Source organism: Amycolatopsis thermophila, assembly GCF_030814215.1.
GTDB lineage: Bacteria > Actinomycetota > Actinomycetes > Mycobacteriales > Pseudonocardiaceae > Amycolatopsis_E > Amycolatopsis_E thermophila.
Map to the genome: position 1 here is coordinate 729,926 of NZ_JAUSUT010000001.1, position 225,706 is coordinate 955,631.

The window sequence follows — 225,706 nt, forward strand, 5'->3', positions numbered from 1 at the left end:
TCGCGGCGCGGATCGCGGCCACGATCGCCGGTGTCGACGAGATCGTCGGCGGCTCGCCGACCCCGCGCAGGCCGTAGGGGGCGTTGGGGTCGGCCAGCTCCAGCACGTCGATCGACATCGGGGGCATGTCGAGCACCGTCGGGATCAGGTAGTCGGTGAACGACGGGTTGCGGATCTTGCCGTCGCGGGTCTGGATCTCCTCCATCACCGCGAGCCCGAGCCCCTGCGCCGAACCGCCCTGGATCTGGCCCAGCACCGCCTGCGGGTTGAGCGCGCGGCCGACGTCCTGGGCGCAGTCCAGCGCCACCACCTTCACCAGGCCCAGCTCGACATCCACGTCCACGACCGCCCGGTGGGCCGCGAAACCGTACTGCACGTGGGCGTTGCCGGCGCCGGTCTCGGGATCGAGCACCTCGGTGGGCCGGTGCCGCCACTCCACCACCTCGTCGACCACCTCGTCGCCCAGCACGTCGACCAGGTCCGCGAGCACACCGTCCCGGGTGGACACGACCTTGCCGCCGACCAGCTCCAGGTCGGGCGCGCCGACGCGCTTGGCCAACGCCGTGCGCACCGCCAGGCACGCGGCCCGCACCGCTCCCCCGGTCACGTAGGTCTGCCGGGACGCCGACGTGGAACCCGCGTTGCCGATCGAGGTGTCCACCGGCAGGATCGTCACGCGCTCCACGCCCAGCTCGGTCCGCACGATCTGCTGCAGCACCGTCACCAGGCCCTGCCCGACCTCGCACGCCGCGGTCTGCACCGTCGCCGCCGCCTCGTCGCCGACCACGCGCAACTGCACCCGCGCCGTCGAGTAGTCGTCGAAGCCCTCCGAGAAGCAGATGTTCTTGATGCCCACCGCGTAGCCGACGCCACGCACGACTCCCTCGCCGTGCGTGGTGTTCGAGACGCCGCCGGGGAGCGTCCGCAGGTCTCGGTCACCCGACGGCGAGACCGGCAGCGGTTTCGCGGCCACCCGCTGCAGCAACTCCGCGACCGGCGCGGCCGAGTCCACGATCTGCCCGGTCGGCATCCGCGAGCCCTCGCTCATCGCGTTGCGGACGCGCACCTCGACCGGGTCCAGGCCGCACGCCGCCGCGAGCTTGTCCATTTGCGACTCGTACGCGAACGCGGCCTGCACCGCGCCGAACCCGCGCATCGCACCGCACGGCGGGTTGTTCGTGTACGCGCCCCAGCAGTCGACCGTCACGTTGTCCACGTCGTACGGCCCGACGCCGAGCGTCGCGGCGTTCGCGACGACCGCGCCCGTGGACGAGGCGTAGGCGCCGCCGTCGAGGAAGAGCCGCGCCTTGACGTAGACGAGCTTGCCGTCGCGGCCGGCGCCGTGCTCGTAGTACATCTTCGCCGGGTGCCGGTGCACGTGGCCGTAGAAGGACTCCTCCCGGTTGTAGACCATCTTCACCGGTTTGCCGGTGTGCAGCGCGAGCAGGCACGCGTGGATCTGGATGGACAGGTCCTCGCGCCCGCCGAACGCGCCGCCGACCCCGCCCAGCGTCAGCCGCACCTTGTCCTCGGGCAGGCCGAGCGCGGCCACGATCTGCCGCTGGTCGACGTGCAGCCACTGGGTCGCGACGTAGAGGTCGACGCCGCCGTCCTCGGCCGGCACCGCGAGCCCGGACTCGGGCCCCAAGAACGCCTGGTCCTGCATGCCCACCTCGTACACGCCGGAGACCACCACCTCGGCGGTCGCCGACTGGTCGCCCCGTCGCACCGGGACGTGCCGCACCACGTTGCCGTTCGGGTGCACTTTCGGGGCCTCACCGCGGACGGCTTCCTCGGCGTCGGTGACGGGTTCGAGGAGCTCGTACTCGACGCGGATGCGCTTCATCGCCCGGCGCGCGGTCTCGGGGTGGTCGGCGGCCACGAGCGCCACCGGTTCGCCCTGGTAGCGCACGACGTCGACGGCGAGCACGGGCTGGTCGGGGTGTTCGAGCCCGTACCGGTTCACGCCCGGCACGTCCTCGTGCGTCAGCACGGCCTCGACGCCCGGCACCTTCAGCGCTTCGGTGATGTCGATGGCCGTGATGCGCGCCGACGGGTGCGGGCTGCGCAGCGTCACGCCCCACACCATGTCCTCGTGCCACAGGTCGGAGGAGTACGCGAACTCGCCGCGCACCTTGACGATCCCGTCCGGGCGGCGCGGGCTGCTGCCGATGCCCTCCGCCGCGGTGACCCGCTCGACCGTGGTCATCGCAACCTCCTGCTCGCCGCGGTCAGTTCGCGAGCGATCGCGGCCTCGTCGCCGGTGCGCAACTCGCCGTCGGCGACCACCGTGCGGCCGCCGGCGAGCAGCAGGCGAAGCGGTGGCGTCGTGCCGAGCACGAGCGCGGCGACCGGGTCGTCGATCCCCGCGTACCGCAGGCCGGTCAGGTCCCACACCGCCAGGTCGGCGAGCTTGCCCGGCTCGATCGACCCGAGCTCGCCCGCCCGGCCGAGGCAGCGCGCGCCGCCCATCGTGCCCATCCACAGCGCCTCCCGGACGGTCAGCGCGGTCGGGCCGCCGCGTTGCCGCGCCTGCAGCAGCGCCTGGTGCAGCTCCTCGCCGAGGCCGCCGGACTCGTTGGACGCCGCGCCGTCCACACCGAGCCCGACCGGGGCGCCCGCGTCGAGCAGCTCCCGCACCGGCGCGATACCCGTGCCCAGGCGGCCGTTGGACGTCGGGCAGTGCGCCGATCCGGTGCGGGTCGTGCCGAGACGGCGGATCGCGGACTGCTCCAGGTGCACGGTGTGCGCGAGCCACACGTCGTCGCCGAGCCAGCCGAGCTTGTCCGCGTACTCGGCGGGCGTGCAGCCGTTCTCCGCGACGCACTGCTCTTCCTCGTCCAGCGTCTCGGCGAGGTGCGTGTGCAGCCGGACTCCCTTGCGGCGCGCGAGATCCGCGGCCTCCCGCATCAGCTCCTCGCTGACCGAGAACGGCGAGCACGGCCCGGCGGCGATGCGGATGCGCGCGTTCGGCGCCGGGTCGTGGTGGGCGTCGATGGCCGCTTCGGTGCCCAGCAACGCGGCTTCGGTGGTTTCGACCAGGTTGTCCGGCGGCAGCCCGCCGTCGGACTCGCCGCGGTCCATCGAGCCGCGGACGAGGTGCGCGCGGAGACCGATCCGCGTGGCCGCCGCGATCAGGGCCTCGATCTGGTCGCCGCTGTCGCGCGGGAAAACGTAGTGGTGGTCGGCCACCGTGGTGCAGCCGGTCAGCGCCAGGTGCGCCAGCCCGGCGGACGCGGCGGCGTGCGTGACGTCCGCGTCGAGCCGCCCCCAGACCGGGTACAGGTGGACCAGCCACTCGAACAGCGTGGCGTCGGCCGCGAGCCCGCGGGTGGCCCACTGGTAGAGGTGGTGGTGGGTGTTGACCAGTCCGGGCGTGACGAGGCAGCCGGACGCGTCGACCCGCTCCCCCTCGGCCGTCGCGGGCCCCTCGCCGACCGAGGTGATGGTCTCGCCGTCGACCACCACGTGCCCGCTCCGGTATTCGCTGCCGTCGCCGTCGACCGTCACGATGGCGGCGCCCTCCAGGATCAGGGTCATCGGGCCACCGCCCGCACCGCGTCGAGGATCTTCTCGTAACCCGTGCACCGGCACAGGTTCCCGGCCAGCGCCTCGCGGATCTCCTCGTCACCGGGACGCGGCACCCTGGCGAGCAGGTCGTGCGCGGCGATCACCAGACCGGGTGTGCAGAACCCGCACTGCACCGCCCCGGCGTCCACAAAGGACTGCTGCACCGGGTCGAGCCGGTCGCCCTCGGCCAGGCCCTCGACCGTGACCACCTCGCGCCCCTCCGCCTGCCCGGCCGCCACCAGGCACGAGCACACCGGGGTGCCGTCCAGGTAGACCGTGCAGGAGCCGCATTCGCCCTGCTCACAGGCGTTCTTCGAGCCGGGCAGGCCGAGGCGTTCGCGCAGCAGGTAGAGCAGGCTCTCGCCCTCCCACACGTCGTCGGCCTCGCGGCGCTCGCCGTTGACCGTCACGTTCACGCGCATGTCCGCTCACTTCCCAGGTAGTCCTGCCAGGCCCAGCCGAGGGCCCGCCGCGCGAGCACCGCCAGCGCGTGCCTGCGGTACTCCGCGGTGCCGCGCACGTCGTCGATCGGTGCGGCCGCCGCCGCGACCAGCTCGCCGAAGTGTCGTTTCACCGAGTCGCGCAGCGGTGCCGGGGCGTCCCACGGCAGCTCGCCGGCCAGGAACTCCTCGGCCTCGGTGGCGCGGCGGGGCGTGGGTGCCGCCGAGCCGATCGCCGCGCCGGCCCGGCGCCCCCGCGGATCGAGCGCGACGGCGAACGAGCACACCGCGATGACCATCGCGTTGCGCGTGCCGACCTTGGCGAACTGCTGCGGCCCGGTGGCGACCGGAAGGTGCACCGCGACGATCAGCTCGTCGGGCTCCAGGCTGTGCTTCTTGACGCCGACGTAGAACTCGTCGGCGTCGATGATCCGGGTGCCGCGCACCGACGCGGCCTCGACGCGTGCACCGGTGGCCAGCAGCACGGGGTGGGTGTCCCCCGCCGGCGAGGCCGCGCCGAGGTTCCCGCCGACCGTGCCGCGGTTGCGGATCTGCGGCGAACCGACGGTCCGCGAGGCCATCGCGAGCCCGGGCAGCCGTTCACCCAGCTCGGTGATGAGCCGCGTGTACGACACCCCTGCGCCGAGCCGGACGTCGTCGCCGTCGGTGGTCCACTCGCCCAGCTCCGCGACGCGGGTCAGGTCCAGCAGGGCGTCCGGACGGCGGTGATCGAAGTTGAGCTCGACCATGACATCCGTGCCGCCGGCCAGTGGCACCGCGTCCGGGCGCTCCGCCTTCGCGGCGAGCGCTTCGGCGAGCGTCGACGGTCGCAGGAATTCCATGGATAGCAGTAGACGCCCGCGGCACGGGCACCGGCAACGGCGGCTCAGTACGAACCGACAGCAGCGGCCCGGCGCGGGTTTGTGCTTTCCTACAACCCTGATGACGACCGTCAAGACACTGCTGGAGATTCCGGAACTGCGGTTGCGGTTGCGCACCGGCGCCGGGCTGCTCGGCCGCGAGGTCCGCCGGATCTACGTGACCGAGCTGCCCGACCCGAGCCGGTACGTCTCGGCGGGCGAGGTCGTCCTGAGCGGGCTGCTGTGGTGGCGACAGCCCGGCGATGCGGAGCCGTTCGTGGCGGCGCTGGCGCGCGCCCGGGTCGCCGCGCTGGCCGCGTCCGGTGCGGACACCGGAGGGATCCCGCCGGACGTGGTGCACGCGTGCGCGCAGCACCGGATCCCGCTGCTGGAGGTACCGGCCGACCTGTCGTTCGCGGTGATCACCGAACGCGTGGTGCTGGAGCTCGCCGCCGCCCGCGGCCGGGAACCGGGCGGCGCTCGCAAGCGCTTGCTGTCGGCGGCCACCGAGGACGTCTCGCTGCCCGCGTTGCTGCGGCAGGGCGCGATCGAGCTGGGCGCCCCGTGCTGGGTGCTCTCCGGCACCGGACGGGTGGTCGCGGGAACGGCGGAGCCACCGGCGGGCGATCCGGTGTCCCACGTGGTGCCGGGCCGGGAGGTGACCGTGCACGACGGGCGCGCGCTGCTGCCGGTCGGCGGGAGCTTCACGGTGCCGTGGCTGCTCGCCGTCGGGCATCCCGAACCGGGCGAGCTGGCCGGCGAACTCGCCGACCTGGTGCGGCTCGCCAGGGCGCGGATGGACCAGGTGCGGCGGATGTCCGGGCGCGCCGCGGAACCGTTGATCCACGCGCTCGCCGAAGGTGGGCCGGTGGCGGAGGCTTACGCCGCGTCCGGGCTGCCGGAGGACGCCGAGATCCGGGTGCTGCTGGCCCGTGCTCCGGACGACGGCGCGGGACGGGCGGCGGACGTGCTGGCGGAGGTGCTCGCCGAAGCGCGGCCAGTGGTCGGGGTGGTCGGCGAGGACGCCTACGCCCTCGTCGCGGGGCCCGGAAACTGGATGCGCGTGGCGGGTGAGGCGCTGACGCGGGTGGACCGCCTGATTTCGTTGTCGCGGTTCCACTTGGGATCGGGCGGCCCGGCGTCGGTGGACGGCCTGCGCGGCGCGGCGCAGGAAGCCCGGCACGCGGTGGAACTGGCGGCCCGGCGCGGCGGGCGCATCGAGCTGGTGGCGGGTGAGGACATCGCCGTGCACCAGCTGCTGGCGGCCGGCGCACCGGACGAACTGCGGCGCACCGTCCGGGCACGGGTGCTGGGCCCGCTGCTCGCCTACGACGCCGCGCAGGGCACCGATCTCGTGCACACCGTGCGGGTCTACCTGGAGTGCTCGAGCTCGCCGACGGTCGCCGCGCGGGCGCTGCACGTCCACGTCAACACCCTGCGGTACCGGATCGCGCGGGCTTCGGAGCTGCTCGGCGTGGACCTGAACGACTTCGTCACGCAGGTCGACGTGTACCTGGCGCTGCTGGTTACCGTCTAACTGGGTTAGCTGGTAACGTCCTGGGCGTGGAGCGGATCGAGACGTCGAGCGGAACCGCGCGCTGGTCGCGAACCGGCTCCGGGTCGCCGGTGGTGCTGATGCACGGCACGCCGTTTTCGTCCTTCGTGTGGCGGGACGTCGCGGCGGCGCTGGCCGGACGGCACGAGGTGTTCGCGTGGGACATGCCGGGTTACGGGCGGTCCGAGATGCGGGCGGGCCAGGACGTGTCCCTGGCCGCGCAGGCGCTGGTGTTCACGGAGTTGCTGGAGCACTGGAGCCTGGAGTCGCCGTCGATCGTCGCGCACGACTTCGGCGGCGCGGTCTCGCTGCGGGCGCACCTGCTGCACGGCGCGCGGTACCGGCGGCTCGCGCTGGTGGACGTCGTGGCGATCGCACCGTGGGGCACGCCGTTCTTCCGGCTGGTGCGCGAAAACGCCGCGGTGTTCGAGCAGCTGCCTGCGCACCTGCACGCCGCGCTGGTGCGGGAGCACGTGAGCACGGCGTCCGGACCCGGTCTGCGTCCCCAGGTGCTGGAGCGACTGGTGTCACCGTGGCTCGGGGAGACCGGGCAGGCGGCGTTCTACCGGCAGATCGCCCAGGCGGACGAGCGTCACACCGACGAGATCTCGCCGCTGCTGGGCAGTCTGGACCTGCCGGTGCAGGTGTGCTGGGGCGAAGCGGACTCGTGGATCCCCGCCGCGCAGGGCGCGGAATTGGCCGCCCGGATCCCCGGCGCCACCCTGCGGCTGCTGCCCGGCGCGGGACACCTGGTGCAGGAGGACGCGCCCGCCCCGCTCACCGCCACCCTGCTCGACTTCCTCGGTCAGCCCCAGAAGGTCGCGTAGGCCTCCAGCCGCGCGCGGTCCAGGCCCGTCAGCTCCTCGACCTCGCCGGCGTCGACGGCACCGCAATCGAGTCCGCGCAGCAGGAACCCGGACAGCGCCCGCGCCGTGGCCGGCTCGTCCAGCACGCCGCTGTCCACTTGCGACGCGTAGTCGCGCAGACGCGCCGCCGCCGCGGGCAGGCCCGCCCGGAAGAACCCGTAGGTCGCCGCGAAGCGGGTCGGCAGCTGGTGCGGGTGCAGGTCCCAGCCCTGGTAGAAGCCGCGCTCCAGCGACCGCCGCACCAGACGCAGGTGCTCGCGCCACGCGGGGAGCAGCGCGTCGCCCACCGGGAGCCGGTTGGTCGAGCCGTCGGACAGCCTCACCCCCGTGCCCGCGGCGCTGACCTGCATGAACGCCTTCGCGAAGTCGGCCGCCGGGTGCTCCGTGCTCTGGTACTCCGCGGCGATGCCCAGCCCGGCGCTGTAGTCGTAGGTCCCGTAGTGCAGCCCGCTGCAGCGTCCCTCGGCGGCCTGCACGATCCGCGCCACCGCGACCCGGCCCTCGCTGTCCACGATGGACTGGGCGGTCTCGATCTGCACCTCGAACCGCAGCCCACCGGGCGGCAGGCCGTAGGCCCGCTCCAGGTGGCCGAGCACCTCGGCGGCCGCGCCGACCTGCTCGACCGCCGTCACCTTCGGCAGGGTCACCACGAACCCGGGCGGCAGGTCACCGTGCTCCAGCAGACCGGACAGGAACGCGTCCAGCGTCCGGATTCCTCGCCGCCGCGTCGCGCGCTCGAAGCTTTTGAACCGGATCCCGCAGAACGGGGTCACCGGGTTCTCCGCCAGCAGCCGGCCGGCGGCGAGTGCCGCCTCGTCCTCGACGTCGTCGCCGGGGCGGCCGTAGCCGTCCTCGAAGTCGATGCGCAGGTCCTCGATCGGCTCGCTGACCAGCTTGCGCCGCACCCGCTCGGCCACCGCCGGGTCGAGCCCGAGCGCCCGGCCGTTCGCGTCGAACACCGCCCGCGCCTGCTCGCCCCAGCGGGCGACCAAGCCGGGCGTGTACCGGTGCGCCGGCACGTAGACCGTGTGCACCGGCTGCCGCCCGGCCGGCTCACCGGGGTAGCGCGCCTCGACGCGTGCGTCCACTTCGGACAGCCGGGCGTCGATGCCCGCGTAGACGTCCCCGGCGAGCCGGCCCGCCACGGCTACTTGATCCGCTCGTAGGCGGGCAGGGTCAGGAAGTCGACGAACTCGTCGGCCAGCGCGACCTCCTCGAACACCTCGACCGCCGGGACCAGCAGGTCGGCCGGGACCTGGCCGTCGAGCTCCTTGCGGACGTCGTCCAGAACCGACTTGACCAGCTCGCGGGTGACCTTCTGGCCGTTGTCGAGCTGCGTGCCGTTCTGCACCCACTGCCAGATCTGCGAGCGCGAGATCTCGGCGGTGGCGGCGTCCTCCATCAGGTTGTGGATGCCCGCCGCGCCGTTGCCGCCCAGCCAGGACGCGATGTAGCGGACGCCGACGTCGACCGCACCGCGCAGGCCGGCCTCGGTGGCGCGGCCCTCGGTGCTCGCGACGTCGAGGAGCTGGTCGGCGGTCACCGACACGTCCTCACGCAGCCGGTCCAGCTGGTTCGGCTTGTCGCCGAGGACCTTGTCGAACTCCTCCTTGCACAGCTCGACCATGCCCGGGTGCGCGACCCACGAGCCGTCGAACCCGTCGTTCGCCTCGCGCGCCTTGTCGGCGTGCACCTTCTTCGAGGCGTTCTCGTTGACCTCGGGGTCCTTGCTCGGAATGAACGCGGCCATGCCGCCGATCGCGAACGCGCCCCGCTTGTGGCAGGTGCGCACCAGCAGCTCGGTGTAGGCGCGCATGAACGGCGCGGTCATGGTGACGCTGTTGCGGTCCGGCAGCACGAACTTCTCGCCCGCGTCGCGGAAGTACTTGATGACGCTGAACAGGTAGTCCCAGCGGCCCGCGTTGAGGCCCGAGGCGTGCTCGCGCAGCTCGTAGAGGATCTCCTCCATCTCGAACGCGGCCGGGATGGTCTCGATCAGCACGGTGGCGCGGATGGTGCCGTGCTCGATGCCCAGCTCCTTCTCGGCGTGGGTGAACACGTCGTTCCACAGCCGCGCCTCGAGGTGGCTCTCCATCTTCGGCAGGTAGAAGTACGGGCCCTTGTCGTTCGCGAGCAGGGCGCGCACGTTGTGGAAGAAGTACAGGCCGAAGTCGACCAGCGCGCCGACGCCCTTGCGGCCGTCGAAGGTCAGGTTGTGCTCGTCGAGGTGCCAGCCGCGCGGGCGGACCACGATCGTCGCCAGCGGGGCGTCCTTGCGCAGCTCGTAGTGCTTGCCGTTCGAGTCGAGCTCGATGGTGCCGCGGATGGCGTCGTGCAGGTTGACCTGGCCGCCGACGACGTTGTGCCAGTGCGGGGTGTTGGCGTCCTCGAAGTCGGCCAGCCACACCTTCGCGCCCGAGTTGAGGGCGTTGATCGTCATCTTGCGGTCGGTCGGGCCGGTGATCTCCACGCGGCGGTCGCGCAGAGCCGGCGGCGCCTCGGCGACCTTCCAGTCGCCCTCGCGGATCTCCTTGGTCTCGGGGAGGAAGTCCAGGCGCCCGGTGCGCTTGGCCTCCTCACGCCGCTTCGCGCGTGCGGCGAGCAGCTCGTCACGACGCGCCGCGAAGTTCTGGTGCAGCCCGGCCAGGAAGTCCAGCGCTTCCGGGGTCAGGATCTCGTCGCCTCGCTCGACGGAGCCGCCGAGCACCTGGACGTCAGCCATGCGGAACACTCCCAAGAAGAACTTGCGGTTCGGTTTTTACATCCCGGACTATAGTTTCTACATAGCGGAAGCTCAATGTGAGGAGACGCGGTGACCGAGGCGAAGGTGGGACGCGACGGCGGGGTCCAGTCACTGCGGCGCGCGTTCGAGCTGCTCGAGCGGCTCGCCGACACCGGTGGCGAGGCGAGCCTGTCCGAGCTGGCGGCCACGTCGGGCCTGCCGATGCCGACGATCCACCGGCTGATCCGCACGCTCGTGCAACTCGGTTACGTGCGGCAGAACACCAACCGGCGGTACGCGCTGGGGGCGCGGCTCATCCGGCTGGGTGAGCACGCGAGCATGCAGTTCGGCACCTGGGCGCGGCCACTGCTGGCGGAACTGGTGGAGGCGACCGGCGAGACGGCCAACCTGGCGGTCCTGGAGCGGGACGAAGTGGTGTACGTGTCGCAGGTGCCGTCGAAGCACTCGATGCGGATGTTCACCGAGGTCGGGCGCCGGGTGCTGCCGCATGGGACCGGCGTCGGGAAGGCGATCCTGTCCCAGCTGCCGGCGGAGGACGTGCGCGCGCTGCTGGCCCGCACGGGGATGCCCGCGTACACCGACCACACCTTCACCGACGCCGACGCGCTGCTGGCGCACCTGGCCCAGGTCGCGGCCCAGGGCTACGCCGTGGACGAGAGCGAGCAGGAACTGGGGGTGCGCTGCGTGGCGGTCCCGCTGACCGGGACACCGGCTCCGGCGGCCGTTTCGGTGTCGGGACCTTCCGGCCGGCTGACCCTCGAGGCGGTCTCGCGGATCGCCCCCCTGGTGCAGGCGACAGCGGCGACGTTGTCCACCCACCTGGCGGAGAGCGCCTGAAACAGGAAGAAGCGCGCCGCCTCCCCTGCGACGCGCTTCTCACACTCTGTCGAACTTCGACCAGGCTTGTACAGTGTTCGTCGTTCCTGTCACCCGACCGGGTAACCGTCGATCAGCCCAGCAGGGCGTCCACGAAGGCGGCCGGTTCGAAGGGCGCCAGGTCGTCCGGCCCTTCGCCCAGTCCGACGAGCTTCACGGGCACCCCGAGCTCGCGCTGGACCTGGAACACGATGCCGCCCTTGGCGGTCCCGTCGAGCTTGGTCAGCACGATCCCGGTGACGTCCACGACCTCGCGGAACACCCGGGCCTGCATGAGGCCGTTCTGCCCGGTCGTCGCGTCGAGGACGAGGAGCACCTCGTCCACCTTGGCCTGCTTTTCGACCACCCGCTTGACCTTGCCGAGCTCGTCCATCAGGCCCGTCTTGGTGTGCAGTCGCCCGGCGGTGTCGATCAGGACCGCGTCGACCCCGGAGTCCACTCCGCGCTTGACCGAGTCGAACGCGACCGACGCCGGGTCCGCGCCCTCCTTGCCGCGCACGACCTCGGCCCCGACGCGCTCCGACCACGTCTGCAGCTGGTCGGCCGCCGCGGCGCGGAAGGTGTCCGCGGCGCCGAGCAGGACCTCGCTGCCCTGCGCGACCAGCACGCGCGCGAGCTTGCCGGTGGTCGTGGTCTTGCCGGTGCCGTTCACGCCGGCGACCAGCACGACCGCGGGCTGCTTCTTCCCGTCCACGGTGTGCGCCAGCGCCCGCACCGAACGGTCCCAGTCCGGGTGCAGCGCCCCGGTCAGCACCGACTTGAGCACCGTGCGCGCCTCGGCCGACGTCCGCACCGCGCGGGCGGTCAGCTCGGTCCGCAGCGTCTCGACGATCTCCGTGGTCGTCGCCGCGCCGAGGTCCGCCATGAGCAGCGTGTCCTCGACGTCCTGCCACGAGTCCTCGTCCAGGTCACCGGCGCCGAGCAGGCCGAGCAGGCTCTGCCCGAACATCGACCGGGACTTCGACAGCCGTCCGCGCAGCCGCTCGATGCGCCCGCTGACCGGCTCCGGCTCCTCGACCGCGACCGCGGACGGCTCGGGTTCGCGGGCGGCCGGGACCTGCGGCGCCTCGGTGACCGGCGGCGACGCGGGCACCTCGGGCGCGGGCGGCGTCAGGGGCGTGTCCGGCGGCGCCGGTGGGGCCTCGCGCGCGGGTGAAGCCGCCTCGGGCAGGCCCACGTCGACGATGCCGCGCCGCGGCGAGTCACGGGGCACGGAGGCGTCGTCGCCGACACCGGGCTGACCGTCGACCTCGGTGCGCTCACCGGCGGGGTGCTCGGGGGGTTCGACGGTCTCCGTCTTCTGACCACCAGGCGCCAGGGCGATGCCGCCACCGGCCTGGTAGCCGCCCCCTCTCGGCGGCTTGGTCTCCCGCTCCTGCTCCGCCTCGGTCAGGCTGATCTTCCGCCGACGGGCGACGACCAGACCGCTGATGAGGAGGATCGCCAGCAGGATGACGACCACCAGGGTGATCCAGAACCAGAGGTTTTGCGCCACGTCGTCATCCTCGCATCCGACGCGCGACCGAGCAGTCCGCCCCTCACGGACTCACCTCGGACAAGAAATCACCGGACACCTTGCGTTCCGGTGATAAAAGGACTAGACCACTCGGTCATGCGCGTGGTCGGGCTCATCTCCGGTACCTCGGTCGACGGCATCGACGTGGCGTTGGCCGATCTGGACGTGTCCGGGGACGAGGTGGTCCTCGTCCCGCTGGGGCACTCCGCCCACCCCTACCCGGACGACCTGCGACGCGAGCTGCTCGCGGTCCTGCCGCCGTCCGCGACGAGCGTCGAGCAGGTCACGCGCCTCGACACCCGCGTCGGCCAGGCCTTCGCCGAGGCCGCGGCGACCCTCGCCGACGGCGCCGAGCTGGTCGCCTCGCTCGGCCAGACCGTCTTCCACTGGGTCGGCGACGGCCGCGCCCTGGGGTCGCTGCAGCTCGGGCAGCCGGCGTGGATCGCCGAACGCACCGGCCTGCCGGTGGTCGCCGACCTGCGGGCACGGGACATCGCCGCCGGCGGGCACGGCGCTCCCCTGGCCGGCACCCTGGACGCCCTGTGGCTGCGCGACCTCGCCCCGGCCGTCGCGCTCAACATCGGCGGCATCGCCAACGTGACCGTCGTGCGGCCGGACGGCGTGCAGGCCTTCGACACCGGGCCGGGCAACGCGCTGCTGGACCTCGCGGCGCACGAAGTGACCCACGGCGCGCAGCACAGCGACCTCGACGGTGCGATCGCCGCTCGCGGCCGGGTCCACCCGCAGCTGCTGGACCGCCTGCTCGCCGAGCCCTACTACGCGGCGCCACCGCCCAAGTCGACCGGCAAGGAGCTGTTCCACGCCGGCTACCTGCGCGCCGCCCGCGAGGGGCTCGACGTCGGCGACGAGGACCTTCTCGCGACGCTCACCGAGCTGACCGCGGTGACGATCGCCCGCGCCTGCGCCGGGGTGACGACCGTCATCGTCTCCGGCGGCGGCGCCGACAACCCGTCGCTGATGCGCGCGCTGGCCGCCCACCTGCCCGGGACGCGGCTGGCGACCAGTGACGAGTTCGGCCTGCCGCGCGAGGCCAAGGAGGCCTACCTGACCGCTCTGCTCGGCTGGCTGACCTGGCGCGGCGTCCCGGCGAACCTGCCCGCCGCGACCGGCGCGCGCGGTCCGCGCCTGCTCGGCAGCATCACCCCGGGTGCGCACGCGTTGTCGATGCCCGCTCCACATCCCGTGACCGTCACCCGTCTGCGGGTAGCGCCCCACCCCGACCAACCGATAGGAGTGCCTGATGCACCCAGTTGACCTGGCGATCATCGTGGTCTACCTGGCCGCGATGCCCGCGATCGGCGTGCTCGTGGGGCGGCGCCAGCGCTCGGCCACCGACTACTTCATCGGCGAGCGGAGCCTGCCGTGGTGGGCGGTGTGCTTCTCGATCGTCGCCACCGAGACCTCGACGCTGACCGTGATCAGCACGCCGGGCCTGATCTGGGCCGCGTCGGGCAACTACAACGGCCTGACCTACCTGCAGCTGCCCTTCGGTTACATCATCGGGCGGACGCTGGTGTCGTTCGTGCTGCTGCCGCGGTACTTCAAGGGCCAGCAGACCACCGCGTACGCCTTCCTCGGGCAGCGGTTCGGCTCCGCGATGCAGGGCGTGTCGTCGGTGGCGTTCATCGTGACGCGGCTGCTGGCCGAGGGCGTGCGGCTGTTCGCCGGCGCGATCCCGATCCAGGTCATCCTCAAGCACTTCGGCCTGAACACGTCGTACTGGCAGATCGTCGTGGTGCTGACGGCGCTGACCGTGATCTACGCGCTGGTCGGCGGCATCAAGGCGGTCGTGTGGGTGGACGTGATCCAGCTGTCGGTGTACATCGGCGGCGCGATCATCGCGATGATCGTCCTGGCCACGAAACTGCCGTCGGGCTGGACCTCGCGCGCCGCGGACGCCGGGGTGTTCCGGCTCTTCGACTTCAACGTCGACCCGCTGCACCTGCTGACCAGCCAGTACGCGTTCGTCACGGCCGTGGTCGGCGGCGCGATCTTCACGATGGCCTCGCACGGCACCGACCAGCTCATCGTGCAGCGGTTCCTGGCCTGCCGCAGCGTCGCCGACGGGCGCAAGGCGCTGATCGGCAGCGGGGTCGCGGTGACCATCCAGTTCGCGTTGTTCCTGTTCGTCGGCGCGATGCTGTGGGCGCACAACGGGTTCCGCACGCTGCCCCAGCTGGGCGTGAAGGGCGACGACGTGTTCACGAACTTCATCACCAGCGAGCTGCCGGTCGGGGTGGCCGGGTTGCTGATCGCGGCGATCCTGGCGTCCACGATGGGTGCGCTGGCCTCGGCGTTGAACGCGTTGTCGAACTCGACGGTGGCCGACCTCTACCAGCGGTTCACCAAGCGCCCGCCGGAGGATTCGAAACTGCTGCGGCACGGGCGGATCTGGACGCTGGTGTGGGCGGTGGTGTTCGCGGTGTTCGGGTCCATGTTCAGCAACCGGAACAACCCGGTGATCGAACAGGGGTTGTCGATCACGGGGTACACGTACGGCGCGATGCTGGGCGCGTTCTTCCTCGGCATGTGGGTCAAGCGGGCGCGGCAGCTGGACGCGATCGTCGCGTTCGTGGTGACGGTCGCGGCGATGGCGGTGGTGGTGCTGGGGGTGAAGATCCCACCCGCGCCCGGTGCGAAGCCGGTGGTGCTGGCGTTCCCGTGGTATACCCTGCTCGGCGTACTGATCACGCTCGTCGTGGGCGGCGCGCTGTCCCTGCGGCACCGCAGTGCGGAGACCACGGCCCCGAAGGAACCGGAGCCGGTTTAGATGGACGCCAACGTCCTGCTGAGCACCGCCGAGGTGTGCGCGGAGTTCCTCTCCGGGCACCTCGACCGCGACTGGTCGGTGGCGGTGCCGGAGATGGACCTGACGGTGGCGGGGGTCGTCGCCCACATCTCGGACTGCCTGCACTGGTACGCCTACGACCTCACCGCCGGGCCGGTCGAGCTCTCGACGATGGAGGCCCACGTGCGGGCCGGTTCGCCACCGGCCGAGCTGCTGGTGACGCTCGGCACGACGGCGAAGGTGCTGGCCGCCGTGGTGGCGACGAGCGCGCCGGACGCGCGCGGCTGGCACCCGTGGGGCATCGCCGACCCGGCCGGTTTCGCCGCCATGGCCTGCGACGAGCTGCTGGTGCACACCCACGACGCGGCCCGCGGTCTGGGCGTGACGTTCGAACCCCCGGCCCGCCTGGCGGCCGCGACGCTGTACCGGCTGTTCCCCTGGACGCCGATGGACACCGCCCCGTGGCCCACACTGTTGTGGGCCAACGGGCGCGCCGCCCTGCCGGGCCACCCGCGCCTGGCTAAGTGGCGGTGGCACAGCGCGCCACTGTCCGAATGGGACGGCTCGGCGCCGATCAGCTAGTTGTGCTGTCCGGGGACGTGGGTGGGGTAGTCACATCACCGTCGCCCGCTCGGTGGGCCGCTCTCGTCAGCACGGCCCGGCGGGGTGAACGACCGGTCCAGCCGGCCGCATCGCAGCCCGAACCGCACCTCGGCTGAGGTGGAGGCTCTGGTCGTGGTGTTGTGGCAGGAGCACAAGATCGGTAACAGCCACGGCATCACAGCGCTGGTCCGGCACGGCGCTCGCACCGAGCCACCGCCGCCAGGTCAGTCCTGCGCCGGCGGCGGTGTGGCCTGCGAGAACACCGTGTAGCGCGCCGCGGACCAGGCCGGCGCTCCGGCCACCGGCTCGAGCCGAACCTGCACCGACGTCTGCCCGGCCGTCGCGGAGGCCGGGATGTCGAAGCTGTCCTCCAGCCACCGCGAGTGGGTGTTGCCCAGCGGCTGGTACCACTCGCCGACGAGCCGGTCGTTCACGAACACCCGCGCGTGCTGGAAGGCCTGTGCCTGGTCGGACACGCGGTGCAGCCGCAGCCCGCCGTTGGCCTGGTCGACCCGGGCGGTGAACGTGACCGGCTGGGTGGTCGACGTCGTGGTCCCGGTGACCGGTGTCGTGTCGCCCTTGCCCTCGAACGTCGACGTCAGCGACTCGCGGGTGTCCCCCGGCGCCGAGTACCCGTGCTGCGACCGGCTCGCGTCGTCGCCCACCTCGACCACGTCGCTCTGGCTCAGCGACGGTGCGCCCTGCCCGTACCAGTAGGCCGTCGAACTGTAGTCGGCCGGCATCGACGAGCGGTCGCCGTGCTCGATGTCGAACTCGATGCCGTTGCCGAACGGCACCCCGTCCCCGATCATCAGCCGGTAGGCGTTGAGGCACACGTACCGGCACCCGTCGGTCCCGTCCTCGCGGCTGACCAGCCCCGCCTGCGGCATCCCGTACGGGACACCCTCGACACCGCCGTCGCGGCCGTCCTGGAAGTACCACCCGGACTCGTAGAAGTCCTCCGACCCGGTGCCGTGCATCGCCGGGCTCGCCGACCCGTCCGGGTACATCCGCTCGTCGCCCTCGAGGTAGTTCAGCTGGTTCTGCCCCGGCGGGATGCCGCCGCGCATGCTGGTGGTGACCCCGTAGAACACGCCGCGCCCCTGCGCCGTCAGGAAGTTCCAGTCCTGACCGGACACCGTGCCGCCGCGGTGCTGGGTCGCGTGGAAGTAGCCGAGCGAACCGTCGGCCAGCCCGGAGGCGACCGCGGAGTCCGGCGCGGACGTGACCTCGAGGCTGCCCCCGGCGACGGGCACACCCGAGGTGTTGACCAGCTCGGCCACCGCGCTGCGCCCGTACGGCATCGGCCACCACGTCGTGTAGGCGCCGTTGTCCGTGGTGTCGATGGAGTGCAGCAGCGTCCGGGACGCGTACTTGCCCAGCCCCGACCCGAAGAACTCGCCCACCGGCGCGTCGACGGTGGTCTGCCCGTCGAACGTCAGCCGCAACCGCAGGCCCTCCAGCACCGCCTCGGACGCCGCCGCCTGCCCCGGGTCGGCCGCGTAGCGGAAGTGCCGCAGTCCCGACCAGCGTTCACCGTCCACTGTGTACCCGTGGACGGCTTCCTCGTTGGCGTGGTTGTGCCCGACGTCGAGCACGTCGGTGCGCACCCACTGGCCGCCGACCTTGCTGTGCACCTCGTACCGGAACTCGTTGACGTCCTCGCTGGAGGAGACGAACCGCGTCGCGACCTGCAACTGCGACCGGTTCCGCGTCAACGCGGCGGGCACCTCGATGGTCTGGTCCACCCAGCCGCCGCCGGCACGGGCCGGGCCGCTGGTGAACTGGCCGGCCGGCTGCCCGCCGACGAGGAGGTCGGCCCGCTGCTCGCCGATGCCGGCGTCGATGCGGCGCGTGATGCGCACACCGTCGTTGTCCGGGGCGACGGTCGCGGTGAAAGCGCTGCCGCCGGGTCCGTACGCGCGGCCGTCGTCGGAGAGCCCGGGTGCCGCGATGACCTGCGGCAACCGGAGGCTGAGCTGGGTGATGCGCCGCGCACCGCCGGGCAGCGGGACCGACACGGCGGACCCGGCCGGCACGTCGACCGGCGCGACCTGGGCACGGGCGCCGGGTGCGGCGGGTTTCGGGTCGTTCACCCCGAACCCGCGCAGGCGCTGGACGACGTCGGTGGCCCGGTCGTTCGGGTTGAAGGTCCGGACGCCGTTGGCGTCGGCGAACTGGCGGTAGGTGACGTGGTAGAAGTGCGGGTTGTTCTCGGTGGTGATGCGCATCGAGCGGGTGTAGGGCATCGGCACCTTGATCACCGCGCCGCCCATGGTGTCGGCCGAGTTGCCCACCAGCGGCCACACGAACGGCGCACCGCGCGAACCGTTGACGACGTCCTGCAGCGGCGCCTGCAGCACCACGCGGCCGTCGAGTTCGATGGTGATGCGCCCGATCGCGGCGACGGTCGTCGATTCGTAGGTGAACCAGATGGAGGAGATCTCCCCGGCGCCCCGGGCGTCGGCGAGCAGGCAGTCGCCGTTGGGTTCCTCGCGCAGGCACGAATAGGTGCCGGCGAAGCCGTCGTCGTTGTGCCCGGTGCGGTCGAAGCTGGAGAACTGCTTCACCTGCTCGCCCGGCCGCATGCGGGCCAGGCCGTCGATCGAGCGGTAGGTGTCCCAGCCCACCGGTCCCTTGTCGCTCGCAGCCGGGGCCGGCGCCGCACCGGCGGGCACCCCGACGAGGAACGCGAGCACCAGCCCGACCACCACCATCACGGAGCGGTTTTTGGGCGCGACAAGGGAAGATTTGGGCACAGTGGGACCCCCAGCCTGGACGGACCGCCCCGCGCTCGCACGCGAGAAATCGATTACTCAACTTAGTGGTCGGTGGCACCACTGTGTCTAGCGCCACATGGGTGGTTACTGATCCGGCACTGAGGGTTATTACCGGCAACCGCTGTCCGAAACGGACACTTTCGGGGGAAACTGGCCCCTTGACGGCGATCAAGCGGCGCGTCAGCGCCCGTGCCCTAAAGAGAGCTGGGTGGTCATCCCCTCGCCTGAGGCCGTCACATCACTGTGAGCCAGGCCCGCACCCCCGGCACCCGCGCGAGATGACATGCCAAGCTTGCGGGCCTGGCTCACAGTGATAGGCCTCAATGCAGGCGACGGGATGACCACCCAGCGACCCACTGCATGAGGTGACCCGGCCTGCATCCCCGGTCATCCCGGAGCCTGCCCGTCCGGCGAGGACATCTTTTGATCTTTTTCCTGACCTTCGGCCAGTGGCGCCTGCGGCGCTGGGTGGTCGCCTTGGGTGCCGACCTCCCCCGCCCCCTCCGGGTGGAGTGTTTTCGGTCGCCGAGCAGGCGTGTCAAGGCGGGAAAGAGTACCTTGACACGCCTGGTCGGCGACCAAAGGCGGGCTGGGGATCGGGGGCGGGGGAGGTCTGGGGACGCCGCACCTCGCCTTCGCGTTGCCGGCCGCCTGGGGGGTGCGGGGAGGTCTGGAGACGTCGCACCTCGCCTCGCGTCGCCGGCCGCCTGGGGGGTGCGGGGAGGTCTCGGGAGGTCGCACCGCGACTCGCCTGGCGTTGCCGGCTCCGGTTCGAGTGGTGGTCCCGCGTCCCCTTGGCTTGCCGGGCGGCGGGTCGGCCAGGCGCTAGGCCTCTTGCCGCAGGCGCTGGCTGATCACCTTCGTGATGCCGTCCCCCTGCATGCTGACGCCGTACAGCGCGTCGGCGATTTCCATCGTCGGCTTCTGGTGGGTGATGATGATCAGCTGCGACGATTCCCGCAGCTGTTCCAGCAGCCCGATGAGCCGTCGCATGTTGGTGTCGTCCAGCGCGGCCTCGACCTCGTCCATCACGTAGAACGGCGACGGCCGCGCGCGGAAGATCGCGACCAGCATCGCCACCGCGACCAGCGACTTCTCGCCACCGGAGAGCAGCGACAGACGCTTGACCTTCTTGCCCGGCGGGCGGGCTTCCACATCGACGCCGGTCGCGAGCATGTCGTCCGGCTCGGTCAGGATCATCCGTCCCTCGCCGCCGGGGAAGAGCACCGAGAACACCGTCTCGAACTCGCGCGCGACGTCGTGGTAGGCGGACGTGAAGACCTCGAGGATCTTGTCGTCCACCTCCTTGATGACGGTCAGCAGGTCCTTGCGCGTCGCCTTCAGGTCTTCCAGTTGGGTGGACAGGAACTTGTACCGCTCCTCCAGCGCGGCGAACTCCTCCAGCGCCAGCGGGTTGACCTTGCCCAGCGTCGCGAGGTCCCGCTCGGCCCGCTTCGCGCGGCGCTCCTGCGTGGACCGGTCGTACGGGATCGACGGCGGCGCGCTGACCTGCTCGCCGTTCGCCTTGGCCTCCTCGTACTCGGCCATCTCCGACGGGCTCGGCGGCACCGGTACGTCCGGACCGTACTCGGCGACCAGGTCCTCCAGGCCGATACCGAAGTCGTCGGCGATCTTGGTCTCCAGCTGCTCCAGCCGCAGCCGCTGCTCGGCGCGCAGCACCTCGTCCCGGTGCACCGCGTCGGTCAGCTTCTCCAGCTCGTGGGTCAGCTCGCGGACCTTGTTGCGCACCTGGGTCAGCGCGCCCTCGCGCTGCTGCCGCACGGCCTGGGCCTCGTCGCGCTCGGCGGCGGCCCGCTGCACGGACACCTCGATCCGCTCCAGCGCGAGCTCACCGGCGTCGACCACGGCGGCGGCGATCTCGGCGCCACGGACACGCGCGGCCCGCGCCTTCTCGGCCCGCTCCCGCGCCGCGCGCTCGGCGTGCGCGGCCCGGCGCAGCGACTCGGCCCGGCCGGCGATGCTGCGGGCGCGCTCCTCGGAGGTCCGCAGCGCCAGCCGCGACTCGACCTCCTCCTGGCGCACCGCGGCGAGCTTCTCGGCGGCCTCGTCGCGCGCGCTGGTGTCCGGGTCCTCGTCCACCGGCTGCTCGGCGACCGCCGCCAGCCGCTCCTCCAGCTCGGCCAGGCTGGCCAGCGCCTGCTCCCGGCTGGCCTCGACCTTCGCGCGCTGGTCCCGCAGCCGCGTGACCTCGGCCTCGGCCGACCGCGCGGCCTGCTGCAGCCGGTTGAGCCGTTCCGACGACCGGGCCTTGCGGACCCTGGCCTCGGAAAGCGCTTCCTTCGCCTGGGCCACCTCGTCCCGGCGGGCCTGCTGTTCGGCGCGCGCGCCTTCCAGCTCCGCCGCCGTCCGCTCCAGCCTGCGCTCGGCCGCGATCAGCCGGTCCTGCGCCTCGTCGACCGCCGCCTGCACCTCGATGACGCTCTCGCTGCGCCCCGAGCCACCGACCGCCCAGTGCGAGCCGAACACATCGCCCTCGGCGGTCACGGCGCTCACCTCGGGGTGCGCCGCGACCAGCTGCCGCGCCGCCTCCAGGGTGTCCACCACGGCCATCCGGTCCAGCGCCCGCTCCACCGCGGGGCGCAGAGCCTCGGGCGCGGTGACGACCTCGCGCGCCCACCGGGCACCGTCCGGCAGGGACGGCCAGGACGAGGTGTCCACTGTGTACGACGCGCCGCCGAGCAGCACACCGGCCCGGCCGGAATCGTTGTCCTTCAAGAACTTCAGCGCCGCGATGGCCTCTTCGCCGCCCTGCACGGCGACGGCGTCGGCGACCGGGCCGAGCGCCGCGGCGAGCGCGACCTCGTAGCCGGTCTCGACGGACAGCAGCGCCGCGACCGAACCGAGCAGGCCCGGCAGCTGGTCGCTCGCGCCGAGCAGCGCGCCCGCGCCGTCCTTGCGCCGCAGGCCCATCGACAGCGCGTCCACCCGCGCCTTCTCCGAGGCGATCTCGCGGTCGGCCTGCCGTTCGGCCTTGACCAGCTCCTCCACGCGCGCCTTGGCGGCCTGGTTGGCGGCGACGGCGCGGTCGTGGCGGTCCTGCAGGTCGGCGTCGTCGGACTCCTCGACGCCACCCTCGGCGCGCGCCTCCTCCAGCTCCTCGACGGCGATCTCGGCCCGCGCGGCGGCCTCGTCGATGGCCCCGGTCAGGCGCTCGATCTCGTCCGACGTCGCGCTGTTCTTGCTGCGCAGCGCCTCGACCTGGCCGGTCAGCTTCGCGAGGCCCTCGCGCCGGTCGGCGATCGCGCGCACCGCGGCCATGTGCGCCTTCTCCGCGGCCTGGACCTCGTGCTCCAGCTCCTCGCGGCGCAGCACGGCCTCGGCGAGCGTCTCCCGGGCCATCATGACCGCCTCGTTCAGCTCCGCCTCGCGCTCGGCGACCTGCTCGGCCTCGGCCAGCAGCTCCTCCGGGTCGCGGCCGCCGGTCGAGGTGTCGACGTCGGCGGACAGGTGGCGCTGCCGCTCCACGGCCAGCCGCACCGTGCCGCGCAACCGCTCGCCCAGTGCGGACAGCTTGAACCAGGTGTCCTGGGCGGCGTTGAGGCGCGGCGCGTCCTCCGCGACCATCGCCTCGAGCTGGGCCTCCTCGGCGCCGGCGAGTTCCAGGGCCTGCTCGACCTCGGCGCGGCGGGCGCGGGCGGCGTTCTCGTCGGCCTCCTCCTTGGCGATCGCGGCGCGCTGGGTGACCAGGTCGTCGGCCAGCAGGCGCAGGCGGGCGTCCCGCAGTTCGGCCTGCACCGCCTGCGCCTTGCGGGCGATCTCGGCCTGCTTGCCCAGGGGCTTGAGCTGGCGGCGCAGCTCGGCGGTCAGGTCGTTGAGGCGGTCCAGGTTCGCCTGCATCGCGGTGAGCTTGCGCAGCGCCTTTTCCTTGCGCTTGCGGTGTTTGAGCACACCCGCGGCCTCCTCGATGAAGGCGCGGCGCTCCTCCGGCTTGGACTCGAGGATCTGCGACAGCTGGCCCTGGCCGACGATGACGTGCATTTCGCGGCCGATACCGGAGTCCGACAGCAGTTCCTGGATGTCCAGCAGGCGGCACGAGCTGCCGTTGATCTCGTACTCGCTGGCACCGTCGCGGAACATGCGGCGCGTGATGGACACTTCGCTGTACTCGATCGGCAGCGCGCCGTCGGCGTTGTCGATGGTCAGCGTGACCTCGGCGCGGCCCAGCGGTGCGCGGCCCGAGGTGCCGGCGAAGATGACGTCCTCCATCTTGCCGCCGCGCAGGTCCTTCGCGCCCTGGGTGCCCATCACCCAGCGCAGCGCGTCGAGCACGTTCGACTTGCCCGACCCGTTCGGACCGACGACGCAGGTGATGCCCGGTTCGAACCGCAGGGTGGTAGCCGAGGCGAAGGACTTGAAACCCTTCAGCGTCAAGCTCTTGAGATGCACGTGGCGGGACCCTTCAACGCCTGGGTGATCCGAGGAGTCTATCCGGGGCGGCCGGACCTCCCGGGCCAGCCCGTGGGCGCGTGTTGTCCCCGCCAGCCCCATCGGCCCCTCCAGTCACAGATGTCACTCCTCCACGAAGCCCTCCAGGCCGCCCTGCGCCGCCGACCAGTGTTCGACGACATGATCCACACGACCGGGTGATGATGTTGAGCGCAGCAGGCCGAGTAGCTGCTGACAGTGGCTTTCACTACCCTCCGCCAACACCCGAACACGGCCGTCGTCGAGGTTCCGCGCGCTGCCCACAAGGCCGAGCTCGAGCGCCCGGCATCGCGTCCACCAGCGGAAACCCACGCCCTGCACGCGTCCGCTGACCCACGCCGTGAGCCGGACGCTGTCCTGTTCACCCGTCACGTCCCCCATGGTGCCCGACTCCGTTCGGTCGCGGAGGGTGAGCATTCGGGTGCTCCTGGACAGATCAACCTTCACTCTTGGTGCTAATCTCCCCGGCAGGCGCCACCATTCGGGTCACTCGCCCGGGTGTGCTCAAGCCGTTCTCCCCGCCAGTGTCAAGGAGCGACCAATGACCCAGATGGGGTCACGATCGAGTCGTCGGACCGAGGTCTCGCCGCCGCGCGACTCCGCCACGCGCAGCCAGCGCAGCGGCTACGTGCTGCTCGCCGTCAGCGGTGTCGTGCTCGCCACCGCGTTCGGCGGGCTGGCCTCGCTCGTCGCGCCCGGCGACTCGCCGAAGGTCGCGGTGCCGAACGGCGCCAGCACGAGTTCGGGTGCCCAGCTCGTCCCCGGCGACGCGGCGCCCGGCCAGGCGCCGGTGACGGTCGACGGGGTCGCGATCCCCGCGGGCACCCGCACGGCCGTGGTGACGACCAACCCGGACGGCACGCAGGTCGTGACGCTGCTGCCGCCGGAGGGCTCCGGCGAGCAGCCGATCGTGCTGCCGCCGGGCACGCCGCTGCCGCCCGGCACGGTCATCCCGCCCGGCACGACGCTGCCGCCGGGGACCTCGCCCTCGCGGGAGGACACTCCCAGTGCGACGCGGACGTCCCCCAAGCCGCCGAGCAGCAGCACCCCGACCGACACCTCGTCCACGGTGCCGTCCACGCCGTCCAGCTCATCCCCGGGCGAGTCCAGCTCGACGCTCCCGAGCTCCAGCACGGGCGGCAGCTCGTCGTCATCCAACAGCGACAGCCCGACCCCGAGCACCACGTGACCGGCTGACCAGCCGCACCACGAGCGCGATCAGCGACAGCAGCGGCAACGGGAAACCGAGCGCGATCCCGATGCCCGCGTCGGCGATCGGGGCGCACACCGCCGCGGCGAACACCCACACCGGGCCGGTCTTCGGCTTTCCCGGGCCGGCCCAGGGCGTCCGCTTCCACGGTTTCGCGACGGACAGCCAGGCCTGGAAGGCGATCGCGCTCGCCATGAGCGCGGTTCCGCCGGCGAGCGGCCACGGCGCCGGCTCCCCGGCGAGCGCGGCCCGTTCGGCAGCGGCGAGCGCCGGGGACAGCACGATGATCGCGACGTTGAACTGCACGACGGTGATGGTGAACTTGCCGAACACCCACCAGTGCCGGAAGAACCCCCACGGTGTCGCGGCGGCCAGCAGGAACCCGGTGAACGCCGAGGCGTTCGCCAGCGGGGCGAGCAGGTGCAGGTCGATCACGTGCGCCATGGACAGCGCGCTGGCCCGGCGCCCCGGATCGCCGCCCGAGCCGATCAGCATCAGCGCGAACAACGTGAGCGCCTCGGCCATCCAGCCGACGGACGTGATGATGTGCAGCCAGACGGCCGCGTGCCGCCATCCCTTGAGCATGCTCCCGAGGCTGCCGCGGGTCGCCGCCGCGCACATCGGGTGCCGCCCGGATCTCGCCCCTGGCCGGGAGTCGCCGGATGTTGACACCGCCGGTCGCCGGGTGTCGACCCCGCGGGCGGATCACGCCTCGAAGCGGTAGCCCATTCCCGGCTCGGTGATCAGGTGCCGTGGGCGGGAGGGCTCGCGTTCCAGCTTCCGGCGCAGCTGGGCCAGGTAGACCCGCAGGTAGTGCGACTCGTTCTCGTACGCCGGGCCCCACACCTCGCGCAGCAGCTGTTTCTGCGCCACCAGCCGGCCGCGGTTGCGTACCAGCAGCTCCAGCACACCCCACTCGGTCTTGGTCAGGTGCACCTCGACGCCGTCGCGGTGCACCTTCTTCGCCAGCAGGTCCAACGTGAACGACGAGGTCTCGACCAGTGCCTCGCCCTCGGGCGAGTGCACCGCCGAGCGCCGCAGCGCCGCGCGCAGCCGCGCCAGCAGCTCGTCCATCCCGAACGGCTTCGTCACGTAGTCGTCGGCACCCAGGTCCAGCGCCTTGACCTTGTCCGGCGACTCGCCCCGCGCGGACAGCACGATGATCGGCACCGTCGTCCACCCGCGCAGCCCGCTGATGACGTCCGTGCCGTCGATGTCCGGCAACCCCAGGTCCAGCACCACGACGTCGGGCTTCGTGTCGGCCACCGCGCGCAGCGCCGCCGCGCCGTCGTGCGCCGTGACCACCTGGTACCCGCGGGCGGTCAGGTTGATCCGCAGCGCGCGCACGATCTGCGGTTCGTCGTCGACCACCAGGACCGTGCCGGCCTGCCCGGTCACGGCGCCACCTCCTTCAGCACCGCCGACACCACGTCCGGGGCCTGGCACGCCTTGAGGGCCACGACCACCGTCAGCCCACCACCGGGGGTGTCCTCGGCTCGGATGGTGCCGCCCATCGCCTCGGTGAACCCCTTCGCCACGGACAAGCCCAGCCCGACACCGGGTGTCGCGTCCCGGTCCCCCAGCCGCTGGAACGGGGCGAACGCCGTCTCCGAAGCACCCTTCCGCAAACCCCGCCCGTGGTCGACGATGCGCAGCTCGACCCACTCCGCGTAGGCCGAACCGCGCACCGCCACCGGACCGCCACCGTGCCGCAGCGCGTTGTCCAGCACGTTCGCGACCACCCGCTCCAGCAGTCCGGGATCGGCCTGCACCGCGGGCAGCCGCTCGTCCACCTCGACGGCCACCGGCTCCGAACCGTCCACATCCGACAGCGCGTGCGCCACGACCTCGTCGTAGCCGACCGGCCGCAGGTGGGTGCGCACCGCCCCGGCCGCGAGCCGCGACGAGTCGAGCAGGTTGTTCACCAGCCGCGCGAGCCGGTCGGTCGACTCCTCCGCCGCTTCCAGCAGCTCCTCGGTGTCCTCCGGCGACAACTCGATGTCGTGCGCCCGCAGGCTCCCGATCGACGCCTTGATCGAGGTCAGCGGCGTGCGCAGGTCGTGCCCCAGCGCGGACAGCAGCGCCGTGCGCAGCTGGGTCGCCTCGGCCTGCCGCTCCGCTTCGGCCTGAGCCGCGGCCATCCGCTGCTGCCGCAGCGCGAGCAGCGCCTGCCCGGCCGCCGCCTCCAGCGCCCGGCGGTCAGCCGCCGGCAACGCCCGGCCGCGCAAGGTCAGGTGCACGTCGGCGGTGACCGGGATGTCCACATCGGCCTCGTCCGGCTTCCCGCACGGGTTGGCACCGGCGTGCTCGGCGACCTGCCACCGGCCGTCCCGCCTTTCCAGCAGCACCACGCAGTCCATGCCGAAGTTCTCGCGCACCTTCTCCAGCAGCCGCGGCAACGGCTCGGCGTGGGTCAGCACGGTGCGCGCGTAGGACGCCAGCAACGCGGCCTCGGTCCGCGCCTGCGCCGCCTGCGTGGCCCGCCGCGCCGCGCGGTCCACCACCAGCGCGACCAGCACAGCGACCAGGACCATCGCGACCAGCGTGGTGACGTTGGTCTGCGCGTGCACGGTCAGCGTGTAGAGCGGTTCGGTGAAGAAGAAGTTCAGCAGCCCGGCCGACAGCAGCGCGGCCACCAGAGCCGGGCCCAGCCCGCCGACGAGCGCGACCACGACCGTGGCGAGGAAGTAGTCCACGACGTCGGTGGAGAAGTCCAGCTCGCCGCGCAGCAGCACCCCGGTGAGCGTGGCCAGCGCCGGCGCCGCGAACGCCAGCACCCACCCGATCAGCAGCCGCGACGGCGCCAGGGGGCTGCGCCGCCCCAGCCACGACCGCCACCGCCCGCCGGCCTCGTCGTGGGTGACCATGTGCACGTCGATCTGCCCGGACCGCCGCACCACCGACGCGCCGATGCCCTCGTCGAACAGCCGCGCCACCCGCGATCGCCGGGACGTGCCCAGCACGAGCTGGGTGGCGTTGACACCGCCTGCGAAGTCGAGAAGCGCCGCCGGGACGTCGTCACCGACGACGGTGTGGAACGTGCCGCCCAGCTGATCCGCGAGTTTGCGGTAGCGGCCGGTTTCGACCTGCCCGAGCGCGGACAGCCCGTCGCCGCGCAGGACGTGCAGCACCAGCAGGTCCGCCCCGGCCCGCGCGGCGATGCGGCTGCCGCGCCGGACCAGCGTCTCGCTCTCCGGCCCGCCGGTGATCGCCACGACCACCCGTTCGCGCGCCTCCCACGTGTCGGTGATCCGCTGCTCGGCGCGGTAGCGCTGCAGCGCCACGTCCACCTGGTCGGCCAGCCACAACAGCGCCAGCTCGCGCAGCGCCGTGAGGTTGCCGGTGCGGAAGTAGTTGCCCAGCGCCGCGTCGATGCGCTCGGCGGGGTAGACGTTGCCGTGCGCCAGCCGCCGCCGCAGCGCCTGGGGCGTGATGTCGACCAGCTCCACCTGCTCGGCCCGGCGCACGACGTCGTCGGGCACGGTCTCCTGCTGCCCGACCCCGGTGATGCGTTCGACCACGTCGCCCAGGCTCTCCAGGTGCTGCACGTTGACCGTGGACAGCACGTCGACGCCGGCCTCGAGCAGCTCCTCGATGTCCTGCCAGCGTTTCTCGTTGCGCGAGCCGGGCGCGTTGCTGTGCGCCAGCTCGTCCACGACGGCCACCTCCGGGGCGCGGGCGAGCACCGCGTCCACGTCCAGCTCGTCGAACTCGCGCCCGCGGTAGGTGATCGCACGCCGCGGCACGGTTTCCAGCCCGTCGAGCAGCTGCGCGGTCTTCACCCGGCCGTGGGTCTCGACCAGTCCGACGACCACGTCGGTGCCGCGGTCGTGGCGGCGGCGCGCCTCGCCCAGCATGGCGTAGGTCTTGCCCACGCCGGGTGCGGCACCGAGGTAGATGCGCAGCTCTCCCCGGCGCGGCGGGTCCTTCTCGACGTCCACGGGTTCAGTGTGCTCCTAGGAACCGGCGGCCTGGCGGATCGCGACGTTGAGGTGCAGCACGTTCACCCCGGGGATGCCGAGGCCGTGGCCGGTCGTGTCGTCCGCGACCAGCTGCCGCACCTCGGACTCGGGCAACCCGGTGTTGCGCGCGACGCGCGGCACCTGCAGATCGGCGTAGGCCACGCTGATCGTGGGGTCCAGTCCCGACGCCGACGCGGTCACCGCGTCGGCCGGCACCGCGTCCGGTGAGACGCCTTCGCGCCGCGCGACGGCCGCCTTGCGCTCCCCGACGGTGGCGACCAGGTCCTCGTTGAACCCGCCCTGGTTGGACCCGCCGGACACCGACGGGTCGTCCGTCGCGGTGGGCCGGGTGTGGAAGAACGGGTCGTGCGCCGGATCCGCGGGCACCGGGTCGATGCCGATGAGCGAGGACCCCACGACCTGGCCGTGCACCGTCACGAGCGACCCCTCGGCGTGGTCGTGCAGGCCGGGGATCCGGGACACCGCCCACACGCCGAACGGGTAGACCACCCCCAGCAGCACCGTGAACACCAGCAGCACCCGCAGTCCCGCGGCGGTCTGCTTGAGCAACGACCTCACCATGACGACCACCCGATTCCCGGGATGAGGCGGACCACGAGGTCCACGAGCCAGATGCCGAGGAACGGCGTGACGAGTCCGCCGGCCCCGTAGACCAGCAGGTTGCGGCGCAGCAGCGCCGACGCGCTCGACGGCCGGTACCGCACGCCCCGCAGCGCCAGGGGGATCAGCACCACGATGATCAGCGCGTTGAAGATCACCGCGGACAGGATCGCCGAGCGCGGCGTGGCCAGGTGCAGGATGTTCAGCGCGGCCAGCTGCGGGAAGATCGCCCCGAACATGGCCGGCAGGATCGCGAAGTACTTCGCGACGTCGTTGGCGATGCTGAACGTCGTCAGCGCGCCGCGGGTGATCAGCAGCTGCTTGCCGATCTCCACGATCTCGATCAGCTTCGTCGGATCGGAGTCGAGGTCGACCATGTTGCCGGCCTCCTTCGCGGCCGACGTGCCGGTGTTCATCGCGACCCCGACGTCCGAGGCGGCGAGCGCGGGTGCGTCGTTCGTGCCGTCCCCGGTCATCGCGACCAGCCGGCCGCCCTCCTGCTCGCGGTGGATGAGCGCCATCTTGTCCTCGGGCCTGGCCTCGGCGAGGTAGTCGTCGACACCGGCGTCCTCGGCGATCGCGCGTGCGGTGCGCGGGTTGTCGCCGGTGATCATCACCGTCCTGATGCCCATGCGGCGCAGCTCGGCGAAGCGCTCCCGCATCCCCGGCTTGACCACATCGGACAGCCGGATCACGCCGCGCACGACCGCGTGCCCGCCGATGAGCTCGGCGACCACCAGCGGGGTCCCGCCCTGCTCGCCGATCTCGCCGACGATGCGCTCGGTCTCCTCCGGGAAGCCGCCGCCGTGCTCGCGCACCCAGTCGCGGACCGCGCCCGCGGCGCCCTTGCGGACCTGGCGCCCGGGCAGGTCGATCCCGCTCATCCGGGTCTGCGCGCTGAAGGGGACGAACTCGCCGCCCTCGGGGACCGGCGTGCCGTCGGTCAGTTCGACGACGCTGCGCCCCTCCGGGGTGCCGTCCGCCAGGCTGGACAACCGCGCGGCCTCGGCCAGCTGCCCGGGCGTGGCTCCCCCCACCGGGATCAGCTCGGTGGCACGCCGGTTGCCGAAGGTGACCGTGCCGGTCTTGTCCAGCAGCAGCGTCGAGACGTCCCCGGCGGCCTCGACCGCGCGGCCGGACGTGGCGAGCACGTTGCGCTGCACCAGCCGGTCCATCCCGGCGATGCCGATCGCCGACAGCAGGGCCCCGATCGTCGTGGGGATCAGGCTCACCAGCAGGGCCGTCAGCACGACCACCGGCTGTTCGCTGCCCGAGTAGGCGGCCATCGGCTGCAGCGCCACGACGGCGAGCAGGAAGATGATCGTCAGCGTGGACAGCAGGATCGTCAGGGCGATCTCGTTCGGAGTCTTCTGCCGCGAGGCACCCTCGACCAGCGCGATCATGCGGTCCATGAAGGACTCGCCCGGCCTGGTCGTGATCCGCACGACGATCCGGTCGCTGAGCACGGTCGTGCCGCCGGTGACGGCCGAGCGGTCACCGCCGGACTCGCGGATCACGGGCGCGGACTCGCCGGTGATGGCCGACTCGTCGACGGTGGCGATGCCTTCGGCCACGTCCCCGTCGCCGGGGATCGTCTCCCCCGCCTCGACGACCACCAGGTCCCCGACCCGCAGGTCGGCGCCCGGCACGCGTTCCTCGCCGCCCGGCACGATCCGCCTCGCGACGGTCTCCTTCTTGGTGCGGCGCAACGACTCCGCCTGCGCCTTGCCGCGGCCCTCAGCGACGGCCTCGGCCAGGTTGGCGAACACGACCGTGAACCACAACCACACGGCGATCAGGATCGTGAACACGCTCGGATCGGTGGCCGCGAAGACGGTCGTCAGGACCGAGCCCGCCCACACGACGAACATGACCGGGTTGCGCACCTGGTGGCGGGGGTCGAGCTTGCGCAGCGCGTCCGGCAGCGAGGTGAGCAGCTGCCGCCCGGTGAACACCCCCGCCCCGGCGCGTTGCGTTTCCGCCGGCGTTCCGGCGGGTTTCTCCTGGGTGATGGTCATGCCACGGCCTCCGCGATGGGACCGAGCGCGAGCGCGGGGACGAACGTCAGCGCCGCGACGAGAACGATGGTTCCGGCGAGCACGGACCCGAACAGCGGTCCGGTCGTCGGCAGGGTGCCCGCGGTCTCCGGCACCTTCTTCTGCGCCGCCAGCGAACCGGCCAGGCACAGGACCGCGATGATCGGCACGAACCGGCCGATCAGCATCGCCACCGACAGCGACGACTGGAACCAGCCGGCGGTGACGGTGATCCCGGCGAACGCGCTGCCGTTGTTGTTGCCGGTCGAGGCGTAGGCGTAGAGCACTTCGGACAGTCCGTGCGGGCCGCTGTTGCCCAGCGCGCCCGTGGTGCCCGGCACGAGCAGCGCCGCGCCCGCGCCGAGCAGGACGACCGTCGGCATCGCCAGCATCGCGACGGCGGCCGCGGTCACCTCGCGCTTGCCGAGCTTCTTGCCCAGGTACTCCGGGGTGCGCCCGACCATGAGGCCGGCCAGGAACATCGCGATGATCGCCATCACCAGGATGCCGTAGAGGCCGGTACCGACGCCGCCGGGCGAGACCTCACCGAAGAGCATCTGCAGCAACGGCATCCCGCCGCCCAGGCCGCTGAAGCTGTCGTGCATCGCGTTGACCGCACCCGTCGACGTGCCGGTGGTGCTGGTGGCGAACAACGAGGACGCGCCGATGCCGAACCGCTGCTCCTTGCCCTCCAGGCCGGCTCCGGCCAGCAACGCGGCGGGTCCGTTCGGGTGCGACTCCGCCCACCAGGTGACGACCAGGACGAACGTCCACAGCAGACCCATCACCGACAGCAGGACGTACCCCTGCTTCGGGTTGCCGGCCAGCCTGCCGAACGTCCGGGTCAGCGACACCGGGATCACCAGGATGAGGAAGATCTCGACCAGGTTCGTCCACGCGGTCGGGTTTTCGAAGGGGTGGGCGGAGTTGGCGTTGAAGATCCCGCCGCCGTTGGTGCCCAGCTCCTTGACGACCTCCTGGCTCGCGGTGGGCGCCAGGGAGATCGTGCTCGGCGTGCCGTCCACACCGGTCACGGTGACGCCGGCGCGCAGGCTCTGCGTGACGCCGAGCGCGATCAGCGCGATCGCGAACACCACCGCCACCGGCAACAGGATCCGCACGGTGCCACGGGTCAGGTCCACCCAGAAATTGCCGAGCCGGTCGGTCTTCGCGCGCGTGAACCCGCGGATCAGCGCGATCGCGACGGCCAGCCCGACCCCGGCGGACAGGAAGTTCTGCACCGTCAGGCCGGCCATCTGCACCAGGTGACCCATCGTGGTCTCGGGCACGTAGGACTGCCAGTTGGTGTTCGTCACGAAGCTGACCGCGGTGTTGAACGCGACGCCCGGGCTGACCGGCCCGCGACCGAGGCTCAACGGCAGCAGCGGCTGCAGGCGCTGCAGCAGGTACAGGAAGACGATGGACACCAGCGAGAACCCGAGGACACCGAGCGCGTAAGTGGGCCAGCGCTGCTCGGAGGACGGGTCGACGCGGAACACGCGGTACAGGCCGCGCTCGAGCTTCAGGTGCTTCTCACCGGTGAAGACGTGCGCCATGTAGTCGCCCAGCGGCTTGTGCACGAGCGCCAGCGCGGCGACGAGGATTCCGGCCGTGACCAGGCCGGACGCGAGGTCCGGCATCAGAACCTCTCCGGCTGCAGCAGCGCGACGAACAGGTAGACGATCAGGCCCAGCGCCGTCACACCGCCGACGACGTCGGCCACCAGCCCCGTCACAACCGCTCCAGCCCGCGCAGCGTCAGCGCCAGCACCGCGAACCCCGCGACCAGCAGCACCGCGTACAGCAGATCCGCCACTTCGCACCTTCCGACTCGGGTCACCTGGCCGGTGACCGCCCGGGTGACAGAGTGCGTCCGCGGTGTCCCGTTCCAGCGGTGGCCTGACGGCGCCTTGACGCGCCGCCGGGGCTCGTTTACGTGTTCTTGAGGTGCGTGTGCATCCAGTCACAGTGCGTGAAAATCATCCGTCAGAGCGGTCAGATCGGGCAGACAGTTACCGGTGAGTTGTGTTACCACGGTGTTACGCATAGTTGTACTTGCTAAGCATCGGGAGGGTAGTACGCATGTGCGGAATCACCGGCTGGGTCGCCTACGACTCGGATCTCACCCAGCGGCGCGAGGTGCTCGACGCGATGACGGGCACCATGGCCTGCCGCGGCCCCGACGACGAGGGCACCTGGATCGCCCCGCACGCGGCGCTGGGGCACCGGCGTCTGGCCATCATCGACCTGCCCGGCGGACGCCAGCCGATGTCGGTGACCACGCCCGCCGGCGAGGTCGCGATGGTCTACAGCGGCGAGGCCTACAACTTCGCCGAGCTGCGCCGCGAACTGGAGGGCAAGGGCCACACCTTCCGGACCGACAGCGACACCGAGGTCGTGCTGCACGGCTACCTCGAATGGGGCGAGGCCGTCGCCGACCACCTCAACGGCATGTACGCCTTCGCCATCTGGGACGCCCGCGACGACAAGCTCGTCATGATCCGCGACCGGATGGGCATCAAGCCGTTCTACTACTACCCCACGCGCGACGGGGTGCTGTTCGGCTCCGAGCCCAAGGCGATCCTCGCCAACCCGGCGGCGCGGAAGGTCGTGGACGCCGACGGGCTGCGTGAGCTGTTCTCCTTCACCAAGCGGCCGGGTTGGTCGCTGTGGCACGGGATGTCCGAAGTGGAGCCCGGCACGATCGTCCGCGTCGACCGCGACGGCGTGCACACCCGAACCTACTGGAAGCTCGAGGCGCGCGAGCACACCGACGACCAGGAGACGACCGTCGCGCGGGTGCGCGAGCTGATGACCGACATCGTGCACCGGCAGCTGGTCGCCGACGTACCGCGCTGCGTGCTGCTGTCCGGTGGCCTGGACTCCAGCGCGATCACCGGTCTGGCCGCGGCCCGGCTGCGTGAGGATGGCGAGCAGCTGCGCACGTTCTCGGTCGACTTCGTCGGGCAGGAGGAGAACTTCAAGCCCGACGAGATGCGCGACACCCCGGACTCGCCGTTCATCCGGGACGTGGCGAAGCTGGTCGACTCGGCGCACCAGGACGTCGTGCTGGACCCGGCGGCGCTGTCCGACCCGGAGGTGCGCCGCGCGGTGGTGAGGGCGCGGGACATCCCGGCCGGCATGGGCGACATGGACACCTCGCTGTACCTGCTGTTCAAGGCCATCCGATCGGAGTCGACGGTGGCACTGTCCGGCGAGTCGGCCGACGAGGTGTTCGGCGGGTACCGGTGGTTCCACGACGACACCGCCCGCAACGCCGACACCTTCCCGTGGCTGGCGTTCCGGACCGGCGTGCAGGACGGCGGGAACCTGTTGCGCGGGGACGTTTCCCGGACGCTGGACCTGGACGGCTACATCGCCGACCAGTACCGGACCGCGCTGGGCCAGGTCGAGCACCTGGACGGGGCGAGCGGCCTGGAACGGCGGATGCGCGAGGTGTGCCACCTGCACCTGACCCGGATGGTGCGGGCGCTGCTGGACCGCAAGGACCGCGCGTCGATGGCGGTCGGGCTCGAGGTGCGGGTGCCGTTCTGCGACCACCGGCTCGTCGAGTACGTCTACAACACGCCGTGGTCGCTCAAGACGTTTGACGGCCGGGAGAAGAGCCTGCTGCGGCACGCGACCAAGCACGTGCTGCCGCAGTCCGTTGTGGACCGGGTGAAGAGCCCGTACCCGTCCACCCAGGACCCCGGCTACGCGGCCGTGTTGCAGCAGCAGGCCAAGGAAGTGCTGGCGCAGAAGGACAGTCCGGTGTTCGAGCTGGCCGACCGCGGGTGGGTCACCGAGGCCGTGGGCCAGGACCCGGCCGCCATGACGTCCCTGACGCGCCACGGCCTGGACCGGCTGCTCGACCTGCGCCACTGGTTCGACATCTACCGCCCGGAGCTGCGGCTGGCGTAGCTGAAAATTCCCTGTGAAGTTCAGACATAGGGCACAAGTGGGTATGCGGGAGCGTTGAACAGGTCAGGAGAGGTGAGACAGATGACCCAAGCATTCACGCAGACCGCGTTCTCAGGCGCTCGCACCGCCCCGCAGCTCCCGACCCTGCCCACCGGCTGGCCGATCGGGTCGTACGAGTCCTACGAAGAGGCCCAGCGGGCCGTCGACCACCTCGCCGATCACGACTTCCCCGTGGCGGACGTCACGATCGTCGGCGTCGAGCCGATGCTGGTCGAGCGGGTCGCGGGCAAGCTCAGCTGGGGGCGGGTGCTCGGGGGCGCCGCGATGTCGGGTGCCTGGTTCGGTGTGTTCGTCGGCTTGCTGCTGACGTGGTTCACGCCGGGCGCCGGGCTGCTGCCGATCCTGTTCGGGCTCGTCGCCGGTGTCGCCTTCAGCATGGTGTTCGCCGCCATCAGCTACGGCGCGACCCGCGGCCGCCGCGACTTCGTGTCGCAGACGCAGCTCGTCGCGCGGCGCTACGACGTGCTGAGCCAGCCCCGCAACGCCGAGAAGGGCCGCGACCTGCTGGCGAACCTGGCGGCGCGGACGCACGCCTTCAACTGAACTCCCTGACCCCGAAAGCCCCGGACCGCGCCGCGGTTCGGGGCTTCTTCTTCGCCCGCGCCGGATCGCGTCCCGCGTGCACGAGCGCACCGGCCGGCTGTCAGCGCTGCGTCGCACCCGCCGAAAGTGCTTCCGCCAGCCGCGGCACCTGGAGCCGCGACCACGGGCTGAACACGAACGGCGTGCGGCTCATGCTCTCCACGAGATCACCCCACCCGGCCCACTGCCACTCGCACACCTCGTCCGGTTCGGGCAGCGGGTCGGCGGCCGCCTCGGCGACCCACACCGGGCAGAACTCGTTCTCCACGACCCCGCCCGCGTCGGTGGCCGTGTAGCGGAAGTCGGGCAGCACCTCCCACAGGCCGGTGACCTCGAAGCCGAGCTCCTGCTTCGCGCGGCGGGCGATGGCCGACGCCATGTCCTCGCCCGGGCCGGGGTGACCGCAGAACGAGTTGGTCCACACCCCGGGCCAGGTCTTCTTGCCGATCGCCCGGCGCGTCAGCAGCACGCGCCCGCCGGAGTCGAAGACGTAGCAGGAGAACGCCAGGTGCAACGGGGTGTGTGCGTCGTGCACCGTCCTCTTCGGGGCCGTCCCGATCGGGACGAACCGCTCGTCGAGCAGCACCACGAGTTCTTCCTGGGGCACGTGTCCCGCCTTCCCGAGTCAGTGCGTGCGGCGCGGCCGGGGCTGGCAGCGCGGGCAGAAGTAGGACGACCGGTTCATGAACGGCTCGCGGCGGATGGGCGTGCCGCAGCGGCGGCACGGCCGGTCACCCTGGCCGTAGACGTTCAGCGAACGGTCGAAGTAGCCGGACTGGCCGTTGACGTTGACGTAGAGCGCGTCGAACGACGTGCCGCCGGCCTGGAGCGCCTCGTTCATCACCTCGGTGGCAGCCTCGAGGACGGCCGCGCCCTGGGCGCGCGTCAGCTTCTCGGTGGGACGGGCCCAGTGCAGGCGGGCGCGCCACAGCGACTCGTCGGCGTAGATGTTGCCCACACCGGAGACCAGGGTCTGGTCCAGCAGGGCGCGCTTGATCTCGGTGCGACGGGAACGCAGGGCCTGGACCGCCCGGGCCGGGTCGAACGCCGGGTCCATCGGATCACGGGCGATGTGCGCGATGGGCGAGGGCAGGAGGACGCCGTCGGAGTCGACCAGGTCGGCCAGCGCGAGGCCGCCGAACGTGCGCTGGTCGACGAACCGCAGCTCGGGACCGCCGTCGTCGAAGCGGAAGCGCACGCGCAGGTGCTTCTCGTCGGGCGTGCCCTCCGGCTGGACGAGCATCTGGCCGCTCATGCCCAGGTGCGCGAGGATCGCCTCCTTGTCGGAGAGCTCCAGCCAGAGGTACTTGCCGCGGCGGCGGGCCGCCTCGATGCGCGCGCCGGCGAGGCGGCCGGTGAAGTCGTCCGGGCCCAGCTCGTGACGCCGGATCGCACGCGGGTGCAGCACCTCGACACGCGCGATCGCCCGGCCCGCGACGTGGGCCTGCAGCCCACGGCGGACCACTTCGACTTCGGGAAGCTCCGGCACTCCACCACCCTATCCACGACCACCGACAATCCCCGACGTCCGACCGGGTCGCATGACGACGACGCAGCGTGACACCGGGCAGGTTCCACGAGGACCCAACGCGTCACGCTCACCGGATGTGCCGGGAACGACGAAGCCGGGCCGCTGCACCACGGCAGCAACCCGGCTTCCGAACAGCGAACTACTCCGAGCCCTCGGGCTTCAGCTCCTCCGACAGCGAGCGCCACGCGGTCTCGGCCGCCTTCTGCTCGGCTTCCTTCTTCGTGGTGCCGTTGCCGTTGCCCAGGTCGCGCCCGGCCACGAGGACCGTCGCGCTGAACTCCTTGCGGTGGTCGGGCCCGGTGTCCTCCACCTTGTACTCCGGGACGCCCAGACCGGCCGACGCGGTCAGCTCCTGCAGGCTCGTCTTCCAGTCCAGCCCGGCCCCGCGCAGCGGAGCCTCGGCCAGCAGCGCGTCGAACAGGCGGTGCACCAGATCGCGCGCCGCGTCGATGCCGTGCGCCAGGTAGACCGCACCGATGACGGCCTCGAGCCCGTCGGCGAGGATGCTCGCCTTGTCGCGCCCGCCGGTGAGCTCCTCGCCCTTGCCCAGCAGCAGGTGCGCACCGAGACCACCGTCGCCGAGCCCGCGCGCCACTCCGGCCAGGGCGTGCATGTTGACCACGCTGGCCCGCAGCTTCGCGAGCTGCCCCTCCGGCAGATCGGGGTGCGTGCGGTACAGGTGGTCGGTGACGACGAGACCGAGCACGGCGTCGCCGAGGAACTCGAGCCGCTCGTTAGGCGGCAACCCACCGTTCTCGTACGCGTACGAACGGTGGGTGAGCGCTAGCGTGAGCAGCTCGGCGTCGAGGTCGACGCCGAGCGCTTCGAGCAACGGTTTCGGGTCGGCGGCCGGCCCTCCCGATCTCGACCTGCCCCCCATACTGGTCAGCGACCTCAGGCGGGCTCGACGACCTGACGACCGTCGTACTGGCCGCAGGTCGGGCAGGCCACGTGCTGCGGCTTCGGCTGCCGGCAGGCCCGGTTCGAGCAGGGCACCAGCTGCACGGGCGTCGCCTTCCACTGCGCACGACGGTGGCGCGTGTTGGAGCGCGACATCTTCCGCTTCGGGACGGCCACGACTGAATCTCCTCATCCACGGTTCGCTCACGCGGGCGCGAGCGTGCTTACTCAATGCTTACGAGCTGATGCCCGTCAGGCTTGCCGGCCGGGCCCGCCCGAGGACGAGTCGTCGAAACGCTCGACCAGCGCGGCCCACCGAGGGTCTATCGTCTCATGCCCGTGTCCGGGCTCGAGATCGGCCCACTTCCCACCGCATTCCGGGCACAGCCCCGGGCAGTCCTCGCGGCAGAGCGGGACCTGCGGCAGGGCCAGCACGACGGCGTCGCGGACCAGTGGTTCGAGATCGATCCGGTCGTCGACCAGGCGCGCGACCTCGTCCTCGTCGGTGGTCTCGTCGGTGGTCGAGTCCGGGTAGGCGAACAGCTCGGTCAGCTCGACCTCGACCTCGTCGGAGATCGGGTCGAGGCAGCGGGAGCAGGCGCCGGTCGTGCGCGCCGCGGCGGTGCCGGTGACCAGCACGCCCTCGACCACCGATTCGAGCAGCAGGTCCAGCTCGACCTCGGCGCCCGCGGGCACGACGATCACGTCGGGCACGCCCAGCTCGACGCTGGTCGGCGCGGTGCGCTGGATGGCGCGGCTCAGGCCGGCGCGCCGGCCCAGCTCACGGGTGTCGACGACCCACGGATTGCGGGCGTCGGGAGAGTCACTGTGCTGAGACATCGGTCCGTTGTGTCGGGGGCGGAAGGCAACCCCACTACTGTACGCCTCCGCCGGATCAGGGCTGGAAGTCGTACAGGGGTGTTTGCCGCTGGGACAGGCCGGACGGGGCGCGCAGGTGGTTGCGGCCGGAGTCGACCGTGCGCAGGGTCGTGGACAGCAGTTCGGAGAACTCGGCGAGCTTGCCGTCGACGTAGGCGTCGCAGTCGGCGCGCTGGCGGTCGGCCTCGGCGTGGGCCTCGTCGACGATGCGCGCGGACTCGGCGTGCGCGGCCTGCACGACCTCGGTCTGCGACACCAGCCGGGACTGCTCGTGGCGGCCGTCCTCGACGGCCCGCTCGTAGGCGTCGCGACCGGCCTGCATCATCCGCTCGGCCTCGGCACGGGCCCGCTCGGTGAGGTTGTGGTACTCGGCCTGGCCCGCGGCGATCATGCGCTCGGCCTCGGCGCGGGCGTCGGCCATGACCTGCTCGGCGCGCGCCTGCGCGTCGGCGATCATGCGCTCGGCCTCGGCGGCGGCCTCGGAGGTGACCCGCTCGGCCTCGGCGGTGGCGTCGTTGACCGTGGTCTCGGCCTGGCTGCGGGCCTTGTTGATCAGGTCGTCGCGCTGGTCGAGCACGTCCTGCGCGTCGTCGACCTCGCGGGGCAGCGCGTCGCGCACGTCGTCGAGCAGCTCGAGGACGTCCCCGCGGGGAACCACGCAGCTGGACGTCATGGGCACCCCGCGTGCCTCTTCGACGATCGTGACGAGCTCGTCCAGCGCCTCGAACACCCGGTACACAGCGACTCCCTAGGTGGCCTTTCCCCATCCGGCTTGACCACAAGTCTGCCCGTTCCCCCGGGGAAACGGGGGAACGCTGCGTCACCGGGCGTGTCAAGAGGAACACTCAGGACGTCACGTCGACCAACTCGAAGCCGGCGTAGTGGTCGCCGGTGCAGAAGTGCTCCCCCGCCGAGCCGGTCCCGTCCTGCTCGTACGGGTACGGGCCGCCCTGCCGGATCAGCGGGTAGGTGTCGGTGGCTTCGGGCGCGGAGCGCGACCACCAGGCGGCCGAAAGGTGAACCGTCGCCCGGTCAGGCCCGTTCGGCGAGTTTCGCGGTCAGCTTCTCGAAGACGACGCCGGGCACCAGGTTCTTCACGTCGCCGCCGTAGGTGGCGACCTCCTTGACCAGCGAGCTGGACACGAAGCCGTAGGCCGGGTTGTTCGACATGAGCAGCGTCTCCACCCCGGAGAGCTCGCGGTTCATCTGCGCCATCTGCAGCTCGTAGTCGAAGTCGCTGACCGAGCGCAGGCCCTTGGCGATCGCCGCGATGTCGTGCTGCCTGCAGTACTCGACCAGCAGGCCGTGCCACGAGTCCACCCGCACGTTGGGCAGGTGCGCGGTGATCTCGCGCAGCATCTCCATCCGCTCGTCGATGGAGAACATGCCCTTCTTCGACTTGTTGATCATGACCGCGACCACGACCTCGTCGAACAGCTTGGCCGCCCGCTCGATGATGTCGAGGTGGCCGTTGGTCACCGGGTCGTAGGAGCCTGGACACACCGCACGCCGCATGGCGCGGACGCTACCAAGCTCTACCCCCCGTGGCGCGATGAAGTGACGTACTCCGCCCAGTACAACGCCGTGTCGCCGTAACGCGAGGTGCGCAGCGGCCGGAAACCCGCCGGCCACTCCGGCTCGCCGTCCCGCAGCGCGCGCTCGACGATCACCAGCCCGTCCTCGGCGAGCCAGCCACCCTCGGCCAGTGCCACCAGCACGGCCCCGATCCGGCCCGCACCCACCGAGTACGGCGGGTCGGCCAGCACCAGGTGGAACGGTTCGCCCGCGGGCTGCGCCAGCACGGTCTCGACCGGACCGGAGCGCACGGAACCGCCCAGCCCGAGCGCGGTCACGTTGGCCTTGAGCACCTGGACGGCGCGGCGGTCGGACTCGACGAACACCGCGTCCGCCGCGCCCCGCGACAGCGCCTCGAGCCCCAGTGCGCCGGAACCGGCGTAGAGATCCAGGACACGTGCCTCCCGCAGCTCCCCCGCCGCCTCCAGGGCGTTGAACAACGCCTCCCGCACGCGCTCGGACGTCGGCCGGGTGCCCTGCGGGGGCACCTTCAGCCGCCTGCCGCTCGCCGCGCCCGCCACGATCCTGGTCACACCCCCATCATCGCGCTGTGTTCTGCGCGGTGTTTTGGCCAGGACCCGGTGAACAGCGCGCGCGGCACGCGTAGAGTCAATCTTCCTGTTGCCGGCGAAGTGAGCTGTAGGAGCGCTGCGTGTCGGAACCTCGGGTCAGACGGGCCGAGATCGCCATCGAACAACATCACGTGGACCGCGTCTACACCCGGCTCGCCGAACTCCGGGCGCAGGCGGAGGCCATGCGCGCCAAGGGTTACGAGATCGGCCACGGCGCCCAGCGCGAGGCCGTTTTCGAGCAGGCCTCGATGCTGTTCGAGCGCGACATGATGGTCCACCACGCGACCCAGACGCTGCAGACGCTGGACGCCGAGTACGAGGGCCTCGTGTTCGGTCGTCTGGACCACACCAGCGGGGAGAAGATCTACGTCGGCCGCCTCGGCATCCGCGACGCCGAGTTCGACAACCTGGTGACCGACTGGCGCGCCCCCGCGGCCGCCGCGTTCTACCAGGCCACGGCCGAGGAACCGATGGACGTGGTCCGCCGCCGCGTCATCCGCTGCTCCGGGCAGACGGTGCTCGACGTGGACGACGACGTGCTGATCCCGGAGGCCGTCGGCGACGACATGCGGGTGGTCGGCGAGGGCGCGCTGATGGCCGCGCTGGGCCGCTCGCGCGGCGACAAGATGCGCGACATCGTCGCCACCATCCAGAAGGAGCAGGACGAGGTCATCCGGGCCCCGTGGCGCGGTGTCACCGAGATCACCGGCGGCCCGGGCACCGGCAAGACCGCGGTCGCGCTGCACCGCGCGGCCTACCTGCTGTACCGGCACCGCCGGCAGCTCGGCGGGGCCGGCGTGCTGGTGGTCGGCCCGTCCGGGGTGTTCACGAACTACATCTCGCGCGTGCTGCCGTCGATGGGTGAGACCAACGTCGAGCTGCGGGCGCTGGGCGCCGTGCTCGACGGCATCGACACCGACCGGCAGGACCCGGCGCCGCTGGCCGCGATCAAGGGATCGCTGCGGATGCGCAAGGTGCTGCTCAAGGCGATGCGCGACACCCCGCCGGACGTCCCCGACGAGATGCGCATCCTCTACAAGGGCGACCTGCTCAAGCTGACCCGCAAGGAGCTGGAGAAGGTCCGCCGCCGCGTCCACGGCCACGGCGGGCCGCCGAACCGGTCCCGGGTGCGCGCGGCCGAGGCGCTGCTGGAGGCGCTGGCCGACCGCGCCGAGGAGAACGCCCGCACCGACGGCCGCACCATCGACCGCGCCGAGCTGATCCACGACCTGGGCGAGCGGATCGACTTCCACCGCTTCCTCGTCGTCTGGTGGCCGGTGCTGTACCCCGGCGAGATCCTGCGCTGGCTGGGCGATCCGAAGCGGCTGACGAAGGCCGCGCGCGGCGTGCTGACCCCCGGCGAGGTCGATCTGCTGGCGGCGTCCTTCGCCGACCGCGAGCGCGAGTGGACGGTCGCCGACGTGGCGCTGCTCGACGAGCTGCGCGTGCTGGTCGGCCCGCCGCCCAAGCGCCGCCGCCGCGCCCAGCAGATCGAGCTGGACGCCGCACCGCCGGAGCGCGGCTCGCAGGGCAAGCCGCACCGGCCGGAGCACTACGACGAGTACTCGCACATCGTCGTCGACGAGTCGCAGGACCTCTCGCCGATGCAGTGGCGGATGGTCGGGCGGCGCGGCAGGTACGCCAGCTGGACGGTCGTCGGCGACCCGGTGCAGAGCTCGTGGCCGGACCCGGAGGAGGCGGCCCAGGCTCGCACGCAGGTCTTCGGGCCGCGCACCCCGATCCGCCGCTACACGCTGCGCACCAACTACCGGAACTCGGCGGAGATCTTCGAGCTGGCCGCCCGCGTGGTCGCCGGGCACGCGGCGGAGGGCGAGCTGCCGCGCGCGGTCCGGACCACCGGTCTCGAACCGGACGTGCGGACGGTCGAGCCGGCCGGGGTGGAGAGCGCGGTGCAGGCCGCGGCGAAGGAGCTGCTGGACTCGGTCGAGGGCACGGTCGGTGTGATCTGCGCCATGGACCGGGTCGCCGAGGTCGGCACCTGGGTGCGGGGGCACGCCGACGAGCGGCTCAAGGTCGTCGGCAGCCTCGACGCCAAGGGCCTGGAGTACGACGCCGTCGTGCTGGTGGAGCCGACCGAGCTGATCACCGAGTCGATGACCGGCCGCCGGGTGCTCTACGTCGCGCTGACCCGCGCCACGCAGCAGCTGACGGTCGTGGCCTCCGACGACGAGTGGCTGCCCGCCGCGAAATAAATCACGAAAACCGCAACCCTTCCGTTAGTCCCCGTCATTTCCCGGGCAATTACCATGCACGGCGAGACCGATCGTCTCTTCGTGGTGTCACAGGACCGGGATGGAGCACCAAATGGCAGGTTGGGTGCGTGCTGCGCGCCGTACGGCGGCCTCGATCGGCCTCGCCGCGGCGCTGCTCACGACCGCCGCGTGCACGGGCGACGGCGGCAACGCGGGCGTGAGCGGGGACGTTTCCTCAGGTCAGGGAGTCATCGGCGAGGCGCCGGTGGCGAGCGAGGCGGACCTGGCGGCGAGCCCCACGGCACAGGCCATCAGGTCACGCGGCACGTTGATCATCGGCGGCGACGAGAACCTGCCCCTGCTGTCCCAGCGCAATCCGATCACCGGGAGCACCGACGGATTCGACGCCACACTCGGAAAAATGCTCGCGAAATACATCGTCGGCAGGCCGAACGTCAACATCGTGACGACCACACCGGAAACACGTGAGGCCATGCTGAAAACGGGCACCGTGGACACGGTGATCCGGATCTACACGATCACGGCAGAGCGGGCACAACGGGTCGCGTTCGCCGGGCCATACCTGCTGTCCGGGCAGGCGATCGCCACCCTCAAGGGCGCCACCGGCATCAACGACCCCGCCGACCTCAACGGCAAGACCGTGCTGGCGGTGGCGGGCACGACCAGCGTGACGGCGCTCCAGCAGCGGGCGCCGGGCGCGAAGATCACCACGTTCGGCACGGCCGAGGAGTGCGTGCAGGCGCTGGAGCAGGGCAAGGGCGACGCGTACGTGCACGATCTGACCGTGCTCGCCGGCGAGGCCCAGCTGGACGCGAAGCTGCAGATCAGCGGGCAGCCGTTCACCAGCGAGCCGTACGGCATCGGCCTCAAGCTCGGCGACGAGTCGTTCAAGCGGTTCGTCAACGACTGGCTGCGCAAGATCGAGGCGGCCGGGCTGTGGCAGCGGGCCTGGCAGGAGACGCTGGGCACCGTCGTGACGGGCACGGCGCCGACCCCGCCGCAGATCGGCTCGGTGCCCGGCTCCTAGGGCCGGTCCCGCGCCGCGGTGGCGGATCAGCTCCCCGGCGGGGCCGCCCAGCCTGGCCCTCGTGGCCGGTCGCCCGCCGCCCGGCTTCTTTTTCGTGGTTCCTGATCAAGGAGCTGTGGTCGCCAGGTTCGGTATGACTGATGCCCCCAGTCGAGGTCATGATGCGGGCTCCGGCACCAGCATCAAGGGCGAACACCCGGCCCGCACCGGCAACCGCAGCTCAAACGAGCCCTCTTCCTCGCCGCCTTCGCCGCTCTCTCCGACCCCACCAGCAGGACTACTACCAGCGCCAACGCGACGAAGGCAACAAGCACAACGCCGCCCTCATCTGCCTAGCCCGCCGCCGCTGCGACGTCATCTACGCCATGCTCCGCAACCGCACCTACTACCGCCCCCAGCCCACCCCGACCCCGTCAACGGCTGCGGCTTGACAACCCCATCGGGACACCCCGCGCCACGGGCCTTCCGTCACACCCGCATCGGGACCACCACGTAGGTCACCGCCACCCCGCCGTCCGCCGGGGCGGTGAACACCGTCGGCCGCAGACCCTCCTGCTGCTCGATCCGCACCCTCCGCCCGGCGAACGGTTTGAGCGCGTCGAGCAGGTAGCGCGCCTGGTACGTGGAGCTCCCGTGGCAGCCGGACACGCCGGCCTTGACGACCTGCTCCGATTCGCCGCCCCGCGGATCGCTGCTGAGCACCCGCAGCTCCCCGTCCCAGCCGGCGAGGGTGACCGTGCCGCGTGGCCCGGCGTAGGGCGACGCCCGGCGCAGGGCCGCGGCGAGCGCGTCGGCCTCCAGTTCGACCGTGCCGGACGGCTCGGCGCGGGCCAACTGCCGCGCCCGCTCGTCGGGGAAGGGAACCGCCAGCAGCGCGGTGACGAACGAGTCCGGACCCCAGGCCAGGCCGAGCCGGTCGTCGTCGGCGCCGAGGACGACCGACGGCGCCGCCCCGAACCCGCGTGCCAGACCGGACAGCACGGTCGCGGGCGCGAGCACGTCCAACGTGCCGCCGTCCCAGTCCACCGTGGCCAGTGCCATCCGGTACCGGTCGGTGGCCAGCAGCGTCAGCCCCTCCGCGTCGGTCCACATGCGCACGCCGGTGAAGATCGGCAGCGCGTCCTCCCGGGAGGCCGCGCTCGCCACAGCCTCGACGGCGGTCCGCAGGGCACGGCCGCCGACCGATCCCGCCAGTGGTGGCGCGTTCGCCACCGGCGGGTGGACCGCGCGATCCATCAGCGGCAGCGCGAACCGGGCGCCGGGTGCGCGGACCACCAGCCTGCTCTCCTCGACCACCACCCGCACCTCCTCCGCGTCGAGCGCCCGCAGCGTCTCGGCGAGCGGGCGGAGTGGCACGAGCGCCTCGCCGTCGGCGTGCACCAGGGCGGGGCGCTCCAACCGGAGCGCCTGGTCCGGCGCGGCCGCGGCGACAGCCAGTCCCTCCGCGGTGGCGGTCAGCAGAACACCGCCGAGGGCGGGCGCGGGGAGCAGCCGCGCCGCGTCCGCCGTCGCGGCGGCCAGGACGGCGGTGGAGGCGGTGAGGTCCATGCGGCGGACGTTAGCGGCGGGGTACGACAAAACCGGTGGGGAAGAGTCGCGGCCCGGCCGGCGTTGGACGTTGCCGTGAGTTCCCTGTCCGAGGTCGCGCTGTCCGTACTGGACCTGTCCCCCATCCCGAGCGGCGCCGACGCCGGTACCGCGTTGCGCAGCACCGTCGAGCTGGCCCGGCACACCGAGCGGCTGGGTTACCGCCGGTTCTGGGTGGCCGAGCACCACAACATGCCCGGTATCGCCAGTTCCGCCACGACGGTCCTGATGAGCCACGTGGCGGCGGCGACGGAGACGATCCGCGTGGGCTCCGGCGGGATCATGCTGCCCAACCACGCGCCGCTGGTGGTGGCCGAGCAGTTCGGGATGCTCGAGGCGTTCCACCCGGGACGGATCGACCTGGGCATCGGGCGTGCGCCGGGCACGGACCAGCGGACCGCGATCGCCCTGCGCGGGTCGGCCCAGGCGCTGGGGGCCGACGACTTCCCGCAGAAGCTGACCGAGCTGCTGGCCTACTTCGACGGCGACGGACCGGTGCGCGCGGTGCCCGGCGCCGGCTACCGGCCGCCGGTGTGGCTGCTCGGGTCCAGCGGGTTCAGCGCCCGCCTGGCCGGTTCGCTGGGGTTGCCGTTCGCGTTCGCGCACCACTTCAGCGCGCGGAACACGCTCCTGCGGTGCAGCTGTACCGCGACTCGTTCCGGCCGTCGGAGGCCCTGCCGGAGCCGTACGTGATGCTCGGGGCGGCCGTGATCTGCGCCGAGACCGACGAGCGGGCGCGGTGGCTGGCCGGGCCCAGCGGGCTGCAGTTCGCCAGCCTGCGCCGCGGGCGGCCGATCCCGCTGCCCACCCCGGAGGAGGCGGCGGAGTACGCGTACTCCGCCCTCGACCGGCAGCTGGTGGACGAACGCCTGGCCACGACGATCCACGGCTCACCGTCGACGGTGCGCAAGGGGCTGGAAGCGCTGATCGGAGACACCGGCGCCGACGAGATCATGATCACGACGATGGTGCACGGCGCGGCCGACCGGGTGCGCTCGTACGAGCTGGTCGCGCAGCTCGCCTCGGAGTAGCGCGGCAACATGCCTCTGAACTGGTCCGGGGTGCGGAGGCGGGCGAAAAGGTGACGATCAGCCGTGTCCGGGGGGCCGCGCGTGCGCTTGGTCGCCGTCGATCCCCGCACGTGGCGCAGCTGCCACGAGATCGCCGACGTGTTCACCGGCCCGGAGTGGGAGTGCGACCGCGACCGCGTCGACCAGGCGCTCCGCGCCCCGTGAGTGCCCGCGTGACGGCAGCGCGCGGGCACCGGTCGCCTCCAGCTACCGGGGGCTCGAGGGCCGACCGGAAGCCGGGCGCCCGGACGATGGCCCTCCTCTCGCGGCCACCGCGCACGCCCGCGGCGCGCGGTTGTACACCCGCAACGCCGAGGTCATGTGGTGCCCGCGGCTCCGCCGCGGGCACCACCACCGGAACTCAGGACAGCCATTGCGAGCGCACCGGCGGCATCCCGCTGCCCCCGCGCGCCGAGGGCTTCACCGCGAGGATCTGGTTCACCCCGATGGCCCCGCTTTCGAAACTGAGCGCCGACGCGGCCATGTACAACCGCCAGACGCGGGCGCGTCCGGGGCTGCTCAACCGCACCGCCTCGGCCCAGTTCGCCTCCAGGTTCGCCACCCACGCGCGCAGCGTGCGCCCGTAGTGCTCGCGCAACGCCTCCACGTCGCGCACCTCGAAGCCGGCCTCCTCGATCGCCCCGGCCATCACGCTCACCGGCTCCAGCTCACCGTCCGGGAAGACGTACCGGTCGATGAACGACGTCTTCTGGTCCCGCGCCGGCGCCGTCGGGTGACGGGAGATCGCGTGGTTGAGCAACCGCCCCTCGGGCCGCAGCAACGCGAACAGCGACCGCGCGTACACCGGCAGCATCGACGCCCCGACGTGCTCGGCCATGCCGATGCTGGAAATCGCGTCGAACGGGCCGTCGGACACCTCGCGGTAGTCCTGCACCCGGATCTCCACCAGGTCCGACAGCCCCTCCTCGGCGACCCGCTTCCGCGCGAAATCCGCCTGGGCCTGCGACAGCGTGACACCGACCGCGTGCGCCCCGTACTGCTTGGCCGCGTGGATGACGAACGTGCCCCACCCGCAGCCGACGTCGAGCACGCGCATGCCCTCGCGCAGCCCCAGCTTGCGCGCCACCAGATCGACCTTCGCGATCTGCGCCTGCTCCAGCGTCGTCTCGGGCCGGGCCCACACGGCGCACGAGTACGTCATCGACGGACCGAGCACCAGCGAGTAGAAGTCGTTGCCGACGTCGTAGTGGTGCGAGATCGCCGCGGCGTCCCGCTTGCGCGAGTGCATCCGCCCGCCCAGCCGGATCTCCTCCGGCGGCGGCTTCGGCGGGAATCCGACGACACCCAGCTTCAGCGCCGTGCGCGCAAGGTCCCGCCGCGCCGCCCACCCGAGGTCGACGTCGAAACCGCCGTCGTGGGCCAGGGCGTACAACCGTTCCAGCCCTTCCACGAACGGCCCGTCGAGGTCGATCTCCCCGGCGACGTACGCGCGCGACAACCCCAGCTCGTTCGGCGCCCACAGCAGGCGCCGCAGCGCGCGGCGGTGTTTCAGGTGCAGGACGGGCGCGTCCGGCGGGCCGGTTTCGCTGCCGTCCCAGCATCGGATCCGGATCGGGACTTTCTGGCCCAGCGCCGTGTTCAAGAGTTCTCCGACGGCGCTCGCGACCCCGCGTGCGCTACCCACGAACTCCATTCAAGCACGCGCGACGGCAAATCGCTTGTATCAGCGAAGTAATTCACCAATGGTGTCCACACGAGCGAGAAATACCCGTTCATCCCTTTTGCCGGAAACGCATTCGACGAGCTCGGCCGCCACGCTGGCGAGCACAGGACCATCCCGTGGACGGGGCACCCCGTCCACCGCGCGGGCCGCGGCGGCCGGCACCAGACCGACCGCGCAGTGCCCGCCGATCGTCAGCACCGGGCCGCCGGCGAGCGCCGCTGTGCCGCTTCTTGTTGTCCAGCAACGCTTCCCGGTGCGCGATGCACCTCGCCCGCGAACGCGGAACGGGCCCGGCACCCCCGCGGGCAGTTCGCCCGCCCGGGGTGTCCGGGCCCTTGCCACTGCGGCACCACCTGGATCGGCGCGGCACCGACCCTAGCGACGGCCCGCGGACCGCACGCGATCTACTCCAGCACGATGAGCAGGTCGCCGCCCTCGACCTGCTGCACCGAGTTGATCGCCAGCCTGCCGACCGTGCCGGACTCCGACGCGGTGATCGCGGCCTCCATCTTCATCGCCTCGATCGTGGCGACCGTGGCGCCGGCCTCGACCTGGTCGCCCTCGGCCACCGACAGCGTCACCACACCGGCGAACGGCGCCGCGATGTGCTTCGGGTTGGACTTGTCGGCCTTCTCGGCCGCCGGCAGGTCCGCGGCCACCGACCGGTCGCGCACCTGGATCGGCCGCAGCTGGCCGTTCAGGGTGGACATGACCGTCCGCATGCCGCGCTCGTCGGCCTCGCCGACCGCCTCGAGCTCGAACAGCAGCCGCACACCGGGCTCCAGGTCGACCGCGTACTCCTCGCCCGGGCGCAGACCGTAGAAGAAGTCCTTGCTGGGCAGCACGCTGGTGTCGCCGTAGGCACGGCGGTGCTCCTCGAACTCCTTGGTGGGCCCGGGGAACAGCAGCCGGTTCAGCGTGGCGCGGCGGTCGTTCGCCAGCCCCGCCCGGTCCTCGTCGGACAGCTCCGCGACCGGCTTCGGCTCCGCGCGGCCCTCGAGCGCCTTGGTGCGGAACGGTTCCGGCCAGCCGCCGGGCGGGTCGCCGAGCTCGCCGCGCAGGAAGCCGATCACCGAGTCCGGGATGTCGTAGCGGTTCGGCTCGGCCTCGAACTTCTCCGGCTCCACCCCGGCGCCGACGAGGTGCAGCGCGAGGTCACCGACCACCTTGGACGAGGGCGTGACCTTGACCAGGTGGCCGAGGATCCGGTCCGCCGCGGCGTACATCGCCTCGATCTCCTCGAAGCGGTCGCCCAGGCCGAGCGCCTTGGCCTGCGTGCGCAGGTTGGACAGCTGGCCGCCGGGGATCTCGTGCTCGTACACGCGGCCGGTCGGCGAGGCCAGTCCGGCCTCGAACGGCGCGTAGATCTTGCGCACGATCTCCCAGTACGGCTCGAGGTCCCCGACCGCCCGCAGGCTCAGCCCGGACGGCCGCGCCGAGTGGTCGGTCGCCGCGACGATCGCCGACAGCGACGGCTGCGAGGTGGTCCCGGCCATCGACGCGACCGCGCCGTCCACCGCGTCCGCCCCCGCGTTGATCGCCGCGAGGTAGGTGCCCAGCTGGCCGCCCGCGGTGTCGTGGGTGTGGATGTGGACCGGGAGGTCGAACTCCTTGCGCAGCGCGGAAACCAGCTTCTCCGCGGCCGGCGCGCGCAGCAGGCCCGCCATGTCCTTGATCGCCAGGACGTGCGCACCGGCGCCGACGATCTGCTCGGCCAGCTTGAGGTAGTAGTCCAGCGTGTACAGCTTCTCGCCCGGATCCGACAGGTCCGAGGTGTAGCACAGGGCGACCTCGGCGACGGCCTTGCCGGTCTCGCGGACGGCCTCGATCGCCGGGCGCATCTGCTCGACGTCGTTGAGGGCGTCGAAGATGCGGAAGATGTCGATCCCGGTGTTGGTGGCCTCCTCGACGAAGGCGTTGGTCACCTCGGTCGGGTAGGGCGTGTAGCCGACCGTGTTCCGCCCGCGCAGCAGCATCTGCAGGCAGATGTTCGGCACCGCCTCGCGCAGCTTCGCCAGCCGCTCCCACGGGTCCTCGGCGAGGAACCGCAGCGCGACGTCGTAGGTCGCGCCGCCCCAGCACTCCAGGGACAGCAGCTGGGGCAGCGTGTGCGCCACGACCGGCGCGACCGCGAGCAGGTCCTTGGTGCGGACGCGGGTGGCGAGCAGCGACTGGTGCGCGTCGCGGAACGTCGTGTCGGTGACGCCCAGCGTCGGCGACTCGCGCAGCCACCGCGCGAACCCCTCCGGGCCCAGCTCGGTCAGCTTCTGCTTCGAGCCGGCCGCCGGCTCGCCCGCGGGCAGCTCCGGCAGCTTCGTCGTCGGGTCGATCAGGCGCGGACGCTCACCGTGCGGTTTGTTGACCGTGACATCGGCGAGGTAGGTGAGCAGACGCGTACCGCGGTCGGCGGAGTGCCGCGCGGTGAGCAAGTGCGGCCGCTCCTCGATGAACGAGGTGGTGATGCGCCCGGCGGCGAAGTCCGGGTCGTCCAGCACGGCCTGCAGGAACGGGATGTTCGTGGAGACACCGCGGATGCGGAACTCCGCGAGGGCACGGCGGGCGCGGCCCACCGCGGTCTTGAAGTCGCGGCCGCGGCAGGTGAGCTTCACCAGCATCGAGTCGAAGTGCGCGCTGATCTCGGTGCCGGCGAACGCGGTGCCGCCGTCCAGGCGGATGCCCGAGCCGCCGGGCGAGCGGTAGGCGCTGATCATGCCGGTGTCCGGGCGGAACCCGTTGGCCGGGTCCTCGGTGGTGATGCGGCACTGCATCGCCGCGCCACGCAGGTAGACCTTCTCCTGCGACAGGCCCAGGTCCGCGAGCGTCTCGCCGGAGGCGATGCGCAGCTGCGACTGCACCAGGTCGACGTCGGTGACCTCCTCGGTCACCGTGTGCTCGACCTGGATGCGCGGGTTCATCTCGATGAAGACGTGGTTGCCGTCCTTGTCGAGCAGGAACTCGACGGTGCCGGCGTTGCGGTAGCCGATCGTGCGGGCGAACGCGACGGCGTCGTTGCAGATGCGGTCGCGCAGCTCGGGGTCCAGGTTCGGCGCCGGCGCCAGTTCGATGACCTTCTGGTGCCGCCGCTGCACGGAGCAGTCGCGCTCGAACAGGTGGATGACGTTGCCCGCGCCGTCGGCGAGGATCTGCACCTCGATGTGGCGCGGGTCGACGACGGCCTTTTCGAGGAACACGGTCGGGTCGCCGAACGCCGATTCGGCTTCGCGCATCGCGGCTTCGATCGACTCGCGCAGGTGCGCGGGATCGTTGACCCGGCGCATCCCGCGGCCGCCACCGCCCGCGACGGCCTTGACGAACACCGGGAAGCCGACTTCGTCGGCGGCGGCGGTCAGCTCGTCGAGGTCGGTCGACGGCTGGGACGAGCCGAGCACCGGGACGCCGGCCTCGCGGGCGGCCGCCACGGCGCGCGCCTTGTTGCCGGTCAGTTCCAGGATTTCCGCGCTCGGGCCGACGAACGTGATGCCGGCCTCCTCGCACGCGCGCGCGAGGTCCGGGTTCTCGGACAGGAATCCGTAACCGGGGTAGACCGCGTCGGCACCGGCCTTGCGCGCGGCGGCGACGATCTCCTCGACGTCGAGGTAGGCGCGCACCGGGTGTCCCGGCTCGCCGATCTCGTAGGCTTCGTCGGCCTTCAGCCGGTGCAGCGAGTTGCGGTCCTCGTGGGGGAACACCGCCACTGTGCCCGCGCCCAGCTCGTAACCGGCGCGGAACGCCCGGATGGCGATCTCGCCGCGGTTGGCGACCAGCACCTTGCGAAACATGCCCGGTCCTTCCCTGTGAATCGGATCGGTAGTGCTGTGACGTTACCTTGCCGATCCCGCTCACCGGGAGTTCAGTCCCGGGTGATGGGCATCATCCGGGACGTGCGCATACCGCACGAAGGTACGGGGTAATTCAACTGTTCGGTACCGACCCGTCGAACAGCGTGTAGAGCAGGCGGTTCGGGGTCCCCTGGGGCACGCCGGTCAGCTTGTCCGGCGTCGCGTTGTTGATCAACGCGTCCACCACCTGCGCGGGCGTCGCGTCCGGGTGCTGGGCGCGGTAGAGCGCGGCGGCGCCCGCGGTGAGCGCGGCGGCCACCGAGGTGCCCGAGAACGGCGTCGCCGCGGTGCTGCCGGGCGCCGCGGACGGCACGTCCACACCGGGTGCGAGCAGGTCGACCCCGAGACCGGAGTTCGACTTCGGCGCGAAGGCGTCCGTCCTGTCGACCGCGCCGACGGTCAGCACCTCCGGGATGCGCGCGGGTGAGGAGAACGACGAGTCCACTCCCGACCACCCCGCCGCCGCGACCACCGGCATCACCCCGATCAGCCGGCGCACCGCGTCGTCCAGGCCGTCCGAGGCCGGGCCGCCGAAACCGATCACCGCGACCGCGGGCTGCTTCGCGCTCCGGGTGACCCAGTCGATGCCGGAGATGATGTTGTTGAGGCGCCCGTTGCCGGCGTCGTCGAGCACCTTGACCGGCACGATCCGCGCGGCCTTCGCGACGCCGAACTCCGTGCCGGCCACGAGGTCCGCCATCCGCGTGCCGTCGCCGTTGCCGTCGGCCGCGTTGTCGGTGCCGTCCACCAGGTTGCGGCCCGGGTCGACCCGCCCGGCCAGGTCCGGCACCGCCGGGTCGACACCGGTGTCGATCACGTACACCGTGACGCCCTCGCCGGTGCTGTCGTAGTGGTACGTCTGATCGGCGGCGTTGCCGCGCTGGTCGATCCGGTCCAGGGCCCAGCTCGGCGGGTTCTGCTGCGCACGGGGCGCGGCCGAAACCGGTGCCGTGGCGGCGAGGACGAGGAGTGCCGAACCGATGACCGCGCGCATTCCAGACTTGAGCACGCCCCAGCGTTGCCCGGTCACCGACGGCGCACAACTCGAAGCGTCGCCCGATCGTGCGTCAGGTCTTTTCGAGGTACTCCGCGCGGTCGGCGTCGACCAGGTCGGAGACCATGTGCGCCAGCCCCGGATGCCGCTCCAGCGCCGGATCCCCGCCCACGATCTCCTGCGCCCGCTCCCGCGCCTGGGCGATCACGTCCTCGTCGCGCAGCAGCGACAGCAACTTCAGCCCCGACCGCTTGCCCGACTGCGCCGCGCCCAGGATGTCGCCCTCGCGCCGCAGTTCCAGGTCCAGCCGGGACAGTTCGAAGCCGTCCGTTGTGGACTCCACCGCCGCCAGCCGGTCCCGCGTCGCGGTGCCGTCCAGCGTCTCGGTGACCAGCAGGCACAACCCCGGCACGCTCCCCCGGCCCACCCGGCCGCGCAGCTGGTGCAGCTGGCTGACGCCGAACCGGTCGGCGTCCATGATCACCATCATCGTCGCGTTCGGAACGTTGACGCCGACCTCGATCACCGTGGTCGCCACCAGCACGTCCAGATCGCCCGCGGCGAACGCCCGCATCACCGCGTCCTTCTCGTCGGCGGGCATCCGGCCGTGCAGGATCCCGATCCGCAGCTCGGACAACGGCCCGTGCTCCAGATCCGCGGCGACGTCGAGCACCGCCAGCGGCGGGCGTTTGTCGCTGTTGTTCGACGCCGGCTCGTCCCCGATCCGCGGGCACACGACGTAGGCCTGGTGTCCTTTGCGGACCTCCTCGACCACCCGTTCCCACGCGCGGTCCAGCCACGCCGGCTTCTCCGCGGCCGGCACGACGCTGGTCTTGATCGGCGAGCGGCCGACCGGCATGTGCCGCAGCGCCGACGTCTCCAGGTCGCCGTACACGGTCATCGCGACCGTGCGCGGGATCGGCGTCGCGGTCATCACCAGCACGTGCGGGCTGCCGCCGTTCGCCGCGCGCGAGCGCAGCGCGTCCCGCTGCTCGACGCCGAACCGGTGCTGCTCGTCGACCACCACGAGACCGAGATCGGCGAAGGACACCGTGTCCTGGATCAGCGCGTGGGTGCCGACGACGATCCCGGCGGCGCCGCTCGCGGTGTCCAGCAGCGCCTGCTTGCGTTCCTTCGCCGACATCGACCCGGTCAGCAGCGTCACCTTGGTCGCGTTCTCCGCCGCGCCCAGCTCCCCCGCCCGGCCGAGGTCGCCGAGCATCTCCCGCAGCGACCGGGCGTGCTGCGCGGCGAGGACCTCGGTGGGCGCGAGCATCGCGGCCTGGCGGCCGGAGTCGACCACCTGGAGCATCGCGCGCAGCGCCACGACGGTCTTGCCGCTGCCGACCTCGCCCTGCAGCAACCGGTTCATCGGGTGCTCGCCCGACAGGTCTGCGGCGATGTCCTCGCCGACCGCGCGCTGGCCCTCGGTCAGCTCGAACGGCAGCCGCTGGTCGAACGCGTCCAGCAGGCCGTCCTTCGTGCGTGCGCACGCCGGCGCGGGCCGCGACACCGCGGAGAACCGGCGCTGCGCGAAGATCAGCTGCACCGCCATCGCCTCGTCCCACTTGAGACGCTTTTCCGCGGCTTCGCGCGCGGCGTGGTCCTTCGGGCGGTGGATGTTGTGCAGCGCGTCGAACAGGTCCATGAGGCGGTACCGCTCGAGGAACTCGCGCGGCATCGGGTCTTCTTCCCGCTCCAGCGTGTCGAGCACCTGGCGCACGCACCGCGCGATGGACCACGACGGCATCCCGGCGGCGGCCGGGTAGACCGGGATGATCGCGCCGACGAAGTCGTCCATCGCGCTGTCGTCGTCGCCGTCGAGCATCTGGTACTCGGGGTTCGCGAGCTGCAGCGTGTTGCGGAACGCGGTGACCTTGCCCGCGAACAACCCGGTGCGGCCCAGCCGCAGCTGGCGCTCGTGCTGGTGCGGGCGGCCGAAGAACGCGCACGAGAGCCGGCGGTGGCCGTCGGTGATGACCAGCTCCAGGATGTGCCCCGGCTTGTTGCGCATGCGGCGCATGTTGACCTTCTCCACGCGCGCCATCACGGTCGCGTGCTCGCCGATCTCCAGCCCGGCGATGTCGGTCAGCTCGCCGCGCTCGGCGTAGCGGCGCGGGTAGTGCCGCAGCAGGTCGGCGACCGTGTGGATGTCCAGCGACTCGGCGAGCGCCTTCGCGGTCCTGGCGCCCAGCAGCGGGGGCAGCTTGTCACGCAGTCCGGTCACGCGTTCACTCCACACCGATCAGCAGCACGGCGTCGGCCTGCCCGCCGGGGTAATCCACGAACTCCACCTCCGGTCGCTCGGACCGCAACCGTTCCCGCAACTCGCCGGTCAGGCCCTCCGGTGCTGCGGTGCCGGTCAGCACGGTGACCAGCTCGCCGCCGACCGCCAGCATCCGGTTCAGCACGCCCATCGCGGCGTCGGCGGGCTCGGCTCCGGCCGGTTCGACGAGCACGACCTCGCCGTCGACGAAGCCGATCAGGTCACCGGCGTGGGCCCGTCCCACCCAGGTTATCGACTCCTCGGCGGCCACCACGAGCTCGCCCCGCCGCGTCGCCGCGGCCGCCTCGGCCATGGCCACGACGTCGTCGTTCGCCCGGCGCCCGGCGTCGTGCACGGCCAGCGCGGACAGCACCTGGACCGGGGAGGCGCACGGGATGACCACGACGTCCCGGTCGCCGATCATCGGGTGGCCCGCGGCGTCGTCGGCGGCCCTGGTCAGGCTCGCGCCGCCGGCGAGGACCGTGATGTGCCCGGCCGCCTGCTCGGTGATCAGGCCGAGCATCTCCTCGACGCTCGGGGTGGCGTGGTCGGGCACCGCGAGCACCGCGAAGCCCTCGTCGCGCAGGAGCGCGGCCAGCTCCTCACCGTGCACGACGGCGACCACCGCGCGGTCCGGGCCGGAGGGCGGCTCGATCGGCGTCGGCGTGACCAGGGGTTCGACGCGGATGTTGCTGGGCGTGCCGGCGCGGAGACCGGCCTCGATCGCCCCGCCGATGTCCGCGCAGTGCACGTGGACCGCGTGTCCCCCGGCGCCGTCCCCGGCCACCGTGACGCTGTCGCCGAGGCCGGACAGCGCGCGCCGCAGCTCCGGGACGTCCTCGTCGGCGACACCGTCCAGCAGGTACATGACCTCCCAGGCGTACGGCGCCTTCTCCTCGGGCTCGGGGTCGCGGCGCGCCTCGCAGGAGTGCGGGATCTGGGTCTCGGTGCCCATGACCACGCCGGCCAGTGCGTCGAACACCGCGACCAGGCCGCGTGCGCCGGCGTCGACCACCCCGGCCGAGGCGAGGACGGGCAGCTGGTGCGGGGTGTGCGCGAGGGCTTCGGAAGCGGCCTTCGCGGCGAGTTCCACGACGTCGGACAGCTCGCCCGGCTGCGTGCCGACCGCGTTCGCGACGGCCTGCAGCACGCTGAGCATCGTGCCCTGGACCGGGCGGGCCACGGCGTCGGTGGCCGCGCGGTGGGCGTTGGCCAGGGCTTTCGCCAACGCCGGCCCGTCCAGTTCGGGGGCTTCGGCGGCGGATTCGGCGAGTCCGCGCAGGACCTGCGAGAGGATGACGCCGGAGTTGCCGCGAGCGGCCAGGACGGCGCCGCGGGCGAGGACGGCGAGGGCCGCGGCGGCCGAGTCGCCGGGCTCGGCCGCCAGGCGGGCCTGTGCGCCGGACATGGTGTGCAGCAGGTTGGAGCCGGTGTCGGAGTCGGCGACCGGGTAGACGTTGATGCCGTTGATCGCCGGGCACAGCACCTCGAGGCTGTGCGCGCAGGCGGCCGCCCACGCTGAGATGGCATGCTCGTCCAGAGCCCGCACCGCCGACCTCCTCCCTGGTCAGGCCAGGGTAGCGACCCGGTCGCCGGACGGCGAAGGACCGTCGTTTACTATGGTCGAGTTGCCCAGCGCTGCTGGGTCTGTTGTCTTCCCTGATCGTCAAAGGAGTTCGACGTGGCTGCCGTGTGCGACGTCTGTGGCAAGGGACCGGGCTTCGGCAAGTCCGTCTCGCACTCCCACCGGCGTACCAACCGCCGCTGGAACCCGAACATCCAGACCGTGCACGCCAAGATCGGCGTGTCCCAGCGTAAGCGGCTGAACGTCTGCACCTCGTGCCTGAAGGCCGGCAAGGTCGTTCGCGGCTGAGGCGCGAAGCCCAGGACGGCGAGTGCTCACAGAGAGCGCTCGCCGTTTTTTCGCGCCTCCGAGTCCTTCGGGGATCGCACCCCCGAACCCCCACCAGGGGCAAGCCCCCTGGACCCCCGGCGCCGCGCTAGAGTACGCCGCCGTGGCTGCGAAACCGTTGCACGAAGTCGTCGAAGCAGGCTGGGCCAAAGCGCTGGACCCGGTCGCGGACCGGATCGCCGCGATGGGTGAGTTCCTGCGCGCCGAGATCGCCGCGGGGCGCAAGTACCTCCCGGCGGGCGAGCACGTGCTGCGGGCGTTCCAGCAGCCCTTCGACGACGTCAAGGTGCTCATCGTCGGCCAGGACCCGTACCCGACGCCCGGCCACCCGATCGGCCTGTGCTTCGCCGTCGCGCCGGACGTCCGGCCGCTGCCGAAGAGCCTGATCAACATCTACCAGGAGTACTGCGACGACCTCGGCCACCCGGCGCCGTCCAACGGTGACCTGACGCCGTGGACCCAGCAGGGGGTGCTGCTGCTCAACAGGTCGCTGACCGTGCGGCCCGGGGCGCCCAACTCGCACAAGGGCAAGGGCTGGGAAGAGGTCACCGAGCAGGCGATCCGCGCGCTGGCCGCCCGCGGCAAGCCGATGGTCGCGATCCTGTGGGGCAGCAACGCGCGCAGCCTGAAACCGCTGCTCGGCGGGGTGCCGTGCATCGAGTCCGTGCACCCCAGCCCGCTGTCCGCCCGCAACGGCTTCTTCGGCTCGCGGCCCTTCAGCCGGGCCAACGAGCTGCTGCGGCGGCAGGGCGCCGAACCGGTGGACTGGAAGCTGCCCTAGTCCAGCCGTCGCAGGGCGCCGCGGAACCACTGCGCCCGCTCGACGTAGCCGTCCACCACGCGCTGGATCTTCTCCGGCCCGAAGGACTTGTTCTCCCGCACCTTGGCCGGCACGCCGAGCGCGATGTGCCCCGACGGGACGTGCGACGAGTAGGACAGCACCGCCCCGGCGCCGACCATCGCGCCGTCCTCGATCACGCTCCCGTTCAGCACCACCGATCCGGACGCGATGAGGCACCCGGTGCCGATGCGGGCGCCCTCGACGTGCACCGCGTGCCCGATCGCCGACGACGGGCCCAGGATCGTCGGGTCCTGGGCGGTGCAGTGGAGCACGCACCCGTCCTGCACGTTGGACCGCTCGCCGATCTCGATGTAGCCGTTGTCGCCGCGCAGGACGGTCTGCGGCCACACCGACGCGTTCGGCCCGATCCGCACGTCGCCGATCACCGTGGCGTCCGGGTGCACGAACGCGGTCGGGTGGATCGACGGGGTCAGCTCACCGAGCGCGTAGATCGCCACGAACGTCCTCCAAGTCCTTGCCCAGGTACACCGACAGCGGATCGTCCCGGTAGACGCCGTACGCGGCGACATCCGCGTACCCCGCAGACCGGTACAACGCGAGCGCCTCCGGCTGCTTCAGCCCGGTCTCCAGCACCAGCCGCTTCCGCCCGGCCGCCAGCGCCGTCCGCTCCAGCTCCGCCAGCACCGCCCGCGCGAAACCCCGGCCGCGCGCGGCGTCCACGACGTACATCCGCTTCAGCTCGGCCTCGTCCGCACCCCGCACCCGCCAGCCACCGCAGGCGACCGGCTCGCCGTCGAGGTAGCCGACCACGAACAGCCCGAGCGGCGGCGCGAACTCGGACGGCTCGACCGGCGTGATGTCCTCCTCGCCGTACCGCGCGACGTACTCCTGCTGCACGCCGTCGATCAGCTTGACCGCGTCCGGGTCGTCGTACGGCACCACGCGAAGGTCCACGCCGACCTACGTTAGAGGGATCACCGCCAGTGCTCCCAGCCGGTTTCGCCGTGGTACTGCTCACCGTCCACGGTCACGCCGGAATCGGCCACGGTCACGGCCCCGATCCGGCGCCACCCCGCCGGCAGGTCGGCGAACGACGGGAACGTCGCGACCAGCGCGTGGTCCTCCCCGCCGGTCAGCACCCAGGTCAGCGGGTCCGCGCCCAGCGCGGTGCCGACGTCGACGAGTTTCCGGTCGATCTCCAGCTGCTCGGTCCGCACGTCGATGCCCACGCCGGACGCCTCGGCGATGTGCCCGAGGTCGGCCAGCAGGCCGTCCGACACGTCGATCATCGCGGTCGCGCCGGCCCGCGCGGCCGCCGGCCCGGCCGGGTAGTCGGGTTCGGGCGCGCGCTGCGCGTTCACGACCGCGACCGGCGACCGGAACCCGCGGCCGAGCGTGGCCAGACCCGCCGCCGCCCAGCCCAGCCGTCCGGACACCGCGACGATGTCGCCGGGCCGCGCGCCGGACCGGGTGACCGGCGCCCGGCCTTGCAGGTCACCCAGCGCCGTGATGCTCACCACCAGCTGGTCGGCGCGCACCATGTCGCCGCCGACCACGCCGGCGCCGGCCCGCTGCGCCTCGGCCCACATGCCGTCGGTCAGCTCGGACACGACGCTGGCGGGGGTGTCCGGCGGGCAGGCGAGCCCGACGAGCACGGCCGTGGGAACCGCGCCCATCGCGGCCACGTCGGCGAAGTTCTCCGCCACCGCCTTGCGCCCGACCTGGTCCGGAGTGGACCAGTCCAGCCGGAAGTGCACGCCCTGCACGAGGACGTCGGTGGTGGCGACGACCCGCCGGTCCGGCGCGGCGACGACGGCGGCGTCGTCGCCGGGGCCGAGGAGCGTGCCCGGCGGCTGGCTCCGGTTCGCGGTCACGGCGCGGATCAGGCCGAACTCACCCATTCCGGCGACCGTGCCCGCATCGGATGCCTGGTTGCTCGACATGCATCACCTCGGTCGCTCGATAGTCGGATGACCTAGATTCGTCGTCCGTGCGGTAGGTTCTGACCACGTTCCTACCTTGAGTTCGACGCCGGAGACGAAGGGGCGCGCCGTGGTCCACGCATACATCCTCATCCAGACCGAAGTCGGCAAGGCCGCCGCGGTCGCCGCGGAGATCGCCGGCATCCCCGGGGTCACCAGCTCCGAGGATGTCACGGGGCCCTACGACGTGATCGTGCGCGCCGAGGCCGACAACGTCGACACCCTCGGGCAGCTCGTGGTCGCGAAGGTGCAGGGCGTCGAGGGCATCACCCGCACGCTCACCTGCCCCGTGGTCCACCTGTAGCCGATGCCGGACACCGACACCGGGGCACCGCCCCGGGTCCTGCTCGTGGTCGCGGCCGTGCTGGTCGTCGCGCTGGCGGCCGTGGTGGCGGTCATCGGGCTGACCACGCGCGACTCCGGCAACGAGGAGGGCCCGCTCGCGCTGGTACCGGTGGACGCGCCGCAGGCCGGCTCGCCGGAGTGCGCGAAGCTGATCCCGGCGATGCCCGCGGAGCTGAACTCGAAGGGCACGCCGCTGCCCCGCCGCACGATCGCCGAACCCGCCCCGGAGGCGACCGTGGCGTGGGGCAGCCCGGACTCGATCGTGTTGCGCTGCGGGCTGGGCAAACCGCCGGAGCTGACGCCGACCAGCCAGTTGCGCGTGGTCAGCGGGGTGCAGTGGCTGCCGGTCGAAGGCCCGGGCGCCTCGACCTGGTACGTGGTCGACCGGGCCGTCTACATCGCGCTGACGGTGCCCGACACCTCCGGCACGGGCCCGCTGCAGCAGATCTCGGACACCATCGCGGCGACGCTCGACCCGGTACCGCTGCGGTTCTAGCGCAGCCCGGTGCCCCGCGCGAGCGCGGTGTCGATCAGCGTCGTCAGCAACGTGCGGTAATCGACGCCCGTGACCTGCCACATCTTGGGGTAGGCCGACGTCGCCGTGAAGCCGGGCATCGTGTTGACCTCGTTGACCGTCAGCTCGCCGTTCGGGCCCACGAAGAAGTCCACGCGGGCCAGGCCCTGGCAGTCCAGCGCCTGGAACGCCTTCACCGCGTGCGCGCGCAGCCGCTCGGTCACCACGTCGTCCAGCTTGGCCGGTATGTCCAGCTCGGCGTCCTCGCCGATGTACTTCGTCTCGAAGTCGTACCAGGCGGACTCGTCGTCGGAGAGGACGCGCACCTCGGCCGGCAGCGAGGCCTCGACCCGGCCGTCCGGGAACTCCAGCACGCCGCACTCGACCTCGCGGCCGGGCACCGCGGCCTCGATGAGCACCTTCGGGTCGGTCTCGCGCGCCAGGGCGATGGCGGCGTCCAGGCCGGCCCAGTCGGTCACCTTGCTGATGCCGATCGACGACCCGGCGCGCGACGGTTTCACGAACACCGGCAGCCCGAGCCGCTCCCGGTCCGCGGCGTCCAGAGTGGACTGGCCACGGCGCAGCTCGACGTACCGGCCGACCGGAAGTCCTTCCGCGGCAAGAAGTTTCTTCGCATACCCCTTGTCCATCGCGACGGCGCTGGACAGCACGCCCGGGCCCACGTACGGGATCCCGGCCAGCTCGAGCAGGCCCTGCAGCGTCCCGTCCTCACCGAACGCACCGTGCAGCACGGGGAACACGACGTCGACCCCATCGAGCGCCTCGGCACCGGGCTCGGTGACGACCAGCTCGCGCCGCGTCGGGTCGCCGGCGAGCACGAGCGACTGCCCGCCCTCGACCGAGGGCAGCTGCCGGTCCCGGATCGCGAGCGCCGTCGGGTCGGCGGTGCCCAGCACCCAGCCGCCCTCGCGGGTGATCCCGATCGGCACGACCTCGAACCGCTCACGGTCCAGGTGCGCCAGCACGCTGCCGGCCGACAGGCACGAGATCGTGTGCTCGGTGCTCCGGCCGCCGAACACCACGGCCACCCGCGTCTTCCTCATGGGCCGTCACCCTACCGGGCTCTTGCCCCGTTGAGATCAGCGCAGTAAGCCCACCAGCGTGTCCAGCGCACCGGCCAGGGCCGCGCGCGAACAGCCGGCGTACCCGATCGCGGCGCCGAACGCCGTCGGCGTGCCGGCGAAGTGCCGGGCCAGGCCGTCGAGGCGGATCCCGCGCACCCGCCCGGCGGCGACGCGCTCCCGCTCGGCCTCCGCGGTGGGGAACGGCACGACCAGGTGCGCGCCCGCGTCGTCGCCGAGCACCGGGATGCCGGCCCCGCGCAGGGCGGAGACGAGCATCACCCGCCGGTCGGACAGCTCGCGGCGCAGTTTCCGCAGGTGACGGCCCAGGTCGCCGTGCCGCGCCAGCTCGATCAGGACGCGCTGGCCAGCCGGGGACGGCCGGGTTCCGGTGCGATCGCGGTAGGCCAGGACCGTGGAGGTGACCGCCCCGGGCGCGACCATCCAGCCCGCGCCGAGGGTCGGGGTGAGGATCTTGCTGGTGGTGCCCAGGTGCACCACGACGTCGGGGGCGAGCGCGGCGAGCAGCGGCAGCGGGGCGACGTCGAACCGCAGCTCACCGTCGTAGTCGTCCTCGATGATGAGCATGTTCTCCGCCCGCGCCCGCTCGACGAGCCCGACCCGGCGGGCGGCGTTCAGCCGGGATCCCATCGGGTACTGGTGCGCGGGCGAGCAGTAGATCCCGCGCACGCCGGGCGGAATGGCCTCGGTGACCAGGCCCTCGCCGTCGACCGGCACGCCGACCACCGTCAGCCCCGCGCTCAGGAACGCCTCCACCGCGCGCTGGTAGCCCGGTTCCTCCACGGCGACGGTGTCCCCGGGCCGGAACACCGCCCCGGCCAGTTCGAGCACCGCGGCGGTGGTGCCGCCGGTGGCCAGGACCGAGTCGGTACCGACCGCCAGACCGCGGTGCCGCAGCAGGTGTTCGGCGATCGCGGACCGGTACTCCGGCAGGCCCGCGCGGTGGGCGCGGGTCAGCGGCGCGGTGTCGGCGGCCGCGCGCCACGCCCGGCGCCACGCGGCCCGGTCGATGCCCTCCGCCCACGGCGTGCCCGGGGTGAGGTCGAGCAGCTCGTCCGGTTCGGCGGCCTCCCCTGGGACGACCCGGTGGACGGGCCGGTCGCTGGGTGGTGAAGTGGTGACGTAGGTACCGGATCCGTGGCGCCCGGTGATCCAGCCTTCCGCGTGCAGCTGTTCGTACGCGGCCGAGGTCACGGTGCGGCTCACGCCGAGCCGGGCGGCCAGCGCGCGGGTGGACGGCAGGCGGTCGCCGCCGCGCAGGTGCCCGGTCGCGGCCGCGTCGCGCAGGGCGTCGGCGAGCTGCACGGCCAGCGGGGTCGCGGCCTCGCGGTCGAGGGTGACGGGCAGCGCGGTGGCGGACTGCGACACGGAAAGTGGCCTTTCGAACTGCTGGAAAAGTGGATCTATTGAAAGTCCACTATACGCCGCACCCTGGACGCATGAGCACACTCTCGCCGACCCCGCGCAGCACCCTGACCCGCAAGCGGGACCGGGCGGCCACCGATCGCGAGCGCCTGTACGAGGTGCTCGACGAGGCGCTGATCTGCCACCTCGGGCTGGTGCTGAACGGATCGCCCGTGGTGCTGCCCACCGGGTACGGCCGCGACGGCGACACCTTGTACTTCCACGGTTCGAGCGGCGCGGGCAACATCCGCGCGGCGGCGGAGGGCATCGACGTCTGCGTCACGGTGACCCTGCTCGACGGGCTCGTCTACGCGCGCTCGCTCAACAACCACTCGATGAACTACCGCAGCGCCGTCGTGCACGGGAAGGCGCGGCTGGTGACGGGCGACGAGAAGATGCACGGGTTGTACGTGGTGACCGAGCACCTGACACCGGGCTCGTGGGATCACGCCCGCGCGGTCACCGCGAAGGAACGCGCGGCGGTCTCGGTGCTCGCACTGGACCTGGCCGAGGCGTCGGTGAAGATCCGGGCGGGCGAGCCCGTCGACGAGCCCGAGGACATGGACAGCCACCACATCTGGGCCGGGGTCGTGCCGGTCCAGACCACCCTGGGCACCCCGGTCCCGGCCACCTACGTGCCCGCGGGCGCACCGGTCCCGGAGCACGTGCGCGACCGGAAACTGTCGTAGCGCGCCGGTAGCGTCGGGCGCGTGCTGACCACGCTCGCCGTCGAGAACTACCGCTCGCTGCGGGATCTCGTGCTGCCGTTGTCGCGGCTGACCGTCGTCACCGGCGTCAACGGCTCCGGGAAGTCCAACCTGTACCGGGCACTGCGCCTGCTGGCCGACGCCGGCCGCAACGGCGCGGTCGCCGCACTGGCCCGGGAAGGCGGGCTGCCCTCGACGTTGTGGGCCGGGCCGGAGGCGGTGGGCAAACACGGGACCGTGCGGGGAACGGTGCGGACGAAGCCGGTCGGGTTGCGGCTCGGATTCGGCGGCGACGAGTTCGGGTACGCGCTCGACTTCGGACTGCCGGTGCCCGGTGAGTCGATGTTCGACCTCGACCCGGAGTACAAGCGGGAATGCCTGTGGCGCGGTCCGGTCCTGCGGCCGGCGACGTTGCTCGCCGACCGCGCGGGCCCGGCCGTCCGGGTCCGCGACGACTCCGGTGCGTGGACGGCGAGTTCGCGCATCGGGCTGACCGACAGCGTGCTGAGCGAGCTGGCCGACCCCCGCGCCTGCCCGGAGCTGATGATCGTGCGGGAACGGTTGCGGTCGTGGCGGTTCTACGACCAGTTCCGCACCGACCCCGGCGCGCCCGCGCGGCAGGACCGCGTCGGCACCCGCACCCCGGTGCTCGACCACGACGGCGGTGACCTGGCGGCGGCGTTGCGGACGATCCAGGAGTCCGGCGACGACGAGGCGCTGGCGACCGCGGTCGCCGACGCGTTCCCGCGGTCCCGGGTCGAGGTGGACGGCGTCGACGGCCTGCTGCGCCTGCGGTTCCACCAGCACGGGCTGCTGCGCCCGCTCGGCGCGGCCGAGCTGTCGGACGGGACGCTGCGCTACCTGCTGTGGGTGGCCGCGCTGCTGAGCCCGCGTCCACCGGAGCTGCTGGTGCTGAACGAACCCGAAACCAGCCTGCACCCCGACCTGCTGCCCGCACTGGCCGCGCTGATCGTGAAGGCGGCGCAGCGCGCGCAGATCGTCGTCGTCTCGCACGCGCAGCCCCTGGTCCAGGCGCTCGCCGAGCACGCCGCGACGCTGGAACTGGAGAAGAGTGCCGGCGCCACGACACTGGCCGGGCAGGGCAGGCTCGATCGGCCCGCGTGGCACTGGCCCAAACGCTGACGCCCGCGGGCTTGCTGCGCGGGAGACCCAACGCGAGCTGCCCGCGGCTCCGCGCTCCGCTGGGTGCGGAGCGCGGAGCCCGCGGGTCACTCGTCGTCGCCGCCGGTGACGTTGCCGACGCTCGTCGGGACGCCCTTGATCATGTCGATGATCGTCTTGCCTGCCAGGCCGCGATAGCCGAACCACGGGTCCGTCATGAACTTGATGGCCTGCTCGAACTTCTCCGCGCCCTCCGTGCCGAACAGCTTGCCCAGCTGGGCGACCGAGAAGTTGCTGATCTTGTCGAACTTCGCCAGCGTCTCGGGCGTGACGCCCTCGATTTTGGACAGCTCGTTCTTGATCGCCTGGGACATCTGCTCGGACAACCGGTGGTGCGTCTTGGGGTCGTGACCCGCCTGGTCCGTGGGCTTCGGCCCGCCGGGCTGGGACTGGTCCGCGGGCTTCGGCGAAGCCGGGGTGTCGTCCGTGGGCTTGGGCGAGCCGGGCGCCGGATCGGCCGGCTTCGACGGGGCCGGAGTTGAACCGGTCGGCTTGGGCGAACCGGGCGCCGGATCGGCCGGGGGCGGCACCGGCGTGCCCGGAGCCGGGTCGGCGGGCTCGTCGAGCTTGGGCACCGGGGAGACCGGCGGGGCGTCCGCAGGCTTCGGCGGGGCGGACTGTGTCGTCACAGCATCGTCCACCTTGGGTGGTGCCGACACCGGCGGCGCATCCGCAGGCCTCGGCCCAGCAACCACCGACGCAGGCGGCTCGTTCAGCTTCGGCCCACCCGACACCGCCGGCGCATCCGCAGGCCTCGGCCCAGCAACCACCGACGCAGGCGGCTCGGTCAACTTCGGCCCACCCGACACCGGCGGCGCATCCGCAGGCCTCGGCCCAGCAACCACCGACGCAGGCGGCTCGGTCAACTTCGGCCCACCCGACACCGGCGGCGCATCCGCAGGCCTCGGCCCAGCAACCACCGACGCAGGCGGCTCGGTCAACTTCGGCCCACCCGACACCGCCGGCGCATCCGCAGGCCTCGGCCCAGCAACCACCGACGCAGGCGGCTCGGTCAACTTCGGCCCACCCGACACCGGCGCACCGGTGTTCGTCGGCGCGGGGCCGCTCGCACCGGGTTTCACCGACGGCGGCTTGGCGCCTGCGAGATCGTCACCGGCCTTGCCGAGCTTCGCCAGCGACGCGCCCAGGTCCACCAGCTTCCTGGTCAGCTCGGCGATCTTCGCGCCGATCTTGCCCAGCGCGGTGGCCACCATGCCGATCGTCGTGCCGATGAAGAACGCGATGGACGCCCCGAACGTCACCGGCGCCAGCGCCGCCGCGATCAGCGCGCCCTTGATGATCGTCGCCAGCAGCATGGCGATCAGGTCGCGCGCGATGCCGCGGAAGGCGCCCACCAGACCACCGGCGACCTTCATCGACTTCCCGGCGTTCTCCAGGTAACCGCCGATCGCGTTGAGCTGGTCGGTCACCGCCTCCATGCTCTTGCGGAACTGGTCGGCGCCTTCCCCGGACCAGCTCTCCATCAGCGTTGCGAGCTTGGTCTGGTGGTCCTGCGCCCACTGCTCGAGCTTCGCCTTCTCGGCCTTGACCGCTTCCTCGGCCGCCTGGATGCCCTCCGGGTCGCCCCACATGATGTCCAGCGGCCACCGCAAGACGGAGATGTGCTCGATCAGCCACCCGATGCCCGCGGTCAGCAGGCTGCCGATCGGGTCGAGCGCGAGCCCGAGCGTCTCCAGAGCCAGACCGGCCGAGCCGATGCCGACCGCGACCTTGTCGTTCTCCTTGACGGCCTCGTTCAGGCTGACCGCGGCGTCGAAGAACCCGGCGCCGGTCTGCCACTTCTCGGCCATGTGCAGGCCGACGTCCCCGGGCTTGTACTCGCTCATGCCTTGAACCCCAGCAGCCCGGCGGCGGTCTCGGAATCGTGCGCGTCGTAGGCCTTCGCCGCGTCGCGCACGTTGTCGGCGAACTCGGTGATCGTGCCCGAGTACTTGTTGAGCTGGTCCTCGGCCTTGCCGCACCACAGCGTCACACCGGCTCCGAAGATCTGCCCGACCATCCCGAAGATGCCGATGTCGCCGACGCACCCGCCGACCACCCCGGCCGTGCCCTTCAGGTTCTCCGTCAACTGGTCGAGGTGCTGTCCGAACGACACCAGAGGAGCCGAATCGACCTCGAAACCGGAACCGCTCACCACGGCCTCATCTCGTCGTCGTCATCCGCGGGAGCGGCCGGGCGCGGCCGTCGTGGTGCCGGACGCTGCTGCACGGGCGGAACCGGAGGCGGCGGGGGCGGCGGCGTCGCTTCCGCCTCGGGCTCGGCGAAGTCCTCCGGCTCGTCCTCGACCGGCGGCAGGAAACTCTTGATCACGTCGGCGGACTCGCCCTCGCCGGCGATCGCGGTGAACGAGTCGGCCACGGCCCGCGCGGCCTGCCGCTGGCCTTCCCGGACGGCCTCCATGATCGCGGCAGTGAGCCGCGCCGGCCCGAGATCGCAGGCGCGGTGGCCGAGTTCGAGGCGTTGCAGCGCACCGTTCGGCGCGATCGTCACGGTCACCGAACCGTCCTTGGACCGCACGGTCGCGGACGCCTCGCCGAGCGCGTCCTGCAGCGCCGCGGCCTTCTGCTGCATCTCCCGCACCTGCTTTTCGAGCAGGTGCTGGAAGTCCTCCCCCGGGATCAGATTCGGCTGCATCCTGCTCCCCTGCGCGAGTACCCGATGATCAACGCGCAGGCTACCGCAGCGATCGTGAGGGTCCGCCGGATCGGATCGAACGCGCCCGCCAACTTTCCCGATCGGGCGAAAACGTCAGTCCCGGATCGGGCCGGTCACCGGGTCCAGGTGGTAGGGCCGCATCACCCGGCCGCCGCTGCGGTAGACGTGCACGCTGATCGCCGGGTCCGGGCCGTCGTTGCGCACCTGGTGCACGTACCCGGGCCCGAACACCCGTGACTGCCCCGCCGACAACGCGTGCAGTTCGGTCACCGCGCGCCCCTCCGGGGACCTCCGCGCGACGGTCTCCGCCAGGTGGCCGCTCACGACGGTGAACGCGCCCACCGACGAGCCGTGGTCGTGCAGGTCGGTCTGCTGGCCGGGCAGCCAGCCCAACAGCCAGATCTCCTCGTCGTCCCGCGATTCGACGAGCGCGGAGAACCGCTCGTCGGGGTCGTAGCGCAGCAGGTGCCGCCAGCGGTCGCGGTCGGCGGCGAACTCGAGTGCGACGCGCACCGGGTGGCGCAGCACGGGCTTCTCGGTCAGGGCGATCGTGTTGTCCGGAACAGCGAACATGGAAACAGGTGTCCTCGTCGGAAAGGTGGTTGTCGGTCAGGCTGGGCTGGGTCAGCGACAACAACAAGGACACAGCGCGGCACCGCGGCGGAGGTCCCGCCGGGTCAGAAGGCCACGCGTCGTCACGGCGCCCACCCAACCAGCGGGCCGGGCGGGCGTCAACTCCGTTCCACCTGGTGGGCAATCCCGAGTGGACCTGCCGGAGGCCGCCGTCAGGACCACTCGTGCTTCTGGCGGCGCCCCAGCAGCTCCGCGCCCACCTGGCGGGGGTCGGCCCCCTCGTGGCAGACGCGGTGCATCGCGTCCGTGATCGGCATGTCGACCCCGTGCACGCGGGCCAGTTCGCGGATCGACGTGCACGACTTGACGCCCTCGGCGACCTGACCACCGGCCGCGGCCTGCGCCTGTTCCAGCGTCTCGCCCCGGCCCAGCCGCTCGCCGAAGGTGCGGTTGCGCGACAGCGGGGACGAACACGTCGCCACCAGGTCGCCGACCCCGGCCAGCCCGGCGAAGGTCAGCGGGTCCGCACCGAGTTTCGTACCCAGCCGGGCCATCTCGGCCAGTCCGCGGGTGATGAGCGTGGCCGTGGTGTTCGCGCCCAGCCCCATGCCGACGGCCATCCCGCAGCTCAGCGCGATCACGTTCTTCGCCGCGCCACCGACCTCGCAGCCCACCACGTCGGTGTTGGTGTACGGCCGGAAGTAGGCGGTGAAACTGGCCTGCTGGATCGCGACGGCCCGGTCGTGGTCGACGCACGCGAGCACCGCCGCGGCCGGCTGCGCCTGCGCGATCTCGCGCGCCAGGTTCGGTCCGGACACCACCACGATCTCGTCGCCGGACACCCCGGTGATCTCGCTGATGACCTCGCTCATCCGCTTCAGCGTGCCCAGCTCGACGCCCTTGGCGAGGCTGACCAGGATCGCGCCGGGCGGCAGCAGGTCCCGCCACCCGGACAGGTTGGCGCGCAGGGTCTGGCTCGGCACCGCCAGCACGACGGCCTCCGCACCGGACAGCGCCTCGGCCGGGTCGTGCGTCGCGGTCAGCCCGTCCGGGAGTTCGATGCCCGGCAGGTAGCCGCCGTTGGTGTGCCGGCCGCGGATCTCGTCGGCGACCTCGGCGCGCCGGGCCCACATCGTGACGTCGCGGCCGGCGTCGGCGAGCACCTTCGCGAACGCGGTGCCCCACGAGCCCGCACCGAGCACCGTGATGCGCTGCACCATCGTCAGTCCGCCGCCTCGGGCTTGCGCGCGGGCGGCTGCTCGCCGCGGATGCCGGCCAGCAGGTCCGTGACCCGCTCCATGAGCAGCTCCGTCACCTCGCGCAGCACCGGCCCGGTCTGCGGCTTGCCGCGGTAGGCCGACAGGTCGATCGGCTCACCGACCGCGTGCGTGACCGTCGTGCGGGGCAGCAGCCGGATCTTCTTGTGGTAGAAGTCCAGGATCTGCTGGGTGCCCCAGCGCGCCACCGGGATCACCGGCACGTCGTTGTCCAGCGCGAGCCGCGCCACCCCGGTGTGCGACCGCTTCGGCCAGCCGTTGGGGTCCTTGGTGATGGTGCCCTCGGGGTAGATGACGACGACCTTGCCCTCGGCGAGGGCCTGGTGCGCGGCGCGGAGGCTGTCCCCGGCCTGCGCCGACCCGCGGTAGACGGGGATGCTGCCCGCGCCCAGGAGGATCCGCCCGAAGATCGGGGCGCGGGCGAGGCTGTCCTTCGCCAGGAACCGCGGCACCCGCTTCTGCCGGTGGATGAACACGGCGTCCACCGCGGGGTCCATGTGGGAGACGTGGTTCATCACGACCAGCGCGGGCCCCTCCCGCGGGATGCGCTCAGCGCCGGTGTAGACCCGCCTGCCGATCCAGCTCACCGGGTAGAACAGCGCCGCGGCGGCTCCGACCCAGAACCCGCCCTTCTCGCGACCGGCCAAGACTCCTCCTGCTGTGGTGTGTGCTGCCGGTAGCTGATCCTAGGTGCACGATTGCGGAAAGATGGTGGCGTGCCCGTACCCGTCGAAATCTCCGGCCTGATCGTGCCGATGAAGCAGCCCCGCGCGGGCAAGTCGCGCCTGCGCGGGGCCGTCGACGAACGCGACCACCCGGCGCTCGTGCTGGCCCTGGCCTGGGACACGCTGGCCGCGGTGACCGCAGCGGGGGTGCCCCGCGTGGTCGTGGTCGCCGCCGATCCGGCCGCGGTGTCCGGTTTGCGCCGCCCGGGCGTGGAGATCGTCGGCGAGCGGGGGCCCGGCGACCTCAACTCCGCGTTGAGACAGGGCGAGGCGCTGCTGCGCGAGCGCGACCCGGCCGGCGTCGTCGGGGCGATCCAGGCGGATCTGCCGGCTTTGCGTCCGGCGGACCTCGCCGCCGCGGTCGCGGCGGCCGACGGGGCGCGCGCGTTCGTCGCCGACGCCGAGGGCACCGGCACCACACTGCTGCTGTCGGCCGCCGGCGGGCCGCTGGACCCCCGGTTCGGTCCGGGCTCCGCGCCCGCGCACGCGCAGTCCGGCGCGGCCCCGCTGGCCCTGGCGGTGCCCAGCCTGCGCCGCGACGTCGACACCCCGGCCGATCTGGCGGAGGCCCGCGAGCTCGGCGTGGGCGCCCGCACGCGGGCGCTGCTGCGCGCGCGGGAGGTGGCGTGAACCTCACCCGACCGCTCGGCGAACTGCTCCGGGTGATCCTCAGGAGCACCGGTGAACTGCTCAATCTCTCGGCCGGAGTATCGGCAGCACGGGCCGAAGTAGGGAACAATGCCAGTGTGAGCAGCGACGAGAACATCCCCCCGGCAACGACCCCACCGGCGTCCGGCGAGACCGACGCGCCCACGAGATTCCGCGCCATCCCGTCGGCCCCGCCGGCGGTGACCCCGTCGGCCGACCAGCTGTCCGCCACCCTGCCCGACGACCGGTACTTCAACCGCGAGCTGTCGTGGCAGGACTTCAACGCGCGGGTGCTGGCCCTGGCCGAGGACGCCTCCCAGCCGCTGCTGGAGCGGGCCAAGTTCCTCGCCATCTTCGCGTCCAATTTGGACGAGTTCTACATGGTCCGGGTGGCCGGGCTGAAACGCCGCGACGAGACGGGCCTGCCGGTGCGCAGCGCCGACGGCCTCACCCCGCGCGAACAGCTGGCCTACATCGCCAAGCGCAACCAGGACCTCGTCGAGCGCCACACCGCCGCGTTCGAGGAGCACGTGCGGCCGGAACTGGCCAAGCACGACATCCAGATCGTGTCCTGGGCCGACCTGGAGGCCGACGACCAGGCGCGGCTGTCGGACTACTTCACCGAGCAGATCTTCCCGGTGCTCACCCCGCTGGCGGTCGACCCGGCGCACCCGTTCCCCTACATCTCGGGCCTGTCGCTGAACCTGGCCGTCACGGTGCGCGACCCGGATCTGGGCACCGAGCGGTTCGCCCGCGTCAAGGTGCCGAACAACGTGCCGCGCCTGATCCGGGTGGAGCAGCAGCGGGAGAGCCGCGTCGCGACCTTCCTGCCGCTGGAGGAGCTCATCGCCGCGCACCTCGGTGAGTTGTTCACCGGCATGCAGGTCACCGAGCACCACGTTTTCCGCGTGACCCGCAACGCCGACGTGGACGTGGACGAGGACCGCGACGAGGACCTGCTGCAGGCCCTGGAGCGGGAGCTGGCGCAGCGCCGGTTCGGCCCGCCGGTGCGGCTCGAGGTCGCCGCCGACATGAGCGAGCACGTGCTCGACCTGCTGCTGCGCGAGCTGGAGGTCGATCCGCACGACGTGGTCGAGGTGCCCGGCCTGCTGGACCTGACCTGCCTGACCCAGCTTTCCAGTTTGGACCGCAAGGAACTGAAGGACCGCCCTTTCGTCCCGGCCACGCACCCGGCGTTCGGTGAGCACGAGACGCCGAAGAGCGTCTTCGCCACCCTGCGCGAGGGCGACGTGCTCGTGCACCACCCGTACGACTCGTTCTCCACGAGCGTGCAGCGGTTCATCGAGCAGGCCGCCGGGGACAGCAAGGTGCTGGCCATCAAGCAGACCCTGTACCGCACGTCCGGTGACTCCCCCATCGTCAACGCGCTCATCGACGCCGCCGAGGCCGGCAAGCAGGTCGTGGCGCTCGTGGAGATCAAGGCCCGGTTCGACGAGGAGGCCAACATCACCTGGGCCCGCACGCTGGAGCGGGCCGGGGTGCACGTGGTCTACGGGCTCGTCGGGCTCAAGACGCACTGCAAGGTCGCGATGGTGGTGCGCCAGGAGGGTTCGACGATCCGGCGCTACTGCCACATCGGCACCGGCAACTACAACCCGAAGACGGCGCGGCTGTACGAGGACGTCGGCCTGCTCACCGCCGACCCGGACATCGGCGCCGACATCACGGACCTGTTCAACGTGCTGACCGGCTACTCGCGGCAGGACACCTACCGCAACATCCTGACCTCGCCGGCCGGGATCCGCCGCGGCATCCTGCGGCTCATCGACGAGGAGATCGAGCACAAACACGCGGGCGCGGAGGCGGGCATCCGCATCAAGTGCAACTCGCTGGTCGACGAACAAATCATCGACGCGCTCTACCGGGCCTCCCGCGAAGGGGTTCCGGTGGAGATCGTGGTGCGGGGTATTTGCGCCCTCAAACCGGGGGTGCCCGGACTGTCGGAGAACATTTCCGTCCGGTCCATTCTCGGCCGGTTCCTGGAGCATTCCCGCATCTTCCATTTCCTGGCCGGCGGCACGTACTGGATCGGCAGCGCGGACATGATGCACCGCAACCTCGACCGGCGGATCGAGGCGATGGTGCAGGTCAAGGACGCGCGGCTGACCAGGCAGCTGGACGACATCCTCGACTCGGCGCTCGACCCGGCCACGCGCTGTTGGGTGCTGACCGAGAACGGGGAGTGGCAGCCCTCCCCCGCGGACACCTCGCAGGTCCGCGACCACCAGACCGAGTTGTTGAAGAAGCACGGGGCCAACGGGTGAGTTCTGTTCGTGTCCGCGCCGCGGGTGCGGTGCTGTGGCGCAGTGGTCCGGACGGCGTCGAGGTGGCGGTGGCCCACCGGCCCCGCTACGACGACTGGTCGCTGCCGAAGGGAAAGCTCGACGACGGGGAGACCGTGCCCGCGGCGGCCGTGCGGGAGCTGCGGGAGGAGACGGGTTTCCGGGCGGTGCTGGGACGGCACCTGATGACCGTCCGGTACTCGGTGGCGGCGGGGCCGAAGAGCGTCGACTACTTCAGCGCGGCGGCGGTGTCGGGTTCGTTCGCGCCGAACGAGGAGGTCGACGAGCTGCGGTGGCTGCCGCCGGCCGCGGCCGCGTCGGTGTTGTCCTACGACAGCGACCGGAGCGTGCTGGCGGAGTTCACCGCGCTGCCCGCCGGGTTGTCGACGTTGCTGCTGGTGCGGCACGCGAAGGCCGGCAAGCGGGACGAGTGGCGGGGCGACGACGACCTGCGGCCGCTGTCGCCGAGCGGGATCCGGCAGGCGGGCGCTCTGCGGGCGTTGCTGCCACTGTTCGGACCGGACAGGGTGCTCGCCGCGCCGCGGTTGCGGTGCGAGCAGACGGTGCGCGGGCTGGCGGACGATCTGGGAGTGCCGGTCGAGCACGAGGACCTGATGGCGGAGGAGTTCTACTGGGACGCCCCGGACGCCGGCCTGGCGCGGCTGGTGGGTTTCGTGTCCGCCGGGGGCACGCCCGTGGTCTGCAGCCAGGGCGGGGTGATCCCGGACCTGGTGAGCCGGCTCGCAGCGCGCGACGAGGTGAGGCTGCCGGTGGACGAAGGTGAGAAGGTGCCGAGCAAGAAGGGCTCGGTGTGGGTCCTGACGTTCCGGGCCGCCCCCGGGAACGGCGGCCCGGTGCTCGTGGCGGCCGACTACCTGCCCACCGCGCTCCCCACACCGGTGACGAGCGCCGCCTGAGGTCCGTCCGCCTGGGACTGTTGGGCGTTGCCCTCCTGACCGGCGACTGGGCGGCGGCCCGGTTTCCTCCAAGCACCATCCGGCGCCCGGCGACGGGAGCCGACCTCCCACGAACCAGACCTCCCCCGCCCCCGATCCCCAGCCCGCCGCTGATCGGCGACCAGAACACTCAAAAGAGGGGGCGGGGTGGTCGGCCCCCAGGTGACCATCGGCGCCGTAGGCGCCCTTCGCCGCTAAGCGACGGAAAAGATCAAGGGATCTCCTCGCCGGACGGCCAGGCTCGGGATGACGGGAGATACTGCCGTCTTGCGTCGGCGGGGTGGTCGCTGGGTGGTCATCCCGCCCCCTTGAGCGCACGGGCGCTGGCGCGCCCGCCGGGGTTGGTGTGAGAACGCTGTCTCGCGGCGGCGCTCCCCACCAAATCCGGCGCCAGGCGACCCGGGCCGGCACCCAACGGCGAAACGCGCCGCCCAACCCTGAACACAACCGCCGCCGCGGGGGCGGCCGGGCACCCCGGAAACGCGGCAGGGCCCCCGCGCATCGCGGGGGCCCTGCCGAGAAGCAGCGCTACGACTTACTTCTTCTTCCGGGTCGCGGTGGTCTTCTTGGCCGCCGTGGTGGACTTGGCCGCCGTGGCCTTCGGCGCCGCCTTCGTGGCGGTCGTCTTCTTCGCCGCGGTGGACTTCGCCGCCGTGCTGGACTTCGAAGCCGTCGACTTCGCCGCCGTGGTCTTCGGGGCCGCCTTGGTGGCAGCCGCGGAACGCGTGCGGCTGGTGGTGCTGCGCGTCGCGGTGGGACGGGTGGTGGTGGCCTTCGCGGTGGTGGCCCGCGAGGACGTGCCGCGCGAAGCGGTGGTGCCGGTGCTGCGGGTCGAAGCAGCCGCGCTACGGGTCGAAGTCGTCGTGCGCTTCGCCGCCGTGGCCTTCGGCAGCTTCTTGGCACCGCTGATGACGTCCTTGAAGGTCGTGCCGGCGCGGAAGGCCGGGACGTTGGTCTTCTTCACCTTGACCGTCTCACCGGTGCGCGGGTTGCGAGCGGTGCGGGCCGCGCGGGCGCGCTTCTCGAACACACCGAAACCGGTGATGTTGACCTTCTCGCCCTTCTGCACGGTGCGAATGATGATGTCCACCAGGTTGTCGACCGCCTGGGAAGCAACCTTCTTGTCGCCCAGACGCTCGGAGAGCGCCTCGATCAGCTGGGCCTTGTTGGCCATTCCAGTCCTCCATGAAGAACTACGTGTCACACGGCCACATCGGCCGACTTCACGCACACGGTATTACCAACTCGCCCAAAATTCCAAACGGCGCGCGGAATTTTTCTGCAGGCGGGGCGTGGTTTCCGCCTCCTGAGCGACCCTCTCGGGCCCGTCCGCGCGCCGTTCGGCGTGGTGTGCCCGGCTCCGCGCCGGGTGCGAATCCCTTGCTGAGCAGGGAATTCGTGTTACCCGGCGGTCACCGGGGTGGTCACCGGCTTCCAGCTGGGACGCTGCGACTCGAACCGGTCGATCGCCTCGGCGTGTCGCAGGGTGAGAGCGATGTCATCGAGCCCCTCCAGCAGCCGCCAGCGGGTGTAGTCGTCGATCGAGAAGGTCGTCTGGAAGTCCTTGGCCCGCACGGTCTTCTCCTCGAGGTCGACCGTGACCTCCGTGCCGGGGTCGTTCTCGAGGATCTTCCACAGCTGCTCGACGTCCGACTGCTCGCACTGGGCCGCGACCAGACCCTGCTTCCCGGAGTTGCCGCGGAAGATGTCGGCGAAGCGGGAGGAGATGACGACCCGGAAGCCGTAGTTCATCAATGCCCAGACAGCGTGTTCGCGCGAAGACCCGGTACCGAAGTCCGGGCCGGCGACCAGCACGCTGCCGGCCTTGAACGGCTCCTGGTTGAGGATGAAGCTCTCGTCGGCCCGCCAGGCCGCGAACAGCCCGTCCTCGAAACCGGTGCGGCTGACCCGCTTCAGGTAGACGGCCGGGATGATCTGGTCAGTGTCCACGTTGGACCTGCGCAGGGGCACTCCGATGCCGGTGTGCGTCTTGAACGGCTCCATGGTGGTGGGCTCCTTCAGTTCAGGTCGTCGGGGCTGGACAGCGTGCCGCGGACGGCCGTCGCGGCCGCGACGAGCGGCGAGACGAGGTGGGTGCGCCCACCCTTGCCCTGCCGGCCCTCGAAGTTGCGGTTGGAGGTCGACGCGCTCCGCTCGCCGGGCGCCAGCTGGTCCGGGTTCATGCCCAGGCACATCGAGCAGCCCGCCTGGCGCCACTCGGCACCGGCGTCGAGGAAGACCTTGTCCAGCCCCTCGGCCTCGGCGGCCTGCCGCACCCGCATCGAGCCGGGGACCACGAGCATCCGGACCCCCTCGGCCACCCTGCGGCCCTGCAGCACCTCCGCGGCGGCCCGCAGGTCCTCGATCCGTCCGTTGGTGCACGAACCGAGGAACACGGTGTCGACCTTGATCTCGCGCAGCGGGGTGCCCGGCTTGAGGTCCATATAGGACAGGGCCTTCTCGGCCGCGAAGCGCTCGTTCTCGTCGGCGATCTGCTCGGGGTCCGGCACGGACTCGCCCAGCGGCAGGCCCTGGCCGGGGTTGGTGCCCCAGGTCACGAACGGGGTGAGGGAGTCGGCGTCGAGGTGGACCTCGGCGTCGAACTCGGCGCCCTCGTCGGTGCGCAGCGACTTCCAGTTCTCCACCGCGGCGTCCCAGTCGGCGCCCTTCGGGGCGTGCGGGCGGCCCTTGAGGTAGGCGAACGTGGTCTCGTCCGGCGCGATCATGCCGGCGCGGGCGCCCGCCTCGATCGACATGTTGCAGATCGTCATGCGGGCTTCCATCGACAGCGCCTCGATCGCGCTGCCCCGGTACTCCAGGACGTAGCCCTGCCCGCCGCCGGTGCCGATCTTGGCGATGACGGCGAGGATGACGTCCTTCGCGGTGACGCCCGGGCGGAGCCGGCCGTCCACGTTGATCGCCATCGTCTTGAACGGCTTCAGCGGCAGGGTCTGGGTGGCCAGCACGTGCTCCACCTCGGAGGTGCCGATGCCGAACGCCATCGCGCCGAAGGCGCCGTGGGTGGAGGTGTGGCTGTCACCGCAGACGACCGTCATGCCGGGCTGGGTCAGGCCCAGCTGCGGGCCGATGACGTGCACGATGCCCTGCTCGGCGTCGCCCATCGGGTGCAGCCGGACGCCGAACTCCTTGCAGTTCTTCCGAAGCGTCTCGACCTGGGTGCGCGACACCGGGTCGGCGATCGGGAGTTCGATGTCGACGGTCGGGACGTTGTGGTCCTCGGTCGCGATGGTCAGGTCCGGGCGCCGCACCTTGCGCCCCGCCAGGCGGAGGCCGTCGAAGGCCTGCGGGCTGGTGACTTCGTGCACCAGGTGCAGGTCGATGTAGAGCAGGTCGGGCTCGGCTCCTTCACCGCGGCGCACGGTGTGCGCCTCCCACACCTTCTCGGCCAGGGTCCGTGGCCGCGTGGTGGTCATCTGTGCTCCTCCCACGAGGTTGATTGGGAGCAAAGGAACCCGAGAGCGACGCCGTATGACGGCGCCCGTGTCTCCGGTTCGATTTTCCCAGATTCTGGACTTCCCAAATGACGGGAAGCTAGTATCGCGTCGTGGGACAGCATAGCTCTTCTGACCAGCAGAGCGGTATCGGCGTTCTGGACAAAGCCGTGGCCGTGCTGCAGGCCGTCGCCGAGGATCCGTGCGGGCTCGCCGAACTGTGCAGCCGGACCGGACTGCCGCGCGCGACCGCGCACCGGCTCGCCGTCGGGCTGGAGGTGCACCGCCTGCTGCGGCGCGGGCCGGACGGGCGGTGGCGCCCGGGTTCGGCCCTGGCCGAACTCGCCGGCGGGACCGCGGACCCGTTGCTGGACGCGGCGAGTTCGATCCTGCCGAAGCTCCGCGACATCACCGGGGAGAGCGTGCAGTTGTACCGGCGCGACGGCGTGCAGCGCGTGTGCGTGGCGACCGCCGAGCCGATGAGCGGTCTGCGCGACACGGTTCCGATCGGCACGCGGCTGTCCATGACGGCCGGTTCGGGCGCGAAGGTTCTCGCCGCGTGGTCGGATCCGCACACGCAGCGCACGATCCTGGCGGACGCGGTGTTCGGGGAACGGACGCTGCTGGAGGTGCGGCGGCGCGGCTGGGCGCAGAGCGTGGCCGAGCGCGAGCCCGGTGTGGCGAGCGTTTCCGCGCCGGTGCGGGATTCCGGCGGCAACGTCATCGCCGCGGTCTCGGTTTCCGGTCCGGTCGAACGGATCGGGCGCAAGCCCGGCGCGCGATGGGCGGCGGATCTGCTCGCGGCGGCGGAGGCGTTGCAGGAACGGTTGTAGCCGCCCGCTTCGGCGCCTCTCCCGCGCACGCGACCGCCGATATGAACATCGCACACGTGTTCGATTCGGTGTAGGGTGTCGTCATGACCGCGGGGCTGCAGGGTTCGCTGTTCGGTCAGGCCGAGGAATGCTCGCTCGGATCCCTGGCCGAGGCGCGGCGGACGGAACTGGGCGACGGCGCGTGGATCGATCTGCGCCCGGGCTGGCTGACGGGCGCGGACCTGTTGTTCGAGCGCCTGGCGTCGGACGTGCCGTGGCACGCGGAGCGGCGCCGGATGTACGACAGGGTCGTCGACGTGCCCCGGCTGTTGTGCTTCTACGGCGAGGACGAGCCGCTGCCGGACCCGGTGCTGGACGAGGCGCGGGAGGCGTTGAGCCGGCACTACGCCGGCGAGCTGGGCGAGCCGTTCCGCACGGCCGGGCTGTGCTTCTACCGCGACGGCCGGGACAGCGTGGCGTGGCACGGTGACACGATCGGCCGCGGTTCACGCGAGGACACCATGGTGGCGATCGTGTCGGTCGGCGCGCCGCGGAGCCTGGTGCTGCGCCCGCGCGGCGGCGGGACCACCGTGCGGCAACTGCTGGGCCCCGGGGATCTGATCGTGATGGGCGGCTCGTGCCAGCGCACGTGGGAGCACGCGGTGCCGAAGACGAGCAAACCGGTCGGGCCGCGGATCAGCATCCAGTTCCGGCCGCGCGGGGTGCGTTGAAGTCCACCCGCGGCTTCGGCGGATCACTTGAACCGGCACGGCGGCCCGAGCCGGTCCGCGGGTGAATTCGCCGCCGAGGCAACCTTCGACTTGACGAAAGGACAGCAGGGTCTTCCCCAGTATCGTCCACCCGGTCGGTGGACGGGAGAACGCCGCGGGGGCACCCGGCGCCGGATGCCCTCAGCGACGTGTCGTCACCCCAGTGAAGAGGGTCAGTAACGCGCCCAGCGGTCGCCTAGCGTGGCCCATTCGCTTTCCCACCGCGCGGCACGCCTGCGGTCCAGCACGAAGCGCGTCACCCAGTACGCGGCGATCAGCACGAGAGCCGCCACGAGCCACGCGAAGATCCCCGCCAGTACACCGGTCGTGGCCGCGTCGGTGGAGCTGATCGGCGCCGGCGCGGGATCGCCGGCCTCGTTCAGCCACACCGGGACCTTCGAACCGGCGGTCGCGCCCGGATCGGCCGCCACGACGCCCGTCTTCGGCTCCCCACCGTTGTAGGTCCACTCCGCACGCACCCCGGCCGAGCCGCTCGTCGAGAACGCGCCCTCGGTCGCCGGCACCGGCGTCGGCGCGTCTTCGACCAGCGTCGCGGTCACCAGGTGCCGCGAAGCCTGTTGCTGCTCGGACACCGCCAGCTGGCCCCCGTACGTCCGGGAACCTGTGAACATCGCGAGCGGAATCGCGATGAGGAGACCCAGCACCACCACCAACAGCAGTGCGGCCTCGACCCGGTCGGACGTTCTGGCCAACGGGTTGCGACCGATGTGCAGGCGTCGCCAGAAACGCCCGATTGGTCCGGTCACGGTCGAATCCCCCTTTCGTCTGCTCCCTCGGCAAGCACAATCGCAATACCCACTGTGCCGCGCCCGTACCCGAATTGGCACTAAAACGAGACCAAGACCGCTGTGAGGGGCCCCTCACAGCGCACCAAGATCGGGATGTATCCATGCTGGCACCGGTGAACGGTTCACAACATCGACCGAAAGGGCTTTCCGTGACCACCGGGAGACACGCAGCGTGACCGCCTGGACCTGGCCCAACCGCCGCGCGCGGGCCGGCGCGGACTGGTCACGGCAACACGGCGCTGTTATCGTCCCTTGATGGGGAGCAGTTGCGCGTTAATCGCGCAATACCACTTCGGTGTTACACATTTGCCAGACAATTCCCGTCACATTTCTCGGAAACCCGCTGCGCCGAAAGAGTGACGACGAAAGCAGTGAAACAACGGGGCGTCACCAGACGTCGCCGTCGCGCCAATCGCACGTCAGCTCGGCGTCGGGCGTCAGCCCGTAGGGCAGCCCGAGGACGAGGACCCCGCCGGCCTCCTCCGGCGTCGCCCGGAGCCCGGACGGCGTGAGCGCCGACAGCGGACCGCGCCAGCACGCCCAGCCGCGCCCGCGGTAGAACGGGATCGCCTCGTCCGTCGCAGCGAGCGCACCGAACTCGTAGGCCTCATGGACAACGCGCTCCAGCGGCTCCATCACCGCGGCCCCGTAGCCGCGCCGACGGCGGTCCGCCCGTACCCCGACTGCCTCCACGTATCCGGCTCGCCACGCCCGCCCGTCACAGAGCAGCCTCCGCTGCACCACCGACCCGTGGGCGACCGGTTCTCCGCCCTCCCACAGCAGGGCGTGCACGCCGCCGAGGGCGTGCTCCCAGTCGTGCTCGGTGATGTCGCCTTCGAAAACGTCGTACAACAGGTCGCGGGCCGCGGCGAGGGCCCGGGCGCCGAGATCGGCGGTGTGGGCGACCTGCAGGGTGACCTCGGCCATACTCGAGACTAGGACGGCGCGTCCCGGGTGGACAACGCGATTTCCTTGCCGGGCAACGAAAAAGACCGCCAGCCTGGTGGCTGACGGTCCTTCTGCGTACCCCCGATGGGATTCGAACCCACGCTACCGGCGTGAGAGGCCGGCGTCCTAGGCCGCTAGACGACGGGGGCTAGGTCTTCCGTGTTGCGAGAGGAAACTTACCAGAGTGGTTTTTCCCTCTTGCAGCTGGGGTACCAGGACTCGAACCTAGACTAACAGAGCCAGAATCTGTCGTGCTGCCAATTACACCATACCCCAACGGGTTTGCCCCTCCGATTCGCGACTCGGAGCAGCTCCGCTGGGAAGAAATATAGCCTAGGCCCGCCACCCCTGCGTCACCGGGGGTCGGGTCCAGCGCCGCGCGGGCGCCGCTCTAGCGCTGCGCGGGGACGCCGATCCGGGCGAACTCGCTGACCAGCAGCTGCGGCAGCTCGTCGAGGCCGCCGATGACGTGCACGCCCTCGGGCGCGCTCACCTCGCTGCCGGTCCGGTCGAGCCACACGCCCTCCAGACCCGCGTCACGGGCGCCCACGGCGTCGGTGTGCAGCTTGTCCCCGACGTGGGCGGCCTCACTCGGATCGCAGTCGAGCACCGCGCACACGGAGTGGAACATCACCGGATCGGGTTTGGCGGCGCCGACCTCGCCGGCGATGGCGACGTGGTCGAAGAAGCGGGTGAGGCCCAGATCGGCCAGTTTGGCCCGCTGGTGGGCGCCCGAGGCGTTGGTCACAGCGGCGATGAGGACGTCCGCGGCGCGCAGCCACTCCAGACACGGCAGGACGTCGTCGAACAGGCGCCACGAACTGCGCAGCACCTCCTTGCGGCGGCACTCGAACCGGGCCACGTCCTCCGGTTCCACCACGACGCCCAGCTCGGCGAGGAAGCACTGGGTGCGGCGCTGGTGCATGGACCCGTAGTCGATCTCACCGGCGACCACGCGCGCGACGTGCCAGTCGGTGATCCGCTCCCACAGCGGCCACATGTCGGCGCGGCCGATGAGCAGCGCCAGCGCGCGCTTGCCCGCGGAGGTGAAGTCGATCAACGTGTCGTCGATGTCCAGGCACACCAGCCGGAGGCTCGACGGTCTCCACGGATCGGCCGGATCCCCCAGACCAGGCTCGGGGACACGGACGCGGGTAGGTGTGCCGGGACGCGCGAAATCCACCCAGCGAGGCTAGGCGAAGACTACGCTCAGCGGTTCGGCCGACAAGGTGATTCAGCGCGACGTTTCGAGCGCGGTCCGTTCTACTGAGGGTTGCCGGGCAGGGCGTTACGCAGACGTCCGAGTGAAACCTCGCGCCCCAGCAGCTCCATCGATTCGTACAACGGCGGCGACACGGTGCGACCGGTGATCGCGACGCGAACCGGGGCGAAAGCCTTGCGCGGCTTGAGCCCCAGGCCCTCGACCAGCGCGTCCTTGAGCGCCTGCTCGATCGCCGCGGTCTCCCACGACGGCAGCGCTTCGAGCGCCTCGATCGACGCGCGCAGCACGGGCTCGGCGTCCGGCTTGAGGTTCTTGGCCGCGGCGTCCTCCTCGGGCGCGAACTCCTCCTCGGGCACGAACAGGAAGCGCACCAGCGGGGCGGCGTCGGCCAGCACGGTGACGCGCTCCTGCACCAGCGGTGCGATGGTGCGCCAGCGCGCGAGCTGGTCCTCCGACGGCTCGGCGGGCAGGACCCCCGCCGTCTGCAGGTAGGGCACCACGCGCTGCACGAAGTCCTCGGCGTCGAGCGCGCGGACGTGCACGCCGTTGATCGCCTCGGCCTTCTTGACGTCGAACCGCGCCGGGTTGGCGCTCACCTTCGAGATCTCGAAGGCCCGCACCAGCTCGTCGACCGTGAACGTGTCGCGGTCGTCGGCGATCGACCAGCCCAGCAGCGCCAGGTAGTTCAGCAGGCCCTCGCGGATGAAACCGCGGTCACGGTAGTTGAACAGGTTCGACTGGGGGTCGCGTTTGGACAGTTTCCGGTTGCCCTCGCCCATCACGTACGGCAGGTGGCCGAACTGCGGGGTGAACCCGGCCACGCCGATGCGTTCGAGGGCCCGGTACAGCGCGATCTGCCGCGGCGTCGACGGGAGCAGGTCCTCCCCGCGCAGGACGTGGGTGATCCGCATCAGCGCGTCGTCGACCGGGTTGGTCAGCGTGTACAGCGGATCGCCGTTGGCGCGCACCAGGACCGGGTCCGGGATCGAGCCGGCGGGGAACCTGATCTCGCCGCGCACCAGGTCGTTCCACGCCAGGTCCTCGTCCGGCATGCGCAGCCGCAGCACCGGGACCCGCCCCTCGGCGCGGTAGGCCTCGCGCTGCTGCGGGGTGAGGTCGCGGTCGAAGTTGTCGTAACCGAGTTGGGGGTCCTGGCCCGCCGCCTTGCGACGTTCCGCGACCTCCTCGTTGGTCGAGAACGCCTCGTACAGCTCGCCGGCCTCGAGCAGGCGGCGCGCGACGTCGGCGTAGATGTCGCGGCGCTCGCTCTGCCGGTACGGGCCGTACTCGCCGCCGATGTCGGGGCCCTCGTCCCAGTCCAGACCGAGCCAGCGCAACGCCTCCAGCAGCTGCTGGTACGACTCCTCGCTGTCGCGGGCGGCGTCGGTGTCCTCGATGCGGAACACCAGGCTGCCGCCGTGGTGCCGGGCGAAGGCCCAGTTGAACAGCGCCGTGCGGATGAGCCCCACGTGCGGGGTTCCGGTCGGCGACGGGCAGAAGCGGGCGCGGACTGTCTCAGTCATAACCTGTTCAGCCTATCCCGCTTGACGAGGCCACCGGAGAGCGCCATCCTGGTCTTATTCAACACGGGATGAATTAAGGGGATGGCGACCATGAGCGAGCGCACGACCTGCCTCGTGGCCGGTGGCGGACCGGCCGGAATGGTGCTCGGGCTGCTGCTCGCGCGGGCCGGGGTCGAGGTGACGGTGCTGGAGAAGCACGCCGATTTCCTGCGGGATTTCCGCGGCGACACGGTGCACCCGTCCACGTTGCAGCTGCTGGACGAGCTCGGGCTGGGCGAGCGGTTCGCGAAGCTCCCGCAGAGCAGGCTGGAGACCGTTTCGCTGCCCGGGCCGCCGGCTTTGACGATCGCCGATTTCCGGCAGCTGAAGGTGCCGCACCCCTACGTCGCGATGGTGCCGCAGTGGGACCTCCTCGACCTGCTGGCCGAGGCGGGTCAGGCGGAGCCGGACTTCCACCTGCGGATGAACACCGAGGTCACCGAGCTGGTGCGGGAGCGGGGCCGCGTCGCCGGGGTGCGCTACACGACGGCCGACGGTCATCGCGGCGAGATCCGCGCGGACCTGGTCGTCGGTTGTGACGGTCGGTGGTCCGCGGTGCGGCGCGGCGCCGGTCTGCGTCCCCGTGAATTCCCGGTGCCGATCGACACGTGGTGGTTCCGGCTGCCGCGCGAGGCGGGCGAGAACCCCGCGCTGATGCCGGAAATGCATCACGGCCAGTTCGCGGTGCTCATCCCGCGGGAGGACTATTTCCAGATCGCCTACCTGGCCCCGAAAGGATTCGACGCGCGATTGCGGGCCGAGGGCGTCGACGCGTTCCGGGAGCGGGTCCGCACGGTGGTCCCCGCCCTGGCCGGCAAGGTCGACGCGATCGAGTCGATGGACGACGTGAAGCACCTCGACGTCCGGCTGAACCTGTTGCCGCGCTGGCACCGCGAAGGCGTGTTGTGCATCGGCGACGCGGCGCACGCCATGTCGCCCATCGGTGGGGTGGGGATCAACCTGGCGGTGCAGGACGCGGTCGCGACGGCGCGGTTGCTGGCGGAGCCGCTACGGCGGGGCCGGGTGACCGGGCGGGAACTGGCGCGAGTGCGGCGGCGCCGGCTGGTGCCGACGCTGGTGGTGCAGGCGATCCAGCGGGTGATGCACCGGGCGGTGATCCGGCCGGTGATCGAGGGCCGGCGTGAGGGAGCGCCGAAGTCACTGGTGAGGCTGATGAACGCCCTCCCGGCGGCGCGTCGGGTGCCGGCGTACGTGATCGGAGTGGGCCTGCTGCCCGAGCACGCGCCGAACTGGGCCCGGCGGTGACTTTCGGCGGGGACGGGGGCCTTTTCGGGGCGGGTGGGGGGTGGGGTAACGGAGCCGCCGCTACCCCACCCGCAAACCGATAGCCGGGGCACGGAATGTCCGGGGCCAACGCGACCGCTGGCTCATCCGGGGCCCTCGGTCCCACCCGGAAAACCCGCGGCCCGGCAACGCCAGGCGAGGCACGACGTCACCAGACCTCCCGGCAGCCGGCAATGCAAGCCGACGAGAACCTTCCCAGACCTTCCCCGCACCCCCAGACACCCGGCAACGCTCGGGCAAGCACAGGCCTCACAAGACCTCCCGGCGGCCCGCAACGCCAGGCGAGGCGCGACCTCACCAGACCTCCCCCACACCCCCAGACACCCGGCAACGCGAGGCGAGCCGCGACGTCACCAGACCTCCCCCGCCCCCGATCCCCAGCCGTCTTTTGGTCGCCGATCAGGCGTGTCAAGGTACTCTTTCCCGCCTTGACACGCCTGCTCGGCGACCGAAAACACTTCACCCGGAGGGGGCGGGGGAGGTCGGCACCCAAGGTGACCGTTCGGCGCCGTGAGGCGCCTTCTTTTGAGCGCGTGAGCGCGGCTTTAAAGATCAAAAGATGTCCTCGCCGGACGGGCAGGCTCCGGAATGACCGGGGAGCGTTGTCGGCTCGCCTTGAGTGGGTGGTCGCTGGGTGGTCATCCCGTCGCCTGATTGAGGCCTATCACTGTGAGCCAGGCCCGCACGCTTTGGTCTTTCGGCTCGCGACCCGGCGCAGGGTGCGGGCCTGGCTCACAGTGATGTGACGGCCTCAGGCGACGGGATGACCACCCAGCTCTCTTTAGGGCACAAGCGTCGCTAGGCGTTGTGGACCGGGTTGGTCAGCGTGCCGATTCCCTCGATGGTGATCGAGACCGTCTGGCCATCGGTGATCTGGCCGACGCCCGCGGGCGTGCCGGTGAGGATCACGTCCCCGGGGAGGAGCGTCATCACCCCGGACACGAACTCCACCAGGTCGGGGATCTTGTGGATCAGCAGCGACGTCCGGGAGTCCTGCTTGACCTCACCGTCGACCTCGGTGCGGATCGCCAGGTCGGACGCGTCCACCGACGTCTCGATCCACGGGCCGAGCGGGCAGAACGTGTCGAACCCCTTGGCACGACCCCACTGGCCGTCCGCCTTCTGCAGGTCCCGCGCGCTCACGTCGTTGGCGATCGTGTAACCCAGGATCGCCGCGGGGGCCTGGGCGGCCTTCACGTTGCGGATCGGCTGGCCGATCACCACCGCGAGCTCGCCTTCGAAGTCGACGCGTTCGGACGCGGCCGGCAGGCGGATGGCCGCGTTCGGGCCGATGACGCTCGTCGACGGCTTCAGGAACATCATCGGCGACTTCGGCACCTCGTTGCCGAACTCGGCCGCGTGCTCCGCGTAGTTGCGGCCGATCGCGATGACCTTCGACGGCAGGATCGGCGCGAGCAACCGCACGTCGGCCAGCGAGAACCGCTTGCCGGTGTAGTTCGGCCGGCCGAACGGGTGGTCGGCGATCTCCAGGAGCTCGTCGCCGTCCACGGACGCGAACGCGACTCCACCGGAATGAGCAACTCGAGCTAGACGCACGCCCCCAAGCCTAGTCAGCGCCCCCCACCCGGTCACGCGGGTGGTCGGTGACAGCGGACCGGCCGCAGGAGGCGTGCCCGGTTCAGCCGCGCAGGCTCTTGTGCACCAGGGCGTCGCACAACGCGAGCCAGCTGGCCTCCACGATGCTGCCGTGCACGCCCACCGTCGTCCATTCCCGGTCGCCGTCGCTGGAGTTCAGCAACACGCGGGTGACCGCGTCGGTCCCCGGGTGGCTGGGCAGGATGCGGACCTTGTAGTCGGCCAGCTCGACAGTGTCCAACCAGGACAGCAACGGCGACAGCGCCTTGCGCAGGGCGGCGTCCAGCGCGTGCACGGGGCCGTTGCCCTCGGCGGTGGCGATCACCCGTTCACCCTTCACGTGCACCTTCACCGTCGCCTCGGAGATCACCTCGCCGTCGCTGCGGTGGTCCAGCACGACCCGGTAGGACTCGAGCGTGAACGGCGGCTCGGCCGGGCCGTCGACCTCCTGGCGCAGCAGCAGTTCCAGCGAGGCGTCGGCGGCTTCGAACGACCAGCCCTCCGCCTCCAGCCGCTTGACCTTCGTCACCGCGTTGGTGACCGCGTCAGGCCGGCCGGCAAGGTCCACCCCGAGCTCACGTCCCTTGAGCTCGAGACTGGCCCTGCCGGCCATCTCGGTGACCAGGACCCGCATGTCGTTGCCGACGGAGGTTGGATCGATGTGGTTGTACAACAACGGATCCACCTTGATCGCACTCGCGTGCAGCCCCGCCTTGTGGGCGAAGGCCGAAGCCCCGACGTAGGCCTGGTGGGTGTCGGGGGCGATGTTCGCGATTTCGGCAAGGGCATGGGAGACGCGGGTCAGCTCGGCCTCGGCCCCGGTCGGGAGCACGTCCATGCCGAGCTTGGTCACGAGGTTTCCCGTCACGGCGAACAGATCGGCGTTGCCGGCCCGTTCCCCGTACCCGTTCGCGGTGCACTGCACGTGCGTCGCGCCGGCCTGGACCGCCGCGATGCTGTTGGCCACCGCGCAGGACGTGTCGTCCTGGCAGTGGATGCCGAGCCGGAACCCGGTGCGGCCGGCTACCTCCCGCACCGTGTCGGCGATCCCGAGCGGCAACTGGCCGCCGTTGGTGTCGCACAACACGACGACGTCCGCACCGGCGGTCGCGGCGGCGTCGAGCACGCGCAGCGAGGTGTCCGGGTCGAAGGCGTAGCCGTCGAAGAAGTGCTCGGCGTCGAGGAAGACGCGGCGGCCCTCGCCGACCAGGAAGGCGACGGTGTCGGCCACCATCGCGCAGGCCTCGTCGACGTCCACCCGCAGGGCCCGCTCGATGTGGCGCCGGTCGGACTTCGCGACCAGTGTGATCACCGGCGCCCGCGAGTCGAGCAGCGCGCGCACCTGCGCGTCCTCGGCCGCGGTCGTCCCGGCCTTGCGGGTCGAGCCGAACGCCACCAGCGCCGCGTGCTTCAGCGTCAGCTCACCCGCCGCCGCGCGGGCGAAGAACTCGGTGTCCTTCGGCAACGCGCCCGGCCAGCCGCCCTCGATGAAACCCACCCCCAGCTCGTCGAGCAGCCGCGCGACCGCGAGCTTGTCCGCCACCGAGTAGGAAACGCCCTCGCGCTGAGCACCGTCCCGCAACGTGGTGTCGTACAGGTGGAAGTCGTCACCGAGCGGCAGTCCGGCGGGTTCCGTGCGGGTCACGGTCATCTCCTATGCGGTGGTGGGAGGCTTCTCGGGCAACAAAAAAACCTCCCGCGGATGCGAGAGGTCTGCGCGCCAGGTGTCCGATGCGGACACTACCCGGCGCGCCTGCCGATAATGATCACGGCGAAAGAAGCCATAGCCGCATCATGCCACACCGCCGCCCGGCGGGGCAAAAATGCGGTGAAGGCCACCCCCGGGACCGGGGATGGCCTTCACCGCGGGGAAAACGATCAGCCGACGGCCCGCGTGTTCGACGACACCAGCGCCGCCAGGCGGTCGCCGATCGCCTGGGTGGTGCCCGGGTTCGCCTGGTCGCGGGTGGCCAGGTCGAACGCGACGGACGCCTCGATCCGGCGGGCCGCCTCGCGCTGGCCCAGGTGGTCCAGCAGCAGCGACACCGACAGCACGGCGGCGGTCGGGTCGGCGATGCCCTGCCCGGCGATGTCCGGCGCGCTGCCGTGCACCGGCTCGAACATGCTCGGGTTGCGGCGGGTGATGTCCAGGTTGCCGCTGGCCGCCAGGCCGATGCCACCGGTCACCGCGGCCGCCAGGTCGGTGATGATGTCGCCGAACAGGTTGTCGGTGACGATCACGTCGAAGCGGGACGGGTCGGTGACCATGTGGATCGTCGCGGCGTCGACGTGCGAGTAGGAGACCGTGACCTCCGGGTGCTCGAGCGACACCTCCTCCACGATCCGCGACCACAACGAGCCGGCGTGCAGCAGCACGTTGGTCTTGTGCACCAGCGTGAGGTGCTTGCGCGGCCGCTCCTCGGCCCGCTTGAACGCGTCGGACACCACGCGGCGGATGCCGAACGCGGTGTTGACGCTCACCTCGGTGGCGATCTCGTGCTCGGTGTCCTTGCGCAGCAGACCACCGTTGCCCGCGTACGGGCCTTCGGTGCCCTCCCGCACGACGACCATGTCGATCTCGGCGTTCGAGTCGGCCAGCGGGCCGCGCACGCCCGGGTACAGCTTGGCCGGGCGCAGGTTCACGTGGTGGTCCAGCTCGAACCGCAGGCGGAGCAGCAGGCCCCGCTCGAGGATGCCGCTGGGCACGGTCGGGTCGCCGACCGCGCCCAGCAGGATCGCGTCGTGCTGCCGGAGCTCGCCCAGGACCGACTCGGGCAGCAGCTCGCCGGTGGCGTGCCAGCGGGCCGCGCCGAGGTCGTAGTTCGTGTACTCCACGGTCGGGGCGACCTCGCCGAGTACCTTCAGGGCCTCGGTGATCACTTCGGGACCGATCCCATCACCTGGGATCACCGCGAGCCGCATCAGACACCTCCGTCGATCAGGGCCACGGGGCTCGTTGCGCACCCGTTTGCCCACATACTCCAGCGACGGCAGGTTACCGGCTGTCGCCAACGGACCGAAGCGGCACCACCCTTATGACGGAATCTCCCGACAAGTGAGACACCCGGATGGCGGATTGAGCCCGGATGTTCAGGGGCGGCTACCCCCGTTCACCCGGATCACGCTCACCCGGTCGCCGTTGCCGTTGTGGTGCTCCAGCGCCAGCAACCCGAGCACGGTATCGGTCTGCGCCGTCTGCGGGTTGCGCGTCACCGTCAGCGCCGTGCCGGGCTTCGCCGAGTACACCAGTGCGGCCCCGTTGGCGCCCGAGACCGAGTAGCCCGGGGCGAGCGCGTCGAACGTCATCGCCGTGTCGATCGAGTCGATGAGCCCGTTCGTGCTGCCCGGCGCCACGTAGTACCCGGCGGTGCCGACGGCGTAGCTGATTTTGTGCGAGGCTGCGTTCGGGTCGATCCCCAGCGCGGCGATGCTGACCGGCAGCAGCACGACGTTGGTGTCGAACACGTTGGTGTCCACGTCGCCGAGCTGTCCGTTGACCGCCTGCACGTCCACGGTCGGGAAGCCCTGGGCGTTGAGGTCGACGGTGTTGACCAGCCACACGTCGGTGCCGCTGGGCTTGGTCACGTAGGACTCGAAGTCCGGCTTGCCGTCCCCGCTGGTGTCGATGTCGACGAACGGGATCGTGTTGCTGCCCAGGTTCGCCCAGTTGCCCCAGGTCGAGATCCCGAACGCCAGCAGCGCCTGGTCCGCGTGCCCCTCCTGGCGGGCCTGCGCGATGTTCGACGCCGCGCCGACGTACTGCAGGTCACCGCCCTTGGCCGTGTCGTTGATGGTGCAGCCCTCGGTCACCCGGCCGCGGCACTCCGGCAGCTTCGGCGACTGGCCCTGCAGCTCCAGGACGCTGATCAGCGACTCGTAGCGCTGGCTGCCGGTGCCCTGGTCGACTCCCCGGCCGGTCAGCGAGAAGCGCGCCGTGTCCGCCTGGAAGTCCAGCGTCTTCGGCGCCCCGATCGCCGAGACCGGCTTGGGCGCCGAGTACACCGGCACGCGCAACGCGGTGCCGAACCCACCGAGCGGCGTGAGCACGACCCGCCCCGACGCGTCGGCGACGAACTGCCGCGCCAGCCCGGCCTGCTCGGTCGCGACCGTCGGGTCGATGACCTTGCGCAGCGCGGTGGGATCGGTGATCCGCAGCGTGACGCGGACCGTCGCGGTGCCGTGCGGCGCCACCGTCACCGAACGGTCCGACAGCTGGTACTGCACGCCGGGCAGGTTGGTGATGCCCTCGTACGCCACGTTGTAGCGGGCCCAGCTGTCGCCCTTGTTGACCACCTGGATCGTCTTCGTCAGCGTGACCGGCTTGCTCACCTCGACCGTGCCGAAGGTGACGCTCACCGCGCCCCGGTCGTCCCGCGAGTAGGCCAGCACCTGGTCGTTGAGCGCGGCCTGGGTGTCCAGCCGTCCGGCGCCGACCCGCTGCGGCGCGTACGTCTTGCCGTCGGCGACGATGTCGTGCCCGGCGGTGTTCATCACCAGGGCCTTGATCTCCTCGACCGACCACTCCGGGTGCGCCTGCCGCAGCAGCGCGGTGACGCCGGAGGTCAGCGGCGTGGCCATCGACGTGCCGGACAGGACGGTGCGGTCGTTGCCGCTGCCGCGCAGCGCCGACGAGATCGTGTCACCGGGCGCGGACACGTCCGGCTTCACCGCCGGGCCGCGGACGCCGCGCGAGGTGAACGAGCTCGGGGTGTCCACGATCGCCGGGTCGTAGGTCTGCAGGCTCGCACGGCCGGCGCCGTAGAGGCGCACGGCCAGCGTGCCGGCGTTCAGCGCCGGGCGGATCTGGCCGGTGGCCGAGGCGGTGAACTGGAACATCGGGATGGCCGAGTTGCCCGCGATGCCCGCGGCGAAGTGCTCCAGGCTCGACGAGAGCAGGACGCCCTTGGCGCCGGCGGCCTGCGCGTTGTTGGCCCGCGCGGCCGAACCACAGACGCGGGTGGCGTCGTTGTCGTCCCACTCCAGCCAGGCGAACCTGCCCGCGACGGCGGCCTTGTCGGCGTCGGAGAACGGCGCGCAGCCGTCGGCGTTGGCCGCGGACAGCTTCACCGCCGGTGCGGTCGTGTCCAGGGTGTCGTAGCCGGCGTAGCTCTGGCTGTACTGGCCGCCCTTCGGGCCCGCCACGTCGCCGGGCGCGGTCACGTCGGCCGCGTCGCGCAGCACCGAGATGTCCCGGCTGGACGCCACGGTCAGCGCCTCCGGGGTGTTGCCCGGCGAGCCGCCGACGTCGTAGAGGTCGCCGCCGTTGCCCTCAGCGATGACCGACAGCACGTTGTTCGCGGCGAGCTTGCGCACGAACAGCGAGTCCGGGTCGTCCGGCGCGCCGAAGTCGCTGCCCAGCGACAGGTTGACGATGTCGAGGTGGTCGTCGAAGTCACCGTCGCCGTTGGGGTCCAGCGCCCAGTCCAGGGCCTGTGAGGTGACGTTGGTCGAGCCCGCGCACCCGAACACCTTGATCGCGTACAGCGAGGCCTTGGGTGCCATGCCCGGGCCGATCTTCATCGCGTTGAGGGAGTCCGCGGTCAGCTTCGAATAGTCGCCGGTGAAGGTGCTGCCGTCGGCGTTGACGCCGTAACCCGCGACGGTGCCGGCCACGTGGGTGCCGTGCTCGCCGCACGCGATCGGGTTCGGGTCCGGCTTCGGCGTGTCCGCGCCGTCGGTGGCCGCGTCGTACCCGTCGCCGACCAGGTCGGTGCCGCCGACCACCTTGGCGTTGGGGAACAGCGGTGTGGGGGCGGCGCGGTCGACCGAGTCGTAGGCCGCCTTCGTGCCGGGGCCGCCGAAGTCGGCGTGCGTGTAGTCGATGCCGTCGTCGATGACACCGACCCGGACGCCGTCGCCGAGCCGTCCGGTCTGCTGCCACGCGTTGAGGGTGTTGGTCAGCTGCGCGGTGCTGTTGTTGCTGCGGGTCTTCGGCACGACCGTGCGGATCGACGCGACGTCCGGGCGCGCGGCCAGTTCGCGGATCTTCGCGGCGTCGGCGGTCACCACCACACCGGACACCGCGTTCGCGGTCGAGTACAGGACTTCGGTGCCCGCGTCGGCCGAACGCAACTGGCCCACGACGGAGTTCACCACGCCGGCCACCGCGTCGCGGGCGTTGTTCGCCGCCTGCTTGGCGCGGTCCTTGCCCGCACCGCGCTCGGCGTTGAACGCGTCCACCGCGGGCTGCTGGGTGAGCTCGACGAAGGCGGTGGTGCGGCCCCGGCTCGCCGCCAGCCGCGGCGACAACTTGCCCTGCAGCCCGTCGGCGGAGACCTTCGCCGTGGGCAGGCCGGGCGCCGGCGGCTCGTCCTGGGCCGCCGCGCTGCCCGTCGCGAAACCGGTGGTGGCCAGCGCGGCGGTGAAGACGGCCGCGAGCGACCGCCGGGTCCTGTTTCTCATGCTTGTTCGCACCCTCACTCCGATCAAGGCGAGGGTGCGAACTTAGCTGGTCATCCGGTGATGCGCCTAGAGCGCATCGGAGTAATCCGACTTTGGAAGGTAGTCCGCGTTATGCGAACGTGACGGCGCGGATCGTGCGCGCGCCGACGGTCGCCGCGATCGGCTCCAGCAGGTGGGAGTCCACCTCGCGGTCGACGCGCAGGATCATCACCGCGTCCGAGCGGTCGGTGGTCTGGCTGATCTGCGCGGCCTCGATGTTGACCGACGCCTCCCCCAGCAGGGTGCCCACGCGGCCCATGATGCCCGGGCGGTCCGGGTACTCCAGGAGCAGCATGTGGCCCTCGGCGCGCAGGTCGAAGTGACGGCCGTTGACCTCGACCAGCTTCTCCACCTGGTTGTTGCCGGTGACCGAACCCGACACCGACAGCACGCTGCCGTCCTCGTGCACCGCGCGCACGGTGACCAGGCTGCGCCAGTTCGGGCTCTCCGGCTCGGTGACGATCTCGGTGCGCACGCCGAACTCCTCGGCCAGGCGCGGCGCGTTGACGAACGTGACCTGGTCCTCCACCACGCCGGAGAACACGCCGCGCAGGGCGGCCAGCGACAGCACGCTGACGTCCTCCGACGACAGCTCGCCGCGCACCTCGACGGTGACGGCCGACGGCGCCTTCTGGCTCAGGGCGGCGAGCACGGTGCCCAGCTTCTGGGTCAGCGGCAGGTACGGGCGGACCTCCTCGCCCACCACGCCACCGCTGGCGACGTTGACCGCGTCCGGCACGAAGTCGCCACGCAGCGCCAGCAGCACCGAACGCGCGACATCGGTGCCCGCGCGGTCCTGCGCCTCGGCGGTGGAAGCGCCCAGGTGCGGGGTGACGACGACGTTGGGCAGGCCGAACAGCGGGCTCTCGGTGGTCGGCTCGGTGACGAACACGTCGATGCCGGCACCGCCCACGTGGCCGCTGCGGATCGCCTCGGCCAGCGCCTCCTCGTCGACCAGGCCACCGCGCGCGGCGTTGACGATGATCACGCCGGGCTTGGTCTTCTTGAGCGCCTCGGCGTCGATGAGGCCCTTGGTCTCCGGGGTCTTCGGGAGGTGGATCGAGATCATGTCGGCGCGGGCGAGCAGCTCGTCGAGGCTGAGCATCTCGACACCGAGCTGCGCGGCGCGGGCGGCCGGCACGTACGGGTCGTAGGCGACGATCTTGGTGTCGAACGCGGCGAGGCGCTGCGCGAACAGCTGACCGATCTTGCCGAAGCCGACGACCCCGATGGTCTTGCCGTTGAGCTCGACGCCGGTGAACTGGCTGCGCTTCCAGGCGCCGCCCTGCAGGCTCTGGTCGGCGGCCGGCACCCGGCGGGCCACGGCGAGCAGCAGCGCGACGGCGTGCTCGGCGGCCGAGACGATGTTCGAGGTCGGCGCGTTCACCACGAGCACACCGCGCTCGGTCGCGGCCGGGACCTCGACGTTGTCCAGGCCGACACCCGCGCGGGCGACGACCTTCAGGCGCGTGGTGGCGGCCAGCACCTCGGCGTCCACCTTGGTCGCGGAGCGGACCAGCAGCGCGTCGGCGCCCTTCACCGCCTCCAGCAGGGCGGGGCGGTCGGTGCCGTCCACGTGCCGGACCTCCACCTCGTCGCCGAACACGGCCAGCGTGGAGGGGGCGAGTTTTTCGGCGATGAGGACGACCGGCTTGCTGGGGTTGGTCACGATTGGGCTCCCGTGGACGCAGCTGGGTCAAACGACGCCGACGAGTCTAGTCGCGCTGCTCACCGGGGCTGTTAACGGGAGCGCAAGCCGACTCGCCAGAAGCGCCTGTCGCGGCCCGGGGTCTCGTCGTCGAGGGCGCCGGCCGTCGCGTCGGCCGCACAATGGACAAACGGAGTAAGCACTCCGTATTCTCGGCGGCATGCCGCACTCCCCCGCCGACGTGGTCGGCACCCTCATCGAGCGCATCAGCGCGGGCCGGTGGACCGGGTTGGCGTCCCACTACGCGGAAGACACCGTCGTGGAGCACCCGCTCCAGCGTTCGCGCCTCACCGGACGCCAGGCCCTCGCGGACCACTTCGCCCGGGCCGCCGCGGCGGGTGTCCGGCTCGAAGCCTCCGACGTCGTCCTGCACGAGACCACCGACCCGGAGGTCGTCGTCACCGCCTACATCTACCGCGGCGCAGGCTTCGCGTCGGCGAACGTGCAGGTCGTGCGGGTGCGCGACGGGCTGATCAGGCACTCCCGCGACTACCACGACCCCCTGCGGATGGCCGCTGCCCGCGGCGACTTCACCGGCATCGCGGAACCAGCCGCTCCCGCGCCGGCCGGGCCGCGACCCGAGGTGCCGGACGGCTCGCCGAGCGCGCTCGTGCTCCACGCCCTCACCGGACCGCCGGCCACGCGCGCGGACCTCTACGCCGAAGACGCGCAGGTCACGCTCCCCTTCCACCCCGCCGCGCCGGTGCTCAGGGGCCGGGAGGCACTACGCGAGCACTTCGCGACCGGGGCGAGATTCGAGCCGCGCACCGTCGTCTTCCACCAGTGCGCCGATCCGAACCTGATCGTCACCGAAGTCGAGTGCGCGGTCGGCGGAACAGCCGCCGCGGCGAACGTCCTCATCACCCGGGTGCGGGACGGCCGGATCGCCGAATCCCACGACTACCTCGACCACGTCGCGGTCGCCGCCGCCACCGGAACCCTGCCGGAACTGTTCGCGGCCGCTCAGTCCCCGCTCAGCCCAGCGAGGTCGTGGAACTCGCCGTCCCGGGCACCCGCGACGAACGCGTCCCATTCGGACGGGGTGAAGACCAGGACCGTCCCGTCCGGATCGGTCGCCTTCCGCAGGGCCGTGTAGACCCGCCCGTCCACGTGCTCGACGTGGGCGAACTCCAGCTCGCCGCCGGTGGCCTGCCACCGCGCCCCGCTGAGGTCGAGTTCGACGCGAACCCGCTCCTTCTCGTCCACGCGCTCACGGTAACTCCGCACACGGAAAAGGACCTCTCCGGGGCGCGCCCCGGAGAGGTCCTTCGCGTCGCAGCGGATCAGGCGGTCTCGGTGATCGGCCGGTCGACCCACGACATCAGGCCGCGCAGCTTCTTCCCGGTCTCCTCGATCGGGTGCTGCTCGCCGGCCTCCTGCAGCTTGCGGAAGTTGGCGCGGCCGGTCTCGTCCTCGGACACCCACTCGCGGGCGAAGGTGCCGTCCTGGATCTCGCCCAGGATCTTGCGCATCTCCTCCTTCACCGCGGGCGTGATGACCCGCGGGCCGCGGGTGAGGTCGCCGTACTCGGCGGTGTCGGAGATCGAGTAGCGCATCCGGGCGATGCCGCCCTCGTACATGAGGTCGACGATGAGCTTGAGCTCGTGCAGCACCTCGAAGTAGGCGATCTCCGGGGCGTAACCGGCCTCGGTCAGCACCTCGAAACCGGTCTGCACCAGGGCGGAGGCACCACCGCAGAGGACGGCCTGCTCGCCGAACAGGTCGGTCTCGGTCTCCTCCTTGAAGGTGGTCTTGATGACGCCGGCGCGCGCGCCACCGATGGCGGCCGCGTAGGCCAGCGCGAGCGCCTGGGCGTTGCCGGAGGCGTCCTGCTCGACCGCGATCAGGCAGGGCACGCCCTTGCCGTCGACGAACTGGCGGCGGACCAGGTGGCCGGGGCCCTTCGGCGCGACCATCGCGACGTCCACATTGGCCGGCGGCTTGATCAGCTCGTAGCGGATGTTGAAGCCGTGGCCGAAGAAGATCGCGTCGCCGTCCTTCAGGTTCGGCTCGATGTCCTCGGCGTAGATGAAGCGCTGCTTGGTGTCCGGCGCGAGGATCATGATCAGGTCGGCCTCGGCGGACGCCTCCGCCGGGGTGAGCACCCGGAGGCCCTCCTCCTCGGCCTTGGCGCGCGACTTCGACCCCTCCGGAAGACCGATGCGCACATCGACCCCGGAGTCGCGCAGGCTCAGCGCGTGCGCGTGGCCCTGGCTGCCGTAGCCGATCACCGCGACCTTGCGACCCTGGATGATGCTGAGATCGGCGTCGTCGTCGTAGAAGATTTCGACAGACATGAGGGGAATGAATTCCTTTCGGTTCTCAAATTAGCGAGGCGCGGAGGCGGTGATCGACCGGGGACCCCGGCCGACCGCGACCATGCCGGACTGCACGATCTCACGCACGCCATACGGCTCCAGCATGCGCAGGAGGGCACTGAGCTTGTCACCGGTGCCGGTGGCCTCGATCGTGAGCGCCTCGGGCGACACGTCGACCACCTTCGCGCGGAACAGCTGGACGGTCTCGAGGACCTGGCTGCGCACGGTGGCATCGGCCCGCACCTTGACCAGCAGCAGTTCGCGCTGCACGGAGGCGGCGGGCTCGAGCTCCACGATCTTGATGACGTTGACCAGCTTGTTGAGCTGTTTGGTCACCTGTTCGAGCGGTAGCTCCTCAACGGCGACCACGATCGTCATCCGGGACACCTCGGGGTTTTCCGTGGACCCGACGGCGAGGGACTCGATGTTGAAACCGCGGCGGGAGAACAACCCGGCGACCCTGGCGAGCACCCCGGGGACATTCTCCACCAACACGGAGAGGGTATGCGTCGTCACTGCGAAACCTCGTCGTCTTCGAACAGCGGGCGGATGCCGCGTGCGGCCATGATCTCGTCGTTGCCGGTGCCCGCGGCCACCATGGGCCACACCTGGGCGTCCTTGCCGACCACGAAGTCGATCACGACGGGCCGGTCGTTGATCTCCATCGCGCGGCGGATGACGTCGTCGACCTCGTCCTTGGTCTCGCAGCGCAGCCCCGCGCAGCCCAGCGCCTCGGCCAGCAAGGTGAAGTCCGGGATGCGGTGCTTGTGCGTACCCAGGTCGGTGTTGGAGTACCGCTCGGCGTAGAAGAGGTTCTGCCACTGCCGGACCATGCCGAGGTTGCCGTTGTTGATGACGGCGACCTTGATCGGGGCGCCCTCGATGGCGCAGGTGGCCAGCTCCTGGTTGGTCATCTGGAAACAGCCGTCGCCGTCGATGGCCCACACCTGCTTGTCCGGCACGCCGAACTTGGCGCCCATCGCGGCCGGGACGGCGTAGCCCATGGTGCCCAGGCCGCCGGAGTTGAGCCAGGTGCGCGGGTTCTCGTACTTGATGAACTGCGCGGCCCACATCTGGTGCTGGCCCACGCCCGCGGCGTAGACGGCGTCCGGGCCGACGATCTGGCCGATGCGCTCGATGACGTACTGCGGCGACAGCGTGCCGTCGGTGGGCCACTCGTAACCGGCCGGGAAGGTCTGGCGCCACGAGTCGACCTGCGTCCACCACGGCTTGAGGTCGGGCTCGCCGATGCGGTCGGTCTCGGCCTTCACCGCGTCGATCAGCTCGGTGATGATCTCGGCGCAGTCCCCCACGATCGGCACGTCGGCCTTGCGGTTCTTGGAGATCTCGGCCGGGTCGATGTCGGCGTGGACGACCTTGGCCTCGGGCGCGAACGACGACAGCTGGCCGGTGACCCGGTCGTCGAAGCGAGCGCCCAGTGCCACCAGCAGATCGGCGCGCTGCATCGCGGCGACCGCGGCGACCGACCCGTGCATGCCCGGCATGCCCAGGTGCTGGGGGTGGGAATCGGGGAACGCGCCGCGGGCCATCAGCGTGGTGACCACCGGGATGCCGGTCAGCTCGGCCAGTTCCTTCAGCTGCGCCGACGCCTGGGCCTTGATCACGCCACCACCGACGTAGAGGACCGGGCGGCGGGCCTGGGCGATCAGCCGCGCAGCCTCCCGGACCTGCTTGCCGTGCGGGCGCAGCGTCGGCCGGTAGCCCGGCAGGTGCATCTCCGGCGGCCAGGAGAACGAGGTCTGCTCCTGCAGCACGTCCTTCGGGATGTCGACCAGGACCGGGCCGGGACGGCCGGTGGAGGCCAGGTGGAACGCCTCGGCGATCGTGCGCGGGATGTCCGCCGGATCCGTGACGAGGAAGTTGTGCTTCGTGATCGGCATGGTGATGCCGCAGATGTCGGCTTCCTGGAAGGCGTCCGTGCCGATCAGCGGACGGGTCTGCTGCCCGGTGATCGCGACGACCGGCACCGAGTCCATGTTCGCGTCCGCCAGCGGCGTGACCAGGTTCGTCGCGCCGGGGCCCGAGGTCGCCATGCAGACCCCGACCTTGCCGGTGGCCTGCGCGTACCCGGTGGCGGCGTGCCCGGCGCCCTGCTCGTGCCGGACCAGCACGTGCCGCACCTTCGTCGAGTCCAGAAGCGGGTCGTACGCCGGAAGGATCGTGCCGCCCGGGATGCCGAAGACCACCTCGACGCCCATCGCCTCGAGCGACCGCACCAGCGACTGCGCCCCGGTCACCCGGACCGGCGTGCCGGCGGGCGGGGCGGGCTTGGGGCGGTTGCCGAGCTGGGCGGGCGACGCGGCGGCCGGAGTTCCTCCGGGTTTCGTGTCCGATCGCGACGTGGCGCTTGTCATCAGTTCTGCCTCGTGGGTCTCGTCGGGGCTGCTCGTCGGGTGGTCTGGTTCGGGTCGGCAAGGCGTGGGCAACAAAAAACCCCCGCCGACCTTTCCAGGTCGCACGAGGGTCGCGCGTCGACGCAGGTTGGGAACGCTGGAATCCCTACGCGTCGACGCGCGGGAAAAGTACGAGGCCAATCTGCGGTGTCACGGCGCTGACGTTAACGGGTCGCCGCTGATGGTGTCAACTCTGCGGGATGGTGATCCCGGATACTGGGCAACACCCGCCGGAGCCGTCCCATCTGGCGGAAGGCACCATGGTTGCGTGGCCGAAAACCAGCAGGAGGGCCGGAAGGCGATCTTCCGCGTCCCGCTGATCACCTTGCTCTTCGTCGTGTTCCTGGCGGTGTGCATGATCCCCGCCGCCTTCGCCGACGTGCCCGGGCTGTGGGTCATGTACGTCATCCCGATCGGGATGGCCGTCTACGTCCTGCGCACCCGCACGATCGCCTCCACGCGGGGGCTGAGCGTGCGCACGGTGTTCGGCCACCGCGAGATGCCGTGGTCGTCGCTGAAGGGGCTGACGATCAGCAAGAAGGCCAAGGTCTCGGCCGTGCTGGCCGACGGCAGCGAGGTCGCGCTGCCGACCGTCCGCACCCGGCACCTGCCGGTGATCTCCCTGGTGAGCGAGGGCCGCATGGAGGACCCGAGCGGCCTGACCGACGACATGGACGCCGACGGTGGGGACAGCGCGGGGGAAGCACCGGCGAAGCCCGGCCCCGCGGACGCGGGCGACCCCGGTCCGGCGAAGCCCGGCGAAGACGCGAACTGAGGTCAGCGGGACCAGTCCTCGATGCGGGCGCCGGCGCGGAACCACAGGCCGGAGGTGTAGCGGCCTCCGACACCGCGTGGACGGCGTCCAGCTACGCGCGCTGGGCCGCGTAGGCCGGGGCGTTGGCGGCCCAGCGCGCTCGTCGCTCGCGGCCAGTCCGGCCGGTGACGGTCCGGGTCGTGCTTCGCTCCCGGGGAGTCGCATGCCGCGCGAGACGAACCGGAACCGGTCGGCGCGGGCGTGGATGAAGGCGAGGTCGAACAGCCGGCCCGCGGGGTCGGCGATGGTCTCCTCGGAGACCAGGACGGGCGCGCCGGGCGTGACGCCGAGGACGACGGCGGTCAGCGGGTCGGCCGGTTCGGCACCGATGATGAACTCGGACTGTTCGAACCCGACACCGGCGTCGGTCATGAGGGCGTACCAGTCGGTGGCGAACGGGCAGTCCCGCAGCCGCGCGGAAGAGCGCGTCGTTGGTGGCGAGCCACATCGGCTCCCCCTCGTACAGCGCGATGTACTCCAGGCGCAGGCACGGCGTTCGGGCCGCCACCGGCCGCGCCGGCCCGGTGCGGGAGCACGGTCATCCCGGCGGGCGGGACGTCGCCGGCTGCGTCATGTGGTGCCCGGCGCCCGGCGCGGTGGCCCTGCCCAGCGCGAGCCCGATCGGCGCGATCCACACCGGCCGAGCCCAGGCTTGGAACCGGACGCTGAAGGTCGTCCCGTACCGGGTCGGCGGGATCATCACCGGCGACCTTCCCTTTCCGGGTGCCGGCGAGGCCCCTGTGCGATCCCTTGTCCGAGCGAAAGCCAGGAATGGCGAATTCCCGCGGTGTATCGGGAGCCGGTGCCCGCGGATCTCATTCCGTGGGCACCGCCCTGACCTGCGATTTCACCCAGACGCGTGGGGGCTGCGCCGTTTTCGGTGTGGGATGGGCCGCCGGTTGATCGGCACCGGGCCGCCCGGGCGTAATCTGGCTGACATGCCTGCTCTGCGCTCCCGAACAACCACCCATGGCCGCAACGCCGCGGGTGCCCGGTCCCTCTGGCGGGCCACCGGGCTGACCGACGGCGACTTCGGCAAGCCGATCGTCGCGATCGCCAACTCCTACACCCAGTTCGTGCCCGGGCACGTACACCTCAAGGACCTCGGCGACATCGTGGCCCAGGCGATCCGCGAGGCCGGTGGCGTGGCGCGCGAGTTCCACACGATCGCGGTGGACGACGGCATCGCCATGGGGCACAGCGGCATGCTCTACTCGCTGCCGTCGCGCGAGATCATCGCCGACTCGGTCGAGTACATGGTCAACGCGCACCAGGCCGACGCGCTCGTGTGCATCTCCAACTGCGACAAGATCACGCCGGGCATGCTCAACGCCGCGATGCGGCTGAACATCCCGGTGGTGTTCGTCTCCGGCGGACCGATGGAGGCCGGCAAGGCGGTCGTCGTCGACGGCGTCGCGCACGCCCCGACCGACCTGATCACCACGATCTCGGCGTCGGCGAACGCGGCCGTCGACGAGGACGGCTTGTCCATTGTGGAGCGCTCCGCGTGCCCCACGTGCGGGTCGTGCTCGGGCATGTTCACCGCGAACTCGATGAACTGCCTCACCGAGGCGCTGGGCCTGTCGCTGCCGGGCAACGGCTCCACGCTGGCCACGCACGCCGCGCGCCGGAAGCTGTTCTCCGACGCCGGCCGCACCGTGATGGAGCTGTGCCGGCGCTGGTACGGCGAGGACGACGACAGCGTGCTGCCGCGCTCGATCGCCAACCGCAAGGCGTTCGAGAACGCGATGGCGCTGGACATGGCGATGGGCGGCTCGACCAACACGGTGCTGCACATCCTCGCCGCGGCGCAGGAGGGCGAGATCGACTTCACGATCTCCGACATCGACGCCATCGGCCGCCGCGTGCCGTGCCTGTCGAAGGTCGCGCCGAACTCCGACTACCACATGGAGGACGTGCACCGCGCCGGCGGCATCCCCGCGATCCTCGGCGAGCTGAACCGGGCCGGGCTGCTCAACACCGACGTGCGCGCGGTGCACTCGCCCTCGCTCGAGGAGTGGCTGTCCACGTGGGACATCCGCGGCGGTTCGGCGTCGGCCGAGGCGATCGAGCTGTTCCACGCCGCGCCCGGCGGGGTCCGCACCACGGAGGCGTTCTCGACGTCGAACCGGTGGAGCTCGCTCGACACGGACGCGGCGGGTGGCTGCATCCGCGACCTCGAGCACGCCTACACCAAGGACGGCGGGCTCGCGGTGCTGCGCGGCAACCTGGCCGAGAACGGTGCCGTGATCAAGTCCGCGGGCGTGGAGGAGGCGCTGTGGCGGTTCCAGGGTCCGGCGCGCGTGGTCGAGAGCCAGGAGGAGGCCGTGTCGGTCATCCTCGGCAAGAAGATCCAGCCCGGTGAGGTGCTCGTGGTGCGCTACGAGGGTCCGGCCGGCGGACCGGGCATGCAGGAGATGCTGCACCCGACGGCGTTCCTGAAGGGCGCCGGACTGGGCAAGAAGTGCGCGCTGATCACCGACGGCCGGTTCTCCGGCGGGTCGTCGGGCATCTCGGTCGGGCACATCTCGCCGGAAGCGGCGTCAGGCGGCACGATCGGCCTGGTGCACGACGGCGACCAGATCCTGATCGACGTGCACGAGCGCAAGCTGGAGCTGCTGGTGGACGCCGACGTGCTGGCCGAGCGCCGCGCCAAGATGGACGCCTCGGAACGCCCGTGGCAGCCGGCCGAGCGGCAGCGACCGGTCACCGCCGCGCTGCGGGCCTACGCCCGGATGGCCACCTCGGCCGACACGGGCGCGGTGCGCGACCCGAACAAGTAAGCCACACGCGAAGGGCCCCGGCTGCCGCAGCCGGGGCCCTCATCGTTGCCGCCTCAGCGGGCCAGCACGATCACCACCACCGCGGCCGCGGCGGCGATCAGTAGGAAGAAGAACCCGAACGGCACCGGACGGCGTCGCCAGGGGGTGTTGACGTCCAGGGCGATCCGGCCGGACCCGGTGAACAGCAGGGTGAACGCCACGGCCGCCAGCAGCAGCTCGAACTCGAAGCCGTGCGGTTCGAACAACCCGCCGCCCCACTGGACGTACACCGCGTTCGCGGTGACGCCGAGCAGCGCGGCGGCCCCGATCTGGGTGAACAGCCCCAGCACGATCAGCACGGCGCCGATCAGTTCGCTCAGTCCGGTGATCCACGCGAGCAGCGTCGGCTGGGCGGTGTAGCCCATCGACTCCAGCATCCGCGCCGTGCCGTCGATCCCGGGACCGTGGAACAGCCCGAACACCTTCTGCAGCCCGTGCGCGCCCATGATCGCCCCGAGCACGAGCCGCAGCACGAGCAGGCCGAAGTCGAGCCCGCCGTGGTACCGGTTCACCGGCGGCGACGGCCGGTCCTCGACGTCGGAGAGCATGCTGGTGCTGCCACCGGTGTCGGTCGGCTGGTAGTAGGCGGACTCCGTGAACAGGTTCTGCGTCGGCGAATCGTCCTGAGGGCTGGCCACCCGCGCAGGTTAGGCCATCCGTGTCCGGAACGCGACCGTTTCGGCGACGCGTCGGGCGTGCCACCTCGTGGCGGCGGATCATCGGCCTCAGTACTCCCCGTGCACCAGGTTGTTGGGCAGCTCGCCGCCGGCGTACCGGGCGATCTCGGCCGCGACCACCGCGTAGGAGCGGCGCTTGCTGCCCGACACGGTGCCCGCCACGTGCGGCGTCAGCACCAGGTTCGGCGCCGTCCACAGTGGATGCCCGGGTGGCAGCGGTTCGGGGTCGGTGACGTCCAGCGCGGCCCGCAGCCTGCCGCTGGTCAGCTCCGCCACCAGCGCGTCCGTGTCGACCACGGGGCCGCGGGCGGCGTTGACCAGGATCGCACCGTCGGGCATGGCGGCCAGGAACTTCGCGTCCACCATGCCGCGCGTGCGGGAGGTCAGCGGCACCATCAGCGCGACGACGTCGTGCCCGCCCAGCAGGCCGGGCAGTTCGTCCACGGGGTGCACGCCGTCCCGGGCGCTCACCCCCACCATCGTCACGCGCGCGTCGAACGCGGTCAGGCGGCGCTTGAGATGCCGCCCCAGGTCGCCGGCGCCGACGACGAGCACCCGCTTGTCCTGCAGCGTGTCGGTGGCGTGCAGGTTCCAGCGGTGCGCGGACTGGTCGGCGGCGAAGCCCGGCAGTTCCCGGTAGATCGACAGCAGGACCGCCATCACCCATTCGGCCGTGCTGCCGCCGTGGGCGCCGCGGCAGGTGGACAGCAGCACGCCGTCGGGCACGGTGCCGATCCAGTTCTCCGCGCCCGCCGACAGCAGCTGGATCAGCTTCAGGTTGGGCAACGCGCCCAGCAGCGCGCCGCGTTCCTCGGGCCGGTGCGCGCCGGGGACCAGCACCTCCGCCTCGGCCGCTTCCGGCGGCAGCGGCTCGCGCCAGCTGTAGCGGACGGGGCGCACACCGGCGAGCTCACCCAGCGCGAGCAGGCCGTCTTCGTCGGGAACCAGAACCGTGACGGGCATGATCGCCACGGTACTTACCCCTCGTTCACCCGCCGCCACCTAGGCTGGGAGGCGTGCGTGTCGGGAAGGGGAAGGCGCCGCGGCGGCCGCTGTGGCTGCTCGCCGCGTGCGGGTTGCTGCTGACCGGCTGCGCGCAGTTCGACGACCGGGCCGCGAACCAGACGTTCGAACCGGCGCCCGAGCTGACCGCCCCGGCCGGGCCGCAGCCCGAACTGCCCGAGGTCGACGGCGACGAGGGCAAGTCGCGCACCAGCGCGCCCCAGACGTCGATCCCGCCGCCGCGGGGCTGCACCGACTACGACCAGTCGGTGATCGCGACGTGCCTCGACACCGTGTCCGCGGTCGCCGCGCTGCCGAACTCCGGGGCCGCGCCGAGCGGGCTCGCCGCCGAGCGCCGCACGGGTCGGGTCGTGCAGGTCGCCGCCGGTTCCGCGCCGTCCGAGGTCACCCGGCTCGACGTGAGCCCGGCCGGTGACGGCGGCCTGACCGGTCTCGCCCTGTCCCCGACGTTCGCCGAGGACCAGCTGATGTTCGCGTACGTCACCACGGCGACGGACAACCGCGTCGTCCGGTTCACGCGCGGCCAGCCGGCGAAGGCGATCCTGACGGGCATCCCGAAGGGCGCGACGGGCAACCGCGGCGCCATCATGACCGACGGGCGGGGCGCCCTGCTGGTCGCGACGGGCGACGCGGGCGACCCGTCGGCGGCGGCGGACCCGGGCTCGCTCGCCGGGAAGGTCCTGCGCATCGACACGGCCGGCAACCCCGCCGCTGGAAACCCGACGCCCGGTTCGCGGGTGTACGCGAGCGGGGTGCACTCCCCCGGCGGTCTCTGCAAGGCGACGGACGGTTCGCGCACGTGGATCACCGACCGCGGCCCGGCGGTCGATGCGCTGTACTCCATCGCCCCCGGCGCGTCATTGGCCGTGCCGACGTGGACGTGGCCGGACAAGCCTGCGGTGGCGGGCTGCGCGGACAGCGGCACGGCGGTCGTCATCGCCACCTCGGTGGGCGCCAGCCTGCAGGAGCTGCCCATCACGCTGGACGGTTCGGTCGGCGGCAAGCCGAAGGCGCTGATGGACGGCAAGAACGGCACCGCGTACGGCCGCTACGGTGGCCTCGACCAGATCGACGCCCAGTTCGCGCTCGTGGGCACCGTCAACAAGGACGGCGGACAACCCATCTCCAGCGACGATCGGGTCGTGCTGATCTCACTGCAGGCCACCCCCAACGGCGGCAGCGGCAAGGACTGAGCGCGGCACTCGCGGGACGTTGCGGTCAGCGCCGGCGCAAAGCCCGCACGTCCAGCACGGCCGCGACGAGCGACGCCACCGCCCCCAGCATCCCCAGGTACCGCCCCGGCCCCGCGTACAGGCCGACGCCACCGGCGTCGAGCAGCCCGCGGGTGTCCTCGTCGAACTGCCACCCCATCGCGAACCACCCGAGCACCATCAGCAGCACGGCCACCGCGGCGCAGATCAGCCACAGGTGCGGCAACCCGGCGACCCGCACCTTCCGGAACTGCCCGAAAGCCACCACGACGATCCCGGCGAGCAGCACCAGCAGTGGCCCGCACCAGGCCAGGAACCCGGTGGTCCACGCGTCCCGCGCCACGTCCGAACGCGGCAGCTCCCGCAGCGCCTCCTCGACGATCTGCTGCGTCGCCGAGAGGTTGGTCCACGGCAGGAACAGGGCGAGCGTGGCCACCACGCCCGCCCCCAGTCCGACCCACTCGCGCCGGCTGACGCGCTTGACCGAGAACCGCGTGGGCTCCGCCGACACCTTCTTCGGCGAAGGCATCCCTAGGCGCCCACCCGCTCGATGATCAGCTCGCGCACGCGCTTGGCGTCGGCCTGGCCCTTGGTCGCCTTCATGACCGCGCCGACGATCGCGCCCGCGGCCTGGACCTTCCCGCCACGGATCTTGTCCGCGATGTCCGGCTGCGCGGCCAGCGCCTCGTCCACCGCGGCGAGCAGCGCGGAGTCGTCCGACACGACCTTCAGGCCGCGCTTCTCGACGACCTCGTCCGGCTCGCCCTCGCCGGCCAGCACGCCCTTGACCACCTCGCGCGCGAGCTTGTTGGTCAGCTCGCCCGACTCGACCAGGGCGGCCACCCGCGCGACCTGCGCCGGGGTGATCGGGAGCGCGGTCAGCTCGACCTCGCGCGCGTTGGCCTCCTGGGCCAGGAAGTTGACCCACCAGCTGCGTGCCTCGTTCGGCTTCGCGCCCTCGGCCACGGTCGCCTCGACCAGCTCGACCGCGCCGGAGTTGAACAGGTCGCGCAGCTCCTCGGCGGAGAGGTTCCACTCGGTCTGGATGCGCTTGCGGCGCGCGGCCGGCATCTCCGGCAGCGTCCCGCGCAGCTCCTCCACCCACTCGCGCGACGGCGCGATCGGGACCAGGTCGGGTTCCGGGAAGTACCGGTAGTCCTCCGCGGTCTCCTTGGTGCGGCCGGACGACGTGGTGCCGTCGGCCTCCTGGAAGTGCCGCGTCTCCTGCACCACGGTGCCGCCGGACACCAGCACCGCGGCCTGCCGCGTCATCTCGTACCGCACGGCGCGCTCGACGCTGCGGAAGGAGTTGACGTTCTTCGTCTCGGTGCGGGTGCCGAACTCGCTCGCGCCCTTGGGCATCAGCGACACGTTGGCGTCGCACCGCAGCGAGCCCTGGTCCATCCGCACGTCGGACACGTCCAGCGCGCGCAGCAGGTCGCGCAGCGCCGTCACGTACGCACGCGCCACCTCCGGCGCCCGCTCCCCCATGCCGGCGATCGGCTTGGTGACGATCTCGATCAGCGGCACGCCCGCGCGGTTGTAGTCGAGCAGCGAGTGCTCGGCGCCGTGGATCCGCCCGGTCGCGCCGCCCACGTGCAGCGACTTGCCGGTGTCCTCCTCCATGTGCGCGCGCTCGATCTCCACGCGCACGACCTCGCCGTCGTCCAGCGTCACGTCGAGGTAGCCGTTGAACGCGATCGGCTCGTCGTACTGGGAGGTCTGGAAGTTCTTCGGCATGTCCGGGTAGAAGTAGTTCTTCCGGGCGAACCGGCACCACTCGGCGATCTCGCAGTTCAGCGCCAGGCCGATGCGGATCGCGCCCTCGACGGCCTTGCCGTTGAGCACCGGCAGCGCGCCGGGCAGGCCCAGGCACGTCGGGCACACGTGGGTGTTGGGCTCGCCGCCGAACTCGTTCGCGCAGCCGCAGAACATCTTCGTCCTGGTGTTGAGCTCGACGTGGACCTCGAGCCCGAGCACCGGGTCGAACCGCTCGACGACCTCGGCGTAGTCCATCACTTCGGCAACGGCGGTCACGCCGAGACTCCCTTCAGCTCCGGAACCCGGTCGATGATCGAGCCGCGCGCGACCTCGTAGGCGGCGCCGACCCGGTAGAGCCGGTCGTCGGCCAGCGCCGGTGCCATGATCTGCAGGCCGACCGGCAGACCGTCCTCATCGGACAGTCCACTGGGCACGCTCATCGCGGCGTTGCCCGCCAGGTTCGCCGGGATCGTGCACAGGTCGGCGAGGTACATGGCCATCGGGTCGTCGACCCGCTCGCCGATCTTGAACGCCGTGGTCGGGGTGGTCGGCGAGACCAGCACGTCGACCTGCGCGAACGCGGCCTCGAAGTCACGCGTGATCAGGGTCCGCACCTTCTGCGCCGAGCCGTAGTAGGCGTCGTAGTAACCCGACGACAGCGCATACGTGCCGAGCATGATGCGGCGCTTGACCTCGGGCCCGAAGCCCGCCTCGCGGGTCAGCGACATGACCTCTTCGGCGCTGTGCGTGCCGTCGTCGGCGACCCGCAGCCCGTAGCGCATCGCGTCGAAGCGGGCCAGGTTCGAGGACGCCTCGCTCGGCGCGATCAGGTAGTACGCCGGCAGGGCGTAGACGAAGTTCGGGCAGGACACCTCGACGACCTCGGCGCCCAGCGCGCGCAGCTGGTCGACCGCCGCTTCGAACGAGCGCTGCACGCCGGCCTGGTAGCCCTCGCCGCTGAACTCCGTGACGACGCCGACCTTGACGCCCGTGAGGTCACCGCGCAGGCCCTCGCGCGCCGCGGCGACCACCGGCGGCACCGGGGCGTCGATCGAGGTCGAGTCGAGCGGGTCGTGACCGGCGATGACCTCGTGCAGCAGCGCCGCGTCCAGCACGGTGCGGGCGCACGGCCCGGCCTGGTCCAGCGACGACGAGAAGGCGACCAGCCCGTACCGCGACACCCCGCCGTAGGTCGGCTTCACGCCGACCGTGCCGGTGACCGCGCCGGGCTGGCGGATCGAGCCGCCGGTGTCGGTGCCGATCGCCAGCGGCGCCTCGAAGGCGGCCAGCGACGCGGACGAACCACCGCCGGAGCCCCCCGGGATGCGGGTGTGGTCCCACGGGTTGCGCGTCGGGCCGAACGCCGAGTTCTCGGTGGAGGAGCCCATCGCGAACTCGTCCATGTTGGTCTTGCCCAGGATCGGCACGCCCGCCTCGCGCAGCTTGCGCGTCACCGTCGCGTCGTACGGCGGAACCCAGTTCTCCAGGGTCTTCGACCCGCACGTGGTGGCCAGGCCCTTGGTGGCGAGCACGTCCTTGAGCGCGAGCGGCACACCGGCGATCGGCGAGGCCGGGGCCTGCCCCCCGGCCAGGGCGGTGTCGACCGCGCGGGCCGCGGCCAGCGCGCCCTCGGCGTCGACGTTGAGGAAGGCGTGCACGGCCCCGTCGACCTCGCCGATGCGGTCCAGGTGGGCCTGCGTGACCTCCTCCGACGACACCTCGCGGGCGTGGATCTTGTCCGCGAGCTCGGCGGCGGACAGGCGTGTTAGGTCGGTCACTGTTCCTCCCCCAGGATCCGCGGCACCCGGAAGCGGCCCTCCTCGGCGGCCGGCGCACCGGCCAGCGCCTGCTGCTGGGTCAGCCCGGGCCGGACCACGTCCTCGCGGAAGACGTTCGTGAGCGGCACGGCGTGCGAGGTCGGCGGTACGTCGTCGGCGGCGACCGCGCTGACCTTGGCCACCGCGTCCAGGATCTGGTCGAGCTGACCTGCGAAAACGTTCAGCTCCTCGTCGGTGACGGCGAGCCTGGCGAGCTTGGCCAGGTGCGCGACCTCGTCGCGGGAAATGTTGGGCACGCGGGTGACTCCCGGGGTGTGCGGATCGGTGTTTCGGTAAGTCACAAGTCTATGGCGGCGGGCCCTGCGACCTCGACCGGGTTGTGTACGGCGGGCGCGCAATCCGGTCTCGGTAGGCAGACGATGGCTCCCCGTAACGGCCTTCGTCTGTCACAATCAGCGGCCGGTTGCGCTCCCCGGCGAGGCGGGAGCGCCGGACCCGAGAGGGGTTCACGTTGTCCTTCCTGATCCGGGTGCAGCTCCCGGACACGCCAGGAACCCTCGGAGCGGTCGCGACGGCTCTCGGCATGATCGGGGCGGACATCCTCTCGGTGGACGTGGTCGAGCGCGGCGGCGGCGTCGCGATCGACGACATGGTCGTCGAGCTGCCCTCCGGGCGGCTGCCGGACGCGGTGATCACCGCGGCGGAGAGCGTCGAAGGTGTCGAGGTCGACGCGGTGCGGCCGTACGCCGGCGTCCTGGACACCCACCGCGAGCTGGAGCTCGTCGAGGAGATCGCCGAGCAGCCCGCGTCCGGGCTGGCCGTGCTGGTCGAGGGCGTGCCGCGGATCATCCGCGCGGGCTGGGCGATCGTGGTGTCGGTGAGCGAGCCCGGTGTCGACCGGCTGGCCTCCTCCAGCGCCGCACCCGAGGCGCCGATCACCGACCTGCCGTGGCTGCCCCTGGAGCGCGCCACGATCCTGGACTCCGAGGACACCTGGGTGCCCGAGACCTGGCAGGAGCTGGGCACCGAACTGGCCGCGACCCCGCTGGGCAAGCCGGACAAGGCGCTGCTGGTCGGCCGCCCCGGCGGCCCGATGTTCCGGGCCGCCGAGGTCGCGCGGCTGGCCCACCTGGCCGGGATCGTCGCCGTCGTGCTCGACGGCTGAGCTACGGGACCTTCGAGGGCCACCAGATCCGCCTGCCGACGTCCAGCGTCAGCGCCGGCACCAGCAGCGAGCGCACCACCAGCGTGTCAAGCAGGACGCCGAAGGCGACGATGAACGCGATCTGCGCCAGGAACAGGATCGGGATGACCGACAGCGCCGCGAAGGTCGCCGCGAGCACCACCCCGGCCGAGGTGATCACGCCGCCGGTGAGCGTGAGCCCGCGCAGGGTGCCCTCGCGGGTGGTCGAGCGGACGGCCTCCTCGCGCACGCGCGTCATCAGGAAGATGTTGTAGTCGATCCCGAGCGCGACCAGGAAGACGAACCCGAACAGCGGCACCGCCGGGTCCGCGCCGGGGAAGTCCAGCAGGTGGTTGAACACCAGCGCGGACACACCCATGGTCGCGGCGAAGGACAGCACCACGGTGGCGATCAGCAGCAGCGGCGCGAGCAGGGCGCGGAGCAGGAGCGCGAGCACCGCGAAGATCACCACCAGCACGATCGGGATGATCAGCGCGCGGTCGCGCTCGGACGTCGCCTGCGTGTCGAGCTGGGTGGCGGTGGTGCCGCCGACCAGGGCGTTCGCGCCGGGCACCGCGTGGACGGCCTGCCGGACGCGGCCGACGGTGTCCAGGGCGGCCTCGGAATCGGGCGCGTCGGTGAGGACCGCGATGATCTGGACGCGGCCGTCGACGACGTTCGGCGCCGCGGCGACGTGCGCGACACCGTCCACCTGGGCCGCCCGCGCGACGTCCTCGGCCCGGCCGGCGTCGGCGATGATCACGGTCGGCGAGCCCGAGCCGCCCGGGAAGTGCCGGACCAGGGCCTCCTGCCCGGCCACCGACTCGACCGGGGTGAGGAACAGGTCGGTCTGGGCGACGCCGCCGGCCTTGAGCTGCGGGACGAAGGCCGCGCCGGCCAGCAGGAGGACCGTCGTGCCGATCCAGATCGCGCGCGGTTTGGCGGCGACCGCCCCGGCGATGCGGCCCCAGATGCCGCTCGACTCCGGGTGCGGTGAGCCGAGCTTCGGGCGGATCGGCCAGAACGCGGCACGCCCCAGTAGGGCGAGCGCGGCGGGCAGGAACGTGACGGAGGCTCCGAACGCGGCGGCGATGCCGATCGCGGCGACCGGGCCGAGGCCCCGGTTGGACTGCAGGTCGGAGAACAGCAGGCAGAGCACGCCGAGCACGACGGTCCCGGCCGACGCGGCGATCGGGGGCAGGGTGGCGCGCCAGGCGAGCATGACGGCTTCGTAGCGGCTTTCGGTGTCGCGCAACTGTTCGCGGAAGCGCGAGACGAGCAGGAGCGCGTAGTCGGTGGCGGCGCCGAAGACGAGGATGAACAGGATGCCCTGACTCTGGCCGTTGAGGGTGAGGACGTCGTGGTCGGCGAGGACGTAGACGACGAGGCTGGCGAGCCCGAGCGCGAAGACGGCGGACAGCAGGACGATCAGCGGCAGCAGTGGACTGCGGTAGACCACGACGAGGATCAGGGCGACGACCAGCCCCGCGACCAGCAGGAGGAGGCCGTCGAGGCCGCCGAAGGCGGTGACCAGGTCGGCGATCTGCGCGGCCGGGCCGGCGACGAGGACGGTGAGGCCGGGCGGGGCGTTCTCGAGTTCGGTGCGGATCTTCTCGACGACCTCGCCGGGTTCGCCGCCGGTCGCGACGGGGACGGTGAGTTCGAGGGCGTCGCCGTCCCGCTGGGAGAGTTCCGGCCCGGTGGCGCCGGTGACGCCCGGAATGGCCTTGAGGCGCTCGGCCGTCTCGGTGAGGAACGCGGCGTCCTGCGGGGTGATGCCGCCCGCCCGCTCCGCGACGACGATCGCCGGGAGGGTCTGGTTCGCGGAGAAGGCCTTCTGCTCGTCCAGGGCGCGGGTGGACTCGGCGGAGGCGGGCAGGAACGACGAGTTGTCGTTGGTCGAGACGTCACTGAGCTTGCCGGTGTACGAGCCGCCGAACCCGCCCAGGGCGAGCCAGCCGATCACGAGCAGAGCGGGGACGAGCCAGCGGGCGGTCCTCATGGGCTAATACAGTCCTGGTGTCGACGATTTGTTCAGCGGGCTGAACATTACCGGGAGGCGTGGTTGGCCGCAGAGGAAGACCCGGCAAAGCGGACATCGCGCCGCTCGGACCCGGCGCTGGAAGGTGTCCCGCCGGCACGCCCGCCCGGGCCGGGCAGCCGATCCGCTCCACCGGCCGGTGCTCCGGCGGCACCCTCCGGCGGCCGGCCGCCCGGGGACGAGGGCGTGGCGTCCTGGCCGACGGGGCGGCTGCTGTCGGCGGCGGCACGGCTGGTCGAGCAGCGCTGGAACGCGCGGCTGGAGGCGCTCGGGCTGTCGCACGCGGGCCTGATCGCGCTGCACACCTTGCGCGCGGGGCCGTTGTCGCAACGGGAGCTGGCCCGCCAGTGCCAGGTGACGGACCAGACGATGAGCCGCACCCTCGAGCGCCTGTCGCGGTCGGGGTTCGTCACGCGGGTCCCCGACCCCCTCGACGGGCGCCGCTCCTTGGCGAGCCTCACGCCCGCGGGCGTGGCGACGCTGGACGAGGCGGAGCAGATCGCGCGGGACGACACCTCGGTGATCGGCGCACTGGGCGACGACGTCGCGTTCCGGCGCCAGCTGATCCACCTCATCGGGCACCTCACCGAAGGGTCATGACAAGTGTCATAACCACGCGCTAGTGTGGGTCCATGCAGGTGGGTTTCGTCGGGCTGGGCGTCATGGGCACGCCGATGGCGTTGAACCTCGTCCGCGCGGGCACGCCGCTCGTGGTGTGGAACCGGACGCCGGCCAAGGCCGAGGTGCTGCGGGCGGCGGGCGCGGAGGTGGCGGCGAGCGCGGCCGAGGTGTGCCGGCGGTCGGACGTCGTGTTCCTGATGCTGGCCGACGGGCCCGCGGTCGACGCGGTCCTGGGGCGCGGGGGAGGCGAGTTCGCGGCGAACGTGGGCGGGCGGACGGTCGTGCACATGGGCACCACGTCGCCGGAGTACTCGCAGGGGCTCGCGGCGGAGGTCGCGGCGGCGGGTGGCTCGTACGTCGAGGCGCCGGTGTCGGGGTCGCGCAAGCCGGCCGAGGCGGGTCAGCTGGTGGGCATGCTGGCCGGTCACCCCGCGGCGACGCGCGAGGTGGCGCCGTTGCTGCGGCCGATGTGCCACCAGGTGGTGGAGTGCGGGCCGGTGCCGAACGCGTTGCTGATGAAGCTGGCGGTGAACCTGTACCTGATCACCATGGTGACGGGCCTGGCCGAGGCGGTGCACTTCGCGCAGCGGCGGGGCCTCGACCTCGGGCGGTTCGTGGAGGTGCTGGATGCCGGTCCGATGGCCAGCAGCGTGTCCCGGGTGAAGGCGGCGAAGCTCGTGACCGGCGATTTCGAGGTGCAGGCGTCGATCGCGAACGTGCTGGAGAACAACCGGCTGGTCGCGGAGGCCGCCCGCGCGGCCGGCGTGGCGTCGCCGCTGCTGGACGTGTGCCACGCGCTGTACGGCGAGACGGTGAGGCTCGGGTACGGCGACGAGGACATGGCCGCGGTCGTGCGAGCGATCGAGTCCCGCACCGACGGCACACCCCTGCCCACGGCGACGTGACCGTCCCGTGTGGACGACAAGGTCCCGGCGCGGCGTAGCAGCGACCGCCCCCGCGAGTAACGCGCGCGGCGGCGCAACGTGGTAACGCGCGCGGCGAAACGTGGTGACGCGCGCGGCAGCGCAACGTGGTGGCTCCCGCGGGCCCGGCCGGCGCGTCCTTCCCAGGGGTGATCAGCGCGGGAGGCGGTGGAACCGCCCGGCAGCTCGGCGGAACCGCGGACGACTCAAGCACCAACCGGAGGCGCGCAGCCACAGGCCCGGCAGCGGTCCCGTCCCACGCCGGAATGCGGGTCCATCGGGAGACCGCCGAGAACTCCCGGACGACTCAGAACACCAACCGGAAGGCGCGGAGCCACAGGCCCGGCAGGGGTTCCCAGTCGCGGTCGGGGATGCGGCTGAAACCCAGCCGCGTGTAGAGGCGGTGCGCGGTCGTCATCGCGTCGAGGCTGGACATCACCACGGCCGACGCGCCGGCCTCGCGGGCCCGGTCGAGGACCGCCCGGGTCAGCGCCTCACCGACGCCGCGGCCACGTGCGGCCGGCGCGGTGGCCAGCATCCGGAACTCCAGCTCGCCCTCGCGGGAGATCTCCGCGTACTCCGTGCCCGCGCGCACCACCGTCACCGAACCCAGCAGGCCGCCCTCGTCGACCGCGACGAGGAGCTCCGCGTGCTCGGCACGGCGCGCGGCGTCGGTCAGTTCGCGCACGTAGTCGTCGTCCTCGCTGATCAGGCCGTCGGCCAGATAGGCCGACGCGGTCAGCGCCCCCACCGCCGCGAACTCCTCCGGCCGCGCCGGTCTGACCGAGATCTCACTCACCGGCGTCCTCCCCCGCCGGCAGCGCCACCTCGGCCGCGGCCTCCGGGCCACGGTCCAGCAGCACCTGGAAACCCGACTCGTCCAGAACCGGAACCTTCAACTGCACCGCCTTGTCGTACTTGGACCCCGGCGCGTCGCCGACCACCACGAACGCCGTCTTCTTCGACACCGAACCGGCGGCCTTGCCGCCGCGCGACATGATCGCCTCCTTGGCCTCGTCCCGCGAGAACGTGTTCAGCGACCCGGTCACCACGATCGACAGCCCCTCCAGCGTGCGCGGCACCGACTCGTCGCGCTCCTCGGCCATCCGCACCCCGGCGCGGCGCCACTTCTCCACCACCTCGCGGTGCCAGTCGACGGCGAACCACTCGCGCAGGGCGTTCGCGATGGTCGGGCCGACACCGTCCACATCGGCCATCGCCTCCTCACCGGCCTGCTCGATCGCGTCCAGCGAACCGAACTCGCGCGCCAGCGCCTGCGCCGCCGTCGGACCGACGTGCCGGATCGACAACGCCACCAGCACCCGCCACAGTGGACGGTCCTTCGCACTGTCCAGGTTGGCCAGCAGCTTGCGCCCGTTGGCCGACAGCTCCCCCGCCTTGGTGCGGAACAGCTCCACCTGCCCCAGCTTCTGCTCGTCGAGGTCGAAGATGTCGCCCTCGTCGACGACCACACCGGACTCCAGCAGCGCCGTCGCCGCCTCGTACCCGAGCATCTCGATGTCGAACGCGCCGCGACCGGCGAGGTGGAACAACCGCTCCCGCAACTGGGCGGGACAGGACCGCGCGTTGGGGCAGCGGATGTCGACGTCGCCCTCCTTCTGGTGGGCCAGCTTCGTGCCGCACTCCGGGCAGAACGTCGGCATGACGAACTCGCGCTCGTCACCGGTGCGCACGTCGACCACCGGGCCGAGCACCTCGGGGATCACGTCGCCCGCCTTGCGGATCACCACGCGGTCACCGATCAGGACGCCCTTGCGCTTGACCTCCTGCGCGTTGTGCAGCGTCGCCATCGCCACCGTCGACCCGGCCACCTTCACCGGCTCCATCACCGCGAACGGCGTGACCCGACCGGTTCGGCCGACGTTGACCTGGATGTCGAGCAGCCGGGTGGTCGCCTCCTCCGGCGGGTACTTGTAGGCGATCGCCCACCGCGGCGCGCGCGACGTGCTGCCCAGCCGCCGCTGCAGCGACACCTGGTCGACCTTCACCACGATGCCGTCGATCTCGTGCTCGGCGTCGTGCCGGTGCTCGCCCCAGTACCGGATGTGCTCCAGCAGCTCGGACGCCTCGTCGACGACCTTGGTGTGGCCGGACACCGGCAGCCCCCACGCGGCCAGCGCCTGGTACGCCTCGGACTGGCGGGCCGGCTCGAACCCCTCGCGCTTGCCGAGGCCGTGGCAGATCAGCCGGAGCCGGCGGCTGCGCGTGACCTTGGGGTCCTTCTGCCGCAACGATCCGGCCGCGGTGTTGCGCGGGTTCGCGAACGGCGGCTTGCCCGCCTCGACGAGCTTCGCGTTGAGCTCGGTGAAGTCCTCGACCCGGAAGAACACCTCGCCGCGCACCTCGACGAGGTCGGGCACCGGGTACTCGTCGGTGCCGGTCAGCGTCTCGGGCACCTGCTCGAGCGTGCGGACGTTGAGCGTGACGTCCTCACCCGTCCGCCCGTCGCCGCGGGTCAGCCCCCGGACCAGCCGCCCCTTCTCGTACAGCAGGTTGATGGCCAGGCCGTCGATCTTGAGCTCGCACAGGTACTGCGTGGAGCCGCCGACCTCCTTCTCCACGCGCTCGACCCACGCCTGCAGCTCCGCCTCGTCGAAGACGTTGTCCAGGCTCATCATGCGTTCGAGGTGGTCGACCGCGACGAAGTCGGTGGAGAACGTGCCGCCGACGTTCTGCGTCGGCGAGTCGGGCGTGGCCAGGCCCGGGTACTCCGACTCCAGCCGCTCCAGTTCCTTGAGCAGCTCGTCGAACTCGCCGTCGGTGATGACGGGCGAGTCCAGCACGTAGTACCGGAACTGGTGTCCGCGCACCTCTTCGGCGAGTGCGCCATGGCGCTCGCGAACCTCGGCGGGCACCTCGGTGACGTCCTGTGCGGCGGGGGTCTCACTCACAGTCCGTCAGCTTAGTCAGCACCACCGACACTTTCCGGACGTTCCTGGTCCAGACCCCGGACCAGGTCACGCAGTTCGAGCAGCGTGATGGCGCCGTCCGGCTCGGTCCCGGCCGTCTCCACCCTGCGCAACCGCTCGGCCGCGAGGCGTTCGCCGAGGGTGGCGTCCAGCGGCAGGAAGGTCATCGCCGACCGCGCGGCGTCGTCGAGTTCACCCAGCAGCGGGTGGTGCACCGCGACGTCGACCACCCCTTCGGCCTCGTCCACCTGAGCGGCGACGCGCACGTCGGCGAGCGCGACCGACCGCGTCCCCAGGTTCACCGTCACGCCGGACGGGTCGGGCACCGGCGGGACCGAGTCGTGGTACTCCCAGATCGCGTCCTCGGGCGGCGCCGCCGCCTTCCACGCATCGGTGAAGGGCCGCAGCGCGGGGTCCTCCTGCCCGCTCACCACGAGGGCGTAAATCGCGCGTTGCCCTCGTTCGAGTGACACGTGCAGGTTCGGGTGCAGTTCGGCGACGGCGTCGGCCAGCTCGACCTCGACCCGCTGCGGCTCCCGGTCACCGAGCGCGGCGCTGATCTCCGGCAGCATCTCGGACCAGCGGCGCCAGAACCGCCGCGCGGCCGCCACCGGGTCGTCCGGCACCGCCTGTTCGGGCCACGCGGTGCGCGGGTCGGGCAGCTGGTCCTCCGCGCGCTGTCGTCGGAACCATCGCATCGTGCGTTCCTACCAGCCTTCCGGTGGCTCCACGAACGCCTTGCCCAGATCGGTCGCCAGCTTCAGCGCGCGGCGCACCCAGTCGCCGGTCGCGCCGGCGAACCCGCAGGTGGGCGTGGGCACCGCGCGGTCGGCCAGGGTCGACCGGTTGAACCCGAGCCGGTCGGCCAGTGCCAGCGCGGGCTGCGCCAGCTCGCGCAGCGACGGCCGGCGCGCCGGTTCCAGCGCCGGCACCAGGCCCAGGAACAGGACCGTGCCGCTGTCCCACGCCTCACCGATCTCGTCGAGCAGGGTCGACGGCGCGCCGGCGAGGAGGGTGGCGTCGATCGCGAGTGCGCCCGCGCCCGCCGCGCGCAGGAGGCCGACCGGCGGCCGCGCGGCGCAGCAGTGCACGACCACCGGCTGACCGGTCAGCTCGCCGGCCCGCTCGATGACGTGACCCAGCAGCTCCCGGGCCTCCGGTTCGGGGACGGCGGGGACGTTGCCGTACCCGGACGGGGTGGGCAGGGCGCCGGCGAGGACGTCGGGCAGCGTCGGCTCGTCCAACTGGACGACGACCTCGGCGCCGGTGCGCGCCTTCAGCTCGGCGACGTGCGCGGCGAGCCCCTCGAGCGCCGATTCGGCGAACTCCCGGACGGCGCCGCGGTCGGTCAGCACGCGGTGCCCGCGCGGCAGCTCGATGCCCGCGGCGAGCGTCCACGGCCCGGCCAGCTGCGTCTTGATCACCGGCGCGCCGCCGGCCTCGGTGACCGCGTCCAGGTCCCACCGCAGGAGGTCGACCGCGCGCCGGTGGTCGCGCCCCGGCCGCGCCGCGACGCGGTAGCCGCTGGGCACGACCTCGACCGCGAGGTCGACCAGCATCGCGGCGGTCCGCCCGATCAGGTCCGCGCCGACGCCGCGCGCGGGCAGCTCCGGCAGGTGCGGGAAATCGGGCAGCTCGCCGAAGACGACGGCGGCCGCTTCCGCGGGTTCGGTACCGGGCATCGACCCGATCGCGGTGGCCGCGCCGGGGGGCCAGACGTGTTCGCTCACACCCCGATTCTCCAAGCCGGACGCGCCGGTCGCGTCCCGGGCCTCGGGTCGGGCCCGGGAAAGGCGCCGGGAGGATTAACGGAAAGGCACCCGGATTGGCGAATCGGGCCAAGCCGGACATTTCCGTGCAATTCACCGGTCGTCTCCCGTTCTTGATTTTCCCTGGCTAACCTTGGCGTGCATGACGAGCAGTTCGCGGCACGCGGGCGGTGGCACCCTGTTCACCGAGCCCTTCCTGGTGGTCAGCCAGCGTGCCCGGCTGGCCGAGGTGGCGAACGGGTTCGCGGTGCGGGACCAGTACGGGCGGCCGCTGGGGGCGGTGGTGGAAGCCGACCGGAGCGCGTTCCGGAAAGCGCTGCGCGTGCTGACGAATTCCGACCGGTTTCGCCCGCACTGTTTCGACGTGCGCGACTCCGGCGGAAGTGTCGTGCTGAAAGTGCGGGTGCACGACTCGCGATTCCTGGTGACCCGCGCGGACGGCACCCCGATCGGGGAGATCGCGCGGGCGGGCCGGACCCGGTTCACCTTTTCGGCGCACGGCCGGGCGGTCGGCACCCTGGCGGGCCGGGGCGCCTGGGACTTCGTGCTCACCGACGCCGGCGGCACCGAGGTCGCGCGGGCGACCAAGACGTTCGACGACGTGCTCGGCGAGACCTTCAGCAGCGCCGACCACTACGTGGTGGAGGTGTTGGCGCAGCTCACCGATCCGCTGGCGAGCCTGGTGATCGCCGCCGCGCTGACCCTGGACACCGCGTTGCGGCACGGTGGGTGACGCGGGTCTCAACCGCGTCCGGTAGACATTCCACCCGGGAAGTTCCAAAGTGAAATATCCCGGGTTGGAAAGGACGATGAGGTCTCGTGGAAGCACTCCCCGAAGGCAGCGCCGAATGGAGCGAACCGGGCCTGTACGCCGTCGCGCCGGGTGTGCACCGGATCCCGTTGCCGCTGCCGAACGACGGGCTCAAGGCCGTCAACGTCTACGCCCTCACCGAGGGCTCCGACCTGGTGCTCATCGACTCCGGCTGGGCGCTGGCCGAGGCCCGCGAGCAGCTGGCCGCCGCGCTCAAGGGACTGGGCGCCGAACTCGGTGACGTGAGCCAGTTCCTGGTCACGCACGTGCACCGCGACCACTACACGCAGGCCGTCGCGCTGCGGCGCGAGTTCGGCGGGCGGATCGCGCTGGGCTCGCTGGAGGAACCGTCGCTGCGCGTGACGGCCGATCCGGATGCCGTGCCGCTGATCGGGCAGATCCGGTCGCTGCGGATGTGCGGCGCGGACCCGGTGGCCGACGAGCTGGTGCGGGTGTTCGAGATCCACGGGCGCAACACCGAGGCGTCGATCTGGGAGCTGCCCGACGAGTGGCTCACGCCGGGCCGCCGCACCGTGCTGCCCGGCCGCGCGCTCGACGTCGTGCACACGCCGGGGCACACGGCCGGGCACGTCGTGTTCGACGACGGCGCCGCCGGGCTGATGTTCACCGGCGACCACGTGCTGCCGCACATCACGCCGTCGATCGGTTTCCAGCCCGCCGTCGCCGAGATGCCGCTGCGCGACTTCCTCGACTCGCTGCGCCTGGTGCGCGGCATGCCGGACCGCCGGATGCTGCCCGCGCACGGCCCGGTGACCGACAGCGTGCACGCCCGCGTCGACGCGCTGCTGGACCACCACGCCCAGCGGCTCGATGTCATCGCCACGACCATTGTGGACGGTGCGCGGACGGCGTACGAGTCCGCGCTGCGGATTGGCTGGACGCGGCGGCAGCGCAAGCTCGGCGAGCTGGACGTGTTCAACCAGATGCTGGCCGTCCTGGAGACCGCGGCCCACCTGGACCTGCTGGTCCACCAGGGCAAGCTGGCACTCCTGGTCGAGGACGGGGTGCGCCGGTACTCGGTGGCGTAGCCGATCGCGTAGGCTGGGGGCAACGGGCAGGTCCGATCGCCGTTCGTGCCGGTTGCGAGATGCACCGGAGCGGCTCGCGTCATCGAAGGATGCCGTCGGCCCCCGTCTCCCGAGGAGTTCCGCATGACCCAAGCTCACCCTGCGCAGGACGCGCACGCCGTCCGCTTCAGCCACCCCGACACGCCCGAGCCCGTGGCGGCCCCGGCCGCGACCCAGGCCGCCCGCGAGGTCCGGTTCTCCGGGCGGCAGGCCGCGCCGGCGCGGCCGCGGCGCTGAGATCAGGAGAACTGGTCCCGCAGCTCGCGCTTGAGGATCTTGCCCGAGGCGTTCCGCGGCAGGTCGGACACGAAGCGGATCGCCTTGGGCACCTTGAACGCGGACAGCCGCGAGCGCACGTGGGCGATCAGCGCCTCCGCGTCGACGTCTTCTTTGGACACCACCACCGCGGTGATCGCTTCGATCCACTTCTCGTCCGGGACGCCGATGACGGCCGCTTCGGCGACGGCGGGATGCGTGTAGAGCGCGTCCTCGACCTCGCGTGACGCCACGAGCACCCCGCCGGTGTTGATGACGTCCTTGATGCGGTCGACGACGTAGATGTAGCCCTCCTCGTCGATCCGCACCAGGTCGCCCGAGTGGAACCAGCCGTCCCGGAACGCCTCTGCCGTCTCCTCCGGCTTGTCCCAGTACCCCTCGCACAGCTGCGGGCTGCGGTACACGCACTCGCCCGACTCGCCCGGTGCGACGTCGTTGCCCTCGGCGTCCACCACCCGCAACTCCACGAACAGCGCCGGCCGCCCGGCCGAATCGGGCCGCGTCGCGTGGTCCCCGGGCCGCAGGATCGTCGCCAGCGGGCCGATCTCCGACTGCCCGAAGCAGTTGTAGAAACCCAGCTCCGGCATGGCTTCCCGGAGCCGCTCGAGCACCGGGCCCGGCATGATCGACGCGCCGTAGTACGCCTTCCGCAGCGCGCTCAGGTCCTTCGACCCGAAGTCGGGGTGGTTGGCCAGCGCGACCCACAGCGTCGGCGCGGCGAAGAACGCGCCGTGCCGGTCCTCGGCCAGGCGGCGCAGCACGTCCGTCGGGTCGGGCGTCTCGAGAAGCGTGTTCGTCGCGCCCACCGCGAGCCACGGCACGAGGAACACGTGCATCTGCGCCGAGTGGTAGAGCGGCATGACGTGCAGCGGGTCGTCGTCCGCCGTCAGGTCCAGGCCGGTGATGCAGGAGAGGTACTCGTGCACCAGCGCCCGGTGGGTCATCATCGCGCCCTTGGGACGCGAAGTGGTGCCGGACGTGTACAGCAGCTGCACGAGGTCGCCGTCGGCCACCTCGACGTCCAGCGCGGGCACCTCACCGGACAACGCCACCAGTGCGCCGTCGGCGTCGCGCAGCGGCACCACCTGCTCCAGCGGCGGCAGGTTGCCGGCCAGGGCCGGGTCGGCGAGCGCGACGCGGCTGCCGGACTGTTCGACCAGGTAGGCCAGCTCGCCGCCGGTGAGGTTGTAGTTGATCGGCACGTGCACGAGCCCGGCGCGGGCGCACGCGAGGAAGCCGATCAGGTAGGCGTCGGAGTTCTTGCCGTAGGCGGCCACCCGGTCGCCCTTGTCCAGGCCGAGCCCGAGCAGGTGCGCGGCGGCGCGGGTGACGGCGTCGTCGAGCTCGGCGTAGGTCCACGTGCGGTCGGCGAAGCGCAGGGCCACGCGCGAGGGCCAGCGCGCGGCGCTGCGCCGGAGGATGTCCGCGACGGTACTGGAGCGGAGCGTGGTCAAGGGGAACTCCTCCTTCGGCGCCGGTGCCATACTCGGGGGTCGTGAGTGAGATCCACATTAGACGAGCCCGGCGCGCGGATGTCGAGGCGATCGTCGCGATGCTCGCCGACGACCCCCTCGGCGCCCAGCGGGAGACGCCCGGCGACCCGTCGCCCTACCTGCGGGCGTTCGAGGCCATCGACGCCGACGCGAACCAGCTGCTCGTCGTCGCGGAACGGGACGGCGAGGTGGCCGGCACGCTGCAGCTGACGTTCATCCCCGGCCTGTCCCGCCGCGGCGCGACGCGGGCGCTGGTCGAGGGCGTTCGCGTGCGCTCCGGCCTGCGCGGCGGCGGACTCGGGGCCCACCTGATGAAGTGGGCCGTCGACGAGGCGCGGCGCCGTGGGTGCGCGCTGGTCCAGTTCACCTCCGACGCCTCTCGCACCCGCGCGCACGCCTTCTACGAGCGGCTCGGCTTCGAGGCGACCCACCTGGGGTTCAAGCTCATGCTCTGACCAGGCCGTGTCCGGTGAGCCATCGGAGCCAGAGGGTGATGGCGGCGATGGTGGGTCCGGCGCGTTTGGCGTAGCGCGTGGCGAGGTCGCGGAACTGTTTTCGCTGGTTGAAGCGGCGTTCGACGACGTTGCGCCGCTTGTAGGTTGCGCGGTCGAAGGCGGGCGGGAGCCCTTGGCGGCGGGCGATCTGGTCTGCGCGCTCCTGGCTGATGAACCGGATTCGTCGGTCCCGCATAGCCTGCCGTGTCGAGGGCGGGGGTGCAGCCCCCTTTTTCGGGCGCCAGCCGCGTGCCGGTGCGCCCGGACCACGCTCGAATCGACCGAGACGACCCATTCCACATCGCCGACCGAGTCGTCTTTGACGATCACCTCGTCCAGAATCGTCTGCCAGGTGCCGTCGGCGGTGCACAACCGCAACCGCCCGTGCGCGGTCTTCCACCGCCCCGTTCGCAGCTTCCACAGAATCGCGTTGCGCACCTGCCGGTGATGCGCGGTCCGTCACCTCACCCCGACCCGAGATCAAACCAGAACCCCCAGCTCGATCAATTGCAGGACATCACCTAGAGCACTGCCGAGACCACGCGGCGGATGGCGTCCAGGTCGACGTCCTCCGCCAGCGTCTCCTCCGCGGGTTTGTCCGGGAACGGCTCCTCGGCGGCGAAGAGCGTGCGGAACAGCCGCGGTAGCACGGTGCGGTCGATCAGGTCCTGGGCGGCCGACGTGCTGCGCGGGCCGTCCATCCCGAAGTGCCCGGCCAGGTGCGCGGCCAGCCGCTCGCGTGGGCCGACGAACGCGGCGTCGAAGTAGGCGCGCGCGCTGCCGGGCAGCCGCTCCGCCGCGGTGATGCTCAGCCGGCACGTCGCGAGCTGCCGGTCCCACAGCATGAGCTGCAGGAATCGCCCGCAGTAGAGCGCCACCGCCTCCGCCGGGTCCTCGGCGTAGGCGTCCGGGGTCTTGAGGGTGTCCAGGTGCAGCTCGCGCGCCAGGTCCAGCACCGCGAGGAACAGCTTGTCCTTGCTCTCGAAGTGCGCGTACAGCGAGCGCTTGGACGTGCCGGCCCGCGCCGCGACCGTGTCCATCGACGCCCGTTCGTAGCCGGTCTCGAGGAACACCTCCTTGGCCTCGAACAGGATGTGGCGCCGCAGTTCTTCGCCACGCCTCTGCGACGCACCAGCTCGGCTCATCGTTCTTGCACCCTCAAAAAGTAAACGGTACGGTCGAGTTTACTTACTCCGGACGACCCGAAGAGGAACGTCATGATCGTCGTCACCACCCCCACCGGACACATCGGACGCCAGGTCCTCGACCACGTGCTCGCCGCGGGACGGCCGGTTCGCGTCGTCGTGCGCGATCCGGCCGGACTGCCCGCCGAGGTGCGCGACCGGGTCGAGGTCGTCCCAGGGTCGCACGGCGATCCGGACGTCGTCGCACGCGCCTTCGACGGCGCCGACGCCGTGTTCTGGCTGGTACCAGCCGACCGGCGCGCCGCGGGCCCCGTCGAGGCCTACCGCGAGTTCAGCCGCCCGGCGGTGGAAGCGCTGACCGGGCAGCGCGTCGTCGGCATCACCGCGCTGGGCCGCGGCACACCGCTGGCCGGTCACGCCGGGCACGTGACAGGCTCGCTGGCGATGGACGACCTGATCGCCGGCACCGGAGTGCCCTTCCGCGCGCTGGCCGCGGCCACGTTCATGGACAACGTGCTCCGGCAGGTCCGGGGCATCAAGGAGCGGGGCATGCTGTTCGACGCCGTCTCCCCCGACCACGTCCAGCCGATGGTCGCCAGGCGCGACATCGCGGCCGTCGCCGCGCGCCTGCTGCTCGACGACACCTGGACCGGGCAGGAGGAGGTCCCGCTGCTCGGACCCGAGAACCTGTCCGGGAACGACGTGACCGCCATCATGTCCGACGTGCTCGGCTTCCCCGTGCGGTACGGGCAGGTTCCGGGCGCGGCGTTCAAGGAGCAGCTCATCGGCGCCGGTCTGTCCGAGGCCATGGCCCAGTCGATGCTCGACATGGCGATCGCGAAGGACAAGGGCCTGGACGACGGCGTGACCCGGGCGCCGCGGCACGCGATCGACACGCCGACCACGTTCCGCCGGTGGTGCGAGGACGTCCTCAAGCCGGCGGTCGAGGCGGCCTGACCGTGTCCTCGCCGGCACCGGCCCCCACGGTCAGGTCGCGGCCTCCACCGGGCTGCGGAACTGCGCCGAGTACAGCCGGTGGTACGCCCCGCCCGCGGTGATCAGCTCGTCGTGCGTGCCCTGCTCCACGATCCGCCCCGACTCCATCACCAGGATGAGGTCGGCGTCGCGGATCGTGGACAGGCGGTGCGCGATGACGAAGCTCGTCCGGTCGGTCCGCAGCGCCGACATCGCCTGCTGGAGCAGCGCTTCCGTGCGCGTGTCCACCGAGCTGGTGGCCTCGTCGAGGATCAGCAACGACGGATCGGCCAGGAACGCCCTGGCGATCGTGATCAGCTGCTTCTCCCCCGCGCTGAGGTTCGTGCCCTCGTCGTCGATCACCGTGTCGTAGCCGTCGGGCAGGCTGCGCACGAACCGGTCGACGAAGGTGGCCCGCGCGGCCGCCTCGACCTGCTCGGCGCTCGCCGCCGGCCGGCCGTAGGCGATGTTGTCCCGGATGGTGCCGTTGAACAGCCAGGTGTCCTGCAGCACCATGCCGGTCTGACCGCGCAGCTCGTCACGGGTCATCGCGGTGATGTCCACACCGTCGAGCGTGATGCGCCCGGCGTCCAGTTCGTAGAACCGCATGATCAGGTTCACCAGGGTGGTCTTGCCCGCCCCGGTCGGGCCCACGATCGCCACCGTCTGGCCCGGCTCCGCGACCAGCGACAGGTCCTCGATCAGCGGTGTCGCCGGGTCGTAGGAGAACCGGACGTGCTCGAACTCGACCCGCCCGCGGCGCTCCCGGGGCAGCCGCGGCGAAGCGGTGTCCGGCTCCTGCTCCCCCGCGTCGAGCAGCTCGAACACCCGCTCCGCCGAGGCGACACCGGACTGCATCAGGTTCGCCATCGACGCGGCCTGCGTCAGCGGCTGGGTGAACTGCCGCGAGTACTGCAGGAACGCCTGCACGTCGCCGAGCGACATCGTCCCCGTCGCCACGCGCAGCCCGCCGATGACGGCGAGCACCACGTAGCTGAGGTTCGACAGGAACATCATCGCCGGCATGATGATCCCGGAGACGAACTGCGCGCCCATCGCGGCCTGGTAGAGGTTTTCGTTGCGGCGCCCGAACTCCTGCTCGACCTCCCGCTGCCTGCCGAACACCTTCACCAGCTCGTGCCCGGTGAACGCCTCCTCGATGTGCGCGTTGAGCGAACCGGTGTGCTTCCACTGCGCCACGAACAGCTTCTGCGAGCGCTTCCCGATCGCTCCGGTCAGCACGATCGACACCGGCACCACCAGCAACGCGATCACCGCCAGCAGCGGCGACACGACGAACATCATCACCAGCACACCGACGAGCGTCAGCAGCGAGGTGAGCAGCTGGCTCAGAGTCTGCTGCAGGGTCAGGGAGATGTTGTCGATGTCGTTGGTGACGCGGGACAACAGTTCACCGCGCGGCTGCCCGTCGAAGTAGCGCAACGGCAACCGGTGCAGCTTCGCCTCGACGTCCTCGCGCAGCCGGAACACCACGCGCTGCACGGCCCCGTTGAGGAGGTAGCCCTGCAGCCACTGGAACACCGACGCGGCCACGTACAACACCAGCACCCACATCAGGACCGTGCCCAGCGCGCCGAAGTCGATCCCCGCACCCGGGGTGAGGTCCATGCGCGCCAGCATGTCCGCGAGGTTGTTGTTGCCCTCGGCCCGGGCCGTGGCGACGGCCTGCTCCTGGGTCAGGCCCGCGGGCAGGCGGGCGGAGATGAAACCGCCGAAGATGATGTCCGTCGCGTGCCCGAGGATCTTCGGCCCCACCACGGACAAGGCGACACTGGCCACGCCGAGCGCGACGACGAACACGAGCGTGACGCGTTCCGGCCGCAGCCGTCCCATCAGCCGGCGCGCGGAGGCCCCGAAGCTTTTCGGCTTCTGGCCGGGCGCACCGGCCGGCGCGCCGGGGAAACCACCTGGTCTGGTCACGCCGCTTCCTCCGCCGTCATCTGGGACTCCACGATCTCCTGGTAGGTCGGGCAGTCGCGCAGCAGCTCGTGGTGCCTGCCCAGGCCGACGATCTCCCCGTTCTCCAGCACCACGATCTGGTCGGCTTGCACGATCGTGGACACCCGTTGCGCGACGACGATCACCGCGGCCCGGGCGGTGTGCGGCGCCAGCGCGGCCCGCAGGCGCGCGTCGGTGGCCAGGTCCAGCGCGGAGAACGAGTCGTCGAACAGGTAGACCTCCGGCTTGCGCACCAGGGCACGGGCGATGGCGATCCGCTGCCGCTGGCCGCCGGATACGTTCGTGCCGCCCTGCGCGATCGGCGCTTCCAGGCCGCCGGGCATCTCCGACACGAAATCGCGCGCCTGCGCGATCTCCAGCGCCTCCCACAGTTCCTCGTCGGTGGCGTCCGGGTTGCCGTAGCGCAGGTTGCTCGCGACGGTGCCGGTGAACAGGTACGGCCGCTGGGGCACCAGGCCGATGCGGTTCCACAGCACGTCCGGGTCGAGGTCGCACACGTCGACGCCGTCGACCAGCACCCGCCCGGCCGTCGCGTCGACGAGCCGCGGCACCAGCGAGAGCAACGTGGTCTTGCCCGCGCCCGTGCTGCCGATGATCGCGGTGGTCTTGCCCGCCTCGGCGCGGAACGTGATGTCCCGCAGCACCGGCTCCGCCGCACCGGGGTACCGGAACTCCGCACCCCGGAACTCGACCGCGCCGTGCTCGGTCGTCTCCCGCACCGGGCGCAGGGGCGGCACGACCGAGGGCTCGGTGTCGAGGACCTCGGCGATCCGCTCCGCGCACACCGAGGCGCGCGGGATCATCGTGGCGATGAAGGTCGCCATCGTGACCGACATCAGGATCTGCACCAGGTAGCTCAGGAACGCCGTCAGCGCCCCGATCTGCATCTCCCCCGACCCCACGCGGTGGGCGCCGAACCACAGCACGGCGACGCTGGAGGCGTTGAGCACCAGCATCACCGACGGGAAGATCAGCGCCTGCAGCCGTCCGACGCGCAGCGCGGTGACCGTCAGGTCGTCGTTGGCGACGGCGAAGCGGCGGACCTCGTCCCGCTCGCGCACGAACGCCCGCACCACGCGGATGCCGGACAGCTGTTCGCGCAGCACCCGGTTGACCCGGTCGAGCAGGACCTGCATGCGCCGGAACTGCGGCACCATGCGCGACACGATCAGCCCGATCACCGCCAGCAGCACCGGCACCGCGACCAGCAGCAGCCAGGACAGCCCCACGTCCTGCCGCAGCGCCAGCACGATGCCGCCGACGCACATGATCGGCGCGGTGACCAGGATCGTGGCCCCCATGACCACGATCATCTGCACCTGCTGCACGTCGTTGGTGGTGCGGGTGATCAGCGACGGCGCGCCGAAGTGCGCGACCTCGCGTGCGGAGAACCCGCCCACGCGGTGGAAAACGGCCCCCCGGACGTCGCGCCCGAACCCGGCCGCGCTGCGCGCGCCGAAGTAGACCGCGGCGATCGAGCAGGCGATCTGCACCAGCGTGACGGCCAGCATCCAGCCGCCGGTCGAGAAGATGTAACCGGTGTCGCCGGTGGCGACGCCGTGATCGATGATGTCGGCGTTGAGGCTCGGCAGGTAGAGCGACGCGACGGTGCCGACGAGCTGGAGCACCATCACGCCCGTCAGCGCGCGCCAGTACGGACGCAGGAACGTCCGCAACACCCGGATGAGCACGATTCCCCCTAGGAAACGGTCGGTATCTACTATGTAGACTAGCCCGATAAGAAACGCAACGTTTTTTAGGGGAGGCCACTCCGGTGCCGCGGCGACACGGTGAGGAACTCGAGTCCGCGATCCTGGAGGCGGCCTGGGCCGAGCTGGTCGAGGTCGGGTACGCGAAGCTGACCATGGAATCGGTGGCCGCGCGGGCCGGCACCAGCAAACCGGTCATCTACCGGCGCTGGCCCGGTCGACCGGAACTGGTCCTCGCCGCGTGGCGGCGGCGGGTGCCCAGGGAGGGCGACGTGCCCGACACCGGCAGCCTCCGGTCGGACCTGCTCGCCCTGCTCCAGCGCGTGGTCAACCGCTTCGACGACACCCCCCGCGACGTCCTGGCCGGCCTGATGACCGAAACCTTCCGCGACCCGGAGGTCTTCGCCCTGCTGCGCAAGCAGATCGCCACCACGACGCGCCGGCCCGTCATCGAGACGCTCGTGGACCGCGCGGTGCGGCGCGGTGAGATCCCGCCGGTGGAGCTGACGCCGCGGGCCGCGCGCCTCCCGCTGGACCTGATCCGGGTCGAGGCCACCTTCTACCACCGCGAAATCACGGAGAAAACGATTACCCAGATCATCGACGACGTTTTCCTCCCCCTCCTGCGCGGCTTGGCAGACTGAGGAGGTCCGGCAGGAATGCTCCCGGACCCGGCTGGGTACCACACCGGCGACCGGGATCCGTTTCGAATTCGTTGGAGGCGGTGTCATCGATGAGCACCGCTCAGCTGACGGTCCGCCGGCAGGACGTGGCCGGGTGCACCATCGTCGACCTGGCGGGTCGCCTCGACACGTGCACGTACGGGCACCTGCGGGACAGCCTGATCAAACTGGCCATCGACCAGCCGGACGCGCTCGTCGCCCGGGTCGACCGCCTCGAGGTGACCAGCGCGCCCGCGCTCACCGTCTTCTCCGCCGTGTGGATGCGGATCTCCGAGTGGCCGTCGGTCCCGCTGCTGCTGGTCGCGGGCGACGAGCAGCAGCGCCACCTCATCGATTCGACCGCGGTCCCGCGGTTCGTGCCCACGTTCGCGACCCTGGACGACGCGCTCGGCACGGTCCGGGACCCACCGCAGCGCCGCCGCGCCACCGCCGAGTTCCCGCCGCTGTCGTCCAGCTCGCACGCCGCCCGGCTGTTCGTGCAGGAGATCTGCCGGGAGTGGAGCGTCGGCTACCGCAGGGAGGACGCGCTGGGCGTGGCCACCGAGCTCGTCGAGAACGCGATCAGCCACGGCGGCACCCCGCTCGAGCTCCGGCTGGAGCTGCGGCCCGGGTTCCTCACGGTCGCCGTCCGGGACGCCAACCCGCAGCCCGCGGTCCTGCGGCAGCGGCCGGGTGGCCGGCTGGAGGGCTACGGCCTCCAGGTGATCGCCGCGTTGTCCCAGGCCTGGGGGTGCTCGCCGTACCCCGGCGGCGGCAAGGTGGTGTGGGCGGTCCTCAACCTGGCTCCCCGCAAGCTCAGCCCGTTCACGGTATGAGCGCGCCCGCCCCGTCCCGCGTCTCCATCACCAGGATCGCACCGGCCGGCTCGCCGCGCCGGTTCCGCATCGCACCGCAGGCGACGGCGAGGGCGATGGTCCGGCCACGGCAGTCCACCGCGTCGAGGGTGATGCGCTCGTAGTAGGCGGGGTCGGCCAGCGCCGGGCGCACCACCGGGCACAGGTCGGCGACCGGCAGGCCGATGTCGAGGTCGAGCAGGTGCTCGCCCTCGGCCTCGGCGCGCGGCAGCCCCCACAGGTCCTCGGCGCCCGCGTTCCACGCGACCACCCGCATCCGCCGGTCCACGACCACCACCCCCGCCCGCAGCGAGGTCAGGAGCGACTCCAGGAACTCGTTGACGTCGTCGAGCGCGCTCGTGCGGTCCCGGAGCGTGTCGTTCCTCGTCTGCAGCTCGCCGTTGGTGCTTACCAGTTCCTCGACCGTGGACTGCAGTTCCTCGTTCGTGGTCTCCAGCTCCTCGACCGTGGACTGGAGCTCCTCGTTCGCGGTCTCCCGCTCCTCGGTGGTGGACCGCAGCTCCTGGTGAGCGTTCTCCTGCTGCCGCCTGGCGGTCGCCAGCTCGGCGAGCAGCCGGTGGCTGGTGGTGATGTCGTGGAAGAGCACCGAGATGCCGGCCAGTTCGCCGGCGGGGGTGATCAGCGGGCTGATGTGCAGTTCGAGCACGAGCACCTCACCCGGCCCCCGCTGCCAGTCGACGCCCTTCGCCCGCACCGCGCGCCGCTCGCCGCGCACCTGCTCGAGGTAGCTGCGCAGCTCGACGGGCCGGTGGGAGATCTCGAGGTCCCTCAGCGGCCGCCCCACGTCGCGGTCGGTCAGGCCGAACAGCTGCTGCGCCTGCCGGTTGACCAACGCGACCACGTCGTCGACGGTGAGGACGACCTGCGCGACCGGGTTCGACGCGAACGCCAGGGCCCGCAGCTCGTCGAGCCGGCCGACCGCGGGCTGGGGTCCGGACATGAGGGCGCGGCGCCGCGACGGCGTCCCGCTCAGGCCGGCGGCGCGCCTGCGGAAGATCCGGAACCGCAGGTCGACCGGCTCGAAGATCCGGCTGTGCGACAGCAGCATCTCGGCCTTGCCCGTGAACAGCACCCCGCGCGGCACGAGCGCGAAGTGCAGCTTGCGCAGGATGTTCCGCTGCGCCTCGGCGGTGAAGTACATCAGCGTGTTGCGGCAGACGAGCAGGTCGATGCGTGCGATGGGGGCGTCCTGGACCAGGTCGTTGCGCCCGAAGATCACGGAGCGGCGCAGGTCGTCGCGGAACACGTACCGGCCGCCGGTCTGGTCGAAGTAGCGGGCGACGTAGTCCGCGGGCAGCTCCTGGACGTCCTTCGCGGTGTAGACGGCCTGGCGCGCCTGGGCGAGCGCCTCCTCGTCGACGTCGGTGGCGTAGATCTTCACGCGCCGCCGGAACTGCTCGGCGCCCAGCGCCTCCGCCAGCGCGATCGCCACGCTGTAGGCCTCCTCCCCGGACGCGCACCCCGCGCTCCAGACGCGGATCTGGTCGTCCGGCCCGCGCTCGGCGAGGAGCATCGGGATGATCTCGGACCGCAGGAAGGCCCAGGCGTCCGCGTCACGGAAGAAGTTCGTGACGTTGATCAGGATCGTGTTGAACAGCGCGCGGACCTCGTCGCTGTCGGCCTGCAGGTGGTCCAGGTAGTCGCCGTAGCCCGAGCAGCCCACCACCCTCATCCGGCGCGCGACGCGGCGCATCAGGCTGCTCCGCTGGTAGGCGGTGAAGTCCAACCCGCGGGTCTGCTCGAGGTGGCCGAGGATCGCCTGGAAACCCTCGTCCGTCTCCGGCCCGGTCTGATCGCTCGCGTCGCGGCCCCTGCCGGACACGTCGAAAGGTTGCCCGCCCACGTGCCGACCGTAGCCCGTTCCCGGCCGGCCGGCGGATCACGAACCGACGGCGTCCGCCACGGTGTCGTACCGCGCCACGGCCTCCTCCACCCCGGTCAGTTCCAGGACCCGGTGCGCCAGGCAGCTCCGCGGCAGCACGACACGGAGGTCTCGGCCGCGCCCGCGCACGTCGAGCAGCACCTGCACCCCCGCCGCGCTGAGGAACTCGACGCCGGTGAGGTCGAGCACGACCGGGCCGGCCTGCTCGCCGAGCACCCGCGCCAGCCGGGGCGCCGTGGAGAGGTCGATTTCGCCGGCCGCGCTGACCACGGGCGTCCCCCGTCGCCGCTCGACGGTCAGATCGAGCAACCGCTCGGTGAGCGGGCCACACCGCTCGTCGGACACCGGACTCGCCCCCTCGGCGCGTGGTTGTGTCACCGGCCGGAACCGGATCACGATTCTAGCCCCGGCGCGCGGTGCCGTGCACCCGCGAACACCACCGGATCGAGGGGTCAGGCCGCGGTCGCCGCGATCTTCGCGCTGCCCAGGACGACGTCGCCGCCGGCGTCCGGCCGGTACAGCACGACGACCTGGCCGGGCGCGACGCCGGTCAGCGGGTCGCGCAGCTGGATCCGCACCTCGTCGCCGTCCACCTCGGCGACGGCGTCGGCGACCCCGCCGTGCGCCCGCACCTGGACCACGCACTCGGTCGGGCCGTCCAGCGGAGCGGCCGGCCACACCGGGCGGCCGGCGCGGATCTCGCGGACGGTCAGCGACTCGGCCGAGCCGACCTTCACCGTGCCGGACACCGGCTCCAGGGCCAGCACGTACCGCGGCTTGCCGTCCAGCACGGACCGGTCGATGCCCAGGCCCTTGCGCTGCCCGATGGTGAAGCCGTGCACGCCGGTGTGGCGGCCGAGCACCGCGCCGGTCTCGGCGTCCACCAGGTCACCGGGCCGCTGCCCGAGGCGCTTCTCCAGGAACTTCTTGGTGTCCCCGTCCGGGATGAAGCAGATGTCGTGGCTGTCCGGCTTGCGGGCCACCGCGAGCCCGCGGCGTTCGGCTTCCGCACGGATGTCCGGCTTGCGCGTGTCGCCGACCGGGAACATCGAGTGGCGCAGCTGCTCGGGCGTGAGCGAGGCCAGGACGTAGGACTGGTCCTTGTCCGGGTCGACGGCGCGGCGCAGCTCCGGCACACCGTCCACAACGGACAGGCGGGCGTAGTGCCCGGTGGCGACGGCGTCGAAACCCAGCGCCATCGCCTTGTCCAGCAGCGCCTCGAACTTGATCTTCTCGTTGCAGGTCACGCACGGGTTGGGGGTGCGGCCCGCGGCGTACTCGCCGACGAAGGTCTCGATGACCTCCTCGGTGAACCGCTCGGCGAAGTCCCAGACGTAGAACGGGATGCCGAGGATGTCCGCGGCCCGGCGCGCGTCGTGCGAGTCCTCGATCGTGCAGCACCCGCGCGAACCGGTGCGCAGCGTGCCGGGCTTGGCCGACAGCGCCAGGTGCACGCCGACCACGTCGTGACCGGCCTCCACCGCGCGGGCCGCCGCCACGGCCGAGTCCACTCCCCCGCTCATCGCGGCCAGTACCCGCATCACACCTCCTGCTTGTTCTTGCGCATCCCGGACAGGCCCGCCTGCCGGGCCCGCGCCACCACGCCACCGATCTCGCGCGCCACCGCGTCCACATCGTCCTGTGTGGACGTGTGGCCGAGCGAGAACCGCAGCGAGCCGCGGGCCGACGCGGCGTCGGCGCCCATCGCCAGCAGCACGTGACTGGGCTGCGCGACACCGGCGGTGCAGGCCGAACCGGTCGAGCACTCGATGCCCTTGGCGTCCAGCAGCATCAGCAGGCTGTCGCCCGCGCAGCCGGGGAAGGTCAGGTGCGCGATGCCGGGCAGCCGTCCGTCGCCGGAGGGCATGCCGTTGAGGACGACGTCGGGCACCTCGCGCCGCACGGCTTCGATGAGGGCGTCGCGCAGCCGGCTCACGCGCTCGGCGTAGGCGGGCTGCTCGCGCACCGCCTCCTCGACCGCCGTCGCGAACGCGCGGATCGCCGGTACGTCGAGCGTGCCCGAGCGGACGTCGCGCTCCTGCCCGCCGCCGTGCAACAGCGGCACGCACTGGGTGTCGCGCGACAGCAGGAGGGCGCCGACGCCGTACGGGCCGCCGAGCTTGTGCCCGGTCAGGGTCAGCGCGCTGACGCCGCTGCCGGCGAAGTCGACCGGGACGGCACCGGCCGCCTGGACGGCATCGGTGTGCAGCGGGATCCCGTGCTCGGCGCAGATCCCGGCGAGCTCGGCCATCGGGTTGATGGTGCCGACCTCGTTGTTCGCCCACATGACCGTGGCCAGCGCCACGTCCGACGGGTCGCTCTCGATGGCCTTGCGCAGCGTTTCGGGCAGCACCCGGCCGTGCTCGTCGACGTCAAGCCAGGTGACCTCGGCCTGCGCGTGGTCGGCCAGCCACTGCACGGCGTCCAGGACCGCGTGGTGCTCGACCGCGCCGGCCAGCACGCGGCGGCGATGCGGGTCGGCGCCCTGACGCGCCCAGAAGATGCCCTTGACGGCGAGGTTGTCGCTTTCCGTGCCGCCCGCGGTGAAGATCACCTCGGACGGGCGGGCGCCCAGGGCCTCGCCGATGACCTCGCGCGCCTCCTCGACGGCGCGCCGCGCGCGGCGGCCGGAGGAATGCAGCGAGGAGGCGTTGCCCACCGTGGACAGCGCCTCGCTCATCGCCGCAATGGCGGACGGCGACATCGGGGTGGTCGCCGCGTGGTCGAGATAGGTCATCGCACTACCAGAGTAGACCGTGCGGTATCACTCGCGCGTGGGCCACCGCCGGGTGATGACGACGCCCACCACGGCGAGCGCGGCCAGGGTGAGCGCGAGCACACCGAGGGCGGGCGCGGGCTCTCGCGCCGAGGCGAGCAGACCGAGCAGGACCCCGCCGAAACCGACGGTCAGTGCCGAGGAGACCCAGTCGCCCAGCTGCATGGCGGAGGTGTTGAACCCGCGCTCGTGCTCGGGGGAGAACCGCAGCAACAGCAGGGAGATCGACGGGTAGGCGATGCCCATGCCGGCCCCGCCGAGCAGGCACGCGGCGAACGCGAGCCAGCCGGGGAACCAGGGCTGCGCGACGAACCCGAACAGCAGCACGCTGACGGCGACCATGCCGAAGCCCGCGCGCAGGAGGGTCTCGCGGGGCCAGTCCGGGCGGCGGCCCTGGACGGCGGAGGCGGCCGACCAGGTCAGGGCGGTCGCGGTCAGCGGGAGGCCGGCCATCGCCGGGCTGTAGCCGTGCACGGTGGTCATGGCCAGCGGCAGGTACGCCTCCATCCCGGCGAAGGCGCCGCCGAGCAGAGCCCGGGAGGCGACGACCGTGGGCAGGCCGGGCCGGGCGGTGACCGTGCCGGGCGGGACGAGGCGGCGGACCGCGAGGGCCAGTGCCACGAGACCGGCGGCGCCGTAGCCGAGCGCGGCGGGGCTGGGGTGCTGGGCGGCCCAGGTCAGGGCGGCGACCCCGAACGCGGCCCCGAGGGCGACGACGACGCCGGCGCGTTTCCGGTGTTCTCCGGGAACGTGGGTGAGGCGGCGGGCGACCGGGACGAGCATCAGGAGGCCGGTGACCGCGAGCGGGGCGAGGCCGAGGAACACCCACCGCCAGCCGAGGTGCTCGGTGACCAGCCCGGCGACGGTCGGCCCCACCACGGCGGGCAGCACCCAGGCCGCGGCGTTGGCCGCGTACATCACGGGCCGCTCCCGGTCGGTGTAGACGAGCGCGATCAGGAGCGACACGGCGACGAGGACCGTGCCCGAGCCGAGCCCCTGGAGCACTCGCCCGGCGAGCAGGAGCGCCATGTCCCCAGCGGTGCCGGCGACGAGCAACCCGGCGAGGAACAGGGCCGGCCCGGCGAGCATGGGTGCCGCCGGGCCGCGCCGGTCGCAGACCCGCCCGGACAGCACGGTGGCGACGACGCTCGCGACGAGGAACGCCGTGAACGGCCAGGAGTAGAGACGCTGTCCCGCCAGCTGCGCGACCATGGTGGGCATCGCGGTGGCCACACCCATGTTCTCGAACGCGATGAGGGTGACGACGAGCAGGCTGGCCACGGTGGTCGTCCGGTGCTCCGCCGTCCACAGCACCCCACGCGGCCCGCTCGCGACGATCATGGTGTTCAGGCTGACACCTCCAGCGCGGTGGAGGTCAAGCCGATCACGCGCGTTGCAGGCCCGCTGGTTCGGCAGCCCGCCGCCGCCGCTGGGCGGGCACCGTCACGTTGCCCAGTGCCGCCTGCACCGCGGCCTCCGCCATCGCGGCCAGCTCCCGCCGGTCCGCGGCGCGACCGGGCGCGATCTCCCCGCACACGGTCACCTCGAGCACCAAGCCGCGCAGCGCCGCGACCCGCCGCAGGGAGTCGATCAGCGGCTCGGGCCCGATGAACGCCGGCTGGGTGGTCTCGCGTCCACCGGCCATGCGGTAGCGCAACGCCAGTGGCCGCACCGGCACACCGGCGTCGATCGCCGCCTGGAAGGTCGCCGGGCGGAACCGGCCGGACGCCAGGCCGCACCAGGTCGTGCCCTCCGGCGTCACGTTCACCAGAGAACCCCCGCGCAGGGCCGCGGCCAGGTCGGCGACCGTGGACGGCAGCGTCGACAACCGTTCCCGGTCCAGGAAGATGCTCCCGCCGCGGGCCACGAGCGGGCCGAGCACCGGCCAGCCCGCGATCTCCTTCTTGGCCAGCGCGCGCATCGGCCGCACCGCGTTGACCGCCACGATGTCCAGCCACGAGATGTGGTTGTTCACCACCAGCGCGCCACGCCCGCCGCCGTCGAGCGGTTCGCCGCGCACCACCAGCCGCACCCCGAACGCGCGCAGCACGCCGCGGAACACCAGGCGCGCCAGCGGGTCCCGGAACCGCCGCACGAACAGCGCCGGCACCACCCCGAACGCCAGCAGCACCACCGAAACGGCGCCGGCGAACCGCACGGCGCGGCGCACCCGCCCGACCACCGGCGCACCGGCGGTCAGGCACCCGTCGCCGCACGGCGAGGCCGGCATCCAGGGGTGGCTCACGCCTGGTTCCCGAGGAAGAACTTCAGGTACCGCTCGTCGACGTGCTGCAGGTCGAGCAGGGTGAAGAAGTCGGCGACGGCGAAGTCCGGGTCGTGCGCGGGCGGGCCGCAGACCTTCGCGCCGAGCCGCGTGTAGCCCTTGATCAGCGGCGGCAGCATCGACCGGGACGGACGGGCGATGTCCGCGTCCCCCCACGGGTTCAGCGGCGTGACGCGCTGCGATTCGGGCGCGTAGTGCTTGGCGCGGATGACGTCCCACACCCCGGCCGCGTACGCGCCGCCGTCGGTCAGCGGGACCGACGCGCACCCGCCGAGGTAGCGGTGCCCGGACAGCAGCATGTACCGCCCGATCCCGGCCCACACCAGGCTCACCACGGCGCCGGTGCGGTGGTCGGGGTGCACGCAGGACCGGCCGGTCTCGACCAGGGACCCGCGCAGCCCGGCCAGGTTGGTCAGGTCGAACTCGGTTTCGGAGTACAGCCCGCCGGCGGCGGCCGCGCGGCCGGGCGGCAGCATCCGGTAGGTGCCGACGATCTCGCCGGTGTTGTCGTCGCGGACCACGAGGTGGTCGCAGAACTCGTCGAACCGGTCGGCGTCCAGGCCGGGCGCGGAGTGCAGCCTGGCACCCATCTCCTCGGCGAACACCTGGTAGCGAAGTCGCTGGGCCGCAACGACTTCCTCGTTGTCGTAGGCGACCAGGAGCGAGTAGCGGGCAGCGCCCTCGGGCAGCTGGCCGTCCTGGTTGTCGGTGCTGACGAGCAACTGGGACCGCGTCATGCCTGTAGGTGTACCGGCGGGAAGGAAACCGCCAGGAGGTTCATCGCGTGACCACCTCGTGCACGTTGGATGAACCCGGGGTTCTCAGGGTTCTCTCAGCAACCGCGTCCGACCGGAAGTGAGCGTGATGTCGGGCAGCTGGTGTCCGATCCTGGTGGCGCTCGGTGCGGCGGCTGGGCGGCGGGCGGCCCTGCTGGGCGAGCTCGCCGAGCACTCGAAGCGACGGGCCACCGCCGGGGAGTCCCAGCGGTGGCCCGTCGTGGTGAGGGCGAGCGTCAGCTCTTGCGCTTGGTGACCTCTTCGGTCAGCTGCGGCGCGACGTTGAACAGGTCGCCCACCACGCCGAAGTCGGCGATCTCGAAGATCGGCGCCTCGGGGTCCTTGTTGACCGCGACGATCGTCTTCGAGGTCTGCATGCCGGCGCGGTGCTGGATCGCACCGGAGATGCCCAGCGCGACGTACAGCTGCGGCGAGACCGTCTTACCGGTCTGGCCCACCTGGAACTGCGCCGGGTAGTAGCCCGAGTCGACCGCGGCACGCGAGGCGCCGACGGCCGCGCCGAGCGAGTCGGCCAGCTTCTCCACGACCTCGAACTTCTCGGCCGAACCGACACCGCGGCCACCGGAGACCACGATCGTGGCCTCGGTCAGCTCGGGGCGGTCACCGCCGACGACCGGCTCGACACCGGTGATCTTCGCGGACTTCGCGGCGTCCACCGCGGGCAGTTCGACGGCCTCCTCGGCCGCCGCGCCCTCGGCCTGCGACGCCTCGACCGCACCCGGGCGCACCGAGATGATCGGCAGGCCCTGGGCCTTGGACTTCACCGAGTACGCGCCACCGAAGATGGACTGCTCCACGGTGCCGTCGGAGTTGACGCCCACGGCGTCGTAGAGCAGGCCGCCGCCGACGCGGATCGCGAGACGGCCGGCGACCTCCTTGCCCTCGGCGGACGCGGTGACGATCACCGCCGCCGGGGAGGCCTGCTCGACGAGCTTGGCCAGCGCGTCGACCTTGGGAGTCACCAGGTAGTTCGCGGCGTCCTCGGACTCGGCCACGTAGACCTTCTGGGCACCGTAGGCACCCAGCTGCTCCTTGAACTTGCCCGCGGTGCCCGGGGCGCCGACGACGACGGCCGACGGCTCGCCCAGCTCGCGGGCGGCGGTCAGGGCCTCGAACGTGGTCTTCTTCAGCTCGCCGTTGAGGTGGTCGACGAGAACCAGAACTTCAGCCATTGCTCCGTTGCTCCTGCCTCAGATGATCTTCTGGCCGACCAGGTACTCGGCGATCTTGCTGCCGCCGTCACCCTCGTCCTCGACGCGCTCACCCGCGGTGCGCGGGGGCTTCGGGGCCGCTTCGACCACAGTGGACAGCGCGCTGCCGAGGCCGACCGCACCCGCGTCGACGCCGAGGTCGGCGATCGTGAGGGTCTCCACCGGCTTCTTCTTCGCGGCCATGATGCCCTTGAAGGACGGGTAGCGCGGCTCGTTGATCTTCTCGGTGACGCTCACCAGCGCCGGCAGGTTCGCCTCGAGGTGGGTCAGGCCGTCGTCGGTCTCCCGGTCGGCCTTGACGGTGCCGCCCTCGACGGTCAGCGACCGCACCTGGGTCAGCTGCGGCAGGCCCAGCAGCTCGGCCAGCATCGCGGGCACGGCACCGGCACGGCCGTCGGAGGCCTCGTTGCCGGCGATGACCAGGTCGACGCCCTCGACCTTGCCGACGGCGGCGGCGAGCACCTTCGCGGTGGCCACGGCGTCGGAACCGTGCAGGGCCTCGTCCGAGACGTGGATGGCCTTGTCCGCGCCCATGGACAGGGCCTTGCGGATGGCGTCGGTCGCGCGGTCCGGGCCCACCGAGATCACGGTGACCTCACCCTCGCCGGCTTCCTTGATCTTCAGCGCTTCTTCGACGGCCTTCTCGTTGATCTCGTCGAGAACGGCGTCGGCGGATTCGCGGTCGAGCGTGTGGTCACCGTCGGAGAGCTTGCGCTCCGAATAGGTGTCCGGTACCTGCTTGACCAGGACAACGATGTTCGTCATTGGTCCCCTTCGACCTCCCTGAACCAGCTCTACTGGTCGGTAGCGTAGGGAGATTTCGCTGTCGTGGCGCCCCGAGGTGACGCCATTCACCCGGAATCCCGAATTACCGGGACGATCGTTCAGCTTTCTCCCGCTCCCGCTCAGACTACTCCCAGTGGAGGGTTGACCGGATGTGGTTACACCCGTTGGTGCCTTCGGTCTAACCTCACTTCCCGTGTCCAACCACGTCGCCGTCGTGACCGATTCGACCGCTTCCCTGCCCGAGCAGCTGCGCAAGCAGTGGGGCGTCGCCGTGATCCAGCTCCAGCTGCAGGTCGGGGACCACGTGGACGAGGAGAACCGGTTCGACAGAGGGGATCTCGTCGCCGCGCTGAGCGCGGGTGAACGCGTCACCACGAACCCGCCGGACCCCGGCGCGTTCTTCTGGACCTACCAGGACGCGGTGAGCGCCGGGGCGACCGCGATCGTCAGCCTGCACATCTCGCAGCGCATGTCGGCCACCCTGCAGGCCGCGCAGGAGGCCGCGCGGCAGGTGCAGGTCCCGGTGTACACCGTGGACAGCGGGACGACCGGGATGAGCCTCGGGTTCGCGGTGCTGTCCGCCGCCCGTGCCGCCGCGGCGGGCGGTTCGCCGGAACGCGTGATCGAAGCGGCGCAACGGCGCTTCGCGACCAGCAGCGAGCTGATCTACGTCGACACGCTGGAGTACCTGCGCCGGGGTGGCCGGATCGGTGGCGCCGCCGCGCTGCTCGGGACGGCGTTGTCGATCAAGCCACTGCTCACCGTCCGCGATGGCGAAGTGGCCCCGCTGGCGCGCGCCGCCGGCAGCCGTCGCGCCCTGGCGAAGCTCGTCGACCTGGCCGCACAGCGGGCCGGCCGGCTGCCGACGGACCTGGCGATCTCGTGCTTCCGCCCCACCGACCGCGAGCTGAGCCTGGTGCAGCAACTGCGCGAGCGGGTCGCCAACGTGCGGGAGCTGAGCATCGTCGAGGCGAGCACGGTGATCGGCGCGCACGTCGGGCCGGGCGCGCTGAGCATCACGGTCTCGCCCGGATAGGGGTGGAACCGGCGGGGTGACCTGTCCGTTGACAGGGGGACGAACCCGGCATACCGCCCCGGAGGACGGACATGGCTTCGCTGTTGCACAAACTCGCCCGATTCGCCAGCACCCCGCAGGGCCGACGGGCCATCCAGCAGGCGAAAGAGTTCGCCGGCGACCCGCGCCGGCGCGCTCAGGCCAAATCCGCGGTGGCGAAGCTGAAGGCCCGCGTGAACGGACGCCGCGGGTACTGATGTCCGGCGGGCCGAGGTGTCCGCGGGCCCGGCCCGCGCTCGGCTGTCGCCCGGCTGCCGAACGCCACCCGGCCCTGATCCGGCGCCACACCTCACCCACACCGTCGCTCGGTTTCAGGGCACCGCCGGCGCCGGCTGTTGGACTGTTTCCGCCGGACGGCGCGGCGTCTCCGTGCTCACCCGTTAGGGTTACCCACCAGTCGCACAGTTGCCACTGAGGGGAGCGTCACGGTGCACACGGCTACGAGCGTCGCGGACGACCAGCGCGTTCAGCACGACCTCCGCCGCTTCGCGGGTGGTCCCTTCGACGGCAGACCACTGGTCACGGCGACCGAAGCCGACCTCGACGTGCGCCTCTTCCGCACCACCTACCTGCCCTCGTTCGTGGCCACCGGAGCGCTGGAAGAAAATCACCGTCCGGTCGAGGCGGATCTCGCCTGGCTCCGGCTGACCACGCCGGCCGGGATCCCTACGGCCCTCGGCGCGCTCACCATCGGGCACGACCCGAGCGCGCACGTCCCGGGCGCGTACGTCCAGTTCGTCCGCTACCAGGGCCTCGACCTCGACGCGCCCATCGCCGACCAGCAGGAACTGCGCGGCAACCTCGTCGAAACGACCTCCCGGCTCAGCGCCCTGCTCAGCGGGCACCTGCGCACACGCCTGGCCGACGACGAGGGTTTCCGCGAGGAGCAACTGCCCGACTACCCGCCCGAAGCCTTGCGCGAGACGTGCATGAACGCGGTCATGCACCGCAACTACGAGACCTCCCACGCACCGATCCGCATCACCTGGTTCGACGACCGCATCGACGTGAGCAATCCGGGCGGCCCCTACGGCCAGGTCCGGGCCGACAACTTCGACCGCGTCCACGACTACCGCAACCCGAACCTGGCCCGCGCGATGAAGGCGCTCGGCTACGTCAACCGGTTCGGCCGCGGGATCTTCCGCATCCGCTCGACGATGGCGCGCGCGGGCAACCCGGTGCCCGAGTTCCACGTCGACGCGTCTTCCTGGACCGTCGTGCTGCGGAAGTGGCCCTGACTCACCCAGTAGTGTCGCCGGGGTGAGCACGTCACGCGCCGAAGCACTGCACCTGACCGGGGAACGCACCGTGCCGGGCATCGCCGAGGAGAACTACTGGTTCCGCCGCCACGAGGCGGCCTACCACGAGCTGCTGCCGTGGTGCGCGGGCGCGGTGGTGCTGGAGGCCGGCTGCGGCGAAGGCTACGGCGCCGGGCTGATCGCCGAAACAGCCGAGTCGGTGCTCGCGTTCGACTACGACCAGCCGACCACCGAGCACGTCGCCCGGCGCTATCCCCAGGTGTGGACGGCGCGGGGAAACCTGGTGCAGCTTCCGCTGCGGGAACGGTCCGTAGATGTGGTCGCGAACTTCCAGGTCATCGAGCACCTGTGGGACCAGGGCGCGTTCCTCGCCGAATGCCTGCGCGTGCTGCGGCCGGGCGGGCGGCTGCTGGTGACCACGCCGAACCGGCTGACGTTCACCCCGGACAGCGACACGCCGCTGAACCCGTTCCACACCAGGGAACTCGCACCGGGCGAACTGGATTCCCTGTTGCGCGAGGCGGGTTTCACGGTCGAGCTGTTGCACGGCCTGCACCACGGCCCGGGCCTGCGCGCGCTCGACGAGCGGTACGGCGGGTCCATCATCGACGCGCAGCTGGAGGTCGTGATGGGACACCTGCCCGGACAGGCGCCCTGGCCACCGGAGCTCCTCGCCGACATCGCCGCGATCCGGGCCTCGGACTTCGAGATCACCGGTGACCGTCTGGACGAGAGCCTGGACCTCGTCGCGGTGGCGGTGCGGCCGTGAACCGCGAGGGGACGTTCTGCCTCGTCCTGCACAGCCACCTGCCCTGGTTGCCGCACCACGGGTCGTGGCCGGTCGGCGAGGAGTGGCTGTACCAGGCGTGGGCGCACTCGTACCTGCCGGTGGTGGACCTGTTGCGCCGCTTCGCCGCCGAGGGCGTCCGGGACGTGCTGACGCTCGGGGTGACACCGGTCCTCGCGGCACAGCTCGACGATCCCCATGCGCTGCGGGCCTTCCACGAGTGGCTCGGGCACTGGCAGCTGCGGACGGTGCAGGCCGGCACGCTGTGGCGCGACGACCCGGTGCTGCGCGAGCTGGCCGCCACCGAGCACCGCGCGGCGACGCGATCGCTGGAGGACTTCGAAACCCGATGGCGGCACGGCTTTTCGCCGCTGCTTCGATCCCTTGTGGACTCCGAGGTGATCGAACTGCTCGGCGGGCCGTACGCGCATCCGTTCCAGCCGTTGCTGGAGCCGCGGATCCGGTCGTTCTTCCTCACGGGCGGCCTGGCGGACACGGCGTTGCGCATCGGGCACCGGCCGGCGGGCATCTGGGCGCCGGAGTGCGGTTACGCGCCCGGCATGGAGGCGGACTACGCGGCGGCCGGGGTGCGGCGGTTCCTGGTGGACGGTCCCTCGTTGCGCGGCGACACGGCGTTCGCGCGCCCGGTGGGTGAGTCCGGTGTGCTGTGCTTCGGGCGGGACCTGGAGGTCACCTACCGGGTCTGGTCACCGAAGGCGGGGTATCCCGGTCACGCCCACTACCGGGACTTCCACACGTGGGCGCACGAGGTCGGCCTCAAGCCGTCGCGGGTCACGGGCAAGCAGGTCGAGCCCGCGGACAAGGCGCCCTACGAGCCGGCGGTGGCCGCGGACACCGTTCGCGCGCACGTGAAGGATTTCGTCGAGACGGTGGTGTCGCGGTTGCGCGAGCTGCGCGAACAGCACGGACGGGAGCCGATGGTCGTCGCGGCCTACGACACCGAACTGTTCGGGCACTGGTGGCACGAAGGCCCGGCGTGGCTGGAGGGCGTGCTGCGCGCGCTGCCCGAGGCCGGGGTGCGGGTGACGACGCTGCGCGGCGCGGTGGACGCAGGGCTGGTCGGCGAGCCGGTCGAACTGCCCGCGTCGTCGTGGGGCTCCGGCAAGGACTGGCGCGTCTGGGACGGCGAGCAGGTGGCGGACATGGTCGCCGACAACGCGGCACTCCAGCGGCGGATGCTGGCCCTGCCGCGCGGCCCGCGGCGCGACCGGATCGCCGACTGGGCCGTCGGCGAGGCGATGATGGCCCTGTCCAGCGACTGGGCGTTCATGGTGACGAAGGACTCCGCCGCCGACTACGCCCGCCGCCGCGCCACGGTGCACACCGCGCGCTTCGACGAGCTGGCGGGGTGGATCGGCCGGGGCCCGCTCCCGGCGGAGGTCGAGCGGTGGGCCCGGCAGGACAACCCGTTCGGGCAGCTGGACGCGCGCCTGCTGTGATATCGGCGGTTCCGGCATCCGGGGTGATCGCGGAACCGGACCCCGCCGCGTGGGCCGGTTGCCGCCCGCCCACCCCCGGCGGGCCGGGCGACAGTGCGATTCGACCTCGTCACCACTCGCCAGCACGCCGAACCCTCGCGAGCTGCTGGACGTCGCCCCGCACCAGGTGCTGATGGTGGCCGCGCACGCCTGGGACCTCGACGGCGCCCGCGCCGCCGGCCTGCGCACCGCCTCCCTGGAGCGCCCGCGGGAGAAGGGCCCGGACCACGCCAACGCCCACCATCGTCGACCACCGCGCCGCCTGCTCGCGTCACGACCACCTGCGCCCACCCCAACCTCGCCGGCCCCGGGGGCAGCGCCTCGACCCCCGCGACCCCTCACCCTGTGATCGACATCACCCACCAGTGGGCGGGGTGTTCGGGCGGTTCTGTTCCTAGTTGACTAGTGAGTAACCTCCTGTCATGCGCGTGCTGATGCTGTCCTGGGAGTACCCGCCCGTCGTGGTCGGCGGGCTGGCCCGCCACGTGCACGCGCTCGCCCGGCACCTGGTGCAGGACGGCCACGAGGTCGTGGTGCTCTCCCGGCATCCCGCGGGCACCGACGCGCACACGCACCCCACCACGGACCTCGTGGTCGAGGGCGTGCGCATCATCCGCGTCGCCGAGGATCCGATGCACGTGACGTTCGAGCGGGACCTCGTGGCGTGGACCCTGGCGATGGGGCACGGCATGGTGCGCGCCGGCCTCGAGCTGGCGCGCACGTGGCAGCCCGACGTCGTCCACGCGCACGACTGGCTGGTGGCGCACCCGGCGATCAGCCTCGCGGGCACGCTGCGGCGCCCGCTGGTGGGGACGATCCACGCGACCGAGGCGGGACGGCACTCGGGGTGGTTGTCGCAGCCGCTGAACCAGCAGGTGCACTCGGTGGAGTGGTGGCTGGCCAACCGGTCCGACGCCCTGATCACCTGCTCCCAGGCGATGCGCGCTGAGGTCGCGAAGTTGTTCGAGGTGTCGGCGGACGACATCACCGTGATCCACAACGGCATCGAGGAACGGGGCTGGCAGGTCGCGGCCGAGGAGGTCGCCGAGGCCCGGCAGAAGTACGCGCCCGGCGGCGAGCCGTTGCTGTTGTTCTTCGGGCGCCTGGAGTGGGAGAAGGGCGTCCAGGACCTGGTGTCCGCGTTGCCGAAGATCCGCCGGGCGCACCGCGGGACGCGGCTGGTGGTCGCCGGGCGGGGGCGGCACCTGGACGAGCTGGTCAAGCAGGTCCGCCGGATGCGGATGCAGCACGCGGTGGAGTTCGCGGGGCACCTGCGGGACCGGGAGTTGCGGGCGGTGCTGTCGGCGGCGGACGCCGTGGTGCTGCCGAGCCGGTACGAGCCGTTCGGGATCGTCGCCCTCGAGGCGGCCGCGGCGCGGGCGCCTCTGGTGGCGTCGACGGCCGGCGGTCTGGGCGAGGTCGTCGTCGACGGGGTCACCGGGCTGTCGTTCGCGCCCGGCGACGTGGCGGCGCTGACCTCGGCCGTGAACTCGGTTTTGCGGGACCGCGCGGCGGCCGAGGATCGTGCGCGGACCGCGCAGGCCCGCCTCGCCGACGACTTCGACTGGGCCCGCATCGCCGTGACCACCGCCGAGGTCTACCGCAGGGCCCGGGTGCGCGAGCACGGTGAACTGGGACGTCCCAAGATCCCGACGGGCAATGTGCTCAACCCCGAGCCACCGCCCGTGGTGAGCGAGAAGAAACCCGCGGCCATGGGGTCCGCGGCGCGGAAGAGCACGTCCGGCAGAACCCGTGCCACGGCTCGGAAACCTGTCCGCTGACGGTGTTTTTTTGCTGTTGAGCGGTTTTCGTGCGCCGCGGGCTGCGATCCGCTACCGCGTCAGGCGTTCGTAGACCACCCACGGTCCGTTCGCCAGGCCTGGCGGTTCCGCCACCTCCGCGAATCCGCTCGTGGTCACCAGCCGGCGGGACGCGTGGTTGTGCGGCCGGATCACCGCCCGCACCACGTGGACTTCGGGCGCGTCGACGGCACGCGCCACGAGGGCGTTCAGCGCGGCGCGCGCGTAGCCACGGCGACGCTGGGCCGGCTCGACTTCGTAGGTCACCTCGACCATGCCCCGCTCGTCCGGCGGCCCGTGGAAGCCGGCGCGGCCCACCACGCCGTCCGGCCCGGCGATCGCGCCGGCCAGCCAGGCCGCGACACCGGGATCGGCCCGCACGCGGGCGCTTGCCCTGCGCCAGCCCGGCAGCCAGCGCGGGTTGACGAAGTAGGGCGTGAGCTCCACGGGCGACGCCCGGTTCGCCGCGAGCAGGTCACCCTCGGCGAGGGCGTGGAACGTGTCAGCTGGGAGCGCGACGAGACGCACGCCCTCACGCTGGCATCCGCTCCACGCCCTGTCGACCGAATTGTTCAGAACACCGGCAGGGGCTGCCCGTACTCGGATTCCCGGCGGGGGCCGAAGATGCGGCGGTCGGACTCCGCGATCGGCGTGTCGTTGATGCTCGCCTCGCGGCGGCGCATCAGGCCGTTGTCGCTGAACTCCCACAGCTCGTTGCCGTAGCTCCGCCACCACTGGCCGTCGGCGTCGCGGCATTCGTACTGGAACCGCACGGCGATCCGGTTGCCGCGGAAGCCCCACAGCTCCTTGCGGAGGGCGTAGTCCAGCTCGCGGTCCCACTTCTGGCGCAGGAACTCGACGATCTGGTCGCGGCCGACGACGTACCGGTCGCGGTTGCGCCAGATCGAGTCGGTTGTGTAGGCCAGCGCGACCTTCTCCGGGTCGCGGGTGTTCCACGCGTCCTCGGCGGCTTGGACCTTCTGCGCGGCCGTGGTCTCGTCGAACGGCGGGAACGGCGGGCGATCGGACATGACGGGCTCCCTTCGGAGAACGTGCGTTCTCCCTTCGTGCGCTAGAGTAGGAGAACGCACGTTCTCGACGCAAGGGTCAGGTGTGATGGACCACGACGAAGCCCGGGTGAAGCTGCTCGACGCCGCCGAGGAGTTGTTCTACGCGCGTGGTATCCAGGCGGTGGGCATGGACGCCATCCGGTCCGGGTCGGGCGTTTCGCTGAAGCGGCTGTACCAGTACTTCCCGGCGAAGGGCGACCTGGTCGAGGCGTACCTCCGTCGTCGGGACGAGCGGTGGCGGAGGTCGCTCGTGGACTACGTCGAGGCCCACTCCCCCGGCGACCGGGTGCCGGCGGTGTTCGACTGGCTGCGAGGGTGGTTCAGCGAGGACGATTTTCGGGGGTGCGCGTTCATCAACTCGTTCGGCGAACTCGGCGAGGGGGCGCCGGGGGTCGCGCGGGTGGCGCGGGAGCACAAGGACTCGGTGCGGGGCCACCTGCGGGCCTGGGCCGGATCGGAGTCGCTCGGCGACCAGATCTTCGCGCTCGTAGAAGGCGCGACGGTGATCGCGGGAATCACCGGAGACCCCACCGCGGCCGACACAGCCAAGGCGGCGGCGCAAACCTTGTTGCGAGCCGCTTCGGCGGGTTGAGCCGCTTGGACCGCCGAGGTGCGGCTTCGGCCGGTTGAGCGCTTGAACCGACGAGGTGCCGCATCGGCCGGCTGAGCGCTTGAACCGACGAGGTTCCGCATCATCGATCCCGCGGCACGCCCTCGGTAGCCGGTGAAGTTCCCCGCGGAGAGGAGCGCGGTCCGCCACAAGCGCTGCGGGACAACTGGACGAGCGAGGCGAGCCGCAAGGCCGACGTTGGATAAGCGAGACAGCCCGCAAGGCCGACGCCTTCGCAGCTGGGGGCAACCAGCGCATCGGTCGTGGCGGCGCTGGGGAAGCGCGCCGTTGTTGAAGCATGCCCGGGTGGTGAAACCTGACCCGCTGCTGAAACCTGCCCCTTGCTGAAGGGGGCCCCTTGCTGAAACCTGACCCGTTGCTGAAGCGTGCCCGGGTGCTGACGCGTGCAGCTCTTCCACGCCGCCGCCGCTGCTTCAGCACCGGGTGCGCCGGCGACCGCGGTGCCAGCACGAGCGGCACGCTGGCTATCGCAGCGCCATATCGCCACCAGCCGCGCATGGGCCGTGGAGCAGCTCCACCACCAACGCCGCGGCTTCGGCGGTAGCCCCACTGCAGGCGGCCGAGGGCTGGCGCGAGCGCCGCACCACCAGCAGCGCGCGGCCCACGGAGCGAGCGGCGCGGCTACCGGTGGCGCGAGTGCCGTCGGGCCGCTTGCGGCGCGAGTGGTTGTCGAACCGTTGGCCCCACTTGCGGCCGTCGGACAGCAAGTGGCGTGGTTGGTCGTCGACGCGCAGGCGGCTCGCAACCGAGCGCCGCCACCACCGGCGACGCGTGGCCATCGGAGCGCCGCCAGCTCAGCCGACTGGGGCGCTGGGCACCACAGCCGGCCGGGCTCGCAGGGCAAGGGCAGCACCCCGGGTGGGCGCGGCGGGCTGGGGCAGCATCACGGCCGGTGAGATGGGGCAGCACCACTGGCAGCTGTCAGAGCGACGCCGGCTCAGCCGGCTGAGCCCGAGGGGTAGGTCAGCACCTCGTCCACGCGCGGGAGGCTCGGGCAGCACCGCGGCCGGGGTGCGGAGAGCTACGACAGCACCACCGCGGGCTCGCAGGGCAAGGGCAGCACCCCGGTCGGGCGCGGAGGCTGGGCAGCACCACTGGCGACTGTCGGAGCGGCGCCGGCTCACCCGGCTGAGGCGCCGAGCGCTACAGCCGGCCGAGCCCGCGGGATAGGGCAGCACCTCGCCCAGACGCGGGAGGTTAAGGCAGCACCTCGGCCGGACGCGGGAGGTTAAGGCAGCACCTCGGCCGGACGCGGGAGGTTAAGGCAGCACCTCGGCCGGGGTGCGGCGAGCAACGGCAGCATCCCGACCGTGTGCGGAGGCTCGGCAGCACCCCGGCCGGGCGCAGGCGAGCTACGACAGCACCCCGGCCGAGTGCGGCGAGCAACGGCAGCACCCCAGCCGGGCGTGGGCGAGCAACGACAGCACCCCGGCCGGCGCGGCGAGCTCCGGCAGCACCGCGGCCGGGTGGGGGGAGCCTAGGGCAGCACCTCGGGTGGGGTCAGCTGTGCTTGCAGCTCGTCGTGGTAGGAGCCGACTCGGGCGTAGACTCCGGGCTTTCCTGGTTCGGCACAGCCCTCGCCCCAGGAGACGACCCCAATGAGTCGCCCGTCGGCTACCAGGGGGCCTCCCGAGTCGCCTTGGCAGGTGTCCACCCCGCCTTGCGGGAAGCCGGCACAGACCATCGCGTCGGGGGTGTATTGCGGGTACGCCTTCTTGCAGTAGTCGTCGCTCGTGATCGGGACCTTCGCCTTCAGCAGGGTGTCCGACGAGTCGCCCGACGGAGCCGTGTTGCCCCAGCCCAGGATCGTCGCCTCGGTGCCGGCCTGGTAACCCACGTCGTCCTTCGTGGCCAGCGCCAGCGGCTGCCCGGACACCGGCCGCGTCAGCGTCAGCATCGCCACGTCGTAGCCCTCCGTGGCGTCTTTGAACTTCGGGTGCACCCAAACGTGGGACACAGTGGACACCGTGCCGTCACGGCCGCTCAGCTCCGTCCGTCCACTCACGACGCGCAGCCCGGGCGGGCTCTCCCCCTGCGCGCAGTGCGCCGCGGTCAGCACCTTGTCCGGCGCGACCAGCGTTCCACCGCAGAACTGCAGCCCGGTGGCATCGGTGAGCGCCACGGTGAACGGGTACTCCGCGATGTTCGCGGGCGTGCCGCCGACGATGCCCGGCTCGGCCTGTGCGGCGGGCGCGCAGACACACGCGGCGACCACACCGGCGAAAACCGCGATCGATCGGGTGAAACGGCGCACAGCAGGGATCATGACCAGCTCCTTCGGCATCCCTGGATCAACGTTGCTGCACTCCAGGATTGCGCGGGGAGCCGGTTCTACACATCGACCGAAAGGAAGAAATTTCCCGGGAACAAGTCGGGCCCGGTAGGCGGAGCATACCTACCGGGCCCGAGTGTCCGCGCTGTCCGGCCACAGCCAGCGCGAGCCGGTTTTCCCCGTCAGGAGAGGGAAAACCGGAGTCCGAACTAGACCAAATCGGTCAAATAGCGCGCGTACGCACCGGTCGTGAGGAAGTTCGGCAGCTTCTCACCGAGCGCGGTCTCCACGAAGATCTCCCGCGCATCGTCCAGTTTGGCCTCCGCGCCCAGCTCCGCGCGGATCGCCGACAGCTCCTCGTCCAGCATCGACCGCACCAGCGACTCGGTGACGGCCGTGCCGTCGTCGAGCTTCGTGCCGTTGCGGATCCACTGCCACACCTGCGCCCGCGCGATCTCGGCGGTCGCGGCGTCCTCCATCAGGTCGAAGATCGCGGCGGCGCCGGTCCCCCGGAGCCACGAGTCGACGTAACGCAGAGCGACGTTGATGTTGGCCCGCAACCCCTTCTCGGTGACATCACCACCGGCGCTGGCCACGTTCAGCAGATCCTCGGCGGTCACCGAGACGTCCTCGCGCAGCCGGCCGAGCTGGTTGGGCCACCCGCCCAGCGTCTCGTCGAAGACCTCGCGGCAGACCGGCACCAGGCCGGGGTGCGCGACCCACGAGCCGTCGAACCCGTCGCGCGCCTCGCGCTCCTTGTCCTGCCGCACCTTTTCGAACGCCAGCGCGTTCGCCGCCGGGTCCTTGCTCGGAATGAACGCCGCCATGCCGCCGATCGCATAGGCGCCCCGCTTGTGGCAGGTCCGGACCAGCAGTTCGGTGTAGGCCCGCATGAACGGCGCGGTCATGGTCACCTCGGCGCGGTCGGGCAGCACGAAGTCCGCGCCGGCGTCGCCGAAGTTCTTGATGATGCTGAAGATGTAGTCCCAGCGCCCGGCGTTCAGGCCGGCCGCGTGCTCACGCAGCTCGTACAGGATCTCGTCCATCTCGAAGGCCGCGGTGATCGTCTCGATCAGCACGGTCGCGCGGATGGTCCCCTGCGGGATGCCCAGTTCCTGCTGCGCGAGGCGGAACACGTCGTTCCACAGCCGCGCCTCCAGGTGGTTCTCCAGCTTGGGCAGGTAGAAGTACGGCCCGCTGCCCCGCGCCAGCAGCTGGCGCGCGTTGTGGAACAGGTACAGCCCGAAGTCCACCAGGCTCGCCGAGACCGGTCGCCCGTCGATGCGCAGGTGCTTCTCGACCAGGTGCCAGCCACGCGGCCGCACGACGATCGTCGCCGGGTTGTCGCCGATCGTGTACCGCTTCCCCGACTCGGTGGTGAAGTCGATGTTGCGGCGGATCGCGTCGAACAGGTTCAGCTGCCCGCCCACGATGTTCGGCCAGGTCGGCGAGGTCGCGTCCTCGAAGTCGGCCAGCCACACCTTCGCGCCGGAGTTCAGCGCGTTCACCGTCATCTTGCGGTCGGTCGGGCCGGTGATCTCCACGCGGCGGTCCTCGAGGCCGGGCGCCGCGGGCGCCACCTGCCACGAGTCGTCGTTGCGGATCCAGCGGGTCTCCGGCCGGAAATCGAGGGGTTCCTCACCGCCGGCGAGCTTCTCCCGCCGCAGCCGCCGCTCGTCCAGCAGCTCGCGCCGCCGTCCGGCGAACTCGTTGTCCAGCCGGGCGATGAAGGCCAGCGCAGCCGGGGTGAGGATCTCGTCGTACCGCTCGCCGGCGGGGCCGGCGACCTCGATCTGCGAGGTGAACGTGTGGGACATGGCGAGCCTTCCTGGAGGGGCCGCGGGGGCGGCCGGGGCGCGAGCGCGCCCTGGCCGCTCGCGGCTCTTTCTAGAACTGGGCTTCTTCGGTGGACCCGGTGAGCGCGGTGGTCGAGCTCTCCGGGTTCAGCGCGGTGCTGACCAGGTCGAACCAGCCGGTGCCGACCTCGCGCTGGTGCTTGGTGGCGGTGTAGCCCCGCTCCTCCGAAGCGAACTCGCGCTCCTGCAGGTCGACGTAGGCGGTCATGCCCTCGCGGGCGTAGCCGTGCGCCAGGTCGAACATCGAGTAGTTCAGCGCGTGGAAGCCGGCCAGCGTGATGAACTGGAACTTGTAGCCCATGTGGCCGAGCTCGCGCTGGAACTTCGCGATGGTCGCGTCGTCCAGGTGCTTGCGCCAGTTGAACGACGGCGAGCAGTTGTAGGCCAGCATCTGGTCCGGGTACTTCGCCTTGATGGCCTCCGCGTACTGGCGGGCGACCTCGAGGTCCGGCGTGGAGGTCTCCATCCACAGCAGGTCGGCGTACTCGGCGTAGGCCAGGCCGCGGTCGATGCACGGCTCGATGCCGTTGCGGACCTTGTAGAAGCCCTCCGAGGTGCGCTCGCCGGTGATGTACTTCCGGTCGCGCTCGTCGACGTCGCTGGTGATCAGCGTCGCGGCCTGCGCGTCGGTGCGGGCGACGACCAGGGTCGGCACGTCGAGCACGTCGGCGGCCAGGCGGGCCGCGTTCAGGGTGCGCTCGTGCTGCTTGGTCGGGATGAGCACCTTGCCGCCGAGGTGGCCGCACTTCTTCTCGGACGCGAGCTGGTCCTCCCAGTGCACGCCCGCGGCGCCGGCGGCGATCATGCCCTTCATCAGCTCGAACGCGTTGAGCGGGCCACCGAAGCCGGCCTCGGCGTCGGCGACGATCGGGGCGAACCAGTCGATGTCGGTGTTGCCCTCGGCCCAGTTGATCTGGTCGGCGCGGCCCAGCGCGTTGTTGATGCGGCGGACGACGGCCGGCACCGAGTTGGCCGGGTAGAGGCTCTGGTCCGGGTAGGTCTGCCCGGCGAGGTTCGCGTCGGCCGCGACCTGCCAGCCGGACAGGTAGATCGCCTTGAGGCCGGCACGCACCTGCTGGACGGCCTGGTTGCCGGTCAGCGCGCCCAGCGCGTGGACGTAGTCCTCGGTGTGCAGCAGGTCCCACAGCTTCTCGGCGCCCCGGCGGGCCAGGGTGTGCTCCTCGACGACGCTGCCGCGAAGCTTGATCACGTCCGCCGCGCTGTAGGACCGCTTGACACCCTTCCACCGGGGGTCGTTTTCCCACCGCTTGGCGAGCTCAGCGGCTTCCTGCTGCAAGTGGTTGGGCTGCTCTGCCATGGGTCTTTCTCCACCTTTGCGAACGTTGCGATGACTCGCTTGCTTGTCTCGACCATGACATGCGCTGCGCAAATGCCGCCAGCGCTCCAATTTGCCAATTTCTGTAAATTTTCCCGTAGGATGTTGTGAAGGTTGCGAAACGACGTTTCGCAGCCGCCGCAAAGATCGGGGACTGAATCGGTCACGTGATCGGTCCGGTCTGAAAAACTTGTCGAGGAAGGCCTGCCGTGGAGAAGACTTTCGCCGGCGCGAAGCTGCGCCACCTTCGCGAGAGCCGGGCGATGAGCCAGGCGGACCTGGCCAGGTTGCTGGAGATCAGCCCCAGCTACCTCAACCAGATCGAGCACAACTCGCGCCCCTTGACCGTTCCAGTGCTCCTCCGCATCACCGAGGCGTTCGGCGTGGACACCGAGTTCTTCGCCAACAACGACACCAGCCGCCTGGTCGCGGACGTGCGGGAAGCACTGCTCGACGAGTCGATCGGCATCGAGGCGACCACCAGCGAGCTCAACGACCTGGCCACGAACCTCCCGACGATCGCGCAGGCCCTGGTCCGGCTGCACCGCAGCTACCGGGCCGCGGTGGAGAGCACGGCCGCGCTGGTCACCGAGAACGGCATGGGCCCGCACGGCAGCGCCGCCGCTCCCCTGCCGCACGAGGAGGTCCGCGACTTCTTCTACGAGCGCGAGAACTACGTCGCCGAACTGGACGAACGCGCCGAGCGGATGGCCGAGGACATCGGGCTGCGCCGGGGCGGCGTTCACAACGCTTTGCAGGAACGCCTCGCCGACCACTACGGCGTGCAGGTGACCAGCGAAGGCCTCGACGAGGCGGCCGGTCAGCAGCACCGCTACCTGCCGGAGGCCAAGGTCCTGCGGCTCGCCCCGAGTCTGCGCGTCGGCCAGCGCGCGTTCCGGATGGCTTCGCAGATCGCGCTGCTGGAGTACGACGACCTGATCACCGAGCTGGCCGATTCGTGGGCGTTCTCGGGCCCGGCGGCCCGGTCGCTGGCCAGGGTCGGGCTGGCCAACTACTTCGCGGGCGCGCTGATCCTGCCGTACGGGGCGTTCCTGTCCACCGCGGAGAACTTCCGCTACGACATCGAGCGGCTGTGCGACCACTTCGGCGTCGGATTCGAGACGGTCTGCCACCGGCTGTCGACGCTGCAGCGGCCCAAGCGGCGCGGCGTGCCGTTCTCGTTCGTGCGGGTCGACCGGGCCGGCAACATGTCGAAGCGCCAGTCGGCGGCCGGGTTCCACTTCTCGCGCGTCGGCGGGTCGTGCCCGCTGTGGAACGTCTACGAGGCGTTCAGCTCGCCGGGTAAGATCCTCACCCAGATCGCGACGCTGCCGGACGGCAAGAGCTACTTCTGGATCTCGCGGACGGTGTCGCGCAACATCGGTGGCTACGGCAGCCCGGGCAAGATGTTCAGCGTCGGACTGGGCTGCGAACTCCGGCACGCGGGGCGGCTCATCTACTCGACCGGGCTGGACCTCGACGCGAGGGCCGCGGCGACGCCGATCGGCATGGGCTGCAAAGTGTGCGAACGGCCGGCCTGCCCGCAGCGGGCGTTCCCGACGATCGGCAAGCAGCTGACGGTCGACGAGAACACCAGCACCTTCGTCCCGTACCCGGCGGTGCCGAAGGGATAGCGTGGCGGGGTGCAGATCTTCGCGGTGAACGGCAGCATGCGCGCCGGTTCGACCAACGGCGCGCTGCTGGCGACCGCGCGGGCGGTCGCGCCGGGTGTCGAGGTGTACGAGGGGCTCGGCTCGCTCCCGCACTTCAACCCCGACGAGGACCGGGAGCCGCTGCCCGCGGCGGTCGCCGACCTGCGCCGGCGGCTCGCGGACGCCGGCGCCGTGCTGTTCTGCACGCCGGAGTACGCGGGCGCGCTGCCTGGGTCGTTCAAGAACCTGCTCGACTGGTCGGTCGGCTCGGGCGCGATGGACGGCAAGCCGGTGGGGTGGGTCAACGTGTCGTCCTCGATCACGGGCGCGGCCGGGGCGCACGCCTCGCTGCGCACCGTGCTGGGGTACCTGGGCACGCGGATCGTCGAGGAGGCGTGCGTGCACGTGCCGGTGACGCGGCACGAGGTGGGTGCGGACGGGCTGATCCACGACGAGGCGATCCGCGCCCGGGTGGCCGCGGCGCTGGCCGCGCTGACCTCGCACTGACACGGCCGGGAAAAATTTCCGGCCCACCGTGTCGAGATCGCGCGATCGGCTCCGTCCCCGGGGTGAATGCGGCCACAATGGGTCGCACCCGCGTCGAGGGAGAACACGATGGCCAAGTACCTGCTGCTCAAGCACTACCGGGGCGCTCCGGAAGCGGTCAACTGCGAGCCCATGGACCAGTGGACGCCGGAGGAGATTTCGGCGCACGTGAAGTACATGCAGGACTTCGCGGCCCGGCTCGAGGAGACCGGCGAGTTCGTCGACGCCCAGGCGCTCGCCCCCGAGGGGACGTTCGTGCGCTACGACGGCGAGGGGCGCCCACCGGTCACCGACGGCCCGTTCGCCGAGACCAAGGACCTGATCGCCGGCTGGATGGTGATCGACGTCGACAGCTACGAGCGCGCCGTGGAGCTGGCCGGGGAGCTGTCGGCCGCCCCCGGTGCGGGCGGCAAGCCGATCCACGAGTGGCTGGAGCTGCGCCCGTTCCTGCGCCACGAGCCGGCTGTCACGGAGTGACCCTGGTGGACGAGGCCCTGCTCCGGAGCCTCACGCCGGCCGCGCTCGGGATCCTCGTCCGCCGCGGAGCCGACTTCGCGGCGGCCGAGGACGCCGTGCAGGACGCGCTGGTCGAGGCGATCCGCGTGTGGCCGGGCGACCCGCCGCGGGACCCGAAGGGCTGGCTGGTCACGGTCGCCTGGCGCAAGTTCCTCGACGCGACCAGGGCGGACACCGCCCGCCGCCGGCGCGAGGACCGCGTCGATGAGGAACCGGCGCCGGGGCCGGCGTCATCGGTGGACGACACGCTCCAGCTGTACTTCCTGTGCGCCCACCCGTCGTTGACGCCGTCATCGGCGGTCGCGCTGACGCTGCGCGCCGTCGGCGGGTTGACCACGCGCCAGATCGCCCAGGCCTACCTGGTGCCCGAGGCGACCATGGCGCAGCGCATCAGCCGCGCCAAGCGCACGGTCGCCGGCGTGCGGTTCGACCAGCCCGGCGATGTCGCCACCGTGCTGCGCGTCCTCTACCTGGTCTTCAACGAGGGCTACTCGGGTGACGTCGACCTGGCCGCCGAGGCCATCCGGCTCACCCGGCAGCTCGCGACCGCGATCGACCACCCCGAGGTGGCGGGCCTGCTCGCCCTGATGCTGCTCCACCACGCGCGGCGCGCGACCCGCATCGCGCCGGACGGCAGCCTGGTGCCGCTGGCCGAGCAGGACCGCGGCCGGTGGGACACCGCGTCGATCGCCGAGGGCGTCGAGATCCTGCAGGCCGCCCTCGCACGGGACCGGCTGGGCGAGTTCCAGGCCCAGGCCGCCATCGCCGCGCTGCACGCCGACGCACCCACCGCCGAGGAGACCGACTGGGTGCAGATCGTGGAGTGGTACGACGAGCTCGTGCGGCTGACCGGCAGCCCGATCGTCCGGCTCAACCGGGCGGTGGCGGTGGGCGAGGCGGACGGGCCGCGCGCCGGGCTGGCGGCGCTCGCCGAGCTGGACGACTCGCTGCCGCGTCACACCGCGGTGGCGGCGTACCTGCACGAACGCGACGGAGATGTGGCGACGGCGGCGCGGCTGTACGCCGACGCGGCGCGGAAGGCCCCGAACCTCGCCGAACGCGACTACCTGACCCGGCAGGCGGCGCGGCTCAACACCCGCCGGACGTAGTACCCCGGCGCAGGCCGGTCCGTCCAGGTGCGCCGCCACCGAGCGGCGATCCGCGGCTACGACCTCCAGGGGCACTACACCTCGTGCTGCTCCAAGGTCTTCTGCAGAGCCTTGTTCGCCTTGCGGGCCATGTCCGCGATGGCTGCGCGGCGTTCGGCGTCGGCTTCGTAGTCGGCGCGGCGGTCGCGCACCACGCGGGCCGGCGAGCCGACCGCGATGGCGTAGTCGGGGATGTCGCCGCGCACCACGGCGTGCGCGCCCAGCACGCAGCCGCGGCCGACGCGCGTGCCGCGCAGGATCGAGACCTTCGTGCCGATCCAGGTGTCCGGCCCGATGCGCACCGGGGTCTTCACGATGCCCTGGTCCTTGATCGGCAGCGTGATGTCCGAGGTGATGTGGTCGAAGTCACAGACGTAGACCCAGTCCGCCACGAGGGTCGCGGCACCGAGCTCGATGTCGAGGTAGCAGTTGATGACGTTCTGCCGGCCGAAGACCGCCTTGTCGCCGATCCGCAGGGAACCCTCGTGGCAGCGGATGGCGTTGCCGTCGCCGATGTGCACCCACCGGCCGATCTCCAGGCGGCCGTAACCGGGACGGCAGTGGATCTCCACGTCCTTGCCCAGGAACACCATGCCGCGCAGGATGATGTGCGGGTTCGCGAGACGGAACTTCAGCAGCCGGCAGTACCGCACCAGGTACCAGGGGGTGTAGGCGCGGTTGCGCAGAACCCACCGCAGTGACTCGGTTGTCAGGAACTTCGCCTGCCGCGGGTCGCGCCGGGCCTGCCGCCAGGCACCCAGGCGGGAAAGCACGGGCGATCCCCACATCGATGTCATAGGTTGACAGTATGCCGACCCCGTTGATCATCGATACCGACCCGGGCGTGGACGACGCCTTCGCGATCGCGCTCGCGGCGTTGAGCGAGGACGTCGATCTGCTTGGAGTCACGACGGTCTTCGGCAACGTCCCGCTCGAGGCCACGACCCTCAACGCGCGGCGCGTCCTGGCGCTGTGCGGGCGATCCGACGTGCCGGTGGCGGCCGGCGCGGCGCGCCCACTGGTGCACGCCCAGCTCCAGCGGGCGGCGCACGTGCACGGGCCGGACGGGTTGTCCGGGCGCTCGGCGGCACTGCCCGAGCCGGGCCGCGACCTCGAACCCGGTGGCGCCGTGAGCCTCCTGGTTTCGTTGCTGGCGGCGGCCGACGAGCCGGTGACGATCGCGCCGATCGGGCCGCTCACGAACATCGCGTTGCTGCTCGCGGCTCATCCCGAGGTGCGGGAGAAGATCGCGCGCATCGTGATCATGGGCGGTGGGCTCGGCGGCGGCAACACGACGGGCGCCGCGGAGTTCAACATCTGGAGCGACCCGGAGGCGGCCCGGCGGGTGCTGGTCGAGGAGCCGGTGCCGCGCGTGCTGGTGCCGATGGACCTGACCTACCGGTGCGCGGTGGACCGCGCCTGGCTCGGCAAGCTGGCCGCGTCCGGGCCGATCGGCGCCGCGCTCGAGGCGCTGACGCCGGACTACCTGGCGCACTACCGCAAGGCGCTCGGGTGGGACGGGATCGTGCTGCACGACGCGGTCGCCGTGGCGGAGGCGATCCGGCCCGGGATCCTGCACACGGAGACCTATCCGATCGAGGTGGAGTGCTCGCTGGGCCCGGCGCGCGGCGCGACGCTGGTCGACCGCCGTCGGCAGGCGTTGCGCGCCGACGCGGAGGGCGAGATCGCGCCGGGCCGCGTCGAGGTCGCCGTGGACACCGATCTGGACGGGCTGCGGGCGTTCATCCTGGACCGCCTCACCTGAGGAAGCGGTTACGGTTCGCTCGGGTGCGGGATCCGGAGCGCGGCGAGCCGGTCGTTGCGGGACGCCGCGCTCTCCGCGCCCTTGGCGACCCCGGTGCAGCGCGGGTACCGCGTGTCCGGGTCCGGGTCCAGGATCTTCTCGCAGGTGACCGCATGTTCGACGTCGCCGAGGAAGAACCGCACGCTCGTCCCCGGCCGCACCAGTACGTGGGACAACCGGACGTCGTGCTCGTCGCGGTCCTCGCCCAGGCCGAAGAACGGGTCGGCGTACCGGAGGCCGTCGGCCTCGAAGTGGTGTTCGCCGTCCGCGTCGAGCGCTTCGGCCAGCACGCCGAGCGTCACGCTCGCCGGGATCAGCAGCCGCCACCACTCCGGCGGCTTGCGGCCGGCCACCGTGACCTTCAGCTGGTACACGGGCAGCCGCACGGACGCGGCGAAGTCCCGCAGCTCCCGGCGCAGGGCCGTCGCCCCGGGTTCCAGCGCGTCGAGCCCGCCGCGGTCCCGGACGTAGTGGTAGACCTCCTCGACGCCGCTGCGTTCCCGCGCGGACAGGGCGTACTCGGTGACCAGCCTGCGACGTTCCGATTCGGACAGTCCGGGCCCCTCGTCCCACATCGCCAGCATCGCGGCGGCGTGCGGCCGGACGTTGCGGTGGCTCAGTGCGCTGTGCCAGGCCGGCCGGACCTCGTCCCCGAAACCCGCGACGACCTCGATCGCCGCGACCCGCTCGACCGGCGACGCGAACTCCGCCGCGTGCAGCAACTGCGCGGCGCCGTCGACCGGGCGCCGGCCGTCGAACCAGCGCAGCGCGTGGTGCCAGGCCTCGTCGGCGGGCAGCGGCGCCAGCCGGGCGAGCAGCTGGGCGGCCCGCAGGTCGGGCGTGACCGGTCGCGGTTCACGAGCGGCCCATTCGTCGAGCGCCCACTGGCCCAGCGGCGTGACCTCGTGGTCGCCGTCGAGCGCCCCGAACTCGGTCAGCACGTCCAGGGCCGCGTCCAGCGGGAACAGTTCGCTACCGCCGAAGCTGCCGGCGACGGCGCCGGCGTCCTCCTCGCCCCGGAGCAGCCGGTGCACCGAGAACTCGAGATCGTCCAGCAGGGGACCGTTGGCCAGCGCGGTCAGCACCGCACGGCACAGCACATGGGCGCCGCGGCGGCGCGGGTCCACCGACTCGGCGCGCAGGACGGCGTCCAGCCCCTTGAGCCACAGCTGGGCCGGGTCGTCGTCGGCCGGGCGCGCGACCGCCTCCGCGACACCGACCTCGATCAGCCCCGCGCCCTCGGCGGCCACCCACGGCCGGTGGATCGGCACGACGTCGGCGGCCGACCGGACCTTCTCGCCGACCTCGACGCCCAGCACACCGGCGACCGACGGGACGTCCGCGGGGCGCAGAACTCCTTTGGCGGTAACGGGTCTTCCGCTGCCGACCCACGTGGCCAGCGCCCTCGTCCGGGACAGCGCGGGGCACTGGTTCGCCAAAGTGGAGATTCCGGTACTCACCCGCAGGACTTTAGCGAGCACGTCCGCGAGGTTGCGGACCGTCCACAATAGCCGGCCGTGCATGTCGATATGTCGATCATGGGCTCGCAGTAGGCTCGGCGACGTGAGCGATCTCAGCCTGACCGTGCTCGGCTCGGCGACGCCGTACGCGGAGCCGGGCAACCCGTGCTCGGGCTACCTGGTGTCCAGCGGCGAGACCCACGTGTGGCTCGACGCGGGCTCGGGCACGCTCGGCGAGCTGCGCCGCCACACGAGCCTGGACCGGCTCAGCGCCATCTGGATCTCGCACCTGCACGCCGACCACTGCGCGGACCTGCTCACCGCGTACTACGGCCTGCGGTACGCCGAAATCGACCTGGCCGAGCCGATTCCGCTGTACGGCCCGCCCGGGATCGCCGGCAGGCTGGCCGGCTTCCTGACGAACGGCCCGCACCGCAGCCCGGTCGAGGAGGCGTTCGCGGTGCACGAACTGTCCGACGGGTTCAGCACCGGGATCGGACCGATGACCTTCACCGCGGCGGCCGTCGAACACGGGATGCCGGCGTTCGCGGTGCGCGTCGAGGCGGGGGCGGCCGCACTGGCCTACTCCGGCGACAGCGCACCCTGCCCCGGCCTGGTGGAGCTGGCCGAGAACTGCGACGCGCTGCTGTGCGAGGCCGACGGCCCCACGGTGTCCGAGGTGCACCACACGCCCGAGGAGGCCGGCGAGACCGCGGGTTCGCGGGGGCGCACAGGCTGATCGTCACGCACGTCGGCCCGTTCCTCACCCCGCACGAAGCCGTCACCCGCGCCGCCTCGCGGTTCGACGGACCGGTGGCTTACGCGGCTCCGGGCGCGGTCTTCCACCTGCCGTAGGTGCTGCCGGTCGTCGACAGCTCGATCCGGGTGTTTCCGTCATCGGCACCCGAATTGTCAGCGTTGCTAATAGCTCTCATTAAGAGCTACCTTGGAGGACGTGCGAGAACTGGCCGAGAACCTGGTGACCACCATCGCCGCGTTGCGGCGCGTGGTCCGGCGGCGCGTGCGGGAGAAGCTGCCCGGCACTCCCCTGCGCCCGGCGCAGATCGAGCTGCTCCGGGTGGTCGAGAAGGACCCCGGCACCGGTGTCGCCGCCGCGGCGCGGTCGCTGCACCTCGCCGGCAACTCGGTCAGCACGCTCGTCAACCAGCTGGTCGACGCCGGGCTGCTGGAACGGAAGGTCGACCCGGACGACCGGCGGGCCGCGCGGCTCGACCTGACCGGCGCCGCGCGGGAGCGGCTGGCGAACTGGCGCCGCACGCGCACCGAGTTCGTCGCGGCCGCCGTCGCCACCCTGCCCGCCCGCGACCGGGACGCCATCGAGGCCGCCCTGCCCGCGCTCGGCCGGCTGATCGACGCCCTTCAGGAGGAGAGATGACCGCACCCGCGGTGCGCTGCACCGGGCTCCGGCACGCCTTCGGCGACACCGTCGCCGTCGACGGGGTCGACCTGGAGATCCCGGCCGGGCAGATCTTCGGCCTGCTCGGCCCCAACGGCGCCGGCAAGACCACCACCATCCGCGTGATCACGACGCTGCTGCCCGCGAAGGCCGGCACCATCGAGGTGTTCGGGCTCGACGTCGCCCGCCGGAAGATGGCCGTGCGCCGCCTGATCGGCTATGTGCCGCAACAGCTTTCCGCCGACGGGTCGCTCAGCGGACGGGAGAACGTCGCGCTGTTCGCCCGGCTCTTCGACGTCCCGCGCCGCGAACTCAAGGAGCAGGTGGACACGGCGTTGAGCACCGTCGGCCTGCTCGACGACGCCGACCGCACCGCCGCCACCTACTCCGGCGGCATGATCCGCCGCCTCGAACTCGCGCAGGCGCTGGTCAGCGCCCCGCGGCTGCTGATCCTCGACGAGCCGACCATCGGGCTCGACCCGGTGGCCCGCACCAGCGTCTGGGAGCGCATCGAGCAGGTCCGCGCCGAGACCGGCATGACCGTCCTGGTGACCACGCACTACATGGACGAGGCCGAGCAGTACTGCGAGCAGGTCGCGCTGATGCACCGGGGGCGCATCCGCGCCCAGGGCAGCCCGGCACAGCTCCAGGCCGAACTCGGCCCGGGAGCCACTCTGGACGACGTGTTCCGCGCGGTCACCGGTGACGCGTTCGACGATGCCGACAAGGGAGGGATGCGCAATGTCCGTGCCGCTCGCCGCACCGCCCGCCGGCTGGGCTGAGACGAACCCGGTCCGCCGCCTGCTGTCCAGGGTGGCCACGATGTGCCTGGTGGAGCTGCAGAAGCTCCGCCGCGACCGCTCCGAACTGATCACCCGCGCGATCCAGCCCGCGCTGTGGCTGCTGATCTTCGGAGAGACCTTCACGCGCCTGCGCGCGATCCCCACCGGTGACATCCCCTACCTGGACTTCCTCGCGCCCGGGATCCTCGCCCAGTCGGCGCTGTTCATCGCGATCTTCTACGGCATCCAGATCATCTGGGAGCGCGACGCGGGCGTGCTGGGCAAACTGCTCGTCACCCCGACCCCGCGTGCCGCGCTGGTCACCGGCAAGGCGTTCGCCGCCGGGGTGCGGGCGTTCGTGCAGGCGGTGATCGTGCTGATCCTCGCCGCGATCCTCGGTGTCGGCCTGACCGGGAACCCGCTGAAACTGCTGGGTGCCGCGCTCGCGGTCGTCCTCGGGTCGGCGTTCTTCTGCTGCCTGTCCATCGTGATCGCCGGGCTGGTGCTGTCCCGCGAACGGCTGATGGGCATCGGTCAGGCGATCACGATGCCGTTGTTCTTCGGGTCCAACGCGCTCTACCCGGTGAACCTGATGCCCGGCTGGCTGCGCGTGCTCAGCCACATCAACCCGCTCAGTTACGAGGTCGACGCCCTGCGCGGTCTGCTCATCGGCACGCCGTCGCGCCTCTGGGTGGACTTCGGCGTGCTCGCCGGCGCCGCCGCGATCGCGATCGCGGTCGCATCCGGCCTGCTCGGGCGGCTGGTGCGGTGAGTTTGCCCGATTCGAACCTCGGGTAACCCGACCGGCACATCACGCAACCGTGGTGACCGTCGGACAAAGGGGACAGGTGACATGTCTCGTTCAGAACATGCCCGCGTCCGGGTGACCGGCTTCCAGCCGGTCCAGATGCTCGCCGTGGTCGTCGGCCTGGTCTACCTCGCGCTCGGCATCGCCGGGTTCGTGCGCACCGGGCTCGGCGACTTCACCGGCAACCAGGACCACACGGTCCTGGGCTTCATGGTCAACCCGCTGCACAACCTGGTCCACATCGTCGTCGGTGTTCTCGGCCTGCTGTTCGCGGCGTCGTCGGCTTCGGCGCGCACCTTCGGCTGGATCCTGTTCGTCGGCTTCGGCCTGGTCGGGATCTGGGGCCTGATGATCACCGGGGTCATCGCGTCGAACCCGGTGTCCGGTCTGGGCAACCCGCTCAACCTCAACGCGGCCGACAACTGGCTGCACCTGGTCAGCGCGGTGCTGGGGCTGGTCATGGCGATCATGCCGGCCCGCAAGCGGGCCCACGTGGAAACCACCGGCACCGCGACCGCCACGACGGTGCAGCAGCCGCTCGTCACCGGGGACGAGGTGCCCGGCAACGCGGACGTGCCGACCCGCCCGGTCCCGCAGCAGACCGAAGCGGCGGCCGGCCGCCACCGTCCGTCGCGCTGGAAGATGCACCGGCCCGGGCGCACCGCCCACTGATCGTCGGGCAGACTGCCCCGCGTGAGCGGAACGGTGCTGGTGCTCGGCGGGCGCAGTGAGATCGGCCTCGCCGTGGCGCGGAAACTCGTGGACGGTGGGGGGAAGTTCGTGCTGGCGGCCCGGCGCAGCGGCGACCTCGATGCCGAGGAGGAGTCACTGCGCCGGGCCGGCGCCACGGAGGTGGCGCGGGTCGAGTTCGACGCCGACGACGTGTCCCGGCACCGGCGTGTGCTGGACTCGATCGTCGCCGAGCACGGTCCACTGGAGACGGTCGTGGTGGCGTTCGGGCTGCTGGGCGACCAGGAGCGGGCGGAACGGGACGCGGCGCACGCGATGGCCGTGATCCACACCGACTACGTCGCGCACGTGAGCATCCTGACCGAGCTGGCCAACCTGCTGCGCGAGCAGGGATCCGGCCGGCTCGTCGTGTTCTCCTCGGTCGCCGGGGTCCGCGTGCGGCGCGCGAACTACGTCTACGGCTCGGCCAAGGCCGGGCTGGACGGGTTCGCCAGCGGGCTCGCCGACGCGTTGCACGGCAGCGGCGTGCGGCTGCTGCTCGTCCGGCCGGGCTTCGTGATCGGCCGGATGACCGAAGGCATGTCCCCGGCGCCGTTCTCCAGCACCCCGGAACAGGTCGCCACCGCGACCGTCCGCGCACTGCGGCGCGGGCGCGGCGAGGTGTGGGTGCCGCCGGTGCTGCGCCCGGTGTTCTTCCTGATGCGCCTGCTGCCGCGCGCGGTGTGGCGGCGGATGCCCCGCTGAGGGTCAGCCGCCGAGCAGGCCGCCCACCAGACCACCGACGACGCCCAGCAGCCCGCCGTTCTGCTGCGGCTTGGACGGCGTCGTGGTGCTGGACCGGGTCGGCTCCTGGGACGACGACGAGCTGGAGGTCGTGCTCCCCGGCGTCGTGGTCGTCGCCGGCTGCTGGCTGCTCGTGCCCGTGCCCGCGGTAGTGCCCGTGGTCGTGCTCGCCGCCGGAGCCGGGGCCGCCTGCGTGGTCGTGGGCGCGGCGGTCGAACCACCGGTGCTCGACCTGCCGGTCCGCGACTGGCCGCCGGAGCTGCTCGCACTGCCCGCACTACTCGCACTGCTCGTGCTGCCCGTGCCGGCCTGGCTCTGCGGCTGTGCCTGCGATTGCGAAGAGGCGCTGCCCGACGGCGGCAGGCTGGGGCTGCTCGACGGCGTGCCGGTGGCCAGCAACTGCTGCTGGGGCGCGGAGATCGTGCTGGTCGGCGCCCGGCCCGTGCTCGTGTCCGGGCCACCGCCCGAGCCGCCCGGCGACGCCGTGTCGTGCAGGTGCCCGGTGGTCAGCGAAGTCGCGGCGACACCGCACAGCGCGGCCACGCCGGCCGCGATCGCGCCGATGCGGCCGACCTTGCGCCGGTCCCACTTGCTGCCCGGCTCGCTCTCGCGGCGCAGGATGCTCGCGGCCGGGATGCGCACGGTCGGCGCCTCGGCCATCTCCGGGGTGATGCCGGAGTCGTCGTCCTCGTCGTACTCCGGTTCGGGCTCCGGCGCCGGCTTCTTCGGCAGCTTGACGGCGGTGAACTCCTGCGTGACACCTTCCCGGTGCAGCAACTCCGCGACACTGATCCTGCGCGTCGCGGCACTCGCCTGAGTGTCTTTGTCGTCGCTCGTCACGCTGAACCTCTCCCAATCCGATTACTGCCCGCGACATGATTACTGTTGTTATCAGTTCGTTGCCTTATCTCGTGATCGAGGTCACACGCTTTGGGTCGAATGCCGTACTGGGCGTGACGACCCGGTCGCGGAGCCGACCCGATACTGTGACGCCGATCGCCGGGAGCGCGGAGGTGGAGTCGTGGCGGGCCGCAACCCCTTCTCGTGGGTGAGCAGCGTGGCGGACTGGTTCGAGCAGCGCGGCGTCTACGTGCCCGGCGAGGACAACCACAGCGTCGACCCGTGGCGTGACTTCGGCTGGCTGATCGTCGCCTGGCTGCTGGGGTGCGGCACGTTCATCCTCTTCCTGGCACTGGCGGTGTGAACTCGTCCGGGTGAGAGAGCCATCACCGGCGTGCCGTTCCGATCACGGATCGGCCACAGCCCGACACCAGGTCCGCGTCAACCCCGCGCCGTGCCTCGCACCCGCTCGCCGGTAAGGACAGAGTGGAGCGCGCCCCGGCCGAAATACCTACCCCGAACGGCCCAGCCGGGAGCGGCTGAAGAAGTGAGGAAGTGGCCCCTGTGCGCACCCCGAAGCACGCGATGGCCGCTGTCGTCCTGGTGGCGGTGACCGCGTGCGGGGCGCCGGCGCCGGTCGAGAGCGGGTCGACGAGCACCGGTGGTGATGTCGCGCTCCAGCAGGCGCTTCCGGCGCTGCGCACACTCGACTTCGGCGGCCAGTTCCGGTTCGACGACGGGGTGGCGGTGTCGGTGTCGGCGCCGAAGCCGTTCCGGCCCAGCAGCAGCGCCTATCCGCGCAGCGACCGGGCGGTCGCGTTCGAGATCATCATCCGCAACGAGGGCGACCAGCCGTACCGGCTGTCCGGGTTGACCGTGACCGCCACCGTCGGGGAGGTCGCGTCCAAACAGGTCGTGGACTCCACGCAGGGTTACAGCGGGATCGTCGAGGCGGGCAAGGACGTGCAGCCCGGCCGGGACGTGCGGCTGAGCCTGGCGTTCACCGCGCCACCGCAGCCGGCCGAGATGAAGCTGACGCTGCGGCCGACCGCGACCAGCCCGGTGATCGCCGTGTACTGCGGGCCCGCCTGAGCCGGTCCGGATACGCTCGGGGCATGACCGACCAGCAGCGTCTCGCCCCCGGCGACCAGGCTCCCGACTTCACCCTCCCGGACAGCACGGGCAGGCAGGTCTCGCTGTCGGACTACCGGGGCAAGCAGGTCGTGGTGTACTTCTACCCCGCGGCGGGCACGCCCGGGTGCACCAAGCAAGCCTGCGACTTCCGGGACAACCTCGGCGAGCTCGACGGCGCCGGCTACCAGGTCCTCGGGATCTCCCCGGACAAGCCGGAGAAGCTGGCGAAGTTCGCCGAGGCGGAGCAGCTGAACTTCCCGCTGCTGTCCGACCCGGACAAGGAGGTCCTCACCGCGTGGGGCGCGTTCGGTGAGAAGAAGAACTACGGCCGCGTCGTGCAGGGCGTGATCCGGTCGACCTTCGTCATCGACCCGGACGGCAAGATCGTGAAAGCGCTGTACAACGTCCGGGCGACCGGCCACGTGGCGAAGCTGCTCAAGGACCTGAAGATCGCCGGCTGACGCTCCCCGGCCGGCACGGTCTCCCACGCTGTGCCGGCCGCTCGCGGCTGGTGGTCACATCACCCTGCGGTAGGCGTCCACCAGCTGCTTCTCGGCGTCGTCGAGGTAGGCGGCCAGCAGCTTCTCCGCCGCCAGGCCGTCGCCGGTGCGCAGCGTTTCCAGGATCTCCCGGTTGCGCTCCAGGTACGGCTCGTGGAAGGGCTGCGGGTCGGCCATCACGTGGAACACCAGCCGCAGCTCGGCGAGCAGGCCGCGCACCAGCTCGTCGACGCGCGGGCTGCCCGCGAGCGTGATCAGCGCCTGGTGGAAGTGGATGTTCGCGGTCCCCAGCTCGCGCCAGGCCTGACGCTTGCGCGCGTCCTCCCCGTCGGCGACCGCGGCTTCGACCGCCTGCAGCTTGTCGCCCGGCGGGCTGGTGATCTCCCGCAGCACGGCGCACTGCACGAGCTTGCGCACCTTGTACAGGTCGGTCACGTCCTCGATCGACAGGCGCCGCACGAAGACGCCCCGGTTCAGCTCGTGGATCAGCAGCTTCTCGTGCGTGAGCAGCCGGAACGCCTCGCGCAGCGTGTTGCGCGAGACCCCGAGCGCCCCGCCGATCGCCTCCTCGGACAGACGGCTGCCGGGCTCGAAGAAGCCCTCCGTGATGCGGGTACGCAGGATGTCCGCCAGCCGTTCGGCGGTGCTGGTGCGCCCCAGCAGCAACCGGTCCGCTTCGAGGCCGGTGCTGAGGATCGAGCCCATGGACTCGGCGTCGGTGCTCACTCGAAGCCTCCGGTTTCTGGGGGGTTGATCGGCGTTACGCAAAGTTAACCAGTGGATCGAAGGCCGGTTCAACCTGCGACTTGTTCTACGAAAAGTCTATCCAACCGCTTCGAAGCGACGGTCGTGTTCCTCGAAAGTATTGACGGATCGTTCAACAATCCCTAACTTCATGACCTACCTCACTCCCCTTCGATGGATGGACATCGTGATGACCGCTTCAACTGAGACCACGGACAAGCGCTCACTGCGCCGCGCGTTCGTGGCGAGCTTGTCCGGCACCACCCTCGAGTACTACGACTTCGCGGCCTACTCGGTGGCCGCCGCGACGCTGTTCGGCAAGCTCTTCTTCCCCTCGGGAGACGCGCTCGCCGGCACGATGGCGGCGTTCTCCACGTACGCGGTCGGCTACCTGGCCCGCCCCCTCGGCGGGTTCGTCTTCGGCCGGCTCGGCGACAAGCTGGGCCGCAAGCAGGTACTCGTGTTCACCCTGCTGCTGACCGGTATCGCCACCTTCCTGATCGGTGTCCTGCCGACCCACGCCTCCGTCGGCGGCTGGGCCGCCGTGCTCCTGGTGCTGCTGCGCTTCGCGCAGGGTGTCGGTGTCGGTGGTGAGTGGGGCGGCGCGGTGCTGCTCTCCAGCGAGTTCGGTGACCCGAAGAAGCGCGGCTTCTGGGCCTCGGCCGCGCAGATCGGCCCGCCGGCCGGCAACCTGCTGGCCAACGGTGTGATCGCGCTGCTGACCGCCGTCCTGACCGCCTCCGCGTTCGAGTCCTGGGGCTGGCGCGTCGCGTTCCTGCTGTCCGGCGTCCTGGTGCTGTTCGGCCTGTGGCTGCGGATGAAGCTCGAGGAGACCCCGGTCTTCAAGAAGATCGCCGAGAGCGGCGAGAAGCCGAAGGCCCCGCTCAAGGAGGTCTTCACGCAGGAGCCGCGTGCCCTGATCGCCGGCATCCTGGTCCGCATCTGCCCGGACGTCCTGTACTCGCTGTTCACGGTCTTCGTCCTCACCTACATGACCAGCGAGCTGCACATGAGCCGCGGCCAGGGCCTGACCGCGGTGATGATCGGCTCCGCGTTCCAGCTGTTCCTGATGCCGGCCGCGGGTGCGCTGTCCGACCGGTTCAACCGCCGCACGATGTACTTCGTGGGCACGATCGCCGCGGCGATCTGGCCGTTCCTGTTCTTCCCGCTGGCGGGCACCAAGTCCTACCTGGCCATCGCCGTCGGCATGGTCGTCGCACTGGCGATCCACGCGCTGCTCTACGGCCCGCAGGCCGCGCTGATCACCGAGCAGTTCTCCGAGCGCCTGCGCTACACCGGCAGCTCGCTGGCCTACACCCTGGCCAGTGTCCTCGGTGGCGCGGTGGCCCCGCTGATCTTCACGGCCCTGCTCGCCAGCTACGACTCCTGGGTCGCGGTGGCGCTGTACGTCGTGGTGACCGCGGTGCTGACCGGCATCGGTGTCGCGCTCAGCCGCAAGGCGCCGGAGGAGACGGTCGCGGTCCAGGCCGAGACGGCGGAACTCGCACGATGAGCGCCCCCGCGACCACCGCCACCATCGATCTGAACTGCGACGTGGGCGAAGGGTTCGGCGCCTGGCGGATCGCCGATGACGAAGCCCTGCTGGACGTCGTGACCGGCGCCAACGTGGCCTGCGGCTTCCACGCCGGCGACCCCTCCACCATGCGGCACGTGTGCGAGGCGGCGGTGAAGCGCGGGGTCACGATCGGAGCCCACGTCGGGTACCGGGACCTGGCCGGGTTCGGCCGCCGGTTCCTCGACGTGGACCCCGTCGAACTGATCGACGAGATCCTCTACCAGCTGGGCGCGCTCGACGCGCTGGCCGGCGCGGCGGGCGGCGAGATCGCCTACGTCAAGCCGCACGGCGCGCTGTACAACGCCATCGCCACGCACGAGAAGCAGGCGGGCGCGGTGGCCGAGGCGGTGTGGCAGTACGACCCGACGCTGCCCGTGCTCGGGCAGCCGGGGTCCCGGTGGCTGGCGCGGGCCGCCGAGGCCGGGCTGTCCACCATCGCCGAGGCGTTCGCCGACCGCGGGTACTCGCCCGACGGCCGGCTCCTCCCCCGGCGCGAGCCGGGGGCGGTGCTGACCGACCCGGACGAGGTGGCCCGCCGGTGCGTGCGGCTGGTGCGGGACGGCGAGGTGGTGGCCGTGGACGGCACGGTCATCCCCCTCCAGGCGGGCTCGCTGTGCGTGCACAGCGACACCCCGGGCGCGGTGGCGCTGGCCACCGCGGCCCGCACCGCGCTGGTGTCGGCCGGGGTCGAGGTGCGGAGTTTCGCATGAACATCCGGCGATGCGGGGACCAGGCACTGCTCATCGACGTCGGCGACACCGGCGGCATCGACGCGGTGCTCGGCCTGTACTCCGCCCTGTCCGACCCTCGTCCCGACGGCGTCACCGAGCTGGTGCCGGCGGCGCGCACCCTGCTGGTGCGCTTCGACCCGGCCGTGATCCCGGCCGGTGAGCTCGTCGAACTGCTGCGGGACACCGAACCGGTGCCCTCGCACGCGGTCCGCGGCGAGCTGGTCGAGATCCCGGTGTTCTACGACGGGGCCGACCTGGCCGAGGTCGGCAAGCACACCGGCCTCGGCGCGGACGGTGTCGTCGAAATGCACACCGCCGCCGAGTACACGGTGGCCTTCGGCGGGTTCGCCCCCGGGTTCGGCTACCTGACCGGCCTGCACCCGAAGCTGCACCTGCCGCGGCGGGCCGTCCCGCGGACGCACGTCCCGGCCGGGGCCGTCGCGATCGCCGGTGAGTTCACCGGGATCTACCCGCGGTCCTCGCCGGGCGGATGGCAGCTGGTCGGCCGGACCGAGGTCCCGCTGTGGGACCCGGCCCGCCGCCCGCCCGCCCTGCTGCGGCCGGGCACCCGCATCCGTTTCCGGGAGGTTCGATGATCGAGGTGGTGCGGCCGGGGCCGTTGACCACGGTGCAGGACCTGGGACGTCCCGGACTGGCCGCCCTGGGGGTCGGCCGGTCCGGGGCGGCCGACCGGCGGTCGGCCGCGCTCGCCAACCGGCTGGTCGGCAACCTGGACGGCGCCGCGGTCCTGGAGACCACCTTCGGCGGGCTGGTCCTGCGGTTCCGGCAGGTGGCGCGGGTCGTGGTGACCGGCGCGCCGTGCCCGATCCGCCGGGGCAGCCGCGGCGAGGCGATGAACGCGCCGTTCACCGTCTGGCCGGGTGACGAACTCACGCTGGGCATGCCCACGTCCGGTCTGCGGACCTACGTGGCGGTGCGCGGCGGGATCGGCGTGGACAAGGTGCTCGAGTCGCGCTCGACGGATCTGCTGGCGGGTCTGGGGCCCGCGGCGCTGCGTGCGGGCGACGTGCTGCCCATCGGGCGGGACGAGTGCGGGCCGCTGCCGTCCGTGGAGGTCGCGCCGGTGCCCGACCCCGCCGGGTTCGACCTGACGGTGCGGGTCATGCCCGGCCCGCGTGACGACTGGTTCACGCCCGAGGCGCTGCGGACCTTCTCGACCGCGACCTACGAGGTGACGTCGGACAGCAACCGCGTCGGCGTCCGGTTCACCGGCCCGGTGCTGGAACGCGCCCGCGAAGGCGAGCTCCTCAGCGAAGGCATGGTGCCCGGCGCGATCCAGGTACCGCCGTCCGGGCTGCCGCTGGTGTTCCTCGCCGACCACCCGGTGACCGGCGGGTACCCGGTGATCGGGGTCGTCCTGACTGACGACCTGCCGGTGGTGGCGCAGGCCCGGCCCGGGCAGTCGGTGTCGTTCCGGCTGGTGTCCGCCGAACTGCCCGCCGCCGCGCCCAGGGCGGTCGCGGTCTGACTTCCCGGAGGCCACCGCCGGCGGCGGTGGCCTCCGGGGTCCACCTCAGACGAGCTCGCGCAGCGCCGGGAGCAGCGCCCGCAGCGCGCGGCCCCGGTGCGAGGCGGCGTCCTTCTCCTCCGGCGCCAGCTCCGCCGACGTGCGGGTCTCCCCCTCCGGCACGAAGATCGGGTCGTAGCCGAAACCGTTGGTACCACGGGGTTTCCGGATCAGCGCGCCCCGCCACTCGCCGCGGACGACCGTTTCCCTACCGCCCGGCCGGACGAGCGCCGCCGCGCACACGAACGCCGCTCCCCGGCGCTCCTCCGGGGTGTCGGTCAGTTGCGCGAGCACCAGGTCGAGGTTCGCCTGGTCGTCCCCGTGCCGCCCCGCCCAGCGCGCGGACAGCACGCCCGGCATCCCGTTCAGCGCGTCCACCGCCAGGCCCGAGTCGTCCGCGACGGCGGGCAGCCCGGTCGCCGCGACCGCGTCCCGCGCCTTGGCCACGGCGTTCTCCTCGAAGGTCGCGCCCGTCTCCGGCGCCTCGGGGAACTCCGGCACGTCGTCCAGTCCGACCACCTCGAGCCCCTCGGCACCGTCAAGGCCCTCGGCGGCGAGGATCCGCCGCAGCTCGCCGAGCTTCTTGGCGTTGCGCGAGGCCAGCAGCACCCGGCTCACTTCGCGCCCTTCTTCTTGCCCGCGACCGGCTCCGGCAGCTCGTACGGGTACGGCTCGCCCAGCGCGGCCTGCTGCAGCCGCGTCAGTTCGGCACAACCGGCCTGCGCCAGGTCCAGCATCTTGTCCAAAGTGGAGCGCGTGAAGGTCGCGCCCTCACCGGTGCCCTGCACCTCGATGAGGGTGCCGGCGTCGGTGCAGACGACGTTCATGTCGACCTCGGCCCGCGAATCCTCCTCGTAGGGCAGGTCCAGCCGCACGCGCCCGTCCACCACGCCGACGCTGACCGCGGACACCATCGCCGAAAGCGGTTGCGGATCGGCGAGCCGGCCCGCCGCGGCGAGCCAGGTGACCGCATCCGCCAGCGCCACGTAGCCGCCGGTGATCGCGGCCGTGCGGGTGCCGCCGTCGGCCTGGATGACGTCGCAGTCCAGCTGGATCGTGTTCTCGCCCAGCGCGGACAGGTCGATGCAGGCCCGCAGCGCCCGGCCGATGAGCCTGCTGATCTCGTGTGTCCGCCCGCCGACCCGGCCCTTGACCGACTCGCGGTCGCTGCGGTCGTGCGTGGCCGAGGGCAGCATCGCGTACTCGGCCGTCACCCAGCCCAGTCCCGATCCGGCCCGCCACCGCGGCACACCTTCGCTGACGCTCGCCGCGCACAGCACCTTCGTGTTGCCGAACTCGATGAGCACCGAGCCGGCCGGCCACTGCTGGAATCCCCGCGTGATCTTCACGTCGCGGAGCTGGTCGTCGTTCCTGCCGTCTTTTCGCACCACGCGTGCAGCGTAGAACCCCGCTAATGTGCCTGTTCATGCGCGCCGCCTTCGCGACCCTGCTCGCCTGCCTGCTCGCCCTGACCGCCGCACCCGCCACCGCCGGGGCCACCACCTGCACCACCACCCTGACCTGCACCGCCGCCGACATCGACGGCATGACGATCGCGCAGCGGCTGACGTTCGTGCGTGAGCTCGCCGCGGGCCCGGCCGCGGACGTCGTCCCGGGGTACGCGCCGCGCTGGCGCAACATCGAGGGCGTGCTCGAGTTCTTCGCCGACCGCGGCCTCGGTGCGTCCGGCACGTGGGTGTCCTTTGTGGATGCCGGGATCCTGGAGGGCGTCGAACGGGGCATAGCGCTGGCGCGCGGGGACAGCACGGACACCTACGGCAACCCCGGCGCGCCCTTGTGGGCGAGCTACCTCACCCGCTTGCGTGACGGGAAGCTGTCCGGTCGCTCGGTGCACGACCGCGCGTGGAGCGAGGCCGAGCAGGCGTCGACCGAGCACGGCGTGGTACTGGCCGAGCACGTGCACGGCGTCGCGGCCACCCCGGTCGAGGAACGCTTCTACCAGTTCTCCGAGTTCTACCGCTGGACCCTGCGCAACCGCCCGATGCTGCTGGACCTGCTCACCCCACCGGTGGGCCCGGGCGATCAGCGCCAGCTCACGTTCCTCGACTGGTTCACCGACGTCACCAACGACGAGCCCGCCCACCGCGGCTCGCACCTGGCCTACGACCTCGCGGAGTTCGACGTACCGGGCGGCGCGCTGGACTTCGTGGCGCTGTTCCACGCCTACGCCGCCGCGCTGGCCGCGGACTACCTCCCGGCGTAAGTCAGCCCACGGGGTCGGACGGGTGCCACGGCGCTGCGGCACACCTCAGATGTCGTAGACCGCGCCGCGCTCGACGAGCGTCGCCGCGGGGAAGGCCGCCGTCGCCTCGGCGAGGATCGCGTCCCGGTCGCTCCACGGCGCCACGTGCGTGATGAGCAGGCGTCCCACGCCCGCGTCCCGCGCCAGCTCACCCGCCTGCTTGCCGGACAGGTGCACGCCCGGCGGCCGGTCGGCCGCGTCGGTCCAGGACGCCTCGGCCAGCAGCACGTCGACGTCCCGGACGAGGCCGGTGAGCGTGTCGCAGGGACCGGTGTCACCGGTGTAGGCCAGCGTCCGGTCCCCGTGCCGCACCCGGAGCCCGAACGCCTCGGTCGGGTGGTCGACGGGGATCGCGGTGATCTCGAACGGCCCGATCGTGACCGGCTCGGTGGACAGCGCGGAGAACTCGAAGACGTCGGACAGGTCGGTCTCGGCCAGCTCGGTCTCGTTGGGCGCGTAGGCCATCGCCAGCCGCACCGGGGCGTTGGCCGGGGCGTGCACCGGGAGCCGGCGGCGGGTGGCGTCGTAGGGCGGCGCGGGGTGGTAGCGCCGCAGGACGGTCAGCGCGCCGAAGTCCGCGCAGTGGTCGGGGTGCAGGTGCGACAGCACCAGTGCGCCGAGGTCGAACGGGTCACGCCGCCGCTGCAGCTCGGCGAACACGCCGTTGCCGAACTCCAGTCCGAGCAGGAACCCGTCCGCCTCGAGCAGGTAGCCGGACGCGGGCTCGCCCGGTCCGGGAACACTGCCCGAGCAGCCGAGGATCGTCAGTCGCACGAGATGACACCCTGCCAGCTCAGGCGCTGATCGGCGAGAGCACGCCGGGCGCGAATCCCATGAAGCGCCGCGCGAGCCGGACGAACGGCTCCGGTGAGCCGGTGGCGATGAACTCGTGCTGCGGCGGTTCGTCCCGTTCGGCGAGCATGTCCTGTTCGGTGAGCACGCGGACGAGGTCCTTGGCGGTCTCCTCGGCGCTGGAGACGAGCGTGACGTCCGGCCCCATCACGATCTGCAGCACGCCGGTCAGGAGCGGGTAGTGCGTGCAGCCCAGCACCAGCGTGTCGACTTCCGCGCGCAGCAGCGGCTCGAGGTAGCCCTCCGCGAGGCCGAGCACCTGGCGCCCGGAGGTGACGCCGCGCTCCACGAAGTCGACGAACCGGTGGCAGGCCACGCTGGTGATCGTCACGTCGCGCGCCGCCGCGAAGGCGTCTTCGTACGCCCGCGACCGGATCGTCCCCGCCGTCCCGATCACGCCGATCCGCCCGGTGTGGGTCGCGGCCACGGCCCGCCGCACGGCGGGCAGGACGACCTCGATCACCGGCACGTCGTAGCGCTCGCGGGCGTCCCGCAGGCACGCGGCCGACGCCGTGTTGCAGGCGATGACCAGGGCTTTCACGCCGTCCTCGACGAGCTTGTCCAGCGACGCCAGCGCCAGCTCGCGGGCACGGGCGATGGGCAGCGGCCCGTACGGGTTGTGCGCCGTGTCGCCCACGTAACGCAGCTGCTCCGACGGCAGCTGGTCGAGGATCGCGCGGGCGACCGTGAGGCCCCCGACGCCGGAATCGAACACACCGATCGGGGCCTCGCGATTGCTCACGAGGTCGAGGGTACCGCCCGCGGGCGGCCGGCCCGGGCGGCGAACCGGGCGGCGAGGACCCCGCCGAGCGCGCCGAACAGGTGCGCCTGCCAGGAGATGCCCGGCTGCCCGGGCAGCACGCCCCACAGCATGCCGCCCCACCCGATCAGCAGCACGGCGGCCACCAGGATCTGCGCGAACGAGCGGTTGAACAGCCCCCGCACCAGCAGGTACGCCAGCCACCCGAAGGCCAGCCCGGACGCGCCGATCGTGACCGTGCCCGCCCCCGCCGTCAGCCACACGCCCAGGCCGCTGACCAGCCAGATCGTGGCGGTCACGAGCGCCCAGCGGGCGATCCCGGCGGCCATCGCGAGGAAGGCGAACGCCATCACCGGCACGGTGTTGGCCAGCAGGTGCGACCAGCTGCCGTGCAGCAGCGGCGCCCACACCACGCCGTCCAGCCCGCCGAGCGAGCGGGGCACGATGCCCTCGGCGTCGAGCCGGTTGTGCAGGGCGACGTCCACGGCCTCCACGACGTACAGCAGGGCCGTGAAGGCCAGCACGACGAGCGCGGCGGTCTTCGGTTTCGCCGGCAGGACGCGTTTGGCCCCCTCGGCCGGGGGTGCGGGCAGCGTGCTCATGACCTCCACGGTAGGAGCGGCCCGGCTTCGCGGAATCGGGAGAAAACCCTGAATCGCGCGGTGAGGATTCGCTTGCACGGTGTTGAAGTCCGTCTAACGCGGACGAAACGCGGGCGCGGTTCCCTGGGCGACAAGGGACCACCACAGCCGGGAGGAACACCCGTGACGAGCATCTACGAACAGATCGGCGGCCAGGAAGCGCTCGTCGCCGTCGTCGACGACTTCTACGAGCGCGTGCTCGACGACGCCGAGCTGGCGCCCTTCTTCACCGGCACCAATCTGCCGCGGCTGAAGGGCATGCAGGTCGAGTTCTTCGCCGCCGCGCTCGGCGGGCCCGACGAGTACCGGGGCCGGTCGATGAAGGACGTGCACCGCGGCCGCGGCATCGGCCGGCACCACTTCGACCTGGTCGCCAAGCACCTGAGCGAGTCGCTGCTGGCGGCCGGGGTGCCCGCGGAGACCACGACCACGATCATCGGTGCCGTCGCCCCGCTGTCGGCGGACATCGTCTCCCCCGGCGCCTGAACCCGCGGACGCCCCCTTCCGGTGAACCGGGAAGGGGGCGTCCGGGTGTGTGACTCAGGCCCAGAGCTGGCCGTCGAGGCGCTCGGCGGCCTCGTCGACGCTCCCGGCGTACGCGCCGGTGGACAGGTACTTCCAGCCGGCGTCGGCGACGATGAACGCGATGTCGGCGCGCTCGCCCTTGGCGGCGACCTTCTCGGCCACGCCGAGCGCGGCGTGCAGGACCGCGCCGGTGGAGATGCCGGCGAAGATGCCCTCGTGCTCGAGCAGCTCACGCGTGCGGCGCAGCGCGTCGTAGGCGCCCACCGAGTAGCGGCCGTTGAGCACGTCCGGGTCGTACAGCTCCGGCACGAACCCCTCGTCGAGGTTGCGCAGCCCGTACACCAGCTCGCCGTAGCGCGGCTCGGCGGCGATGATCTGCACGTCCGGCTTCTGCTCGTGCAGGTACCGGCCCACGCCGACCAGCGTGCCCGTGGTGCCCAGGCCGCCGACGAAGTGCGTGATGGTCGGCAGGTCCTTGAGCAGCTCCGGGCCGGTGCCGCGGTAGTGCGCCTCGGGGTTGGCCGGGTTGCCGTACTGGTAGAGCATCACCCAGTCCGGGTTCTTCTCCGCCAGTTCCTTGGCGCGCCGCACCGCCTCGTTCGACCCGCCCGCGGCGGGCGAGAACACGATCCGCGCGCCGTAGGCCTGCAGCAGCTGCTTGCGTTCGGCCGAGGTGTTCTCCGGCATCACGCACACCAGGCCGTAGCCCTTGAGCTTGGCGGCCATGGCCAGGGAAATACCGGTGTTGCCCGAGGTCGGCTCGAGGATCGTGGACCCCCGGCGCAGCCTGCCCTCGCGCTCGGCGGCCTCGATCATGGCCAGCGCGGGCCGGTCCTTGATCGAGCCGGTCGGGTTGCGGTCCTCGAGCTTGGCCCACAGGCGCACGTCGTGCGTCGGGGACAGCCTCGGCAACCCCACCAGCGGCGTGCCGCCGAGGGCGTCGAGCAGCGATTCGTAGCGGGCCATGGCCTAGCGGGCGCCGCCGGCCACCGCGGGCAGGATGGTGACGGTGTCGCCGTCCTTGACCTCGGCGTCCAGGCCGCCGGCGAAGCGCACGTCCTCGTCGTTGACGTAGACGTTCACGAAGCGGTGGAGCTTGTCCTCCTTGACCAGGCGGGCCTTGAGGCCGCCGTGCCGCGACTCGATGTCGTCGATCACCTCGAGCACGGTCTTGCCGGACGCCTCGACCGACTTCTGGCCATCCGTGTGGGTACGCAGGATGGTGGGGATGGACACGGTCACGGCCATGAGTAACTACCTCCGCTTGGGTTTCTTCCAGGTCTGACGTCCGGCTGCCCGGCGTTATTCCGTGATCTCCACCGGCTCCTCGGTGACGACCCCGTCCACGATCCGGTACGACCGGAACTCGTGCGTCTCAGGGTCGCGGGTGGAGACCAGCACGTAGTGCGCGTCGGGCTCGGAGGCGTAGGACACGTCGGTGCGTGACGGGTAGGCCTCGGTCGCGGTGTGCGAGTGGTAGATCACGACCGGGACCTCGTCGTTCGCGTCCATCTCGCGGTAGAGCTTGAGCAGGTCACCGGAGTCGAACTCGTAGAACGTCGGCGAGCGCGCCGCGTTCAGCATCGGGATGAACCGCTCGGGGCGGTCGGAACCCTCGGGACCGGCGATCACGCCGCACGCCTCGTCCGGGTGGTCCCGGCGAGCGTGGGCGACGATCTCGTCGACGAGTTCACGGCGGATCCGAAGCACGACGGTTATCTTACGTGCCGGACACCGGGGGTTCACAGAGTGAGACTGCGCACGCCAGCGCGACGGCGTCCTGGGCGTGCGCGAGCCACCCGAGCGTGACGTCCCGCCCGCTGACCGGGAACCGCGCCCAGGCACGCCCGTCACGCCACCGGGGTTTGCGCAGGTAGAGGACCTGCGCGTGACCGAAGGTGATCATCCAGGCCCGCAGCCAGGCCGGATCGAGCGTGACCGCCGGCGTGCCCGGCCAGCCGCGCACGATCGCCCGGACCGCGGCCGTCACGCTCTCCCGCATCGCCGCGCCGTGCCGCTCGCGGAACCCTCGCGCCTCCCGGAGGAGCAGGTGGGCGTCGGGGAACAGGTCCTCGTTCCGCAGCGGCCGGCCGCCGAGGCGCCCGGTGTCCAGCGCGGTCAGCAGCTCACCGGCGATCGCGTAGAGGCACTCGCCGACGTTCGGGGACATCTGGACCAGGACCTGGCCGCCGGGCAGCGCGTGCGCGTCGAGGAAGTCCACGTCAGACGCCCTGCACCGTGGCGTGCAGGCCGAGCACCTGCAGCTCGGCGACCAGGCGCTCGGCCTGCTCCCGGGACGCGAACCGGGTGAGCTCGGCCAGGCCCTCGTGGTGCACCACGCCGGCGAACTCCAGGCCCCGCTCGACCGGCAACCCGACCGTGCTGTGCAGCGCGTAGACCACCGACTGGAAGGAGTTCACGTGGTCGTCGTGCACCACGACGGCCCAGGCCCGCTCACGCTTCACGGCCTCATGATCGCGCCCCCGGCAGGCGCGTTACGCGAAGGCCTCCGGCCACACGTCCCGGTACGCGGGCACGCCCGCCACACCCTCGGCGCTGATCAGCCCGTGCACGCACGCCCGGGCGAAGACCCGCGCCGCGGCCCCGCACAGCTCGTCCAGCGCCGCCGCGCGCGTGGTCACCCCGAACGGTCCCGAGGCCTCCGGCAAGTCTCGGGCGCCCGTGGCCAGCGCGAACACCGTGTCGCCGTCGAACATCGAGTGCGCCGGCCGCACCGCGCGCGCCAGGCCGTCCTGCGCCGCGACCGCCAGGCGGCGGCATTCGGCCTTCGACAGGTCCGCGTCGACCGCCACCACGCCGATGGTCGTGTTCAGGTCCGTCGCCTGCCCGGGCACCGACGCGGCCCGTTCCGGCCAGCTCACCCCGAACTCGCCGTCCACCTCGTGGTCGGCCGCGAACGGCCGTCCCGTCTCGAACGCGACCGCCTCGCCGCGCGCGTTCACCACCGCCAGCGCCCCGACCACGAAGTCGCCCACCCGCTCGCTCGCGGAACCGACCCCGCCCTTCAGCGACCCGACCGCCGCCCCGGCCCCCGCGCCGACACTGCCCTGCCGGACCGCGACACCCGCCGCTTCGCAGGCGGCGTACCCGAACGACGGGTCCGGCCGGTTGCCCCACGCGCTGCGCGGCAGGTCGAAGATCACCGCGCCGGGCACGATCGGCACCACCTCGTGCGGCTCGGCCCCGACCTGGAACCCGCGCTCGTGCTCGCTCAGCCACCGCATGACCCCGTCGGCCGCCGCGAGACCGTAGGCGCTGCCGCCGGACAGGCAGATCGCGTCGACGTGGCGGACCAGGTTCTCCGGCTCGAGCAGGTTGGTCTCGCGCGTGCCGGGCGCGCCGCCGCGCTGGTCGACCGCCCCCGTGGTGCCCGGCGGCGTGAGCACGACCGTCGTCCCGGTGGCCCAGCCGTCCCCGATCCGGTGGTGGTGCCCGACGAGCACCCCGGGCACGTCGGTGATCATGCCGTCAGCGCCTGCACCAGGCTTTCCTGCACCCAGGTCAGCCAGTGGTAGACGCCCAGGTGCGGCGACCGCGGGTCGTCCTCGGGCAGCTCCTCGGGCATGTCCTCGGTGACGTCCAGCGCGGTCCCCAGCGCCAGCCGGACGTCGTTGAGCGCCGCGAGCCACGCGTCGGCCTGCTCGTAGGTCAGCTTCACGTCACCGCCGTCGCGCGGCAGGGTCTCCATGACCACCGTGGCGACGCCGACCTTCGCGTCCACCAGCTCGGGCTCGTGCAGCGACCGCAGCGCGCTCGCCGAGTCGAGCACCTCCTGGCTGGGGGTGTCCGGGTCGATCTTGTGGTAGTCGGGCAGCAGACGGGACAGCACGGGGTCGTCCGGGGACTGCGACGGGCCGGTGCGGATGCCGGTCAGCTCGGCCAGCGGGTCCTGCGGCGCCTCCTCGGCGCGCGCCCGCAGCATGTCCTCGAGCTGGCTGACCAGGCCGCGCAGCACCGCGGCCTCCTGCTGCTCGAACCCGGCGTGCACGCGCCCGCCCTTGCGCTGCCAGCCCCTCACGAAGTGTGCTCCATCGTCGCCCACAGGCCGGCCGCGTGAAGTCTGGTCACGTCGCCCTCGACCTTCTCCTTCGTGCCCGACGACACCACCGCGCGCCCCTTGTGGTGCACGTCCAGCATCAGCTTGGTGGCGTGGTCGCGGCTGTACCCGAACAGCTTCTGGAAGACGTACGTCACGTACGACATCAGGTTCACCGGGTCGTTCCAGACGATCGTCTGCCACGGCTTGTCCTCGGCACCGGTCTCGACACCGATTGGTTCAACCTGCGTCTGTTCGGATGCGACAGGCGTGGTCATGCGACCCATGGTGTCACGGAACCGGCACAACGTGGACCGGTGGTGGGTCTGTTCGGGTGATTCGGCCGGACGCGCAACTACCTCATAGTCTGAACGCATGGGTTTCCCCGAGACGCACGGCAGCACCGCCCTGCTGACCGACCACTACGAACTCACCATGCTGGGCAGTGCCCTGGCCGACGGCACCGGCGACCGGCAGTGCGTGTTCGAGGTCTTCGCCCGGCGGTTGCCCGCCGGACGGCGCTACGGCGTGGTCGCCGGCACCGCCCGCGTGCTGGACGCGATCGCCGACTTCCGGTTCACCGACGCCGAGATCGACCAGCTCGCGGCCACCGCCGTCGTCGACGACGACACCCTGTCGTGGCTGGCGAACTACCGGTTCAGCGGCGACGTCGACGGCTACCCGGAGGGCGAGCTGTACTTCCCGGGCTCGCCGATCCTCACCGTCCGGGGCACGTTCGCCGAGGCGGTGCTGCTGGAGACCGTCGCGCTGTCGATCCTCAACCACGACAGCGCGATCGCCTCCGCCGCCGCACGCATGGCGTCGGCCGCGCACGGCAGGCCGATCATCGAGATGGGCGGCCGCCGCACGCACGAGTGGGCCGCGGTCGCCGCCGCGCGCGCCGCCTACATCGGCGGTTTCGCCACCACGTCGAACCTGGAGGCCGGCCGCCGCTACGGCCTGCCGACCCGCGGCACGGTCGCGCACGCGTTCATGCTGCTGCACGACAGCGAAGAAGACGCCTTCCGCGCCCAGGTCGAGAAGATGGGCACCGACACCACCCTCCTGGTCGACACCTACGACATCACCCGGGGCATCGAGACCGCGGTGCGCGTCGCCGGCACCGACCTGGGCGCGATCCGCATCGACTCCGGTGACGTCGGCGTGCTGGCCCGCAAGGCGCGCGAGCAGCTGGACTCGCTCGGCGCGCGGGACACCCGGATCGTGGTGTCCGGCGACCTCGACGAGCACGCGATCGCGGCACTGCGCGCCGAGCCGGTCGACGCCTACGGGGTGGGCACCTCCGTGGTCACCGGGTCCGGCGCCCCGACCGCGGGCATGGTCTACAAGCTGGTCGAGGTCGACGGCCGCCCGGTGGCCAAGCGCAGCGAGAACAAGGCCTCGCGCGGTGGCGCCAAGTCCGCACTGCGCCGTCACAAGCCGACCGGGACGGCGATCGAGGAGGTCGTGTACGCGGCCGGGCAGCGGCCCGAGGCCGGTGAGCACGACCGCGAACTGCCCATCCCGCTGGTGCGCGGCGGCAAGCCGGTCGACGACCTGCCGACGCTGGACGACAGCCGTCAGCGGCTGCGCGACGGCCTGGTCAGCCTGCCGTGGGAGGGGCTCAAGCTCTCCCACGGCGAACCCGCGATCCCCACCGTGTTCCCCCAGGAGGCCTGATGAGCCGGGCACTGATCGTCGTGGACGTGCAGAACGACTTCTGCGAGGGCGGCGCGCTGGCCGTCGCCGGCGGGGCGGAGGTGGCCGCGAAGATCAGCGAGCACCTCGCCCGCGGTGGTTATACGGCGGTGGCCGCGACGCGCGACTACCACATCGACCCGGGTGCGCACTTCAGCGAGAACCCGGACTACGTGCGGTCGTGGCCGCGGCACTGCGAGGCCGGGAAGCCGGGCGCCTCGTTCCACCCGGCGCTCGACGTCGGCCCCATCACCGCGGTGTTCTCGAAGGGCCAGTACAGCGACGGGTACTCCGGGTTCGAGGGGCACACCGACGCCGGCGAGCAGCTCGCCGACTGGTTGCGGGAACGGCAGATCACCGAGGTCGACGTGGTGGGCATCGCGACCGACCACTGCGTGCGGGCCAGCGCGCTCGACGCCGCCGCGGCCGGGTTCTCGGTGCGCGTCCTGCTCGACCTCACCGCCGGTGTGGCGCGGGAGACCACCGACCGGGCGCTGGACCAGCTGCGCGCCGCGGACGTGGACCTCGTGGGCACCCCGCGGGTCGGCTGATGCGCACCGTGCTGCGGAAGCACAACAACCGCTTCCGGGAGCGCCTGGCGACCAGCCGGGTGCTGGCGATCCTGCGCGCCGAGGACGCGTCCTGGTTCGCCGACGCGGGCCAGGTCGTCTACGACGCGGGCCTGCGCGTCATCGAGGTGGACCTGGCCACGCCGGGCGCGCTGGACGCGATCGGCACCCTGCAGGTCGAGCTCGGTGCGGACGCCCTGATCGGTGCGGGCGGGGTGCGCACCGTGGCGGACGTCGACCGGTGCGCCGCGGCCGGCATCGACTTCGTCGCGACCACCACCTTCTGGCCGGACGTGCTGTGGCGGGCGCAGGAGTGCGCGATGCCGATCGTGTGCGGTGCGCTCACCCCGACCGAGGTCGACGCCGCGTGGCGGTACGGGCCGGCCGCGGTGAAGCTCTTCCCGGCGGGCACCTCCGGTGGCGCGCGGTACCTCGAGGAGGTCCGGTCCACGCTGCCGGAGGTGCCGCTGGTGCCCGCCGGCGGCGTCGCCTTGTCCGATGTGGACGATCACCTGGGTGCCGGCGCGCTCGCGGTCGGGGTGGCGTCGGCGCTGTTCGGCGACGCGGTCGACGGCGGCCGCCTCGACGAGCTGGCGAAGCGCGCCTCCCACCTCGCCGCGATCGCGGACCGGTACGCCTGATCGGTGACCGACTGCTCGCCCCAGATTCCGAGCACGTCGTCGACCAGCTGGAACGCCAGGCCCAGGTCGGCGCCGATCGCCGCGCTGGCGGACAGCAGCGCGGTCTTGCCGCCCGCCATGTCCAGGCACTCGTCGAGGGTGACGTCGTCGCGCTGCTCGAAGGCCACGTCCAGCACCTGGCCGCGGATCAGTTCGCCGACCGCCTCGGACAGCAGCCGCGCCCCGCGCCGCCCACACCGTCGGCCGGTGCCGCCGCCAGGTGTCGCCGTCCACCAGGTCGTCGTGCAGCAGCGACGTCAGAGGCCGAACGGCGAGCAGCGGGCCGAGCCGACGAGGATGTCGCCGGAGGCCGGGCCGCCCTGCGGGAACAGCTTGATGTGCATGGCGTTCGTGGTCAGGCTGCCGTCCGCGGGCGAGGGCACGACCAGCTCGTTGAGCACGACCTCGGCGATCGGCGGCGCGTCCGGCGTCGCGCCGGGGATCGTGATCGTGTGGTTGGCCGGGATGCTCTCCGGCACCGTGATGCCGGTGACCGCGCCCAGCTCCATGTAACCGTTGCTGCCTTTGGCGGTGGTGGTGCAACCGGCGCCGAACGTCCCGGCCTTGATGACCGGCCCGCCGTAGGGCTGCAGCACGCTGGTCTCGAACCGCTGCCCGGTGACCTTGACGCTCGCGGTGCCGTCGGTGTTGCGGGTGCACGTGGTGTCGCTCGAACCGTACGACGTCTTCCCGCCGACGGTGACCGGGTCCGTGTGGCCGGACGGCGTCCGGTCCACGACGCACGTCGCGAGCGGGTCGGCGTGCGCGGGCGCGGCGTCGACCGTGATGTCCACCGCGCCTACCGAACCGGCGCCGGTCGCGGTGGTCTGCTGCGCCTGAGCGCTCGCCGGGACGCCCACCACACCGCCGCAGAGGAGTGCTGCCACCACGATCCGCCTGGCCCGCCTCATGAGCCGCTCCTTTCGATTCGCCGGGAAATCCCCTTCGTCAATCGGCAGGTCACCCGGACGGCCTGACCCACCCGGCGGGATGCCACCCGGACGAGTGGATCTCGAAGTTGGTGGCGGCGGGGCGGTGCGGCGTTCTTGACGGTGGTCCCCGGTACCGTGTCCTGGTGGCCGCCCGAACTGCGTTCCCCGGTGTCAACGAGCTCCTCACGACTGCTGTCGAGGCGCTCGGCGGCGCCGAGCGCCCGGGCCAGGTCAAGATGGCCGAGGCGGTCGGGCGGGCCATCCGCACGGGCGAGCACCTGGCGGTGCAGGCGGGCACCGGCACCGGCAAGTCGCTGGCGTACCTGGTGCCGGCCATCCGGCACGCGGTCGAGAAGGACACCACGGTGGTGGTGTCGACGGCGACCATCGCGTTGCAGCGGCAGCTCGTCGACCGCGACCTGCCGCGGCTGGCGAAGGCGCTGAAGAAGCCGCTGGGCCGCACGCCGACGTTCGCGATCCTCAAGGGCCGCCGCAACTACCTGTGCCTGCACCGCCTCGACTCGGGCGCGCCGGAGGAGCCGGAGGACCCGGCCCTGTTCGACCCGTTCGCGGTGTCGCGGCTGGGCAAGGAGGTCACCCGGCTGCGCGAGTGGTCCTCGGACACCGAGACCGGCGACCGCGACGAGCTCGTGCCGGGCGTGTCGGAGCAGGCGTGGCGGCAGGTGTCGGTCACCGCGCGCGAGTGCCTCGGCGTGTCGCGCTGCCCGATCGGCCAGGACTGCTTCGCCGAGCGGGCGCGGGGTGAGGCGGGCAAGGCGGACGTGGTGGTCACCAACCACGCGCTGCTGGCGATCGACGCACTGCAGGGCTTCCAGGTGCTGCCGGAGCACGACCTGGTGATCATCGACGAGGCGCACGAGCTGGTCGACCGGGTGACGTCGGTGGCGACGGGCGAGCTGACGTCGTCGGCGGTCGCGGTCGCGGTGCGGCGGTGCGGGAAGCTGATCGACGCCGACACGGCCGACCGGCTGCAGGAGGCGAGCGAGGGCCTGGCGATGATCCTGGAGGACATGCCGGCCGGGCGGATGGACACGCTGCCGAAGGCGCTCGGCGGCACGGTGGCCGCGGTGCGCGACGGTGCGCACGCGTGCCTGTCGGCGCTGGGGTCGGACCGCAAGGAGGACGTCGAGGAGGCGACCGCCCGCAAGCTCGCGCGTTCGCAGTTGGAGGAGGTGCACGACACCGCGGTGCGGCTGCTCGACGCGTTCGCCGAGGACACCGCGCACCAGCGGGACGTCGTGTGGCTGTCCAACGACCGGTTCGCGTTCGGCAACCGCCCGCCGACGCTGCACGTGGCGCCGCTGTCGGTGGCCGGGTTGCTGCGGGAGCGGGTGTTCGCGCAGAAGACGACGGTGCTGACGTCGGCGACGCTCGCGCTGGGCGGCGCGTTCGACACGCTGGCGCGGCAGTGGGGGCTGCCGCCGTCGCAGGCGAAGGTGGTGCACGCGGAAGGCGCGGCGACGGAGAAGGAGGCCCCGTCCGACGACGACGATCTGAAGTGGTCCGGTTTGGACGTCGGTTCGCCGTTCGACCACCGGCGCAACGGGATCCTGTACGTGGCGAAGCACCTGCCGCCGCCGGGCCGGGACGGCCTGGGCGAGAAGACGCTCGACGAGATCGCGTCGCTGATCGAGGCGGCCGGGGGCCGGACCCTGGGCCTGTTCTCGTCGATGCGGGCGGCGAAGCAGGCGACCGAGGAGCTGCGCGACCGGATCAAGTTCCCGATCCTGTGCCAGGGCGAGGACGCGACGTCGCTGCTGGTGACCAAGTTCGCGGAGGACGCGCGGACGTGCCTGTTCGGGACGTTGTCGTTGTGGCAGGGCGTGGACGTGCCCGGGCCGTCGCTGCAGCTGGTGATCGTCGACCGGATCCCGTTCCCGCGCCCGGACGACCCGGTCTCCTCGGCGCGGCAGCGGGCCGTGGAGGCCCGGGGAGGCAACGGTTTCCTCACGGTGGCCGCCACCCACGCGGCGCTGCTGCTGGCGCAGGGGACCGGTCGCCTGCACCGGTCCGTGGGCGACCGCGGCGTGGTGGCCGTGCTGGACTCCCGCCTGGCAACGGCCCGCTACGGCGGCTTCCTGCGCTCCTCGTTGCCCCCCTTCTGGCCGACCTTCGACCCCGACGTGGCGAAAGCAGCGCTGCAACGCCTGGACGCGGCGGCCAGCTGACAACGGAGCGGGCTCGCCCGCGCCGGCGCCGGTGTCAGCTGTGGGCCGCGACAGCCGGCGCAGCCGCGACAGCCGGCGCGGCCGCATCAGCGGGCGGTCGCGTCAGCTGGTGGGGAGCCGCGTCGGCTGGTGGTCGCGTGAGCCGGCGGCCGCGCCAGCTGACGGCCGCACGAGGTTCTTCTTGCGTGCCCACGAACTGTCCGGTCGTGCCCGCACGAGATTCCTCCTCGCGTGCCCACCAACCACCCGGTCGCGCCCGCACGGGGTTCCCCCTCGCGCGGCACCTGCACGAGATTCCCCCACGCGTGCCCACGAACTACCCGGTCGCGCCCGCACGAGATTCCCCCACGCGTGCCCACGAACTACCCGGTCGCGCCCGCACGAGATTCCCCCACGCGTGCCCACGAACTACCCGGTCGCGCCCGCACGAGGATCCCCCTCGCGCGGCACCTGCACGAGATTCCCCCTCGCGCGCCCACGAACTACCCGGTCGCGCCCGCACGAGATTCCCCCACGCGCGGCCACCAACTACCCGGCCGGACCCGCACGAGGATCCCCCTCGCGCGCCCACGAACCACCCGGTCGCGCCCGCACGAGGATCCCCCACGCGCGGCGTCAGGTGGTGATTTCCCGCAGCGCCTCGCGGATCGTTGGACGGGGTGACATCTCGCCACTGCACCCGCGGGGCGCGAGGCGCTATTCGGTGAAGCTTTCGGTCGCTGGGATGCCCTTCTTGAGCGTCCGGGACACCGTGCACAGCCGTTCGATGGCTCGGTCCACCGCGGCCACCAGCTTCGCGCGCTCGTCGTCGTCCAAACCGGACAAGTCGACGTCGAAGAGGACGTGCACGGCGTCCAGTTCCCACGCGCCGTCGCGGCGATCCGCCGTCACCTCAACCCGCAGGGGCGCGTCGGTGCGGCGGGTGATCAGCTCTTCGGCCGTCACCGCCGCACAACCGGCCGCCGCGATCTGCAGCAGCTCCGCCGGCGAGAACGCGTCCGGCGCGCCCTTGCGGCCGATCCGCACCGACGCGCCACGCTCGTTGCGGCCGACGAACTCGTGCTCGCCCTCGCGGCGGACATCCAGACTCACAGGCGCTCCTTGCTCGAGGTCAGCGCCACTGGGCGAGGACCGTGACGGTGCCCGGCTCGACCTCGGTGAACCCGGCGTCCCGCACGGCGACCACCCGCCGCGTGCGCCAGGCCCCCGCGGGATCGTCACCCGGGTGCAACTGCTTCCACTGGGCCACGGTCGCGGTCCGCACCGCGCACGCATACCCGCGCTCCGCCCACGCCGCCAGCTCATCGGGACCCAGCAGCGAGGCGAGGATCATCGTGCCGTGACCGACCTGCGCGGACGCCTTCCCCACGGTCATCCCGACCTCGGGATTGAGCAGCAACAGCGGCACGTCCGGCGGCGCGGGACCAGGCTCGTCAGGCGGCAGGTCACTGCCCGAGATCTGCAGGCGGCTGATCTCCTTCGGCACGTCGACCACCCGCCCCGGCACCAGCGCGCGGACCTCGGCCCCGTCGACCGTCACCGTCACCCCGGGAAAATCCTGTGCCGCCACCCAGTGCGCCCCGCGCGCCCGGCGCGAAACCTTCCGGATGTGCCCGGACACCCAGTCGTGCACCGGTTCGTGCCACTCGCCGCCCGGCTGCGCACGCTCGTCCAGGCACACCGCGAGCGCCGCGGCGGCCGCCGCTTCCAGAAGCGGCGTACGTGACGGCGGTTCGGCCTTCTCCAGCCGCAGGATCACCGGCATCGCCCGGACCTCGTGCGGCGCGCCCTCCGGCAGCGCGGTCTCCTCGGCCGGCAGCCCGAGCCACGTGGCGTACCGGGCGGCCAGCGGTGCGAGGACGTTCATGGCCGCGCGAGCGAGAGGCCATCGGCCGCGTCGGCGGCTTCGACCTCCGCACGGCTGACGCCGAGGACGAACAGCACGGCGTCGAGGTACGGATGCGACAGCGCGGTGTCGGCGACCTCGCGCAGCGCGGGCTTCGCGTTGAACGCGACGCCCATCCCGGCCGCCTTGAGCATGTCGATGTCGTTGGCCCCGTCACCCACCGCGACGCACTGGGCGAGCGGGATGCCGTAGCGGTCGGCGAAGCGGCGCAGCGCGATCGCCTTCCCCGCGCGGTCGATGATCTCGCCGACGACCCGCCCGGTCAGCTTGCCGCCCACGACCTCCAGCTCGTTGGCCGCGACGAAGTCGAGCCCCAGGTCGTCGGCGATCGGCTGGATGATCCGGGTGAAACCACCGGACACGACACCGCAGCGGAACCCGAGCCGCTTCAGCGTCCGGACCGTGGTGCGGGCACCCGGCGTCAGCTGGATCGTCGCGGCCACCTCGTCGAGCACCGACTCGGGCAGCCCGGCGAGCAGGCCGACGCGGCGTTCGAGCGACTCGGTGAAGTTCAGCTCGCCGCGCATGGCGGCCTCGGTGATCTCGCGGACCTTCGGCTCGACCCCGGCGTGCGCGGCCAGCATCTCGATGACCTCGCCCTGGATGAGGGTCGAGTCCACGTCGAAGACGATGAGCCGCTTGGCCCGCCGGGCGAGACCACCGCGTTCGATCGCGATGTCCACCCCGCCGGAGGAGGCGACGTCGGCGACCGCGGCCCGCAGCTCGGTGTCGGCCTGCTCGGTGTCGTCCGCGACCGAGACATGCACCTCGAGCCCGGTGACCGGGTAATCGGCGATGCGGCGGATGGCGTCGATGTTGGCGCCGAGCGAGGCCAGCCGGCCCGCGAAGTCGGTGAAGGCGCGGGCGGTCAGCGGACGCCCGAGGATCACGGCCACGTGCGTCGAACCCTGCCGGGCGGGGGCGAACGGGTCCTCCCCGATCGCGTCCCCGACCCGGACTTCGACGTGCATGGCGACCGTAGCCATGGCCTGCTCGACGGACTCCTGCAGGCCCTCCGGGTCGTCCGCCACCGCGACCAGCACACCCAGGGTGAGCCGGCCGCGGATGACGACCTGTTCGACGTCGAGCATCTCGACCCCGTGCCGCGTGAGGGCGGCGAAGAGGACCGAGGTGACGCCGGGCTTGTCCGGCCCGGTCGTCGTAATCAGCACCGGCGTCATGGCGCGGTTCCTACCTGGACGCCGCGGATCACTGCTCGCTCGCGTTGTCCTTGTCGTGGTCGCCCGGGATGACCGCGTCGGTGAGGGCCTGCGACGGAGCCTTGACCCCGGCGTGGACCTTCGGCTTGCCGAAGAAGCCGATCTCACCCTCGTGGTGCATCCGCTCGACCATGTGCGGGTAGTGCAGCTCGAACGCCGGCCGCTCGGAGCGGATGCGCGGCAGTTCGGTGAAGTTGTGCCGCGGCGGCGGGCAGCTCGTGGCCCACTCCAGCGAGTTGCCGTAGCCCCACGGGTCGTCCACGGTGACGAGCTCGCCGTAGCGGTAGCTCTTGAACACGTTGTAGATGAAGGGCAGGGTCGACGCGCCCAGGATGTAGGCGCCGATGGTGGAGATGGTGTTCAGGGTGGTGAACCCGTCGCTGGCCAGGTAGTCGGCGTAGCGGCGCGGCATGCCCTCGGCGCCCAGCCAGTGCTGGACCAGGAAGGTGCCGTGGAAGCCGATGAACGTGGTCCAGAAGTGCAGCTTGCCCAGCTTCTCGTCGAGCATCCGGCCGGTGATCTTCGGGAACCAGAAGTAGATGCCGGCGAAGGTCGCGAACACGATCGTGCCGTAGAGCACGTAGTGGAAGTGCGCCACCACGAAGTAGCTGTCCGACACGTGGAAGTCGATCGCGGGGGCGGCCAGCAGGATGCCGGTCAGGCCACCGAAGAGGAAGGTGACGAGGAAGCCGACCGAGAAGATCATCGGCGTCTCGAAGCTCAGCTGCCCCTTCCACATGGTGCCGATCCAGTTGAAGAACTTGACACCGGTCGGGACCGCGATCAGGAAGGTCATGAAGGAGAAGAACGGCAGCAGCACCGCGCCGGTGGCGTACATGTGGTGCGCCCACACCGCGACCGACAGCGCCGCGATGGCCAGCGTCGCGAAGACCAGGCCCTTGTAGCCGAAGACCGGCTTGCGCGAGAACACCGGGATGATCTCGGAGACGATGCCGAAGAACGGCAGCGCGACGATGTACACCTCGGGGTGCCCGAAGAACCAGAACAGGTGCTGCCAGAGGATCACGCCACCGGTGGCCGGGTCGAACACGTGCGCCCCGATGTGCCGGTCGGCCATCAGGCCCATCAGCGCCGCGGTGAGGATCGGGAAGGCGAGCAGCACCAGGATGCTGGTGATCAGGATGTTCCAGGTGAAGATCGGCATCCGGAACATCGTCATGCCCGGCGCGCGCAGGCAGACGATGGTGGTGACCATGTTGACCGCGCCCAGGATGGTGCCCAGACCGGAGACCGCCAGACCGGCGATCCACATGTCCGCGCCGACGCCCGGCGAGTGGATCGCGTCCGACAGCGGGGTGTAGGCGAACCAGCCGAAGTCGGCCGCGCCACCCGGCGTCAGGAAGCCCGCCACGACGATGAGACCACCGAACAGGTACAGCCAGTAGGAGAAGGCGTTCAACCGCGGGAACGCCACGTCCGGCGAGCCGATCTGCAGCGGCATCACGAAGTTCGCGAACCCGAACAGGATCGGGGTCGCGTACAGCAGCAGCATGATCGTGCCGTGCATGGTGAACAGCTGGTTGTACTGCTCCTGCGACAGGAACTGCTGTCCCGGGTGGGCGAGCTCGGTGCGGATCAGCATCGCCATCGCGCCGCCCACCATGAAGAAGGCGAACGACGTGACCAGGTACATGATGCCGATCTGCTTGTGGTCCGTCGTGCGGAACAACCGCAGCAGCAACGAACCCTTGGCCTCCTGTCGCGCCGGATAGGGACGCGTGACAATCGGCTGCGGGGCTACGGCTGTCACTCCTGCCTCCAAGTTCTGCTTCGGTATCTCACCGGCCGCGGCGACGCGACCAGTCCGGATGGTATCCCTCGCCTCCGACACAGGTGCGCACCGGCTGGGAAGATCACGCCATGGAAGACCGCTACGTGGCCGCCGCGGTCGCCGCCGCGGTCGAGGTCGGGAACCGGTTCCACCTGCCCACGGAGTACCCGGAAGTGCTGGCCAGGCGCTCGAACGTCCTGGTGAGGCTGGGTGCGGTGGTGGCCAGGGTGCCGGGAACGACGCTGGTCGCGCGGCCACGGGTGCTCCAGTCGCTGGCACGCGAAGTGGCACTTTCGTCGTTCCTCGCGATGCGGGACGCACCGGTCATTCCGCCCTTCGAAAGCCCAGGTCCCCACCTCGTCGACGACCTTCCGGTGACACTGTGGCGTTTCACACGTCACGACCCGGATCACGTCTTCTCCCCCGCCGAGGTGGCCTGGTCGCTGGCCGAGCTGCACGCCGCGCTGCGCGAGTTCCCCGGCGAGCTGGACGCGCCCGGCCCGGTCGCGGAGGCCAGGTCGTGGATCTCACGCCTCGACCTGCCCGCGGAGCTGGCGGACGAGGTCGACGCGGTCGAGGCGAGCCTGCCGGACGCGCCGGCGCAGCCCCTCCACGGTGACGCGCACCCCGGCAACCTCGTGGCCACGGCGAGCGGGCCGCGGTGGCTGGACTTCGAGGACACCTGGACCGGGCCGGTCGGATGGGACCTGGCGTGCCTGGCGACGACGAGCAGGCTCGACGGCCGCGCGGCGGTCGCGGCGTACCCGGGCGAGCCCGGCGAGCTGGAGCCGTGGGTGCGGCTGCGGGAGCTGTTCGCCGTGTGCTGGCGGTTCGTGATCGCCCGGCGGTTTCCCGAGCGGCTCCCGGAAGCACGGGCTGAGCTGCGGAGATTCACAAAGGGGTAGCTCGCCGCGGTGCGGGGGGACGCGGCCGACTGGTCTGGCACACCAGGGAGGTCCACTACTTCTGGGAGCGGATCGCCTCCGGAGCATGCCGATCCGGTAGCGGGACGGCTGGTGGGCGGAGCCAGCCGACGCACGAGCGTGAGCGGCCGTCCCGCTACCCGAAGGGCCACCAGCCGAGGATCGCCTCGCTGACCATGGCCGGTGCTTCCAGTGGCGTGAGGTGCCCGGCCTGCGGGACGACCACCAGCTCACCCTTCGGCAGGGCCTCCGCCAGCGCCTGGGCGGCGTCGGGCGGGGTGAGGCCGTCCTCCTCGCCCACGATGACCACCGCGGGCACGTCGGCGGCGGTCAGCAACTCCGTCGAGTCGGGCCGGGCGGCCATCGCCCTCGCGGCCCAGGCCACGCCGGCGCCCTGCTGGCTGTCGATCAGGCCGCGCAGCGACTCGACCACATCCGGGCGCGTCTCGCGGGTCGAGGCGCTGACCAGGTTCGGCAGCATCGCCTCGGCGAGCCAGCCGCCGACGCCCTCGGCCTCGGCCCGCCCGGCCAGGTCGCGGCGCGCCTGGGCCGCCTCCGGCGTGTCCGCCGTCGCCTTGGTGTCGATCAGGACCAGCCCGGCGACCCGTTCCGGCGCGGCGCGCAGCACAGCCATCGTGACGTAGCCGCCCATGGAACAGCCGCCGAGCACGACCTGCTCCAGCTCCAGCTTGTCGAGCAGGGCGATCACGTCCCGCGCGGCGTCGTCGAGGGTCGGCTCGCGGTCGGTCTCCGGCAGCGGCGTCCGCCCGAGCCCGCGCTGGTCGGGCGTGATCAGCCGGTGCCGTGCGGTGAGCCCGTCGCGGAGCGGGCGCCACATGCGGGCGTCCACCGGGAACGCGTGGAGGAGAACCAGGGGAAGATCGGCCATACCCGAGATTGTGCTGGACCGCCGCGCTAACGTCGCTTCGTGAGCGTCGAGTGGCGGGAAATCCGCACGGACCGTCTGTTGCTGCGGCCCCTGGGCCCCGGCGACCGCGACGACGTGGTCGAGATCCAGACCGACCCGCGGACCAACCGCTACCACCCCGCCCCGCCCAGCACCGACGAGACGGAGGTCAAGCTCACCGCCTGGCTGGAGCACTGGAAGGCGCACGGCTTCGGCTACGTCGCGGTGGTCCCGCTCGGCACCAGCGAGGTCGCGGGCATCGGCGGCGTGCAGTACCTCGAGTTCGGCGGGGCGCGCCTGCTCAACCTCTACTACCGGTTCCGCCCGGAGTTCTGGGGCCGCGGCTACGCGACCGAGATGGCCTCCGCCGTCGTCGACTGGGCCGAGCGGGAACTACCGGAGTTCCCGGTCCAGATCAGCGTCCACATCGCGAACGAACCCTCCCTGAGGGTCGCCGAACGGCTCGGCTTCACCGCCTACACCGAGACCTTCCACGACGGCGCGGTCTCGCGCCACTTCCGCAAGCTCTAGAAGCGCTTCCGCGTCGGGGCCCGGCGGTCCCGCGCGTTCCAGCAGGCGCGGTGCCAGTGACGGCGATCGGCCACCGAGCCGAGCTCGTCGGCGGGCCAGGCGACTACGTGGGGCACCCCGGGCTGGATCTCGTGATCACAACCGGGGCACCGGTAGACCTTGGTCGCGTGGCTGCCCGGCACGCTGCGCACCAGCCAGTCCCCGTCCGGACCCGACTCCGCGTGCGCCCAACCGGAAGCCGCCCCGGCGCGGTCGGCGTCGGGGCGGCCACGGTGTGGTCGGTTGCGTCGGGGCACCCGGCCACGGTATCGCCTACGCCGCGCGCTCGCCCTCGCGCCGGAAGGTGAGTGCCACCACGAACGTCAGGGCCGCGATGATCACCGAGGCGGTGAACGCCGACGTCATGCCGGTGACCATCACCTCGTGCGGCGAGCCGGTCGCGGTGCGGGTCACCGTGCCGAAGATCGTCACCAGGATGGCCAGCCCGAGCGTCGCGCCGGTCTGCTGCATCGTCTGCAGCACGCCACCCGCCGCACCCGCGTCCGACGCCGGCACGCTGCTCATGATGATCACGTTGAGCGGCGAGAACGCCAGCCCCATGCCGAGTCCCGTGAGGACCATCGGGCCGAGCAGGCTCGTCAGGTAGCCGCTGCCGACCTCCAACTGGGTCAGCCACGCCACCCCGGCCGTCATCGACAACGTCCCGGCCAGCGCGACCGGTTTCGGCCCGAACCGGGGCAGCAGCCGCGGGATGAACCGGCTCAGGACGAACACCAGCAGGGCCATCGGCAGGAACGCGAACCCCGTGCCCAGTGCGTTCATGCCCCGCACGTCCTGCAGGTACTGGGTGAGGAAGAAGAACATCGACATGCCGGCCATCGGCCCGAGGAAGAAGTTCGCGTAGGCCGCGGCGCGGTTGCGGTCGGTGAACAGGCGCAGCGGCAGCAGCGGCTGCGCGGTCCGGGTCTCGACGACGAGGAACACACCGATCAGCACCGCGCCGGCGATCAGCGAGGTGACCGTCAGCGGGTCGGTCCAGCCCGGGTCGGCGGCCCGGATGAACCCGTACACGAGCGCCGCGACGCCGACGGTGCCGGTCACCGCGCCGGGCAGGTCGAGCCGGGCGCGCTGCCGGGACGGCTCCACGACGTAACGGCTCGCGAGTGCGGCCACGACCAGCCCGAACGGCGCGTTGATGAACAGCACGGCCCGCCACGACAGCCACTCGGTGAGCAGCCCGCCGAGGATGAGGCCGACCGCGAACCCGGCGCTGGACATGCCGGAGAACAGGGCCAGCGCCCGCAGCCGGGCGCGCGGTTCGGTGATGGTGGTGGTGAGCAGGGCGAGCGTGCTGGGGCCCGCGGCGGCGGCGCCGAGGCCCTGCGCGATCCGGGCGACGATCAGCCAGGCGGCCGAGCCGGCCAGGCCGCCGGCGAGCGAGGCGACGGTGAACAGCAGGACACCGCCGACGAACATGCGCTTGCGGCCGAACAGGTCGCCGGCGCGTCCGCCGAGCAGCAGCAGGCCGCCGAAGACGAGGGTGTAGCTCGACATCACCCAGCTCAGCGAAGCCGCGGTGAACCCGAGATCCGCCTGGATCCGGGGCAGCGCGACGTTCATGACGGTGATGTCGAGGACGATCATCAGCTGGCAGGTGAGCAGGGTCGCCAGCACCACGCCGGGGCGTGGTCGCGCCGCGGTCGCGGCGACGGCCGTGCCGGACGCGGGCAGCGTTGTTCCAGGCAAGGGGGCTCCATCGGATTGCACGAAGGTAAGCGGACAGACTCTCCGCTTGACTACGAGCTAGCATATGGAGAACGTCTCCGGTTGCGCAAGTGTATCCGGAGAATGTGTCCGGTTTTGAGGTGAGGCGCATGATGGCACGGCCGATGCGGGCGGACGCGCGGCGCAACTACGAGCGCATCCTGAGCACGGCGCGGGAAGCGTTCGCCGAGCGCGGCCCCGAGGCGCCGCTGGACGACATCGCGCGGAAGGCGTGCGTCGGCGCGGGCACCCTCTACCGGCACTTCCCCAACCGCGAGGCCCTGATCGAGGCCGTCTACCGCGACGACATCGAGCGCCTCAGCTCGTGGGCGCACGAACTGCTGGAACAGCACGAGCCGGCGAAGGCGCTGGAGCTGTGGATGCGTGAGCAGGTCGCGTTCGTGCTGCACAAGCGCGGGGTGGCCGCGTCGCTGAAGGCCGCGATGGATCGCGACTCGGAGACGTTCGCCCTCGGCAAGACGATGATGAACGAAGCGGCGGCGGAGCTGCTCACGCGCGCCCAGGAGGCGGGCGCGGTGCGCCCGGACCTGAAGCCGCGCGATCTGCTGCTGCTCGGGCACGGAGTGGGGGTCGCGGCGGAGGGCAGTGACGAGACGGCCGAGCGCCTGATCACCGTGGTGCTGGACGGTTTGCGTCCGCCGGCCTGAACCGCCGCGCGCACTGCGTCCGGGCCCGGATCGGCGGAGGGACTCACGAGACTGCGGAGGTTCTGCGCACTGTTGTGCTGACCTGGTTCAGCCGATGGCGATCGCCAGCGGGACGAGTTGCTCGGCGGGCGTCAGGGAGCCGTGTTGGCCGATCAGGGCCGACTCCACCGGCTCGGCAGTGCGTCGCAGCATGCCGAAGTCCTCGCGGGCGGCCGCGACCACGTCGCCGAACCGCGGGCGCACCCGGTCGCTCACCCGCGGCCCGAACCAGCCCGCCGCGATCGCCTCGTCGCGGCGCGCCACCCAGGCCCGCTCCCCCAGCGTCGACCGCCACGCGGCCAGCACGTCGTCCTCCGCGCCGGCCTCCGTGTAGACGTGGCGCACCCGCGGGTCGCCGCCCAATGCGCGCACGCCCGACCGCAGCGCGGGCGTCGCGTCGATGTCGATCACGTTGCCGGCCAGCGCGACCATGCCGTGGTCGGCCACCACGGCCAACACCCGCCCGGCGGGCAGACCGTCCACGATGGACTCCACGAGCCGGTCGACCTGCCGCAGCTGCATGACCCACGCCGCAGATCCCGGCCCGTAGCGGTGGCCGAGCTCGTCGAGCTGACCGTGGTAGGAGTAGCAGAACCCGCGCGACGACTCCAGCGCGCGCAACGTTTCCGCGGCCACGTCCCCCATCGCGTGGACACCGCGGTAGATGCCGCCCCGCTGCACGGCCTTCGTCAGCGGCGACTTCGCGAACTTGGCCTCGGCCACCACCACCGCCTCGACACCGGCCGCCGTGGCCCGCTCGAAGGTCGTCGGCAGCGGCTGCACCTCGCGTGGGTCCAGGTCCAGCTCGGCGCGGTCGGGATGGCGCCGCCAGGTCAGCGCGTTGAGCACCCCGCAGCCCGGCACCTCGAACGTGTACCCGGCCATGCCGTGCTCCCCGGACGCCAGCCCGGTCCCGATCGCGGCCAGGCCGGCGACCGTCGTCGACGGGCACCCGACGGTGAGCGTCCCCTTCGCGAGCTCGGCCAGCACGGGCGCGTCGCCGGCGTGGTCGCGCAGCAGGCCGGCTCCCAGCCCGTCGATCAGCAGCACGCAGGCCGCCGCGGACTCCGGCAGGTCCAGCGTGTTCACGCAGCCGGGGACGCCCAGCGTCGCGAGCACGGACGGCACCACCTCGGCGAGGTGCCCCTCGCCGGACAGCGTTGGCAGCTCCACCCGGCCAGCTTGGCAGGAAGGTGGCTCTCCGCGCACCCGGTACCGGATAATGGCGACATGCCGACCTACGCCTACCGCTGTCGCGAATGCACCGGCACCTTCGAGGTGAACCGGCCGATGAGCGAGTCGAGCGCGCCCGCGACCTGCCCGGAGGGGCACACGGACACGGTCAAGCTGCTCACCACCGTCGCGCTGACCGGCTCGGCCGCCGGCGCACCGGCGGGCGGTGGCTGCTGCGGCGGGGCCTGCGGCTGCGGTCACTGACCGTGCGAGCGGGGCTCAGGCGGGTTCGCCGAAGTTGTCCTGCACCAGCTCCTGCACCACGCGCAGCGCTTCGGCCGCCTGGGCACCGCCCGCGCGCACCTCGATCCGGTCGCCCTTGCGCGCGCCGAGCGCCATGAGCGCCAGCACGCTGTGCGCGTCGGCCTCCTGGTCCCCGAGCCGGACGGTCACCTCGGCCTCCAGGCCGGCCAGGCTGCGCGCCAGCACCGCCGCGGGCCGGGCGTGCAGGCCCACCTCGTTGGTCAGGGTCAGCTCGACGCTGTCCGTGGCCGGTTCGGCGGTCGACGGACCAAGATCGGCCGGGGCACCCGCGGCGGCCGCGGCCTCCAGCACGGCGGCGCGGTCGCCACCGCCCTGGGCGGCCACGGCCGCGGCGACCGTGCCCTCCACCAGTGGCGCGTCGACCACGACGGCCGCCTCCGGATCGGCCAGCGACTCCACCGCGAGCTCGGCCGTCATCTGCGCGCTGCCCAGGTCGTAGAGCAGCACGACGCCCGAGCCGGAGTCGGCCCGCTGGACGGCGGCGACGACCGAGTCGTAGTCCGTGCCGACCCCGCCGTCGGGCAACCCGCCCGCCGGCACGATCGTGACGTCCGGCGCCATCTGGCCGGCGACCTCGGCGAGCCCCTCGGCGAGCTTGGCGCTGTGCGACACCAGGACCAGGCCGACGCTCATCGGGCTGCCTTCGCGAACGCCTCGAGCAGCAGCGCCGTCGACCGCGCGCCCGGGTCGAGGTGACCCGCGCTGCGCTCACCGAGGTAGGACGCCCGTCCCTTCCGGGCCACCAGGTCCACAGTGGACCCCGCTCCGCTCGTGGCTCCCTCCGCGGCCGCGGACAGCACCGCCGCCACATCCGAGCCGCCGGCCTTCTCCGCCGCCGCGACCGCGGGCAGCAGCGCGTCGACCATCGTCTTGTCGCCCTCGACCGCCTTCCCGCGCGCCTGCACACCTTCCAGCCCGGCTCGCAGCGCGGCGACGACCTCCGCCGCGCCGAGCTCCGGCTGGTTGGCGACCACCGTCGAAGCACGCAGGAAAGCCGTGCCGTACAACGGTCCCGCCGCGCCACCGACCTTCGAGATGAGGGTGGTCGCGGCCAGCTTCAGCACCGCGCCGGGTGTGTCCGGCACACCACCGTCCAACGCGGCCACGATGGCCTGGAAGCCGCGGTTCATGTTCTCGCCGTGGTCACCGTCGCCGATCGCCCGGTCGAGTTCGATCAGCTCGGTGCGGTGCTCGGCGATCGCGGCCGCGGCGCCCCGCAACGCGTTCGCGACGCCCTCCGGCGTGCATCCCATGTGTCAGGCCTTCCAGCGCAGTGCGGCGGTGTTCACCGGCGCGTCCCACAGTTCCGTCAGCTCGTCGTCGAGCCTGAGCAGGGTCAGGCTCATGCCCTGCATCTCCAGGCTGGTGATGTAGGGACCGACCAGCCGGCGCTCGACCATGATGCCGCGATCGGCCAGCAGCCGCTCGGCGATGCCGTGCGCCAGGTACAGCTCGACCAGCGGGGTGCCGCCCATCGAGTTGGTGAACAGCAGCACCCGGTCGCCCCGCTCGAACGGCAGGTCCTCGACGATCGCGCCGACCATGCGCGCGACCAGCTCGTCGGCGGGCTCGGCCTTGATCCGTTCCCGGCCCGGCTCGCCGTGGATGCCGATGCCGAACTCGATCTCGTCGGCGCCGAGGTCGAAGCTGGGCTCGCCGACGTGCGGCACGGTCGGCGCGGTGAGCGCGACGCCGATCGAACGGACCTGCCCGATGACCTTGCGTGCCAGCGCTTCCACGGCGTCCAGCGAGTCGCCGCGCTCAGCCGCCGCCCCGGTGAGCTTCTCCAGCAGCACGGTGCCACCGACGCCCCGGCGGCCGGCGGTGTAGGTCGAGTCCGCCACCGCCACGTCGTCGTCGATCACCACGCTGCGCACGTCGAGGTCCTCGGCCGCGGCCAGCTCACCCGCGGTTTCGAAGTTCAGCACGTCACCGGTGTAGTTCTTGACGATCAGCAGCGCACCGGCCTCCCCGGTGGTCGCCTGGATCGCGGCCTGCACGGCGTCCGGGGTGGGCGAGGTGAACACCGCGCCGGGCACGGCCGCGTCCAGCATGCCCACGCCGACGAAACCGCCGTGGAGCGGTTCGTGACCGGAGCCGCCGCCGGAGATGACCGCGACCTTCCCGGCCACGGGCGCGTCGGCGCGGACGACCACGTTCGGGTCCTCCTGCACCCGCAGGACGTCCGCGTGCGCGGCCGCCAGCCCGCGCAGCGACTCGGTGACGACGTCGGCCGGATCGTTGATGATCTTCTTCATGCCCGCCTCCTGACTCCGTTGTCGCCCTCTTCCTATCAGGACTTCGGCAGCTTGGGCAGGATCGTCTCGACGATCCGCCGCGCCTTTCCGCACGAGTCGTCCGCAGCGGCGTCGTCGTGGTAGTTGTCGTACTCGAACTTGACGATCTCGCCCTCGCCGTCACCGGTCCGGCGGTGCGTCCACGCGATCGTGCAGCGGGCGCCCGCGTTGGTCTCCTTCTTCTGGTAGGCGGTGACGCCACCGGCCAGGCTGACCGCCGTCCCGTCCTCGCCCTCCTCGGGCTCGACGGTCTCGGTGAAGCGGAGGTCGGCGTCGGCGGTGCCGCCGGACCAGCCGCAGTCGTGCAGGCCGCTCGGGTTCTTGGTCGTGCCCCGGCCCAGGACCTCGGTCACCACGGCGTCGTCGGCCAGCGCGCACGGGTCGACCGCCACGAGCGAGTTCGACGGCCGGTTCAGCCGCGGTGGCCCGGCGTGCATCTTCGCAACGACCCGGCGCAGCGCGGTCATCCCGGCACCGCACGGGTCGCCGCCGGTGTAGGTGACCTGCAGGCTGATGCCCAGGTCGGGGTCGCGGCTGGTCACCGCGGTGACGGTGCAGCTCTCCTCGTCGATCTTGTACTGGCGCACGGGCAGGCCCTCGACCGGATCCATCTCCTCCGCGTTCAGCGACGTGGCGAAGTCGCCGAGCTGGAGGCTCAGCCGGACCTCCTTGCCGCCGGCGTCGGTCACCTTGATGCTGCAGCTGTCCAGGCCGCCGGCGTACAGGCTGTCGCCGACCGTGCGGCCCACGTCGGCGGCGGCACCGCCCTGGAGGATCGCGCACGGGTCGACCGTGCGCTGCGCGTCCAGGGTCACCGCGGGGTCGTCGATGGGGCCGTCCGGTGCGCTCGCGCGGCTGCTCTGCGTCACGGTCGTGCGCGGGAAGTTCTGCTTGCCGAGGTCCGGCCCGGCGCACGCGGACACGGTCAGGGCGATCAGGACCACGGGAACGAAACGGCGAGGCCGGGCGACGAAGTGCACGCGGTGCACGGTAGTCGCCCGGCCTCGCCCGGATGCGCGGAAGGCGCCTATTCGGCCGGGGTCTCGTCGCCCTCGGTGACCGGGACCCGGATCGGCCGCACGACCGCCCACAGCACGAACAGCGCGGTGAACACCAGCAGGCCGACACCGGCCCACAGGTTGATGTTCACGCCCGCCGCCTTCTGCAGCTGGGCCTCGTCGGTGAACGCGAGGCCCATGACGGTCAGGACGATGCCGTAGACACCGGTCAGCAGCGAGATGATCAGCCGGATGTCGAACGCGCCCGCCCGGCGCGTGCGCACGGGGGTTTCGGTAGCCATGTCTGCCAACCTCCTAGAAGGCGATGTTCAGCGCGATCGTGAGGACCAGGACGATGCCCGCGAGCAGGCCCGGGTTGCGGTACCAGCCCGCGTCGTCACCGGTCGTGGAGTGCTGACGCGACTCCTTCGGGGTCAGCGAGTAGACCAGGCCGGTCAGCTCGGCCTCCGCCCGCGGCTGCGTCACCGAGCTGATCGCGACGCTGACGACGATGTCGACCACGAAGGCCGCACCGGCGCCGATGAAGCTCGCGCCCTGGCCGGGCAGGTCCCACACGCCGGTCTCGGCGAGCAGGAACACCACGATGGCCGACGCGGTACCGGACAGCAGACCGATCCAGGCCGCCTTCGGCGTCATGCGCTTCCAGAACATGCCCAGGATGAACGTGGCGAACAGCGGCGCGTTGAAGAACGAGAACAGCTGCTGCAGGTAGTCCATCAGGTTGGAGTACTGGGAGGCGATGGCGGCCGTCCCGATGGCCAGGATCGTGGCGCCCGCGGTCACCCACCGGCCCATGTTCAGGTAGTACGAGTCCGGCTTGTCCTTCTTGACGTAGGCCTGCCAGATGTCGTACGTGAACACCGTGTTGAACGAGCTCAGGTTCGCCGCCATACCGGCCATGAACGAGGCCAGCAGGCCGGCGATCGCGACCCCCAGGACGCCGTTGGGCAGCAGGTCGCGCATGAGCAGCAGCAACGCGTTGTTGAAGGTCGCGCCGCTGGGTGCGGAACCGCCGTCGATCAGGGCCTGCTTGTTGGCACCCTGCAGCTCGGTCACGGTGACCGCGGCGATCATGCCGGGGATGATCACGATGAACGGGACCAGCATCTTCGGGAACGCGCCGATGATCGGCGTGCGGCGCGCGGCCGACATGCTCTTCGACGCCATCGCGCGCTGGACCTCGACGAAGTTCGTCGTCCAGTAGCCGAAGGAGAGCACGAAACCCAGGCCGAACACCAGGCCCAGCACCGACAGGAAGTTGCTGCCGAAACCGGTCAGCTGGTTGCCCGGCCAGGAGCTGAGCTGTTCCGCGCCGCCCGGGCCGTTGGTGACCTTGTCGACCAGGCCGCTCCAGCCGCCGACCTTGTACAGGCCGACGATCGTCAGCGGCACCAGCGCGGCGACGATGACGAAGAACTGCAGCACCTCGTTGTAGATCGCGGCGGAGAGGCCACCGAGCGCGGTGTAGGCGAGCACGATGACGGCGGCGATGACGATCGACAGCCAGATCGGCCAGCCGAGCAGCAGGTTCACCACGCTGGCCAGCAGGTAGAGGTTCGCGCCCGCGATGAGGATCTGCGCGAGGGCGAAGCTGATGCCGTTCGTCAGGTGGGCGCCGGTGCCGAAGCGGCGCCGCATGAACTCCGGCACGCTGCGGACCTTCGACCCGTAGTAGAAGGGCATCATCACGATGCCGAGGAACAGCATCGCCGGGATGGCGCCGATCCAGAAGTAGTGGGCCGTCGGCAGGCCGTACTGCGCGCCGTTGGCCGACATCCCCATCACCTCGATGGCGCCGAGGTTGGCGGAGATGAACGCCAGGCCCGTCACCCAGGCCGGCAGGGATCGCCCGGACAGGAAGAAGTCGATACTGCTCGACACCTGTTTCCGGGCCAGGTAGCCGATGCCGAGCACCAGCACGAAGTAGAACGCGAGCAACACGTAGTCGATCGCGTGCGCATCAAGTCGCAGGTTCGCTGCGGCTAGCACGGGCACCGACGCACCTCCGGGATTCCAACATCTTTGAACAAGAATCACCACGATCGAGTGACGAGCGCACATTACTACGCGGTATCCCCGCTCCGCACGCCAGCGGGCACGCCTTGACCGTGTCGAGATCAAACCGGTGACATCTCAACCCCGCAGCGTCACCGGCCGCAACTCGTGGACCCCCGGAACGCGAAAACGCCACCTGTCCGGCGGTCGCCGGGCAGGTGGCGTTCAGCGCGAGGTCAGAAGAGGCGGAGGTCGTCCGATTCGGTGCCGCGCAGCGCGTCGTAGTCGAGGGTGAGGCAGCGGATGCCCCGGTCCTCGGCCAGGGTGCGGGCCTGCGGTTTGATCAGCTGCGCGGCGAAGACGCCCTGCACGGGGGCGAGCAGCGGGTCGCGGTTGAGCAGCTCCAGGTAGCGGGTCAGCTGCTCCACGCCGTCGATCTCGCCGCGACGCTTGATCTCGACCGCCACCGAGCCGCCGTCGGCGTCGCGGGCGAGGATGTCCACCGGTCCGATCGCGGTCGGGTACTCGCGGCGGACCAGGGTGTAGCCGTCGCCGAGGGTGGTGATGTGCTCGGCGAGCAGCTCCTGCAGGTGGGCCTCGACGCCGTCCTTCTGCAGGCCCGGCTCGGCGCCGAGGTCGTGGTTGATCTCGTCGATCCGCTCCTCGATGGTGATGACGAGCTTCTCGCCGGCCTTGTTCTGCACCGTCCAGACGTCACCGTCCTCGATGAGCCAGCACGGCGGGCTCATCCAGTTCAGCGGCTTGTAGGCCCGGTCGTCGGAGTGCACCGACACGGACCCGTCCGCCTTGATGAGCAGCAACCGGGTGGCCATCGGCAGGTGGGCCGTCAGCCGGCCGGCGTAGTCCACTTGGCATCGAGCGATCACGAGACGCACCCGGCGAGGGTAGAAGATGCTTCGGCAGACTGGTCGCGTGGATCCCATCGAACGGCTCAGCACCCGCCAGGTGTACCGGAACAACTGGATGACGGTCCGTGAGGACGACATCCGCCGGCCGGACGGCTCGCCGGGCATCTACGGCGTCGTCGACAAGCCCGACTACGCACTGGTGATCCCCCTGGACGGCGATCGTCTGCACCTCGTCGAGCAGTACCGGTACCCGCTCGGCCTGCGACGCTGGGAGTTCCCGCAGGGGACGGCGCCGGATCTGGCGGAGGTGGACCCGCTGGAGCTGGCGGCGCGGGAACTGCGGGAGGAGACCGGGTTGGTGGCCGGGGCGCTGGAGGACCTGGGCCAGCTCGACGTGGCGCCGGGGATGTCGAGCCAACGGGGGCGGGTGTACCTGGCGACGCAGCTGGTCGAGGGGCCGCACGAGCGGGAGCACGAGGAGCAGGACATGCGGACGGCCTGGTTCTCGCGGGCCGAGTTCGAGAAGATGATCGCACGCGGGGAGATCACGGACGCCCAGTCCATCGCCGCGTACGGGCTGTTGCTGCTGAGGGAGCGCGGTTAGCGGCGGCGGGTTCGGTGGCCGGCGCCGTGACCGGGATCGAGCCACCCACCCACCCTCAGGCACCCGGCAACGCAAGCCGCACAAGGCCTCCCCACACCTCCCGCCAGCCGGCAACGCGAGGCGAGGTGCGACGTCACCAGACCTCCCCCGCCCCCGATCCCCAGCCCGCCTTTGGTCGCCGATCAGGCGTGTCAAGGTACTCTTTCCCGCCTTGACACGCCTGCTCGGCGACCGAAAACACTCCACCCGGAGGGGGCGGGGGAGGTCGAGCCCAAGGTGACCACTCAGCGCCGTGAGGCGCCCTCCGCCGGGAAGCGGATGCACGCGCCCGGTCACCGTTACGAGCGGGCGCCGGCGCGCCCGCGCCGCTATTCCGGCCAGTCCGGCTTCCGCTTCTCCAGGAACGAGGCCATGCCCTCCCGTGCGGCGGGCGTCTGCGAGGCCGCGGCCATCACCTCGACCGCGATGGCGTAGGCATCCGCCTCGGGGCGGTCCAGCTGCGCGTACAAGGTCTGCTTGCCGAGCGCCTTGCTGGCCCGGCTGCCGCGCGTGGCCCTGGCCAGCAGCTCGGCCACCGCCGCGTCCAGTTCGTCGTCCGGCACGACCCGGTTCACCAGGCCCCACTCCAGGGCCGTCGCCGCGTCGATGGCGTCACCGGTCAGCGCCAGCTCCATCAGGCGCTTCCGCCCGATCGCCCGCGCCACCGGCACGGCCGGCGTGTGGCAGAACCACCCGCCCTTCCCACCGGGCAACGCGAAACCCGCCGACCGCGCCGCCACCGCCAGGTCACACGACGCCACCAGCTGGCACCCCGCCGCCGTGGCCAGTCCGTGCACCCGTGCGACGACCACCTGCGGCACCGACTCCATCGTGCGCATCAACCGCGTGCACAGCGTCAGCAACCGGCGCACGCCGGCGTGGTCGCGGGCCGCCACGTCGCCGAAGTCGTGCCCCGCCGAGAACACCGGACCGGCCCCGGCCAGGACGATGCCCGTCGCATCGGTGGACGCCGTCTCCTCGAACGCGGCCAGCAGCTCGGCCAGGTGGTCTTCGGACAGGGAGTTCCTGCGCGCCGCCCGGTTCATCGTGATCGTGACCGTCGCGTCGTCGCGCTTGACCAGGATGTGCTCGTACTCGGCCATGGACCGACGCTACCTCCGACCGGCCGTGTTGTGGTACCCGAAGACCCGCCGCTCCCGCGTGGTCACGGTCGCCATCACCCGATCCCGCCACGGTGTGCGCGTCGCGTGCCGGTAGACCGGGTCGTCGAACAACTCCGCGCCGGCGATCTCGTGGAAGGCCAGCACGTCCGGCCCCGAGCCCTCGACCCGCCGGTACCGCCGGATCCGGTGCCATCCGGGCATCCGGAGCAGCAGCGGCACGTGCTCCTCGCGGTACCACTCGTCCAGCGCGTCCGTGTCCCCGGTCAGCGCCACCGACACGACCACCGGCGCCGGCCCGTCGAACGCGCCCCACGAGTCCGTCAGCTCGTACACCCGCCGGTCCAGCGTCTCCAGCCGCGAGACCACCGACACCTCCCGCGGGCTCCGCCGCCTCACGACCTCGTACTCGGGGCTCACCAGCGCTCCCAGCTCCAGCTCGTACCAGGCCAGCCACGACGGCCGCGCCCCGTCCAGCGCCCGGTACCGGTACCCGCTGCGGATCCCGGGCACCCCGACGCGCGCCGGGGCGTGTTCGGTGTCGTACCAGTCGTGGAACTCCTCCTCGGCGACCGCGCCCGGCTCGGACAGCACGTACAGCAGTCCTTCCGTCATCCGCCACTCCCCTCCCGCGCTCGGGTACCGTTTCCGTGAGGCAGCGACCACGGCGAGGAGCGGCAGTGTCGAGAGAGGACCCCGACGTCATCGACTCGGTGGAGAAGGCCTTCCGGCTGCTGCAGGCGTTTTCCGCCGAGCGTCCCGCCATGACGGTGAGCGAGGCGGCCGCGGCCACCGGTTTCACCCGCGCCACAGCGCGCCGCATCCTGCTGACCCTCGAACGCCTCGGGTTCGCCGAGGTCGACGACCGCCGCTTCCGCCTCACCGCCGGTGTCCTGCGGCTCGGCTACGGCTACCTGGCCGCCCTGCCGTTCTGGGAGCACGCCCAGCCGCACATGCGCGAGCTGGCCGACGAGCTCCGCGAGTCCTGCTCGATGGCCACTTTGGACGGTCCGGAGATCGTGTACGTGGTGCGCGTGCCCGCCTCCCGGTCGATGACCATCACGCTCAACGTCGGCTCCCGCCTGCCCGCGTACTCGACGTCGATGGGCCGGGTCCTCCTCGCCGCGCTGCCGGAGGCCGATCTGCGGTCCTATCTGGACACCGTCGAACTGCGGAAGCTCACGCCCAACACCATCACCGACCCCGCCGAGCTGCGCGCGGAACTGAACCGGGTCGCCGAACAGGGGTTCGCCGTCGTCGACGGGGAACGCGAGGAGGGCGTCCGGTCCGCGGCGGCGCCGGTGCGCGGGTCGGGCGGGCGGACGCTGGCCGCGCTGAACGTGTCCGTCAACGCGGCCCGCGTGTCGCTGGACGAGCTCCGCACCCGGTTCGTGCCCCGGCTGCTGGAGACCGCCGAGGCCATCACCCACGACATCCAGGGCCTGCACTAGTCCTCCGCGAAGAAGCACTGCGTCGGGTTGGTGACGAGCAACCGCTTCCGCGCGGCCTCGTCCGGCGCGATTTCCGCGATCAGGTCGGCCAGGTCACCGTCGTTGGGCACGAAACCGTGCGTGTTCGGGTGCGGGAAATCCGTCCCCCACACCACCCGCTCCGGCGCCTCGGTGGCCAGCAACCGCCCCAGCGCCGCGGAGTCGGCCATGCCCGGCGGCGCGGTCGCGATCCGGTCGGCACCGCTGAGCTTGACCCACACCGAACCGGTCTCCAGCAACCGCAGCAGAGCCCGCACCGCTTCGCTGTCCAGCCCCTGCCGGAGGTCGACGCGCGCCATGTGGTCGATCACCACCCGCACGCCCAGCGACCGGACCAGGTCCGCGTGCTCGGCGATCCCGTTGCCGGCCACGTGCAGGGCGATGTGCCAGCCGAACGGCCGGATCAGGCCGACGATCGCGCCGATCGTCTCCGGTGACGGCGCGGGGCCGAGGTGCGGGGTGAAGTGCAGACGAGCGCCGCGGACACCGGCTTCGTGCAGGCGCTTCACCTCGTCGGCGGGCGTGGTCGGGCGGATCAGCGCGACCCCGCGATACCGGCCCCCGCCGGTCTCGAGCGCGTCGAGCAGCGCCGCGTGATCGCTGCCGTGACAGGCGGACTGCACGATCACCGCGCGGTCGAACCCGAGGAGCCGGTGCAGCGCCTGGAGGTCCTCCTTGGGCGCCTCGGGCGGGGTGAACGTCCGGTCTTCGGCGTAGGGGAACTTCGCCGTGGGCCCGAAGATGTGGCAGTGCGAGTCGCAGCTGCCGGCGGGCAGCGGCACCGCGGGCGCGTGCGGGTCGGGGTCCGGGCCGGGGTTGCGCGGGTCGGTCATCAGTCACACCTCGCGGTCATGCCGCCGTCGACGACGATTTCGGTGCCGGTGACGAAACGGGCCTCGTCGGAGGCCAGGAACAGCGCCGCGTACGCGGTGTCGCGGCCGTCACCGGCGAAGCCGAGGGGAATGCGGGCCAGGCGCTGGGCCAGCAGCGCCGCCACGTCGCCGCCCGCGCGTTGCCCGGCCAGCCGGGCTTCGACCATCGGGGTGTGCAGCTGACCCGGCACCACGGTGTTGACGCGGATGCCGTCCGGCGCGTGCTGCACGGCGATCACCTTGGACAGCTGGATCACGCCCGCCTTCGCCGAGGCGTACCCGGCCTGGGCCGAACCCGTCCAGCGGGTGCCGGACGTGGACGCGGTGTTGACGATGGCGCCACCGCCCTGCGCCTTCATCACCGGGATCGTGTGCTTGCAGGTGAGGAAGACGCTGGTCAGGTTGTAGTCCAGCTGACCTCGCCAGTCCTCTTCGGACAGCTCGACCGGACCGCCCCTGCGTGAGCCGCCGACGTTGTTGACCAGGACGTCGACGCGCCCGAACTCGGCCTGGCACGCCTGGACCATCGCCGCGACGGCCGCGCTGTCGGTCACGTCGCACAGGTGCGTGCGGATCACGCCGCCCTCCGACTCGACCGTCCGGACGGTCTCGGCCAGCGCCTCCTGGTTGAGGTCCACGGCGAAGATCTTCGCGCCCTCACGGGCGAACAGCACGGCGGCGGCGCGGCCGTTGCCCCAGCCGGGGCCGACGCTGCCGGCGCCGGTGATGATCGCGACCTTGCCGCCCAGCCTGCCGGTCACGAGCCGACCTCCAGGGCGACGAGGAACCGCGACACCAGGTTGTAGGCGCCGACGGTGACAGTCAGCTCGACGATCTCGCGCGGACCGAAGTGCTCGTGCAGGGCCGCGAACAGCTCGTCCGGCACGGCGATCTTCCTGGTCATCGCGTCGGTGTAGTCGAGGACGGCGCGCTGCCGGGCGTCCAGGACACCACGGTCCCCGCCCTCGCGCAGGGCGGCGATCTGCTCGGCCGTCATGCCCTCCTCCTTGGCGACCGGTTCGTGCGCCGCCCATTCGTACTCGGCGCCGTTCAGCTCGGCGACGCGCAGCACCGCGAGCTCCCGCAGGTCGCCGGGCAGCGTGCCCTGACCGCGGATGGCGCCCAGCAGGCTGTTCCAGCCGTCGGCGAACGGCGGGCTGTGCAGCAGCATGCCGTCCAGCGGGGTCAGGCGCCCCCCTCGGCGCGCGCGGATCCGGTCGGCGACCTCACCGGCCGAATCCACGTAGTCCAGCCTGGCCATGTGTTTCCCTTCTAGTTCACTGCGACGGTCGCGGGGACGGGCTCGAGCCCGTCGAGGACCCGGCGTGCGCGGTCTCGGTCGAAGACGCCCTCCCAGCGGCTGACGACGATGCTGCCGAGCATCTGCCCGCACAGGCTGACCAGGCCGCGCATGGTGGACAGGAACCGGTCGACGCCCAGGACCAGCATGATCCCGGCGACCGGGACGACGCCCGTGGTGGACAGGGTCGCGGCGAGGATGACGAACCCGGCACCGGCGACGCCCGCGCTGCCCTTCGAGGTGATCATGAAGACGGCGAGCAGCCCGACCTGCTGCCAGATGGTCAGGTTCACGTCGAAGGCCTGGGCGATGTAGAGCGAGGCGAAGCCGAGGTAGAGGCAGACCCCGTCACCGTTGAAGGCGTACCCGGACGGCACGACCAGGCCGACGATCCGCTTCGGGCAGCCGAGGTGCTCGAGTTTGCGCATCAGCTGCGGCATGACCACCTCGTAGTTCGCGGTGCCGAGGGTGATGAGGAGTTCGTCCTTGAAGTAGCGGTAGAGCTTGAGGATCCGGATGCCGCACAGCCGGGCGACCGCGCCGAACACGACGAGGCAGAACACGATCCCGGCGCCCCAGAACAACAGGACCACGCCACCCAGACTGGCCAACGTGGACGCGCCGAACTTTCCCGTCGTGTAGGCCATCGCGGCGAACGCGCCGACCGGCGCCAGGTACATGACGAGCTTGACGATCCCGAACACCACCTCGCCGATCCGCTCGATGCCGCGGATCACCGGGGCGCCTCGCTCCCCCAGCGCCTTGACCGCGATCGCGAACAGGATCGAGACCAGCAGGACCTGGAGGACGTTGCCGCCGGTGAACGCGCTGACGACCGTGTCCGGGATGATGTTGACCAGGAAGTCGTACCAGTGCTGGGATTCGCCGGTCTGCGCGTACTGCTGGGCGCTGCCGGACAGGTGCAGCGCGGCCGGGTCGGCGTGGATGCCGCCGCCCGGGTTGAACAGGTCCATCACGATGAGGCCCACGATCAGCGCGATCGTCGTCAGGACCTCGAAGTAGACGAGCGCCTTGACGCCGATGCGCCCGACGCTGGCGAGCTCACCGGCGGAGGCGATGCCGGTGACGATCGTGCAGAACACCACCGGCGCGATGAGCATCTGGATGAGCTCGATGAACCCGGTGCCCACGGGTTGCAGCGCGGTGCCCACACCCGGCGCGGCGAAGCCCAGGGCCGCGCCGAGGACGATCGCCACCAGGACGGTGACGTAGAGCTTCGTGGTGAAGGCGGTGCGCAGGAACGATCCGGCCGACATCTTCGTCTCCCTTGTGTTCGTCTGACGTACATCTGCACGTCTGACGAACAGGAGTTTCGCACAGCGGGGCGCACGAAGGTCAACCCGGTCCGATGACGAGCCACGGCGAGGAGCCGACATGGCCCGCCGGCTCATCGTTCAGCTCAGGCCGGGCCTCGCGTCACTCGGCAGGTCAGCGTTGGGCCACCCTCCGCCGCGCTCATCCGCGGTCGAGCACTGCTTGCAGGAACTCCCGGGTCCGCTCGTGGTCCGGGTCGGTGAACAGCTTGTCCGGTGGCGCGTCCTCGATGATCTGGCCGTGGTCGAACATCAGGACCCGGTCGGAGACGTCGCGGGCGAACTGCATCTCGTGCGTGACGCACAGGAACGTGATGTCGGTGGTGGACGCGATGTCCTTGAGCACCTTGAGCACTCCGGCCACGAGTTCCGGGTCCAGCGCCGAGGTCACCTCGTCCAGCAGCAGCACCTCCGGCCGCATCGCGAGCGCCCGCGCGATCGCCACCCGCTGCTGCTGGCCGCCGGAGAGCTGGGACGGGTGGGCGTCGGCCTTTTCGGCCAGCCCCACCATGTCCAGCAGTTCCCGGCCGCGCTGCTCGGCCTCCGCGCGGGACAGCCCGAGCGCCCGCATCGGCGCCTCGGTGATGTTCTGCAGCACCTTCATGTTCGGGAACAGGTTGAACTGCTGGAACACCATGCCGATCCGCTTGCGCATGCGGCGCTGGTGCTTGTCCCCGGCCGGGACGAACCGCCCGCCCTTCTCGACGTGGGACAGGCACTCGCCGCCGACGTAGATGCGCCCGGAGTTCACCTGCTCCAGCGTCATCAGCAGGCGCAGGATCGTGGTCTTGCCCGATCCGCTCGGGCCGATCAGCGTGACGAACTCGCCGGGCCTGACGGTGAAGTTCAGCTCCCGCAGCACCACGTGGTCACCGAACTTCTTGACGACCCCCTCGAACCGGATCATCTCAGAGCTGTCCGACACGGCGTTCCAACCTTCGCACCAGGATCGACGACGGGTAACTGATCAGCAGGAACAGGATGCCCGCCAGGGTGTAGGGCTCGATGACCTGGAAGGTCGCCGCGCCCTGCTCCTTGGCCCGGTTGAGCACCTCGAGCACACCGATGCTGAGCAACAGCGGGGTTTCCTTGAACATCGAGATCATGTAGTTGCCCAGCGCGGGCAGCAGCCGCGGAACCGCCTGCGGCAGGATGATGCCCGTCCACACCCGCGACCGCGGGAGGCTCAGCGCGGTCGCGGCCTCCCACTGTCCTTTCGGGATGGCGTCGATGCCGGCCCGGTACACCTCGGACGTGTAGGTGGCGTAGTGGATGCCGAGCGCGAGCACGCCGGTCAGGAACGCCGAAGGCGTGATACCGAGGGCGGGCCACAGCAGGTAGAAGATGAAGAACACCTGGATGAGCAGCGGCGTGCTGCGCACCACCTCGATGAACAGGTACACCAGCTGGCTCAGCACCGGGATCCGGGCGCGCCGCAGTAGTGCGAGCACCAGACCCAGCACGTACGCCACCGCGGAGCCGAGCAGCGTCAGCTCGACGGTGACCAGCAACCCTTTCAGCAGCAGCGGGATGGATTCCCAGACGTAGGACCAGTTCCACTCCATCAGGCCGCCCCCGCCCTGGCCCACACGTTCTGCCGCTTCGGCGCCGCACGACCCAGCCGCCGGGACAGCACGCGTTCCAGCACGCGCATGACGATCGTGATGATCACCGCGATCGCCAGGTAGCACAACAGCTCGACGCCGTAGATCAGCACGAGCTGGCTGCCGTACACCGGCCGCAGCAGCTCGCCCTTCTCGGTGATCTCACCGGCCGAGATGAAGTACAACAGCGCGGTGCTCTTCATCAGCTGGATGAAGAGGTTGTTGAACGGTGGCAGCATCTCCACCACCGCCTGCGGCAGGATCACGCGGAACATGCGCTGCGCCGGGCTGAACGACAGCGCCACCGCGCCCTCACGTTGCGCGGGCGGCACGGACTGCACGGCACCGCGGACGATTTCCGCGCCATACGCGCCGTGGTTCAGCCCGAGCACGACGATGCCGGCGAACAACGGGACGAGCTTGAACCCGACCAGTGCCGGCAGCACGAAGTACAGCCAGAACAGCTGCACGACCTCCGACGTCCCGCGGAAGCCCTCGACGTAGACCCGGCTGATGAACCGCACCGTCCGGGACCTCGACAGCATCGCGAGCCCGGCGAGGAAGGCGAGCACGATGGTCAGCGCGATACCGCCGACCGTCGCGTACACCGTCGCGCCGAGTCCACCGAGGATGGTCGAGATGATGTTGGATGTCGAGTCGGACACGACGCGCCCCCGAACCCGGGTGTCAGGCCGAGCAGAGCTTGTCGGTCGTCAGTCCGGGCTTCGGCAGGTTGCTCTGGTCGAACCCGAACGGCGAGGCGATGCGCAGCCACTCCCCGTTGTCGTGCAACGTCTTCAGCTGCTGGTTGAAGGCGTCGCGCAGCGACGTGTCGTCCTTGCGGAACACGAAACCGCCGGCGGTCTGCACCGGCTGACCGTTCTGGGTGGGCTGGAACCCTGGCGTGACCTCGACGCCCGAGTTCGGGTTCTGCTTCACCAGCCACTTCAGCGAGATGTCGGTGAGCGCGGCGCAGTACACGCGGCCGGCGGTCACGGCCCGCAGCATGTTGTCCTGGGTGTCCAGGGTCTCGATCTGGTCCTCGGACACGCCGGCCGCGGTCGCGTAGCCCTTCTCCACCGCGGCGGACAGCACGGCGATCCTGGCCTTCTTCGCGGCCACGTCGGCGAGGGTCTTGATCCCCTGCGGGTTGCCGCTCGGCACCAGCAACGCGGTCAGCGCCGAGTAGTCCGGGTCGGAGAACAGCGCCGCCTTGCACCGCGTCGGCGTGATGTTCATGCCCGCCGCCACGACGTCGAACTGCTTGGCGTTGAGCGCCGGGATCAGCTGGTCGAACGGCACGACGTTGGCCTGGACGGTGTCGACCCCCAGGCCCTTGAAGACCGCCCGCGCCACCTCGGGGGCCTGTCCCGTGGTGTTGCCCGAGGTGTCGGCGAACCCGTACGGGGCTTCGTTGGCGATGCCGATCCTGATCGTCTTGGAGCTTCTCGCCGTGGCGAGCGTGTCCCCGCTCTGCGTGCTCTGGCAAGCCGCCAACAAGGTCGGTCCCGCCACCGCGGCGGCGCCAACGACCGCCGATCGCCGGAAGAAGTCCCGTCGCGTCCACTGACCGTGCGTCATCTTCGTCGCACCCCTTATTCGGTCCAGCCGGTTCACTGAACGTAGGCGGTGCCCCTGATCGGGTCAAAAGATGCGACGAGATCGCCACTCGCTGTTATCGGAAAGAGATCGACGTTGCGTGTGGACGGTGCGCACGCGGAGTGACAGAAGTGGCTCAGTCCTGCGGCAACCCGTGGCGTTCCCGGACAACCGTGACGATTTCGTCCATGATCTCGGTCAGTTCGTAGTCCTTGGGCGTGAAGACCCGGGCGATGCCGCGCTCGAGGAGCGACCGCGCGTCGTCGGAGGGGATGATGCCGCCCACGATCACCGGGACGTCGCCGGCGCCCGCCGCCCGGAGCCCGTCGACCACCTGCGGCACGACCTCCAGGTGCGAGCCGGACAGCACCGACAGGCCGACGACGTGCACGCCCTCCTGCACGGCGGCCGCCACGATCTGCTCCGGGGTCAGCCGGATGCCCTGGTAGACCACCTCGAAGCCGACGTCCCTGGCCCGGACGGCGACCTGCTCGGCGCCGTTGGAGTGCCCGTCCAGGCCCGGCTTGCCGACCAGGATCCGCAGGCGCTCGCCCAGCTCCTCGCCGGTGGCGCGCACCCGGTCGCGCACGCGGGACAGCTCGCTCGCGTCGCCCGACATCGCCGCCGCCGACACCCCGGTGGGCGCGCGGTACTCGCCGAACACCTCGCGCAGCGCGCCGGACCACTCCCCGGTGGTCACGCCCGCCGCCGCGCACGCCAGCGTCGCCTCGAACAGGTTCTCCGAGGTCCTGGCCACCTCGCGCAGCCGGCCGAGCGCCTCGTCGACCGCGGCCTGGTCCCGCTGGGAGCGCCACTCCTCCAGCGCCGTGATCGCCTGCTTCTCCACCGCCGGGTCGACGGTCTCGATCGCCTTGGCGCCCTCGGCCTGCAGCGGGCTGGGCTCGGTGGTGTCGAACTCGTTGACGCCGACGATGATCCGCTCGCCGGACTCCACCCCGCGGCGGTAGTCGGCCAGCGACGCGACCAGCTGCGACTTCATGTAACCGCTTTCCACGGCGGCCACCGCCCCACCGAGGTCCTGCACCTGGTCGATCTCCGCCCGTGCGCCCGCGACGATCTCGTCCACTTTGGCCTCGATGACGTGCGAGCCCGCGAAGATGTCCTCGTACTCGAGCAGGTCCGTCTCGTAGGCGAGCACCTGTTGCATGCGCAGCGCCCACTGCTGGTCCCACGGGCGGGGCAGGCCGAGGGCCTCGTTCCAGGCGGGCAGCTGGATCGCGCGGGCACGGGCGTCGCGCGAGAGCGACACGCCGAGCATCTCCAGCACGATCCGCTGGACGTTGTTCTCCGGCTGGGCCTCGGTCAGCCCGAGCGAGTTGACCTGGACCCCGTACCGCAGGCGGCGCGCCTTCGGGTCCTCGACGCCGTAGCGGTCACGGGTGATCTCGTCCCACAGCCGGGCGAACGCGCGCATCTTGCACATCTCTTCGACGAAGCGGACCCCGGCGTTGACGAAGAACGAGATCCGCCCGACGACCTTCGGCATGTCCCGCGGCTCGACCTGGCCGGAGTCCCGCACGGCGTCGAGCACCGCGACGGCGGTGGACAGGGCGTAGGCGACCTCCTGCGTCGGCGTCGCGCCCGCCTCCTGCAGGTGGTAGCTGCAGATGTTGATCGGGTTCCACTTCGGGATGTGGTGCACCGTCCAGGCGATCACGTCGGTGATCAGCCGCAGGCTCGGGGCGGGCGGGAAGATGTGGGTACCGCGGGAGAGGTACTCCTTGATGATGTCGTTCTGCGTGGTGCCGGTGAGCTTGGCGAGCACCTCGTCGCGGTCGCGGCCCTCGGCGTCGGCCTGCTCCTGCGCGACGGTGACGTAGAGCGCGAGCAGCCACATGGCCGGCGCGTTGATCGTCATCGAGGTGTTGGCCTCGGCCAGCGGGATGCCGGCGAAGAGGCGCCGCATGTCGCCGATGTGCGAGACGGGGACGCCGACCTTGCCGACCTCGCCCTTGGACAGCGGGTGGTCCGGGTCGTAGCCGGTCTGGGTGGGCAGGTCGAAGGCGACCGACAGGCCGGTCTGGCCCTTGGCGAGGTTGCGGCGGTACAGCTCGTTGGAGGCCGCGGCCGACGAATGCCCGGCGTACGTGCGCATCACCCAGGGGCGGTCCCGCTCGCGATCCGTGGGGTAGGGCATCGGTGCACCTCCAGATGGACGACACCAGGAGCGTACTTGCCGGTAACTCTCTCGCGCAGCACCGCAAGGACGCACGTCACTGGGCGCGAAATCCACCTGACCCCATTGTGGGCGCCGGGTTAGCCTCGGGGATGTGACGTGGAGCCTGTATGCGAGCTACCTGGTGTTCGTGGTGCTGATCGCGATCGCGCCGGGGCCGGACACCATGGTCGTGCTGAAGAACGCCCTCTCGGGCGGGGCGCGCGGCGGGTTGTACGCGTGTTCGGGCATCGCGCTCGGCAACTTCGTGCAGGCCACCGCGGTCGGGCTCGGGCTGGGTGCGCTGATCGTGCGGTGGCAACCGGTGTTCGAGACCGTCCGCTGGGCCGGTGTGGTGTACCTGTGCTGGCTGGGGTTCCAGGCGCTGCGCGGGGCGTGGCGCGGGGACTACGCGGCGCTGGACGCGCTGGAGCGCCGCCGGGCGACCGGGTTCCGCCGGTGGCGGGAGGGGTTCCTGTCGAACATCACCAACCCGAAGGTGCTGGCCTTCTACCTGTCCGTGCTGCCGCAGTTCCTCGACCCGGCGACCACCGGCGCGGGCGACGCGCTGCTGCTGGCCTACACCGTGCTGGTCGTGGGGACCGTGTGGCAGCTGGGGCTGCTGCTGGTGGTGCACCGGGTGAACGCCTGGCTCCGCCGGCGGCGCGTGCGCCGCACCATGGACGCCGTGACGGGCACGGCGCTGATCGGGTTCGGGATCGCGCTGGCGGCGGACTGAGTTCAGAGCAGGGCCGGGAGGTCGACCGTGACCTCGAACGGCTCGGTGACGGTGACCTTGCCGGTGTCCACGCCCGCCGAGGCGTAGGCGCGAGTGGTGGGGTCGAGCCGGTAGCGGAAGAGGGACGGCTCGCGCCCGTCCAGGCCCTCGACGCGCCAGAAGTGCGGAATCCGCGCACCGGCGTACTCGGCGGGTTTGTCGGTCTGGTCAGCGGTGACCGACCCGGGCGACATCACCTCGACGACCAGAAGGCAGTGCTGCGGCCGGAGCACCGCGTCCTCGTCCAGTGACGAGCTGAACACCACGAGACCGGGCCTGCGGTTGAGCAGCGGAAGATCCCGGAGGCGGAGATCGACATCAGTGGCAACGGCCCACTCGTCAGTCGTGGCTTCCTCGAGGACGTTGGCCAACCGGCGAGCGAAGATCTGATGCACCCGGCGGGGGGCCGGAGCCACGACAATGGCTCCATCGACGATTTCCAGACTGCGGCACACTTCCTCCGGAAGGGCTTCGTAGTCTGCCGCCGTCAAACCGCCGGGCGGGAGCACCATCCACTCGGGCAGCGCCGTCATCCGACCCCCAAACCCTGAGATCCTGGTCCGAGGCTACTTGACATCCAACAACGCCGGAAGTAGAGGCGCGCTCAGGAGCGCTCCGCCGCGCCGATCACCCTCTCCACGCGCGCGCCCAGCCGGTTCAGGTTCTCCACGAAGTACGGGTACCCGCGGTCGATGTGGAACACGTCCCAGATCTCGGTGATCCCGTCGGCGCACAGGCCGGCCAGCACCAGGCCCGCGCCGGCGCGGATGTCGGACGCCCAGACCGGCGCGCTGGACAACCGGTCGACCCCGCGGACCACCGCGTGGTGCCCGTCGGTGCGGGCATCGGCTCCCAGGCGCACCATCTCTTCGATGAACCGGAACCGCGCCTCGTACACGTTCTCCGTGATCATCGACGTCCCTTCGGACACCGCGGACAACGCGACCGCGAACGGCTGCAGGTCCGTGGCGAACCCCGGGTAGGGCAGGGTCACGAAGTCGACCGCCTTGGGCCGGTCGTTCTGCACGACCCGGAACCCGCTCTCGTCGAACGTGGTCACCTCGGCACCGGCCATGCGCAGCTTCTCCAGCACCAGGTCCAGGTGGTGCGGGTTGACGCCCTTGACCGTCAGGTCGCCGCGGGTCATCGCCGCGGCGAACGCCCACGTCGCACCCACGATCCGGTCGCCGATCACGCGGTGCTCGGTCGGGTGCAGCTCGGACACGCCGTGCACGGTCAGCGTCGACGTGCCTGCGCCCTCGATCTGCGCGCCCATCTCGTTCAGCATCACGCAGATGTCGACGATCTCCGGCTCGCGTGCCGCGTTGTCGATCACCGTCGTGCCCTGCGCCAGAACCGCCGCCATCAGGATGTTCTCGGTCGCGCCGACGCTCGGGAAGTCCAGCCAGATCTGCGCGCCCTTGAGCTCGTCGGCCTTGGCCACCACGCAGCCGTGCTCGATGGTGCTCGTCGCGCCGAGCGCCCGCAGCCCGTTCTGGTGCATGTCCAGCGGCCGGGACCCGATCGCGTCCCCGCCGGGCAGCGCCACCACGGCCCGCTTGAGCCGGCCGACGAGCGGGCCGAGCACGCAGACCGACGCCCGCAGCTTGCCCATCGCGGGTGAGTCGGCCCGGTGGGACAGCTCGGACGGCGTCGTGATCTTCGCGGTGTCGCCGTCCAGGACCACCTCGCACCCGACGCTGCGCAGCACGTCCGCCATCAGCGGGACATCGAGGATCTGCGGGCAGTTGGTGATCGTGGTGGTGCCCTCGGCGAGCAGCGCGGCGGCCATCAGCTTCAGAACGCTGTTCTTGGCGCCGACGACCTCGACCTCGCCCACCAGCCGCGCACCACCGTGCACGTCGAAGTGCTCGCTCATGGCCGCCATCATGCCTGCCGGTTCGGGCACTCGAACGGAGGGGCAGGGGATAACAGAGGGCGACCGACTTCGCACGAACGTGTGAAACACTGTGCCTCCCGCGGCGATCATGCGCCCGTGCGTCCCACCAACTGGGGGAACCTTGAGCGAAATGCTGACCCCGCCGGCGTCTCCGTCCCTGCCCGAGGTGCACCGGACCGAGATCGACGGCGTCCCGGTCTTCTGGACCGACCAGCCCGGCCGGCTCAGCGCGAGCCTGCTGTTCGGAGTCGGCCTCGCCCACGAGACGTTCCTGGAGACCGGTATCACGCACCTGGTCGAGCACCTGGCGATGCGGCGGGTGCGCACCACCCGGTACGAGAACAACGCCGCCACCGAGGTCCTGCACACCAGCTTCGACGTCACGAGCGGCCCGGAGAACGTCGTCGAGCACCTGCGCCGCGTGTGCGTCTCGCTGGCGAACCTGGACACCGGCCCGCTCCGGCTGGAGCGGGGCGTGCTGCTGGCCGAGGAGCGCGGCAGCGAGGGCCCGGCGGTGACCGCGTGGCTGCCGTCCGCGCTGTGGTTCGGCAACCGGGCGTTCGGCCTGGCCGGCAACGTCCAGCTCGCGGCCGTCCACGCCGGCCCGGACCAGGTGCGTGAATGGGGCGCGCGCTGGTTCCACCGCGGCAACGCGGCGCTCGTGCTGTCCGGCCCGCCCCCGGCCGGCCTGAGGCTGCCCCTGCCCGGCGGCCCGCCCCGGCAGCCGGTGGCGGCGCAGCCGTTCGACCTGCCCACGCCGGCGCACACGAGCATCCCCAACGGCGTGGTCGGCTGTGCGCTCGTCGACTGGACCGCGGAAACGGCGTGCGCGGCCGGGATCCTGATCCACCGGCTCACCGACCGGCTGCGTCACCTCGAGGGGCTGGTCTACGACATCGCGTTGGACCACCAGGTGGTCGACCCCGACCGGGCCGTCCTCGGGTTCGGCACCGACGTGCCGGACAAGCACGCCGGCCGGGTGGTCGAGGCGATCCGCGCCGAGCTGGCGGAGCTGGGTCGCGGCGGGCCGACCGAGGAGGAGCTGTCGGCCGACCGGGCCGGGCTCGCCGAGGAGATCGGGTCACGGGAGTTCGCGCTGTACCGGGCGTTCGACGCGGCGATGAGCGAGCTGACCGGCTGGCCGTCGGCTGCCGGGCACCAGTCGCGGGTGCTGGCCGGCCTCGACCCGGCGGCCGTCGCCGCGGCCGCCCGCGATCTCGCCGCGCGGCTGGTGTTGTGCGCGCCGGAGCGGTCCGTGCCGCGGGACCTGCCCGAGCTGCCCGGCAGCCCGCTGCCCGCGCCACCGGGACGGGAGGTGAAGCGGGCGCTGGTCGGTGCGACGACGCCGCGCAACTACCGGCTCGTGGTGGGCGACGACGGCCTGTCCACCTACTTCGGGCCGGGCTCCTCGCCCGCCGCGGTGGTGCGGTTCGACGATCTCGCCGGGGTCGGCATCGAGCACACCGACGGTCAGCTGCCGATCCTGCACCTGTTCGGGCGGCACGGCGGGGCGATCACCGTGCGGCCCGGCGACTGGCGTGGCGGGCGGGCGCTGGTGCGGGACCTGCGGGCGCGCATCGATCCGGCGGTGTGTTTCGAAACGCCGGAGGCCATGCGGATGTTCGAGCAGTCGTAGAGTTCTGGGTATGCCGGTACGGATCAACCGCGTGTACACCAGGGTCGGCGATAACGGCACGACCGCGCTCGGCGACGGCTCGCGCGTCCCGAAGACCGACCCGCGGCTGGCCGCCTACGCCGACGTCGACGAGACGAACTCGGTGGTCGGGCTGGCCCTGGCGATGGGCGGGCTGTCCGAGGAGGTCGCCGCGGTGCTGCGGCGCGTGCAGAACGACCTGTTCGACGTGGGCGCCGACCTGTGCTCGCCGGTGGTGCCCGATCCGGAGTTCCCGCCGCTGCGCATCACCGAGGCGTATGTCGAGCGGCTCGAAGGCTGGTGCGACGAGTTCAACGAGCGCCTGCCGAAGCTGACGTCGTTCATCCTGCCGGGCGGCACCCCGGGAGCCGCGTTCCTGCACCAGGCGCGGACGGTGAGCCGGCGCGCCGAGCGGGCCGGGTGGGCGCTGGTCGAGGCCGACCCGGAGCGCACGAACGTGCTGGCGGTGAAGTACCTGAACCGGCTGTCCGACCTGCTCTTCATCCTGGCCCGGCTGGCCAACCCGGACGGCGACGTGCTGTGGCAGCCCGGCGGCGCCGAGGCCTGATCCGCCGCCCGAGCCAGGCCGAAGAGACCCGGGAAACCCTCAAACAGCAAAGGAGCGCCGCTCCCGGGGAGCAGCGCCCTGATCAGGAAGCCCGCGGCACCTGCCGCCCGGGCGGGGCGGACTCCAGCCACGACAGGAAGCCCGTCAGCGCGTCCGGCCCCATCGCGATCTCGATCGGCGCCTGCACGGCCGACTCGCAGCGCAGGACCGTCGCGTCGGAGGGGACCGCGTAGGCTTCCGTGCCGATCGGGTCGCGGCGGTCGGCGATCATCAGCGTTTCGCGCTCGAAGACGCGGTCCGGGCCGGTCCGCAGGCTCCACACCCGGTACCACGCGAACACCTCACCCTCGTACCGGCCGAGCCCCAGGTGCCAGCCGGCGCGGGCGTTGTCCGGATCCCACCGCAGCGCGACGCTCACGCCACCACCGCGGCGCATCCGGACCCACCGGAGGGCGTACCAGAACGCGAGAACGGCAAGACCGAGCAGGACGACCAGGACGACGAGGGCGATTTCCACGGCCGGCTCCTGCTCGACGCCGTATCAGACCGACTGACCGGCCGCGCGGAGCCGGGCTGTCGCCCTGGCGCGCTCCGCCTCGTCCTCGCCGCTCAGGGCCGACCGGGCGGCCTCCACGTCGATCTCCTCGGCGAGCTCGGCCGACTCGGCGAGGATGCTCACCCGCTCGGCGGTCACGGAGAGGAAGCCACCGTGGACCGCGGCGCGGACGGTCTCACCGTCCGTGGTCGTCACCTTGACGACGCCACCCTCGACGAGCTGACCGAGTACCGGTTCGTGACCCGGCATCAGGCCGATCTCACCCTCAGTGGTCTGCGCGACCACGAACGTCGCCTGACCGGACCAGAGGCGGCGCTCGACGGCGACAAGCTCGACGGTCATCTCAGCCACGTAGCTCTCCTTCGTTCCCGCGCCGATGAGCGCAGTCTAATAGGTTCGCGACCGGTTACGACAACGGCGGGGCGGAAGTCCATAAAGGACACCCCACCCCGCCGTCGTCCCGACATCACTTGCCGGTGAGTTCCTTGTACTTCTTCTCGAGGTCGTCGAGGCCACCGATGCCCAGGAACGCCTGCTCCGGGTAGTGGTCGAACTCGCCCTTGGCGATCTTGTCGAACGCCTCGACGGTCTCCGCCCGCGGCACGGTCGAACCCGGCTGGCCGGTGAACTGCTCGGCGACCAGCATGTTCTGCGACAGGAACCGCTCGATGCGGCGCGCCCGCTGCACGGTCAGCTTGTCCTCTTCGGACAGCTCGTCCATACCGAGGATCGCGATGATGTCCTGCAGCTCCTTGTACTTCTGCAGGATCCGGATGACCTCGGACGCCACCCGGTAGTGGTCCTCACCGACGATGGCCGGGTCGAGGATCGTCGAGGTGGACGCCAGCGGGTCGACCGCCGGGAAGATGCCCTTCTGGAACACCGACCGGGACAGCTCGGTGGTGGCGTCCAGGTGGGCGAACGTGGTGGCAGGCGCCGGGTCGGTGTAGTCGTCCGCCGGCACGTAGATCGCCTGCATCGAGGTGATCGAACGGCCCTTGGTCGAGGTGATCCGCTCCTGCAGCTCACCCATCTCGTCGGCCAGCGTCGGCTGGTAACCCACGGCCGAAGGCATGCGGCCCAGCAGGGTCGACACCTCGGAACCGGCCTGGGTGAACCGGAAGATGTTGTCGATGAACAGCAGCACGTCCTGGTTCTTGATGTCGCGGAAGTACTCCGCCATCGTCAGCGCGGACAGCGCGACCCGCATACGGGTGCCCGGCGGCTCGTCCATCTGGCCGAACACGAGCGCGGTGTCGTTGATGACGCCGTCCTCGCTCATCTCCAGGAACAGGTCGGTGCCCTCACGGGTCCGCTCGCCGACACCGGCGAACACCGAGGTGCCACCGAAGTTCCGGGCGACACGGGTGATCATTTCCTTGATCAGAACCGTCTTGCCCACGCCGGCGCCGCCGAACAGGCCGATCTTGCCACCCTGCACGTACGGGGTGAGCAGGTCGATGACCTTGAGGCCGGTCTCCAGCATCTCGGTCTTGCCCTCGAGCTGGTCGAAGGCCGGCGGCTTGCGGTGGATGCTCCAGCGCTCCAGGTCCGCGCCGTAGCCCGGCTGGTCGAGGCAGTCGCCCAGCGCGTTGTAGACGTGGCCCTTGACCTCGTCGCCGACCGGCACCGAGATCGGCGCACCGGTGTCGATGACCTCGGCGCCACGGACGAGACCGTCCTGCGGGGCCAGCGAGATCGTGCGGACGAGGTTGTCGCCGAGGTGCTGCGCCACCTCGAGGGTGATCGTCTTGCGCAGCTGCTCGAAGTCGACCTCGACCTTGAGCGCGTTGAACAGCTCGGGCACGGCGCCGCGCGGGAACTCCACGTCGACGACCGGGCCGGTCACCGAGACGATCCGGCCCTTGGTCCGGGTTTCAGTGGTGGTCATCTACTCATCACTTCCTACAGCGGCGAGCGCATCGGCCCCACCGACGATTTCGCTGATCTCCTGCGTGATCTGGGCCTGCCGGGCCTGGTTGGCCAGCCGGGTGTAGGTCTCCACGAGGTCCTTGGCGTTGTCCGACGCCGACTTCATGGCGGTGCGGCGGGCGGCCAGCTCGGAAGCGGCCGACTCCAGCAGGGCCGAAAAGATCCGCGTGTTGATGTACTTCGGCAGCAGGGCCGACAGCAGCCGGTCCGCGCTGGGCTCGAACTCGTACGCGGGGAGGATGTCGCCCGGGGCGGGCTCGGCGCCCTCCTCGGCGTACTCGATCTCGAGCGGGGCCATCCGCTTGGCGACCGGGGTCTGGGTCAGCATCGACTTGAACTCGGTGTACACGATGTGCACCTCGTCCACGCCGAGGACGCCGTCCTCGCCCGGGCCGTTCGCGTCGTCGTCCGCGCCGGCGAGGAACGCCTTGGTCAGGGTCTCCCCCGCCGCCGCGGCGTTCTCGTAG

Annotated in this window: 216 protein-coding genes, 2 tRNA genes and 5 pseudogenes (2 of these 223 cut by a window edge); 79 read left to right on the forward strand and 144 right to left on the reverse strand. The window is 71.6% G+C overall.

Annotated features, from left to right (window positions below):
- The 4 genes in view from pucD to FB470_RS03705 are tightly spaced (each overlapping or abutting the next) and all read right to left on the reverse strand, a layout consistent with a single transcriptional unit that may run on beyond the window.
- Window positions 1–2,209: the 5' portion of a xanthine dehydrogenase subunit D gene (gene pucD, locus FB470_RS03690; RefSeq protein WP_306988751.1), read on the reverse strand. 53 nt of this gene lie to the left of the window's left edge; 2,209 of the gene's 2,262 nt are visible here — the first part of the coding sequence; it begins with the start codon at window positions 2,207–2,209; its stop codon lies beyond the left edge, outside the window.
- Window positions 2,206–3,540, reverse strand: a complete 1,335-nt coding sequence (locus FB470_RS03695; RefSeq protein WP_306988752.1) for an 8-oxoguanine deaminase — start codon at window positions 3,538–3,540, stop codon at window positions 2,206–2,208. The genes pucD and FB470_RS03695 overlap by 4 nt, the downstream gene beginning before the upstream one ends.
- Window positions 3,537–3,992, reverse strand: a complete 456-nt coding sequence (locus FB470_RS03700; RefSeq protein WP_306988753.1) for a (2Fe-2S)-binding protein — start codon at window positions 3,990–3,992, stop codon at window positions 3,537–3,539. The genes FB470_RS03695 and FB470_RS03700 overlap by 4 nt, the downstream gene beginning before the upstream one ends.
- The gene (locus FB470_RS03705; RefSeq protein ID WP_306988754.1) at window positions 3,983–4,852 is read right to left on the reverse strand and encodes an FAD binding domain-containing protein; all 870 of its coding nucleotides are present in this window, start codon (window positions 4,850–4,852) and stop codon (window positions 3,983–3,985) included. The genes FB470_RS03700 and FB470_RS03705 overlap by 10 nt, the downstream gene beginning before the upstream one ends.
- Window positions 4,853–4,952: 100 nt before the next feature.
- Between FB470_RS03705 and FB470_RS03710 the strand changes: the two genes are divergently transcribed.
- The gene (locus tag FB470_RS03710; protein WP_306988755.1) at window positions 4,953–6,407 is read left to right on the forward strand and encodes a PucR family transcriptional regulator; all 1,455 of its coding nucleotides are present in this window, start codon (window positions 4,953–4,955) and stop codon (window positions 6,405–6,407) included.
- Window positions 6,408–6,433: 26 nt separating this feature from the next.
- The gene (locus tag FB470_RS03715; protein WP_306988757.1) at window positions 6,434–7,252 is read left to right on the forward strand and encodes an alpha/beta fold hydrolase; all 819 of its coding nucleotides are present in this window, start codon (window positions 6,434–6,436) and stop codon (window positions 7,250–7,252) included.
- On the opposite strand, the gene FB470_RS03720 is transcribed toward FB470_RS03715, so the two are convergent.
- Window positions 7,231–8,436: a DUF6986 family protein gene (locus tag FB470_RS03720; RefSeq protein WP_306988759.1), complete on the reverse strand. Its 1,206-nt coding sequence runs from the start codon at window positions 8,434–8,436 to the stop codon at window positions 7,231–7,233. The two genes, FB470_RS03715 and FB470_RS03720, sit on opposite strands and share 22 nt — an antisense overlap.
- Window positions 8,437–8,438: 2 nt before the next feature.
- Window positions 8,439–10,013: a malate synthase A gene (gene aceB / locus FB470_RS03725; RefSeq protein WP_306988761.1), complete on the reverse strand. Its 1,575-nt coding sequence runs from the start codon at window positions 10,011–10,013 to the stop codon at window positions 8,439–8,441.
- A 90-nt stretch (window positions 10,014–10,103) separates the two neighbouring features.
- Here aceB (FB470_RS03725) and FB470_RS03730 point away from each other — a divergent pair, with 90 nt between their 5' ends.
- Window positions 10,104–10,871, forward strand: a complete 768-nt coding sequence (locus FB470_RS03730) for an IclR family transcriptional regulator (protein WP_306988762.1) — start codon at window positions 10,104–10,106, stop codon at window positions 10,869–10,871.
- Window positions 10,872–10,983: 112 nt separating this feature from the next.
- Here the strand turns inward: FB470_RS03730 and ftsY are convergent, their stop codons facing one another.
- Window positions 10,984–12,405, reverse strand: a complete 1,422-nt coding sequence (gene ftsY / locus FB470_RS03735) for a signal recognition particle-docking protein FtsY (protein ID WP_306988763.1) — start codon at window positions 12,403–12,405, stop codon at window positions 10,984–10,986.
- A 117-nt stretch (window positions 12,406–12,522) separates the two neighbouring features.
- Here ftsY and FB470_RS03740 point away from each other — a divergent pair, with 117 nt between their 5' ends.
- From FB470_RS03740 to FB470_RS03750, 3 genes are read left to right on the forward strand one after another with little or no spacing between them, the layout of a single operon-like run.
- Window positions 12,523–13,701: an anhydro-N-acetylmuramic acid kinase gene (locus tag FB470_RS03740; RefSeq protein ID WP_306988765.1), complete on the forward strand. Its 1,179-nt coding sequence runs from the start codon at window positions 12,523–12,525 to the stop codon at window positions 13,699–13,701.
- Window positions 13,688–15,217 carry a sodium:solute symporter gene (locus FB470_RS03745; RefSeq protein WP_306988767.1) on the forward strand — a complete coding sequence of 510 codons (1,530 nt, stop codon included), beginning with the start codon at window positions 13,688–13,690 and terminating at the stop codon, window positions 15,215–15,217. Before FB470_RS03740 ends, FB470_RS03745 begins: the two co-directional genes overlap by 14 nt.
- A complete protein-coding gene (locus FB470_RS03750; protein ID WP_306988768.1) occupies window positions 15,218–15,817 on the forward strand; it encodes a maleylpyruvate isomerase N-terminal domain-containing protein in 600 nt (199 codons plus the stop codon).
- A 245-nt stretch (window positions 15,818–16,062) separates the two neighbouring features.
- Here FB470_RS03750 and FB470_RS03755 read toward each other — a convergent pair whose 3' ends face one another.
- From FB470_RS03755 to kdpF, 11 genes are all read right to left on the reverse strand, one after another.
- Window positions 16,063–18,555 carry a glycoside hydrolase family 172 protein gene (locus FB470_RS03755; RefSeq protein ID WP_306999045.1) on the reverse strand — a complete coding sequence of 831 codons (2,493 nt, stop codon included), beginning with the start codon at window positions 18,553–18,555 and terminating at the stop codon, window positions 16,063–16,065.
- Window positions 18,556–19,443: 888 nt separating this feature from the next.
- Window positions 19,444–23,025 (reverse strand): chromosome segregation protein SMC, encoded by a 3,582-nt coding sequence (smc, locus tag FB470_RS03760; protein WP_306988769.1) that lies wholly within the window; start codon window positions 23,023–23,025, stop codon window positions 19,444–19,446.
- A 123-nt stretch (window positions 23,026–23,148) separates the two neighbouring features.
- Window positions 23,149–23,445 carry an acylphosphatase gene (locus FB470_RS03765; protein WP_306999047.1) on the reverse strand — a complete coding sequence of 99 codons (297 nt, stop codon included), beginning with the start codon at window positions 23,443–23,445 and terminating at the stop codon, window positions 23,149–23,151.
- Window positions 23,446–23,688: 243 nt separating this feature from the next.
- Window positions 23,689–24,222 (reverse strand): hypothetical protein, encoded by a 534-nt coding sequence (locus FB470_RS03770; RefSeq protein ID WP_306988770.1) that lies wholly within the window; start codon window positions 24,220–24,222, stop codon window positions 23,689–23,691.
- On the reverse strand, window positions 24,215–24,859 hold the full coding sequence (locus FB470_RS03775) for a hypothetical protein (protein ID WP_306988772.1): 645 nt from the start codon (window positions 24,857–24,859) through the stop codon (window positions 24,215–24,217). Before FB470_RS03775 ends, FB470_RS03770 begins: the two co-directional genes overlap by 8 nt.
- Window positions 24,860–24,979: 120 nt before the next feature.
- Entirely contained in the window at window positions 24,980–25,672 is a 693-nt protein-coding gene (locus FB470_RS03780; RefSeq protein WP_306988774.1) for a response regulator, read from the reverse strand.
- On the reverse strand, window positions 25,669–28,215 hold the full coding sequence (locus FB470_RS03785; RefSeq protein ID WP_306988775.1) for a DUF4118 domain-containing protein: 2,547 nt from the start codon (window positions 28,213–28,215) through the stop codon (window positions 25,669–25,671). The genes FB470_RS03780 and FB470_RS03785 overlap by 4 nt, the downstream gene beginning before the upstream one ends.
- 15 nt (window positions 28,216–28,230) lie before the next feature.
- Complete coding sequence (locus FB470_RS03790) at window positions 28,231–28,818, reverse strand: potassium-transporting ATPase subunit C (RefSeq protein WP_306988776.1); 588 nt, start codon at window positions 28,816–28,818, stop codon at window positions 28,231–28,233.
- Window positions 28,812–30,875, reverse strand: a complete 2,064-nt coding sequence (gene kdpB / locus FB470_RS03795; protein WP_306988778.1) for a potassium-transporting ATPase subunit KdpB — start codon at window positions 30,873–30,875, stop codon at window positions 28,812–28,814. The genes FB470_RS03790 and kdpB overlap by 7 nt, the downstream gene beginning before the upstream one ends.
- Window positions 30,872–32,533: a potassium-transporting ATPase subunit KdpA gene (kdpA, locus tag FB470_RS03800; protein ID WP_306988779.1), complete on the reverse strand. Its 1,662-nt coding sequence runs from the start codon at window positions 32,531–32,533 to the stop codon at window positions 30,872–30,874. Before kdpA ends, kdpB begins: the two co-directional genes overlap by 4 nt.
- The gene (gene kdpF / locus FB470_RS03805; protein WP_306988780.1) at window positions 32,533–32,628 is read right to left on the reverse strand and encodes a K(+)-transporting ATPase subunit F; all 96 of its coding nucleotides are present in this window, start codon (window positions 32,626–32,628) and stop codon (window positions 32,533–32,535) included. The genes kdpA and kdpF overlap by 1 nt, the downstream gene beginning before the upstream one ends.
- A 346-nt stretch (window positions 32,629–32,974) precedes the next feature.
- Between kdpF and asnB the strand changes: the two genes are divergently transcribed.
- A complete protein-coding gene (gene asnB / locus FB470_RS03810; RefSeq protein ID WP_306988782.1) occupies window positions 32,975–34,813 on the forward strand; it encodes an asparagine synthase (glutamine-hydrolyzing) in 1,839 nt (612 codons plus the stop codon).
- Between the two features lie 81 nt (window positions 34,814–34,894).
- Window positions 34,895–35,416: a YflT domain-containing protein gene (locus tag FB470_RS03815; protein ID WP_306988783.1), complete on the forward strand. Its 522-nt coding sequence runs from the start codon at window positions 34,895–34,897 to the stop codon at window positions 35,414–35,416.
- Window positions 35,417–35,516: 100 nt separating this feature from the next.
- Here FB470_RS03815 and idi read toward each other — a convergent pair whose 3' ends face one another.
- The 8 genes from idi to rsmD form a co-directional block, all read right to left on the reverse strand.
- On the reverse strand, window positions 35,517–36,062 hold the full coding sequence (gene idi / locus FB470_RS03820; protein ID WP_306988784.1) for an isopentenyl-diphosphate Delta-isomerase: 546 nt from the start codon (window positions 36,060–36,062) through the stop codon (window positions 35,517–35,519).
- 18 nt (window positions 36,063–36,080) lie between these two features.
- On the reverse strand, window positions 36,081–36,944 hold the full coding sequence (gene mutM / locus FB470_RS03825) for a bifunctional DNA-formamidopyrimidine glycosylase/DNA-(apurinic or apyrimidinic site) lyase (RefSeq protein WP_306988786.1): 864 nt from the start codon (window positions 36,942–36,944) through the stop codon (window positions 36,081–36,083).
- A 181-nt stretch (window positions 36,945–37,125) separates the two neighbouring features.
- Window positions 37,126–37,866, reverse strand: coding sequence for a ribonuclease III (rnc, locus tag FB470_RS03830; protein ID WP_306988787.1), 741 nt, complete (start codon window positions 37,864–37,866; stop codon window positions 37,126–37,128).
- 14 nt (window positions 37,867–37,880) lie between these two features.
- Window positions 37,881–38,063, reverse strand: a complete 183-nt coding sequence (gene rpmF / locus FB470_RS03835; RefSeq protein WP_167098616.1) for a 50S ribosomal protein L32 — start codon at window positions 38,061–38,063, stop codon at window positions 37,881–37,883.
- 75 nt (window positions 38,064–38,138) lie between these two features.
- Complete coding sequence (locus tag FB470_RS03840; protein ID WP_306988789.1) at window positions 38,139–38,726, reverse strand: YceD family protein; 588 nt, start codon at window positions 38,724–38,726, stop codon at window positions 38,139–38,141.
- Between the two features lie 55 nt (window positions 38,727–38,781).
- Window positions 38,782–39,504: a DivIVA domain-containing protein gene (locus FB470_RS03845; RefSeq protein WP_306988790.1), complete on the reverse strand. Its 723-nt coding sequence runs from the start codon at window positions 39,502–39,504 to the stop codon at window positions 38,782–38,784.
- Between the two features lie 293 nt (window positions 39,505–39,797).
- On the reverse strand, window positions 39,798–40,280 hold the full coding sequence (gene coaD, locus FB470_RS03850; protein ID WP_306988791.1) for a pantetheine-phosphate adenylyltransferase: 483 nt from the start codon (window positions 40,278–40,280) through the stop codon (window positions 39,798–39,800).
- Between the two features lie 20 nt (window positions 40,281–40,300).
- Window positions 40,301–40,873: a 16S rRNA (guanine(966)-N(2))-methyltransferase RsmD gene (rsmD, locus tag FB470_RS03855; protein WP_306988792.1), complete on the reverse strand. Its 573-nt coding sequence runs from the start codon at window positions 40,871–40,873 to the stop codon at window positions 40,301–40,303.
- Between the two features lie 119 nt (window positions 40,874–40,992).
- On the opposite strand from rsmD, the gene FB470_RS03860 reads away from it, so the two are divergent.
- The 3 genes and pseudogenes from FB470_RS03860 to FB470_RS03870 form a co-directional block, all read left to right on the forward strand.
- On the forward strand, window positions 40,993–43,125 hold the full coding sequence (locus FB470_RS03860) for a HelD family protein (protein ID WP_306988793.1): 2,133 nt from the start codon (window positions 40,993–40,995) through the stop codon (window positions 43,123–43,125).
- 112 nt (window positions 43,126–43,237) lie between these two features.
- Window positions 43,238–44,173: a glutamate ABC transporter substrate-binding protein gene (locus FB470_RS03865; RefSeq protein ID WP_306988795.1), complete on the forward strand. Its 936-nt coding sequence runs from the start codon at window positions 43,238–43,240 to the stop codon at window positions 44,171–44,173.
- 169 nt (window positions 44,174–44,342) lie between these two features.
- Window positions 44,343–44,604: pseudogene (locus FB470_RS03870) on the forward strand (IS110 family transposase); the annotation flags it as partial.
- 37 nt (window positions 44,605–44,641) lie between these two features.
- Here the strand turns inward: FB470_RS03870 and FB470_RS03875 are convergent.
- On the reverse strand, window positions 44,642–45,721 hold the full coding sequence (locus FB470_RS03875) for a DNA polymerase III subunit beta (protein ID WP_306988796.1): 1,080 nt from the start codon (window positions 45,719–45,721) through the stop codon (window positions 44,642–44,644).
- 75 nt (window positions 45,722–45,796) lie between these two features.
- Here FB470_RS03875 and FB470_RS03880 point away from each other — a divergent pair.
- A pseudogene (locus tag FB470_RS03880) lies at window positions 45,797–46,791 on the forward strand (LLM class flavin-dependent oxidoreductase).
- A gap of 63 nt (window positions 46,792–46,854) precedes the next feature.
- Window positions 46,855–46,995 (forward strand): hypothetical protein, encoded by a 141-nt coding sequence (locus tag FB470_RS03885; protein WP_306988797.1) that lies wholly within the window; start codon window positions 46,855–46,857, stop codon window positions 46,993–46,995.
- Window positions 46,996–47,191: 196 nt separating this feature from the next.
- Here FB470_RS03885 and FB470_RS03890 read toward each other — a convergent pair whose 3' ends face one another.
- From FB470_RS03890 to FB470_RS03910, 5 genes are all read right to left on the reverse strand, one after another.
- Complete coding sequence (locus tag FB470_RS03890; RefSeq protein ID WP_370876446.1) at window positions 47,192–48,484, reverse strand: class I SAM-dependent methyltransferase; 1,293 nt, start codon at window positions 48,482–48,484, stop codon at window positions 47,192–47,194.
- A 434-nt stretch (window positions 48,485–48,918) separates the two neighbouring features.
- Window positions 48,919–52,293 (reverse strand): pyruvate carboxylase, encoded by a 3,375-nt coding sequence (locus tag FB470_RS03895; RefSeq protein WP_306988800.1) that lies wholly within the window; start codon window positions 52,291–52,293, stop codon window positions 48,919–48,921.
- Between the two features lie 133 nt (window positions 52,294–52,426).
- Window positions 52,427–53,362, reverse strand: coding sequence for a S8 family peptidase (locus FB470_RS03900; RefSeq protein ID WP_306988801.1), 936 nt, complete (start codon window positions 53,360–53,362; stop codon window positions 52,427–52,429).
- A 58-nt stretch (window positions 53,363–53,420) separates the two neighbouring features.
- A complete protein-coding gene (gene recG, locus FB470_RS03905) occupies window positions 53,421–55,574 on the reverse strand; it encodes an ATP-dependent DNA helicase RecG (protein WP_306988802.1) in 2,154 nt (717 codons plus the stop codon).
- A 4-nt stretch (window positions 55,575–55,578) separates the two neighbouring features.
- Entirely contained in the window at window positions 55,579–57,162 is a 1,584-nt protein-coding gene (locus FB470_RS03910) for a DAK2 domain-containing protein (protein WP_306988804.1), read from the reverse strand.
- Between the two features lie 132 nt (window positions 57,163–57,294).
- Between FB470_RS03910 and rpmB the strand changes: the two genes are divergently transcribed.
- Both rpmB and FB470_RS03920 read left to right on the forward strand, forming a co-directional pair.
- Complete coding sequence (gene rpmB / locus FB470_RS03915; protein WP_017987500.1) at window positions 57,295–57,486, forward strand: 50S ribosomal protein L28; 192 nt, start codon at window positions 57,295–57,297, stop codon at window positions 57,484–57,486.
- A gap of 142 nt (window positions 57,487–57,628) precedes the next feature.
- Complete coding sequence (locus FB470_RS03920) at window positions 57,629–58,306, forward strand: uracil-DNA glycosylase (RefSeq protein WP_306988806.1); 678 nt, start codon at window positions 57,629–57,631, stop codon at window positions 58,304–58,306.
- Here the strand turns inward: FB470_RS03920 and FB470_RS03925 are convergent.
- Genes FB470_RS03925 through FB470_RS03935 form a run of 3 tightly spaced genes read right to left on the reverse strand, consistent with a single transcriptional unit; the run spans window position 58,303 to window position 60,270 of the window.
- Window positions 58,303–58,824: a gamma carbonic anhydrase family protein gene (locus FB470_RS03925; RefSeq protein ID WP_306988807.1), complete on the reverse strand. Its 522-nt coding sequence runs from the start codon at window positions 58,822–58,824 to the stop codon at window positions 58,303–58,305. The genes FB470_RS03920 and FB470_RS03925 overlap by 4 nt on opposite strands.
- Window positions 58,802–59,281 carry a GNAT family N-acetyltransferase gene (locus FB470_RS03930; protein ID WP_306988809.1) on the reverse strand — a complete coding sequence of 160 codons (480 nt, stop codon included), beginning with the start codon at window positions 59,279–59,281 and terminating at the stop codon, window positions 58,802–58,804. Before FB470_RS03930 ends, FB470_RS03925 begins: the two co-directional genes overlap by 23 nt.
- Before the next feature lie 20 nt (window positions 59,282–59,301).
- Window positions 59,302–60,270 carry a thiamine-phosphate kinase gene (locus FB470_RS03935; protein WP_306988811.1) on the reverse strand — a complete coding sequence of 323 codons (969 nt, stop codon included), beginning with the start codon at window positions 60,268–60,270 and terminating at the stop codon, window positions 59,302–59,304.
- Between the two features lie 109 nt (window positions 60,271–60,379).
- Here FB470_RS03935 and FB470_RS03940 point away from each other — a divergent pair, with 109 nt between their 5' ends.
- Entirely contained in the window at window positions 60,380–60,613 is a 234-nt protein-coding gene (locus tag FB470_RS03940) for an Lrp/AsnC ligand binding domain-containing protein (RefSeq protein ID WP_306988812.1), read from the forward strand.
- A 3-nt stretch (window positions 60,614–60,616) separates the two neighbouring features.
- On the forward strand, window positions 60,617–61,150 hold the full coding sequence (locus FB470_RS03945) for a DUF3515 domain-containing protein (RefSeq protein ID WP_306988813.1): 534 nt from the start codon (window positions 60,617–60,619) through the stop codon (window positions 61,148–61,150).
- On the opposite strand, the gene FB470_RS03950 is transcribed toward FB470_RS03945, so the two are convergent.
- Together FB470_RS03950 and pdxR are read right to left on the reverse strand one after the other, a co-directional pair.
- Window positions 61,147–62,232 (reverse strand): D-alanine--D-alanine ligase family protein, encoded by a 1,086-nt coding sequence (locus FB470_RS03950; protein ID WP_306988814.1) that lies wholly within the window; start codon window positions 62,230–62,232, stop codon window positions 61,147–61,149. The two genes, FB470_RS03945 and FB470_RS03950, sit on opposite strands and share 4 nt — an antisense overlap.
- A 36-nt stretch (window positions 62,233–62,268) precedes the next feature.
- Window positions 62,269–63,639 carry a MocR-like pyridoxine biosynthesis transcription factor PdxR gene (pdxR, locus tag FB470_RS03955; RefSeq protein ID WP_306988815.1) on the reverse strand — a complete coding sequence of 457 codons (1,371 nt, stop codon included), beginning with the start codon at window positions 63,637–63,639 and terminating at the stop codon, window positions 62,269–62,271.
- Window positions 63,640–63,710: 71 nt separating this feature from the next.
- Between pdxR and FB470_RS03960 the strand changes: the two genes are divergently transcribed.
- The gene (locus FB470_RS03960; RefSeq protein ID WP_306988816.1) at window positions 63,711–64,364 is read left to right on the forward strand and encodes a pyridoxamine 5'-phosphate oxidase family protein; all 654 of its coding nucleotides are present in this window, start codon (window positions 63,711–63,713) and stop codon (window positions 64,362–64,364) included.
- A 21-nt stretch (window positions 64,365–64,385) separates the two neighbouring features.
- Complete coding sequence (locus tag FB470_RS03965; RefSeq protein WP_306988817.1) at window positions 64,386–65,525, forward strand: AAA family ATPase; 1,140 nt, start codon at window positions 64,386–64,388, stop codon at window positions 65,523–65,525.
- 86 nt (window positions 65,526–65,611) lie between these two features.
- On the opposite strand, the gene FB470_RS03970 is transcribed toward FB470_RS03965, so the two are convergent.
- The 6 genes from FB470_RS03970 to FB470_RS03995 form a co-directional block, all read right to left on the reverse strand.
- Window positions 65,612–67,411, reverse strand: coding sequence for a WXG100 family type VII secretion target (locus FB470_RS03970; RefSeq protein ID WP_306988818.1), 1,800 nt, complete (start codon window positions 67,409–67,411; stop codon window positions 65,612–65,614).
- On the reverse strand, window positions 67,408–67,719 hold the full coding sequence (locus tag FB470_RS03975; RefSeq protein WP_306988819.1) for a type VII secretion target: 312 nt from the start codon (window positions 67,717–67,719) through the stop codon (window positions 67,408–67,410). Before FB470_RS03975 ends, FB470_RS03970 begins: the two co-directional genes overlap by 4 nt.
- Window positions 67,716–68,219 carry a YbaB/EbfC family nucleoid-associated protein gene (locus tag FB470_RS03980; protein WP_306988820.1) on the reverse strand — a complete coding sequence of 168 codons (504 nt, stop codon included), beginning with the start codon at window positions 68,217–68,219 and terminating at the stop codon, window positions 67,716–67,718. Before FB470_RS03980 ends, FB470_RS03975 begins: the two co-directional genes overlap by 4 nt.
- Before the next feature lie 114 nt (window positions 68,220–68,333).
- Entirely contained in the window at window positions 68,334–68,813 is a 480-nt protein-coding gene (locus FB470_RS03985; RefSeq protein WP_306988821.1) for a cysteine dioxygenase, read from the reverse strand.
- Window positions 68,814–69,025: 212 nt separating this feature from the next.
- Window positions 69,026–70,033 carry an NAD(P)H-dependent glycerol-3-phosphate dehydrogenase gene (locus tag FB470_RS03990; RefSeq protein WP_306988822.1) on the reverse strand — a complete coding sequence of 336 codons (1,008 nt, stop codon included), beginning with the start codon at window positions 70,031–70,033 and terminating at the stop codon, window positions 69,026–69,028.
- Window positions 70,034–70,035: 2 nt separating this feature from the next.
- Window positions 70,036–70,737 carry a lysophospholipid acyltransferase family protein gene (locus tag FB470_RS03995; RefSeq protein ID WP_306988824.1) on the reverse strand — a complete coding sequence of 234 codons (702 nt, stop codon included), beginning with the start codon at window positions 70,735–70,737 and terminating at the stop codon, window positions 70,036–70,038.
- Between the two features lie 69 nt (window positions 70,738–70,806).
- On the opposite strand from FB470_RS03995, the gene cofC reads away from it, so the two are divergent.
- From cofC to FB470_RS04010, 3 genes are all read left to right on the forward strand, one after another.
- Window positions 70,807–71,445, forward strand: coding sequence for a 2-phospho-L-lactate guanylyltransferase (cofC, locus tag FB470_RS04000; RefSeq protein WP_306988825.1), 639 nt, complete (start codon window positions 70,807–70,809; stop codon window positions 71,443–71,445).
- A 116-nt stretch (window positions 71,446–71,561) separates the two neighbouring features.
- Complete coding sequence (locus FB470_RS04005; protein WP_306988826.1) at window positions 71,562–73,748, forward strand: RNA degradosome polyphosphate kinase; 2,187 nt, start codon at window positions 71,562–71,564, stop codon at window positions 73,746–73,748.
- Entirely contained in the window at window positions 73,745–74,683 is a 939-nt protein-coding gene (locus FB470_RS04010; RefSeq protein ID WP_306988827.1) for an NUDIX hydrolase, read from the forward strand. Before FB470_RS04005 ends, FB470_RS04010 begins: the two co-directional genes overlap by 4 nt.
- A gap of 574 nt (window positions 74,684–75,257) precedes the next feature.
- Here the strand turns inward: FB470_RS04010 and FB470_RS04015 are convergent.
- From FB470_RS04015 to leuC, 3 genes are all read right to left on the reverse strand, one after another.
- Complete coding sequence (locus FB470_RS04015) at window positions 75,258–75,896, reverse strand: HU family DNA-binding protein (protein ID WP_306988828.1); 639 nt, start codon at window positions 75,894–75,896, stop codon at window positions 75,258–75,260.
- Window positions 75,897–76,123: 227 nt separating this feature from the next.
- Window positions 76,124–76,726, reverse strand: a complete 603-nt coding sequence (leuD, locus tag FB470_RS04020) for a 3-isopropylmalate dehydratase small subunit (protein WP_306988829.1) — start codon at window positions 76,724–76,726, stop codon at window positions 76,124–76,126.
- 14 nt (window positions 76,727–76,740) lie between these two features.
- Window positions 76,741–78,156 carry a 3-isopropylmalate dehydratase large subunit gene (gene leuC, locus FB470_RS04025; protein ID WP_306988831.1) on the reverse strand — a complete coding sequence of 472 codons (1,416 nt, stop codon included), beginning with the start codon at window positions 78,154–78,156 and terminating at the stop codon, window positions 76,741–76,743.
- Between the two features lie 131 nt (window positions 78,157–78,287).
- Here leuC and FB470_RS04030 point away from each other — a divergent pair, with 131 nt between their 5' ends.
- Complete coding sequence (locus FB470_RS04030; RefSeq protein WP_306988833.1) at window positions 78,288–79,007, forward strand: IclR family transcriptional regulator; 720 nt, start codon at window positions 78,288–78,290, stop codon at window positions 79,005–79,007.
- Between the two features lie 83 nt (window positions 79,008–79,090).
- Window positions 79,091–79,717, forward strand: a complete 627-nt coding sequence (locus tag FB470_RS04035) for an alpha-ketoglutarate-dependent dioxygenase AlkB (protein WP_306988835.1) — start codon at window positions 79,091–79,093, stop codon at window positions 79,715–79,717.
- 212 nt (window positions 79,718–79,929) lie between these two features.
- Here the strand turns inward: FB470_RS04035 and FB470_RS04040 are convergent, their stop codons facing one another.
- The 6 genes from FB470_RS04040 to gltX form a co-directional block, all read right to left on the reverse strand.
- Window positions 79,930–80,523, reverse strand: a complete 594-nt coding sequence (locus FB470_RS04040) for an Rv1733c family protein (protein WP_306988836.1) — start codon at window positions 80,521–80,523, stop codon at window positions 79,930–79,932.
- Window positions 80,524–80,952: 429 nt separating this feature from the next.
- Window positions 80,953–81,492, reverse strand: coding sequence for a GNAT family N-acetyltransferase (locus FB470_RS04045; RefSeq protein WP_306988838.1), 540 nt, complete (start codon window positions 81,490–81,492; stop codon window positions 80,953–80,955).
- A gap of 97 nt (window positions 81,493–81,589) precedes the next feature.
- Window positions 81,590–81,662, reverse strand: a tRNA-Glu gene (locus FB470_RS04050).
- 55 nt (window positions 81,663–81,717) lie between these two features.
- Window positions 81,718–81,789 (reverse strand) — tRNA-Gln (locus tag FB470_RS04055).
- A 115-nt stretch (window positions 81,790–81,904) separates the two neighbouring features.
- Entirely contained in the window at window positions 81,905–82,597 is a 693-nt protein-coding gene (locus FB470_RS04060) for an HAD family hydrolase (RefSeq protein ID WP_306988839.1), read from the reverse strand.
- Window positions 82,598–82,776: 179 nt separating this feature from the next.
- On the reverse strand, window positions 82,777–84,258 hold the full coding sequence (gltX, locus tag FB470_RS04065) for a glutamate--tRNA ligase (protein ID WP_306988840.1): 1,482 nt from the start codon (window positions 84,256–84,258) through the stop codon (window positions 82,777–82,779).
- Between the two features lie 90 nt (window positions 84,259–84,348).
- Here gltX and FB470_RS04070 point away from each other — a divergent pair, with 90 nt between their 5' ends.
- A complete protein-coding gene (locus FB470_RS04070) occupies window positions 84,349–85,563 on the forward strand; it encodes an FAD-dependent oxidoreductase (protein ID WP_306988842.1) in 1,215 nt (404 codons plus the stop codon).
- Between the two features lie 837 nt (window positions 85,564–86,400).
- Here FB470_RS04070 and FB470_RS04075 read toward each other — a convergent pair.
- From FB470_RS04075 to serA, 5 genes are all read right to left on the reverse strand, one after another.
- Window positions 86,401–87,159 carry a fumarylacetoacetate hydrolase family protein gene (locus FB470_RS04075; RefSeq protein ID WP_306988843.1) on the reverse strand — a complete coding sequence of 253 codons (759 nt, stop codon included), beginning with the start codon at window positions 87,157–87,159 and terminating at the stop codon, window positions 86,401–86,403.
- A gap of 82 nt (window positions 87,160–87,241) precedes the next feature.
- Window positions 87,242–88,843, reverse strand: coding sequence for a citramalate synthase (cimA, locus tag FB470_RS04080; RefSeq protein WP_306988845.1), 1,602 nt, complete (start codon window positions 88,841–88,843; stop codon window positions 87,242–87,244).
- A gap of 233 nt (window positions 88,844–89,076) precedes the next feature.
- Complete coding sequence (locus tag FB470_RS04085; protein ID WP_306988847.1) at window positions 89,077–90,120, reverse strand: 3-isopropylmalate dehydrogenase; 1,044 nt, start codon at window positions 90,118–90,120, stop codon at window positions 89,077–89,079.
- 168 nt (window positions 90,121–90,288) lie between these two features.
- Window positions 90,289–93,600 carry a S8 family serine peptidase gene (locus FB470_RS04090; protein ID WP_306988849.1) on the reverse strand — a complete coding sequence of 1,104 codons (3,312 nt, stop codon included), beginning with the start codon at window positions 93,598–93,600 and terminating at the stop codon, window positions 90,289–90,291.
- Window positions 93,601–93,709: 109 nt separating this feature from the next.
- On the reverse strand, window positions 93,710–95,308 hold the full coding sequence (serA, locus tag FB470_RS04095; protein WP_306988851.1) for a phosphoglycerate dehydrogenase: 1,599 nt from the start codon (window positions 95,306–95,308) through the stop codon (window positions 93,710–93,712).
- A gap of 199 nt (window positions 95,309–95,507) precedes the next feature.
- Here serA and FB470_RS04100 point away from each other — a divergent pair.
- A pseudogene (locus tag FB470_RS04100) lies at window positions 95,508–96,227 on the forward strand (nuclear transport factor 2 family protein); the annotation flags it as partial.
- Between the two features lie 83 nt (window positions 96,228–96,310).
- Here FB470_RS04100 and FB470_RS04105 read toward each other — a convergent pair.
- From FB470_RS04105 to FB470_RS04120, 4 genes are all read right to left on the reverse strand, one after another.
- Window positions 96,311–96,553, reverse strand: a complete 243-nt coding sequence (locus tag FB470_RS04105) for a DUF397 domain-containing protein (protein ID WP_306988853.1) — start codon at window positions 96,551–96,553, stop codon at window positions 96,311–96,313.
- A 77-nt stretch (window positions 96,554–96,630) separates the two neighbouring features.
- A complete protein-coding gene (gene ilvC, locus FB470_RS04110; RefSeq protein WP_306988855.1) occupies window positions 96,631–97,644 on the reverse strand; it encodes a ketol-acid reductoisomerase in 1,014 nt (337 codons plus the stop codon).
- A 30-nt stretch (window positions 97,645–97,674) separates the two neighbouring features.
- The gene (gene ilvN, locus FB470_RS04115; RefSeq protein ID WP_306988857.1) at window positions 97,675–98,181 is read right to left on the reverse strand and encodes an acetolactate synthase small subunit; all 507 of its coding nucleotides are present in this window, start codon (window positions 98,179–98,181) and stop codon (window positions 97,675–97,677) included.
- A complete protein-coding gene (locus tag FB470_RS04120; protein ID WP_306988858.1) occupies window positions 98,178–100,040 on the reverse strand; it encodes an acetolactate synthase large subunit in 1,863 nt (620 codons plus the stop codon). Before FB470_RS04120 ends, ilvN begins: the two co-directional genes overlap by 4 nt.
- Window positions 100,041–100,347: 307 nt before the next feature.
- Between FB470_RS04120 and FB470_RS04125 the strand changes: the two genes are divergently transcribed.
- On the forward strand, window positions 100,348–100,854 hold the full coding sequence (locus tag FB470_RS04125) for a PH domain-containing protein (RefSeq protein ID WP_306988859.1): 507 nt from the start codon (window positions 100,348–100,350) through the stop codon (window positions 100,852–100,854).
- A gap of 279 nt (window positions 100,855–101,133) precedes the next feature.
- On the opposite strand, the pseudogene FB470_RS04130 reads toward FB470_RS04125, so the two are convergent.
- Both FB470_RS04130 and FB470_RS04135 read right to left on the reverse strand, forming a co-directional pair.
- A pseudogene (locus tag FB470_RS04130) lies at window positions 101,134–101,265 on the reverse strand (GntR family transcriptional regulator); the annotation flags it as partial.
- Between the two features lie 166 nt (window positions 101,266–101,431).
- Window positions 101,432–101,593: a hypothetical protein gene (locus FB470_RS04135; protein ID WP_306988861.1), complete on the reverse strand. Its 162-nt coding sequence runs from the start codon at window positions 101,591–101,593 to the stop codon at window positions 101,432–101,434.
- A gap of 238 nt (window positions 101,594–101,831) precedes the next feature.
- Between FB470_RS04135 and ilvD the strand changes: the two genes are divergently transcribed.
- Window positions 101,832–103,676 (forward strand): dihydroxy-acid dehydratase, encoded by a 1,845-nt coding sequence (gene ilvD, locus FB470_RS04140; RefSeq protein ID WP_306988862.1) that lies wholly within the window; start codon window positions 101,832–101,834, stop codon window positions 103,674–103,676.
- Between the two features lie 53 nt (window positions 103,677–103,729).
- Here ilvD and FB470_RS04145 read toward each other — a convergent pair whose 3' ends face one another.
- On the reverse strand, window positions 103,730–104,353 hold the full coding sequence (locus FB470_RS04145) for a DoxX family protein (RefSeq protein ID WP_306988864.1): 624 nt from the start codon (window positions 104,351–104,353) through the stop codon (window positions 103,730–103,732).
- 87 nt (window positions 104,354–104,440) lie between these two features.
- Window positions 104,441–105,355, reverse strand: coding sequence for a 2-hydroxyacid dehydrogenase (locus FB470_RS04150; protein WP_306988866.1), 915 nt, complete (start codon window positions 105,353–105,355; stop codon window positions 104,441–104,443).
- Between the two features lie 53 nt (window positions 105,356–105,408).
- On the opposite strand from FB470_RS04150, the gene FB470_RS04155 reads away from it, so the two are divergent.
- Window positions 105,409–106,608: a PQQ-dependent sugar dehydrogenase gene (locus tag FB470_RS04155; protein ID WP_306988868.1), complete on the forward strand. Its 1,200-nt coding sequence runs from the start codon at window positions 105,409–105,411 to the stop codon at window positions 106,606–106,608.
- Between the two features lie 25 nt (window positions 106,609–106,633).
- On the opposite strand, the gene FB470_RS04160 is transcribed toward FB470_RS04155, so the two are convergent.
- Genes FB470_RS04160 through gatC form a run of 4 tightly spaced genes read right to left on the reverse strand, consistent with a single transcriptional unit; the run spans window position 106,634 to window position 110,461 of the window.
- Window positions 106,634–107,155, reverse strand: coding sequence for a hypothetical protein (locus FB470_RS04160; RefSeq protein WP_306988870.1), 522 nt, complete (start codon window positions 107,153–107,155; stop codon window positions 106,634–106,636).
- A gap of 2 nt (window positions 107,156–107,157) precedes the next feature.
- On the reverse strand, window positions 107,158–108,663 hold the full coding sequence (gene gatB / locus FB470_RS04165) for an Asp-tRNA(Asn)/Glu-tRNA(Gln) amidotransferase subunit GatB (protein ID WP_306988872.1): 1,506 nt from the start codon (window positions 108,661–108,663) through the stop codon (window positions 107,158–107,160).
- On the reverse strand, window positions 108,660–110,165 hold the full coding sequence (gene gatA, locus FB470_RS04170) for an Asp-tRNA(Asn)/Glu-tRNA(Gln) amidotransferase subunit GatA (RefSeq protein WP_306988874.1): 1,506 nt from the start codon (window positions 110,163–110,165) through the stop codon (window positions 108,660–108,662). Before gatA ends, gatB begins: the two co-directional genes overlap by 4 nt.
- Entirely contained in the window at window positions 110,162–110,461 is a 300-nt protein-coding gene (gene gatC / locus FB470_RS04175; protein WP_306988875.1) for an Asp-tRNA(Asn)/Glu-tRNA(Gln) amidotransferase subunit GatC, read from the reverse strand. The genes gatA and gatC overlap by 4 nt, the downstream gene beginning before the upstream one ends.
- A 215-nt stretch (window positions 110,462–110,676) precedes the next feature.
- Between gatC and FB470_RS04180 the strand changes: the two genes are divergently transcribed.
- Complete coding sequence (locus FB470_RS04180) at window positions 110,677–111,330, forward strand: ACT domain-containing protein (protein ID WP_306988876.1); 654 nt, start codon at window positions 110,677–110,679, stop codon at window positions 111,328–111,330.
- Window position 111,331: 1 nt separating this feature from the next.
- Here the strand turns inward: FB470_RS04180 and FB470_RS04185 are convergent, their stop codons facing one another.
- The gene (locus tag FB470_RS04185; protein WP_306988877.1) at window positions 111,332–113,350 is read right to left on the reverse strand and encodes an MMPL family transporter; all 2,019 of its coding nucleotides are present in this window, start codon (window positions 113,348–113,350) and stop codon (window positions 111,332–111,334) included.
- 225 nt (window positions 113,351–113,575) lie between these two features.
- On the opposite strand from FB470_RS04185, the gene FB470_RS04190 reads away from it, so the two are divergent.
- Both FB470_RS04190 and FB470_RS04195 read left to right on the forward strand, forming a co-directional pair.
- Window positions 113,576–113,989 (forward strand): MarR family winged helix-turn-helix transcriptional regulator, encoded by a 414-nt coding sequence (locus tag FB470_RS04190; protein WP_306988878.1) that lies wholly within the window; start codon window positions 113,576–113,578, stop codon window positions 113,987–113,989.
- Between the two features lie 32 nt (window positions 113,990–114,021).
- On the forward strand, window positions 114,022–114,915 hold the full coding sequence (locus FB470_RS04195; protein ID WP_306988880.1) for an NAD(P)-dependent oxidoreductase: 894 nt from the start codon (window positions 114,022–114,024) through the stop codon (window positions 114,913–114,915).
- A gap of 325 nt (window positions 114,916–115,240) precedes the next feature.
- Here the strand turns inward: FB470_RS04195 and FB470_RS04200 are convergent, their stop codons facing one another.
- From FB470_RS04200 to FB470_RS04215, 4 genes are read right to left on the reverse strand one after another with little or no spacing between them, the layout of a single operon-like run.
- Window positions 115,241–115,732: a GNAT family N-acetyltransferase gene (locus tag FB470_RS04200; protein ID WP_306988881.1), complete on the reverse strand. Its 492-nt coding sequence runs from the start codon at window positions 115,730–115,732 to the stop codon at window positions 115,241–115,243.
- Entirely contained in the window at window positions 115,725–117,845 is a 2,121-nt protein-coding gene (ligA, locus tag FB470_RS04205; RefSeq protein WP_306988883.1) for an NAD-dependent DNA ligase LigA, read from the reverse strand. Before ligA ends, FB470_RS04200 begins: the two co-directional genes overlap by 8 nt.
- An 11-nt stretch (window positions 117,846–117,856) precedes the next feature.
- Window positions 117,857–118,561 carry a hypothetical protein gene (locus FB470_RS04210; protein ID WP_306988885.1) on the reverse strand — a complete coding sequence of 235 codons (705 nt, stop codon included), beginning with the start codon at window positions 118,559–118,561 and terminating at the stop codon, window positions 117,857–117,859.
- A gap of 9 nt (window positions 118,562–118,570) precedes the next feature.
- Window positions 118,571–119,593, reverse strand: a complete 1,023-nt coding sequence (locus FB470_RS04215) for a uroporphyrinogen decarboxylase/cobalamine-independent methonine synthase family protein (RefSeq protein WP_306988886.1) — start codon at window positions 119,591–119,593, stop codon at window positions 118,571–118,573.
- A gap of 181 nt (window positions 119,594–119,774) precedes the next feature.
- Here FB470_RS04215 and FB470_RS04220 point away from each other — a divergent pair, with 181 nt between their 5' ends.
- From FB470_RS04220 to FB470_RS04230, 3 genes are all read left to right on the forward strand, one after another.
- Window positions 119,775–120,365 (forward strand): phospholipid scramblase-related protein, encoded by a 591-nt coding sequence (locus FB470_RS04220; protein WP_306988888.1) that lies wholly within the window; start codon window positions 119,775–119,777, stop codon window positions 120,363–120,365.
- 86 nt (window positions 120,366–120,451) lie between these two features.
- Window positions 120,452–121,492 (forward strand): MBL fold metallo-hydrolase, encoded by a 1,041-nt coding sequence (locus tag FB470_RS04225; protein ID WP_306988890.1) that lies wholly within the window; start codon window positions 120,452–120,454, stop codon window positions 121,490–121,492.
- A 123-nt stretch (window positions 121,493–121,615) separates the two neighbouring features.
- Window positions 121,616–121,768, forward strand: a complete 153-nt coding sequence (locus tag FB470_RS04230; RefSeq protein WP_306988892.1) for a hypothetical protein — start codon at window positions 121,616–121,618, stop codon at window positions 121,766–121,768.
- A 2-nt stretch (window positions 121,769–121,770) separates the two neighbouring features.
- Here the strand turns inward: FB470_RS04230 and FB470_RS04235 are convergent, their stop codons facing one another.
- Window positions 121,771–123,261 (reverse strand): acyl-CoA synthetase, encoded by a 1,491-nt coding sequence (locus FB470_RS04235; RefSeq protein ID WP_306988894.1) that lies wholly within the window; start codon window positions 123,259–123,261, stop codon window positions 121,771–121,773.
- Between the two features lie 50 nt (window positions 123,262–123,311).
- On the opposite strand from FB470_RS04235, the gene FB470_RS04240 reads away from it, so the two are divergent.
- Window positions 123,312–123,755 (forward strand): GNAT family N-acetyltransferase, encoded by a 444-nt coding sequence (locus FB470_RS04240; protein ID WP_306999049.1) that lies wholly within the window; start codon window positions 123,312–123,314, stop codon window positions 123,753–123,755.
- On the opposite strand, the gene FB470_RS04245 is transcribed toward FB470_RS04240, so the two are convergent.
- Together FB470_RS04245 and FB470_RS04250 are read right to left on the reverse strand one after the other, a co-directional pair.
- Window positions 123,745–123,990 carry a hypothetical protein gene (locus FB470_RS04245; protein WP_306988896.1) on the reverse strand — a complete coding sequence of 82 codons (246 nt, stop codon included), beginning with the start codon at window positions 123,988–123,990 and terminating at the stop codon, window positions 123,745–123,747. The genes FB470_RS04240 and FB470_RS04245 overlap by 11 nt on opposite strands.
- A 325-nt stretch (window positions 123,991–124,315) precedes the next feature.
- Window positions 124,316–124,939 (reverse strand): TetR/AcrR family transcriptional regulator, encoded by a 624-nt coding sequence (locus FB470_RS04250; protein ID WP_306988897.1) that lies wholly within the window; start codon window positions 124,937–124,939, stop codon window positions 124,316–124,318.
- 72 nt (window positions 124,940–125,011) lie between these two features.
- Here FB470_RS04250 and FB470_RS04255 point away from each other — a divergent pair, with 72 nt between their 5' ends.
- Complete coding sequence (locus tag FB470_RS04255; protein ID WP_306988899.1) at window positions 125,012–125,896, forward strand: NmrA family NAD(P)-binding protein; 885 nt, start codon at window positions 125,012–125,014, stop codon at window positions 125,894–125,896.
- Window positions 125,897–125,926: 30 nt separating this feature from the next.
- Here FB470_RS04255 and FB470_RS04260 read toward each other — a convergent pair whose 3' ends face one another.
- Complete coding sequence (locus FB470_RS04260; protein WP_306999051.1) at window positions 125,927–127,768, reverse strand: ABC transporter ATP-binding protein; 1,842 nt, start codon at window positions 127,766–127,768, stop codon at window positions 125,927–125,929.
- Window positions 127,769–127,851: 83 nt separating this feature from the next.
- On the reverse strand, window positions 127,852–129,585 hold the full coding sequence (locus tag FB470_RS04265; RefSeq protein WP_306988901.1) for an ABC transporter ATP-binding protein: 1,734 nt from the start codon (window positions 129,583–129,585) through the stop codon (window positions 127,852–127,854).
- Between the two features lie 83 nt (window positions 129,586–129,668).
- Between FB470_RS04265 and FB470_RS04270 the strand changes: the two genes are divergently transcribed.
- Together FB470_RS04270 and FB470_RS04275 are read left to right on the forward strand one after the other, a co-directional pair.
- Entirely contained in the window at window positions 129,669–130,247 is a 579-nt protein-coding gene (locus FB470_RS04270; RefSeq protein ID WP_306988902.1) for a TetR/AcrR family transcriptional regulator, read from the forward strand.
- 89 nt (window positions 130,248–130,336) lie between these two features.
- The gene (locus FB470_RS04275) at window positions 130,337–131,101 is read left to right on the forward strand and encodes an ATP-binding protein (RefSeq protein WP_306988904.1); all 765 of its coding nucleotides are present in this window, start codon (window positions 130,337–130,339) and stop codon (window positions 131,099–131,101) included.
- On the opposite strand, the gene FB470_RS04280 is transcribed toward FB470_RS04275, so the two are convergent.
- From FB470_RS04280 to FB470_RS04320, 9 genes are all read right to left on the reverse strand, one after another.
- Window positions 131,091–132,962 carry a CheR family methyltransferase gene (locus tag FB470_RS04280; protein ID WP_306988906.1) on the reverse strand — a complete coding sequence of 624 codons (1,872 nt, stop codon included), beginning with the start codon at window positions 132,960–132,962 and terminating at the stop codon, window positions 131,091–131,093. The two genes, FB470_RS04275 and FB470_RS04280, sit on opposite strands and share 11 nt — an antisense overlap.
- Before the next feature lie 57 nt (window positions 132,963–133,019).
- Window positions 133,020–133,400, reverse strand: coding sequence for an STAS domain-containing protein (locus tag FB470_RS04285; RefSeq protein ID WP_306988907.1), 381 nt, complete (start codon window positions 133,398–133,400; stop codon window positions 133,020–133,022).
- Window positions 133,401–133,474: 74 nt separating this feature from the next.
- The gene (gene mnmA / locus FB470_RS04290; protein ID WP_306988908.1) at window positions 133,475–134,563 is read right to left on the reverse strand and encodes a tRNA 2-thiouridine(34) synthase MnmA; all 1,089 of its coding nucleotides are present in this window, start codon (window positions 134,561–134,563) and stop codon (window positions 133,475–133,477) included.
- Window positions 134,563–135,759: a cysteine desulfurase family protein gene (locus FB470_RS04295; protein ID WP_306988910.1), complete on the reverse strand. Its 1,197-nt coding sequence runs from the start codon at window positions 135,757–135,759 to the stop codon at window positions 134,563–134,565. Before FB470_RS04295 ends, mnmA begins: the two co-directional genes overlap by 1 nt.
- 27 nt (window positions 135,760–135,786) lie before the next feature.
- Window positions 135,787–137,139 carry an MFS transporter gene (locus FB470_RS04300; protein ID WP_306988912.1) on the reverse strand — a complete coding sequence of 451 codons (1,353 nt, stop codon included), beginning with the start codon at window positions 137,137–137,139 and terminating at the stop codon, window positions 135,787–135,789.
- 43 nt (window positions 137,140–137,182) lie between these two features.
- Window positions 137,183–138,043, reverse strand: a complete 861-nt coding sequence (locus tag FB470_RS04305; RefSeq protein ID WP_306988914.1) for a lysophospholipid acyltransferase family protein — start codon at window positions 138,041–138,043, stop codon at window positions 137,183–137,185.
- The gene (locus tag FB470_RS04310; protein WP_306988916.1) at window positions 138,040–138,819 is read right to left on the reverse strand and encodes a GNAT family N-acetyltransferase; all 780 of its coding nucleotides are present in this window, start codon (window positions 138,817–138,819) and stop codon (window positions 138,040–138,042) included. The genes FB470_RS04305 and FB470_RS04310 overlap by 4 nt, the downstream gene beginning before the upstream one ends.
- A 275-nt stretch (window positions 138,820–139,094) precedes the next feature.
- Window positions 139,095–140,051: an electron transfer flavoprotein subunit alpha/FixB family protein gene (locus FB470_RS04315; protein ID WP_306988918.1), complete on the reverse strand. Its 957-nt coding sequence runs from the start codon at window positions 140,049–140,051 to the stop codon at window positions 139,095–139,097.
- An 18-nt stretch (window positions 140,052–140,069) separates the two neighbouring features.
- Window positions 140,070–140,855, reverse strand: coding sequence for an electron transfer flavoprotein subunit beta/FixA family protein (locus FB470_RS04320; RefSeq protein WP_306988920.1), 786 nt, complete (start codon window positions 140,853–140,855; stop codon window positions 140,070–140,072).
- 214 nt (window positions 140,856–141,069) lie between these two features.
- Here FB470_RS04320 and FB470_RS04325 point away from each other — a divergent pair, with 214 nt between their 5' ends.
- From FB470_RS04325 to FB470_RS04350, 6 genes are all read left to right on the forward strand, one after another.
- Window positions 141,070–141,912 carry a DegV family protein gene (locus tag FB470_RS04325; RefSeq protein WP_306988921.1) on the forward strand — a complete coding sequence of 281 codons (843 nt, stop codon included), beginning with the start codon at window positions 141,070–141,072 and terminating at the stop codon, window positions 141,910–141,912.
- Window positions 141,913–141,983: 71 nt separating this feature from the next.
- Complete coding sequence (locus FB470_RS04330; protein ID WP_306988923.1) at window positions 141,984–142,148, forward strand: hypothetical protein; 165 nt, start codon at window positions 141,984–141,986, stop codon at window positions 142,146–142,148.
- A 231-nt stretch (window positions 142,149–142,379) separates the two neighbouring features.
- Window positions 142,380–143,189 carry an ATP-binding protein gene (locus FB470_RS04335; protein ID WP_306988925.1) on the forward strand — a complete coding sequence of 270 codons (810 nt, stop codon included), beginning with the start codon at window positions 142,380–142,382 and terminating at the stop codon, window positions 143,187–143,189.
- 22 nt (window positions 143,190–143,211) lie between these two features.
- On the forward strand, window positions 143,212–143,979 hold the full coding sequence (locus tag FB470_RS04340; protein WP_306988926.1) for a class I SAM-dependent methyltransferase: 768 nt from the start codon (window positions 143,212–143,214) through the stop codon (window positions 143,977–143,979).
- On the forward strand, window positions 143,976–145,457 hold the full coding sequence (locus tag FB470_RS04345) for a glycoside hydrolase family 57 protein (protein ID WP_306988928.1): 1,482 nt from the start codon (window positions 143,976–143,978) through the stop codon (window positions 145,455–145,457). The genes FB470_RS04340 and FB470_RS04345 overlap by 4 nt, the downstream gene beginning before the upstream one ends.
- Window positions 145,458–145,918: 461 nt before the next feature.
- Window positions 145,919–147,277 carry a glycosyltransferase family 4 protein gene (locus tag FB470_RS04350; protein WP_306988930.1) on the forward strand — a complete coding sequence of 453 codons (1,359 nt, stop codon included), beginning with the start codon at window positions 145,919–145,921 and terminating at the stop codon, window positions 147,275–147,277.
- Between the two features lie 51 nt (window positions 147,278–147,328).
- Here FB470_RS04350 and FB470_RS04355 read toward each other — a convergent pair whose 3' ends face one another.
- Together FB470_RS04355 and FB470_RS04360 are read right to left on the reverse strand one after the other, a co-directional pair.
- The gene (locus FB470_RS04355; protein WP_306988932.1) at window positions 147,329–147,823 is read right to left on the reverse strand and encodes a GNAT family N-acetyltransferase; all 495 of its coding nucleotides are present in this window, start codon (window positions 147,821–147,823) and stop codon (window positions 147,329–147,331) included.
- Between the two features lie 44 nt (window positions 147,824–147,867).
- Window positions 147,868–148,326 carry a nuclear transport factor 2 family protein gene (locus FB470_RS04360; RefSeq protein ID WP_306988934.1) on the reverse strand — a complete coding sequence of 153 codons (459 nt, stop codon included), beginning with the start codon at window positions 148,324–148,326 and terminating at the stop codon, window positions 147,868–147,870.
- Between the two features lie 85 nt (window positions 148,327–148,411).
- On the opposite strand from FB470_RS04360, the gene FB470_RS04365 reads away from it, so the two are divergent.
- Window positions 148,412–148,957, forward strand: a complete 546-nt coding sequence (locus FB470_RS04365; protein WP_306988936.1) for a TetR/AcrR family transcriptional regulator — start codon at window positions 148,412–148,414, stop codon at window positions 148,955–148,957.
- A gap of 1,516 nt (window positions 148,958–150,473) precedes the next feature.
- Here the strand turns inward: FB470_RS04365 and FB470_RS04370 are convergent.
- From FB470_RS04370 to aceA, 3 genes are all read right to left on the reverse strand, one after another.
- On the reverse strand, window positions 150,474–151,262 hold the full coding sequence (locus FB470_RS04370) for a S1 family peptidase (RefSeq protein ID WP_306988938.1): 789 nt from the start codon (window positions 151,260–151,262) through the stop codon (window positions 150,474–150,476).
- A gap of 215 nt (window positions 151,263–151,477) precedes the next feature.
- Window positions 151,478–153,085 (reverse strand): malate synthase A, encoded by a 1,608-nt coding sequence (gene aceB / locus FB470_RS04375; RefSeq protein WP_306988940.1) that lies wholly within the window; start codon window positions 153,083–153,085, stop codon window positions 151,478–151,480.
- Window positions 153,086–153,155: 70 nt separating this feature from the next.
- Window positions 153,156–154,442 carry an isocitrate lyase gene (gene aceA / locus FB470_RS04380; RefSeq protein WP_306988942.1) on the reverse strand — a complete coding sequence of 429 codons (1,287 nt, stop codon included), beginning with the start codon at window positions 154,440–154,442 and terminating at the stop codon, window positions 153,156–153,158.
- 227 nt (window positions 154,443–154,669) lie between these two features.
- Here aceA and FB470_RS04385 point away from each other — a divergent pair, with 227 nt between their 5' ends.
- The 4 genes from FB470_RS04385 (at window position 154,670) to FB470_RS04400 (ending at window position 158,283) form a co-directional block, all read left to right on the forward strand.
- Window positions 154,670–156,094, forward strand: coding sequence for a short-chain fatty acyl-CoA regulator family protein (locus FB470_RS04385; RefSeq protein ID WP_306988944.1), 1,425 nt, complete (start codon window positions 154,670–154,672; stop codon window positions 156,092–156,094).
- 9 nt (window positions 156,095–156,103) lie between these two features.
- Window positions 156,104–156,619 (forward strand): NADPH-dependent FMN reductase, encoded by a 516-nt coding sequence (locus tag FB470_RS04390; RefSeq protein WP_306988946.1) that lies wholly within the window; start codon window positions 156,104–156,106, stop codon window positions 156,617–156,619.
- Between the two features lie 108 nt (window positions 156,620–156,727).
- Entirely contained in the window at window positions 156,728–157,135 is a 408-nt protein-coding gene (locus tag FB470_RS04395) for a YciI family protein (RefSeq protein ID WP_306988948.1), read from the forward strand.
- A gap of 5 nt (window positions 157,136–157,140) precedes the next feature.
- On the forward strand, window positions 157,141–158,283 hold the full coding sequence (locus tag FB470_RS04400; protein ID WP_306988949.1) for an RNA polymerase sigma factor: 1,143 nt from the start codon (window positions 157,141–157,143) through the stop codon (window positions 158,281–158,283).
- A 74-nt stretch (window positions 158,284–158,357) separates the two neighbouring features.
- On the opposite strand, the gene FB470_RS04405 is transcribed toward FB470_RS04400, so the two are convergent.
- Entirely contained in the window at window positions 158,358–159,119 is a 762-nt protein-coding gene (locus FB470_RS04405) for an acyltransferase (RefSeq protein ID WP_306988951.1), read from the reverse strand.
- An 11-nt stretch (window positions 159,120–159,130) separates the two neighbouring features.
- Between FB470_RS04405 and FB470_RS04410 the strand changes: the two genes are divergently transcribed.
- Entirely contained in the window at window positions 159,131–160,087 is a 957-nt protein-coding gene (locus FB470_RS04410; RefSeq protein WP_306988953.1) for a nucleoside hydrolase, read from the forward strand.
- An 8-nt stretch (window positions 160,088–160,095) separates the two neighbouring features.
- Here FB470_RS04410 and FB470_RS04415 read toward each other — a convergent pair whose 3' ends face one another.
- Window positions 160,096–161,586 carry a plasmid pRiA4b ORF-3 family protein gene (locus tag FB470_RS04415; RefSeq protein WP_306988954.1) on the reverse strand — a complete coding sequence of 497 codons (1,491 nt, stop codon included), beginning with the start codon at window positions 161,584–161,586 and terminating at the stop codon, window positions 160,096–160,098.
- A 103-nt stretch (window positions 161,587–161,689) separates the two neighbouring features.
- Between FB470_RS04415 and FB470_RS04420 the strand changes: the two genes are divergently transcribed.
- From FB470_RS04420 to FB470_RS04445, 6 genes are all read left to right on the forward strand, one after another.
- The gene (locus FB470_RS04420; RefSeq protein ID WP_306988956.1) at window positions 161,690–162,325 is read left to right on the forward strand and encodes an MBL fold metallo-hydrolase; all 636 of its coding nucleotides are present in this window, start codon (window positions 161,690–161,692) and stop codon (window positions 162,323–162,325) included.
- A 216-nt stretch (window positions 162,326–162,541) separates the two neighbouring features.
- The gene (locus FB470_RS04425; RefSeq protein WP_442320124.1) at window positions 162,542–162,982 is read left to right on the forward strand and encodes a MarR family winged helix-turn-helix transcriptional regulator; all 441 of its coding nucleotides are present in this window, start codon (window positions 162,542–162,544) and stop codon (window positions 162,980–162,982) included.
- Window positions 162,979–163,785, forward strand: coding sequence for an ABC transporter ATP-binding protein (locus FB470_RS04430; protein WP_306988960.1), 807 nt, complete (start codon window positions 162,979–162,981; stop codon window positions 163,783–163,785). The genes FB470_RS04425 and FB470_RS04430 overlap by 4 nt, the downstream gene beginning before the upstream one ends.
- Window positions 163,745–164,557, forward strand: coding sequence for an ABC transporter permease (locus tag FB470_RS04435; protein WP_306988961.1), 813 nt, complete (start codon window positions 163,745–163,747; stop codon window positions 164,555–164,557). Before FB470_RS04430 ends, FB470_RS04435 begins: the two co-directional genes overlap by 41 nt.
- Before the next feature lie 81 nt (window positions 164,558–164,638).
- Window positions 164,639–165,265, forward strand: coding sequence for a DUF4383 domain-containing protein (locus FB470_RS04440; RefSeq protein ID WP_306988962.1), 627 nt, complete (start codon window positions 164,639–164,641; stop codon window positions 165,263–165,265).
- A gap of 21 nt (window positions 165,266–165,286) precedes the next feature.
- The gene (locus tag FB470_RS04445; protein ID WP_306988963.1) at window positions 165,287–166,027 is read left to right on the forward strand and encodes an SDR family NAD(P)-dependent oxidoreductase; all 741 of its coding nucleotides are present in this window, start codon (window positions 165,287–165,289) and stop codon (window positions 166,025–166,027) included.
- Window positions 166,028–166,030: 3 nt separating this feature from the next.
- On the opposite strand, the gene FB470_RS04450 is transcribed toward FB470_RS04445, so the two are convergent.
- Window positions 166,031–166,906: a hypothetical protein gene (locus FB470_RS04450; RefSeq protein WP_306988964.1), complete on the reverse strand. Its 876-nt coding sequence runs from the start codon at window positions 166,904–166,906 to the stop codon at window positions 166,031–166,033.
- Window positions 166,907–167,087: 181 nt separating this feature from the next.
- Between FB470_RS04450 and FB470_RS04455 the strand changes: the two genes are divergently transcribed.
- From FB470_RS04455 to bcp, 3 genes are all read left to right on the forward strand, one after another.
- A complete protein-coding gene (locus tag FB470_RS04455) occupies window positions 167,088–167,270 on the forward strand; it encodes a hypothetical protein (RefSeq protein ID WP_306988966.1) in 183 nt (60 codons plus the stop codon).
- Between the two features lie 200 nt (window positions 167,271–167,470).
- Window positions 167,471–167,998, forward strand: coding sequence for a hypothetical protein (locus FB470_RS04460; RefSeq protein WP_306988967.1), 528 nt, complete (start codon window positions 167,471–167,473; stop codon window positions 167,996–167,998).
- Window positions 167,999–168,021: 23 nt separating this feature from the next.
- Window positions 168,022–168,501, forward strand: coding sequence for a thioredoxin-dependent thiol peroxidase (bcp, locus tag FB470_RS04465; protein ID WP_306988969.1), 480 nt, complete (start codon window positions 168,022–168,024; stop codon window positions 168,499–168,501).
- 54 nt (window positions 168,502–168,555) lie between these two features.
- Here bcp and FB470_RS04470 read toward each other — a convergent pair whose 3' ends face one another.
- Window positions 168,556–169,245 (reverse strand): GntR family transcriptional regulator, encoded by a 690-nt coding sequence (locus tag FB470_RS04470; protein WP_370876651.1) that lies wholly within the window; start codon window positions 169,243–169,245, stop codon window positions 168,556–168,558.
- Between the two features lie 229 nt (window positions 169,246–169,474).
- On the opposite strand from FB470_RS04470, the gene FB470_RS04475 reads away from it, so the two are divergent.
- The 4 genes from FB470_RS04475 to FB470_RS04490 are packed head-to-tail and all read left to right on the forward strand — an operon-like array spanning window position 169,475 to window position 173,080.
- Window positions 169,475–170,797, forward strand: coding sequence for an MFS transporter (locus FB470_RS04475; protein WP_306988971.1), 1,323 nt, complete (start codon window positions 169,475–169,477; stop codon window positions 170,795–170,797).
- Window positions 170,794–171,570, forward strand: coding sequence for a LamB/YcsF family protein (locus FB470_RS04480; RefSeq protein ID WP_306988972.1), 777 nt, complete (start codon window positions 170,794–170,796; stop codon window positions 171,568–171,570). The genes FB470_RS04475 and FB470_RS04480 overlap by 4 nt, the downstream gene beginning before the upstream one ends.
- Window positions 171,567–172,187 (forward strand): 5-oxoprolinase subunit PxpB, encoded by a 621-nt coding sequence (gene pxpB / locus FB470_RS04485; protein ID WP_306988973.1) that lies wholly within the window; start codon window positions 171,567–171,569, stop codon window positions 172,185–172,187. The genes FB470_RS04480 and pxpB overlap by 4 nt, the downstream gene beginning before the upstream one ends.
- Window positions 172,184–173,080, forward strand: a complete 897-nt coding sequence (locus FB470_RS04490) for a 5-oxoprolinase subunit C family protein (RefSeq protein WP_306988974.1) — start codon at window positions 172,184–172,186, stop codon at window positions 173,078–173,080. The genes pxpB and FB470_RS04490 overlap by 4 nt, the downstream gene beginning before the upstream one ends.
- A gap of 45 nt (window positions 173,081–173,125) precedes the next feature.
- On the opposite strand, the gene rdgB is transcribed toward FB470_RS04490, so the two are convergent.
- Both rdgB and rph read right to left on the reverse strand, forming a co-directional pair.
- Entirely contained in the window at window positions 173,126–173,737 is a 612-nt protein-coding gene (rdgB, locus tag FB470_RS04495; RefSeq protein WP_306988975.1) for an RdgB/HAM1 family non-canonical purine NTP pyrophosphatase, read from the reverse strand.
- Window positions 173,734–174,510, reverse strand: a complete 777-nt coding sequence (gene rph / locus FB470_RS04500; RefSeq protein WP_306988976.1) for a ribonuclease PH — start codon at window positions 174,508–174,510, stop codon at window positions 173,734–173,736. Before rph ends, rdgB begins: the two co-directional genes overlap by 4 nt.
- Before the next feature lie 35 nt (window positions 174,511–174,545).
- Between rph and FB470_RS04505 the strand changes: the two genes are divergently transcribed.
- Window positions 174,546–175,343 carry a hypothetical protein gene (locus FB470_RS04505; protein ID WP_306988978.1) on the forward strand — a complete coding sequence of 266 codons (798 nt, stop codon included), beginning with the start codon at window positions 174,546–174,548 and terminating at the stop codon, window positions 175,341–175,343.
- Window positions 175,344–175,388: 45 nt separating this feature from the next.
- Here the strand turns inward: FB470_RS04505 and FB470_RS04510 are convergent, their stop codons facing one another.
- The 3 genes from FB470_RS04510 to FB470_RS04520 are packed head-to-tail and all read right to left on the reverse strand — an operon-like array spanning window position 175,389 to window position 177,596.
- On the reverse strand, window positions 175,389–176,156 hold the full coding sequence (locus FB470_RS04510) for an MBL fold metallo-hydrolase (RefSeq protein WP_306988980.1): 768 nt from the start codon (window positions 176,154–176,156) through the stop codon (window positions 175,389–175,391).
- A 19-nt stretch (window positions 176,157–176,175) separates the two neighbouring features.
- A complete protein-coding gene (gene murI, locus FB470_RS04515; protein ID WP_306988982.1) occupies window positions 176,176–176,976 on the reverse strand; it encodes a glutamate racemase in 801 nt (266 codons plus the stop codon).
- Window positions 176,973–177,596, reverse strand: coding sequence for a rhomboid family intramembrane serine protease (locus FB470_RS04520; protein ID WP_306988984.1), 624 nt, complete (start codon window positions 177,594–177,596; stop codon window positions 176,973–176,975). The genes murI and FB470_RS04520 overlap by 4 nt, the downstream gene beginning before the upstream one ends.
- Before the next feature lie 162 nt (window positions 177,597–177,758).
- Here FB470_RS04520 and FB470_RS04525 point away from each other — a divergent pair, with 162 nt between their 5' ends.
- On the forward strand, window positions 177,759–178,121 hold the full coding sequence (locus FB470_RS04525) for a group I truncated hemoglobin (RefSeq protein WP_306988986.1): 363 nt from the start codon (window positions 177,759–177,761) through the stop codon (window positions 178,119–178,121).
- A 54-nt stretch (window positions 178,122–178,175) separates the two neighbouring features.
- On the opposite strand, the gene FB470_RS04530 is transcribed toward FB470_RS04525, so the two are convergent.
- The 8 genes from FB470_RS04530 to clpS are packed head-to-tail and all read right to left on the reverse strand — an operon-like array spanning window position 178,176 to window position 182,495.
- Window positions 178,176–179,126, reverse strand: a complete 951-nt coding sequence (locus tag FB470_RS04530; protein WP_306988988.1) for a PLP-dependent cysteine synthase family protein — start codon at window positions 179,124–179,126, stop codon at window positions 178,176–178,178.
- 3 nt (window positions 179,127–179,129) lie between these two features.
- Window positions 179,130–179,408: a MoaD/ThiS family protein gene (locus FB470_RS04535; protein ID WP_306988990.1), complete on the reverse strand. Its 279-nt coding sequence runs from the start codon at window positions 179,406–179,408 to the stop codon at window positions 179,130–179,132.
- 54 nt (window positions 179,409–179,462) lie between these two features.
- Window positions 179,463–179,870, reverse strand: coding sequence for a M67 family metallopeptidase (locus FB470_RS04540; RefSeq protein WP_026153893.1), 408 nt, complete (start codon window positions 179,868–179,870; stop codon window positions 179,463–179,465).
- Between the two features lie 10 nt (window positions 179,871–179,880).
- Window positions 179,881–180,381: a hypothetical protein gene (locus tag FB470_RS04545; RefSeq protein WP_306988992.1), complete on the reverse strand. Its 501-nt coding sequence runs from the start codon at window positions 180,379–180,381 to the stop codon at window positions 179,881–179,883.
- A 1-nt stretch (window position 180,382) separates the two neighbouring features.
- Entirely contained in the window at window positions 180,383–180,625 is a 243-nt protein-coding gene (locus tag FB470_RS04550; protein WP_306988994.1) for an ATP-dependent Clp protease adaptor ClpS, read from the reverse strand.
- 30 nt (window positions 180,626–180,655) lie between these two features.
- The gene (locus FB470_RS04555; protein WP_306988996.1) at window positions 180,656–181,645 is read right to left on the reverse strand and encodes a P1 family peptidase; all 990 of its coding nucleotides are present in this window, start codon (window positions 181,643–181,645) and stop codon (window positions 180,656–180,658) included.
- A complete protein-coding gene (locus tag FB470_RS04560) occupies window positions 181,642–182,199 on the reverse strand; it encodes a DUF2017 domain-containing protein (protein WP_306988998.1) in 558 nt (185 codons plus the stop codon). The genes FB470_RS04555 and FB470_RS04560 overlap by 4 nt, the downstream gene beginning before the upstream one ends.
- A complete protein-coding gene (gene clpS / locus FB470_RS04565) occupies window positions 182,196–182,495 on the reverse strand; it encodes an ATP-dependent Clp protease adapter ClpS (protein WP_306989000.1) in 300 nt (99 codons plus the stop codon). Before clpS ends, FB470_RS04560 begins: the two co-directional genes overlap by 4 nt.
- Window positions 182,496–182,592: 97 nt before the next feature.
- Between clpS and FB470_RS04570 the strand changes: the two genes are divergently transcribed.
- From FB470_RS04570 to FB470_RS04580, 3 genes are read left to right on the forward strand one after another with little or no spacing between them, the layout of a single operon-like run.
- Entirely contained in the window at window positions 182,593–183,897 is a 1,305-nt protein-coding gene (locus FB470_RS04570; protein WP_306989001.1) for a nicotinate phosphoribosyltransferase, read from the forward strand.
- Complete coding sequence (locus tag FB470_RS04575) at window positions 183,897–184,466, forward strand: isochorismatase family protein (RefSeq protein WP_306989003.1); 570 nt, start codon at window positions 183,897–183,899, stop codon at window positions 184,464–184,466. Before FB470_RS04570 ends, FB470_RS04575 begins: the two co-directional genes overlap by 1 nt.
- The gene (locus tag FB470_RS04580; RefSeq protein ID WP_306989004.1) at window positions 184,466–185,125 is read left to right on the forward strand and encodes a bifunctional 4-hydroxy-2-oxoglutarate aldolase/2-dehydro-3-deoxy-phosphogluconate aldolase; all 660 of its coding nucleotides are present in this window, start codon (window positions 184,466–184,468) and stop codon (window positions 185,123–185,125) included. The genes FB470_RS04575 and FB470_RS04580 overlap by 1 nt, the downstream gene beginning before the upstream one ends.
- Here FB470_RS04580 and FB470_RS35970 read toward each other — a convergent pair.
- Window positions 185,095–185,419: pseudogene (locus FB470_RS35970) on the reverse strand (polyprenyl synthetase family protein); the annotation flags it as partial. The gene FB470_RS04580 and the pseudogene FB470_RS35970 sit on opposite strands and share 31 nt — an antisense overlap.
- A gap of 2 nt (window positions 185,420–185,421) precedes the next feature.
- A complete protein-coding gene (locus tag FB470_RS04590) occupies window positions 185,422–186,075 on the reverse strand; it encodes a hypothetical protein (RefSeq protein WP_306989006.1) in 654 nt (217 codons plus the stop codon).
- A 164-nt stretch (window positions 186,076–186,239) separates the two neighbouring features.
- Here FB470_RS04590 and FB470_RS04595 point away from each other — a divergent pair, with 164 nt between their 5' ends.
- Window positions 186,240–188,285, forward strand: coding sequence for an ATP-dependent DNA helicase (locus tag FB470_RS04595; RefSeq protein ID WP_306989007.1), 2,046 nt, complete (start codon window positions 186,240–186,242; stop codon window positions 188,283–188,285).
- 696 nt (window positions 188,286–188,981) lie between these two features.
- Here the strand turns inward: FB470_RS04595 and FB470_RS04600 are convergent.
- The 4 genes from FB470_RS04600 to ctaD are packed head-to-tail and all read right to left on the reverse strand — an operon-like array spanning window position 188,982 to window position 193,182.
- Window positions 188,982–189,377, reverse strand: coding sequence for an OsmC family protein (locus FB470_RS04600; RefSeq protein ID WP_306989008.1), 396 nt, complete (start codon window positions 189,375–189,377; stop codon window positions 188,982–188,984).
- Between the two features lie 19 nt (window positions 189,378–189,396).
- Window positions 189,397–190,152 carry a peptidyl-tRNA hydrolase gene (locus tag FB470_RS04605; protein WP_306989010.1) on the reverse strand — a complete coding sequence of 252 codons (756 nt, stop codon included), beginning with the start codon at window positions 190,150–190,152 and terminating at the stop codon, window positions 189,397–189,399.
- Complete coding sequence (serB, locus tag FB470_RS04610) at window positions 190,149–191,372, reverse strand: phosphoserine phosphatase SerB (protein ID WP_306989012.1); 1,224 nt, start codon at window positions 191,370–191,372, stop codon at window positions 190,149–190,151. Before serB ends, FB470_RS04605 begins: the two co-directional genes overlap by 4 nt.
- Window positions 191,373–191,400: 28 nt before the next feature.
- Complete coding sequence (gene ctaD / locus FB470_RS04615; protein WP_306989013.1) at window positions 191,401–193,182, reverse strand: aa3-type cytochrome oxidase subunit I; 1,782 nt, start codon at window positions 193,180–193,182, stop codon at window positions 191,401–191,403.
- Between the two features lie 110 nt (window positions 193,183–193,292).
- On the opposite strand from ctaD, the gene FB470_RS04620 reads away from it, so the two are divergent.
- Window positions 193,293–194,108, forward strand: a complete 816-nt coding sequence (locus FB470_RS04620) for a phosphotransferase (protein ID WP_306989015.1) — start codon at window positions 193,293–193,295, stop codon at window positions 194,106–194,108.
- 154 nt (window positions 194,109–194,262) lie between these two features.
- Here FB470_RS04620 and FB470_RS04625 read toward each other — a convergent pair whose 3' ends face one another.
- A complete protein-coding gene (locus tag FB470_RS04625; RefSeq protein WP_306989016.1) occupies window positions 194,263–195,015 on the reverse strand; it encodes an alpha/beta fold hydrolase in 753 nt (250 codons plus the stop codon).
- Between the two features lie 39 nt (window positions 195,016–195,054).
- Between FB470_RS04625 and FB470_RS04630 the strand changes: the two genes are divergently transcribed.
- A complete protein-coding gene (locus tag FB470_RS04630) occupies window positions 195,055–195,564 on the forward strand; it encodes a GNAT family N-acetyltransferase (RefSeq protein WP_306989018.1) in 510 nt (169 codons plus the stop codon).
- Here FB470_RS04630 and FB470_RS04635 read toward each other — a convergent pair.
- Together FB470_RS04635 and FB470_RS04640 are read right to left on the reverse strand one after the other, a co-directional pair.
- Window positions 195,561–195,860 (reverse strand): hypothetical protein, encoded by a 300-nt coding sequence (locus tag FB470_RS04635; protein WP_306989019.1) that lies wholly within the window; start codon window positions 195,858–195,860, stop codon window positions 195,561–195,563. The two genes, FB470_RS04630 and FB470_RS04635, sit on opposite strands and share 4 nt — an antisense overlap.
- Window positions 195,861–195,876: 16 nt before the next feature.
- Entirely contained in the window at window positions 195,877–197,310 is a 1,434-nt protein-coding gene (locus FB470_RS04640; RefSeq protein ID WP_306989021.1) for an MFS transporter, read from the reverse strand.
- Between the two features lie 128 nt (window positions 197,311–197,438).
- Between FB470_RS04640 and FB470_RS04645 the strand changes: the two genes are divergently transcribed.
- Window positions 197,439–197,996 (forward strand): TetR/AcrR family transcriptional regulator, encoded by a 558-nt coding sequence (locus FB470_RS04645; protein ID WP_306989023.1) that lies wholly within the window; start codon window positions 197,439–197,441, stop codon window positions 197,994–197,996.
- A gap of 87 nt (window positions 197,997–198,083) precedes the next feature.
- Here the strand turns inward: FB470_RS04645 and FB470_RS04650 are convergent, their stop codons facing one another.
- On the reverse strand, window positions 198,084–199,208 hold the full coding sequence (locus FB470_RS04650) for an alkaline phosphatase family protein (protein ID WP_306989025.1): 1,125 nt from the start codon (window positions 199,206–199,208) through the stop codon (window positions 198,084–198,086).
- Window positions 199,209–199,265: 57 nt separating this feature from the next.
- On the opposite strand from FB470_RS04650, the gene FB470_RS04655 reads away from it, so the two are divergent.
- Window positions 199,266–199,472, forward strand: a complete 207-nt coding sequence (locus FB470_RS04655) for an FmdB family zinc ribbon protein (RefSeq protein WP_017987344.1) — start codon at window positions 199,266–199,268, stop codon at window positions 199,470–199,472.
- A gap of 15 nt (window positions 199,473–199,487) precedes the next feature.
- Here FB470_RS04655 and dhaM read toward each other — a convergent pair whose 3' ends face one another.
- The 7 genes from dhaM to nucS form a co-directional block, all read right to left on the reverse strand.
- Window positions 199,488–200,165 (reverse strand): dihydroxyacetone kinase phosphoryl donor subunit DhaM, encoded by a 678-nt coding sequence (gene dhaM / locus FB470_RS04660; RefSeq protein ID WP_306989027.1) that lies wholly within the window; start codon window positions 200,163–200,165, stop codon window positions 199,488–199,490.
- Window positions 200,162–200,785 (reverse strand): dihydroxyacetone kinase subunit DhaL, encoded by a 624-nt coding sequence (dhaL, locus tag FB470_RS04665; RefSeq protein WP_306989029.1) that lies wholly within the window; start codon window positions 200,783–200,785, stop codon window positions 200,162–200,164. The genes dhaM and dhaL overlap by 4 nt, the downstream gene beginning before the upstream one ends.
- A gap of 3 nt (window positions 200,786–200,788) precedes the next feature.
- A complete protein-coding gene (dhaK, locus tag FB470_RS04670; RefSeq protein ID WP_306989030.1) occupies window positions 200,789–201,790 on the reverse strand; it encodes a dihydroxyacetone kinase subunit DhaK in 1,002 nt (333 codons plus the stop codon).
- A 35-nt stretch (window positions 201,791–201,825) separates the two neighbouring features.
- Window positions 201,826–202,809, reverse strand: a complete 984-nt coding sequence (locus FB470_RS04675) for a DUF3558 domain-containing protein (protein WP_306989031.1) — start codon at window positions 202,807–202,809, stop codon at window positions 201,826–201,828.
- Between the two features lie 47 nt (window positions 202,810–202,856).
- Entirely contained in the window at window positions 202,857–203,129 is a 273-nt protein-coding gene (locus FB470_RS04680) for a hypothetical protein (protein WP_306989033.1), read from the reverse strand.
- Between the two features lie 13 nt (window positions 203,130–203,142).
- Window positions 203,143–204,843, reverse strand: coding sequence for a sodium:solute symporter family protein (locus FB470_RS04685; RefSeq protein ID WP_306989034.1), 1,701 nt, complete (start codon window positions 204,841–204,843; stop codon window positions 203,143–203,145).
- 236 nt (window positions 204,844–205,079) lie between these two features.
- The gene (gene nucS / locus FB470_RS04690; RefSeq protein ID WP_306989035.1) at window positions 205,080–205,739 is read right to left on the reverse strand and encodes an endonuclease NucS; all 660 of its coding nucleotides are present in this window, start codon (window positions 205,737–205,739) and stop codon (window positions 205,080–205,082) included.
- Window positions 205,740–205,785: 46 nt separating this feature from the next.
- On the opposite strand from nucS, the gene FB470_RS04695 reads away from it, so the two are divergent.
- Complete coding sequence (locus FB470_RS04695; RefSeq protein WP_370876652.1) at window positions 205,786–206,316, forward strand: NUDIX domain-containing protein; 531 nt, start codon at window positions 205,786–205,788, stop codon at window positions 206,314–206,316.
- Between the two features lie 368 nt (window positions 206,317–206,684).
- Here FB470_RS04695 and FB470_RS04700 read toward each other — a convergent pair whose 3' ends face one another.
- Together FB470_RS04700 and FB470_RS04705 are read right to left on the reverse strand one after the other, a co-directional pair.
- Window positions 206,685–207,458 carry an enoyl-CoA hydratase-related protein gene (locus FB470_RS04700; RefSeq protein ID WP_306989038.1) on the reverse strand — a complete coding sequence of 258 codons (774 nt, stop codon included), beginning with the start codon at window positions 207,456–207,458 and terminating at the stop codon, window positions 206,685–206,687.
- Between the two features lie 9 nt (window positions 207,459–207,467).
- Window positions 207,468–208,091, reverse strand: coding sequence for an EthD domain-containing protein (locus FB470_RS04705; RefSeq protein WP_306989039.1), 624 nt, complete (start codon window positions 208,089–208,091; stop codon window positions 207,468–207,470).
- Window positions 208,092–208,156: 65 nt separating this feature from the next.
- On the opposite strand from FB470_RS04705, the gene FB470_RS04710 reads away from it, so the two are divergent.
- A complete protein-coding gene (locus FB470_RS04710) occupies window positions 208,157–208,927 on the forward strand; it encodes an IclR family transcriptional regulator domain-containing protein (RefSeq protein ID WP_306989040.1) in 771 nt (256 codons plus the stop codon).
- Here FB470_RS04710 and FB470_RS04715 read toward each other — a convergent pair.
- The 9 genes from FB470_RS04715 to FB470_RS04755 form a co-directional block, all read right to left on the reverse strand.
- Complete coding sequence (locus FB470_RS04715) at window positions 208,924–209,799, reverse strand: amidohydrolase family protein (RefSeq protein ID WP_306989041.1); 876 nt, start codon at window positions 209,797–209,799, stop codon at window positions 208,924–208,926. The genes FB470_RS04710 and FB470_RS04715 overlap by 4 nt on opposite strands.
- Complete coding sequence (locus tag FB470_RS04720) at window positions 209,799–210,599, reverse strand: SDR family NAD(P)-dependent oxidoreductase (RefSeq protein ID WP_306989043.1); 801 nt, start codon at window positions 210,597–210,599, stop codon at window positions 209,799–209,801. Before FB470_RS04720 ends, FB470_RS04715 begins: the two co-directional genes overlap by 1 nt.
- Window positions 210,596–211,099 (reverse strand): carboxymuconolactone decarboxylase family protein, encoded by a 504-nt coding sequence (locus tag FB470_RS04725; protein WP_306989045.1) that lies wholly within the window; start codon window positions 211,097–211,099, stop codon window positions 210,596–210,598. The genes FB470_RS04720 and FB470_RS04725 overlap by 4 nt, the downstream gene beginning before the upstream one ends.
- Before the next feature lie 11 nt (window positions 211,100–211,110).
- Complete coding sequence (locus tag FB470_RS04730; RefSeq protein WP_306989047.1) at window positions 211,111–212,415, reverse strand: cation:dicarboxylate symporter family transporter; 1,305 nt, start codon at window positions 212,413–212,415, stop codon at window positions 211,111–211,113.
- A gap of 199 nt (window positions 212,416–212,614) precedes the next feature.
- Window positions 212,615–213,379: an ectoine/hydroxyectoine ABC transporter ATP-binding protein EhuA gene (ehuA, locus tag FB470_RS04735; protein WP_306999053.1), complete on the reverse strand. Its 765-nt coding sequence runs from the start codon at window positions 213,377–213,379 to the stop codon at window positions 212,615–212,617.
- 1 nt (window position 213,380) lies between these two features.
- Window positions 213,381–214,037 (reverse strand): ectoine/hydroxyectoine ABC transporter permease subunit EhuD, encoded by a 657-nt coding sequence (gene ehuD / locus FB470_RS04740; protein WP_306989049.1) that lies wholly within the window; start codon window positions 214,035–214,037, stop codon window positions 213,381–213,383.
- Window positions 214,037–214,741, reverse strand: a complete 705-nt coding sequence (ehuC, locus tag FB470_RS04745) for an ectoine/hydroxyectoine ABC transporter permease subunit EhuC (protein WP_306989051.1) — start codon at window positions 214,739–214,741, stop codon at window positions 214,037–214,039. Before ehuC ends, ehuD begins: the two co-directional genes overlap by 1 nt.
- Window positions 214,742–214,763: 22 nt before the next feature.
- Complete coding sequence (ehuB, locus tag FB470_RS04750; protein WP_306989053.1) at window positions 214,764–215,657, reverse strand: ectoine/hydroxyectoine ABC transporter substrate-binding protein EhuB; 894 nt, start codon at window positions 215,655–215,657, stop codon at window positions 214,764–214,766.
- 154 nt (window positions 215,658–215,811) lie between these two features.
- Window positions 215,812–217,833, reverse strand: coding sequence for a protein meaA (locus FB470_RS04755; protein WP_306989055.1), 2,022 nt, complete (start codon window positions 217,831–217,833; stop codon window positions 215,812–215,814).
- Between the two features lie 133 nt (window positions 217,834–217,966).
- On the opposite strand from FB470_RS04755, the gene FB470_RS04760 reads away from it, so the two are divergent.
- Window positions 217,967–218,590, forward strand: coding sequence for a LysE family translocator (locus FB470_RS04760; protein ID WP_306989057.1), 624 nt, complete (start codon window positions 217,967–217,969; stop codon window positions 218,588–218,590).
- Window positions 218,591–218,592: 2 nt separating this feature from the next.
- Here FB470_RS04760 and FB470_RS04765 read toward each other — a convergent pair whose 3' ends face one another.
- Together FB470_RS04765 and murA are read right to left on the reverse strand one after the other, a co-directional pair.
- Window positions 218,593–219,162: a Uma2 family endonuclease gene (locus FB470_RS04765; protein WP_306989059.1), complete on the reverse strand. Its 570-nt coding sequence runs from the start codon at window positions 219,160–219,162 to the stop codon at window positions 218,593–218,595.
- Window positions 219,163–219,233: 71 nt separating this feature from the next.
- A complete protein-coding gene (gene murA / locus FB470_RS04770; protein WP_306989061.1) occupies window positions 219,234–220,508 on the reverse strand; it encodes a UDP-N-acetylglucosamine 1-carboxyvinyltransferase in 1,275 nt (424 codons plus the stop codon).
- A gap of 151 nt (window positions 220,509–220,659) precedes the next feature.
- On the opposite strand from murA, the gene FB470_RS04775 reads away from it, so the two are divergent.
- Together FB470_RS04775 and FB470_RS04780 are read left to right on the forward strand one after the other, a co-directional pair.
- Window positions 220,660–222,165, forward strand: a complete 1,506-nt coding sequence (locus FB470_RS04775) for a M16 family metallopeptidase (RefSeq protein ID WP_306989063.1) — start codon at window positions 220,660–220,662, stop codon at window positions 222,163–222,165.
- Window positions 222,166–222,175: 10 nt separating this feature from the next.
- Entirely contained in the window at window positions 222,176–222,751 is a 576-nt protein-coding gene (locus FB470_RS04780; protein WP_306989064.1) for a cob(I)yrinic acid a,c-diamide adenosyltransferase, read from the forward strand.
- 82 nt (window positions 222,752–222,833) lie between these two features.
- Here the strand turns inward: FB470_RS04780 and FB470_RS04785 are convergent, their stop codons facing one another.
- The 4 genes from FB470_RS04785 to FB470_RS04800 all read right to left on the reverse strand — a co-directional run.
- Window positions 222,834–223,268, reverse strand: coding sequence for a DUF2550 domain-containing protein (locus FB470_RS04785; protein ID WP_306989066.1), 435 nt, complete (start codon window positions 223,266–223,268; stop codon window positions 222,834–222,836).
- 24 nt (window positions 223,269–223,292) lie between these two features.
- The gene (locus FB470_RS04790) at window positions 223,293–223,658 is read right to left on the reverse strand and encodes a F0F1 ATP synthase subunit epsilon (RefSeq protein WP_306989068.1); all 366 of its coding nucleotides are present in this window, start codon (window positions 223,656–223,658) and stop codon (window positions 223,293–223,295) included.
- A 115-nt stretch (window positions 223,659–223,773) separates the two neighbouring features.
- Entirely contained in the window at window positions 223,774–225,198 is a 1,425-nt protein-coding gene (atpD, locus tag FB470_RS04795; protein ID WP_306989070.1) for a F0F1 ATP synthase subunit beta, read from the reverse strand.
- On the reverse strand, window positions 225,199–225,706 hold the 3' portion of the coding sequence (locus tag FB470_RS04800; RefSeq protein ID WP_306999055.1) for a F0F1 ATP synthase subunit gamma. 440 nt of this gene lie beyond the right edge of the window; 508 of the gene's 948 nt are visible here — the last part of the coding sequence; its start codon lies off the right edge, out of view — the gene reads right to left on this strand; the stop codon is at window positions 225,199–225,201. It lies immediately after the preceding gene.

What these genes read in the sequence shown, in the direction of transcription:
- pxpB (WP_306988973.1), top strand. Translation starts at nt 171,567, where the DNA reads ATGAACATCCGGCGATGCGGGGACCAGGCACTGCTCATCGACGTCGGC.
- FB470_RS04590 (WP_306989006.1), bottom strand. Translation starts at nt 186,075, where the DNA reads ATGAGGCGGGCCAGGCGGATCGTGGTGGCAGCACTCCTCTGCGGCGGT.
- FB470_RS04765 (WP_306989059.1), bottom strand. Translation starts at nt 219,162, where the DNA reads ATGACGGCGCTGCCCGAGTGGATGGTGCTCCCGCCCGGCGGTTTGACG.
- FB470_RS03740 (WP_306988765.1), top strand. Translation starts at nt 12,523, where the DNA reads ATGCGCGTGGTCGGGCTCATCTCCGGTACCTCGGTCGACGGCATCGAC.
- kdpB (WP_306988778.1), bottom strand. Translation starts at nt 30,875, where the DNA reads ATGACCATCACCCAGGAGAAACCCGCCGGAACGCCGGCGGAAACGCAA.
- FB470_RS03755 (WP_306999045.1), bottom strand. Translation starts at nt 18,555, where the DNA reads ATGGTGGTGGTCGGGCTGGTGCTCGCGTTCCTCGTCGGGGTGCCCGCC.
- FB470_RS04775 (WP_306989063.1), top strand. Translation starts at nt 220,660, where the DNA reads ATGCTGACCCCGCCGGCGTCTCCGTCCCTGCCCGAGGTGCACCGGACC.
- FB470_RS04620 (WP_306989015.1), top strand. Translation starts at nt 193,293, where the DNA reads ATGGAAGACCGCTACGTGGCCGCCGCGGTCGCCGCCGCGGTCGAGGTC.
- ehuD (WP_306989049.1), bottom strand. Translation starts at nt 214,037, where the DNA reads ATGGAGTGGAACTGGTCCTACGTCTGGGAATCCATCCCGCTGCTGCTG.
- gltX (WP_306988840.1), bottom strand. Translation starts at nt 84,258, where the DNA reads ATGACTGAGACAGTCCGCGCCCGCTTCTGCCCGTCGCCGACCGGAACC.
- FB470_RS03745 (WP_306988767.1), top strand. Translation starts at nt 13,688, where the DNA reads ATGCACCCAGTTGACCTGGCGATCATCGTGGTCTACCTGGCCGCGATG.
- kdpA (WP_306988779.1), bottom strand. Translation starts at nt 32,533, where the DNA reads ATGCCGGACCTCGCGTCCGGCCTGGTCACGGCCGGAATCCTCGTCGCC.
- FB470_RS04275 (WP_306988904.1), top strand. Translation starts at nt 130,337, where the DNA reads ATGAGCACCGCTCAGCTGACGGTCCGCCGGCAGGACGTGGCCGGGTGC.
- FB470_RS04310 (WP_306988916.1), bottom strand. Translation starts at nt 138,819, where the DNA reads ATGACGCGGTCCCAGTTGCTCGTCAGCACCGACAACCAGGACGGCCAG.
- FB470_RS04135 (WP_306988861.1), bottom strand. Translation starts at nt 101,593, where the DNA reads ATGATCCCGCCGACCCGGTACGGGACGACCTTCAGCGTCCGGTTCCAA.
- FB470_RS04255 (WP_306988899.1), top strand. Translation starts at nt 125,012, where the DNA reads ATGATCGTCGTCACCACCCCCACCGGACACATCGGACGCCAGGTCCTC.
- FB470_RS04330 (WP_306988923.1), top strand. Translation starts at nt 141,984, where the DNA reads ATGGCTTCGCTGTTGCACAAACTCGCCCGATTCGCCAGCACCCCGCAG.
- FB470_RS04645 (WP_306989023.1), top strand. Translation starts at nt 197,439, where the DNA reads ATGATGGCACGGCCGATGCGGGCGGACGCGCGGCGCAACTACGAGCGC.
- FB470_RS04160 (WP_306988870.1), bottom strand. Translation starts at nt 107,155, where the DNA reads ATGCCTTCGCCGAAGAAGGTGTCGGCGGAGCCCACGCGGTTCTCGGTC.
- FB470_RS03985 (WP_306988821.1), bottom strand. Translation starts at nt 68,813, where the DNA reads ATGTTCGCTGTTCCGGACAACACGATCGCCCTGACCGAGAAGCCCGTG.
- asnB (WP_306988782.1), top strand. Translation starts at nt 32,975, where the DNA reads ATGTGCGGAATCACCGGCTGGGTCGCCTACGACTCGGATCTCACCCAG.
- FB470_RS04480 (WP_306988972.1), top strand. Translation starts at nt 170,794, where the DNA reads ATGAGCGCCCCCGCGACCACCGCCACCATCGATCTGAACTGCGACGTG.
- FB470_RS04300 (WP_306988912.1), bottom strand. Translation starts at nt 137,139, where the DNA reads ATGATCGTCGCGAGCGGGCCGCGTGGGGTGCTGTGGACGGCGGAGCAC.
- FB470_RS04360 (WP_306988934.1), bottom strand. Translation starts at nt 148,326, where the DNA reads ATGTCCGATCGCCCGCCGTTCCCGCCGTTCGACGAGACCACGGCCGCG.
- FB470_RS04755 (WP_306989055.1), bottom strand. Translation starts at nt 217,833, where the DNA reads ATGCCCTACCCCACGGATCGCGAGCGGGACCGCCCCTGGGTGATGCGC.
- rnc (WP_306988787.1), bottom strand. Translation starts at nt 37,866, where the DNA reads ATGGGGGGCAGGTCGAGATCGGGAGGGCCGGCCGCCGACCCGAAACCG.
- dhaK (WP_306989030.1), bottom strand. Translation starts at nt 201,790, where the DNA reads ATGAAGAAGATCATCAACGATCCGGCCGACGTCGTCACCGAGTCGCTG.
- ilvC (WP_306988855.1), bottom strand. Translation starts at nt 97,644, where the DNA reads ATGTCTGTCGAAATCTTCTACGACGACGACGCCGATCTCAGCATCATC.
- leuC (WP_306988831.1), bottom strand. Translation starts at nt 78,156, where the DNA reads ATGACCACCACGCGGCCACGGACCCTGGCCGAGAAGGTGTGGGAGGCG.
- FB470_RS03945 (WP_306988813.1), top strand. Translation starts at nt 60,617, where the DNA reads ATGCCGGACACCGACACCGGGGCACCGCCCCGGGTCCTGCTCGTGGTC.
- FB470_RS04410 (WP_306988953.1), top strand. Translation starts at nt 159,131, where the DNA reads ATGCCGACCCCGTTGATCATCGATACCGACCCGGGCGTGGACGACGCC.
- FB470_RS03950 (WP_306988814.1), bottom strand. Translation starts at nt 62,232, where the DNA reads ATGAGGAAGACGCGGGTGGCCGTGGTGTTCGGCGGCCGGAGCACCGAG.
- FB470_RS03815 (WP_306988783.1), top strand. Translation starts at nt 34,895, where the DNA reads ATGACCCAAGCATTCACGCAGACCGCGTTCTCAGGCGCTCGCACCGCC.
- FB470_RS04320 (WP_306988920.1), bottom strand. Translation starts at nt 140,855, where the DNA reads ATGACGAACATCGTTGTCCTGGTCAAGCAGGTACCGGACACCTATTCG.
- FB470_RS03875 (WP_306988796.1), bottom strand. Translation starts at nt 45,721, where the DNA reads ATGGACCTCACCGCCTCCACCGCCGTCCTGGCCGCCGCGACGGCGGAC.
- FB470_RS03705 (WP_306988754.1), bottom strand. Translation starts at nt 4,852, where the DNA reads ATGGAATTCCTGCGACCGTCGACGCTCGCCGAAGCGCTCGCCGCGAAG.
- FB470_RS04295 (WP_306988910.1), bottom strand. Translation starts at nt 135,759, where the DNA reads ATGACCTATCTCGACCACGCGGCGACCACCCCGATGTCGCCGTCCGCC.
- FB470_RS04315 (WP_306988918.1), bottom strand. Translation starts at nt 140,051, where the DNA reads ATGGCTGAAGTTCTGGTTCTCGTCGACCACCTCAACGGCGAGCTGAAG.
- FB470_RS04150 (WP_306988866.1), bottom strand. Translation starts at nt 105,355, where the DNA reads ATGCCCGTCACGGTTCTGGTTCCCGACGAAGACGGCCTGCTCGCGCTG.
- FB470_RS04705 (WP_306989039.1), bottom strand. Translation starts at nt 208,091, where the DNA reads ATGACGGAAGGACTGCTGTACGTGCTGTCCGAGCCGGGCGCGGTCGCC.
- FB470_RS03935 (WP_306988811.1), bottom strand. Translation starts at nt 60,270, where the DNA reads ATGTCGAGCAACCAGGCATCCGATGCGGGCACGGTCGCCGGAATGGGT.
- coaD (WP_306988791.1), bottom strand. Translation starts at nt 40,280, where the DNA reads ATGCGGCGTGCGGTGTGTCCAGGCTCCTACGACCCGGTGACCAACGGC.
- FB470_RS04120 (WP_306988858.1), bottom strand. Translation starts at nt 100,040, where the DNA reads ATGACAAGCGCCACGTCGCGATCGGACACGAAACCCGGAGGAACTCCG.
- FB470_RS04530 (WP_306988988.1), bottom strand. Translation starts at nt 179,126, where the DNA reads ATGGCCCGCTACGAATCGCTGCTCGACGCCCTCGGCGGCACGCCGCTG.
- FB470_RS04220 (WP_306988888.1), top strand. Translation starts at nt 119,775, where the DNA reads ATGACGAGCAGTTCGCGGCACGCGGGCGGTGGCACCCTGTTCACCGAG.
- FB470_RS04035 (WP_306988835.1), top strand. Translation starts at nt 79,091, where the DNA reads ATGACCGCGGGGCTGCAGGGTTCGCTGTTCGGTCAGGCCGAGGAATGC.
- FB470_RS03750 (WP_306988768.1), top strand. Translation starts at nt 15,218, where the DNA reads ATGGACGCCAACGTCCTGCTGAGCACCGCCGAGGTGTGCGCGGAGTTC.
- FB470_RS03775 (WP_306988772.1), bottom strand. Translation starts at nt 24,859, where the DNA reads ATGCTCAAGGGATGGCGGCACGCGGCCGTCTGGCTGCACATCATCACG.
- FB470_RS04655 (WP_017987344.1), top strand. Translation starts at nt 199,266, where the DNA reads ATGCCGACCTACGCCTACCGCTGTCGCGAATGCACCGGCACCTTCGAG.
- FB470_RS04625 (WP_306989016.1), bottom strand. Translation starts at nt 195,015, where the DNA reads ATGGCCGATCTTCCCCTGGTTCTCCTCCACGCGTTCCCGGTGGACGCC.
- FB470_RS04430 (WP_306988960.1), top strand. Translation starts at nt 162,979, where the DNA reads ATGACCGCACCCGCGGTGCGCTGCACCGGGCTCCGGCACGCCTTCGGC.
- FB470_RS04575 (WP_306989003.1), top strand. Translation starts at nt 183,897, where the DNA reads ATGAGCCGGGCACTGATCGTCGTGGACGTGCAGAACGACTTCTGCGAG.
- FB470_RS04605 (WP_306989010.1), bottom strand. Translation starts at nt 190,152, where the DNA reads ATGAACGTCCTCGCACCGCTGGCCGCCCGGTACGCCACGTGGCTCGGG.
- leuD (WP_306988829.1), bottom strand. Translation starts at nt 76,726, where the DNA reads ATGGAGCCGTTCAAGACGCACACCGGCATCGGAGTGCCCCTGCGCAGG.
- FB470_RS04730 (WP_306989047.1), bottom strand. Translation starts at nt 212,415, where the DNA reads ATGTCGGCCGGATCGTTCCTGCGCACCGCCTTCACCACGAAGCTCTAC.
- clpS (WP_306989000.1), bottom strand. Translation starts at nt 182,495, where the DNA reads ATGACCACGCCTGTCGCATCCGAACAGACGCAGGTTGAACCAATCGGT.
- dhaM (WP_306989027.1), bottom strand. Translation starts at nt 200,165, where the DNA reads ATGAGCGTCGGCCTGGTCCTGGTGTCGCACAGCGCCAAGCTCGCCGAG.
- FB470_RS04700 (WP_306989038.1), bottom strand. Translation starts at nt 207,458, where the DNA reads ATGGCCGAGTACGAGCACATCCTGGTCAAGCGCGACGACGCGACGGTC.
- atpD (WP_306989070.1), bottom strand. Translation starts at nt 225,198, where the DNA reads ATGACCACCACTGAAACCCGGACCAAGGGCCGGATCGTCTCGGTGACC.
- FB470_RS04555 (WP_306988996.1), bottom strand. Translation starts at nt 181,645, where the DNA reads ATGATCACCGACGTGCCCGGGGTGCTCGTCGGGCACCACCACCGGATC.
- FB470_RS03840 (WP_306988789.1), bottom strand. Translation starts at nt 38,726, where the DNA reads ATGTCTCAGCACAGTGACTCTCCCGACGCCCGCAATCCGTGGGTCGTC.
- aceB (WP_306988940.1), bottom strand. Translation starts at nt 153,085, where the DNA reads ATGTCCCACACGTTCACCTCGCAGATCGAGGTCGCCGGCCCCGCCGGC.
- FB470_RS03765 (WP_306999047.1), bottom strand. Translation starts at nt 23,445, where the DNA reads ATGGGGGACGTGACGGGTGAACAGGACAGCGTCCGGCTCACGGCGTGG.
- FB470_RS04085 (WP_306988847.1), bottom strand. Translation starts at nt 90,120, where the DNA reads ATGCGGCTCGCGGTGATCCCAGGTGATGGGATCGGTCCCGAAGTGATC.
- bcp (WP_306988969.1), top strand. Translation starts at nt 168,022, where the DNA reads ATGACCGACCAGCAGCGTCTCGCCCCCGGCGACCAGGCTCCCGACTTC.
- FB470_RS04015 (WP_306988828.1), bottom strand. Translation starts at nt 75,896, where the DNA reads ATGGCCAACAAGGCCCAGCTGATCGAGGCGCTCTCCGAGCGTCTGGGC.
- ehuB (WP_306989053.1), bottom strand. Translation starts at nt 215,657, where the DNA reads ATGACGCACGGTCAGTGGACGCGACGGGACTTCTTCCGGCGATCGGCG.
- mnmA (WP_306988908.1), bottom strand. Translation starts at nt 134,563, where the DNA reads ATGCGGGTACTGGCCGCGATGAGCGGGGGAGTGGACTCGGCCGTGGCG.
- FB470_RS04195 (WP_306988880.1), top strand. Translation starts at nt 114,022, where the DNA reads ATGCAGGTGGGTTTCGTCGGGCTGGGCGTCATGGGCACGCCGATGGCG.
- FB470_RS04405 (WP_306988951.1), bottom strand. Translation starts at nt 159,119, where the DNA reads ATGACATCGATGTGGGGATCGCCCGTGCTTTCCCGCCTGGGTGCCTGG.
- serB (WP_306989012.1), bottom strand. Translation starts at nt 191,372, where the DNA reads ATGACGCCGGTGCTGATTACGACGACCGGGCCGGACAAGCCCGGCGTC.
- FB470_RS04780 (WP_306989064.1), top strand. Translation starts at nt 222,176, where the DNA reads ATGCCGGTACGGATCAACCGCGTGTACACCAGGGTCGGCGATAACGGC.
- FB470_RS04250 (WP_306988897.1), bottom strand. Translation starts at nt 124,939, where the DNA reads ATGAGCCGAGCTGGTGCGTCGCAGAGGCGTGGCGAAGAACTGCGGCGC.
- ehuA (WP_306999053.1), bottom strand. Translation starts at nt 213,379, where the DNA reads ATGATCCGGTTCGAGGGGGTCGTCAAGAAGTTCGGTGACCACGTGGTG.
- FB470_RS04045 (WP_306988838.1), bottom strand. Translation starts at nt 81,492, where the DNA reads ATGGCCGAGGTCACCCTGCAGGTCGCCCACACCGCCGATCTCGGCGCC.
- FB470_RS03890 (WP_370876446.1), bottom strand. Translation starts at nt 48,484, where the DNA reads ATGGAGTTCGTGGGTAGCGCACGCGGGGTCGCGAGCGCCGTCGGAGAA.
- FB470_RS04725 (WP_306989045.1), bottom strand. Translation starts at nt 211,099, where the DNA reads ATGGCCAGGCTGGACTACGTGGATTCGGCCGGTGAGGTCGCCGACCGG.
- FB470_RS04185 (WP_306988877.1), bottom strand. Translation starts at nt 113,350, where the DNA reads ATGAGGACCGCCCGCTGGCTCGTCCCCGCTCTGCTCGTGATCGGCTGG.
- FB470_RS04370 (WP_306988938.1), bottom strand. Translation starts at nt 151,262, where the DNA reads ATGATCCCTGCTGTGCGCCGTTTCACCCGATCGATCGCGGTTTTCGCC.
- FB470_RS04680 (WP_306989033.1), bottom strand. Translation starts at nt 203,129, where the DNA reads ATGGCTACCGAAACCCCCGTGCGCACGCGCCGGGCGGGCGCGTTCGAC.
- FB470_RS03960 (WP_306988816.1), top strand. Translation starts at nt 63,711, where the DNA reads ATGAGCACACTCTCGCCGACCCCGCGCAGCACCCTGACCCGCAAGCGG.
- FB470_RS04070 (WP_306988842.1), top strand. Translation starts at nt 84,349, where the DNA reads ATGAGCGAGCGCACGACCTGCCTCGTGGCCGGTGGCGGACCGGCCGGA.
- FB470_RS04210 (WP_306988885.1), bottom strand. Translation starts at nt 118,561, where the DNA reads ATGCGATGGTTCCGACGACAGCGCGCGGAGGACCAGCTGCCCGACCCG.
- FB470_RS04475 (WP_306988971.1), top strand. Translation starts at nt 169,475, where the DNA reads ATGACCGCTTCAACTGAGACCACGGACAAGCGCTCACTGCGCCGCGCG.
- FB470_RS04715 (WP_306989041.1), bottom strand. Translation starts at nt 209,799, where the DNA reads ATGACCGACCCGCGCAACCCCGGCCCGGACCCCGACCCGCACGCGCCC.
- FB470_RS03990 (WP_306988822.1), bottom strand. Translation starts at nt 70,033, where the DNA reads ATGGTGCAGCGCATCACGGTGCTCGGTGCGGGCTCGTGGGGCACCGCG.
- FB470_RS04535 (WP_306988990.1), bottom strand. Translation starts at nt 179,408, where the DNA reads ATGGCCGTGACCGTGTCCATCCCCACCATCCTGCGTACCCACACGGAT.
- FB470_RS03865 (WP_306988795.1), top strand. Translation starts at nt 43,238, where the DNA reads ATGGCAGGTTGGGTGCGTGCTGCGCGCCGTACGGCGGCCTCGATCGGC.
- FB470_RS04395 (WP_306988948.1), top strand. Translation starts at nt 156,728, where the DNA reads ATGGCCAAGTACCTGCTGCTCAAGCACTACCGGGGCGCTCCGGAAGCG.
- FB470_RS04470 (WP_370876651.1), bottom strand. Translation starts at nt 169,245, where the DNA reads ATGGGCTCGATCCTCAGCACCGGCCTCGAAGCGGACCGGTTGCTGCTG.
- FB470_RS03710 (WP_306988755.1), top strand. Translation starts at nt 4,953, where the DNA reads ATGACGACCGTCAAGACACTGCTGGAGATTCCGGAACTGCGGTTGCGG.
- aceB (WP_306988761.1), bottom strand. Translation starts at nt 10,013, where the DNA reads ATGGCTGACGTCCAGGTGCTCGGCGGCTCCGTCGAGCGAGGCGACGAG.
- aceA (WP_306988942.1), bottom strand. Translation starts at nt 154,442, where the DNA reads ATGGCAGAGCAGCCCAACCACTTGCAGCAGGAAGCCGCTGAGCTCGCC.
- FB470_RS03790 (WP_306988776.1), bottom strand. Translation starts at nt 28,818, where the DNA reads ATGGTGAGGTCGTTGCTCAAGCAGACCGCCGCGGGACTGCGGGTGCTG.
- FB470_RS04435 (WP_306988961.1), top strand. Translation starts at nt 163,745, where the DNA reads ATGTCCGTGCCGCTCGCCGCACCGCCCGCCGGCTGGGCTGAGACGAAC.
- FB470_RS03695 (WP_306988752.1), bottom strand. Translation starts at nt 3,540, where the DNA reads ATGACCCTGATCCTGGAGGGCGCCGCCATCGTGACGGTCGACGGCGAC.
- ilvD (WP_306988862.1), top strand. Translation starts at nt 101,832, where the DNA reads ATGCCTGCTCTGCGCTCCCGAACAACCACCCATGGCCGCAACGCCGCG.
- FB470_RS03970 (WP_306988818.1), bottom strand. Translation starts at nt 67,411, where the DNA reads ATGAGCGAGTACAAGCCCGGGGACGTCGGCCTGCACATGGCCGAGAAG.
- FB470_RS04230 (WP_306988892.1), top strand. Translation starts at nt 121,616, where the DNA reads ATGACCCAAGCTCACCCTGCGCAGGACGCGCACGCCGTCCGCTTCAGC.
- FB470_RS04090 (WP_306988849.1), bottom strand. Translation starts at nt 93,600, where the DNA reads ATGAGAAACAGGACCCGGCGGTCGCTCGCGGCCGTCTTCACCGCCGCG.
- FB470_RS04245 (WP_306988896.1), bottom strand. Translation starts at nt 123,990, where the DNA reads ATGCGGGACCGACGAATCCGGTTCATCAGCCAGGAGCGCGCAGACCAG.
- FB470_RS04570 (WP_306989001.1), top strand. Translation starts at nt 182,593, where the DNA reads ATGGGTTTCCCCGAGACGCACGGCAGCACCGCCCTGCTGACCGACCAC.
- FB470_RS04260 (WP_306999051.1), bottom strand. Translation starts at nt 127,768, where the DNA reads ATGGGACGGCTGCGGCCGGAACGCGTCACGCTCGTGTTCGTCGTCGCG.
- dhaL (WP_306989029.1), bottom strand. Translation starts at nt 200,785, where the DNA reads ATGGGATGCACGCCGGAGGGCGTCGCGAACGCGTTGCGGGGCGCCGCG.
- FB470_RS03700 (WP_306988753.1), bottom strand. Translation starts at nt 3,992, where the DNA reads ATGCGCGTGAACGTGACGGTCAACGGCGAGCGCCGCGAGGCCGACGAC.
- FB470_RS04350 (WP_306988930.1), top strand. Translation starts at nt 145,919, where the DNA reads ATGCGCGTGCTGATGCTGTCCTGGGAGTACCCGCCCGTCGTGGTCGGC.
- FB470_RS04440 (WP_306988962.1), top strand. Translation starts at nt 164,639, where the DNA reads ATGTCTCGTTCAGAACATGCCCGCGTCCGGGTGACCGGCTTCCAGCCG.
- FB470_RS03980 (WP_306988820.1), bottom strand. Translation starts at nt 68,219, where the DNA reads ATGCAGCCGAATCTGATCCCGGGGGAGGACTTCCAGCACCTGCTCGAA.
- FB470_RS03895 (WP_306988800.1), bottom strand. Translation starts at nt 52,293, where the DNA reads ATGTTTCGCAAGGTGCTGGTCGCCAACCGCGGCGAGATCGCCATCCGG.
- FB470_RS04365 (WP_306988936.1), top strand. Translation starts at nt 148,412, where the DNA reads ATGGACCACGACGAAGCCCGGGTGAAGCTGCTCGACGCCGCCGAGGAG.
- FB470_RS04580 (WP_306989004.1), top strand. Translation starts at nt 184,466, where the DNA reads ATGCGCACCGTGCTGCGGAAGCACAACAACCGCTTCCGGGAGCGCCTG.
- murA (WP_306989061.1), bottom strand. Translation starts at nt 220,508, where the DNA reads ATGAGCGAGCACTTCGACGTGCACGGTGGTGCGCGGCTGGTGGGCGAG.
- FB470_RS04505 (WP_306988978.1), top strand. Translation starts at nt 174,546, where the DNA reads ATGCGCGCCGCCTTCGCGACCCTGCTCGCCTGCCTGCTCGCCCTGACC.
- FB470_RS04490 (WP_306988974.1), top strand. Translation starts at nt 172,184, where the DNA reads ATGATCGAGGTGGTGCGGCCGGGGCCGTTGACCACGGTGCAGGACCTG.
- FB470_RS04520 (WP_306988984.1), bottom strand. Translation starts at nt 177,596, where the DNA reads ATGAGCACGCTGCCCGCACCCCCGGCCGAGGGGGCCAAACGCGTCCTG.